Here is a 175,288-nt window from a genome sequence, read left to right as displayed (position 1 = left end):
TCAAGCTGCACCGGCCGGTTTGACTGCCTATACGGCAGTCAAACTCTACCGCGCGGGTCTGGTTTAAAGATACAAGATGCCAACCAGGCACAGCTTTCGCGGCTGAAGATACTGTTATGCGAGTCCAGCTTTCGTAGGGGCGCTTCAGCCGCAGCAGCAGCCGTGGAAACGGCATCGCAGCACTGTTCGCGGCTGAAGCCGCTCCTGCATCCTCCTCGCCGCTTCCACGGACTCCGTCGCCGGCTCCGGCAGTTTTCGCAGTTGAAACCGCCCCTGCGAAAGCGTGGTGTGCATGGCATCATCTTTATCGGCGGAAGACGCGGCGGGGATACCAGAGTTTTGTCTCGGCCGCTCGTGCGGCCTTCTGCAGATTTGAAGCTCGAGACGGTGCCTCGGTCCTTTCAGCCCAGTAGCGCCGCCACTGCCGCCGGGCATGACGGAAACCAGAAGTGCACGTAGGACGCGGTGATGGCCCCCACGCGGTAAATGGCTTCGCCTTCGCCGCCGTCCGGCCGCTGCGCGCGCAGCCAGGGTTCGAGCGGCGTTTCGGCTTTCGAGTAGTGGAACGTGTGCCCGGTCAGCCGCCCCTGCGGAAAGTCCGCCTGCTGCATGCCGAGCGCGGCCAGCCGCTTCTGCATCAGCGCGCGGCCCGGCAGCAGGCCGCCGAAGGCGTGAGCAGTGCCGGCGATATCGACGATGGCTTCGAGCAGGCTCATCCAGCCACCGCATTCGGCCAGCACCGGTCTGCCGGCCGCCACATGGGCGCGCAAGCCGGCCCAGAAAGCAGTGCTGGCAGCGAGTGCGGCACCATGCAGTTCCGGATAGCCGCCCGGCAGCCACAGCGCGTCGCAGTCGGCTGGCAGGCCTTCGCCCGCCAGCGGCGAGAAGAACACCGGCTCCGCACCCAACGCCCGCAGGGTGTCGATATTGGCCGGGTAGATGAAACCGTAGGCGGCATCACGGGCGATGGCAATGCGCTTGCCGGCCAGCAGCGGCACAACGGCAGACGGCGGCACGGCGGGAAAATCGACCGCCGGCGGCAGTTCGGCGGCACCGGTCTGCGCCAGATGTTCGGCCAGGCGGTCGAGGCGGCTGCCGAGATCATCGATCTCCTGCGCCTGCAGCAGGCCGAGATGGCGTTCCGGCAGGGCCGCGGCGGCGTCGCGCATCACGGCGCCGAACCAGCGCATGCCCGCGGGCAGCGCCTCGCGCAGCAGCTGGGCGTGGCGCGCACTGCCGACGTAGTTGGCGAGCACGCCGGCAAAGGGGATGCCGGGCTGGTAGTGCGCCAGGCCCCAGGCCACCGCGCCGAAAGTCTGCGCCATCGCCCGCGCGTCGATCACCGCCATCACCGGAATGCCGAAGCGGCGCGCGATGTCCGCACCCGACGGCGCGCCGTCGTACAGCCCCATGACGCCTTCGATCAGGATCAGGTCGGCTTCGCAGGCTGCCGCATGCAGCCGCCGGGCGATGTCGGCCTCGCCGCACATGCCGAGGTCGACGTTGTACACCGGCGCGCCGCTGGCGACCGCGTGGATCTGCGGGTCGAGGAAATCCGGCCCGCACTTGAACACCCGCACCCTGCGCCCCAGCCGGGTATGCATGCGTGCAAGCGCGGCGGTGACGGTGGTCTTGCCCTGGCCCGACGCAGGCGCGGCGACGAACAGCGCCGGGCAGCGCGCGGTAGCGGCCATCAGCCCTGCTCGTCGGGATGCACTGCGGTACAGCCCGCATGCGGCGCCGGCGAGGACGGCGGCGGCTCGCTCGGCTGGAACCAGCTCAGGCGCGGGTACAGGCTGACGACGTCGCCCACCACCGTCAGCGACGGCGGCCGGATACCCTGCCGCTTCACCTCGTCGGCCAGCGTGGCGAGGTCTGCCTTGGCGACGCGCTGCGCATGCGTGGTGCCGCGCTCGATGACGGCCGCGGGCGTGCTCACCGGCAGGCCGTGGGCAACGAGCTGGGCGCAGATCTCCGCCAGCCGCGACACCCCCATGTAGATCACCAGCGTCTGGCCGCGATGGGCCAGCAGCGGCCAGTCGAGATCGAGCGAGCCGTCCTTCAGGTAGCCGGTGGTCAGCACCACCGACTGGGCGTGGTCGCGGTGCGTCAGCGGGATGCCGGCATAGGCGGCGATGCCCGCCGCCGCGGTGACGCCAGGCACCACTTCGACGGTGATGCCGGCTTCGAGCAGTTCTTCCATCTCCTCGCCGCCACGGCCGAAGATGAAGGGGTCGCCGCCCTTCAACCGCACCACGCGCTTGCCGGCCTGCGCCAGGCGCACCAGCAGGGCATTGATCTCGTGCTGCGGCAGGGTGTGGTCGGCCGCCTTCTTGCCGACGTAGATGCGCTCGGCCTCGGCCGGCGCGAGATCGATGATGGCCGGCGCGACCAGGTTGTCGTACACCACCACGTCCGCCGCGGCCACCAGGCGTGCGCCGCGCAGCGTCAGCAGCTCCGGGTCGCCCGGGCCGGCGCCCACCAGATAGACGTGGCCCGGCAGCGGGCCGGCGCGGAAGGCTGCAAGATCAGGGACTGGACTCATGGAACACGGGCTCGGACGGACATTCAATCAGGAACGAAGACGACGCGCCCTTCGCTTTCGAAGCGGCGCAGGGGGTGGCCGAAAGCCTGGCTCAACAGCTCGGCGCGCATCACGCTGTCGCGATCGCCGGCGATGACGCCGCCACGGCCGTCGAGCAGGATAACGTGATCCGCGTAGCGGGCGGCAAGATTGATGTCGTGCAGCACCAACACCGCGCCGGATTGCCGGCACGGCCCGGATGAATCGAAAGTGTCCGTCTCGGCACGGACGATGCGCCGGAACAGCTCGAGCGTGGCGATCTGGTGGTGAAGGTCGAGGTGGTTCAACGGCTCGTCGAGCAGCAAGAGCCGCGGTGCCTGGGCCAGCAGGGCGGCGATGGCAACGCGCTGGCGCTCGCCGCCGGACAGGGTCAGGACGTCACGGTTCTCGAAGCCCTGCAGGCCGACGTCGGCCAGCGCCCGGCGGGCGATGCCCTCGTCCCGTTCCGTTTCCCAGCCCCAGCGGCCGAGGTGCGGATGGCGGCCGATCAGCACCGTCTCCAGCACGGAGGCGGCGAACAGATCGGGCTGCTGCTGCGTCAGCAGCCCGCGAAAGCGCGCCGCCTCGGTGGCCGACCAGCCGGCATAAGGCCGCCCGCCGATGCGCACCTCGCCCGCCGACGGCGCACGCAAGCCGGCCAGGGTGTGCAGCAAGGTGGTCTTGCCCGCACCGTTCGGTCCCAGCAGGACCAGGCATTCGCCCGGCTTCAGGCTCATGCTGAAGGCGCAGCACAGCCAGCGCTCACCCACCTGCAATGCGAGGCCTTCGGCTTCGAGCAGCGGCCCGGTCTCATTCATCACGCTGCCGGCCATGTTCATCGCCGGTGCCTCGCCAGCAGGAACAGGAACACCGGCACGCCGATCAGCGCGGTCAGCACGCCCACCGGCAGTTGCTGCGGCGCGATCACGGTGCGCGCGGCGGTATCGGCCACCGTCAGCAAGGCACCGCCGGCCAGCGCCGCCGCCGGAATCAGCGTCCGCTGGTCGTTGCCCAGGGCCAGCCGCACCAGATGCGGCACGATCAGGCCGACGAAGCCCACCGAGCCGATCAGCGTCACCGCAGTGGCTGTCAGCAGCGAAGCCAGCACGTACAGGCCCATGCGCAGGCGGCGCACTTCGACGCCGAGCGACCGCGCATTCAGTTCGCCACGCGCCAGCACGTTGAGATCGCGCGCGAAGGGCATCACCGCCAGCAGTCCCAGCACCAGCACGACCACCCCGGGCCAGGGCCGCGCCGCACCGCTGGCGTCGCCCATCAGCCAGAACAGCATCGACTGCACGCGCACGTCGGACGCCAGCGCCAGCATCAGGGTCACCGCCGCGCCGCAGCCGGCGGCGACGATGACGCCAGTCAGCAGCAGCCGCGTCTGCGTCCAGCTGCCGTCGCCGTGCGCCAGGCCGAACACCAGCAGCATCGCCGTCAGCGCGCCGGCGAAGGCCAGCGCATCGACCCACAGCGAAGCCGCCCCGAGCAGGATCGCCACCAGCGCGCCAACCGCCGCGCCACCGGAAATGCCCAGGATGTAGGGATCGGCCAGCGGATTGCGCAGTAGCACCTGCATCACCGCGCCGGCCATGGCGAGCAGGCCGCCGCAGACGAAGGTGGCGACCGCGCGCGGCAGGCGCAGCTCGCGCACGATGCCGGCAGCCATGCCCTCGCCGCCGGCCAGCGCGACCAGCACCTCACCCGGCCCGATCGGCATCTCGCCCGCCATCAGCGCCCATGCGAAAGCCAGCACACCGGCCGCCAGCAGTGCGGCGATCACCGACACGGCATGGGTGCGCGGCTTCATCCGGATCGGCGGCCGGAGAAGCCGTCAGCGCGGCGCATAACGCAGCCCGACGAACACGCTGGCACCCGGTGTGCGGTAGCCCCGCGCCAGTTCGTAGTCCGCATCGAGGAGATTGTTCGCCCGCGCCTCGATGCGCCATTGCGGCGACAGGCGGTAATGCAGATAGGCATCGAGCAGGCCGTAGCCATGCAGATCCACGGTGTTGGCCGCATCGTCGTGGCGGCGGCCGGCACCGTTCCATTCCACGCCCCAGTCCAGCGGCCCGGCGGTATGGGCCAGCCGCAGGAAACCGGACTGCCGTGCCCGCCGCGGCAGCCGCCGGCCGTTCTGTTCGTCCTTCGCATCCAGCCAGTCCAGGCCCGCGCTGACGGTGAATGCGCCCAGCAACAGCATGTAGCCGAGCTCCGCCCCCTTGAGCCGCGCCTCGGCGACGTTGACCTGCTGTCCCCGCAACGCATACACCGGGTTGCCGGCGATCAGGTCCTTGACCCGGTTGTCGAAGTAGTTCAGTTCGACGCTGTGCGCGCCCCGGGTCCAGCGGATGCCGAGTTCGCGGTTCAGCGCCCGTTCCGGCTTCAGATCGGGATTGCCGTGGTAGCTGGTCGGCGACGACGCCATCGGCCAGTAGAGTTGGTTGAAGGTCGGCGCGTTGAAGGCGGTGGCGATGCTGCCGCGCAGGCGCAGCGAAGGCGTCAGGTCGTAGCCGTAGGCAAGCAGGCCGGTGGTCTTGCCGCCGAACTGGGAGTTGTCGTCGTGGCGGGCGTTGAGCTGCAGGTGGTGGGCGTCGATCTGTGCCGACCAGCCGAGCAGCAGCGAACTCACCCGGCGGCTGTCCTTGTTGTACACGGTGGTGCTGTCGAGCCGGGTTTCGACGTATTCATAGGCCAGCAGCAGCCTGCCCAGTGGCAGATCGACGTCGTGCTGCCACATCAGTTGATCCTGCTCGGTGTCGTGCCGGCTCGGCGCCGCGGCGCTCGCCCGGTTCAGCGACTCGTCGATGCTGCGGCCCAGGCGCAGGGTGCTGGTCCAGCCGGCACGCAGCTCGTTGCGCAGATGCAGGCTCAGCGTGCCGGCGGTCTTGTCCATCCAGGAGTCGAAATAGCTCGCCGCCGAGGCATCGTAACGGCTGCGGCTGTCCGAGTACGTGAAACCCAGGCCGATCTCGTCCCTGTCGCGGAAGCCCAGCGTGACCGAGCCGCCGGCATGGGTGTTGCGGAAGCCGTCGTCGTCGGCCCAGTAGGACGTCCGCGGCGGTGTGCCCGCCCAGAAGGCGGGGTCGCGCTTCGAGTTGAAGCCGTCGGTGTGCTCGGCGCCCACGTTAAGGCTGTAGCGCAGCCGCCCGACCCCGCCCGACAGCGCGGCCGATGCCTTGCGGGTGTGTTCGGAGCCGTAGCCGACGAAGAGCTCCGGCCTGAAGCCCGCCTCGCCCTTGCGGGTAAACACCTGGATCACGCCGCCGATGGCCTCCGAGCCGTACAGCGCGCTGGCCGGCCCGCGCAGCACTTCGATGCGCTCGATCAGGCCGAGCGGAATGTTCTCCAGCGTCGGCGCCCCCGAACTGGCCGAGCCGACCCGCACACCATCGATCAGCAGCAGCGTGTGCCGCGCCTCGGCGCCCCGGACGTAGACGTTCGCATTCGCCCCCGCGCCGCCGTTGGCCGTGACCCGGATGCCGGGCAGCGCCCGCAGCACCTCGATCAGCGAGGAATGCCCGGCGCGCTCGATGTCCTCGCGCTCGATCACCTCCACCGCGGCCAGGCTGTCCTCGATGCGCTGCTGCTGGCGGGAGGCGGTGACGACGACGGCTTCGAGGGCGCCGCCGCCCGGCGCGGGCGCTGCCAGCAGCGGAAAAGGCAGCACCAGTGCGGCGGCAAGCATGGAGAAACGGACGGCGGGCATGGGGAACGACGGCTCAGCGCGGCGCATAGCGCAGTGTGACGAAGGCATTGGCACCGGCGGTGGCGAAGTTGCGGGCAAGCTGGTAGTCCTTGTCGAAGACGTTGTTCGCCCGCAGCTCGAGCCGCAGTTCGGGCGTCAGCTGGTGATGGACCCAGGCATTGACGATGCCGTAGCCGCCCAGCCGCGTGCCGGCGTCCTCGCGCTCGCTCTGCCCGCGCCATTCGGCCCCCCAGCTCCACTTGCCGACCGTACGGTCGATGCCGAGCGAACCCGCGCGGCGCGCGCGGCGCACCAGGCGGGCGTCCGTATCCTCGTCCTTGGCGTCGAGCAGGTCGATCGTCGCCCGCACGCGGTAGTCGGCCACGGTCGCGCTCACGCCCCATTCCAGCCCTTCCAGCCTGGCGCGGCCGACGTTGTCCGGGGTGCTGCCCCACTGGATCAGGTTCTTCACCCGGTTGTTGTAATAGGTGGCCGTCATCTGCAGCCCGCCCTGCTCCCAGACCAGGCCGATTTCGCGGTTCAGCGATTCCTCGGGCTTAAGGTCCGGGTTGCCGCCGAAGCAGCCGAAAGGCGGAAAGCAGGCGAGCGGGAAGTACAGATCATTGAAGGTCGGTGCCTTGAAGGCCGTGCCGATACTGCCGCGCAGCCGCCATTCAGGCAGGAACTGGTAGCCGTAGGCGAGCAGCCCGGTGGTCTTGCCGCCGAACTGCGAATCGTCGTCGTGGCGGGCGTTGATCTGCAGATGATGCTTGTCGAACTGCCCGCCCCAGCCCAGCAGCACCGAATCCACCCGGCGCGTGTCACGTTCGTAGGTGCCGGTGGTGTCGATGCTCTGCTCCAGATGCTCGACCGCCGCGAGCAGCAGGCCGCCGCCCAGCGAAACGTCGTTCTGCCACGCGAACTGGGTCTGCTCGGTGTCGAAGCGGTCCGTCGGCGCCGTGCTCCATTTGCTGTGCGAACGGTCCTTGCTGTAGCCCAGGCGCAGCGTGCTCACCCAGCCGTCGGCAAGCTTGTTGCGCATGTGGATGCCGGCGGTGTCCAGACCCTTGCTCACGCGGGCATCGTATTCGGTGTCGGAATCGAACCAGTTGCGCCCTTCGGAATGGAACAGCGTCAGCCCGATCTCGTCGTCGTCCCTGAATCCCAGCGAGGCGGACGCACTCAGATAGTCGTTGTGGAAGCCGTCGCGATCGCGGTCGGCCACGGTGGCAGGGTTCTTTCGCGCATTGAAGCCGTCGGTGCGCTCGCGCCCCGCCGACAGGTTGTAGCGCAGGCGGTCCTGGCCGCCGGCCACCGTCGCGCCGAGTGCGTAGCTATGCTCGGTACCGGCGCCCACGCGCAGGCTGGGATGGAAGCCCGCCGTGCCCTTGCGCGTGAAGATCTGGATCACGCCGCCGATGGCATCCGAGCCGTACAGCGCGCTCGCCGGTCCGCGCAGGATCTCGATGCGCTCGATCAATTCGGGCGGAATCGTCTCCAGCGCAGGCTGGCCGGAGGTGGCCGAGCCGACCCGCATGCCATCGACGAGCACCAGCGTATGCCCGGAATTGGCGCCGCGGATGAAGATACCGGTATTGGCGCCGGGACCGCCGTTGCTGCTCACCTGGATGCCGGGCTGCGCCGCCAGCAAATCGGTCAGCGTGCTGTGGCCGCCGCGTTCGATCTGCTCGCGCGTGATCACATCGACGCTGGACAAGGTCTCGTCGGCGCGTTGCTGCTGACGGGTGGCAGTGACGACGACCGCCTCGCCCAACTGGTCTTGCGCATGCACGGACGGTAGGTACATCGGAAAAGCGCTGGCCACGGCGATCGCCGTGGTACAGAAGCGGATCTTCATCGTTTCGATCTCCCTGCGCCAAGGCGCCGCGTCCCCGCGCGCCATGGCGATACGCAACAGGACGGTCTCCGGGAGAGAAAAGGAAACGAACGGCGCTGCAGAACGCACCATGCCATCGCCGCCACCCCGCGACACATCCGCCAATTCGCGCTACGGCCGGTCTCCGGGCTCGTGTGTGTACCGGCCTGTCGGCTGGACGGATGGACCGCCTTCCCAGGTCATGAACCCAGTGGCTGCGTGGTCCACCTTGCGCACACCTACCGTTGCGGGGGCAGCACAGGTATTGCGGCCTCATGGCGAGATGGGCCGCGCACCTGTTTCCCGTTCAACCCCGGGCGTGAATCGCCCGCGGGCACCGATGACGCGCCGCCCCTTCCGGGGCAGTGGGGGCGGATGATACCGTACCGGCCAGTATCGTGCACTGCACCAGCACAAGGCCCCAGCGGCGAAAAAGGCAATCAGCACCATGACATACGAACTGATCCTGGGTGGCGCCCGTTCCGGCAAGAGCCGCGAAGCCGAAAGCCGCGCCGCCGCATCCGGCCTGGCCGTCACCGTGATCGCCACCGCCGAGGCACTCGACGACGAAATGGCGGCACGCATCCGCCGCCACCAGGCCGACCGGCCGCCAGGCTGGCGCACCGTCGAAGCACCGGTGGCATTGGCCGCCGCGCTGCGCCGCGAAGCCGCGCCGGAGCGCTGCCTGCTGGTGGACTGCCTGACGCTGTGGCTGGCCAACCTGCTGACCGACGCCGACAGCCTGCCGCCCGGCGCCGATGCCGAAGCCCTGCCGCTGTTCCGCGCCGAGCGCGACGCCCTGCTCGCCACCCTGCCGACCCTGCCCGGCCGCATCATCCTGGTCGCCAACGAAGTCGGCCTCGGCCTGGTGCCGGAAACCCCGCTCGGCCGCCTGTTCCGCGACGAAGCCGGACGGCTGAACCAGGCCGTCGCCGCGCTGTGCCCACGCGTGGTGTTCGTCGCCGCCGGCCTGCCGCTGGTGCTGAAGGGCGGCTAAACTGGAAGCCGATGGACGATACGGGAGACTGCCATGGGCCTGCCTGCGGAAAGCCATGCGATGACGCTGGATGAATTCCTCGCCTGGGAAGCGGACCAGCCTGAACGCTGGGAATTTTTCCACGGCGAAGCCTTCATGATGGCCGGCGGGTCGGATCTGCATAATCTCGTTTCCGGCAACACCTACATGGCGTTGCGCAACGCCCTGCGCGGTACGCCCTGCTCTGTCTTCATGTCCGACGTCCGCCTGCGCCTGGCCGAGACGGACGATCTCTTCTACCCCGACGTCTTCGTCACCTGCTCGGACGCCGATCGCGAACGCCGCCAGCTCAAGGAAGAGCCGGTGCTGATCGCCGAAGTGCTGTCGCCCTCGACCGAAGCCTACGATCGCGGCGCCAAGTTCGCCGCCTATCGCCGCTTCCCCGGGCTCAAGACGGTGTTGTTCCTGTCGCAGGAACGTGCCCAGGTCGAGTGCTATTCCCGCACCGCCGAAGGTGACTGGTTGCTGACCGAAGCCAGCAGCGAGGCCGCCAGCCTCGCCCTGCCCGCATTCGGCTTCAGGCTGTGGTACTGGCAGAGCTGTATCAGGATCTACCCGCCGATCCCGCCTGAAATCATCGCCCGCCGGCTTCGTCCAGCCTGCGGATCCGTTCCGCAGTCGGCGGATGAGTGGAGAGGTAGCGCCACCAGCCTTCGTCATGGCAGTCGTCGTGGACCCCACCGGCCTCCTGCCCGCAGCCTGCGGCATGGCGCTTGTCCAGCCGCGCCAGCAGGCTGCCCAGCAGCGCGGGCGGCAGGCCGTGCCGCTGCAGCAGCTCGGCTGCGTGGCGGTCGGCCTCGAACTCGAAATCGCGCGAATAGCCGAGCTCGGTGAGGATCACCGGCACGGCCGCAACCACCGACGAGATCGACGACACGTCGCCGGTCAGCACCGTCGCCGCCAGGCCCACGGCCGAGCCCTGGATCGCACGGCGCAGGGCGTGGCGATGCTCGACGTGGCCGATCTCGTGGGCGAGCACGCCGATCAGCTCCTCGTCGCTGCCGGCCAGCCGCACCAGTTGGTCGGTGAACACCATCGTGCCCGACGGCAGCGCCAGCGCGTTCGGCCCCAGGGTGTCGGCGGCATCGCGGAACTCCACCCGCAGCGGCATACCGCCGCCCGCATCGCGCATGAATGGCTCGAAGCGCGCGCGCAATCGCGCCTGTTCTTCTTCGGACAGCGTGCTGGGCGCGAGCATGCTGCCATCGAGCAGTTCGAGCACGCCGTCGCCCAGCCGCGCCGCCAGATGCGGCGGTACCGCGTGCGCCGCCGACTCGGCCAGCGCCGGAATGCCATGGCGCACCACGCCCCAGGCGAAGGCTACCGTCACCGCAAGGCCGAGCAGCACGTAGCGCAGCCGCGATTCCAGCCGGTGAGCCAGATCGTGCCGCGGCCGCAGCGGCGCCAGCAGCGCATCGACCGCGGCGTTGTCGGCGGTCTCGAACGCGCCCTCGTCAGGAAAACGGATGAAACGCGGCGTGCCGCCCACGCGCGAACTCACCTCCAGCGCGGCGAGCGGCCGGGGGCCGGCGAGCTTCTCGCCATTGCCGGCTTCGACCCATGCACCATCGGCGCCGCTACGCAGCACCGCCCGCAGCCGCGCCGAGCCGCCCGGCGCGAAGTAGGCACCGGCGACTCCGTCCGCCGCGGCGCCGGCCGGAGTCGCGGATGGCTGCGTCACAAACCGCTGCGTCACAAACCGATATCCACGTCGAACAGTTCGGCCATCTCGCCGCCGGTCGAGGACACTGCATCGCGCTGCGCAGCGACGAAGCCATCGAGATCGTCCTCGGCGACGAAATCGGTATGCTCGGCCGCGTAGCGCGCATTACGCACCCTGGCCCAGGGGTAGAACAGACCCAGCGTCAGCACCATACCCAGCGCGTTGCCGAGCATCAGCATCAGGTACGAACCGAACTCGTAGCGGGCGACGAAGCGATGCCCGCCGAGCACGCTGCTGCCGAACACCAGGTTGGTGAAACGGGCCTTGAACCATGCGACCAGCACCAGCCAGACGAGGGCCATCGCCACCATGCCCAGCGGCGGGAACAGCATGCCGAGCAGGAAGCTGGTTACGCCGCCGGCGGCGGCGATCAGCAGCACCAGTCCGAACAGGCGGTAGAACGGGCGTGCGCCCGCCTCGAAGCCGAAACGGCTGGTGCCGTAGCGCGCGTTGTCGATCACGAAGCGCTGCTGACGCTGCATCGCCAGCGGTATCAGCAGGCCCAGGCTCAGCACGCCGGCCAGCGGCCACAGCAGCAGCGCCTTCACTGCCTCGCCCACCTTGCCGTCGAAGCCGAAGCGCACGCCGCGCCAGGCACTGTGATGGTTGCGGAAGGCCAGCGAACGCACCACGATCCACGGCGTGGCGATCATCAGCAACAGCATCAGCGCCGCACCGACCAGCGGCACCAGATTGTCGGCGACGACGTAGATCGCGAACAGCGCGAAGGCGATCAGCCTTCCCTTCAGGATCTGCTTCGGCGTCGCCAGGTATTCGAAACTGCTGCCGTCCAGGCTGGTGTTGCCGTAGAAGTAGCGCTGCGTGCGCACCTTGGCCCAGGCCGAATAGATGCCCAGCGTGACGATGGACAACAGCACGTTGACGATCCAGATGCGGAAGAACTCGCCCCCCTTGCCGGCAAAGGCGAAAGGCAGCACCCGCGGCCCGTCGCCGGCCACGGCCGGCACCGCCGCCGGCGGCAGCGGCTCGCCGCCGGCCAGTTCGCTACCGAACACATTTCCAAGGACCGCTTCCGTCATTCCTGCCTCCCGCAGAGCACATGATCCGAGTCACGATGCGCCAGGGGCAGGCATCGCCGAAAAATCCGGCTGCGATGATACAGGCAATGACAATTAAATTGAATGAGAATCAGTCACAAGCCAGTCCCCGCCACACCCGGGCAAGCCCGAGGTGCCGCAACCAGCACGATCTGCTACCTTTCGCCTCGTACCTGCGCCCCGCCACGACCGCAACCGAACGACAGCACCCGCGAATCCCTCATGCAGACCCACATCATTCCCCCGAACCAGGCACTCGCCACAGCACTGCAGCAGAAGATCGACCGCAAGACCAAGCCGCTCGGCGCGCTTGGCCGCCTGGAGACGCTCGCCCTTCAGATCGGCCTCGTCCAGCAGACGCTGGAACCCGAACTGCGCCAACCCCAGATCGTCATCTTCGCCGGCGACCACGGCGCGGCACGGGCCGGCGTGTCGGCCTATCCGCAGGACGTCACCTGGCAGATGATCGAGAACTTCCTCGCCGGCGGCGCGGCGATCAACGTCTTCTGCCGGCAGATGGAACTGGGCCTGAGCGTCGTCGACGCCGGCGTCAACCATGACTTCGGCAAGCGCGACGGCCTGATCGACGCCAAGATCGCCCCCGGCACGGCGAACTACCTCGACCAGCCGGCCATGACCGCCGCGCAGCGCGACGCCGCTCTGCAGCGCGGACGCGAGATCGCCCATGCGCTGGCGGACAACGGCTGCAACTGTGTCGGTTTCGGCGAAATGGGCATCGGCAACACCGCCTCGGCTTCCTTGCTGACGACCTGCCTGATCGGCGCCGAACACGGCGCGGACCTCTACACCGTGACCGGGCCCGGCACCGGACTCGACGACACGGGCCTGGCACACAAGCGCGAACTGCTGAAGGAAGCGCTGCATCGCGGCGGCTGGCCGACCGATCCGCTGCAGGCGCTGTCCGAATACGGCGGCTTCGAAATCGCGATGATGGCCGGCGCCATGCTCGGCGCAGCCGAGCGGCGCATGCTGATCGTCATCGACGGCTTCATCGTCACCTCAGCGCTGCTGGTCGCCCACGCTCTCAACCCGAACCTGCTGCCTTACTGCGTGTTCGCCCACCGCTCGCTCGAACCCGGCCACCGCGTGCAGTTGTCCTTCCTGATGACCCAGCCGCTGGTCGAACTCGATCTGCGCCTCGGCGAAGGCACCGGTGCGGCACTGGCCTGGCCGCTGCTGCAGGCGGCGGTGAATTTCCTCAACGACATGGCGAGCTTCGAATCGGCCGGCGTCGATTCCTCCAGCAGCAGCGGACAGCATGCCGCAGACGGCCTGACCCCAGCGTACTGACGCATCGATGCGCCACCAGGCGGAACTGTTCTTCACCGCGCTCGGCTTCTTCACCCGCCTGCCGGTTCCCGCCTGGGTGCCCTGGTCATCCGAGCGCCTGCGCCATGCGGTGCACTACCTGGCGCTGATCGGCTGGATCGTGGGCCTCGCCGGCGCGGCGGGCTACCTCGTGCTGTCGTGGCTGCTTCCGCCTGCGCTGGCCGTCGTGCTGTCGATGGCGCTCACCATCCGCCTCACCGGCGCGCTGCACGAGGACGGCTTCGCCGACGCCTGCGACGGCCTCGGCGGCGGCTGGGACAAGGCCCAGGCGCTGGCGATCATGAAGGACTCGCACATCGGCAGCTACGGCGCGATCGGCATCGTGCTGATGCTGCTGGCGAAGGCCGCGGCGCTGGTGGAACTGGCGGCGATCGGCAGCTTCGACGCACAAGGCATGCCGATCGGCATCGTCGCCGCGCTGCTGGTCGCCCATCCGCTGTCGCGCCTGGCGGCCACCAGCCTGGTCCATCTGCTGCCCTATGCACGTGACGACGACAGCAGCAAATCCCGGCCGCTGGCGCAGCGCCTGACGCCGGCCGGGCTCGCCATCGCCTGTCTCTGCGGCCTGTTGCCGCTGGCCCTGCTGACGCCGGCCGAAGCCCTGGCGGCCCTCGCCGCCACCGCCCTCGTCACCGCCTGGTGCGCACGCCTGTGCATGCGCCGGCTCGGCGGCCATACCGGCGACCTGCTCGGCGCCACCCAGCAACTGGCCGAACTGGCCTGCTACGCCGGTCTGCTGGCCGCACCCCGGCTGACCGCACTGTTCGCCACCACATAGCAACCGATACCGACCTCCCGACGATGGAACTCCACCTCATCCGCCACCCACGCCCCGCCGTCGAGCCGGGCGTCTGCTACGGGCAGCTCGACATCGGCATCGCCGAATCCGCCGCCGACGTCGCCGCACGCCTGCGTCCGCTGCTGCCGGAGCGCTTCGACCTGCACGCCAGCCCGCTCGTACGCGCACGGATGCTCGCCGACGAACTCGGCGCGCCCCGGCTGGACGAACGCCTGAAGGAGATCCACTTCGGCGAATGGGAAGGGCGCGCCTTCGACGACATCGGCGAGGCCATCGACGACTGGGTGGCCGACCCGCTGGGCTTTCGCGCCCCCGGCGGCGAATCCGCGCGCGAAATGACGGCGCGGGTGCTGCACTGGCTGGAAGAACTGCGGGCCGCGGCCCCGGCCGCAGCGGTCGTGGTGGTCGCCCATGGCGGCCCGCTGCGCGTGCTGGCCGGCCACCTGCTCGGCCTGCCGCCCGAACGCTGGCTGGGGCTGGACTTCGGCTGCGGCCAGGCGACGCGGCTGGACATCGAAAGCTGGGGCGTGGCGCTGCGCTGGTTCAATCGCTGAGGCAGCGCAGGCGATGGGCTTCGATGCGCTCCGGTTGGTCCATTTTCCGCGGCAGCGCCAGTGCCGCCGCGCAGCGCGGCTTCGTGGGATAATTCCGCCCCCGCCATTCCTGCGCCCAACCGAGCCATGACGACTTCCCTGCCCGAGTTTTCCCGCGGTCGCCTCGTGATCGTCGGCGACGTCATGCTCGACCGCTACTGGCACGGCTCGACCAACCGCATCTCGCCCGAGGCGCCGGTGCCGGTGGTCAAGGTCGAAGCCGACGAATACCGCGCCGGCGGCGCCGGCAACGTCGCGCTCAACGCTGCGATGCTGGGCACCAACACCGAACTGGTGGCGCTGGTCGGCCGCGACGAGGCGGCGCAGCGCCTGCGCGAGAAGCTCGAAGCCGGCCAGGTCGCCTGCCGCCTGCTCGAAGCGCCGCAACACCCGACGATCACCAAGCTGCGCATCATCAGCCGCCACCAGCAGTTGATCCGGCTCGACTTCGAGGACAGCTTCGCGGTGCTGGAATCGGCCGGCATCGAACAGGCTTTCGGCGACACCCTGCCCGGCGCCGGCGCAGCCGTGCTGTCCGACTACGGCAAGGGCACGCTGGCCCAGGCCGGCAGCCTGATCCGCAGCGCCCGCGAACGCGGCGTGCCGGTGGTGGTCGACCCCAAGGGCACGGATTTCGGCCGCTACCGCGGCGCCACCGTGATCACCCCCAACATGAGCGAATTCGAAGCGGTGGTGGGCCATTGCGCCGAGGAGGCGACGCTGCGCGAACGCGGCGAGGCGCTGCGCGCCTCGCTTCAACTCGACGCCGTGCTGATCACCCGCTCCGAGCGCGGCATGACGCTGCTGCAAGCCGGCCAGGCGCCGCTCGACCTGCCGACCCGCGCCCGCGACGTGTTCGACGTCACCGGCGCCGGCGACACCGTGGTCGCGGTGCTCGGCGCCGGCCTGGCCTGCGGCCTGGCGCTGGCCGAGGCGACTGCGGTGGCCAACGTCGCCGCCGGCATCGTCGTCGGCAAGCTCGGCACCGCCACCGTCAGCCCCGAAGAACTCGCCGCCGCGCTGCGCGGCAGCGGCACACCAGACTGAAGGAAACCAACATGATCATCGTCACCGGCGGCGCCGGCTTCATCGGCAGCAACATCGTTCATGGCCTCAACGCCCGCGGCATCCGCGACATCCTGGTGGTCGACGACCTCACCGACGGGCGCAAATGCCTCAACCTGTCGGACGCCGACATCCTCGACTACATGGACAAGGACGACTTCCTCGCCCGCATCCAGGCCGGCGAGGACTTCGGCGCCGTCGAGGCGGTGTTCCACGAAGGCGCCTGCTCCTCGACCACCGAGTGGGACGGCCGCTTCGTCATGAAGGTGAACTACGAATACACCAAGGCCGTGCTGGCCTGGTGCGTGGCAGGCAAGGTGCCGCTGATCTACGCCTCGTCGGCCTCGGTGTACGGCATGGGGCCGGTGTTCCGCGAGGCGCGCGAGTTCGAGCAGCCGCTGAACATGTACGCCTACTCCAAGTTCCAGTTCGACTGCCATCTGCGCACGAAACTGGCCGGCATCGGCAGCCAGGTCGTCGGCCTGCGCTACTTCAACGTCTATGGCCCGCGCGAGCAGCACAAGGGCAGCATGGCCAGCGTCGCCTTCCACTTCTACAACCAGCTCGCCGAATCGGGCCGCGTGCGCCTGTTCGAAGGCAGCGACGGCTACGGTCCCGGCGAGCAGCGGCGCGACTTCATCCACGTCGACGACATCGTCGCGGTCAACCTGTGGCTGCTCGACAACCCGCAGGTGTCGGGCATCTTCAACCTCGGCACCGGCCGTGCGCAAAGCTTCAACGACGTCGCCCACGCCGCCACCCGCTGGCACCGCGCGCAAGGCCACGAAGGCGGCGGCATCGACTACATCGCCTTCCCCGACCACCTGAAGGGCCGCTACCAGAGCTTCACCGAAGCCGACATGGGCGCGCTGCGCGCCGCCGGCTACGAGCGCCCCTTCATGGACGTCGAGACCGGCGTGCCGGCCTACCTCGACTGGCTCGCCGCGCGCGCCTGAGCGGACCGCCGCAGGCATGACGTCCGCCACCTCGCGCAAGATTCTCGTCGTCGGCCCCTCGTGGGTCGGCGATATGGTGATGGCGCAGAGCCTGTTCAAGGCGCTCAAGCAGCGCGGCGCCTGCGACATCGACGTGCTCGCGCCGGGCTGGTCGCTGCCGATCCTCGAACGCATGCCGGAAGTGCGGCGCGGCGTGGTGATGCCGCTCGGCCACGGCGAATTCGATCTCGGCAAGCGCCGTCAACTGGGCAAGTCGCTGGCGGGCGAAGGCTACGACCAGGCGATCGTGCTGCCCGGCTCGCTGAAATCGGCTTTCGTGCCCTTCTTCGCCGGCATCCCGCAGCGCACCGGCTTCCGCGGCGAGATGCGCTACATCCTGCTCAACGACCTGCGCAAACTCGACAAGGTGGCGCTGCCGATGACGGTGCAGCGCTTCGCTGCCCTCGCCGCGCCGGCCGGCACGCCGCTGCCGGAACCTTTTCCGATGCCGCGGCTGGTCGCCCAGGCGGACAACCAGCCCCGCCTGCGCGAGAAGCGCGGCCTGCCCGCCGAGGTGCCAGCCGTTGCGTTCATGCCCGGCGCCGAATACGGCCCGGCCAAGCAGTGGCCGATCCCGCACTTCGCCGCGCTGGCACGCAGCCTGGCCGAACAAGGCTTCCAGGTCTGGGTGCTGGGCTCGAACAAGGACCGCGAAGCCGGTGAGGCCATTGCTGCCGGCAACCCGGCGGTGCATAACCTGGCCGGTCTCACCGCGCTCGGCGACGCGGTCGACCTGCTGGCGATGAGCGCCGCCGCCGTCACCAACGACTCCGGCCTGATGCACGTCGCCGCCGCGCTCGACGTGCCGCTGGTGGCGATCTACGGCTCGTCCAGCCCGGAGCACACGCCGCCGCTGTCCGCGCGCGTCTCCATCCAGACCCTGCGGCTCGACTGTTCGCCCTGTTTCAAGCGCGTCTGCCCGCTGGGCCACACCCGCTGCCTGACCGACATCGCGCCGGAGCGCGTATTGGCTGCGCTGGGCGAACTCGGCCTGCCCTGTACGGCCAGCGGCGGGACCGCACAGATCATCCCGCTGGTTCGCGGAGCCTGACTCAGCGATGCGCGTGCTGATCGTCAAGACCTCCTCGCTCGGCGACGTCATCCACACCCTGCCCGCGCTGACCGATGCCGCCCGCGCCCTGCCCGGCATCCGCTTCGACTGGGTGGTCGAAGAGGCCTTCGCCGAAATCCCGCGCTGGCATCCGGCGGTCGACCAGGTGATTCCGGTCGCGGTGCGGCGCTGGCGCAAGCATCCCTTGCAGGCCCGCCGCAGCGGTGAATGGCAGGCCTTCCGGCAGGCGATCGGCCTGCACCGCTACGACGCCGTGATCGACGCCCAGGGCCTGTTCAAGAGCGCCTGGCTCGCCCGCCACGCCCACGGCCCGCAGCACGGCCTAGACAGGCGCTCGGCGCGCGAGCCGCTGGCGAGCCTGCTCTACCGCCATCGCCACACCGTGCCCTGGGGCGACCACGCGGTGCTGCGGGTGCGCGAGCTGTTCGCGCAGGCGCTGGGCTACGCCCTACCGGCCGATGCCGCGGCCAGCCTCGGCGACCAGGCACCCACGCACGATCCCTACGGCCTCGACCGCAGCCGCGTGCTTGCAGGCGCCGGCCAGACGGACAGTGACGGCGGCTCACCTTACGTCGTCTTCCTGCACGGCACGACCTGGGACACCAAGCACTGGCCTGAAGCCTACTGGCGCCAACTGGCCGAGCGCGCCTGCGCCGCCGGCTGGCAGGTACGCCTGCCCTGGGGCAATGCCGCCGAGCACGAACGCGCCGAACGCATCGCGACCGGCCTGCCCGGCGTGCAGGTGCTGCCCCGCCTGCCGCTGGCCGGTGTCGCCGCCGAAATCGCCGGCGCCCGCGCCTGCGTCGCCGTCGACACCGGCCTGGGCCACCTCGCCGCCGCGCTGGCCGTACCGACGGTGTCGCTGTACGGCCCGACCAACCCCGGTTTCACCGGCGCCTGGGGTTTCGGCCAGCGCCACCTGGCGGCGGATTTCCCCTGCACCCCCTGCCTGAAGAAGCAATGCAGCTACGTGCCGACGGCAGAGGATAAGGCTCGGCCGGATTTCGCCCACACCCAGCCGCCCTGCTTCACCCAGCTGCCGCCCGACTACGTCTGGCAGGAGCTCGCCCGGCTGCTCGAGCGGCCGGATACTGTCGCCGGCTCGGCAGATGACAATCGATTGCACCCGGAAGCGCCGGTGCCGGCTCCCGCTGCCAGCCTGCCCCCCGCGGAGGCTCACTGATGCAGCTCGCCTTCTGCCTGTACAAGTTCTTCCCCTTCGGCGGCATGCAGCGCGACTTCCTGCGCATCGCCCAGGCCTGCCAGGCGCGCGGCCACGCGATCCGGGTGTATGTGCTGGAATGGCAGGGCGAGGTGCCGCCCGGCTTCGACGTGATCCACGTGCCGGTGCGCGCGCTGTTCAACCACCATCGCTACCGCAAATACACCGACTGGGTGCAGGCCGACCTCGCCCGCCGGCCGGCGGACCGGGTGGTGGGTTTCAACAAGATGCCGGGGCTGGACGTGTATTACGCCGCCGATCCCTGCTTCGAGGACAAGGCGCAGACCCTGCGCAACCCGCTGTACCGGCTCGGCAGCCGCTACCGCCACTTCGCCGCCTACGAGCGCGCGGTGTTCGGGCCGGACAGCCGCACCGAGATCCTGATGATCTCCAGCGTGCAGCAGCCGCTGTTCGTCAGGCACTACGGCACGCCGGTCAGCCGCTTCCACCTGCTGCCGCCGGGCATCGCCGCCGACCGCCGTGCGCCGCCGAACGCGGCAGCGATCCGGGCAGAATTCCGCAACGAGTTCAAGCTGGGCGACGAGGACCTGCTGCTGGTGCAGATCGGCTCCGGCTTCAAGACCAAGGGCGTGGACCGCAGCCTGAAGGCGCTGGCCGCGCTGCCGGACGCGCTCAAGCGCCGCACCCGGCTGATGGTGATCGGCCAGGACGACCCCAAGCCCTTCAAGCTGCAGGCCGCCACCCTCAGCCTGGGCGAGCGCGTCGACTTCCTGAAGGGCCGCAGCGACGTGCCGCGCTTCCTGCTCGGCGCCGAGCTGCTGATCCACCCGGCCTACAACGAGAACACCGGCACCGTGCTGCTGGAAGCGATCGTCGCCGGGCTGCCGGTGCTGGCGAGCGCGGTGTGCGGCTACGCCCACTACATCGAGGATGCCGACGCCGGCCGCGTCATGCCCGAACCCTTCGTGCAGGCCCAACTCGACCGCATGCTGGCGGAGATGCTGACCGACGGCGACGCACGCCGGCGCTGGCAGGCCAACGGCCTCGCCTTCGCCGAACACGCCGATCTCTACGGCCTGCCCGAGCGTGCCGCCGACGTGATCCTCGACCTGCCGGCGACAGGACGGAAGGCATGAGCACGCTGTTCCTCGACGAACCCTTCCGCAGCCTGTGGCAGGGCCGCGACGCCTTCGAGGCGGTCGAGGCACTGCAGGGCGAAGTTTTCCGCGAACTCGAAGGCCGCCGCACGCTGCGCACCGAAGTCGCTGGCCAAGCCTTCTTCGTCAAGATCCACCGCGGCATCGGCTGGGGCGAAATCTTCAAGAACCTGTTTTCGCTGCGCCTGCCGGTGCTCGGCGCCCGCAACGAATGGGAGGCGATCGCGCGCCTGAACGAGGTCGGCGTCGCCACGATGCGTGCCGTCGCCTACGGCGAACGCGGGTCCAACCCGGCGCGCCAGCACTCCTTCATCGTCACCGAAGCGCTGGCGCCGACGATCAGCCTAGAAGACTACTGCCGCGACTGGGCCGAACATCCACCGCCGCCCGCGCTCAAGCGCGCGCTGATCGCCCGCGTCGCCGACATGGCGCGGCGCATGCACGAAGGCGGCATGAACCACCGCGACTTCTACCTCTGCCACTTCCTGCTGCACACCGAGCCGCCGCCCACGCCGGACGCGCTGCGGCTGTCACTGATCGACCTGCACCGCAGCCAGGTGCGCAGCGCCACGCCGCGGCGCTGGCGCGACAAGGACTTGGCCGGGCTGTATTTCTCGGCACTGAACATCGGCCTGACCCAGCGTGACCTGCTGCGCTTCCTGCGCGATTACTTTCCCCGCCCCTTGCGCGACACCCTGCGCGAAGAAGCGCCGCTGCTGCGCAAGCTGACGCAGCGGGCAGAGAAGCTGCAGGCGCGCTACCTGCGCAAGTACGCGCCGCCACGGGACAGGCAGCCATGACGCGGTGGCGCCTCTGCCCCGGCTACGACACGCCCGCGCTGCGCGAGGCCTTCGGCTCGCTGGACGCCGTGTTCACGCTGGAGGGCGAGCACATCACCGGCGATCCGCTCAGCGAAGTCCTGCGCGTCACCGTCGACGGCAAGCGCTACTACGTCAAGCGCTACCACCGCGCGGCCAAGAACCCGCTGCGCAGTTGGGTCGGCCGGCCGCGCATCCAGGCCGAATGGGAGAACCTGCTGACCTTCCAGGCCTGGGGCATCCGCACCGCGAACATCGCCGGCTACGGGCTCGAGCGGCGCGCGGGTGCCTTCCTTCGCGGCGCCCTGGTCACCGAGGAAATACCCGGCAGCATCGATCTCGCCCAGTTGGCCAACGCACGCGATCCGCGGCTGTACGATCGAAACTGGCTGATGCCGGTGATCCGGCAGGTCGCTGCGGCCACGCGCACGATGCACGAGCATCGTTTCGCCCACAACGACCTCAAGTGGCGCAATCTGCTGGTGGATGACGGCACGCCGCCGTTGGTGTATCTGATCGACTGCCCGGCCGGGGGGAGCTGGAGCGGCGCAATGCTGCGCCGGCGCGTGGTGAAGGACCTGGCCTGCCTCGACAAGGTGGCGCACCATGTCCTGTCGCGCACCTGGCGCCTGCGCTTCTTCCTCGCCTACCGCGGCCAGGATCGCCTAACCGACGCCGACAAACCGCTGCTGCGCCAAGTCGTGGCCTACTTCGAGGGACGGGAATGAGAGCGCTGGCCACCCAGACAGCGGCCTCGCTGCGCGCCGCCGGGCGCGAGCCGCCGCTGCCCTTCACGGTCGCGCTCGGCGACGGCCGCGAACTCGTGCTGCATCACATTCTGCGCATCCTGCCCGGCAAGCGCATCGTCGGCGAAGCCGAGCTGGCCGGCAGCCGCGTGCTGGCAAAGCTCTTCATCGCCCCCGGCAGCGCACGGCACTGGCAGCGCGAGCGCGAAGGCATCGCGGCGCTGGCCGCTGCCGGCATTCCGACGCCCACGCTGCTTCATGCGGACGAGCTCGCGGAGGGCGGCCATGCACTGCTGACGGATTTCCTCGCCGACGCGGTGAGCCTGGCCGAACGCTGGCAGGCCGTCGCCCGGCTGCCTGCCGGCCACTCCGACGCGCTCGCGGTGCTGGAACCCGCCTTCGCCATGCTCGGCCGCCTGCATATGCACGGGCTGGTGCAGGACGACCTGCACCTGGGCAATTTCCTCGTCAGCGGCGGCGAACTGATGGTCATCGACGGCGACGCGGTGCGAGTGCTCTCCCCCGGACGGCCACTGCAGGCCGACGAGGCTACCGCCAATGTCGCCATCCTGGCGGCGCAGCTGCCGGCCGACTGGGACGAATACCTCGCCCCGCTCATCGACGCCTGGCGCGCGGGTGGCGAAGATCTGCCCGCGCTCGATCCGGCAGCGCTGCGCGAACACATCGCCCAAACCCGCGATGCGCGGCTCAAGGACTTCCTCGCCAAGACACGCCGCGACTGCACATTGTTCAAGGCGGACAAGACTTTCGGCCGGCTGACGATCGCGGTGCGCACCGAAGCGGACGCACTCGCCGAAGTGCTGGTCGCCCCGGACGCCGCCATCGCCCGCGGCAGCCTGCTGAAGGACGGCGGTACCTGCACGGTGGCAAAGCTGGAGCATACCGGCCAGCCGCTGGTGATCAAGCGCTACAACCTCAAGAACGCCCGCCACGCGCTGTCGCGGGCCTGGCGGCCGAGCCGGGCCGCGCATTCGTGGGTGGAAGGCCACCGGCTCGCCTTCCTCAGCATCGCCACGCCGGCGCCGCTGGCGCTGATCGAGGAACGCGCCGGCCCATTGCGCCGCCGGGCCTGGATCATCAACGCCTGGTGCCCCGGGCAGGACCTGGCCACCCACCTCGCCCCCTACGTCGACAGCGGTCCGCCACCTGCGGAAGCCGAGGCCCTGCGCACGCTGTTCGCCACCCTGCACCGCGAACGCATCTCGCACGGCGACATGAAAGCCACCAACCTGTTGTGGCACGACGGCCAGGTCGTGCTGATCGACCTCGACGCCATGCAGCAGCACCACAGTGCAGCCTCCCACGCCCGCGCCTGGCGCCGCGACCGTGCCCGCCTGCTGCGCAACTGGCCGGCGGACAGCGCGCTGTGGCGCTGGCTGGGTGCCAACCTGCCACCGGCCTGAACACCCCCAAAAGTGCCGCTTCGCCGGCATGGCGGTTAAGATGCGCCTGTAACATTCTGACAACAGACATGTCCGACAGCGCGATCGACTATTCCACCCTGCGCGGCGACGCCGAAGTCGTCGAGGCCGACGGCCACGGCGAGAAGGTGTTGCGCCATGCCGACGGCAGCTATCTCAAGGTCTTCCGCCGCAAGCGGCTGTTGACGTCCGCCGCGTGGTATCCCTACGCGCGCCGCTTCGCCGACAACGCCGTTGCCCTCGCCCGGCTGGGGGTGCCCTGTCCGCAGGTGATCCAGGTACATCGCTTCCCGGCCCTGCGCCGCGACGTCGTCCATTACCGCCCGCTGCCCGGCCTCACGCTGCGCCAGATCATCCAGGGCGCGCGACCGGAGATCGACACGCGCGCGCTGCCCGGCCAACTAGGCCGCTTCGTCGCGACATTGCACGATGCCGGCGTCTTCTTCCGCTCGATCCACCTCGGCAACATCGTCCTCGGCGAGGACGGCCGGCTCGGCCTGATCGACATCGCCGACATGCAGATCGGCCGCCGCCCGCTGCCGCGCTTCAAGCGCAAGCGCAATTTCGCCCACCTGCTGCGCTACCGCGAAGACCGTGCCTGGCTGATGGCCGACGGCGGCCAGACCTTCGCCGAAGGCTATGCCGCGCAGGCTGGCAAGGGCTATGAAGCGGGGGATCTGCAGATCTGGCTGAGCACCACGGCTGGAGCTGGACGCTGAATAGCCTTAACTAACAGCGCGCTCGCGCTCTGCAGCCAAGCGGGCACGTGGTGACGGCACTGAATGGATCAGCCTTCAAGGCATCGCAAGCTGGCCCTACCCGGCTATGCAGCCAGCTTTCAACAGCGCGATTGTGCCATCGGTGCTCCGTACTCCTTTCGCTCACTGCTCAGCATCATTCCACATCCTTGAACTGATGCGCATGCAGGCCGGCATAGTAGCCGCCGGCGGCGAGTAGTTCGGCGTGGGTACCACGTTCGACGATGCGGCCGTGGTCCATGACCAGGATCAGGTCGGCCTTCTCGATCGTCGATAACCGGTGGGCGATCACCAGCGTGGTGCGGCCGGAGGTGGCGCGGTCGAGCGCCGCCTGGATGTGGCGCTCGGACTCGGTATCGAGCGCGGAAGTGGCTTCGTCCAGGATCAGGATCGGCGCATTCTTCAGCAGTGCGCGCGCAATCGCCAGGCGCTGGCGCTGACCGCCGGACAGGGTCACGCCGTTTTCGCCGATCTCGGTATCGAAGCCCTGTGGCAGGCGGTCGATGAACTCCCTGGCGTAGGCCGCCTCGGCCGCGGCTTCGATGGCCTCGCGCGGCGCACCGGCAAGGTCGCCATAGGCGATGTTGTTGGCCACGGTATCGTTGAACAGCGTCACCTGCTGGGTGACGAGGGCGATGTGGCGGCGCAGGTTGCGCAGGCGGTAGTCGCGTGAATCGACACCGTCGATCAGGATCTGCCCTTCGCTGTAGTCGTAGAAGCGCGGAATCAGGTTGGCCAGCGTGGACTTGCCGCTGCCCGAGCGGCCGACCAGGGCCACCATCCGGCCGGGCGGAATATCGACATCGATGTCCTGCAGCACCGGCTGTTCGGCGCCGGGATAGCGGAAGTTCAGCCCCCGAATCTCGATGTGCCCTTCCAGGCGATCACGCTCGACCGTGCCCTTGTCCACCTCGGGCGCCTCGTCGAGCTGCTCGAAAATGCTTTCGGCGCCGGCCACGCCGCGCTGGATCGTGGAGCTGACTTCGGACAACTGGCGGATCGGCTTGGGCAGCAGGCCTGCGGCGGTGATGTAGGCGACCAGGTCGCCCGCAGTGGCATCGCCCCGCAGCAGCAGCACCAGGAACAGCACCACCGCCATCGCGCCATAGGTGACGATCTGCAGGCTGGGCGTGAACACGGCGCCGGTCTTGACCATGCGCAACTGCTTTCTGGTGTTGTCGACGCTGGCCCGGACGAAGCGTTCGGACTCGTAAGGTTCGCCACCGAAACTACGCACCACACGATAGCCCTGGATGCTCTCCGACACCACGTGCGTCAGATCACCCATCGCCGCCTGGATGCGCTTGGCCTGCTTGCGGAACTTGCGGCTGGCCCGCCCAACCAGCAATCCGATCACCGGCAGCACCGCAACCATGACGAAGGTCAGCTTCCAGTTCATCCACAGCAGGTAGCCGAACAGAAAGATCACCGTCAGACCTTCACGCACCACGACCTTGATGGCATCCGTCGCCGCCCCGGTGACCATCGTCACGTTGAAGGTGATACGCGAGATCAGGTGGCCGGAGTTGTTCTGGTCGAAATAGCGGTTCGGCAGGCTCAGCAAACTGTCGAACAGCTTGACCCGCAGGTCGTGCACCAGCCCGAGAGAAACCCGCGCGAGGAAATAGTTGCCCAGATAGGAGCCCACCCCCTGCCACAGCGCGATCAGCACGATCATCAGCGGTACGGCCTTCATCAGCGACACGCCGTCGAGCAGTTCCCATCCAACGTCGAGCGCCGCCGCCGGGTTGTTGAGGCCATCGACGAAGTACTTCATCACCGCAGCCAGCATCGGCTGCGACGAAGCGAAGATGACGAAACCGAGGAGACTGATGGCGAACGTGCCGATGTAAGGGCGGACGTAGGCCAGCAGACGGAAGTAGATGCGGAGGCTGGACGTGGCCCGCTCGGCGGAAGCTGTCATGAAAGCCCGGCTTGGAACATTGTCGCGGGATGGTAACACGTGGATCAGGCGCAGATTTTTACCATCTGTGGCCACTATCGTCGATAGCGTAGCGACCCGGCACCGAAGTAAACTCGCTAGCAGGCGCCGCACATAAGCTGCAGTTGTAATTCGCCCATCAAGGAACACGTAATGGACAACTCGCCCTCTCCCCTTGTGCTGGCTTGCCCCTCCGTCGACAGCAGCACGCTGACATTCGATATCGACACCTGTACCCGGCGCTTCACGCCGTACTACAGATGCGATGTGCCCCCCCTTCAGCCGAACATTGAATCGGCGATCCTGCTGGCCGCCCTGCCAGCCATGCAACAAGGCCGGCGCATCGATCTCGGCGCCCCGGTTTCAGCCACCTTGCTGCGAAATTTGACCACGCTGTCAGAAATTTTTTCCGGCTGGTATCCGGAATACAAACCTCTGGTAATTCAAGGCCCGGAGGTCTACTCGGCATCGGCAAAGAATACCGGCAGAGTGGGGAGCTTCTTCACCGGCGGGGTCGATTCATTCCATACCTTTCTGAAGCATCAGCATGAGATCACCGACCTGATCTACGTGCATGGCTACGATCTGGATCTCGACGATCATTCGCGGCGGCACGCCATCAGCACCATGGGGCGTTCGGTTGCCGAACAGGCTGGCATCCGATTCATCGAAATCGAATCGGACGGCCGTGAACTCTTCAGGAGTTTCGGGCACTGGGGCAAGCACGGGCACGGCTTTGCATTGGGCGCTGCCGGCCGCCTTCTGGTAGGCATCCTGGACAAGATATACATACCGTCGAGCTTCGCCCAACAAGACCTGATGCCCTGGGGCTCTCACCCGGATACCGATCCTCTTTTCTCCGATGAAGCATTGCAGTTCGTCCACGATGGCTGTGAAGCGACACGCGTCCAGAAAATAGAACGCATCAGCGAAAACCCGATCGCCCTCGCCCACTTGAGAGTCTGCTGGGAGCGCGTGGAAGGGGCATACAATTGCGGCGTCTGTGAAAAGTGCCTCCGAACGATGACGAGCCTTTACGCACTGGGCGCCCTAAGCGACGCAAAGACATTCCCCGAGCAGATCGACACCAGGAAAATAAGATCCATTCTCCTTAAAAGTGATTCACAACGTAAGTTTGCCAAGGAGAACATCCAGTTGATGGAACAGAGCGGGCTTCAGGAAACACCCGTGTACAAAGCGTGGAAACACATCCTGGAACGCTCCGAATTCCAGAACTGGGCGATATGGCGCTTCAGGCGCACCCGGGGGAAAATGCAGCGCGCGTTAAGAAAGATAAGTTCGAAAACTACAAGCACACACTGAAAACGACAAATGAATAAAGTCATCGAACATTTAGAGCTTGCAAAGAATAGATATAAGCGAATCTATTTCAGGCCAAACTCGGGCAATGCAGGCGACTCCCTCATCAACGTCGGATTCTATTCACTGGCTGAAAAGGTAGATCTCGGATACACCGAGATATCCGACGATTTCGACTACGCCGCGCTGGGGCCCGACGACCTTGTCATCCTGTCCGGCGGCGGGAACATCGTCCCATACTGGCACGCGGGGAGCGATCTCATCCGCCGCCTCACGCAGTATTCGTTCCCCCTGTTGCTCATGCCTCAATCGATCGAAGGCCGCCAGGATGTCCTGTCCCTGTTGCGAAAAGGCGACACCCTGTTCCTGCGGGAACGATACAGCTTCGATTATGCACGCTCCCTCGATCTCGCTTGCGACATCTCGCTGGATCACGACCTCGCATTCTCAACCAACCTGGAACTGTTCACCACTCCGGTCAAATCGCCGAAATCGAGCATAAAAAACGCGAGAAAGATGCTCTACATCGCGTATCACTATGTCCGGTCCAGGTTCACAAAATCGCTGTCCGCACTACGAACCGATCGCGAATCCAAAATAGACGGCCCCAAGAGGAAGATCAATGACATATCGATCGTAGCGAAATTCGGCACCCGGGATCGCGACCTGAACCTCTTTTCGGCAAAATGGCTGCTGAAAGTGCTTTCCTGGTATGACGTTGTAGAAACCGATCGTTTGCATGTGTTCGTTGGCTGTATGCTGGTGGGGACGAGAGTCGTCCTGCACGACAATGCCTATCACAAGATCACGGGAGTCTTCGAATACTCCGTCAAGCCACATCCGACCTACTCTTCGCTTGTCGACCGGCCGGAAACGGTCTCTTAGCCAGGAGTTCGATTCATGCACCACTCAGCCACAACCGTAATGCCTTGCGAGAATACGAAAGTCTGAAAATCACCTTCCAATCCTCAGTGATCGCGCGGCGAAAATACTCCTGCGCCGCGCCGCTTTCCCCGACAAGGTACGCGCTGCGAAACAAGGACAGGCAACGCTGCACGTAGAAATCGGATTTCAGCGGCTGAAAAACCTCGTCCAGCCGCTGCGGAGAAAATACCTCATCCACCAAGGCCAGCCCTCCTGCCTTGGCATGGCTGAACTGATGGCGCAGGCTATCGGCATGCTTGTAGATGAGGGCCAGAGGCCTGATCAACACCGTGCAGGAATAATGCGCCAGAACCTGGGAAAAAACCGGAATATCCTCTGCGCTGCGAAAATGCTCCGGGTAAAGCCCCCGTTCGAACACTTGCCGATGCATGGCACAGGCACCATTCGTCAAGCCAATGTGCTTGTCCAGCAAATATGCCCTCACCCTATCGAATGGCCGCTCCGGCAACTCACCCGGCAAGTGGATACGCCGGCGTCCGTTTGCCTCGAGAGCCTCATGGCCACCAATTACCATGCGTGTTTCCGGATGCGCATCGATATGGGCCGCCAAAGCTGCCAGCGCACCAGGCAGCATCTCGTCATCCGCATCGAGGAACATCAGATAGTCGCCCCGGGCTTCGGCAATTCCCCGATTCCGTACCGAGGACAAACCGCCATTTTCCTTGCGGATTGCACGAAACCGGCCCGGATGCTCCGCAAGCAAGGATTCGATCACCTGCGGTGTCGCATCCGTCGACCCATCATCGATGACGATCAGCTCTGCCGGCCCGGCATCCAGTTGAGGCAGTACCGAGCCAACAGCCCGCGCCAAAGTCGCCGCATAGTTATAGGCCGGGATGACAACCGTGATCAACGGTTCAGCCCGGCTCATGTTCGCGCGCTCCCACCACGGTTCGTCAGTTCAGCCATCGGCAACAAAGCATTGATTTCAAAGAATTACAAGCAAATCTAGAGAGGGCACGAAAACATTCCGGACTGCGGGAGCAGAAATTCGATATAAATAAACATAACGTTGCAAAGCTGAGATTGGTAAAATCATACCGTCTTGTAAACTTCGATGCTTGAATCCCGTGTAACGTCCCCGGATTCAGACGCACCAGCCCACCATCAGGCACCATATTGACGCTACACGCCGACCCCACCCAGACCTGCAGGATGCGAAAACTCAAGATCCTCCAACTGCAGAGCGGAACGAGCGACTCGACAACGGTCGTCGGGCGGCAACTCGGGCTGTGCCTGGCAGACGATCACACCGAAGTGCTCACTGCATTTCTGTCCGGCACGGCAGAAACAACGCCCGATTCGCAGGAACAATCGATCCACCTCGATCTGCCCACCTTCGCCCTGAAGGGCGTCGGCCGCTGGTGGGCGATCATGAAGCTGCTGCAGTTGTGCAGGACGCACGACTTCGACGTCCTGATCGCGCACCGCTTCAAGCCGCTGCACATCCTGCTGACAGTGGGGCGCATCCTCGAGCGCCCCGTCATCGGCGTGGTACACGGCGTCGGAGACTTCGACCGTCCCTATCGCCAGTCCATGATCCGGAACTCGGTCGGGCGCGGCGACTGTGCCTTCGTGGCGGTATCGGACGCCGTGCGGACCTATCTGCTGTCCCTCGACTGCGGCTTCACCCGCGACAACACCTGTACGATCAGCAACGCCGTCGCCGCCGACGAGATCGAGGCATGCCTGCTGACGCGCGACCAGGCACGCCAGGAACTGGGGCTTGCGGCCGACACCTTCGTGGTGGGGACGATAGGCCGCCTCGTCCCGGTAAAGGCGCATCGCGATCTTGTCGACGCTTTTTCCTGTATCAGCGGGCGGTATCCACAGGCCGATCTCGCAATCATCGGCGAAGGGCGGGAACATGCTGCACTCGTTGAGCAGATCAAGGCGCTCGGCCTCGATGAGCGTATCCACCTGCTCGGCGAACGCCAGGATGCGGCGCGCTACCTCCGCGCATTCGACGTATTCGCGCTGCCTTCGCACAGCGAAGGCTTCCCCCTCGCGCTGCTCGAAGCGATGGCCGCCGGCCTGCCCGTCGTTGCTTCGTCCATTCCCGCGATCACCGGCATGGTCGACCAGCTCGCCATGCTCCACCCCGCAGGCGACAGCGCCGAACTGGCCCATTGCCTGGAACGCATGATCGACACCCCGAAAGAGGAACGCATCGCGCAGGGCCAGGCGCTGCGCCGGCACGTCGGCACCAACCACGGCATTCGCGCCTTCACCGCTCAGTACCAGGAACTGATCGAGCAGATGAGCAACAAGACCGCCATGGAGTGAAACCCCAGGTTGAGACCCGGGTTGAAGCCATTCTCTGCAGGGCGACGATTCACTTCCGCCCGAACAGCAGACGGACAATTCCCCGCAGCACCTGGCTGTTCCACTTCCCGACCGGCAACTGCCCGAGCAACTCGCGTGCAAGCGTCTTGTCGTCGCGCGCGCACTTCAGGAACATCGACCGCAGAAAGCCGGTCCGCACGGCGTCGTAGGCAGGATGATCGTCGAAGCGTGCATAGGTCTGCAGCACGCTCTCGACCATGAAGCGGCGGTTCTTGTAGGTATTGCTGCCGTGCACCCGGTAGCGTGCAAGCACGTCTTCCAGCACGTCGATCACATAGCCCGCGCGGGTGATCTTCAGTTCGACCAGCAAGTCTTCCAGCCGGATCGAGGGATCGAAGCCGCCCACCGCCTCGAGTGCCTCGCGCCGGAACAGCAGCGTCGGCGCCAGCACCCGTGCCTTGTCGCCGGCGAACATCGCATCGAAATCGAGCCGCCGGAACGGCCTCGGCCGGTCCCGCTTCGGCAGCGGCCGCCCCTCGCCGTCGATGGTCTCGATGCCGCCTGCGCAGATGCCCACTTCCGGCTTGCCGTCCATGTAGGCAACCTGCTTCGCGATGCGGTCCGGCAGCATCACGTCGTCCGAACCGAATGGCGCGATCAGGCTTCCGCGCGCCCGCGCGATACAGTCGTTCAGCGTCCTAGCCAGGCCCTGGTTGGGCTGGTCACGGAAATCGAAACCGTGCACCTGCTGCAGCTTGCGAATGCGCTCGACACTGTCGTCGCTCGAGCCGTCATCGACCACCAGCAGCTCGATGTCGGGATAGGTCTGATCCAGGACGCTCCGGATGCACTCCTCAATGTAGGGCGCATGGTTGTACGAGGAGATGATCACGCTGACCAGCGGCCTCACAAGCGCCCCCTCAGCCACGTCAGCCCTCTGCCTTCACCACCAGCACGTCTTCCATGATCAGATACTGCAGATCCGAGCCGAAGAACATGTTCAGCGCATCCGTCGGCGAGCAGATCATCGGCTCGCCGCGGCGATTGAGCGAGGTGTTCAGCACCACGCCGTTGCCAGTGAGCTTTTCCAGCTCCTTCATCAGGTCGTAGTAGCGCGGGTTGAACTCGCGCTTCAGCACCTGGGCGCGGGCGGTGCCGTCCTCGTGCACCACTTCGGGCACCCGCGTCTTCCATTCCTCCGCCACTTCGAAGGTGAAGGTCATGAAGGGCGCCGGGTGCTCGGTCTGCAGCATCTGCGGTCCGACGGTGTCGAGCATGCTGGGGCAGAAGGGGCGCCAGCGTTCGCGGAACTTGATCTGTTCGTTGATGCGGTCGGCCACGCCGGCCGCGCTCGGGCAGCCGAGGATGGAGCGCCCGCCCAGCGCGCGCGGGCCGAATTCCATGCGGCCCTGGAACCAGGCCACCGGGTTGCCGTCGGCCAGGATCTGCGCAATGCGCCGCGGCATGGCGGTATCGCCGTCCGCGATCAGCTCCCAGCGCGGTTTGGACGGATGCTTGGCGCAGGCAGCGATCACCTCTTCATTGGTGTAGCGCGGACCGAGATAGACGTGTTCCATCTTCTCGACCGGCACGCCGCGCTTCACCGATACGTAGGAAGCAGCCCCCACCGCGGTACCGGAGTCGCCCGAAGCCGGCTGGACGTAAAGCTCCTTTACTTCCGGGCGAGCGATGATCTTCTGGTTGAGCTTGACGTTGAGCGCGCCGCCGCCGGCGAAGGCCAGCCGGCCCGTCTCGCGCAGGATGTCGCCCAGGTAGTGGTCCATCATCTGCAACGCGAGATCCTCGAACAGCTTCTGCATGCTCGCCGCGTAGTGGATGTAGGGGTCGTCGGCGATGTCGCCATGCCGCATAGGCCCGAGCCACTGGATCAGCTTGGGCGAGAAGTAGTAGCCCTTGCCCTGCTCCTTGTAGCGGCGGAAGCCGATCACGTTGGCGTAGTCGGTGTCGATGATCAACTCGCCATTCTCGAATTTCGCCAGGCGCGAGAAATCGTACTTCGTCGCATCGCCATAGGGCGCCATGCCCATCACCTTGTACTCCCCATCGAGCATCTCGAAGCCGAGGTATTCGGTGATCGCGCCGTACAGGCCGCCGAGCGAGTCGGGATCGTAGAACTCCTTGATCTTGTGGATGCGGCCGTTCTCGCCGTAGCCGAAGAAGGTGGTCGCGTACTCGCCCTTGCCGTCGATGCCCATGATCGCGGTTTTCTCGGAGAAACCCGAGCAGTGGTAGGCGCTGGAGGCATGCGCAAGGTGGTGCTCGACCGGCTCGATCTTCACCTTCTTCAGATCGAAGCCGAGCTGCTGCAGACACCACTGGATGCGCTTCTTGTAGCGATGGAAACGGCGGTTGCCCGCCAGGATGGCATCCAGCCCACGATCCGGCGCGTACCAGTAGCGCTTGGCGTAGTGCCAGCGCGCCTTGCCGAACAGGCTGACCGGCGCGAACGGAATCGCCACCACGTCCACGTCGGCGGGCTTGATGCCGGCGAAGTCCAGGCAGAATTTCGCCGACTCGTAGGGCATGCGGTTCTTGGCGTGCTTGTCGCGGACGAAGCGTTCTTCTTCCGCCGCGGCGACGAGCTTGCCATCGATGTAGAGCGCAGCGGACGGATCGTGAGTGAGCGCGCCGGAAAGGCCGAGGATGGTGAGCGCCAAGGTAGTCGTTCCTGCGTGAAGAGGGTGGCCGCCGGACACTGCAGGCCCGGCCTGGGAACCGAGCGAATGGCCGGCCCGAAAGCGCGGATTATAGCGTGGCCCGGCTTGCTGCCTGCGGCGGCAGTGGCCGACAATGAACAGTCATCCGTCAGAGAACATTGCGAAGGGACAAGGATGCAGGACATTCGCTGGCATCAACGCCTGGCAAACTACCTCAAAGCGCTTGCCCGCTTGAGCGCTGCGGTGGAACTCTCCCGCCAACGCCCGCTTTCGGACCTGGAAAAGCAGGGCCTCATCCAGGCTTTCGAGTTCACTCACGAGCTCGCATGGAACACCATGAAGGACTATTTCTCCTGGCAGGGCACGGTCGACATCACCGGTTCACGCGATGCAACGCGGGAGTCGTTCAGCAAGGGACTCGTCACGGACGGCGAAGGCTGGATGGAAATGATCCGCAGCCGCAACCAGACCTCCCATACCTACAACGAAGAAGTCGCCAACGACATCGCGCGCAGGATCATCGGCACCTACCACAATCTGTTCGAACAATTCGCCGAGCGCATGCAGTCCCTGCGCGACACCCCATGACGACGGCCATCTCCTCCACCTACGGCTTGCCTGACACCGCACTCAGGCAATTGCTCGACGTACTGAGCGCCGCCTCCGGCGTCGAGCGCATCCTGCTGTACGGCTCGCGCGCCAAAGGCACGCACCGGCCAGCCTCCGACATCGACATCTGCCTCGTCGCCCCTACGCTGGGGCTGCCCGACCTGCTGCGGCTGGACATGGAAATCGACGAACTGCTGCTGCCGTGGAAGATCGACCTGAGCCTGTGGCACCAGATCGACAACCCGGCGCTGCTCGAGCACATACAACGTGTCGGCATCGATCTGATGCCGCACTGACAACCAGCACAACCTCACTTCCGCCGGCCCAGGTCCTTTTTCTTCAAGGGCCTCCCCCTGCAAACGCGTGACATTTAACCAATTTTGATATTGGCACTCCCATGAGATAATACGCGTTTTTCCGAGCATACTCACGCCCCTAGAAGAAGCATCGAATGCATACACTTGCAGACATCAAACTCGCCGTCATCGGTTTGGGCTACGTCGGCCTGCCGCTGGCGGTGGAATTCGCCAAGCAGCGCGACGTGCTCGGCTTCGACATCAACCAGGCACGCATCGACGCACTCAAGGGCGGCCACGACGCCACGCTCGAAGTTTCGGACGAAGAGCTGCGCGAAGCCGCGGGGCTGCGCTACTGCGCCGATGTGCAGAACCTGGCCGCCTGCAATGTCTTCATCGTCACCGTGCCGACGCCGATCGACGAGCACAAGCAGCCGGACCTGACACCGCTGGTCAAGGCCAGCGAGACCATCGGCAAGGTGCTCAAGAAGGGCGACATCGTCATCTACGAATCCACCGTCTATCCCGGCGCCACTGAGGAAGACTGCGTGCCGGTGCTGGAGCAGCACTCCGGGCTGCGCTTCAACGTCGATTTCTACGCCGGCTACAGCCCCGAGCGCATCAATCCGGGCGACAAGGAGCACCGCGTCTCCACCATCCGCAAGGTCACCTCCGGCTCCACGCCCGAGGTCGCCGACCTGGTCGATGCGCTGTACCGCCAGATCATCGTCGCCGGCACCCACAAGGCCGAAAGCATCAAGGTGGCCGAAGCGGCCAAGGTCATCGAGAACACCCAGCGCGACGTCAACATCGCGCTGATCAACGAGTTGGCCATCATCTTCAACCGCATGGGCATCGACACCGAGGCGGTGCTGAAGGCGGCCGGCAGCAAGTGGAACTTCCTGCCGTTCCGTCCAGGCCTGGTCGGCGGGCACTGCATCGGCGTGGATCCGTACTACCTCACCCACAAGGCGCAGGCAATCGGCTACCACCCGGAGATCATCCTGGCCGGCCGCCGGCTCAACGACGGCATGGGCGCCTACGTGGTGTCGCAGTTGGTCAAGGCCATGCTCAAGCGGCGCATCCAGGTCGAAGGCGCGAAGATTCTGATCATGGGCCTGACCTTCAAGGAGAACTGCCCGGACCTGCGCAACACGCGGGTCGTGGACATCGTCAAGGAACTGGGCGAGTACGGCATGGCGGCCGACGTGTACGACCCCTGGGTGGATCCAGCCGAAGCGGAGCACGAGTACGGCATCACGCCGATCCAGATTCCGGCGCCGGGCACTTACGACGCCATCGTCGTCGCCGTGGCCCACGACCAGTTCAAGACGCTCAGCGACCAGGGCATCCGCGCGCTGGGCAAGCGCCAGCATGTGCTGTACGACCTGAAGTATGTGCTGCCGCGCGATGCGGCGGACGTGCGGCTATAAATTACAACTACACACGGAACTCAGGAGGCTCGAATGCACCATTCCACACCCATCACCGAGCGCAAGGTCCGCTTCGCTCTCGTCGGCTGCGGCCGTATTGCACAGAACCACTTCGCCGCAATGGCAACCCACTCGGATCGTTGCGAACTGGTCGATGTTTGTGACATCAATCCCGCTGCGCTGGAAGCAGCAGTTACCAAGACTGGAGCCCGTGGCCACGCAAAGCTGGCAGATCTGCTGGAACACACCACGGCCGACTGCATCATCCTGACCACGCCCAGCGGCCTGCACCCAATGCAGGCCATCGAAGTTGCCGAATTCGGCAAGCATGTAATGACCGAGAAACCCATGGCCACACGCTGGCAGGACGGTTTGAAGATGGTCGAGGCCTGCGACAAGGCCGGCGTCCAGCTCTTCGTCGTCAAGCAGAACCGCCGCAACGCCACGCTGCAATTGCTCAAACGCGCCGTCGAGCAGAAACGCTTCGGCAAGATCTACAGCGTGGCAGTCAACGTCTTCTGGACCCGCCCGCAGGAGTATTACGACAGTGCCAAATGGCGCGGTACCTGGGAGTTCGACGGCGGCGCCTTCATGAACCAGGCCAGCCATTACATCGACCTGCTCGACTGGCTGATCGGGCCGGTCGAGTCCGTCATGGCATACACGGGCACCCTGGCGCGCAACATCGAAGTCGAAGACTCAGGTGTAGCCGCGCTGCGCTGGCGCAGCGGTGCCATGGGCACGCTCAACGTCACCATGCTGACCTACCCCAAAAATCTGGAAGGCAGCATCACCATCCTGGGCGAGAAAGGCACGGTGCGCATTGGTGGCGTGGCGGTCAATGAAATTCAGCATTGGGAGTTCGACCAGAAGCTGCCGGAAGACGAAGAAATCAAACAGGCAAGTTACGCCACGACCAGCGTCTATGGTTTCGGGCACCCGTTGTACTACGACAACGTTATCAACACCCTGCGCGGCGAAGCCGAGCCGGAAACCGACGGTCGCGAAGGCCTCAAGAGCCTGGAACTGCTGATCGCGATGTATCTGTCCGCCCGCGATGGCAAGCGCATCGCACTACCACTGGCGTACTGACAGGTGCGTGTCGCCGTGGTTGGCGCCGGTATCGTTGGGGCCTGTACCGCTTGGGCGCTCGTGCGCAAAGGCATAGATGTGAGCTTGTTCGAGCGCAAGCACCCCATGGCCGAGACCAGTCGTGCGTCATCCAAGCTGCTGCACGGAGGTTTGCGCTATCTCGAAGGGGGGCATCTGCGCCTCGTTCGCAAATCGCTGCAAGCGCGTGCCACCTGGCTTCAGCAAGCGCCACATCTCTGCGACCCATTGCAACTGATGCTACCAGTATATGCAGGAGCAGGACGTTCGCGCTGGGCACTGGGCGCCGGTATTCGACTATACGACCTGCTCGCCTGTGGTAGCGGTTTTCCGAAAGGGCGTTGGGTGAGCACGGAGCAAGCCATCAAAGTACAACCCGGGCTCAAGCGCGCAGATCTGCAAGGCGCTTACACATTCTACGACGCCCAAATGGACGACGAAGCACTCGGACAATGGGTCGTGGACCAATTCTGCAGTGCGGGCGGCCATCTGCACTGTGGCCAAGAAATCAGCAATATCGATGAACTCGATGCTTTCGACCGTATCGTCAACGCAACAGGCCCTTGGGCCAGCAAGCTGCGCAACACCCAGCCTGGACAGCCTGCCTATGAACTGGACTGGGTGCGCGGCAGCCACATCATGCTAGACCGCCCCTGCTCCATGGCTATGTTGTTGCAAGTACCAGGAGCGAAACGCATCTTCTTCGTACTGCCTTACAAGGACCAAACCCTGGTCGGCACCACCGAAATCCGTCAGACCAGCCCCGACAACCCCGGCCCCAGCGAAAGTGAAATCCGCTATCTGCTGGCGGCGTACAACCATTACCTGACACCATTCGCCCACTCGGGTGATGTGGCAGCCACCTTCTCCGGCGTACGGCCACTGATCCGCAGTGCCGACAACCCTTCGGACGCCACGCGCGACTGGGCTTTCGAGCGCGTGGGCAAAGTGCTACATATTTACGGCGGCAAATGGACTACAGCCCAATTGCAGGGCGAAGAAGCCGCACAAAGGATTCTCCAATGACACAGACCAGCTACACCGTACATTCCAGCGCCATCGTCGACGACGGCGCCCAGATCGGCGAAGGCTCACGCATCTGGCACTTTGCCCACGTGTGCAGCGGCGCCCAAATCGGCAAGGGTGTCTCACTGGGCCAGAACGTCTTCGTCGGCAACAAGGTCATAATCGGTGACAAATGCAAGATTCAAAACAACGTTTCTGTTTACGACAATGTCTTCCTTGAGGAGGGCGTGTTCTGTGGGCCAAGCATGGTTTTTACCAACGTTTACAATCCCCGCTCGCTCATCGAACGCAAGAGTGAGTATCGCGATACGCTGATCAAGCGTGGAGCCACCTTGGGCGCCAACTGCACAATCGTCTGCGGAGTAACCGTTGGTGAATTCGCCTTCGTCGGCGCCGGCGCCGTCATCAACAAGGACGTCAAACCCTATGCCCTGATGGTTGGCGTGCCTGCACGGCAAGTCGGGTGGATGAGCGCATACGGCGAACAGATTCCCCTGCCGGTAACAGGAACAGGCGAATACACCTGCCCACATACCGGCCAACACTATCGACTCAACGATCACACCCTGGAGTGCAGCAGCAAATGAGCATCCCCTTCATCGACCTCAAAGCCCAGTACCGCGCACTGCAACCTCAGATCCAGGCGCGTATCAATGCGGTACTGGAGCACGGTCAGTACATCATGGGCCCCGAAGTACGCGAACTCGAGGAACGCCTTGAAACCTACACCGGCGCAAAGCACTGCATCACCGTTGCCAGCGGTACCGAGGCATTGTTGATCAGCCTGATGGCGCTTGGCATCGGCCCAGGCGACGAAGTCATCACCACCCCGTTCACCTTCATCGCCACCGCTGAAGTCATCGTGCTGCTCGGCGCCAAACCGGTGTTCGTCGACATCGAACCCGACACCTGCAACATCGACGCGAAGCTGATCGAAGCCGCGATCAGCCCGCGCACCAAAGCAATCATGCCGGTCAGTCTGTACGGCCAACCGGCCGACATGGACGAAATCAACACCATCGCCGCGCGCCACGGCAACATTCCCGTCATCGAGGATGCAGCGCAAAGTTTTGGCGCAGAGTACAAGGGCCGCAAGAGCTGCAATCTGTCCTCCATCGGCTGCACCAGCTTCTTCCCGAGCAAGCCGCTGGGCTGTTACGGCGATGGCGGCGCCATTTTCACCAGCGACGATGCCATCGCGCAGGCCTGCCGTGAGATCCGCGTTCACGGCCAGAGCAAACGCTACGTCCACACCCGCATCGGTGTTGGTGGACGCATGGACACGCTGCAGTGCGCAGTCGTGCTGGCAAAGCTGGAGCGCTTCGACTGGGAAATTGCACAGCGCCTCGAAATTGGAGCCCGTTACAATCAGCTTCTGGATGCGGCCGGCTTCTCACGCGTGGTGCAGCGCCCGGACAGAACCTCTGTATTCGGCCAATATACGGTGCTATGCCAGGACCGCGAAGCCGCTCAGGCCCGCCTGCAGGCAGCGGGAATTCCCACTGCGGTGCACTATCCCATTCCGCTCAATGAGCAGCCTGCCTACAGGCATCTCGGTGTCTCCGACGAGACTCCAGTTTCGAAAGAGACGGCCAGGAAGGTAATGAGCCTGCCGATGAGTTCGGATCTGTCGAGCGAGAACCAGCACGAGATTTGCAGCATCCTCCAGACGGGAGATCGTGATGCTTAAACTTCTCACCATCGTCGGCGCCCGCCCCCAGTTCATCAAGGCAGCGGCAGTATCGCGTGTCATTCGCAGCCAATACGCAAGGGATATTGAAGAGCTGCTGCTTCATACCGGACAACATTATGACGACAACATGTCTCAGGTATTCTTCGACGAGCTGGACATACCCCATCCGCGCTTCAATCTGGAGATTTCCGGAGGACATCATGGGGCAATGACGGGCCGCATGCTGGAAGCAATCGAAAACGTGATGCTGGCCGAGCGCCCGGACTGGGTGCTGATCTACGGCGACACCAATTCGACGCTGGCGGGCGCACTGGCTGCGTCCAAATTGCATATCCCGGTAGCCCATGTGGAGGCCGGCTTGCGCTCCTTCAACATGCGAATGCCCGAAGAAATCAACCGCATCCTCGCCGACAGAGTATCGAACCAGCTCTTCTGCCCCACGCGAACCGCGGTCGAGAACCTTGCACGCGAAGGTGTCACGAATGGCGTGTCCTTGGTGGGTGACGTCATGTACGACGTCTCGCTGTACTACCGGGATCTCGCTCGCTCGAAGAGCGACGCACTCGACCGCCTCGGCCTGAAGGAAGGCGAGTACGTGCTCGCAACCTGCCACCGTGCCGAAAACACCGATGATCCGTGCCGCCTCCGCGAGATCGGCCTGGCACTTGCAGAACTTGCGGCGCATCAGCCCGTGGTCCTTCCAGTACACCCCCGTACGGCCAAGATACTGGCAGACCAGGAACTTGCCCCGATGATGAAGGATGTGAAGATGGTCGAGCCGCTCCCCTTCCTCGACATGATTCGTCTCGAGCAATCCGCTCGTGTGATCGTCACGGACTCTGGAGGAGTACAGAAAGAAGCCTTCTTCTACGATGTCCCATGCGTCACGATGCGCGACGAAACCGAATGGGTCGAAACAGTGGAATTGGGCTGGAACGTGCTGACCGGTGCCTCGCGGGAGGCAATCGTCTCCGCCGCCCTTGCACCCGCACTCCCGACAAGCAAGGGAGACAATCCATACGGAGACGGCAAGGCAAGTGACAAGATCGTCTCAGCGTTGAATTCCTAGTTCGATGCGCGCATTCCAAATGCTCTACCAGCACCGTCGCCTACTCCAAGCCACGGTGCTGCAAGGTCTCAAAGCAAGAACTTCCGGCAACGTCCTGGGTGCTATCTGGCTGGTGCTCTACCCCCTGTTGTTCCTGCTGATGTACGCGGTCGTGTTCGCCCACATTCTACAGGTCCGGCTTCCCGGCCTCGGCACCGCCGACTATGTGCTCACCATCTTCTGCGGCCTGGTGCCGTTTCTCGCCTTTTCCGAGGCTTTCGGCGTCGGCACACCCAGCCTCGTGGCGAACCGGGGGCTATTGCGTAACACGCTGTTCCCAGTCGAACTGGTCGTTGCCAAGGATGTGCTGGTCGGACACGCCAGCATGGGGCTTGGAATGCTGATGGTTTGGGGCGCATGCCTGTATGGTGGTCATATGCACCTTTCGCATCTGGCCTTCCCGCTGGTGTTCGTGCTGCAGATCGTCATGGCCCTCGGCTTGGTATGGATCACGGCGACACTCACGATCTTTTTCCGGGACCTGCAGCAGGCAACGCCCATCCTCATTCTCTTCATGATGCTGGTTTCACCGATCGCCTATACAGACGACATGGTTCCGGACGGGCTCAGACCGATGCTCGACTTCAACCCGCTTGCAAGGCTGATGTCCCTGTATCGCGCAGTATTGCTCGACGGACAGCTGCCCGCCGCAGACCTCTTCGTCTTTGCTGGAATTGCTTTTGCGATTTTCTTCGCCGGCTTTGCCTTCATCTCTCGACTGAAACCGCTTTTTGCTGACTATGTCTGACATCGCAATCAGAATCGAAGATATTGCAAAATCCTTTCGACGCTTCCGGCACCCCGGTTGGCGCGCCCTGGATGCGTTCGGAGTCGCCGTACCGCGCAGTTGCTACGATGTCTTCGATGCCCTGAAGGGCGTTGACTTCGAGATTCAGCGCGGAGAGCGCGTAGCACTGATCGGCCGGAACGGTGCCGGGAAAAGCACTCTGCTGAGGTTGATTTCCGGTCAGATGCAGCCTGACTCCGGACGAATCAGCATCACAGGCAATGTTCAAGCGCTGATGGAACTTGGCACCGGCTTTCATCCCGATTTCACCGGAATCGAAAACATACGTGCCGCTCTCGCACTGCAGGGATCGAGAGGCGCGTCCCTGGCGGCACAAATCGACGAAATCATCGATTTCACCGAGCTCGAAGGCTTTATCGACAGGCCCGTTCGGGAATATTCTGCAGGCATGTATGCGCGCCTTGCGTTCGCTGTTGCAACCACGATCGAGCCCGAAATCCTCATCGTCGATGAAATTCTCGGCGCTGGAGATGCCTATTTCGTGGGCAAGAGCATACAGCGGATGAAGCGCCTGACTGAGAGCGGCGCCACCGTCCTCTTCGTCTCCCACGACATGAGTTCCGTCCAGTTGCTGTGCGATCGTGCAGTCTGGATCGATCACGGCACCATTCGCAAGGACGGGCCCATTCTTCCGGTCAGCAAGCTCTACCTCGCCGAGGTCCGCGAGGACGAGGAAATACGTACGCGCGCGCGCAACATGTCATTGACACGGCAACAAGCTGCGAGTCTCGACCAGAAAAATCCGACAGCCTTGTTCCGTCTGATCGGCGCTGACGGCAATGCCCCCGCAAAGCCGGTGGCGGTTTCTGCACTGCGCTTTGGTACAGGTGAATCCCTTCAGGCCACAATCGAACCCAACAAGCCATGCGCCGATGGGGCCGGCCCGATTCTTGACGCAACCCACATGAATTGGCGCGGCCCCGAGTCCGCTGCCGGGCGCTCATGCTGGCTTTTCGGCGACTTTGGCGGCTTGTACAAACACGCGCCATGGCAAGTCACGTGGCCGGCCGCACGCTCCCGGGGACCCTGGATCGAACTCGATATCCTCCCTTCGGAAACCAGCGAAATTGCGATCGAGCAGTACGATCCGGAGACAAACGACTACGTCCGGCTCACTGTGCTCGAACCCGGCTCGCCAGACCACTGGATCTCGGTTCGTGTACCGGCACTTCAGCCACAGTCCAAGGCCGAAAGCATCATATCCAAGCTCGATCTCGTGACGCTTTCCCCGGAAGACAGGTACGGCTCTGGAGAAGCAAGCATTACAGCCTTCGGCTTCTTCGACGCCGAAGGTGAACGCCGCCACACCTTGATCACGGGCGAAAGCTCGTCAGCCGTCATGGCTTATTCCACCCAAGGAGAAATCCACGATCCCGTTGCCGTCATCGCAGTTTATCGGCCGGACGGAAGCTGTGCGATGCAGGTCGTTTCGAACCGCGACGGATTGAGCTTTGGGCGCATGTCGGGAGAAGGACTGATCAAGGTCGCGTTCCCGACACTTCACCTGGGGCCCGGCGACTACATCGTTTCGATCGCACTGTTCAAGGAGCTCAATCTGGCTACCCGAGTGGAGCCCAAAGCCTATGACCTGCACGACAGGTGCTATGCACTGAAGGTGCTGCCACCCCCCGGCATCGGGATCGAGATCGGCACAGTCAACCAGCCTGCTGTATGGGAGTCATCAACATAATGGCCAATGAAAGACTCTATGAGTCGGCGGCCGTCTGGGACCAGCAACTACAGGAAGGCCAGCGCAATCTGATCCAGGCCATCCTCGATCACTGGCCTGCAGGCGTAAGCACCGCGCTCGATGTCGGCTGCGGTGACGGCAAGATCACACATGTGCTGGCGGAACGTACAGACACCCGGTTCCATGGCTTCGACGGCAGCAGTGAAGCGCTTTCACGGCTTCGATTGCCCTCCACACATGGAGATGTCGCCAATCTGCCTTTCGATGACGCAGCCTTCGATCTCGTCATGACGACGGATGTATTCGAGCACCTGTCCGACGATGTGGAACGAGCTGCGTGGGCCGAGCTTTTCCGCGTCGCACATGACTGGGTCTTCTTCGCCGTCCCGTTTCGCGAAGCATTGCTGGACGCAACAGCTTGCTGCGCCGCTTGCGGAAGCCGCTATCACGTCAACTGGCATCATCGTTCGTACGACATCCCCGGACTGATTCACCGGGCGCCGGCAGGCTGGACGGTCGCCGGAATCATCCTGTCCGGTGAAGCGTGGTCGCCCATGCTCCCGCCCGAAACCGCGTATCGCCGCCTGGAAATGGACGAATGGGCAGGGTGGGACGAAGCTGTGTGCCCTGCCTGCAGCACGAAGGGAAGCGCAGCCGATATTCCTCAAGCGCTGCCCGACGATGTCGCCCGTGCCTTGGGTTTATGTACGTACAGTCTGGCTGCCAACAAGAGATTCATCCGCAGCCACAGCGAGATTCTTGTCGCCTTCTGCCGTGCTGACCAAGTAACGCTGCGACGGCAAGGCATGGACACCGTCGAAAGCGAAGAGCTGTCCGCGGCGCTCTGGCTGTCCCATCATGGAATCGTCGACAATCTCGACCCGTATCCGCAGGCAGCCAGGATGGTCGCGGCCGTCGATGGCGGAGCGATCCTCCAGCTTCCCGTCTACCCAGCCAGCATCCCGTGCATCAGATTTGTCGGCCGGCAAGCTCAGACGGTGGCAATTTCGATCGAAGATGGCACCGGGCTGCTGTTCCAGGGCGATATCGGCTTGCTTCCCGAACAGCCTGTCGACATCGAGCTACCGCGCCCCGTGCAGGCAGGCTACTACGGGCTTCTGATCCGCATGCCCTCAGCAGAGCCACTCCAGGCGATATCCCTGCAAGGCAACGCCCCTATCCTTACCCGCCTGCTGCCGCAGAACGATCAAGCCGGTTATTACACGATTCCTGCAACGAAGATTCACGTCCAGGCAGTCAGATCTCTATGGATAGACCGTTCCGCACTCACACCACAATCTTCTTTTTATCGTGATGGAGAAAACGCACTACTGGTAAAGGAAATCGCTCGCCTGGAACGCAACCTTCTCCAACGAACCAACCTCGCGGAGCAGGAACGCAGCACATTTTCCATGGAGCTTTCAGCCAGATCGGAAACCCTGAGAGTGGCTCTCGATGAAAGCCAGCGGCTAAAGAACGAGCTCTCCGAAGCCATCGCCCAGTGCTCCGAACGTCAGTTCGAATATGAGCAGGCAAGCCGCGAGCGCGATATCTTGGCGGCCGAACTCAGCGCCAAGGATGCCGCGCTCGCGGCCGCATTACGCGAAGGCAATCAACTTGAGAGCTCGCTCGCCGCCGTGAGGGCGGAATGCTCCAGCCTGCGGCACCAGCTCGACAGGATGAATCGCGTCAACGACGACCTGACAGCCAAGCTTTCCGCCAAGGCATCGATCTTGGATTCAATTGTGGACCAGAAAAATAAGTTGGAAATTGACCTTGCCGAACTTCATAGACAATACGCTGAACAGCAAACCGATCTGGAACAAGTCAAGCGGCGGCGTGAGGTCCGTGCGGGCCAGTGGATCCGACAGCGCCTCGGGAAAACAAAAAAATAAAAAAGGATCTTGAACGATATGAATGAAGAAAAACGCGCCCGAACCGTTCTGATGCTATGCCACGACCAGCACCTGGATCGCCGCGTCGTCGCTCAGGCTCAATCCCTGATTGCAACGGGACACAAGGTCACACTGGTCGCGCTTTCATTTGGGCCTGAAGGAAGCAGGGAAATCACGCCAGAAGGCATCGATCTCGTACGCATCGGACTTGCGAACATCATACCCGAGAACCCGGTATACCAAGGCTATATAGGTAGGCAGCACGGACTGAACGCTCTGCTCAACCGTCTGGCAAACCGCATGCCGGCACATCTCAGGATATTCAATGCAGGTTTCCGCTACGCATCCAGGATCAACTGGGAGCTTTACCGCGCGACTCTGCTCCTTACCTATCGCAACCGCTCCCTGCATGACCCGCTTCCTTTCCGCAGCGCCTTCGTAAACAGCGCAGCCGAACTCGAAGGCGACGTCATCCAGGTTCACGATCTACCAGCGCTCGAAGCAGGCGTTGAGCTCGCGTCAAAGCGGAATGTGCCCTTGGTATACGATGCCCACGAGCTCTATCCCGAGCAGAAATCCTTTTCCACCATTCAGCGCAAGATCTGCTCCGAGGCCGAAGCCCGCCTCATCAAACATGCGGACCTTGTTTTTGCGGTGAATGAGTCGATCGGCCTGGAAATGGCCAAGCGCTACGCCATCGACACCCCCGCGACGCTGCTGAACGCGATCGATCCGCCGCCAAGCTTCGACCCGGACGCACGCTATGATCTGCTGCGCGAGAAAACGGGCCTCGGCAAGAACCGACGCATTTTGCTGTTTCAAGGCGGATTCGCGCCGAATCGCAATCTCGAAAATCTCGTCAAGTCCTTCGCTGCCGTCGAAACCCCCGACATCGATCTGGTCATGATGGGGTTTGGTCCCTTTGGCGAGGTATTGCAGGACATTGCCCGCAAGCACGGCGTCCTGGATCGGCGGGTATTCTTCCTGCCAGCAGTTCCTCAATCCGAGCTCCTGCAACACAGCGCATCCGCCGACATGGGCATCATCCCTTACCCCCATGTCGATCTGAATTCGTACTACTGCACTCCGAACAAGCTGTTTGAATTCATCCAGGCCGGCCTGCCGATCCTCGCAAACCAATCCCCGGAGCTGGATCGTTTCGTGGTCCAGCAAGGGTTTGGAGTCGCGCGGCCGATGCATCGTGCGAAAGACATCGCGCTGGCGGTCGATTATGCCTTTTCACGCCAGGAAATTTCTGACTGGAAGACCAGACTTCTTTCTCACCGCTTGAACTTTACCTGGCAGACACAATCCGCGTCCTATCTTGAGGCGATGCGGCCCGTGATCGAGGCCGCCGAAGCCACCGATCAGCTCCGCGATGACAGGCAAGTAATTTCATGAAATATCACGTCAGGACACTCCTGGAAGCAACAAGGCTTTCCTCCATCGCGCTTGTCGCAGCCGCTTCTATTCTTGCGGGTTGCGACAGCAACCTTGACTATCATAGCGTTGTACCCGCTACGGCGCCTGCACATGAAACCGCATCGTCCGGGCAAACGGATGTAGATCGCGCCCAACACCTGGTTGATGAGAACGGCGTGCCATTTCTTGAGATAGACGGATACGGAAAGCAACGCCATCCAGCCTGGATTGCGCTGTATGCATTGGCTTATGCAGACAGGGAGATCTACGACTCCCGTTTGGCTGGCAGCAAAAGCGACGAAAAATTCCAAGCTACCCTGGGCTGGCTCGAACAGAATTTACAGCAAGACAGCTCTGGCCAATGGGTATGGCAATACGAGTTCGACAGCACCTATAACGACATCTCCATCAAGGCGCCGTGGTCGAGTGCTTTTGCCCAGGCAGTAGGGATACAGGCCTTCGTCGTCGCTTACGAACGCAGCGGGGACAGCCGATACCTGAAGCTTGCCCGAAAGGCTGCACAAGCGCTATTCACGCCGCTGGCAGAGGGCGGATTCCTGTTCGAAGCATATGGCGACGTATGGTTCGAAGAGATTCCCGTGCCAATCGACAATCCGGGACACATCCTGAACGGACATATGCGGGTGCTGCTGGCACTTTCCGACCTGCACAAGGCAAGCAACGATGGGGAAATCGCAACCTGGCTGAAGCGTGGAACCGACACCCTGTATCGCTGGCTGCCCAAATTCGATACTGGATACTGGTTGCGCTACGACCTCAATCCGCGCAAGGCCGAACTGCTTTTCAGATTGGCAAACCCCTATGGCTATCCGAATCACACGCTGGCTGTCGACAGAATCACGCTGCGCGACCCCCTGTCCAAGGCCGAAGTAACTATAAATGTCGGAGACGCTGGAGACAGCGAAGGTCCCGTCCGGATTGCAGGCACCCACTGGGGGCAGCCCGAGCAGCTTGCCGGCCGCACGATCCGCAGGCTCGTACCTGCAGCACTGGACGAGAAGCCTGACGAGATGCGCCCTCCCCATACCTATTTCTATCTCACCTTGCCAGGCGAGTGGCAGAACAATCAGCGCGACCAATGGTACGAGCTCGTCGTCGAATACTACGACGACGCGGCAGCAAACATCACGGTCCAACAACGATCCGTCGCCCCAGGCCGGACATTCCGCGACATGCGTGACGGCGACTTGCACCTCACCGGGGAAGGTCATTGGCGTAAATGGACCGTTCCTGTGAGGCCGTCGGATCTGGGCTACTGGGTCGGCAATTCATATGGCGAGAAGCATCATGCCTATCTGAAGAGCCTTTCCACTCGGGATGAACGATTTCTTCCTTGGTCAGCGGCTGCAAAGGGATATCTCGCCTTCGTTGAAAATATAGATCAAGGAAAGCAGGTGACTCCATCTGCCAATATCGAGCTGCCAAAACAGACTCCGCTACTTCCTATCTATTCGCTCGACCCCAACGGGGTCATCATGATGCATATTGGCACAGACGAAGAAGCCAGGGGCAGCAATCAACGGGGCCGCTCCGACGAAGATCCAGGCCATGCCGTTTACTCCCCCTACCTGATTGGCGAGCAACTGATCTCCGGCCCCCAAATGCCAGGCGCAGCCTCATTCATGAAGAAGGGCCCGAACCTCATTCTGCGCGAACCGGCTCTGAAGTGGCTTTTGGATGAAAACAATCATATTTCCATCGGCAACGCAGCCATCTACACCTACCCATTCGATAATGCATACAACGATATCGCCAGCAATGCCCCTTGGCCATCTGCATTCGGGCAGGCTTATGTCCTTAAATCATTGGTATATGCATATCAGGAAAAAATTGGCAATGACATCCAAGTAAGAAAAGCCATCAAAAAAACCGGGAATGCGTTCTCCGTTCACTTGAGCAAAGGAGGTATTGTTAATACGGATCGCTCAAGAAAAGTCTGGTATGAAGAAGTTCCAAACGCGAGCCATGTCCTGAACGCCCATCTTGTCAGCATACCTGAAATTGCAGAAGCATCACGAATAACGGATGATGCCGAGTTGGCATCACTTTCCAACAAAGGAATTTATTCCTTGAAAGAGCAATTGCATCTTTTTGATACAGGGTATTGGCTTCGCTACGACCAGAACCCAAAAAAAGAGTTGCTGCTGCAACTAGATTGGTTAGACGGTGAGAAATCCCCGCTCATCGATGAGGTTCTGCTGCAAAACCCCCAAACTGGGCATTACGTGCGTCTTGACATCGGCTCTCCCGAGGATTCAAAAAGCAGCGCCCAGATGGCGGGAGCGGAATGGAAAGGTGAACAGACCGTCGACGGCAGGAGTGTCCGTCCGTTCTCCAATGGCTACCAGGTGAGGCCGGAGGCAGCCCCTGGCGGCGCCCGGCATAACGTGTTCTTCAGGTTGCCGCTCCCTGACAGGGAGTTCGAAGACGCATTCGATGTCCCGGAGCATCGCCTCGTCATCCGATACAAGGACGTGAGCAAGGGTACTTTCGCGTTCAAGATTCAGGTGATCCACGAGGGTAATCATCTCGTGTTCGCACCACTGCGCGGCGGTATCTGGAGCCTACAAGGCGATCAGCAGTGGAAGGAGGACGTTTTCACGATTCGGCCTCAGGACATGGGCTGGTACAAGGGGCCGGACTATCAGAAGTACGAGGTCGAACAGCTACAGCGTATCGCCAATCTGACCAACGATTGGTTCTTCTATCAGTACGCCGATCGGCATCGCTATTTCTTCGAATTGCAGCAAAAAGGCGTCTCTGCAATACGTGAACAAAGAGTGGCAGTCGATACTCAGCCAATTTCATTGAGCGTCATCAATGCGGGAGAAACCTACCCTGGGCATGGATTTGATAATGCCCTGGACGGAGATCCCAACGACGACTACACGGCAGGCGTCGAAGGCAGTGACGGCTATGTCGTGCTGGAGCTCGACCGTGAGGCATCGCTTTCGGCGATACGGCTACATTGGGAAAGCAGCGAGAACCGGGCCACACAGGTGAACGTCAGGGAGGTACTCACCGACGGAACACTAGGTTCTTCACTGATGGAGGGTGACCCAGGGCCTGGTCAGGCAGCCATGCTCCCACTGCTACCCAATGATCGGGTGAAACGCTTGCGTATAGATTTTGGCAACTTTGTCGGGCAACCTCGTATTCTGCTTCGTCAAATAGAAGCCATCAGTACGGCACCAAACGCCTCGCCCTCACCGATTGAGCAGTCTCACGTAAAGAGTTCTGAGCAGTTTCTCGGGGGAAATGACCCGAATAACCCTTTGTACGTTTTTCGGACCCCTGTTACATGGGAGATAAAGAGACTCTCTGACCAGCTTGCAAACGGGTTGAGCACTAATCACGCAAAAATTCTTCGATTCATGGATTACATCTCGCAGTTCAAGGTAGGAATAGACGGGGATGGCACTCCAGATGCGACAATTCAAACTAGAACCGGCGCTTGCGGTACGTTCACAGGAACTTTGCTTGCCTTAGCCGCAAGCCAGGGGATGCCCGGGCGCTATATAAACCTAATGAACTATCCTCAGAATATGGGGCATACCGTCGCCGAGATTTTCCATGATGGGCACTGGCATCTTTACGATCCAACTTATAACGGTTGGTATGTCGACAGAAACGACCCCTCGGCGCGACCGCTTCCCTTTGATAGAATAAAGCATCTATACGAAACCGCGCCAGATCAGGTCAAGTTCATTTCGATGACGTACCGGTTTGGCAGGGATGAATTTTCTGGAGAGAATATATTTACTCGCGCCAATCCAATTGGCGTCATCGGCCCTTCAAATCCATTTGTTTTCCCGCTGAATATCGATATCAAAAATAATCCGATCATCAGAAAAGAGGACATCGGTGTTAAAAATCAAGGCGCAAGCTACATAGGCGCTGCAGGGGTTAACCACAACCATGACTGGACGGTCTCCAGCTTGACCCCTGGCCAGCAGTATGTATTCAACATCACCCCATCAGGACTGGGCGGTGATATTTTTCCTGTCGACCGTAGCTTTCGCATCCATGTCGATATCAAGGGGGGGCAACTGCTCTCCAGCGAGCTTGTTTCAGCCGACTTCTCTGTCCCATCTCCTCCCTTGGGCATTCGTTTCACGGCAGACGCTGAAAAAGTTAGCCTGAGGATAAGGCACCCCTATAGAGGGCCAGGCTTTCGTTATATGAGCATTGAACAGTACGAAATCAAAATTCTAGACAAGGACTAAGCCAATGTGTGGTTTTGCAGGACTGTGCGGAGTTTCGACAGCAGACTCGAACACGAGTAATGGCATTCGCGCCATGATGAACGCCATAGCGCATCGCGGCCCGGACGGAGATGGAGTATTTCAAGCCAGGGGCGCAAACGTAACCTTGGGGCATCGCAGGCTCGCCATCATCGACCCCGAACATGGTAAGCAGCCAATGACGACGGAAGATGGACAACTGACCGTTGTCTTCAACGGCGCCATCTACAACTATCTCGAACTGCGGCGCGAACTGATCGGAAAGGGATACCCCATCCGCTCGTACTCGGACACGGAGGTATTGCTCTATGCCTACCGCGAATGGGGAGAGCACTGCGTCGACCGCTTCCTCGGCATGTTTTCGTTCGCAATCTGGGACGAACGCAACCGGCGCCTGTTCTGCGCACGCGATCGGATCGGCATCAAGCCGTTCTACTACACATTTGACGGTCAGACGCTTGCGTTCGGCTCCGAGATCAAGGCGATTCTCGCTTCGGGGGTCGTGAAAGCCGAATCGGACCGAAATGGTCTGCAGGACTACCTCACTTTCCAGTTCTGCCTCGGCGACAAAACCCTGTTCAAGAATATCCGCAAGCTGGAACCAGGCTATTGCATGACGGCCCAGTTCAGCGGCGATCAGCTTTCTGTCCACACCTGGCAATATTGGGACCTGAAGTACGAGATCGACGAGGAGCACGACGAACGCTGGTTCGTAGACCATCTCGCCGGCCTGATCGAGGACGCAACCCGCATGCATCTGCGGTCCGACGTTCCGCTCGGGGCACACCTGTCCGGCGGCCTGGACTCGAGTACGGTAGTCTGTCTTGCGGCCGGCATGCTGCGCGGCGAGCGAATCAAGACGTTTACCGGCGCGTTCCCGGAAGGGCCGCAGTTCGACGAAACAGGCTACGCAAAGGAAGTTTCCGCGTTCGCAGGCACCGATTATAAAGAGATCTACATCCAGGGCTCGGAACTGCATGATGTCCTACCGAAGCTGATGTACTACATGGATGAACCGCTGGCGGGGCCGGGGGTCATTCCTCAGTACTATGTATCGAAGCTGGCATCGGAGCATGTGAAGGTCGTTCTCGGCGGACAGGGCGGCGACGAACTGTTCATCGGCTATACCCGTTATCTTGTCGCCTATCTCGAAAAGTGCCTTGCCGGTGCGATCTACCAGACGGCGGACCAGCACCGGTATGCGGTATCACTGGAGTCGATTGTCCCCAACCTGCCTCTTTTGCAGACGTACCGGCCGATGCTCCAGGGGTTCTGGAGCAAGGGGCTGTTCGAGGCACCGGACAGGCGCTACTTCAGCCTGATCGACCGCAGCGAAGGCATGAACCACCTGTTCAGCGGCGACCTGTTCTCGACAGGGTACTCCCCGTTCGAGTCCTTCCAGCAGATCTTCAACCGGGACGAGCTGCATTCGCTGATCAACCGGATGACCTACTTCGATCTGAAGGGCTCGCTGCCGGCATTACTGCACGTCGAGGACCGCACGAGCATGGCGGCATCGATCGAGTCGCGGGTGCCTTTGCTCGACCATCGTATCGTGGAGTTCATGGCGAGCATTCCGCCCAACATCAAGTTTGCCGGTGGCCGCATGAAGCATCTGTTCAAGGAGGCCGCGCGTAATACCGTGCCGCAGAAGGTATTCGAGCGGAAGGACAAGATGGGCTTTCCGACGCCCCTGGCTCAATGGACGAAGGGCGTTGCGCGCGAATTCGTGCGGGATATCCTGCTGTCCGATCGCGTCCGGCAGCGCGGCATCTACAACATCAGTGCCATTGAACAGACGATCGACAACGAGCGCGAATTTGGCCGTGTGGTGTGGGGGCTGCTCTGCCTCGAACTCTGGCACCGGGTATTCATCGACGGAGATTTGAAGGTCAATGCCTGAGCAATCGCAGTCGAAGCGGTCGGTGGTGATGCTGACCGCCGACCGTCAGATCGACCGGCGCATTCTTCTGGAAGCGGACAGCCTCGAAACCGCAGGCTGGGCGGTGACCATTGTGGCAATGCCACTGGATACCGAAGACGACACAGAGGATGTTCGCATCGTCAGGCTGTCCACCTCCGGATCGCCTGTCGCTCGCGAGAATTTGATTCTACGGAGCTACCGCTGGGTGCGCCGCGTGATTCCCATGAATGGTGCTGCCATGCGCGCGCTCAAAACCTGGGCATGGCGCTACCTCGTGGATCAAGAGGCATTCTTCACCCGGCTGTTTGCAGATACGGCAGCCCGCTTCAGCCCCGATGTATTCGTCGCGCATGATTTGCCAATGCTGGCGGTCGCCCGGCAACACGCCGCGCGCTGCGGGGCAAAACTGGTGTATGACAGCCATGAGCTCTACTGCGAGCAGGAGTTTTCCGAACGCGAGAAACTTCGCTGGGCAGCAATCGAAGCAAGACACATCGGCGCATGTGATGCGGTCATCACGGTCAATGCGTCGATTTCCGCAGAACTCGAAAAGCGGTACGGAATTCGCAACGTGGGCGTAATCCATAACGCTGACCGCACTTCCACACCGCCGAAGCGAGCAAGGCTTTTCCACTCACTTTTTTCGCTACCGGATTCGAGCCGGATTCTGCTCCTCCAGGGAGGATTGTCGGCAGGGCGCAACCTGGAGTCGCTGGTCGAAGCGATGGTTCACGTCCGCGACGAATCCATCGTGCTGGTGATCCTCGGTGATGGCGCATTGTCAAAGATACTCGCCACCATAGTGCGGAACCTCGGGCTTGGCAATCGCGTATTCCTCCATCCCGCCGTGCCGCAGGCAGATCTGCCGCGCTATACCGTAGCTGCCGATGCCGGCGTGATTCCCTATCAGGCAACGTGTCTGAACAACCATTACTGCACGCCCAACAAACTATTCGAATTCATTGCCGCAGGACTGCCTATCCTTGCCAGCGATCTGCCGGAAATTCGGAGAATGGTCGAGGGCCGGGATATCGGTCTGGTGGGCGACATGAGCAAACCCCAATCCATCGCCCGCCTGATCGAAGCGTTGTTTCAGGACAAGGCTCGTTTCTCCAAATGGATGCGTAACGCTTCTTCGGCACGGCAAGAGGTATGCTGGGAGATCGAGGGCAGCAAGCTCGTCGCAATATACGAAGCTCTATGACAGAACGTGCAGCTTTGGTACGTATCGCAACAAGGCCAAGCATCGACATGATGGTCGGCCGAAACGCGAGGGCCGATTGATGTGCGGAATCGCCGGCCTTCTGTCCGCCGTGCCTTGCGACTTGCGCCCGATCTTTTCGATGACTTCCGTTCAGGCTCATCGTGGCCCGGACGGAGCCGGTCATGCGCTGTTTTCCGATCAGGGGGCTCCGCAGTCGCATGGTGAACATCCCGGAGCTTCGGATTTGCCGGCGGGCCGGTTGGCGCTTGGGCATCGGCGCCTCTCGATCATCGACTGTACCGACCGCGCTCACCAGCCCATGAGCTACGCGGACGGCAGGTACTGGATCACATACAACGGCGAGGTTTATAACTATCGAGAACTACGTGAAGAACTCCGCTCCCGTGGCTGTACGTTCCGTTCCGAGTCAGATACGGAAGTCGTTCTTGCCGCTTATTCCCAATGGGGAGCAGACTGTTTCGCACGCTTCAATGGCATGTGGGCATTGGCGATCTGGGACGCAGTCGAGCAAAAGCTGATTCTGTCGCGCGATCGCTTCGGGGTGAAACCACTGCACTTCCGTGTCCAGAACAACACGCTATGGTTTTCGTCCGAGATCAAGGGAGTGCTTGCCGGTGCGACTGCACCCACCCAGGCAAATGATCGTGTCGTCCATGACTATCTGGTATTCGGCACGATCAACGCTTCCAATGAAACTTTTTTCGACGGCATCGCAGCCTTTCCGCCGGGCTGTCATGCGACTGTTTCAGCACAGAACCTCGTTCCATCGCCCAAGCCATACTGGCACCTTGAGCTTGGACTGGGCGAGGGAAAGGTTCCGTCATTCGAGGAGGCGTGTGACACCTTCCGCGAACTGATCACCTCCGCGGTGAAATTGCGCATGCGCAGCGATGTCCCCGTCGGCGCATGTCTGTCGGGCGGGCTGGACTCATCGAGCATCGTGTCACTGATGGCGCGCATCGCAAGCAGCTCGGTCCATACATTTACCGCCCGTTTTTCAGAGCCCGAGTTCGATGAAAGCCTATGGGCGCAGCGGGTGATCGACGCCACAGGGGTAGTCGGACATATGGCCGAACCGACCGAGTCGGCCTTGATCGACGATTTTGCACAACTCGTCTGGCATCAGGAGGAGCCGTTTTCCACGGCCAGTCTATATGCTCAATGGGCTGTCATGCGCGAGGCTCGCAGAAACTCCATCCCCGTCTTGCTCGACGGCCAAGGTGCCGATGAAATACTCGGCGGCTACCGGAAATTCTATGCTTTCCATGTGCTGTCACTGCTGCGCCAGAAACGCTTCATCCACGCCTCCCGCGAAGCGCTGGCGGTGCTCCTGAATGGTGATCGCGGCTATTGGCGCTGGCATGAAGGGATACGCTACCTGCCGGCTTTCCTGCGCCCGGACGGTTTCAAAGTTGAAGATTTCCTGCGCCCGAGCAGCCGGGCGCTGAGTGCGGCAAGCACTGTTGCGCTGGGCGCAACTTCGGATATTCGCGAGCGCCAGATGCTGGATCTGAATCACTACAGCGTACCAAGCCTCCTGCGTTACGAGGATCGAAACTCCATGGCCTGGTCCGTGGAAAGTCGCGTCCCATTTCTGGATTATCGGCTGGTGGAGTTTGCCGTCCGGCTTCCCATCGGGCACAAACTACGCGCAGGCCGGACAAAAGCAGTGCTGCGCCATGGACTGCGCGGTATCGTCCCGGACCAGATATTGGATCGACGCGACAAAATGGGATTCGTCACCCCTCAGTCTCAATGGATGAACGGTAGCCTTGGAAAGCATATGGAAGACGCTTGCCTGGATGCCGCCCAGATCCTTGGGCGTTGGGTCGATGTCCAGGCCCTGCTGCGCGCTTGGCGCACCATGCCTCCGGCAGAACGACAAACGGCCCAGGCAGTCGTATTTCGAATCGGAACGTTGGCTCGGTGGCTGAACCGCTTCAACATCTCGGCGCCATGACTTCACCGACGATCTGGTATATCCATCCATATGCGGGCGGCCCCGGTGTCGGCCGCTACAACCGCCCGTATGAACTCTCTCGTGCCTGGCAAGGCAGAGGAGCGACCCCGGTCGTCATCACACCGGCATTCCACCATTTGATGGACTCTCCGGGAGCACTGCGGGGCGCATGCTCCATCGGAGACGTGCCTTACGAGTTTCTGCCAACCCCCGCTTATCAAGGCAATCATATTGGCCGTGTGCTGAACATGGCCGCTTTTGCGACTGCGCTGCCATTTCATGCAGGCCGTCTTGTCCGACGATACGGGCGGCCATCCATGATAGTGGCCTCCTCGCCTCATCCATATGCTTTTCTCACCAGCCATCGTATGGCTCGCCACTTTGGTGCGCGCTCTATATTCGAAGTACGCGACTTATGGCCGTTGAGCCTGACGGAGCTGGCCGGTGTTCCTTCTTCCCATCCCCTGGTACGCATCACCGGCTGGCTGGAACGATACGCATATACACATGCCGATGCAGTCGTTTCACTGCTTCCAAAATCCTTGCCCCATATGATCGATCGAGGACTGGATCCGGCACGCTGGCACTACATACCGAATGGTGTGGATACGCACGCGCCACGCATCAGCAATGCGAGCAACGATATATTCAATCAGATCCATCACTGGCGCGCAGAGGGGAAGCTGGTCGTAGTCTATGCAGGAGCACTGGGTACACCGAACAATGTTCGATCGCTGATCGACTCGATTGCCCTGCTGCGCGACCATGGCGACCATCGCGTGGCAGCAATTGTCGTTGGTCGCGGGGAGTTGAGCGCCGAAATTGCAGAAACTGTCGCGGAGAAGAGCTTGTCGGATCGCATCGCCATTTTTGACCAGATCCCGAAGAAGGCAATTCCTGGGTTGCTCGACGCTGCTCAGGTCGGCTATATCTCATTACGTCCGGAGCCTCTCTTCCGGTTTGGCGTCAGCCCGAACAAGCTGTTTGACTATATGCTGGCTCGACTGCCCATTCTTTTCGCAATCAGTGCAGGCAACGACCCTGTGGCGGAATGCCGCGCTGGTCTTTCCGTATCGCCGGACAATATACCGGCAATAGCCAATGCGCTCGCCACCTTTGCCGCCATGTCAGAAACTGAACGAGCGGCCATGGGTAGCCGAGGGCATGACTATGTGATGAAAAATCATGGCTACGAAGAACTCGCGCTTCGCTATCTTGAAATATTGAATATTTCTCCAGGACTCGTACGATGAAGCTGATCATTGCAGGCGGCAGCGGATACATCGGACAGTCTTTTTTACGCCTTGCTTCCGAGAGCGGGCACCAACTTATTCTCTTGTCGCGGAAATACCATGAAGATCTTTCGAAATATGGAAAGCAGATCGACATCAATGATTCTTCTGCATTAAAGAATCTTTCTGCTGATGCCCTGATCAACGTCGCGGGGAAAGCTCATGCTGAATGCATGATGACGGAGCTCGACATAGCCAATCGCCAGTTGCCAGTCAGACTTTCCCAGCACGTGCTTGATGAATCCGTGGGCCGTATGGTTCATCTCAGCTCTTTGGGCGTATACGGAAACTGGAGTCTGGAGCCAATTACGGAGCACTCCACGACCACCCCTGCAACACCTTATGCGCTGTCAAAGCTGAATGCCGATATCGAACTGGCCGGGCTATTCAGTAGGAGGGATGGCCGTTTGACGATCATACGCCCCCCCATGGTGTACGGGACGGCCTGTCCTGGCAACTTCACACGCCTGTGCAACTTGGTTGCCAGTGGTCTACCCTTGCCATTCGGCTCGGCACACGCACGAAGATCTTTCATTCACGTAAACAACCTGGCAGATTTTCTCCTGCGCTGCGCCATGGCCAGCCATGCAAGCGGGCTGTTTGTGATTGGCGACGGCTCCGATTACAGTACAGCAGAACTGATCGACGAGATTGCGTCTGCTCGCGGCAAACGGACTATCAATGCCCCGGTTCCAATCTCATGGCTGCACGCGCTAGCAAGAGCCAGCGGCATGAGCCGAACCATGGACAGCCTGACCCGACCCATGAAGGTCGACTGGAGCCATGCCCATGACGCAGCAGGCTGGAGTCCGCCGATCGCCCGCTCCGATGCGATGCGGCTGGCGCTGAGGAAGTATCGATCAAACATAAGACATGAATAACAATCTGCTGAGTTATCCGTGATACTGAGCGCAGCATGAAGAACCGTAGCAAGTGTACCGGACCCGGCCAGATGATCCGCCTTCTCGATGTTTTACTTTCTTCACTCGGCATACTTCTCGGGCTGCCGATATTGCTGGTGATCTTCTTCATAGGACTGTGCGACACCGGCTCGCCACTCTTTCGGCAGATACGGGTCGGGCGTTTCCAACAGCCGTTCACACTGGTCAAATTCCGTACCATGCGCCTGGGCACGGCATCGGTGGCCACTCATCTGGCCAACGCTGGGGATATCACACCTTTCGGGCGTTTTCTGCGTCGTACCAAGCTCGATGAACTACCTCAACTCTGGAATGTGCTCAAGGGCGATATGAGCCTGGTAGGGCCTCGCCCCTGTCTGTTCAATCAACACAAACTAATCGACGAGCGGTCCAGACAGGGGGTTTTCGATGCCCGTCCAGGAATCACCGGCCTGGCGCAAATCAATAAAATCGACATGTCCACACCGGAGTTGCTTGCCGAGACGGATGCGCGCATGCTGTGTTCGCTCGGTATCATTGCCTATTTTCGGTACATTTTCCTGACGTTGGCAGGTAGAGGCGCTGGCGACCGTATTCGACCCTAACACCCTGTTACGAGCTGCTCCAATCGAGTCCGCACGGGTATTTTAGCATTTTCAAGATGATCACCCGGTACACCCGAACCACACTGGTATTTCTCTTCGATCTGTTCGCCGCCGTTGCGGCCTGGGTCGGCGGCTTTCTGTTGCGCTTCAATTTCGAGTGGCCAACACACTACACAGGAAGGTTGCTGCTGATTGGCGCGGCGCTGGTGGGCGTGCATGCCGTTGCTTGTCGCGTGGCCGGTCTTTATCGTGGTATGTGGGTATTCGCCAGTCTACCGGATCTCAAGCGGGTACTGAAAGCCATCGCAATATCAACACTGGCGTTGATCGCGCTGATTGCAGTGGAGCGCGGCAGCCCTGCGCTACCGCGCTCGCTGATCGCGCTGTATCCCATGCTGCTGCTGCTGATTATGGGTGGCGGACGAGCAGCATGGCGCATGTGGAAGGAACACATGCTGTACGGCGATCTGATTGCGACAGGCAAGCCCGTCGTCGTTGTCGGCGCGGGCACAGGAGGAGCCATGCTGGTACGGGAGTTGGAGCGCAGCCCCGACTGGCGAGTCGTTGCACTACTCGACGACAATCCCGATAAGTGGGGGCTCGAACTCAACGGACATCGGGTGGCAGGCGGTGTTCAATCACTCCCTGAGGTATTGAAGGAGCATCGGGCCAAACACGTGATCCTGGCAATGCCTTCTGCGGCCTCGGATGCCTTGAAGCGAGCCACCGACCTAGCTGTGCGCGCTGGAGCACAGGTTTTCACCGTACCCGGCCTGGAAGATCTGATGGGTGGCAAGGTGGCGATCAATGCCATGCGGCCAGTCGATATCGAGGACTTGCTCGGCCGCGACCCAGTGAAGATCGACTCTGCTCATGTTCAGCGCATGGTGACCAACAAGACTGTTCTGATCACCGGTGCAGGCGGCTCGATCGGTAGCGAGCTCTGTAGGCAGTTGGCACGCTTCACACCAGCACAGTTGGTGCTGTTGGAAAATAGTGAGTTTGCGCTCTACAACACCGAACAGTGGTTCCGTAGCCGGAGGCCGGAAATAAAGATCGTACCGCTGGTGGGCGATGTGAAAGACGCTGCCCGATTGAAAGACATCTTCTCCACATGGACTCCACAGCTTGTCTTTCACGCTGCCGCCTACAAGCACGTGCCGCTAATGGAGGTAGATAACGCTTGGCAAGCTGTACGCAACAATGTACTGGGCACACTGCTGGTTGCTAAACATGCACAGCACTTCGGTGCTGAACGCTTCGTGCTGATTTCGACCGACAAGGCCGTCAACCCGACCAATGTCATGGGCGCCACCAAGCGTCTGGCCGAGATGATCTGCGAAGCGCTGCATTGTGCCGCCACATGCTCTACGCAGATGGAAATGGTCCGCTTCGGCAACGTACTCGGCAGCACCGGCAGCGTGATTCCGAAGTTTGCCGAGCAGATCGCTCGCGGCGGCCCGGTGACAGTGACCCATCCGGAGATCAACCGCTACTTCATGTCGATCCCGGAAGCGGCACAACTGGTGCTTCAGGCAGCGGCCATGGGTCAGGGCGGCGAGGTCTTCGTGCTGGATATGGGCGAGCCGGTCAAAATCGTGGACCTTGCACGCAACATGATCCGCTTGTCTGGTTATACCGAAGACGAGATTCGCATCGAGTTTACCGGCCTCCGCCCTGGCGAGAAGCTGTACGAGGAGTTGCTGGCCGATGCCGAGGAAACCCGTGAGACGCCCCACCCCAAGCTCCGCATCGCACGTTCTCGGCCAGTCGCAGAAAGCTTCCTGGACGAACTAACGCAATGGCTATCGCAACCAGGGCCAGTCAGTGACGACGACGTGCGCACAGGCCTGAAGCGCTGGGTACCGGAGTACGAACCTGCTCGGCACTGAGGTGCTTCACCCCTCACTCAATCCCATTAAATCTGATGCCCAACCGAGATCGACTCGAAACCACGCTGAGCATATGGCTCAGCCTTGGTTTGTTCACCCTGCTGACGGGTTTTTTCTGGCTCACCGACCGTAGCCTGTATTCGAAGAGCTTTTATGCGCTCTTCGCCGTTCCTGCACTGCTGGGACTCATCGTGACACGGACGGAAATGCTGAAGGCCATCAAGCAGCCCGCAGTGCTGCTGTTCCTGGTGCTGGCAGCCTGGGTGCTCATCAGCCTGGGCTGGGCGGAGGGCGACAAGGTTTCGTCGTCGCTGGTCAAGCGCCCTCTCTACATCTTTCTAGCCCTCGCGGGCATGCTCTATCTCGGTGCTGCCCGCGCCACCGTCCCATTGCGGTATGTCCTGCTGATTTCGATGACCGTTGTCACAGCCTTCGTAGCTTGGACAGCACCCGAGTTTCTAGCGACGCGCAAACCATGGGAACACTATATCGGCCCAGGCATTCTGATAAACCAGTTGCTTACATCACACGTTCTTGGACTTTTGTTCGTTTTCGGCGTGGCGTCAGTATTTCTTTCCGAGCGCTGGAACCACTTCTTCTGGATCTGCTTGCTCTGCTGCCCGATCCTGTTGTGGGGCATAGTTCTGACCAGCTCACGCACACCACTGGTCGGTATTGCCGCGGTACTGTGCTGGCTCTGCCTGATCCGACCAAGCCGGCGCACATTGTGTGCGCTGGGGCTGATGGCAGCATTGGCTGTATTTGCATATGTGATTCAGCCAACAATATTCACCTCCAGGGGTTTATCCGGCCGACCAGAAATTTGGGTCGCCGCATTCGGCAAAATCATGGAGCAACCTTTGATCGGCCACGGTTTCGAAGGCAGTACCGAGTTCTTCGTCGAAGCAACGAAGATGACTTGGCGCGATCCGCACAATGTGATGCTGGCGGTTGCGCTGGAACTAGGCTTCATCGGCCTTGCGATCTGGATCGCCATGCATGTCGCCGCGCTTCGCGCCTGCTTCGTGCAGCGCGCCAACACCGATGCAGTGGTGGCATCCTGCCTGGTCGTCTTCGGCCTCGCCGCCGGCCTGACCGAAGGCGGCAACTTCTTTTCACGGCCGAACGAAAGCTGGTTCATCACCTGGCTGCCACTGGGTTTTGCCGTTGCGGCGACTGCGCACATGCGCACAAATCAAGGTAGTGCATGAGAGACGAACAGCCCACCCCCTCCCCCAACCGCAACCGCAACCGCAACCGCAAGGGCATCATTCTTGCCGGCGGCTCGGGCACGCGCCTGCACCCGGCCACGCTCGCCATCAGCAAGCAGTTGCTGCCGGTATTCGACAAACCCATGGTCTATTACCCGCTCAGCACCCTGATGCTGACGGGCATCCGCAACATCCTGCTGATTTCGACGCCGCAGGACACACCGCGCTTCCAACAGTTGCTGGGAGACGGCTCGCAGTGGGGGCTCTCGCTGCAATACGCCGTGCAGCCGCAGCCCGAAGGGCTGGCGCAGGCGCTAATCATTGCGGACTCCTTTCTGGCCAGCACGCCCTGCACACTGGTGCTGGGGGACAACCTCTTCTACGGCCACGAGCTACATTGCCTGCTGCGACGGGCTGCCGCGGCCACAACCGGCGCAACGATCTTCGCCTATCACGTGCATGATCCGGAGCGCTATGGCGTGGTCGAGTTCGCTGCCGACGGCAAGGTCCTGTCGATCGAGGAGAAACCCGTCGAGCCGAAATCGAGCTATGCCGTGACGGGGCTGTACTTCTACGATGGCAGCGCCAGCGCGCGCGCCGCCACGCTGCACCCTTCGGCACGCGGCGAACTGGAAATCACCGACCTGAACCGGCTGTACCTGGATGACGGCTTGCTGGACGTCGAAACGATGGGACGCGGCTACGCCTGGCTGGACACCGGCACCCACGACTCACTGCTGGAAGCCAGCCAGTTCATCGCCACACTGGAGCGTCGCCAGGGCCTCAAGGTGGCCTGCCCGGAGGAAATCGCCTTTCGCATGGGCTGGATCGACGCCGCACAGCTCCAGAACCTGGCGGCCCCGCTGGCGAAGAACGACTACGGCCGCTACTTGCTGCAACTGCTTAAGGAAATACCTGCATGATCACCGCCAAACGCATGTCTCTCCCCGACGTCTGGCTGCTCGAACCCAGGGTATTCGGCGATGCGCGCGGCTTCTTCCTCGAAAGCTACAACCAGGGGGATTTCGAGGCCGCGACGGCTTGCCAGGCGAGCTTCGTGCAGGACAACCATTCACGCTCTCGGCGCGGCGTGCTGCGCGGCCTGCACTACCAGATTCAGCAGCCGCAGGGAAAACTCATCCGCGTGATCGAAGGCGAGATTTTCGACGTCGCCGTCGACCTGCGCCGCAGTTCGCCGCATTTCGGTTGCTGGACGGGCGCCGTGCTGTCGGCCGAAAACAAGCACCAGCTCTGGATTCCCGAAGGTTTCGCACACGGCTTCCTGGTGCTGAGCGAAACCGCCGACGTGCTGTACAAGACCACCGACTATTACGCCCCCGAGCACGAACGCTGCCTGGCCTGGGACGACCCCACGGTCGGCGTGGAATGGCCGCTGGCCGGTAGCCGACCCTTATTGTCGGCCAAGGATCAGGCTGGGACGGTGCTGGCGGAGTGCGAGGTTTTCGACTGAAAATCAGCATCGAAGACTATCTCGACGGCGAAACCCGCACTGAGATCAAGCACGAAACCTGGACGGCGAGGTCGTCGCCATGGGCGGCGCAAGCGCGAAACACGGCTTGGTCGAGATTACACTGGACGAGATCTACACGGATGCGGAGGCGCTTTGAGCGTGGAACTCGGGCTCCGTAAACTTCGGGATCGATCCTCGTAAATCTCGGAATCAGCGTCCGTAAATTCCGGAATCAACCCCCGTCGCGGATGCGCTCGATCAACCCGGTGGTGGAGTGCCCTTCGACGAAGCCCAGCACCCTGACTTCGCCGCCGGCGCGGCGGACGCAGTCGCCGCCGGCGATCTGGTCGGGAGTATAGTCGCCGCCCTTGACCAGCAGGTCGGGCAGCACGGCGCAGATCAGGCGCTCGGGCGTGTCTTCGGCGAACGGCACCACCCAATCCACACAGCCGATCGCGGCGAGCATGCGCATGCGGTGGGCCAGCGAATTGACCGGACGGCCGTCGCCCTTGAGGCGGCGTACCGAGTCGTCGTCGTTGACGGCGACGATCAGGCGCTGGCCGAGCGCACGGGCCTGCTCCAGGTATTCGATGTGGCCGGGGTGGAGGATGTCGAAGCAGCCGTTGGTCATGACCACGCGCTCGCCGGCCTGGCGCGCGGCGCGGACGGTGGCGATGGCCCGGGCTTCGTCCAGCACGCCGGCGGCCGAGGCCTTGGCCGCATCCGCGGTGGCGAGGTGGGCGTCGACGTAGGCGCACCACATGTGGCCGATCATGATGTGGCATTCTTGGATGTGGGCCGTCTCGGCGACGCCGATGATGACTGCCAGGTCCACGAGCTCGCGCAGCTTGCCGCCGTCGCGGCCGAGCAGGCCGATGACTTCGACGCCGCGCCGGCGCGCCGCTTCGACCGCGGCGATGACGTTGGGGCTGTTGCCGCTGGTGGAGATGCCGACCAGCACGTCGCCCGGCTGGCCGAGCGCATCGACCTGGCGCGCGAAGACGTCATCGAAGCCGTAGTCGTTGCCGACCGCGGTGAGGATGGAGGTGTCAGTGGTGAGCGCGATGCCGGGCAGCGCACGGCGCTCGGCGACGAAGCGGCCGACCAGCTCGGCGGCGATGTGCTGGGCGTCGGCGGCGCTGCCGCCGTTGCCGCAGAACAGGATCTTGTTGCCGCGGTTGAGTGCCGCACTGATGCGCTGCGCGCCGGCCTCGACCACCTGTTCGATGGCGCGCAGGGCCTCGATGGCGGCCAGGTGCTTGTCGATGTACTGGGTGAAGAAGCTCATGGGTGATCTCGCGGTTCGGCCCCGGCGCGGGCCGGGGCAAGCATTCTGGATGCCGGCGATGCTAGCACGCAGCTTTGCTGCGGGCGGCTATCGGGGCGATTGATTCGCTAAAGCACCGGGTACCCGTAGGAGCGGCTTCAGCCGCGAAAATAGCGGTTGGGGGTGGCCATGAGGCCCAATTCGCGGCTAGGCGCCCCCGGCTGAAGCCGCTCCTGCGGAAAAATGGGCGGCACGTCGAAAAGATGGACGGTGCAGCAAAGACAACAAAGGGCAACACGTACGCCTAGTGCGCCTCATCCCAGTTGTCGCCCGCCCCCACTTCGACCAGCAGCGGCACGTTCAGCTCCGCGACGCCGCCCATCAGCTTGGGCAGTTCGCTGCGGATGGCCTCGAGCTCGCCCTTGGGCACTTCCAGCACCAGTTCGTCGTGCACCTGCAGCACCAGCTTCGACTTCAGTCCGGATGCGGCCAGCCAGTCGCTGGTGGCGATCATCGCCTTCTTGATCAGGTCGGCGGCGGTGCCCTGCATCGGCGCGTTGATCGCCGCGCGTTCGGCGCCCTGACGGCGGCCGGCCTGGGCGGCGCGGATGTCCGGCAGGTAGAGGCGGCGGCCGAACACGGTTTCGACGTAGCCTTGCTCGCGCGCTTCGATGCGGGTGCGTTCCATGTAGTCGGCGACGCCGGGGTAGCGGGCGAAATAGCGGTCGATCCAGCCCTGGGCGGCGGCGCGTTCGATGCCGAGGTTCTTGGCCAGGCCGTGCGCACTCATGCCGTAGATGAGGCCGAAGTTGATCACCTTGGCGTAGCGGCGCTGTTCGCTGCTGACTTCGGCCGGCGGCACACCGAACACTTCGCTGGCAGTGGCGCGGTGCACGTCCTCGCCGTGGGCGAAGGCTTCGAGCAGGCGGGCGTCGCCCGACAGGTGGGCCATGATGCGCAGCTCGATCTGCGAGTAGTCGGCGGAGACGATCAAATGATCCTTGGGCGCGATGAAGGCGGCGCGGATGCGGCGGCCTTCGGGTGTGCGGATCGGGATGTTCTGCAGGTTGGGCTCGGAGCTGGACAGCCGGCCGGTGACCGCGGTGGCCTGCGAGAAGCTGGTGTGCACCCGGCCGGTGGCAGGGTTGACCATGCGCGGCAGCTTGTCGGCGTAGGTGCTCTTGAGCTTGGACAGGCTGCGGTGCTCGAGCAGCAGCTTGGGCAGCGGGTAGTCTTCGGCGAGCTTTTCCAGTACTTCTTCGTCGGTGGAGGGCTGGCCGGTGGCGGTCTTCTTGACCACAGGCAGGCCGAGCTTGCCGAACAGGATCTCGCCGAGCTGCTTGGGCGAACCGAGGTTGAAGGGTTGGCCGGCCAGTTCGTGCGCCTGCAGTTCGAGTTCGTGCAGGCGGCGGCCGAGCTCTTCGGAGTGCTGGGCGAGCAGGAAGGGGTCGATCAGCACGCCGGTGCGCTCCATCTGCTGCAGCACACGCAGCACCGGCAGTTCGATGTCGCGGTAAAGCGCGGCAAGCCGGGGTTCGGCTTCGAGCTGCGGCCACAGGTGCTGGTGCAGGCGCAGCGTGACGTCGGCGTCCTCGGCGGCGTATTCGGTGGCGCGTTCGACCGCGACTTCGTCGAAGCCGATCTGCTTGGCGCCCTTGCCGCAGACGTCGGTGTAGGGGATCGTCGTCAGGCCGAGATGGCGGCGGGCGAGCGAATCCATGTCGTGTGACTTGTCGCTTTCGAGCACGTAGGATTCGAGCAGGGTGTCGTGGGCGATGCCGCGCAGCGTGATGCCGTGGTTGGCGAGCACGTGGGCGTCGTACTTCAGGTTCTGGCCGAGCTTGGCATGGGTATCGGATTCCAGCCAGGGCCGCAGCTTGTCCAGCACCTCGGCCAGCGGCAGTTGCTCGGGGGCTTCGGCGCCGCGGTGGACCAGCGGCAGGTAGGCGGCTTGACCCGCTTCGACGGCGAAGGACATGCCGACCAGTTGCGCGGCCATCGGGTCGAGGCTGGTGGTTTCGGTGTCGAAGGCGGTGAGTTCGGCGGCGCCGATCTTGGCCAGCCAGGTCTCGAAGCTGTCCCAGTCGAGGATCGTGGCGTAGTTGCCGCGGTGCGATCCTGCTTCGGCCGGCTCCGCGCCCTTGCTTTCACCATCCGGAGCAAAGCGGCGCGCTTCGGTAGCGGCTTTCGACGCGGCGACGCTGCTGGCGCCGGCATCGATGTCCTTCAGCCAGGAACGGAACTCGAAGCGCTCATACAGCGCGCGCAGCGCCACCTTGTCGTCGCCGCGTGCGGGCAGTTCGTCCAGCGTCACCGGCAGGTCGACGTCGGTGGCCACCGTCACCAGCTTGCGCCCCAGCGGCAGGAAGTCCAGGTGTTTGCGCAGGTTCTCGCCGACCTTGCCGCCGATCTTGTCGGCGTTGGCGACCAGGTTGTCGAGGTCGCCGTACTCGGCCAGCCATTTCAGCGCGGTCTTGGGGCCGCATTTCTCCACCCCGGGCACGTTGTCCACGGTGTCGCCGACCAGGGTCAGGTAGTCGATGATGCGCTCGGGCGGCACGCCGAACTTGGCTTCGACGCCGGCCGAATCCAGCACTTCCTCGCTCATGGTGTTAACCCACTGCACGCCGGGGCGCACGAGCTGGGTCAGGTCCTTGTCGCCGGTGGAGATCACCACTTCCCAGCCGCGCTCCAGCGCCTGGCGGGTCAGCGTGCCGATGACGTCGTCGGCCTCGACCCCCTCGACCGACAGCAGCGGCCAGCCTTCGGCCACCACCGCTTCGTGCAGCGGCTCGATCTGCGCGCGCAGGTCGTCGGGCATCGACGGGCGGTGGGCCTTGTATTCGGGATACCAGTCGTCGCGGAAGGTCTTGCCCTTGGCGTCGAACACGCAGGCACGAAATTCCGCCTTGTAGTCGCTTTCCAGCCGACGTAGCATCGACAGCACTCCCCGTATCGCCCCCGTCGGCTCGCCCTGCGAATTGCGCAGATCGGGCAGCGCATGGAAGGCGCGATAGAGATAGCTGGAGCCATCGACGAGCAGCAGGGTCGGCATTTCTGGAAATCCTCGGGAACGGGGTCCGGCCTGGTCCGGCCGATGAACATACATGAGAACAACAACATGACCGCGAAAGACAAACTCCCCCGCAGCATCCAGGCCCATAGCGCTCCGGACGGCGGCACGCCGCGCTACAACGCGCGCGAGTCCTGGCGGATTTTCGGAATTATGGCAGAGTTCGTGGAGGCGACCGACCGCCTGGCCGCAATCCGGCCGGCAGTATCGATTTTCGGCAGCGCGCGCATACCGCCCGACCACATGTACTACATCCTGACCGAGCAGATCGCGCGCCTGCTGTCGGATTCGGGCTTCACCGTGATCTCGGGCGGCGGGCCGGGCATCATGGAAGCGGCCAACAAGGGCGCCTTCTTCGGCAAGAGTCCGTCGGTGGGGCTGAACATCCAGCTGCCGCTGGAGCAGACCGCCAATCCCTACCAAGACATCTCGCAGACCTTCCGCCACTTCTTTGCGCGCAAGTTCATGTTCGTGAAGTTTGCCGCCGCCTACGTGGTGATGCCGGGCGGCTTCGGCACGCTGGACGAACTGCTCGAAGCGATGACGCTGATCCAGACCAAGAAGAGCCAGAAGATTCCGATCATCCTGGTGCACCGCCCGTTCTGGCAAGGCCTGCTCGACTGGTTCCGCGACCGCCTGGTCGCCGACGGCATGATCAACCCCGAGGATCTCGAGCTGGTGCAGGTCATCGACACGCCGGAAGAGGTCGTCGAGGCCATCTTCAAGCATTACGAGCGGCGCGGCTTCCAGCCGGTGCCGGCCGAGCACGACATGATGCTGAACCTGTAGCCGCGGCAGCAGGCTTCGGCCCAAACGGCTAGAATTACGGCATCTTCAGGAGAACACCATGCGCCGCACCCTGATCGCCCTGCTGCTCGCCGCCGCCATGCCGGCCTACGCCCAGCAACCGCCCGACCTCGAGCCGATTCCCGAGCCGCCGCCGATGCCGATGGAAGGCGAGATCGACGAGCCGGAAGTCACCATCATCCAGCGCGGCGAGGACACCGTCGCCGAATACCGCATCCGCGGCCAGCTCTACATGGTCAAGGTGACGCCGCCGCACGGCGTGCCCTACTACCTGATCGACAAGGAAGGCAACGGCAAGATGGTGCGCGAGGATTCCCTGCCCGACCTGGCGGTGCCGATGTGGGTGATCAAGTCCTGGTGAGCACACCCCCCCGCGTGCGCAGCTTCGCCCCGGCCGTGCGCGCCGACGCGCGGGTGCTGGTGCTCGGCAGCATGCCGGGCCAGGCTTCGCTCGGCGCCGCGCAGTATTACGCCCATCCGCGCAACGCCTTCTGGCCGATCATGGGGGCGCTGTTCGGCGCTTGGCCGGAGCTGCCCTACGCCGAACGGCTGGCGCAATTGAACGCGGCCGGCGTGGCGCTGTGGGACGTGATCGCCGCCTGTGAGCGCAGCGGCAGCCTCGACAGCGCCATCGCCCCCACCAGCATCGAACCGAACGACTTCGCCGGCCTGTTCCGGAGCTGTCCGCAGATCCGGCACGTCTTCTTCAACGGCACCACCGCCGAAACGGCTTTCCGCCGCCACGTGCGGAGCCGTGTCGCGCTGCCGCCCGGCCTGGCTTTCACCCGCCTGCCGTCGACCAGCCCGGCGCATGCCGCGCGCGGCTTCGATGCCAAGCTCGCTGCCTGGCAGGCCGTGCGCATGGCGGCCGCCGCTGCCAACCCTGCCGCCACACTGGCGGCCTGACCCGAGCCACCCAGCCCCCCCGCCCCTCCGGAGTCCGCATGTCCGTCTTCACGCACGTCCCCGAAACCACGCTCGCCGAATGGCTGAAAGGCTATGCCGTCGGCCGGCTGGTGGAGCTGAAAGGCATTTCGGCCGGCGTGCAGAACAGCAACTTCTTCGTCACCACCACGCTCGGCCGCTATGTGCTGACGCTGTTCGAAGATCTGTCGCGCGCCGAACTGCCCTACTACCTGCACCTGATGGCACACCTGTCGCGCCACGGCCTGCCCGTACCCGGACCGATCGCCGACCGCGACAACGAATACCTCGGCACCCTGCAGGACCGGCCCGCTGCGCTGGTGGTTCGGCTGTCGGGTTCGTCCGAGATGGACCCCGGCGTCATCCACTGCGAGAAGATCGGCGCCATGCTCGCTGGCCTGCACCTCGCCGGCCAGTCCTACGGCCGCCGCCAGGACAACCCACGCGGTGCCGCCTGGCGGGCCGACACTGCGCAGTTGGTGCGCCCCTTCCTGCCGGCTGGCGAGCAGGCGCTGCTCGATACCGAAATCGCCTTCCAGGCCACCGTCGATGCCGCCGCCCTGCCCCAGGGCGCGATCCACGCCGACCTGTTCCGCGACAACGTGCTGTGGGACAAGGACGAGAACGGCACGCCGCACATCGGCGGCCTGATCGACTTCTACTTCGCCGGCTACGACGCGCTGCTGTTCGACGTCGCGGTGACGGTCAACGACTGGTGCAGCCAGCCCGACGGCCAGCTCGACCCAGCCCGCAGCCAGGCCCTGCTCGACGCCTACCATGCCGAGCGGCCATTCACCGCCGAAGAGCGCGCCGCCTGGCCGGCGATGCTGCGTGCCGCGGCGCTGCGCTTCTGGCTGTCGCGTGCGACCGACTTCCACCGTCCGCGCAGCGGCGAGATGGTGTCGGTCAAGAACCCCGACGAATATCGCGACATCCTGCGCCTGCGCGCCGCAGACGTGCCGCCGCTGCCGCTATGACCAAGCCAGGACCGACCCCGCCCGTTCCCGCCCCCGGCGACGTCGCCCCGGGCCATGCCCTGCAATGGCTCGCCGACGGCTGGCGGCTGTTCATGAAGTCTCCGGTGGTGTGGGCGATCCAGGCCTTCATCGTGTTCGTGATCCTCGCCGCGCTGGGCATGCTGCCCATCCTCGGCTGGGCGGCGGCGCCGATCGCGCTGCCGGTGCTGCTGGCGGGCATGCTGTCCGGCGCCCAGGCGCTCGACCGCGGCGAGGTGCTGCGCATCGACCACCTGTTCGACGGCATCCGCCGCCACGCCGGCAACCTGCTGCTGGTCGGCACCTTCCACCTGCTGGGCGCGCTGCTGGCGGCACTGGTGGCCATGGCGATCAGCGGCAGCGCGATGCTGACCGGCATGGTCGTCGGCAGCGTGCCCGGCGCAGGCATGGCCGCCGGCGGCGTGATGGTCGGCGCCCTGGTGTTCACCGTGTTGTGGGTGCTGCTGCTGATGGCGCTGTGGTTCGCCCCGGCGCTGGTGATGCTGCACGGCGTCGCCCCGCTCGAGGCGATGATGCTGTCCGCCCGCGCCTGCTTCCACAACCTGCTGGCCTTCATCGTGCTCGCCGCGCTGCTGTACGTGCTGGCCTGGGTGGCGCTGATTCCGGCCGGACTGGGCATGCTGGCGCTGTTGCCGGTGACGGCCGGTGCGCTGTACGCCGCCTGGCGCGAGACCTTCGCCCCGCAACTGCCTGCGCTGCCGGCGCCGGCCGAGCGGTCCGCCGGCGAGGGCACCACCGGCGGAGACGCTCCCACTCCCGGCCCCGATTCCGACTGAAGATCCAACGATGCAAGCAAATACCCTTCGTTCCTCGCGTGGCTGGAACTGGCTGCGCGAAGGCCTGCAGCTCTGGCGCAAGAACCCCGCGCTGCTCAGTTTCGCCGCCTTCGGCTACCTGCTGGCGCTGCTGGTCGTCAGCATCTTCCCCTTCATCGGCCAGATCGCCGCCTCGCTGATCATGCCGGCGCTGTCGGTGGGCGTGCTCAATGCCTGCAGGGCGATCGATGCCGGCAGGAAGGTCGGGCCGGACGTGCTGTTCTCGGGCTTTCGCGGCAACCTGCCGTCGCTGCTGGCCATCGGCGGCCTGTACCTGGCAGGCTCGGTGCTGATCCTGCTGGTGGTGTCGATGGTCGACGACGGCACGCTGGCGGCGATCATGCGCGGCGACGGCGACCTCGACGAAGCCGCGCTGTCGAATTCCAATCTCGGCACCACGCTGCTGGTGGGGACGCTGCTGTCCACGCCGCTGATGATGGCCTACTGGTTCGCGCCGATGCTGGCTTCGTGGTGGAAACTGCCCGCCGCCAAGGCGATGTTCTTCAGCTTCTACGCCTGCCTGCGCAACTGGCGCCCCTTCCTTGCCTACGCGATCGGCGTGCTGCTGTTCGGCGCCCTGTTGCCCGGCCTGCTCATCGGCATCCTGGGCCTGGTCTCGCCCACGGTTGCCACGCTGGCTTCCTTCCCGCTACCGCTGATCCTGGTGCCGGTGCTGTTCGCCAGCTTCTACATCAACACCCGCGACGTGTTCGGCCTGCCCGGCGATCCGCGCCAATGAGCGCTGCAACGGACGCCGCGCCACTCGGCCTGCTCGGCGGCACTTTCGACCCGATCCACTTCGCCCACCTGCGCCTGGCGGAAGAAGCGCGCGAGGCGCTGGGCCTGCCCCGCGTGCGTCTGGTCCCCGCCGGCCAGCCGCCGCACCGCGGCGAACCCGGCAGCACCGCCGAGGACCGCCTGGCGATGACGCGCCTGGCCGCAGCCGGCAACGACGGCCTCGAAGTCGACGACGGTGAAGTGCGCACCCCGCAGAAGAGCTATACCGTGCCGACGCTCGAGCGCCTGCGCGCCGAACTCGGTCCGCGGCGTCCGCTGGTGCTGATCCTCGGCGCCGATGCTTTCGAAGGCCTGCCCCAGTGGCACCGCTGGCAGGAGCTGTTCTCGCTGGCCCATATCGCCGTCGCCAACCGCCCCGGCCATGCGCCCCATGCCCGCCGCTGGCCGGCGACACTGTCCCCCGGGCTCGCCGCGCTGTGCGAAGGCCGCCACGTCTCCGACCCGGCCGAACTGCGCGCGGCACCCGCCGGACGCATCATTCCCTTCGACATGACGCCGCTGGCGATTTCGGCCACGCTGATCCGCGATCTGATCGGCCACGGCCACAGCGCGCGCTATTTGCTGCCCGATTCCGTTCTCGACTATATTGGGGCGAATGGGCTCTACTCCCGCAACCTGACTGGACATACCTCCTCTTGATGGACACTTCCGCCCTGCAGCACATCGTCGTTTCCGCCCTCGAAGACATCAAGGCGCGCGACATCGAAGTCATCGACACCTCGCACAACACCCCGCTTTTCGACCGCATCGTCGTCGCCAGCGCCGACTCCGGCCGCCAGACCCGCGCCCTGGCCCGCAACGTACACGACAAGGCACGCGAAGCCGGCGCCGACGTCCTCAGCATCGAAGGCGAGGACAGCGGCGAATGGGTGCTGGTGGACCTGGGCAGCATCGTGGTCCACATCATGCAGCCCGCCATCCGCGCCCACTATCGCCTGGAAGAGCTGTGGAACACCGCACCCGCTTCGCGCAAGCCGGCACAGGCCGCGGCGGGAAAGTGAATGAAGCTTTTCCTCGTCGCCGTCGGCCATCGCATGCCCGCCTGGGTCGAGGCCGGCTTCGACGAGTTCGCCCGGCGCATGCCGCGCGAAATGCCGCTGCAACTGATCGAGGTCAAAGCCGAGCCGCGCACCAGCGGCAAGACTGTGGACGCGATGATGACGGCCGAAGCCGCACGCATCGAAGCCGCACTGCCGCCGCGCTGCCGCCGCGTCATCCTCGACGAGCGCGGCGCCGACCTGAGCACGCTGGCGCTGTCGCGCCGGCTGGAAGCCTGGCAGGGTGAAGGCCAGGACGTGGCCTTGATCGTCGGCGGCCCGGACGGGCTGGCGCCGGCGCTCAAGAGCACCGCCCAGGAGGCCGTCCGCCTTTCCAGCCTGACCTTGCCGCACGCCCTGGTGCGCCCGCTGCTGGCCGAGGCGTTGTACCGCGCCTGGACGGTGCTGCGCAACCACCCCTATCACCGCGAATGAGCCGTCTTCCCCTCCACCGATGAACCCACGCATCTACCTCGCCTCGAAAAGCCCCCGCCGACGCGATCTGCTGCGGCAGATCGGCGTGCAGTTCGACGTGCTGACCTTCCGCGGCGGCGAACGCGGCGAAGATCCCGACGTCGATGAGAGCACCCTGCTGGGCGAAGGCGTCGAGCGCTACGTCGAACGCCTGGCACTGACCAAGGCCCAGGCCGGCGTACGCCGCATCCAGTGGCGCAAGCTGCTGCGCCATCCCGTCCTGGCAGCCGACACCGCGCTGGAACTGAACGGCGACATCATCGGCAAGCCGACCGACACCGCCGACGCCCAGGCCATCCTGCGCCGCCTGTCCGGCCGCCGCCATCGGGTGCTGACGGCGCTGGCGATCAGCGACGGCGAGCGCACGCGCAGCAAGCTGTCGATCAGCACGGTGAAATTCCGCGAACTGACCGACCTCGAGATCCGCCACTACATCGCCACCGGCGAGCCGATGGACAAGGCCGGCGCCTACGGCATCCAGGGCAAGGCGGCGGTCTTCATCGAGGAGATCCACGGCAGCTACTCCGGCATCATGGGCCTGCCGCTGTTCGAAACCGCGCAACTGCTGGAGACCTTCGGCTATCCTCTGTAACCCGCGCGAGATGAGCAATACGCAAGGGCGGCCCCAGCAGGAAAGCGGGCCGCCCTTGCGCATTTCCCATTGACGCAGGCTTTCATGAGCACGGAGTTCCTCATCAACTTCACCCCGCAGGAAACGCGGGTGGCAATCATCGAACAGGGCGTGGTGCAGGAGCTGCACATCGAGCGCACCGCCAGCCGCGGCATCGTCGGCAACGTCTATCTCGGCAAGGTCGTAAGGGTGCTGCCGGGCATGCAGTCGGCCTTCATCGACATCGGCCTGGAGCGCACCGCCTTCCTGCACGTGGCGGACATCTGGAGCGAGCGCCAGAACGGCGAACCCGCGCGTCCGATCGAACGCATCCTGACCGAAGGCCAGAGCCTGATGGTGCAGGTGCTGAAGGACCCGATCGGCACCAAGGGCGCCCGGCTGTCGACGCAGATCAGCCTGGCCGGCCGCCTGCTGGTCTACCTGCCGCAAGAGAAGCACATCGGCATCTCCCAGCGCATCGAGGACGAAGCCGAGCGCGAAGCCCTGCGCGACCGTCTGGGTGCACTGGTGCCTGCCGACGAACCCGGCGGCTTCATCGTGCGGACGATGGCCGAATCGGCCTCGGACGCCGAGCTGGCCGCCGACATCGCCTACCTGCGCAAGCTGTGGGGCGAGATCCGCAACAGCACCACCGGCCTGTTTCCGCCCAAGCTGCTGCACGAGGATCTCGGCCTTGGCCAGCGCGCGCTGCGCGACCTCGCCAACGACGACACCGCGCGCATCCGCGTCGACTCGCGGGAGAACTTCCAGAAACTCACCGCCTTCGCCGAGGAATACACGCCCAAGGTGCTGCCGCTGCTCGAACACTATGCCGGCGAGCGACCGCTGTTCGAGCTGTACAACGTCGAGGAAGAGATCCAGAAGGCGCTCGCCCGCCGGGTGGATCTGAAGTCCGGCGGCTACCTGATCATCGACCAGACCGAGGCGATGACCACCGTCGACGTCAATACCGGCGGCTTCGTCGGCGCGCGCAACTTCGACGACACCATCTTCAAGACCAACCTCGAAGCCACCCAGGCGATCGCCCGCCAGCTGCGGCTGCGCAACCTCGGCGGCATCATCATCATCGACTTCATCGACATGGAGAACACCGAGCACCGTGAGATGGTGCTCGACGAGTTCCGCAAGGCACTGTCGCGCGACCACACCAAGATGAGCATCAACGGCTTCACCGCGCTCGGCCTGGTGGAGATGACACGCAAGCGCACGCGCGAATCGCTCGCCCATCTGCTGTGCGAACCCTGCCCCACCTGCGACGCCCGCGGCGAAGTCAAGACCGCCCGCACCGTGGCCTACGAGGTTTTGCGCGAACTGCTGCGCGAAGCCCGCCAGTTCAATGCGCGGGAATTCCGCGTGCTCGCCGCGCCGCAGGTGATCGACCTGTTCCTGGACGAGGAAAGCCAGTCGCTGGCGATGCTGTCGGACTTCATCGGCAAGAAGGTCTCGCTGCATGCCGAGGCCAGCTACACGCAGGAACAGTACGATATCGTGCTGCTGTGAGCCCGCCGATGCCCGCCCCGCACCCGGCCGAACCGCAGCCCGGCCGCTTCGGCAGTGCCTTCGCCTGCTACTTCGCCGCAACCCGGCCCGCCTTCCTGTCGGTGACGCTGGTGGCCTGCCTGATCGGGCTGGCCAGCGCCTGGCGCAGCGGCGTCGGCATCGATGCCGCGACGGCGGTGCTCACCGTCCTGTTCGCCCTCGTCGCCCATGCCGGCGTCAATGTCATCAACGACTACCACGACGCGCTGAGCGGCGCCGACGCGGCCAACACCGACCGCCTGTTCCCCTTCACCGGCGGCAGCCGCTTCATCCAGAACGGCGTGCTGACGGCCCGCCAGACCGGGCTATTCGGCTACGTGCTGTTGGCGGCGGTGATTCCAGCCGGGCTGTGGCTGACCTGGCAGACAGGGCCGGGCCTGCTGCTGATCGGCGCCGGCGGGTTGTTCGCCGGCTGGGCCTATTCCGCGCCGCCGCTGAAGCTGATGAGCCGCGGACTCGGCGAACTGGCAATCGCCGCCGGCTGGCTGCTGGTGGTGGTCGGCACCGACTACGTGCAGCGCGGCAGTTTCGCCGCATTTCCCGCCGCCGCCGGCCTGTCGTATGCGCTGCTGGTCGCCAATCTGTTGTTCATCAACCAGTTCCCCGACCACGCCGGCGACACCGCGGCGGGCAAGAACACCCTGGTGGTGAAACTCGGCCCGCAGGCGGCGAAATGGGGCTACCTGCTGATCGCCATCGTCGCCTACGGGTGGCTGATCGGCATGAGCAGCAACGGCACCCTGCCGCAAAAGACCGCCGCCGCCGCAATGACGCTGGTGCTGTCCTTCTCCGCCGGCCGCGAACTGCTGCAGCACGCCGAAGAGCCCGCCGAACTCGGCCCGGCGATCAAGCGCACCATTCTTGCGGCCAACCTGCATGGCCTGATTCTGGCCGGAGCGCTGGCTTTCGCTTGAAGAAGGCACAAGCAATCCGGACAAATCATCCGGCATATAATCCCATTCATCATGAAATCGGGATTGTGCAATGCCTGCGCCGAGCCACGACCAGAACTTCAAGAACCTGATCCTCGACTACCCTCGGCAGGCGTTGGCCTTCTTCGCACCCGACGAAGCCCGCGATCTGGATGACGCGGTGCGCATCACCCCGATCCGGCAGGAGCAATTGAAGGATCGGCTCGGCGATCGCTTTCACGAGCTCGATGTACCACTGCTGGCCGAATGGCCCGACGGCCGGCGCGAAGCGCTGCTGTTCGTGCTGGAAGAAGAAAGCACACCGGGGAGGTTTTCGATCCATCGTCTTGTGTCCTACTACGCCACACTGGCCGAGCTGATGGAAACCGATCGCGTGGTGCCGGTGGTGATTTTCCTGCGTGGCAGCGAGCGCGTGCGACGCCACTTGGATTTGGGCAGCGAACGCCACATCTATCTGCGCTTTGACTATCTCGCCTGCATCCTCGCCGATACGCCCGCCGACGCCTGGCTGGATAGCTCCAACCTCGTCGCCCGGCTCAATCTACCCAACATGCGCTGGCCGCGCGAGCGAAAACTGGAAATCTACGCGCAAGCCGTACGTGGCCTGATCGGACTCGAACCGAGCATCGAAAAACGTATCAAATACATGGACTTCATCGACATCTACAGCCCCCTTGACGATAATGAACGGCGGCTGTACGAACAACGCTACCCGCAGGAGAACGAGGAAATGCAGACTTGGAGCGAACGTGCGAGCGAACGCGCCCGCCATGCCGGAATACAGCAAGGCTTGTTGCAAGGTCGTGAGGACGGTGAGCGTGAGTTGCTGACCCGCCAGCTTTCCCGCCGCTTCGGCCCGCTCGACCGCCAGACCTCCGAACGGCTGCAGCGTGCCACTCGCGCCAATCTCGAGCGCTGGGCGGACAGCATCCTGGATGCGCAAACGCTGGAAGACGTCTTCGGCGAACACTAAGCACAGCGTCAGACCTTCTTCCGCCGCTCACACCCCCAGATAACGGCTCCACAATTCCCGCTGCACATCCAGTTCGGCCGAGCTGCCTTGCCAGACGATGCGGCCGCGCTCCAGGATCAGGTTTCGGTCGGCGAGCAGCAGCAGCTTTTCGACGTATTTGTCGACCACCAATGTTGTCTGGCCCTGGGCCTTCAGCAAGGCCAGGCAGCGCCAGATTTCGTCGCGGATCACCGGCGCCAGGCCTTCGGTGGCTTCATCCAGGATCAGCAGGCGCGGATTCGTCGATAGCGCACGGGCAATCGCCAGCATCTGCTGTTCCCCGCCGGAAAGCTGGTTGCCCATGTGGTCGGCGCGCTCGGCCAGGCGCGGGAACAGCGCGTACAGGCGATCCAGCGTCCAGGGCTCGGCTGCACCGTTGCGGCGGTCGGCGAAGGCGACGAGGTGTTCGCGCACGCTCAGGTTCGGAAAGCACTGGCGGCCTTCGGGCACGATCGCGACGCCGAGGCGGGCGATGTGGTCGGCGCGTGCGGCATGGATGGGCTGGCCGTCGAACAGGATCTCGCCGCGCCGCGGGCGCAGGCCGCCGACCAGAGTCTTGATCGTGGTGCTCTTGCCCATGCCGTTGCGGCCCATCAGGGCAACGACTTCGCCCGGGCGGATGTCGAAGTCCAGCCCAAACAGCACCTGGCTGGCACCGTAGCCGGCCTCGAGGCCGCGACTGCTCAACAACGGCGTGTTCACTACACTATCCTCCCGTCGCTACGCGACATCCTCTCCACGGGAGGAAGAGCGCACCCTTCGGACGGCCGGGCGAGAACGCTCATGCGTGCGCCTCCGTGCCGAGATAGACCGACTGCACTTCGGCATGGCCCTTGACGTGCGCGGCGTCGCCCGAGGTCAGTACCCGGCCATAGACCAGCACCGAAATGCGGTCGGCAAGCCGGAACACCGCGTCCATGTCGTGCTCGATCAGCAGGATCGCCGTTTCGCTGCGCAGGCGGCCGATCAGTTCGATCATCTGCACGGAGTCCTCCGGCCCCATGCCGGCCATCGGCTCGTCGAGCAGCAGCAGCCGGGGGTGCGCGGCCAGCGCCAGGGCGAGGTCGAGCCGCTTCTGCATGCCGTGCGGCAGCACGCCGGCGGGGCGCTCGAGCACCGCAGCGAGGCCGGTCCTGTCGGCCAGTGCCAACGCCGCATCCATCAGGGCGGTCTCGGCTTCGCGCCGCCGCAGGCAGCGGAAGCTGGAGCCAGCCTGGGCCTGCACGGCCAGCAGCAGGTTGTCGCGCACCGAGTCGTTGCGGAACACGCTGGTGATCTGGAAGCAGCGCGCCAGGCCGTGGTGCACGCGCTGGTGCGGCGCCAGCGCGGTCAGGTCGACGCCGTCGAGCACGATGCGGCCGGCGTCGGCCGGCAGCAGGCCGGAGATCAGATTGACCAGGGTCGACTTGCCGGCGCCGTTGGGGCCGATCAGGGCGTGGATCTCGCCGCGCTCGACCGCCAGGTCGACATGGTCGGTGGCGAGCAGGCCGCCGAAACGCTTGACCAGGCCTTCGGCCACGAACAGGCTCATCGGCCGCCCTCCCGGCGCTCGGACAGCGCCGCCAGGCCCTGCGGCGCATGGAACACGGCGAGCAGCAGCAGCACGCCGAGCGGCCAGTGCCAATAGTCGGTGTGCATCTTCAGCGTTTCTTCCAGCACCAGCCACAGCGCCACGCCGAGCGGCGCCCCCCAGCGCCGGCCGAGGCCGCCGAGCATCACCATCACCAGCAGCAATGCCGACTGCGTCCAGTGCATCATCGCCGGGCTGACGAAGGCGTTGTGGCTGGCGAGCAGGCCGCCGGCCAGCCCGGCCACCGCGCCGGCGGCGATGAAGCCGGCGAGCTTGAGCCGATACACCGGGTAGCCGAGCGCGACCATGCGCGTCTCGTTGTCGCGGATGCCGCGCAGCGCATGGCCGTAGCGCGAATGGGCGACGCGGCTGAAGCACGCGAACACCAGCGCGGCGATGACCAGCACCACCCAGTAGAAGACGTCCGGATGCACACCGTCCAGCCAGACGCCCATTTCCAGCGGGGTGTACAACCCGTAGCCGTCGTCGCCGCCATAGGTGCGCAGCGACACCGCCAGGTAGTACAGCATCTGGGCGAAGGCCAGCGTGATCATGATGAAATACACCCCGCGCGTGCGCAGCGACACCGCACCGATCAGGGCGGCGGACAGGCCGGCGACGACCAGCGCGCCGCCCCAGGCCAGCCAGGCGGACGAGAAGCCGGCCTCGACCAGCGCGACCACGGTGTATGCACCGACGCCGATGAAGCCGGCATGCCCGAGCGCGGCCATGCCGCCGTAGCCGAGAATGAAGTTGAGGCTGCTGGCGGCAATGGCGACGATCAGCAGCCGGCGCACGAAGCCGACGTAGTATTCCAGCCCGAAAGTCGGCGCCAGCAGCGGGAACAGCGCCAGGATCGCCAGCACCAGCCAGGGCAGGCGGCGGGCGAAGCCCGGGAAGCGCACGGCGAAAGGCTGATGTGGATGTTCGGCCACGGCGGCAGCACCTGTGGTGGCGGCCACGCGCGACGAATCGGAAGCGGGGCGATTCACGCTGTCCGCCTCATGCCCGGGCCGGGAACAGGCCGGCGGGCTTCAGCGTCAGCACGGCGGCCATCAGCACGTACATGGCGATGCCGGCCAGCGCCGGCCCCAGGTCCGCCGCCACCGAAGGCGGCAGCACCGCGCGCAGCGCCAGCGGCAGGAAGGCGCGCCCGGCGGTATCGACCAGGCCGACCAGCAGCGCGGCGACGAAGGCGCCGCGGATCGAGCCGATGCCGCCGATGACGATGACCACCAGCGCCGGGATCAGGATCGCCTCGCCCATGCCGATCTGCACCGAGCTGATCGGCGCCATCAACGCGCCGGCCAGCGCCGCCAGTCCGGCGCCGAGCGCGAACACGAAGGCGAACACCGTGCCCACGCGCACGCCCATGAACTCGGCCATCTGGCGGTTCGAAGCACCGGCGCGCACCAGCATGCCGATGCGCGTCTTGTTGACCAGCAGGTAGAGCCCGAGCGCGACCAGCAGGCCGGCAGCAATCAGCAGCAGGCGATAGGACGGGTAAGGCAAGCCTTCGGCCAGCTGCACCGGCCCGGCGAGCGCCGCCGGCGTCGACGCCATCAGCGGCGCCACGCCCCAGATCGCCTTCACCGCGTCGTCGGCGATCAGGATGATGCCGAAGGTGGCCAGCACCTGCACCAGATGATCGCGCCGGTACAGGCGGCGAATCACCAGCACTTCGAGCAAGGCCGCGACCGCCACGGTGACCAGCACGGCGGCCAGCACCGCGAGCGCGAACGAAGCGCTGGCTTCATGCACGCGCGCGGCGACATAGGCGCCGGCCATGTACAGCGAACCGTGGGCGAGGTTCATGGTGTCCATGATGCCGAACACCAGCGTCAGGCCGGCGGCGATCAGGAACAGCATCAGGCCGTAGCCGAGGCCGTTGAGCAGTTGCTCGAAAACGAAGATGGCATCCATCTGAGGTGAACCGGGCTGAAATGCAGATCGCGGCCTGCTTCGTGGCCGCCCGGCATGCAGCGGGCGGGCGTGTTCGGAATAAGGGCCGGGCATGCTGCAGGCTCGCGCCGCGGCACACGCGGTACGGCAGGCGGTGGAACTTACATCCTGCAGGCGCCGACGTAGGCGTCCTGGTGGTTTTCCAGCGTGATGCCGACCAGCTTGTTGGTCAGGCGGCCGTCGGCGTCCTTGCCGACTTCGCGCAGGTAGTAGTTCTGCACCGGATAGTTGTTGACGCCATACGTGAAGTCGCCACGCACCGACTTGAAGCTCGGATTCTTCAGTGCTTTCAGCACCGCTTCGCGGTCGCCCACGCTGCCGCCGACGTCGCGCACCGCGGCATCCATCGCCATCAGCGTGTCGTAGGCCATCGCCGCATACACCGAGGGGTAGCGGCCGTCGTACTTCTGGCGGAAGGCGGCGACGAATTCGGCGTTGGCGGGCACGTCCAGATCGTGCGTCCAGTGCGCGGTATTGAGCACGCCGAGCATCGGCTCGCCGACGGCCTGGATCACGTCCTCGTCGGCGGAGAAGCCCGGTGCGATCAGCGGCACGTCCTTCAGGCCGCCGCCGACGAACTGCTTGACGAAGTTGATGCCCATTGCGCCCGGCAGGAAGAAGAACACCGCGTCGGGCTTGGCGGCGCGGATCTGGGCGATTTCCGGAGCGTAGTCGATCTGGCCGAGCTTGGTGTAGATCTCGTCCTTCACCGCGCCCTTGTACAAACGCTTGAAGCCATTCAGGTGATCCTTGCCCGCCGGGTAGTTGGGCGCGATCAGTACGACGTTCTTGTAGCCCTTTTCGTTGGCGACCTTGCCGGCGGCCTCGTCATAGGTGTCGTTCTGGTACTGGGCAAAGAAATAAGGATTGCACTTGTCGCCGGCGTAAACGCTGGGGCCGGGGTTGCTCGACAGGTAGGGCACCCTGGCGGCGAACAGCGCCGGGCCGACCGCCAGCGCGGCGTTCGAACCGATCGGGCCGGTGAAGAAGTCGATCTTTTCACGCTGCAGGTAGCGGGCGACGAGCTGGTTGGCCTGCTCGGGGCTGCCGCCGAAATCGGTGCGCAGGAATTCCGCCGGCTGGCCGCCGAGTTTGCCGCCGAGCTTCTCGATGGCCAGCTCGAAGCCATCGCGCGCTTCCGCGCCCAGCGCCGAGAAGGGGCCGGAAATGTCCAGCGCGATGCCGACCTTGATGTCGGCGGCGTGGACGGAAGCAGCAGCGCACAGCGCCAGGGTGGCGGCCAGGAACTTCATCTGCGGCATGGGAGAGTCTCCTCGATCGTTTCGGCAGGGCGGCGTTACGCCAGATCCGCGCGGAAAACCGGCGCGGGCAAGGCGCAATCGCGCGAACGGGCCAGATTCTAGCCCGAGCGCACTGGCCGGCAGAAGGAAAATCCCCGCGAGGGCCGCTGAACCTCGTGCCTGAACCCGGCGAATCGGACTGTATGAATTTTCACTCGTGGAAGCAGGCGCCGGAAGGCGCCGCTGGTAGACTTGCGCATCCCCATCCGTCCCGCCCGGAACCACGATCATGATCGGACGCATCACCGGCACCCTGCTCGAAAAGAACCCGCCCCAGATCCTCGTCGACGTGCATGGCGTCGGCTACGAGATCGACGTGCCGATGAGCACCTTCTACGGCCTGCCGGCCACCGGTGCCCAGGTCAGCCTGCATACGCACCACGTGGTGCGCGAGGACGGCCATTTTCTGTTCGGCTTCGCCACCGATGAGGAACGCACCACCTTTCGCCAGTTGCTGAAAGTGTCCGGCATCGGCGCGCGCATGGCCCTGGCGGTGCTGTCGGGGCTGTCGGTGAACGACCTCGCGCAAGCGGTCGCGCTGCAGGAAAGCGGCCGCCTGGTGAAGATCCCCGGTATCGGCAAGAAGACCGCCGAACGCCTGCTGCTGGAGTTGCGCGACAAGCTCGGCAAGGCGCTGCCGAACTTGGCCGGCACCAAGCTCGCCGCCGCGCCGAGCGCCCTGCCCGATGCCCGCAGCGATATCCTCAATGCGCTGCTGGCGCTGGGTTACAACGAACGCGAGGCACTGGGGGCGATGAAAAACCTGGACGAAGACATCGGAGTGTCGGAGGGCATCCGATTGGCACTGCGCCACTTATCAAAAAGCTGAAGTTGTTTAAAACAATAAATTCACTAATGTCGACAAATTTTACACATAAAAATAAATCGGCAGATTTGCTTAATAAATTCAATAACAAGAAAATTGGCACGGGCTGTGCTTGATGACCTCGCAACCTTTCTTGGAGGAGCACATCATGCGCACACATAAAATCCGCCACCTCGTCACCGCCTGCGCGCTGGCCCTGACTGCATCCGCTTCGTACGCGGCGCCGGTCACCTGGAACTATGCAGTTTCGCTGTCTTGGGGCACCGGTTCAAACGGCGCCGCAATCCCCACCTTCACGAACACGAACGGATCGCAGCTCTACAATGCCGCAAGCATTAGCTGGGGCCAGCCCGGCGGCAACACCAACCCTGACGGCGGCCGTAGCGGCGTCGCGATCGGCAGCTCGCCGGCAACTGGTTCGGTGACTTCCGATGGCGCAATGGCACTGACCAACACCATCACTCATTACAACAATCCGCTGTCGTCCACTTACGGTACCCTGAAGACCGCTCAACTCATTGCCGACGTCAAGCTCTATGATGGCGCCACCCTTGTAGTTGATTTTCTCAATGTATTCGATATCTACTTTGTCGAAACCACCAACACTGCCGGCACCTGTCTGCCGACAAGCGTCACGGTCTGCGACGACGCTTTCGTGCTCGGCGATGGTGCGCTCAACCATGAGTTCGAATACGACGGCTACACCTACTACGCCTCCATTTTTGAGGCAAGTCAGAAACTGGCCGCACTGCCAGGTGCTGCTTGTGTCGCCGCTGGCTCGCCTACACCCTGCACCGGCTTCATGACGCCTGAGCGAGAGGCCACCGAAGCCCAATTCGCCTTCAAGATCACTTCGGAAAGGGTGACGATCGACGTACCCGAACCCGGCGCACTGGCGCTGCTCGGCATCGGCCTCGCCGGTCTGGGCGCCATTCGCCGCCGCCGCCGCTAAGCGCCGCCTCATTCGCGGCTGCAGCAACGGGGAGCTTCGGCTCCCCGTTTCGTTTTCTGTCGCCGGCCATCGGCTAAACTGCGCACCATGATCGAGACCGACAAACTGCGCGCCGGCAGCCCCGAGCGCCTGATCTCCGCCCAGCCCGCCGACCGCCAGGAAGATGCGGTCGAGCGCGCGCTGCGGCCCAAGCGGCTGGCCGAATACGTGGGCCAGGCCAAGATCCGCGAACAGCTCGAAATCTTCATCCAGGCCGCGCGCCGCCGCGGCGAGGCGCTGGACCACGTACTGCTGTTCGGCCCGCCCGGCCTGGGCAAGACCACGCTGGCCCACATCGTCGCCGCCGAGATGGGCGTCAACCTGCGCCAGACGTCCGGCCCGGTGCTGGAACGCGCCGGCGACCTGGCCGCACTGCTGACCAATCTCGAACCGCACGACGTACTGTTCATCGACGAAATCCACCGCCTGTCGCCGGTCGTCGAGGAAATCCTCTACCCCGCACTGGAAGACTTCCAGATCGACATCATGATCGGCGAAGGGCCGGCGGCGCGCTCGGTCAAACTCGACCTGCCGCCCTTCACCCTGGTCGGCGCCACCACTCGCGCCGGCATGCTGACCAACCCGCTGCGCGACCGCTTCGGCATCGTGTCGCGGCTGGAGTTCTACACGGCGGAGGAGCTCGGCTTCATCGTCGGCCGCTCGGCACGGCTGCTCAACGTCGAGATCGACGACCCGGGCGCGCTGGAGATCGCCCGCCGCGCGCGCGGCACGCCGCGCATCGCCAACCGGCTGCTGCGCCGCGTGCGCGACTATGCCGAAGTGAAGGCAAGCGGCCACATCAGCGCCGGGGTGGCCGACGCCGCGCTGGGCATGCTGGACGTCGACGCCCTCGGGCTCGATCTGATGGACCGCAAGCTGCTGTCGGCGATGCTGGAGAAATTCGGCGGCGGCCCGGTCGGCCTCGACAACATCGCCGCCGCGATCGGCGAATCCACCGACACCATCGAGGACGTCATCGAACCCTACCTGATCCAGCAGGGCTATCTGCAGCGCACGCCGCGCGGGCGCATGGCAACGCATTCGATCTGGCAGCATTTCGGCCTAGCGCCGCCGCGCATCGGCAGCGATCTGTTCGACGCCTGAGCGGCATCCGGCATGCGCTCGCTGCAGGTGGTGATGTTCATGCTGTGCCTGCTCGGCGGCCTGTTCCTGCTGACGCAGGCGCCAGCCTTCTTCATGCCCGGCCGCGACCCCGCCATCGGCCTGCAGTTCGACGCAGCATCCTCGCGCCTGCTCGGCGCCGGCCTGCTGGCTCTCGCTGCCGCAGGCGGGCAGTACCTGCGGACCATGTATTACCACGGCGCAAAACGCAGGCCGGCCAGTACAGCGGCGCAGCAGCGCCGCTATTCAGCCGTACTGCTGCTTGCAGTGGCGCTGATCGGCAGCGCGCTCTGGAACGCAGAACCCGGCGCCAATCCGGACTACCGCGCGCCTGCCGCCGTGACCGCACCGTGATCGAGGCGTACACGCACGCGCGCCGTCCCATCCTCGGCAAGCTCAGGCATCGGCGCCGACGCCTGCCGCCTTTCCCTGCGCAGCCTTGCGCACCCCACCGTATGTGGGCATCAACTTGCGGGCGCGGTCGGCGGCATCCATCAGTTCGACCAGTTCACGCGAACTGAGAAGCGAGCCGAAATGCTTGATGGCAGCCTGGGTGATGAACAGGTGGCCATTCTCCTGGCGCTCGATCCACCCCAGTTCGACCAGGCGGCCAATCTTCCTTCTCACCGTCTCGCGCGGCAGATCGGTCGCCGCCGCAATAGAATAGGCGTTGCACGGGCGCATGCGGCAGCCGTCGAACCAGAACGAGTCGGACGCATGGCTCGAAGATGCCTCGGACATTTCGTCGACCCACTTGCTGTCGTGCTCCAATATCCCTATATTATGCAAGGCAATTTCGCCCAACAGTATCGGCAGCAGGATGTCGCGATCGAATTCCTCGAACCAGCGGCGCAAGTTACGGATCTGGTGACGGACGAGCAGCAGCGCCACGGCGCGTGTTGCGCAGAGCGAAGATTCCAAGGTCGGCTTCTCAGCATCGGCCACACCTTCCCGGATGAGGAACCCCCTGGGGACGGCTTTGTTTGACATGAACTCCTGAGCCAACGGACTTCTCCAGATTGGCTGTATACCGTTCTTATAGTAACCGGTGGAGCATAACCCAGCGCTTTGCCAGCAACATATTCAAAAGTCCCCAATTTGGGTAAATGGGCAAAAACTGGCACCTATGTCCGTTTATTTGCGTGCGCGCGGATGAGCCTTGTCGTAGACCTGTGCAAGATGCTGGAAGTCAAGGTGAGTATAGACCTGTGTGCTCCGAATGCTGGCGTGGCCGAGCAATTCCTGGACAGCCCGCAGGTCCCCACTCGATTGCAGCAAGTGGCTGGCGAAGCTGTGCCGGAGCATGTGCGGATGGACATGCACGCCCAGGCCGCTCTGTCTGGCCCGCTCTGAAAGGCGGCTGCGGATGCCGCCCGGCGACAAGCGCGAGCCCGTGCGCGAAACGAAGACGGCACGCTCGTGCCGCGGGGCGACGGAATCCCGCACCGCCAGCCAGGCGCGCAAGGCTTCCAGCGCCCTGCCTCCCACCGGCACGCTGCGCTGGCGCTGGCGCTTGCCGGTCACGGTAACCATGGCCTCGGCAAGATCCAGCCCACCCCCGACATCGAGCGACGCCAGTTCGGCAAGCCGCAGGCCGGACGAGTAGAACAGCTCGAACATCGCCTGATCACGGATGTCGAGCACGCCATCGCCCGCCTCGCCGTCGAGCAGGGCCTGCGCCTGGTCGGGAGACAACGCGCGTGGCAGGGTGGCAGCCGATTTCGGTGCCTGGATGCCGTCCACCGGATTGGCCGCCAGCCCCTGGCGGCGGACGAGCCAGCGATAGAAGCCGCGCCAGGCGCTGAGATGGCGCGCAATCGAGCGCCCCGTCAGCCCTTCGCCATGCAGGCGGGCGACGAAGCGCCGGATGTCGTGCGGAGCAAGCGCGGTCGCTTCCCTGCCGTCGGCGAGGCGCAGCAAGGTCTGCAGATCGCGGCGATAGGCCCGCAGCGTCAGCGGCGCCGCGCGGCGCTGGCTGGCAAGCCAGTCCAGCCAGGCTTCCACTTCGGGCGGCAGCAGCACGCAAACCTCTACTGGCCCGGCCTCCTCACTCGCATCCTGGCGCCCGTCGGCCATCTTGCCGCCTTGCCGGCCTGGTCAGGCGCGCCCGGCCAACAAGGCGGCAGCCGCCAGATCGCCGAGACGGCTCAGGTAAAGCGTGCCCATGTCGGCATAAAAACGCTCGGCTTCGGCGCTGCCCAGCGCGAGCACGCCGAAAGCGGCGCCCCCACGCCGCAGCGGGATCAGCGCGACCGAACGCACATGCGGCGCGACTTCGCCGAAGCAGGCCAGCAATTCCATGTTCTCGGGCGCGCCGCAATAAGGATTGCGCAGGGCGTCGAGCTGGCGGCGCAGCGGTTCGCCGAGACTGGAAGCATCACCGTCCAGGCCCCAGGTCTCGAGTGCGACGTGCGGCACCGAAAAGTCTTCCTGCAGGCTGCCGACCAGCACGCGGCGAACGCCATCCGTACTGCCGGCCTCCATCAGGGCAAGGGCAAGGCGATGCACCTTGGCGCTGATATCGTCGTTTTCCTCGCCGAAACGGATCAGTTCGGCGAGCTTCTGTTCGAGCTGGCGGATCTTGTCGCGCAGTGCGTGCAACTGGCGCTCGGCAAGCGAAATGGCCTGGCCGCCGTGCTGCGGATGCGGCACGGTGAGCCGGGTGAACAGCTCGCCGTGCTGGGCGAGGAAATCGGGGTTGTCGCGCAGATAACGGGCGACGTCGTCAGCATTCATGTCCATCACTCCGGCCGGGCGTACGAGCCGCCCGGCATCAAGGATTCGGCAAACCATGGCGAGCCTTCGGCCACGCCTGCAGTCGGGAGCGCCCGGCCGGGGGCGCCGGCTCCCTCAGTCCAGCTCCATCTCGCCTTCGAAAACGCTCACCGCGGGTCCGGTCATCAGTACCGGCGTGTCCGGTCCGGCCCAGGCGATCTCGAGCTCGCCGCCCCGGGTCTCGACCCGCACCGGCGACTCGAGCAGGCCGCGCAGCAGGCCGGCGACCACCGCCGCGCAGGCCCCGGTACCGCAGGCCAGGGTTTCGCCGGCACCGCGCTCGAACACGCGCAGGCGCACGCGATGCGGCTCGAGCACCTGCATGAAGCCGGCATTGACCCGCGCCGGGAAGCGCTCGTGGCGCTCGATCAGCGCCCCCTGTTCGACCACCGGCGCGGCATCGACGTCGGCGACGACCTGTACCGCGTGCGGGTTGCCCATCGACACCGCGGTGATCGCCACCGTGACCTCGCCCACCGGCAGCGGCTGCACGACCGCGTCGGAATCGGACAGGAAGGGAATCCGGGCCGGCACCAGCTCGGGCACGCCCATATCGACGGTGACCAGGCCGTCTTCGCGCAGGCACGGGGCAATGATGCCCGAGCGCGTCTCGACGCGGATCTCGCGCTTGTCGCTGAGGCCCTTGTCGTGCACGAAGCGGACGAAGCAGCGTGCGCCGTTGCCGCACTGCTCGACTTCGCCGCCGTCGGCATTGAAGATGCGGTAGCGGAAATCGACGCCCGGCTGCGTTGCGGGCTCGACCACCAGCAACTGGTCGCAGCCGACGCCGAAATGGCGGTCGGCAATCGCCCTGACGCGGGCCGGCGTCAGCTCGACCGGCGCACGCGTCGCGTCGATGACGACGAAATCGTTGCCGAGCCCGTGCATCTTGGTGAAACGCAGCTTCATCGCAATCCAGAAGGGAAAAAGGTCAAGGGGCGGAGGGCATCCGCGAGCGGCGATTGTCCTCCAGCCCGCCGCTCAGCGTCCACCGGCGATGTGTCAGTAGATGCGCGGCTCGCCTTCGGGCCGGGTCTTGAAGCGGCGATGGACCCAGTAGTACTGCTCGGGCATGGTGCGCACCACGCCTTCGAGCCAGCTGTTCATGCGCCGGGTATCGGCCTCGACGTCGTCCGAGGGATAGTCCGCCCAGGGTTCGCCCAGTTCCAGCACGTAGCCGGCGCCGCCGGGCAGCATGCGCACCACGCTCGGCATCACGGCCGCGCCCGCCAGCCGCGCCAGCCGCGGCAGGCCGGTGATGGTGGCTGCCGGGACGCCGAAGAAAGGCACGAAGATCGACTCCTTGCGGCCGTAGTCGAGATCCGGCAGGTAGTACAGCGGCCGGCCGGATTTCATCGCCTTCACGGTGGCGCGCACACCATCGGTGCGGGCGAGCAGCAACTGGTCGTTGAAGCGGCTGCGGCCGTGATGCAGCCAGTGGTCGAAGACCTTGTTCTTCTGCGGCGCATAGACGCTGACGAAGTCGCCTTCCATCGACAGCCGCGTGCCCGCCATGTCGAGGCCGACGAAATGCGGCGTCAGCAGGATCACCGGCTTGCCGGCGTCCTTCAGCGCCTGCAGGCGCTCCAGCCCGTCGATACGGACCAGCCGGCGCAGGCGCTCGGGGCTGGCCCACCACGCCAGGCCGCGTTCGAGCACGCTGCGGCCATTGACGGCGAAGTGGCGCCGCGCCAACGCGCGGCGTTCGCCGTCGGACAGCTCGGGTAAGCACAGCCGCAGGTTGGTCAGCACCACCTTGCGCCGCGGCGCCACCACCACGTAGAGCAGCAGGCCGAAGGCTTCGCCGATGCGCGACAGCAGCGACAGCGGCAGCCAGTGCAGCAGCCAGAACAGGCCGATGGCGAGCCGGCTCATGCTTCCTCCTCGCCGGCTTCCCGCTTACCGCCGTCCCCTTCGCCGCTCCGTGGCTGCTTGTAGCGGTTGTAGCCCCACAGATACTGCTGCGGGCATTGCAGGATGATGCGCTCGACTTCACGGTTGATGATCGCCGCGTCCGTATCCGGGTCGCCGGTCAGCGCCTCGGTTGGTGCCTGCAGGCGGAACAGGTAGCCTTGACCACGCGGCAGGCGCTCGGCCCAGGTATAGATCACGCGCACCCCCTTCACCGCCGCCAGCCGCGCCGCCAGCGTCATTGTCCACGCCGGCTTGCCGAAGAAAGGCGCCCACACCCCTTCGCCTTCGCCCGGCACCTGGTCGGGCAGCATGCCCACCGCCTCGTGGCTGCGCAGCGTCTTCACCAGCTTGCGCACGCCCGACAGGTCGGCCGGCGCGGTGCGCATCTGGCCGCGTGCCCTGCCCGCCTCCATCAACGGCTGCAAGGCGGACTTGCGCGGCGGACGATAGAGCACGGTGATCGGAATCTTCGCCGCGATGCACTGCGCGGTGATCTCGAAGCAGCCCAGGTGCGGCGTGATGAACAGGATGCCGGCGCCGTCCGCGCGTGCCTGCTCGACCAGTTCCCAGCCCTCGGTGCGCACCGCGCTGGCGACGACTTCCTCGGCCGGGCGCAGCCAGATCCACGGCAGCTCCATCGCCTGACGGCCGGCTTCGGCGACGGCGGCGCGCAGCACCGTCTCGTCCTCGCGGCCGAGCGCATTGAACAGGTTGGCACGCAGGCGCCGCGCATAGGATGGCGAGGTGCGATAGACCAGCCAGCCAGCCCAGCCGCCCAGGCGGTGCAGCCAGGACAGCGGCAGGCGTGACAGAAGACGAAACGAAAGATCGACCAGCACGTCGGAATCGGATCCGGAAACAGGGAAGAAGGAGCAGGCGCGAAGGCTTCGCGCCCAGGCGTGTGCATACGGTCACACCGCACGCAGGGCCGAATGCTTACATACCCGGCGATCCCGGTCTATAATCGCGGCTCACCGCCGAGTTAAATCGACAACTTGCAGGGCGGGCGCAGCGACCGGGCAAAGAGGCCCGAAACAGGTCGACCTTGCGGAAATACTGCTAAAGCGTCGGCTGCCCGACAAAATCCCCGGAGCTGGCCGCAGACGCAAGTCATTGGCTGATCGGGGATTTTTTTGTTTCTGGAGCAGTACGACATGGCTGAATTTCTGTTTACTTCCGAGTCCGTTTCCGAAGGCCATCCGGACAAGGTCGCTGACCAGGTGTCCGACGGCGTGCTCGACGCCATCCTGGCCGAAGATCCCAAGGCGCGCGTCGCCTGCGAAACCCTGGTGTCGACCGGCCTGGTCGTGATCTCGGGCGAAATCACCACTGCCGCCCACCCCAACTACCGCGAGATCGCGCAGGACGTCATCCGCCGCATCGGCTACGACAACTCCGACATCGGCTTCGACTACAAGAGCTGCGCGGTGCTGGCGGCGATCAACCGCCAGTCGCTCGACATTGCCCAGGGCGTGGATAATGCCAACGACGACCCGCTCGACCAGGGCGCCGGCGACCAGGGCATCATGTTCGGCTACGCCACCACCGAAACCCCCAGCCTGATGCCGCTGCCGATCTACTACGCGCACCGTGTCATGCAGCGCCAAGCCGAGGTGCGCAAGGACGGCCGCCTGCCCTGGCTGCGGCCGGACGCCAAGAGCCAGATCACGGTGAAGTACGTCGACGGCAAGCCGGCAGCGATCGACACCGTGGTGGTGTCGACCCAGCACGACCCCGACGTCAGCCAGTCGCAGATCCACGAGGCGGTGGTCGAGCTCATCATCAAGCCGGTGCTGCCCAAGGAGTTGCTCCAGGGCAACGTACGCTACCTGGTCAACCCCACCGGCCGCTTCGTCGTCGGCGGCCCGCACGGCGACTGCGGCCTGACCGGACGCAAGATCATCGTCGACACCTACGGCGGCGCGGCCCGCCACGGCGGCGGCGCGTTCTCGGGCAAGGATCCCTCCAAGGTCGACCGCTCGGGCGCCTATGCCGGCCGCTACGTGGCGAAGAACATCGTCGCCGCCGGCCTGGCCGAGCGCTGCGAAGTGCAGGTCGCCTACGCCATCGGCGTCGCCCGCCCGGTGTCGCTGATGGTCAACACCTTCGGCACCGGCAGGATCGCCGACGAGAAGATCGTCGAACTGGTCGGCAGGCACTTCGACCTGCGGCCGAAAGCGATCATCCAGACCCTCGACCTGCTGCGCCCGATCTACTCCCGCACCGCCGCCTACGGCCACTTCGGCCGCGACGAGCCGGAATTCGGCTGGGAGCAGACCGACAAGGCCGCCGCGCTGAGGGCCGACGCCGGGTTGTAAGTTTCGCGGCGTCGAACAGGGCGCCCCCGCCGGAGACGGTCGGGGGCGTTTTCTTGTCCGTCGTGGGACGAGGTGCGGCGGCCCGGTGACAGAACATGGGCAGTACGTCACGACCGCCCCCTCTCCGCCATCCGCCCCGGGGCCGGCAGCGCCCTATACTCCTCTGGCATCAGACATCCGCTCGCGTCCCACGCCATGGCCCTTCTCCGCTGCAACAAATGCACCCTGCTGGCCGAGCAGGCAGACACGCTGGCAGGGCAGACCCTCGCCTGCCCGAAATGCGGCGCCCCTGCGAAGATCTACCCCACGCTGTATTTCGTCGAGCAGTTGCTCGCCCGCTACTTCGACGCTCAACACGAACTCGCGCGCCTGAAAGCTTCCGTGCCCGACGTGGCCGCCGCGGCTCCGGCATCCACGCCGGCCAGCGACATCGATCTCTCCAACACCACCGCCCTCGCCAGCGATCAGCAACACCAGCCGATCTACGACTGGTTCCAGAAGCGGCAGATCAAGGCCGAAGCCGAACCGGACAACGTGGATACCAGCGGCTTCTACGACGAGGTGGCCGAAGCCATCGGCGCGAACCTGCCGGTACTCAAGGACGTGCTCGAACGCATGCGCTGGTCGCAGAACAAGGGCTACGCCAGCGCGTCGATCAGCCTGACCGACCAATCCGCGGAAGACGCCCGCACGATCACCGACTTCTGCCGGCAGCTCTACGACTTCTCCTTCATCGCCAAATGCCTGCACAACAAGCAGGAAAATAACATCCGCCTGGTGCTCCAGACCGCGCCGATGATCCGCGCTTTTTTCAGCGGCCGCTGGCTTGAATGGCACGCACTGATGGTCTGCCTGCGCCACGCGAAGGAACGGCGCTGGCGCGTGTCCTGCGCCCGCAGCTTGCGGCTGATGCCCGGCAATGGCGACGCGTGCGAAGTCGACGTTTTCATGCTGCGTGACGGCCCCACGCCCGTTCCCGTCTGCATCGAATGCAAGACCGGCGAATTCCGTCAGGACATCGACCGTTATCTGGCGCTGAAGAAGCGCCTCGGCCTGGGTCGACACCAGTTCGTGATGTGCATCGCCGGCCTTCCCGAAGAAAATGCCAGGGCGTTCACCTCGATGTACGAACTGAGCTTCGTCAACGAGCGAACGCTGGTGGATCACCTCGCAAGCCTTGCCTGAGTCTCCCCGCGCAATATCCGGTACATGACGCCTGTCGATCCTTATGGTGCGACACGCAGAATGCTGAAATCGGGAGCCTTGCCTTTTTCAAGAGTCTTGAAAAGATTCCATAGGCGAATTTTCAATAAAAATCAATGACATGTAATATTTTCCTGCCAGTCATCAGAAGATTTTTCCATACGAATCAGGCCAGCCGCTGCATCAGCAGCCCCGACAACCGAACTGCACTGCACACTCGCACGTCAAGCACCGTATAATGCCGCCCTTGTTCCGAGGAGCGCTGCGAGGCGCCGGGCCGTCCAGCCCAGGCCCCCAGGCTCGGAAAGCCGCGGCTCGCTGCCGCGGCGGTTTGAACGGCGCTCGCCCGAAACACCTTCGTGTGTCGTCCGAAGGCGTTTCTTCCCTCAACCCTGCCGGGTTCGGGATGCCGGGTGAGCCGCACGCCATGCCCCTTCCCTCCCGGCCATAGCACGGAGCATCACATGAACGCTGTGGCTGATTTCAAGGATTTCGTCGTCGCCGACCTGTCGCTTGCCGACTGGGGCCGCAAGGAAATCCGCATCGCCGAAACCGAAATGCCCGGCCTGATGGCGATCCGCGAGGACTACGCCGCCAGCCAGCCGCTGAAGGGCGCGCGCATCACCGGCTCGCTGCACATGACGATCCAGACCGCGGTGCTGATCGAGACGCTGACCGCGCTCGGTGCCGAAGTGCGCTGGGCCTCGTGCAACATCTTCTCGACCCAGGACCATGCCGCCGCCGCCATCGCCGCCTCGGGCGTGCCGGTGTTCGCGGTCAAGGGCGAATCGCTCGAGGACTACTGGAACTACACCCACCGCATCTTCGAATGGGGGAGTGAGGGAAATGAGGGCGTCTACTCCAACATGATCCTCGACGACGGCGGCGACGCCACGCTGCTGCTGCACCTGGGCGCGCGCGCCGAGCAGGACCTGTCGGTGCTCGACAAGCCGGACAGCGAAGAAGCCGAAGTGCTGTTCGCCAGCATCAAGGAAAAGCTGAAGACCGACCCGAGCTGGTATTCCACCCGCCTGGCGCAGATCAAGGGCGTCACCGAGGAAACCACCACCGGTGTGCACCGCCTGTACCAAATGCACGCCCGCGGCGAACTGAAGTTCCCGGCGATCAACGTCAATGATTCGGTCACCAAGTCCAAGTTCGACAACCTGTACGGCTGCCGCGAATCGCTGGTCGACGGCATCAAGCGCGCCACCGACGTGATGATCGCCGGCAAGATCGGCGTGGTGCTGGGCTACGGCGACGTCGGCAAGGGCTGCGCCCAGTCGCTGCGCGGCCTCGGCGCCACCGTGTGGGTCACCGAGATCGACCCGATCTGCGCGCTGCAGGCTGCGATGGAAGGCTTCCGCGTCGTCACCATGGAAGAAGCCGCCGTGCTCGGCGACATCTTCGTCACCACCACCGGCAACGTCGGCGTGATCACCCACGATCACATGAAGGCGATGAAGAACAACGCCATCGTCTGCAACATCGGCCACTTCGACTCCGAGATCGAAGTCGCCAGCCTGCGCCAGTACCAGTGGGAGAACATCAAGCCGCAGGTCGACCACATCATCTTCCCCGACGGCAAGCGCATCATCCTGCTGGCCGAAGGCCGCCTGGTGAACCTGGGCTGCGCCACCGGCCACCCCAGCTTCGTCATGAGCAATTCCTTCGCCAACCAGACGCTGGCGCAGATCGAGCTGTTCGCCAAGACCGCCGAGTACCCCGTCGGCGTCTATGTGCTGCCCAAGCAGCTCGACGAAATGGTCGCCCGCCTGCACCTGAAGAAGATCGGCGCCCGGCTGACCGTGCTGAGCCAGGCCCAGGCCGACTACATCGGCGTGCCGGTGGCAGGGCCGTACAAGCCCGAGCACTACCGCTACTGAGCCGGAGCTGCCCCGCGGCAATGCCCGCGGGGCAGCTTGCTGCCAGCATCCTCGCCGGCCATAATGGAACCATATTGGAACCACCGGAGACAGCCTCATGCCCGTAACCTTGACGATCAAGCAAGTGCCCGACGAACTGGCCGCACGCTTGCGGGCTCTGGCTGCGCGTAATCACCGCTCCATCCAGGGCGAATTGATGCACACGCTGGAAACCTTGTTGGCAGCGGAGGGTGGCCAGATCAGCACGCAGCAACCTGAAGCGGGGACGAATCTGCGGGCAAAGCCGACACTTGCTAAAGCACCGGATGATCTGCTGGCCAAGCTCGATCGAATCGTTGCCGGCACGCATTGGGGCGATGCTCCGCTGCTGAGCCGCGAGCAGGCCAACGATCGCGGCCTGACGCGTGAAATCGACCACCTCGTGCAAGAGCGGCAAGCCGACTACCGCCGATGAAGCCGAGCCACTTCCTGGACACCAACATCCTGATCTACGCGACTTCGCTTGCCGCCGACCATGCCGGCAGGCGAGCGCTGGCGCGGGAATGGGTGGCAAGCGCCGATTGGGGTCTGTCCACCCAGGTGCTGATGGAGTTCTACGCCAACGCCCGGCAGCCCCGCCACGGCCTGCCAACCGATGCACCACGTCGGCTGGTCGAGCAGTTTGCCGCTCATCGGCCGGTGCAGCCGATGGACAAGGAACTGGTGCAGGAAGCGCTGGCCTTGCGCGAACGCTGGCAGCTCAGCCACTGGGATGCTGCCATCCTGTGCGCAGCCCGTCGTCTGGGTGCACACACGGTCGTCAGTGAAGACCTGAAGCACGGTCAGAACTACGACGGCGTGCTTGTGTTCAACCCTTTTCTTGGGTGAGCCGAAGCCTTGTCGATGAACTCCTTCCATGCCCGTCAGGGACGGCCGCGCCAGGCAGCGGAAGCCAAGGCGCCGGTCGAGCGCCACGGCATGCTGCGTGCCGACCAGTTGCTGGTGGCGCAGGGGCTTGCGCCTTCGCGCACCGCCGCGCGGGCACTGATCGAGGCCGGCCGCGTCAGCCATGAAGGCCAGCCGCTGGCCAAGCCGGCGCAGGTGCTGCCGCCCGACGCCCAATTGACGGTGGCAGCGGACGACAGCGACCGCTTCGTCTCGCGCGGCGCGCTGAAGCTCGGCGGCGCGCTGGCGCGCAGCGGACTCGACGTGCATGGCGCGGTCTGCCTCGACCTCGGCCAGTCGACCGGCGGCTTCAGCGACTGCCTGCTGCAGGCCGGTGCAGCGAAGGTGGTCGGCGTCGAAGTAGGCCACGGCCAGCTTCACCCGCGCCTGGCGGCCGAGCCGCGCTGCGTCACGCTCGAAGGCATCAACGCCCGCCATCTGGACGCCGCCGCGCTGGGCGAGCATTTCCCGCCGCAGGGTTTCGACCTGCTGGTATGCGACGCCAGTTTCATTTCGCTGACGCTGCTGCTGCCGCAATGGCCCGCGCTGCTGTCCCCGGGCGGCCATGTGCTGGCGCTGGTGAAGCCGCAGTTCGAAGTCGGCCCGCAAGGCCTCGGCAAGGGCGGCATCGTGCGCGACACCGCGCTGTATGCCGAGGTCGAGGCCAGGCTGCGCACCGCTGCGCACGAGGCAGGCCTGATCGTGCTCGACTGGTTCGATTCGCCGATCACCGGCGGCGACGGCAACCGCGAATTCTTCTTCCACGCCATCCGTGCATCCGGTGGCAAAACCGATTCCGACACAGCATGAACCACACTGAAATCTCGATCGAGTTCTTCCCGCCCACCACCGCCGAAGGCGCGGAAAAACTGCGCACCACGCGCGACCGGCTGGCAGCGCTGAAGCCGGCCTTCTTCTCCGTCACCTACGGCGCCGGCGGCTCCACCCGCGAACGCACGTTTGCCACCGTGAAGGAAATCGCCGCCGCCGGTTTCGAGGCCGCGCCGCACCTGTCCTGCGTCGGCTCGACCCGCGACAGCATCCGCGAGATACTGCAGGAATATGCCGAGGCCGGCATCCGCCGCATCGTCGCGCTGCGCGGCGACCTGCCCTCGGGCGTGGGCGATGCCGGCGAGTTCCGCTACGCCAACGAACTGGTGGAATTCATCCGCGCCGAGACGGGCGATCGGTTCTCGATCGAAGTGGCGGCCTACCCCGAATGGCATCCGCAGGCGCGCAGCCCGAAGGACGACCTGCTCGCCTTCAAGCGCAAGGCCGAAGCCGGCGCCAATTCGGCGATCACGCAGTACTTCTACAACTTCGACGCCTACCTGCACTTCGTCGACGAGGTCCGCAAGATGGGGCTCGACCTCCCCATCGTGCCCGGCATCATGCCGATCGGCAGCTTCAGCAAGCTGGCACGCTTCTCCGATGCCTGCGGCGCCGAGATTCCGCGCTGGATGCGCCGCAAGTTCGAGGCCTTCGGCGACGACAGCGACTCGATCCGCGCCTTCGGCCTCGACGTGGTCACCGAGCTGTGCAGCAAGCTGATCGCCGCCGGCGCGCCCGGCCTGCACTTCTACAGCATGAACCAGGCGGCCCTGACCACCGAGATCTGCAAGCGGCTGGATCTGGCCTGAGGCCGGGGCGCCCAGCCGCAATAAGCTTTCCGGAGCGGCTTTACGCTCAGAGCGGCAACACGGCCGTTTTCGCGGCTAAAGCCGCTACGAAAGCTTGGCCGGCATGACAGTATCTTCAGCCAATCGGACTCATCAGCGCTTGCCGCCGAGCAGCGAGCCGAGCAGGCCGCGCACGATCTGGCGGCCGAGGTTGCTGCCGACGGTGCGGGTCACCGTCTTGGCGGCGATCTGCACCAGGCCGTCGCGCTTGCCGCCGCGCGGGCCGGTGGAGCCGAACAGGATGTCGTTGAGCATGTTGCCATTGTCGTCGCTGCCGGCAGCGCCCGGTTTCGCCGGTGCCGCCGCGGTCTTGCTGTCGGCCTGGGCACGCAGGATTTCGTAGGCCGATTCGCGGTCGACCGCCTTCTCATAGTGGCCGTAGATGACCGAGCCGGTGATCGCCGCCCGGCGTTCGGCTTCGCTCAGCGGCCCGAGGCGCGAATCCGGTGCGATGACGAAGCAGCGCTCGGTGATCTGCGGCCGGCCCTTTTCGTCGAGGAAGGACACCAGCGCTTCGCCCACGCCCAGCTCGGTGATCGCCGCCGCGGCGTCGAAAGCCGGGTTCGGCCGCATGGTGTCGGCGGCGGTCTTCACCGCCTTCTGGTCGCGCGGGGTGAAGGCGCGCAGCGCATGCTGGACGCGGTTGCCGAGCTGGCCGAGCACGGTCTCGGGCACGTCGAGCGGGTTCTGGGTGACGAAGTAGACGCCGACGCCCTTGGAGCGGATCAGGCGCACGACCTGCTCGATCTTCTCGATCAGCGCCTTGGGCGCATCGTTGAACAGCAGGTGGGCTTCGTCGAAGAAGAACACCATCTTCGGCTTGTCGGGGTCGCCCACTTCCGGCAGTTGCTCGAACAGTTCGGACAGCATCCACAGCAGGAAGGTGGAGTACAGCTTGGGCGAGTTGTACAGGCGGTCGGCGGCGAGCACGTTGATGACGCCGCGGCCGTCGGCATCGGCCTGCATCAGGTCGGCGATGTCGAGCATCGGCTCGCCGAAGAACAGGTCGCCGCCCTGCTGCTCCAGCGCCAGCAGGTTGCGCTGGATGGCGCCGATCGACGCGGTGGAGATGTTGCCGTACTCGGTGGTGAAGCTCTTCGCGTTCTCGCCGACGTACTGCACCATCGCGCGCAGGTCCTTGAGGTCGAGCAGCAGCAGGCCGTTGTCGTCGGCGACCTTGAACACCAGCGTCAGCACGCCAGTCTGGGTGTCGTTGAGATTCAGCAGGCGCGAGATCAGCAGCGGCCCCATGTCGGAGATGGTGGCGCGCACCGGATGGCCCTGCTCGCCGAACACGTCCCAGAACACCACGGTGTTGGCGCGCGGCGTGTATTCGTCGATGCCGATCGCGGCCAGGCGCTGCATCAGCTTGTCGGATTTGGTCCCCGCCGCGCCGATGCCCGACAGGTCGCCCTTGACGTCGGCCATGAACACCGGCACGCCGATGGAAGCGAAGGATTCGGCCAGCTTCTGCAGCGTCACCGTCTTGCCGGTGCCGGTCGCGCCGGTGATCAGACCGTGGCGGTTGGCCAGGCGCGGCAGCAGATGGATTTCCTTGTCGGCGGTCTTGGCAATCAGCAGCGCTTCGGTCATCGCATCACTCCGGAGTGGTCATGTGGTCGGCGGGGCTCCCGCATCGCGCCCGAGTTTATCAGGCCGCCAGCGGCACCGGCGACGGCCGATGGCAGGCCGAAACAGCACAGCGACGAGCGCAGGCGATGCGCGGCGTGCGGCCGGGCGCCAGCGGGTTGTATACTGCGCAACTTTCAACCGCTTACGGCAGTATCGAGGGTCTTATGGCTGGTCATTCGAAGTGGGCCAATATTCAGCACCGCAAGGGGCGCCAGGACGAGAAGCGCGGCGCCGCGTTCTCCAAGCTGGCGAAGGAGATCACCGTCGCCGCCAAGATGGGCGGAGGCGACCCCAGCTTCAACCCGCGCCTGCGCCTGGCGGTGGACAAGGCCAAGGGCATCAACATGCCCAAGGACAAGATCGACAACGCGATCAAGAAAGGCACCGGTGAACTCGAGGGCGTCAGCTACGAGGAAACCCGCTACGAAGGCTACGGCATCGGCGGCTCGGCGGTGATGGTCGACTGCCTGACCGACAACAAGACCCGCACCGTCGCCGACGTGCGCCACGCCTTCTCCAAGTACGGCGGCAACATGGGCACCGACGGCTGCGTCGCCTTCCAGTTCAAACACTGCGGCCAGTTGCTGTTCGCCCCGGGCACCGACGAGGACACGCTGATGGAAGCGGCGCTCGACGCCGGCGCCGAGGACGTTCTCACCAACGACGATGGCTCGATCGAAGTCATCACCGGCCCGTGGGAGTTCACCACGGTGAAGGAAGCGCTGGAACAGGCCGGTTTCACCGCCGAATTCGGCGAAGTGACGATGAAGCCGGAGAACGTCATCGAGCTGTCCGGCGACGAGGCCGTGCGCATGCAGAAGCTGCTCGACGCACTGGAGTCCCTCGACGACGTCCAGGAGGTCTATACCTCGGCGGAGATCGGCGAGTAAGCTGGCGGCCTTCGACCCTCACACACCCGACAGCGGCGCCCGGCGCCGCTTTCTTTTTCCGCTGCCCCAGTTCCCCCTCCGACCATGCCGTCCACCGCCTTTTCTTCGCCCTGGGTTCAGCGCCTGACGCCGCTGCTGTTCGTGCTGCTGTGGAGTACCGGTTTCATCGGCGCCAAGTTCGGCCTGCCTTATGCCGAGCCGCTGACCTTCCTGGCTGCCCGCTACGTACTGGTGATCGCGCTGATGACGGCGCTGGCGCTGCTCATGCGCGCGCCCTGGCCCTCCAGTCCGGCCGAAGCTTTCCACATCGGCGTCACCGGCCTGCTGGTGCATGCGCTGTACCTGGGCGGCGTGTTCATGTCGATCGACCGCGGCCTGCCGGCCGGCGTGTCGGCACTGGTGGTCGGCATGCAGCCCTTGCTGACCGCGGCCTGCGCCGGCCTGCTGCTGGGCGAACGCGTGTCGCCGCGCCAGTGGGCAGGACTGGCGCTGGGCTTTGCCGGCGTCGGCCTGGTGGTCGGCAGCAAGGCGACGGTGGACGGCGTCGCACCCGGCGCCCTGCTGCACATGCTGATACCGGCGCTGGCAGCGCTGGTCGGCATCACCGCCGGCACGCTGTACCAGAAGCGCTTCTGCCCGCGCTTCGACCTGCGTACCGGCTCGGTAGTGCAGTTCGTGCCGACGCTGGCGGTCACCGCGCTGATCGCCAGCCAGACCGAAACGATGGCCATCGACTGGAGCGGCGAATTCATCTTCGCCCTGCTGTGGCTGGTGCTGGTGCTGTCGCTCGGCGCGATCAGCCTGCTCAACCTGCTGATCCGCAGCGGCAGCGCGGTCAACGTCGCCAGCCTGTTCTATCTCACGCCGCCGACCACCGCGCTGATCGCCTGGGCGATGTTCGGCGAGACGCTGAGCGCCATCGCGCTCGCCGGCATGGCCGTGGCGGTGGCTGGCGTCTGGCTGGCGCGCAAGGGCTAGAATGCGGTTTCCCCCCAAAGCGGAGAACAGATCATGCTGATGACCACCACGTCCACGCTCGAAAACCGCCCGGTGCGCCAGTATCTGGGTGTCGTCAATGGCGAAGCCATCATCGGCGCGAACATCTTCAAGGACATGTTCGCGTCGATCCGCAACGTCGTCGGCGGCCGTGCCGGCGCCTACGAGCGCACGCTGTCCGACGCCCGCCGCATCGCGATGAACGAGATGGAGTCGGAGGCGAAGAAACTCGGCGCCAACGCGGTCATCGGCATCGACGTCGATTACGAAGTGCTGGGCGCGGACAACGGCATGCTGATGGTGTGCGTCAGCGGCACCGCCGTGCAGATTTGAGCAAAGCCGCCGCCTCGCGCAGCGTCGCAACCCGCATCCTCGGGCTGGACCCGGGGCTGCGCATCACCGGCTTCGGCCTGGTGGACCAGCTCGGCAGCCAGCTGCGCTACGTCGCCAGCGGCTGCATCAAGACCAAAGACGGCGAACTGCCCGGCCGCCTCAAGACCCTGCTCGACGGCGTGCGCGAGGTCATCGCCACCTACCAGCCGGACGTCGTCGCGGTCGAGAAGGTCTTCGTCAACGTCAACCCGCAGTCCACGCTGCTGCTGGGCCAGGCGCGCGGCGCGGTGATCTGCGGCGCGGTGTCCTGCGAACTGCCGGTGGCCGAATACACCGCGCTGCAGGTCAAGCAGTCGGTGGTCGGCTACGGCAAGGCGGCCAAGGAGCAGGTGCAGCACATGGTGCAGCGCTTGCTGGCGCTCGATGCCTGCCCCAGCCCCGACGCCGCCGACGCGCTCGCCTGCGCCATCTGCCATGCCCACGGCGGACAGGGGCTCGGCGGCCTGGCAGGCGTCGGTACGCGGCGGCGCGCGGGCCGCATCCTCGCCTGAGCAAAAAATATCCGCGCGGATGTTGCACCGGGCGGGAAGCCTCTCTATAATTCGCGGCTCTTGATCGACGGAAACGCCGATCCGCCGCAAGGCACCGGGGGTATAGCTCAGTTGGTAGAGCAGTTGACTCTTAATCAATTGGTCCAAGGTTCGAGTCCTTGTGCCCCCACCAGACAACATGAAAGGCCGATTCGAAAGGGTCGGCCTTTTCAATCCCGGCTCTGAACGAGCCGGGGGCAGGCGGGAACTGCCCATGTGGCTCAGTGGTAGAGCACTCCCTTGGTAAGGGAGAGGTCGGCAGTTCGATCCTGCCCATGGGCACCAGGCAACTGCCTGGCAAGCCAGAGGTTTTACGCGGGAATAGCTCAGTTGGTAGAGCGCAACCTTGCCAAGGTTGAGGTCGCGAGTTCGAGACTCGTTTCCCGCTCCAGTACGGCGCAGCCGCAGGGTTGCAGAAAAAGGAGCTTCGGCTCCTTTTTTCGTTTCCGGACACTTCCGAGCCGGATCATCTCCTCGCACGAAGCACACACCGGCTGCAAGGCTTCAATTTTCCGTGAAAATATTTGGTATCTAATCAATAATATTTCCATGGAAATCGCTGTCCCAGAAGGGGAACGCCATGAAGCAAGGCATCGTGACGAAAGCCGATCCCGGTGAAGTGCTGGCAAAAGCGACGGCCAGAGCGGGCCAGTTGCTCGGGCTTTCAGGCGCGGCGCTCGCGCGTACCATCGGCGTCAGCGAACCGACCGTCTCACGCATCCTGAAGGGCGACAAGCGCATCGACCCCGAATCGAAAGAGGGTGAGTTGGCACTGCTTCTGGTACGCGTATACCGGTCGCTGGATGCGCTGGTGGGCACCGACGACCGGAAGCGCCTCGCCTGGATGAACAGCCCCAATGATGCGCTCGGCGGAGAGCCCCGCAAGCTGGTCCAGAAGGCCGAAGGGCTGGTCGCCGCGCTGAACTACCTCGACGGCATGCGGGCACCCTCGTGACGGCCTGGGATTCGCAGTGGTTCGACGGCTCGATAGCCGTGCGCAGCATGCATGCGTGGCGCGGTGTCGAAGCGCAGCACGTGGTGTCGACGATGCGCCTGGTGGATACGCCGGAAGAACAGGGCCTGCTGGAGTCGCTGCTGGAAGGCAGCAAGCCGGCGCTGCCGCATACGGCCCGTCCCAAGCATTACCTGCTGATCACCCCGTTCCGCTACAACCCCGCCCACGCGAGCCGCTTCCGCCCGCCGAGATCGAAAGGCCAGTGGTACGGCGCCGAAAGCATCTACGGCGCCTGCGCCGAGGTCGCATACTGGCGCCACCGCTTCATCATCGACAGCACGGGCCTGCAGGACGAAGTGCTGCTCACCGAGCACAGTTTCTTCCGGGCCAGGATCGAGGGCACGTCCATCGACCTGATGTCCGAACCCTGGGTAGGGGCGCGCGCCGCATGGACGCATGGCAGCGACTACAGCGCCACCCACGCCGTGGCCGCCGCGGCCCGGGAGCGCGAGGTCCAATGGCTGGGCTACGAGTCGGCACGGGCACCGACAGAGCGCTGCGCCGTGGTATTCGACCCGGATTGCCTGTTCGAACCCGGCGCATCGCTCGACCGAACGATCCAGCGCTGGGCCTGCAAGGCCTCCCGAAAGTCGGTGATGCTCGCCGGGAATGGCCAAAGCTTCGTCTGGAACTTCTGATGCCGGCCAACGAGGACTGGAACCGGGTGCAGCTCATGCTGATGCAGGGGCTGCTGGGCGCGATTTCTCCCAAGCTCAGGAGGATCGTGCTGTGCCACCAGCACGGCGAATGGGTGATCGAAGCAAGGCTGCGCGAGTATCGCGCCGAGGACGTGGAAGAAATTCGTGACGCGGCCGACGAGACCTCCATCTACATGGAGGACTTGCACGGCATCCTGACGCCGGCTGCCCAGGTTCGCATCGGCTGCAGCGTCGCGGTCGATGCCGGCTTCCTGCCCGCCGTTCAGGATGAAACCAGACGGACGGTTTTTCTCGCAAAGCAGTGATCGGGCACCAGCGCCAGGGGGCTTCCACGCCTCCCTGGGCTGCCTCGAAATACCACTCTGGTGCGGCAGTGCACCATAAAGCAGCGCAAGTTCAGCCGGCCGCGGATGGCTCGGGCAGCTCCCGGGCAACCATGCCACGCGCCAGCAAGCCATAGATCACTCCGCCGAGCAGCGCGCCCAGCAGCCAGGCATAGCCGGACAGATCAGCGAGGAAATCGATCCAGACGGTGGCCACCGAGAAGACCGCGGCAGCACCAAAGGCGATCAGCGCCTTCTGGTTCCAGCCCCTGCGGTAGGCGTAGGCGCCGGCCGGGTCGGTGCTGTAGAGGTCGGCCAGCACGATGCGCTGGCGGCGCACCAGGTAATAATCGACCACCATGATGCCGTACAGCGGGGCCAGCGTCGCACCCAGGGTATTGACGAAGCCGGCGATGCCCACCGTGCTGATGAAGCCCACCCAGAAACCGCCGATCACCAGCGCCAGCAGCGAAGTGATCCAGCCGGCACGGTAGGAGTTGATCAGGCTCGGCGCCAGGTTGGCGATGCCGTTGATGGCCGGGATGAAGTTCGCCACGAGGTTGATGCTGACGGTGGCGCAGAAGAAGGTGATGGCCGCAATCACGCTGAACAGGGCGCTGTCCGCACGTGCAACGATTTCGGTCGGGTTGATGATCCTCTCGCCATAGACCACGGCAGCACCGGCGGTGATCAGCAGCGCCAGGCCCGAGAACAGCATCATGTTGAAAGGCAGCCCGGCCAGGTTGCCCAGCACCATCGCGCGCCTGCTCCTGGTGTAGCGCGAGAAGTCGCTGAAATTGATCATCACCGCCGCGAAGTAGGCCACCATGGTGCCGACGATGGCGATGAAGCCCTTGATTTCCGTGGAGAAGCTCGGATTCTCGGGGGCGAAGATGGTCTGTGCCGCGCTCAGCAGCTGGCCGTCGGACTTCTGCCACAGCACCACCAGCAAGGCGATCATGATCAGGTAGACGAACGGGCCCGCCACATTCAGGAAGAGATTGATCCAGCGCAGGCCGCGCGAGAAGAACCAGATCTGCAAGGCCCAGACGGTGACGAAGGAGAACCAGCCGATTGCGGTGAGGCCGAACCAGGCGGCACCGCCGGAGCCTGCGCCCGTCAGCGTCATGATCAGCAGCTCCAGCGCCGTGGACGCGAAATAGGTCTGCACGCCGTACCAGAACACGGCAACGGTGGCACGCAGCACCGACGGCAGGCGCGAACCGCCCACGCCCAGGCTCACCCGCGCCAGCACCGGATACGGAATGCCGTGATCGACTCCGGGCCTGCCGGAAATATTGACCAGCACCATGACCAGCAGGCTGGCCGTGATCAGCGCGGCAAAGGCCGTCCAGCCGGTGACGCCGTAAGCGATGAACAGCGAGGCCACCAGCGAATAGCCGAACAGGCTCTGAATGTCGTTGGCCCAGATGTTGAAGATGTCGAACCAGCCCCAGGTCTGCTTCTCCTTGGGAACGGGCGCGAGCGAGTCATTGTGCAAGCCGGTATCGTCGGCAATGTCGTGCATTTGGCGTGCTCCTTGCTGGTGCATCCCGGGAAGAGATGGCTACCGTACCGGTCAGATGCAATAACCGCGCCAGCCGCACACACCTCAGGAACTGGCACCAGCCGACTCACTGAAGTGAAGCATCAATACTCGTTCCTGCCAAGAAACTTCCTGTCGACCACCTGCCAGACCCCTTGCCGCATTTCCAGCGTGTAGCGATACCGCTTGCTGGGGAAGTTGTTGGCATCGCTTTCGGCGTGCTCGGAGGAGATGACGACGAACTGCCTGTCGCCCGTCTTCTTCAGCTCCCTGATGAACCTCGGGTTGACCTCGCTGGCGAACTGCTCGCCGAAAACATGGTTGGTCCGGACCATGAACGGCCTCGAATCCGAATGGCGCCCGACTTCGCTGACGAACCACGAGGACGTGCCCGCGCCGCGATTGCAGCCCATGTCGCCGCCCCACAGGATGTAGTAGGTGGCGCTGCCGATTTCCTCGTCGCGCTCCATGGCGTGGACGTTCCTGAGCAGTTCCCTGGCGGACTTGTGGCCGATGAAAGTGGTGTCGCAGGCCACGGTCTCTGAATGCTCGATCAGCACCCCCAGGGCTTCAAGCCGTTCTTCCGCCTCGGTGCCGGCATGGGACAAGCCGGAAGCGACGAGCAGCAAGGCGGGCAGAAGGATGTGCGTCACGATGGATCTCCGTGGAACGGGGCGCGCAAGAGAGTACCGCCCCCGGTGGCCTCGCGCCAGCACGAGCCATGCCGCCTGCCGATGCGCCTGCTCGCCATCGGCCCATCCGGCATGCGCACTCATGCCCGGCACGGCCATTTCGGTACGATGGAGGCTCGGATCGACCTTGGCATTTCCGGCTGCTGCGGCTTCCTCGTCGGAAGCGCCGAATTGCCGTCGCTTGCCGACACCGGCTTCCCGCCGGATCGCTAAACTTGCTGGCATGCCTTTCCTCAATACATCAGGTTCCATGCAGAAGCCCATCCTCATCGCCGTCACCGGCGAACCCCATGCCGAAATCCGTCACGCCCGGGATTCGGCAGGCGATTTCGGCGACTGGATCGCCGCCGGACTGGGACCATCTACCCCGCACCGCTGCCTGGACGCGCGCACCAGCCCGACCCTGCCGAATCCGGCGGGCATCGCCGGCGTGGTCGTCACCGGCTCGCATGCGATGGTGAGCGAGCGGGCCGCCTGGAGCGAACGGCTGGGTCGATGGCTGAAGGCCTGCGTGGATGCGGAAGTGCCCGTGCTCGGCATCTGCTACGGCCACCAGTTGCTGGCCCATGCACTGGGCGGGCGGGTGGACGACCATCCAGCGGGGCTGGAAATCGGCACCCACACCATCGAGTTGACGCCTGCCGCCCGGCAAGACCCCTTGTTCGCGGCCTTGCCCGAAGGCTTCCCTGCCCAGCTGGTGCATCGGCAATCGGCGCTGGAACTGCCACCCGGCGCCGTCCGGCTGGCGCACAACACGCACGAGCCGCATCAGGCGTTCCGCATCGGCAAATGCGCCTGGGGCGTACAATTCCACCCCGAATTCTCCGCCGCTGCGATGCAGGGCTATCTCGACCGGCTCATCCCGGCAGCCGGCGCCACCGCCCATCCGACGCCCGAAGCAGCCAGCCTGCTGGCGCGATTCGCCGCACTGGCGCTCGCCGGCCCGCAAGACAGCCGCATGTGAGCACAGGCGGTCCATCACGGCACGACAAAAAAACAATGACCAACGAACACACGGCCACCATGAACTCCACCCCCGACCTGCTGCCCGAGAAAACCCAGCGCGGCAACATCTGGCGGCTTGCCATCGCGCAGGCACTGGCCGGCGCAAACGCGGTGGTGATCTTCGCCACCGGCGCCATCGTCGGCAACGCGCTGGCGCCGTCGCCGATGCTGGCGACCCTGCCCGTATCCATCTTCGTCGTGGGCATGGCGGCCTGCATCCTGCCGCTGGGGTCGCTGGCGCGGCGCCGGGGGCGGCTGGCGGCCTTCCTGGTCGGCACCGCGGCCGGCGTGCTGGGCGGACTGCTGGCGCTGCTGGCGGTCGTCATCGAATCGTTCTGGCTGTTCTGCCTCGCCACCTTCTTCGCCGGCAGCTATGCCGCCGTGGTACAGAGCTTCCGCTTCGCTGCCGCCGACGGCGTGGCGCCGCAGCGGCGGGCACGGGCGCTGTCGCTGGTGATGGCCGGCGGCGTGGCGGCGGGCGTGGTCGGGCCGCAGCTCGTGACCTGGACGATGGACCTGTGGCAGCCGCACCTGTTCGCCGCCACCTATCTGGTGCAGGCCGCGGTCGCCGCGATCTCGGCCTTCATCCTGCTCGGCGTACGCCTGCCGATGCCGACAGCAGACGAAATGGCCGGCGGAGGTCGTCCGCTCGCCGTGATCGCGCGCCAGCCGCGCTTCGTCGCCGCGGCGATCTGCGGCGCGGTGTCCTACATGCTGATGAACTTCCTGATGACGGCCGCGCCGCTGGCGATGCACATGCACGGGCATTCCCAGACATCGGCCAACCTCGGCCTGCAGTGGCACGTCATCGCCATGTATGCGCCCAGCTTCTTCACCGGCAGCCTGATCGGCCGCTTCGGCGCCGGGCGCGTGGCGACGGCGGGCCTGCTGCTCATCGGCCTGTCCGCTGCCGCCGGACTGGTGGGCGCGGAGGTGGTGCATTTCTGGTGGTCGCTGATCCTGCTGGGCCTGGGCTGGAACTTCGGCTTCCTCGGCGCTTCCGCGCTGGTGCTGGAGTGCCACCGGCCGGAAGAGAAGACGCGGGTGCAGTCGTTCAACGACTTCATCGTGTTCGGCCTGATGGCGCTGGGTTCGTTCTCGTCGGGCGGCCTGCTGTCGGCCTATGGCTGGAACACGGTGCTGTGGGTGTCCTTCGTGCCGCTCGCGCTCGCAGTGGCGGCGCTCGCGCTGGCGATGAAACGGCAGGTGCCCGATGCCGGCGCCGCCGGCACCGGCTGATGCCGCATCACGAAGCCCGCAGCCACGCCACCGTGGCGATGCCCGCCAGCGTCATCGCCACCGAACCGGCGACGTGAATGGCGACCGCCCCCATCGCCCCTGCATACAGGCCGCGCTGCAACAGGTGGACGATCTCGGCCGAGAAGGTCGAGAAGGTGGACAGCCCGCCGCAGAAACCGGTGATGATCAGCAGCCGCCATTCCGGCGACAGGCTGGGCATCTGGGCGAAAAAGGCCACGGCGAGACCGACCAGGTAGCCGGCGATCAGATTGGCCGCCAGCGTGCCGGGCGGCATCGCGGGGAACAGGCTGTTCAGCTTGAGGCCCAGGCCCCAGCGCAGCAGGCCGCCGAGCACCGAGCCGACGGCAATGGCGATGATGGGTTTCCACATGCTGCATCGTCCTTTTCATTCGATCGTCATCAGGACAGGCAGCACACACCTACGCGGCCCGTCCGGCCAGTCGTAGGCATCATCAGCCGCGCGCTGCGGCGGTTAAGGGAGGAATGCCATCTCCGCCCGCCAGTATAGCGCCTCACAGCAAGCGCCGCGCCAGCACCGGCACGGCCGACGCCAGCAGCGCCACGCCGGATGCGGTCAGCAGCCCCAGCACGATCTGGCGGAAACGTTCCTCGCTGATGCCGGCATACAGCCGCGCGCCCAGCAGCACCGGTACCAGCACTGCCAGCGCCACGATGCCGAAGAACGGCAGATGGCGCGCCGTGACGAGGCCGGTGGCGAGATAAGTGCCCATGGTCACGGCGAGCATCGCCAGGTTGAAGTTCTGGACCACGGCGCGCAGTTCATCCTTGGGCCAGCCGCGCAGCGTGCCCCACAGCGTGGGCAGCACACCGGTGAAACCGCCGATGCCGCCCATCACCCCACCCGCAATGCCCACCGACGCATCGGCCAGCAGCCCGCCGCGCTCGATGCGCGGCAACTTGGCCGACATCAGCATGGCCGGGCACCAGAGCACCAGCAGCGTGCCCAGCACGGCCTTGAACAGCGCCACATCCAGATGCGGCAGCACCCACACCCCCAGCGGCACGCCCGCAAGCCCGCCCAGCGCGAAGGGCAGCAGCTTGGCCAGATCGAAGCCACGCCGCACCGTGACGGCGGCGATGATCTGGCCGGTGAGTCCGCCGAATACCGCTAGCACCGCCGCCAGGTGCGGGTCCAGCACCCAGGCCCAGATCGACATCGAGACCATGCCGAAGGCAAAACCCGACAGGCCTTGCACGAAGCCTGCCACCACGGCCCCTGCCGCCACCATGAAATAGATCGAATCCATGAACCCCGCCTTTTTCTGCCGTGCATTGTGGCCCTAAACGGACTACAGGCAGAAGCCGGCCACCTTGCACCCGGTACGATGCCAACTGTCCACTCGTTCTCCATGTGATGCCGACGACGGCAATTCAATCGCAAGCCGGGCAGCGGGCCGGCATCATCCAAGCACGTCGGTGACGAAATGCCGCACGACTTCGGTCAGCTCCATTTCCAGATACGCCAGGGTATGCGCCTCCTCGAAATGCCGCTTGAAAGCCGCCTCGTCCTCGAAGCGCTCCCACAGAAGAAAGCGCGTCGGCACCGCCGTGTCGTGATGCACCGTGAAGATCGAGCATCCCGGCTCGGCCAGGGTCCTGCGCACCAGGCCAGCGAGCGCCTGTCGCGCCGCTGCGACCCGGGAAGCATCCTTCAGCCGCAGCTCGGCGGTCACGTAGAAGCCTGGTTCAAACATGGTCCAGCGCTCCGAGCAGTTCATCCGTCGTCATGCTGCGGCCGAAGTGATGCACGACCTGCCCGATGACGTGCGCCTGCTGCTGCGCAGTGAAAGCGGGGGCAGCATCGCTGACCACGGTGACTTCATAGCCGAGATCGTGTGCATGGCGCAGCGTCGATTCGACGCAGACGTGCAGGGCGAAGCCGAGCAAGTACAAATGGTCGATGCCGTTGTTGCGCAGGTAGGGATCCAGGTTGGAGTTGGTGATGACGCTGGCACCCGAGCGGCCCGCGACGACGAACTCTCCACGCCTGGGCGTGAAGGGCTCCGGAAAGCGCACGCGCTCGGCGTCGCGCCAGGTGGCGGCGCCGGGTATCGCCCCCTTGAGACCCGACTTGCCTTCGCCCCTGCCGAAAACCAGGTAGTCGGGGTCTTCAGCCAGCATCAGGCCGGCATGCACGATGTTGGCATTCAGAGCCCTGGCACGCGCAATGATTCTTGCGGCATTGGCCACTGCGCCGTCGAACAGGGCCCGGTCCTGCATCATGCGGTTGAGCGGCCCGGCAGCGTCCAGCCATTCGTTCTGGAACTCGATGAACACGAAGGCGCTGCGCGCAAGCGCAGGCCTGCCGACGGACGCCGGGGATTCGATGGAACGGGTTGCAGTCATGCTCGATCTCCTTGGTAAAGGCAAAAAATGGCCGGCACGGCGCGGTGTCGTGCATGACCGGCAGCTAGCATGCACGTGCTGATGGCCGGCATCCGATACGGTATTGATTCATGGCTGAAATACAGCCAGCTACATATTTACGGCAATGATGCAGCGTCTCGCAAGCCTCCGCTTCGACTGTCCTGATATCCAGGAACTACTGTGCCACGCCCGCCTGATGCAGCTTGCTCATGAGCTGCTTCAGCAGCTGCCGCTCCTTCGCGCTGAAGTGGCGCATCAGATTCGCCACCCACGCGTAGTGTGCCGGCAACGCCTTGCCCAGCAGCGCCTCGCCCCGCTCCGCCAGCTTCACCAGCCAGGCGCGGCGGTCGTGCGGATCGGGTTCGCGCCGGCACAGGCATTCGCCCTCCATGCGGTCGATGATGCGTGTCATGGTCTGCGAAGTGACGCCCACACCCTGCGCCAGAGCCCCCACGCTCAGGCCGGCGGGTTTGCGCTTGAGCAGAATCAGCACGAAGAACTGCGACTGCGACAGGCCGCCATTGCGGGCAAGATTGCCCTCGAAGGCAGACAGCATCTCCTTGGTGGCCGAGGCCCACAGCAGCCAGGTGTGCAGGCCATCGACATCGGGGTTGCCATAGGCTTCGCCGAAGGCCGCGAGGGTGTCGTAACTGGGCAGGTCCTTGAGTTCGAACATGGAATTCATCCTTGGCTTAAATGTAGCTTACTACATAAATACCGGAACACGAACCGGTTTCTCGGCATCCGCTGGATGCCACCGGTGCGCGGTCCCCGGCGGCAACCCTCTTCCTGCCGCATGAAGCGGACACCTCTTGCGAATGCTCAGTCCTTGAAGATCAGGGCCTTCACCACGTTGGACACCGCCTTGCCGAACGCCTCGTGCTGTTCCGGATCGAGATGCACGCCATCGACCCTGCTCGATGCGGTGACGCTGCCCGCGTCGAAGAAATGGCAGCCGGCTTCATCGCAGACCTTTCGATAAGCGGCAGCCAGCCCGATGCACTTGGCCTCGCCGCCTTCGAATTTCGGCGCGATCGGCCCTTTCGGGCGCTCGATGGCCGGCGGCGCAATCACGAGAATGGGCGGCACCGGCATGCCGGGCTCGATGGGCGCAGTGCGGATGGCCGACACGAGGGCGAGGATGCCCTGGGACGAATGCCAGGCATTGTGTTCGTGCATCGATTGAAAGTCGTTCGTTCCAAGCATCAGGACGACCAGGTCGAGCGGCGAATGGATCTCCATCCGCTGCGCCAGGCCGACGAGGCCGTTGCGGCCCGGCTTGAACGGATCGCCCCACACGGTGCGCCGGCCATTCAGGCAGTCCTCGATGACGCGAACCCGCCGGCCTGAAGAACACAGCGACGCCTCCATGACCCCCGGCCAGCGCCGATCGAAATCCAGACGCTTGCGCGTCGTCGGGATGATTCCCCACGACAAGGAATCGGCATAGACAAGTATGTGGCGCATCCGGATGCTCTCCTGCGGGGTTCGGCCGATTGTACGCTGCGGGCTTCATGGGGCTGCACTGCAGCCCTTGCCGCAAATGTTGCCAGCCCTCGGGCATTCATGGATAATGCGCCGCACTGCTGCTGCGGCGCTTCATGAAGTTCCGCCAGATCAAACAGTTACGAAGGAAATCGGGCACTCTGCCTTCATTTCCGGTTTCAAGATCGAGGCTCGAGCGGGCCTCGATTCAGGAGTGGTAGTTCAGTTGGTTAGAATACCGGCCTGTCACGCCGGGGGTCGCGGGTTCGAGCCCCGTCCACTCCGCCAAAGCATTCGAAGGGTCAGCGCTGAAAAGTGCTGGCCCTTTTTCATTGTGCGCCCGGCAGGGGCGCCCTCCCGCGGGAGCAAGTCCCGGCGCTTCGGATACGCGCGGGCCATCAGGCGAAAAATGCCCCCACGCTCATCCGCTTCGCGGACTCGCTGCCCCTCAGGGGGCGCTTTTTGCCTTGGGGCGGCCCGGCGGACAAAAAAACAGGCGCGAAGCCGCCTTGTTTCCCGTCATGGCCGGAATCCCCGCTAAAGATTCGCCCCCATCGAGCCGATACAGGGCCGGCAGCAGATCGCCGCACATGTCACCGTGCCGCAGCCGTTTGCGCCCAACCCCAATGCATGATGGTTATCACAATGAAAATACAGACCAAGCTCGTCCTTGCTTTCGTCCTGGTCGCCTTTATCCCGGTCAGCCTGGTTGCCGTGATCTCGGTGTTGAACACCCGCAGCCAGGCGGTCGACCAGTTCATCGACAGCAGCACCCGCGAAATCCGCCAGATCGACGGCAATATCCGCCAGTTCTTCGACGCCGCCCAGCAGAACGTCGATCAGATGGCGGCCGATCCCGCATATACATGGGTCGACAGCCTGAAGGACTACCGCTCCGCCGATGCCGCCAGCCAGCCCATGCCGGCGGCGGCCCGGCAGGTGATCGATCAGTTCGCACGCTATGGCACCACCCACCCCTCGGCCGCGATCCTTTCCATCGGCCTGGAAGACGGCAGCTACGCCAAATGGCCGGACGACCCGCAGCTGGCGAACTACGATCCGCGCTCGCGCCCCTGGTACAAGGCCGCCATGGCCAGCCCGGGCAAGACGGTGCGCACGCCCGCCTACTATTACGACAAGGACGACATGGCGCTGGTCGGCACGGCCAGGGCGATGCTCGATGGCGCAGGCAAGGCCAAGGGCGTGTTCGTCGTGAGCGTTTCGCTGAAGAACCTCACCGAGCTGGTCAAGAGCATCAAGCTGGGTAAAAGCGGCTACGTGATGCTGATCGAGGACGGCATCGTGCTGGTCGACCCCCGGGATGCCGGGCACAATTTCAAGCAGCTCAAGGAGCTGGGCGCACCCTACGCCCAACTGGCCGCCACCACGCAGGGTTTCACCGAGGTGGAAATCGACGGCGTGCGCTACATGGCCAATATCTGGTCCTCGCCCGACCTCGGCTGGCGTTACGTGGGCCTGATCGAGCACGGCGAAGTCATGGGCGAGGCCACCCGCATGAGCTACCTGACGGCGGCCATCGTGGTGGTGCTGGCGATCGTCTTTGCCCTGATCGCAGCGGTGTTCTCCAGAGTGATCGTCAAGCCCATCGGCCAGGTCAGCGCCGGGCTGCAGTCGATTTCCCAGGGCGATGGCGATCTGCGCCGCGATCTCGAGGTCCAGGGCAAGGACGAAACCGCGGAACTGGCGGGCTGGTTCAACAAGTTTCTCGCCGCGATACGCCAGTTGATCCAGCGCATCGGCGCGGCATCGACCAGGCTGCAGGACGCCTCGCGGGTCAACAGCGACGTTGCCGGCAACATGCACCAGGCGGCCGGGCGCCAGCGCGAAGCGGCGGAACTGGTGTCCACCGCGTTCAAGGAGATGGTCGCCACCGCCAACGAAGTGGCCCGTTCGTGCAGCAATGCCGCCGACTCCGCCGAGAACGGACATCGTCGTGTCGCCGAGGGCAAGCAGCAGATCGAGTTGAGCACCGAGAACGTCAACCGCCTGGGCAGCCGCCTGGCCGAGTCGTCCCGGGCCATGGTGGAGCTGGAGGAAGGCAGCCGCAACATCAACCAGATTCTGGACACCATCCGCGCCATCGCCGAACAAACCAACCTGCTGGCGCTGAATGCGGCGATCGAGGCCGCCAGGGCAGGCGAGCAGGGGCGTGGATTTGCCGTGGTTGCGGATGAAGTGAGGGTTCTGGCCAAGCGCACCTCCGACTCCACCGGCGAAATCGTCCAGTTGCTCAACACCTTCGGCAGCAAGACCAACGAGGTCTCGCAGAAAATGGAAAGCTGCCTGGATCTGTCGCGTGCCAGCGTGTCGTCGATCGAGAATGCGCGGGAGAGCTTCGAAGGCATCCAGCTGTCGGTCGATGAAATCCGGGACCAGAACCTGCAGATATCGGCCGCAGCGGAGGAGCAGCACCGGGTGGCCGAAGAGATCAACCAGCATATCCAGCAGATCTACGACGAAGCGCAGCTGGTCGAGCGCCTGGCCAGCTCTGCACAGGAGGATTCCGGGCGGCTGTCGCAGCTATCGGATGAGTTGAACGGGCTGGTGGGGCGTTTCAAGTCGTAGATCGGGAGCCGCTTCGGCGTCGGCGTCGGCGCCCGCTCGCGGAGTCGGCCGTGCACGCGCACCGCCCGCTCCGCCACATTCATCCCGGAAAAGGGCTGCGATCACACGCAGCCCTTTTTTCTTCATCCCACTGCCTCCATCCTGCCTCACCCCTTCTTGCCGGCGGCTTCGCATACCGCCGTCTCGCCCATGTCCCGCACGCGCGGGCGCGGCACGGCTTCCTGCGGCCAGGTCGCCCAGTCGGGATCGGGCAGTTCGGCGAACACCCGGCGCAGGTTGGCGCCCCACTGGTTGTGGATCATGTCGAAATAGGGATTGTCGGCATCGATGCTGACGTGGCGCGTCACCTTCAGGCTGTCGCGCTTGTAGATCAGCAGGTCCAGCGGCAGGCCGACGGACAGGTTCGAGCGGATCGTCGAATCCATCGAGATCAGCGCGCACTTGGCGGCTTCGTCGAGCGAGGTGCGGCAATTGACCACGCGGTCGACGATCGGCTTGCCGTACTTGGATTCGCCGATCTGGAAGTAGGGCGTGTCGCTGGAGGCCTCGATGAAGTTGCCGGCGGCGTAGATGCTGAACAGCCGCGGCGGCTCGTCGGCGATCTGGCCGCAGAGGATGAAGGAGGCGTTGAATTCGACGCCGAACTGCTGCAAGGCTTCGGCATCGCGCTGATGCACGCGACGGATGGTGTCGCCGACCAGGCGCGCGCATTCGAACATGGTCGGCGCGCTCCACAGGCTCTGGCGGTCCTGTACCGCGGCATGTTCGCGCAGGATGTTGATGACCGCCTGGGTGATGGCGAGGTTGCCGGCGCTCATCAACACCAGCACCCGGTCGCCGGCACGCTCGAAGACGGTCATCTTGCGGAAGGTGTTGATATGGTCGACGCCCGCGTTGGTGCGGGAATCGGACAGACAGACGAGTCCCTCGTCGAGGCACATCGCAACGCAATAAGTCATGCGGGCAGTCCTGTCGGGTCATTGTTCGGCGCCGCCGGTCCACGAGCAAACCGAGGGCGGCGCCAGGAAGCGTTCAGGCGGCGACCGGAACGAGAAAGTTGTCGCCGATGCGATCCCCCAGCCGGTTGATGCGCTCGAGGAAGCGCTCGAGCCAGGGGTGCAGGCCGGTGTCGAAGATGTCGTCCATGCGGCCGTAGTGCAGCGTGGCATGGAGTTCGCCGGCCTGGCGCGCGGCTTCGGCCGAGTGCAGGTTGGCGATCTCGCCGAGGATGTCGTTGACCTCGTCGACGCAGGCATGCAGCGAGCGCGGCATGGCGTGGTTGAGGATCAGCAGTTCGGCGACCTTGTAGGGCGTGATGACATCGCGGTAGACGTGGCGGTAGGTCTCGAAGGCCGACACCGAGCGCAGCAGCGCGCCCCACTGGTAGTAGTCGGTGGTGCCGGTCGGACTCTCGGTCTGCGGCAGCAGGTTGTGGTACTTCACGTCGAGCAGGCGCGCGGTGTTGTCGGCACGTTCGAGGAAGGTGCCCAGGCGCACGAACTGGAAGGCGTCGTCGTGCAGCATGGTGCCGAAGGTGACGCCGCGCAGCAGATGGGAGCGGAATTTCACCCACTCGAAGAACTCGCCGAGATCGGTCACCTGCAGCTTTTCCGGCGTCATGTCGCGGATTTCGAGCCAGGTGGCGTTGGTGGTTTCCCACATTTCCGCGGTCAGCGTGCCGCGCACCGCGTGCGCATTCTCGCGCGCCGCACGCAGGCAGTTCCACACGCTCGACAGGTTGTCGCGGTCGAGCACGACGAACTCGATGACGTCACGCGCCGTCAGCGGCCGTCCGCTGCGGGCGTAGGCGTCGGTCAGTTCGCTGATGGCGAGGATCGCGCCCCAGCCGTCGTCGCTGCTGCCGTTGTTGCGCGGCAGCAGCGACATCCGGTAAGAAACGTCGAGCATGCGCACGGTGTTTTCCGCACGTTCGGTATAACGCGCCATCCAGTAGAGGTGATCGGCGGTACGGCTCAGCATGATCGTTCTCCCAGCTTCATCGGATATGGGGTACGGACGGGGACAGGCGGCTGAAGGCAGGTGAGCGGCCTCAGCCGACCACCCAGGTATCCTTGGTGCCGCCGCCCTGCGAGGAATTCACCACCAGCGAACCGGCCTGCATCGCCACCCGCGTCAGGCCGCCGGGCACCATGCGGATCTCCTTGCCGCCCGACAGTACGAAGGGGCGCAGGTCGATGTGGCGCGGCGCGATGCCGGCTTCGACGAAAGTCGGACAGGTCGACAAGGACAGCGTCGGCTGGGCGATGTATTTCTCCGGCGCGGCGACGATGAGCTGGCGGAAATGCTCGATCTCGGCCTTGGTCGCCGCCGGCCCGACCAGCATGCCGTAGCCGCCGGCGCCGTGGACTTCCTTCACCACCAGCTCGGGCAGGTGCGCGAGCGTATAGGCGAGGTCCTCCTCGTTGCGCAGCATGTAGGTGGGCACGTTGTTGAGGATGGGTTCCTCGCCCAGGTAGAAGCGCACCATCTCCGGCACGTAGGGGTAGATCGACTTGTCGTCGGCGACGCCGGTGCCGACCGCGTTGGCCAGCGTCACCCGGCCGGCGCGGTAGGCCGACATCAGGCCGGGCACGCCGAGCATGGAATCGGCGCGGAACACCTGCGGATCGAGGAAGTCGTCGTCGATGCGGCGGTAGATCACGTCCACCCGGCGCGGCCCCTGGGTGGTGCGCATGTAGACCGTGTCGTCCTTGACGAACAGGTCCTGGCCTTCGACCAGTTCGATCCCCATCTGCTGGGCCAGGAAGCTGTGCTCGAAGTAGGCGCTGTTGTAGGCGCCCGGCGTCAGCAGCACCGCAGTGGGGTCGAGCACGCCCTCGGGCGCGACCGCGCGCAGCGTCTCCAGCAGCAGGTCGGGGTAGTGTTCCACCGGCTGCACGCGGTAGCGCGAGAACAGGTCGGGGAACAGCCGCATCATCATCTTGCGGTTCTCGATCAGGTAGCTGACGCCCGAGGGCACGCGCAGGTTGTCCTCCAGCACGTAGTACTCGCCCTTGCCGTCGGCGCCCGCGGCGCGCACCAGGTCGATGCCGGCAATCATCGCGTACAGCCCGCCGGGCACGTCCACACCCTTCATCTCGGTGCGGAACTGGGCATTGTTCAGCACCAGGTCGGACGGCATGCGGCCGGCGCGCAGGATTTCCTGGTCGTGATAGACGTCGGTCAGGAAGGCGTTGAGCGCCCTCACGCGCTGGCGCAGACCGGCTTCGAGCGCCGTCCATTCATCGCCGGGGATGATGCGCGGCAGCAGATCGAACGGGATCAGCCGCTCCTTGCCGCCGTCGGCGCCATAGACATTGAAGGTGATGCCGACGCGGTGGAAGGCGACGTCGGCCTCGCCGCGCTTGCGCTCGATGCGTTCGCGCGGCATCCGTTCGAGCCAGTCGGCGTAGCTGCGGTAATGGGCGCGCACCGAACCATCGGCGGCATACATTTCGTCATAGGGTTTCGCTGCGGTCATTTTGATGTCTGCGATCATTGTCGGACTCCCTTGCGCGCTACCACAGCAGAAAGCGTGCCAAGCCGCTGGCGGGCGCGAAATACCGCGCCGCGGCGCAATTGCCCGGCGTGCACCTCGCTGGTGCGCACCAGCCTGGCATGCGATGCATCATGCTGGTGCATCGGATTCGCCGCAGCCCGGCGCCGCTGGCGGCACCGCTACCGGCATCACCGTCACCGCGACGTCCGCGGCGTGGCTGGCGCCGCCCAGGATCACGCCGCGCAGCGGGCAGACGTCGCCATAATCGCGCCCCCAGGCCAGCGTGATGTGGCCCTGAGCCGGCTGCACGGCGTTGGTGGGGTCGAACTCCACCCAGCCGATGCCCGGGCACCACACCGCGACCCAGGCATGCGAGGCGTCGGCGCCGATCAGCCGCGGCTGCCCCGGCGGCGGCTCGGTGAGCAGGTAGCCCGACAGGTAGCGCGCCGCCAGCCCGAGTGAGCGCAGGCAGGCGATCATCAGATGGGAAAAGTCCTGGCACACGCCGTGGCGTTCGGCGAAAACCTCGGCCACCGGCGTGGCGACGCTGGTGGCCGCCGGGTCGAAGCGGAATTCGGCATGGATCAGCGAGGACAGCGCCTGCGCCGCTTCCAGCAGCGGCCGGCCGGGGGTGAAGCAGCGCGCGGCATAGGCGGCATAGGTCGCGGTTTCCTCGCCGAGCTGCACGAAGGGCGAGGCGAAGCGGTACTGGCCGGCATCGCGCGCATCGACCTGCAAGGGCGCATGGCCCGACAGCGCATCGCGCAGATGGTCGCGCGCGGCTTCCCACGGCAGGCTCTGCGCCGGCTCGGGCCAGTCCTGCCGCTGCACGCCGACCCGGCTCACCGCCCGCACGCTCAGCCGTTCGTGCGGCGCATACAGGCCGAAGCGCGTCGTCGGGTTGCCGAAGAAGTCCGGGCGCTCGCTGCGCGTGGACGGCTCGGGCGAAATCGTCAGGCGATGCGCGAACAGGCGCTGGCGAGGCATCGCACGCGGGCTCAGGTGGGCGATCTGCTGCGACAGCAGCACCGGGCTGGCGTAGCGGTAGGTGGTGTCGTGGGTGATCTCGTAGCAGTGCATCGACGCTTCGTCCGCCGCCGGCACGCATGGATCTTCAGCGCGAGGCGGTTGCATGACTGCGCGCGTCCAGATGGGTGAAGTAGCGGTGGGAAATGCCGTCGGCCAGTGCATTGCCGGCGCCCCAGATGCGCCGCAGCAGCGAAGCGACAGTTTGCCGCGCCTCGGCCGCGGCTGGCTTGCGCGGATCGAGCGCCAGCCTTTCGAAGCAGTCGCAGTCGCGTTCGGCATCCAGCTCGGCCAGCAGCGCCTGCAAGGGCTCGCCGAGCGAGCGGCCGCCCGGCAGGCGGCCGACATGCTCGATCAGCGACTCGATCTGGTAGCGCAGCGCGCGCGGATTGTCGGGGTCGAACATCACCAGCTCGGCGACCGGCCGCGGCGCGAGTCCGCGCGTGTTGCGGCTGCGGTAACGGATCTCGCCGTCGGTGACGGCCAGCAGCGCTTCCAGCGCACCCTGCTCCGGCACCGTCAGCAGCGCGGCCAGCGCCGAAGTCAGGAACTGCAGGCGCTCGATGCGGCGGCCGATGGACAGGAAGCGCCAGCCGGCATCGCGCGGCATGCTCTCGATGACGAAGCCCGACAGCGTCACCAGCGACAGCAGCGACTCGTCCAGGCGATGCATCGCGTCGCCCAGGCCTGGCGTGCTTGGCGCAGGCGTGGCGAATTCGGCCAGGCGATTGTAGATGCGCCAGCTGTCCGGCGACAGCCGGTCGCGCAGCTGGGCCGCCAGGCGCAGCACGCCACGCAGGCTGGTCACCACGCTGCCGCTCTGGCTTTCGTCGAACAACGCACCCGCCAGCCGCTCGATGCCGCACTCCGCAGCAAGGGGGCCATCCTCGGGTGGCGGCACAGGCCGTGCCGGCGCAGCGCCGTCCTGCGCCGCTGCCTCTCCCCGGGCACTCCTGTCCTGGACGGCCCTTTCCTCAGCGGCCTCTTCGCCGGCGGACAGCCGCAGGCCGCAGCGCTCGCACAGGCTGGCCAGCGCCGCCAGCGTCGGCGTCGCCCATGGCCCGGCATCATCGTTGCGTGCCTTCGCCACGGGGCGATCGAACTCCACCAGGCCACCGAGCCGCCTCAGGGTTTCACGCCCCAGGCGTGCCGAACCGTCGGCACGCTCGCTGTAGCGGCCGAGCCAGAAGAAGTTCTCGGCGACCCGGCTCGCCAGCCCGGGCAGCGGCATGTCGAGCTCGCGCGGCGCGAGCTGGCCGGGCACCGCGGACACCGGCCGGCGCACCGTCGATACCGCGCCACCCAGCACCCAGGCATCCTTGCTGCCGCCGCCGTGCTGCATCGACACCACGCGCATGTCGGTTTCGGGGGCGACGCGCACCAGGCCGCCCGGCATCACGCGGAAGCCGTCGGGCGAGGCGGCGACGAACACCCGCAGGCCGATGTTGCGCGCCACCAGCCCGCCGGCGGCCTCGCCGGCCTCCTCCCGCTCGTCGGCCAGCACCGGCGCCTGCGAGATATTCACCATTTCCTGCGCGACGAAGTCGAAAGGCCGCTCGGCGATGCGAGCGGCCAGCGCCGCCAGTTCCGCCGGCGGCAGGTCGCGGCAGAACACCGGCCCGCCGCGCATCGCCGGATAGGCCGGCTTGACCACCAGTTCGCCCAGTCGCGACAGCGCATGGGCACAGGCCGCGGCCTCGCCGCACCACCAGGTCGCCACCGACGGCATCTTCAGTTTCTGCCCGAGCAGGTGCTCGGCCAGCCGCGGCAGATAACCGAGCAGCGCGCCGGTTTCGAGAATGCCGCTGCCGAGCGCGTTCGCCACCGTCACGCCGCCGGCACGCACCGCCGCCACCAGCCCGGCCACGCCGAGCGCCGAATCGTCGCGCAGTTCGAGCGGGTCGCACCAGATGTCGTCCACCCGGCGCAGGATCACATGCACCCGGCGCAGGCCATCCAGCGTGCGCAGGAAGACCTGTTCGTCGCGCACCGTCAGGTCCTGGCCTTCGACCAGCGGGAACCCCATCTCGCGGGCGAGGAAGGCGTGCTCGAAGTAGGTTTCGTTGTACGGCCCGGGCGTCAGCACCACGATCAGCGGTGCCTCGCCCGCTGCCGATCCCAGGGGTGCCAGCGCGGCGAGGCTGTCGCGGAAATCCTCGAAGAAAGGCGCCAGCGGCTGCGCGCCGGCGGCGCGATAGAGTTCCGGCAGCGCCCGTGCCACCACGCCGCGATTCTCCAGCGCATAACCGGCGCCGGACGGCGCCTGGGTGCGATCGGCCACCACCCACCAGCGGCCGTCGGGCGAGCGCGCGAGATCCACCGCATAGAGGTGCAGGAACAGGTCGCGCGGCTGCTTGACGCCCACCAGCGGCCGCAGGAAGCCACTGTGGCCATAGATCAGCGCCGGCGGGATCAGCCCCTGCTGCAGCAGGTTCTGCTCGCCGTAGAGGTCGGCGAGGATCAGGTTGAACAGCGTCGCGCGCTGGATCACCGCGGCCTCGATCTGCGCCCATTCCGCCGCCGGCAGGATGTAGGGCAGCAGGTCGAGGTCCCACGGCCGCTCGAAGCCGCGCGGGTCGGCATAGACGTTGTAGGTGATGCCGTTCTCGTGCACCAGCCGGCGCAGCGCCGCCCGCCGCGCCTCGGTCTCGGCCGGCGGCATCGCCGCCAGCTGGTGGAAGAAGTCGCGCCAGTGCGGCCGCACCACCACCACGCTGCCGATGCGCTGGCACAGTTCGTCGTAGCGGTCCGGCCGCGCGGCGTAGTGCGCGAGCAGTTCGGGCGGGCTCTGCGGCTGAAGCTGCATGGCGTCCTCAGCCCTGGCGGCGCAGGTCGAGGGTGAAGGGGAAGTCGGCGTTGCGTGTCGCCGGCGCAGGCTCGATGCGGCCCGGCGTGTGGCCGGTGGTGGTGAAACGCACCAGCCGGCGGCCTTCGGCCTCATAAGGATTGACCGGATAGGTCTCGTGATTGCGGCCGCCCGGGTGGGCGACGTGATACACGCAGCCGCCCATCGAACGCTGCATCCAGCCGTCGACCAGGTCGAAGGTCAGCGGTGCATGCACGCCGATGGTCGGGTGCAGGCAGGACGGCGGCTGCCAGGCACGGTAGCGCACACCGGCGACGAACTCGCCGACGATGCCGGTGGGCTGCAGCGGTATCGCACGGCCGTTGCAGCTCAGCACATGGCGATCGTCGTTGAGGCCGCTGACCTTGACCTGCAGCCGCTCGACCGAGGAATCGACGTAGCGCACCGTACCGCCGACCGAGCCTTCCTCGCCCATCACGTTCCAGGGTTCGAGCGCCATGCGCAGTTCGACCTGCACCCCGCGCGCGGCGAACTCGCCGTACTTCGGGAAGCGGAACTCGAAATGCGGCGCGAACCAGTCGAATTCCATCGGATAGCCGAATTCGCGCAACTCGTCGATGACGTCGCGGAAGTCCTCCGCCACCCAGTGCGGCAGCAGGAAGCGGTCGTGCAGCTCGGTGCCCCAGCGCCGCAGCCGATCCGGCGCGTAGGGCTGCTGCCAGAAGCGGGCGATCAGCGCGCGCAGCAGCAGTTGCTGGGCTAGGCTCATGCGCGCATGCGGCGGCATCTCGAAGGCGCGCAGTTCCAGCAGGCCGAGCCGGCCGGTGGGGCCGTCGGGGCTGTAGAGCTTGTCGATGCAGAACTCGGCGCGGTGGGTATTGCCGGTGGCGTCGATCAGCAGGTTGCGCAGCAGGCGGTCGATCAGCCAGGGCGGCACCTGGACGCCGGGGTCGGGGAACTGCTGGAAGGCGACTTCCAGTTCGTGCACCGAATCGTGGCGGGCCTCGTCGACACGCGGCGCCTGCGAGGTCGGGCCGATGAAGAGACCCGAGAACAGGTAGGACAGGCTGGGATGGTTGTGCCAGTAGCTGACCAGGCTGCGCAGCAGGTCGGGCCGGCGCAGGAAAGGCGAATCCACCGGCGTGGCGCCGCCGAGCACGAAGTGGTTGCCGCCGCCGGTGCCGGTGTGGCGGCCGTCGAGCATGAACTTCTCGGTCGACAGGCGCGACTGGTGGGCTTCCTCGTACAGCGTGGTGGTGCGCTCGACGAGTTCGTCCCAGTTGCCCGCCGGATGGATGTTGACCTCGATCACGCCCGGGTCGGGGGTGATGCGGAAGTGCGACAGGCGCGGGTCGGACGGCGGCTCGTAGCCTTCGAGCACGACCGGCAGGGCGAACTCCTCGGCCGTGGCTTCGATCGCGGCGACGACTTCGAGGTAGTCTTCCAGCGCCGCGGTGGGCGGCATGAAGATGTACAGCAGGCCGCCGCGCGGCTCGGCGCAGATCGCGCTGCGGGTGATCCAGCCGGCGGATTCGTAGGGGCCGGGCGGGCGGGCCGGGTCGTAGCGCTCGTCGCGGCTGGCCAGCGCCGCGGTGTCGGCGCCCGGCAGCGGCATCGCCGCCTCGCCATCGACGTCGTGCTGGCCGGCATGCTCGATACGCCCCGGCGTCCAGCCGCCGGCATGCGCCTCGAAACCGAGGCCGCTGTCGGCACCGATCGTCACGCCCGTCGGCTGCAGTTGATGGCGCAAGGCCGCATGGGCCGGCAACACCGGAAAAGCCTGGTTGGGGTCGATCTGATGGATCCACGGGTAGTCGCCCTTGCCGGCCCAGGGCTGGGAATCCAGCGGCAGGCGGTAGCCGATCGGCGAATCGCCCGGGATCAGGTACAGGCGCTCGGCGCGCAGGAACCACGGCCCGCTCTGCCAGCGCTGCGGACCGGTGTGGCTGCGCACGATCGGCAGCACGTAGCCGATGACCTCCTTCAGGCCCTGCTCGAAGATCTTGGCCAGGCGGGCGCGCTCCAGCGGGTCGTCGACGCGCGAATCGTGCGGATCGACGTTGGTCGGCAGCTTGCGCTCGCGCCACAGGTAGTACCAGGCATCCTCGAAGGCCGGCATCATCCACTTGCCGGCAACCCCGAGGCGTTCGGCGACGCGGGCGAGGAAATCGCCTGCAGTCTTCTCATCCACCCGGGTGCCGGAGAGTTCGCGCGCAAACAGGTCCGGGTCGCGCCACAGCGGCTCGCCGTCCTTGCGCCAGTAGCAGTTCAGCGACCAGCGCGGCAGTTGCTCGCCCGGATACCACTTGCCCTGGCCGAAATGCAGCAGACCCTGCGGCGCATAGTGGTCCTTGAGCCGGAACATCAGGTTCTCGGCCAGCGTGCGCTTGCTCGGTTTGCTGGTGTCGCGGTTGAAGGGGTCGAGCGCATCGCCGTTCCAGGCCGCGCCGTCGCGATCGTCCAGGGACACGAAAGTCGGCTCGCCGCCCTGGGTCAGGCGCACGTCGCTGGCATCCAGGTCGCCGTCGATGCGGTGGCCGAGGGCTTCGATCGCTTCCCACTGCTCTTCGGTATAGGGCTTGGTGACGCGCGGCGCCTCCCACACCCGCTCGACCTTCATGTGGTGCTCGAACTCGCATTCGCACTCGTCGGAGAACCCGGTGATCGGCGCCGCCGAGGACGGTTCGGGCGAGCAGGCGAGCGGAATGTGGCCTTCGCCGGCGAACAGGCCGGAAGTCGGATCCAGCCCGACCCAGCCGGCGCCGGGCAGATAGACCTCGCACCAGGCGTGCAGGTCGGTGAAGTCCACTTCGGTGCCCGAGGGGCCATCGAGCGACTTCACGTCGGGCGTCAGCTGGATCAGGTAGCCCGACACGAAACGCGCTGCCAGCCCCAGGTGGCGCAGCAGCTGCACCAGCAGCCAGGCCGAGTCGCGGCAGGAGCCGCTCGCCAGGCTCAGCGTTTCTTCCGGCGTCTGCACGCCGGGTTCCATCCGCACCAGGTAGCGGATGTCCTGCTGCAGGCGCTGGTTGAGCGCGACGAGGAAATCGACGCTGGCCTGCGGCTCGCGCGGAATCGAGGCCAGGTAAGCCTCGAACTTCGGCCCCAGCACCCCGGCAGGGGCCTTGACCAGATAGGGCGCCAATTCGACGAGTTGGCCGTCGTCGTAATCGAAGGGGATTTCCTTGGCGCTCGGCTCGAGAAAGAAGTCGAAGGGATTGATCACCGACATCTCGGCGACCAGATCGACTTCGACGCGGAACTCGGTGGTCTTTTCCGGGAACACCAGCCGCGCCAGGTAATTCGACTGGGGATCCTGCTGCCAGTTGATGAAATGCTCCGCCGGCTCCACTTTCAGCGAATAGGCATGGATCGGCGTGCGGCTGTGGGGCGCCGGGCGCAGGCGGACGACCTGCGGCGACAGCGCCACCGGGCGGTCGTAACGGTAATGGGTGATGTGATTCAGCTTGACGTGGATGGACACGAGAGCCTCGCAGGACACGGTTGAGCGACAGCCTGCTCCACAGCAAGAACCGTGCGCATCCGCAAACCATGGCCACGCCCGCACGATTCATCGGCAGCCATCCTCTTTCACGCACCCGGAATGCACATCGCGCACCACGGCGGTGCATGAGCCACAGACCCCGGGGGAACTGGCAGAATCCCGGGGGATCGGACATCGGAACCCGCAGGTGCAGGGCACTCCGTCCCCCCACGCCATGAACCGGAACACGCCCCCCTCCTCGCTGCCGCGCAACCTCGCCATCGCCTATGCGGCGCTGATGGCCTACGCCTGCCTGTATCCGCTGGCGGGCTGGCGCGACAGCGGACTGCCGCTGTTCGACTATCTGTGGGCGCCATGGCCGCGCTATTTCATCCTCGAAGACTTCCTGTTCAACATCCTCGGCTACCTGCCCTTCGGCTTCCTCGCCGCCGCCGCGCTGCCGGCGGGCAGACCGGCCTGGCGCGGCGTCGCACGGATCACCGTGCTGGCGGCACTGCTGAGCCTGGGCCTGGAAACCCTGCAGAACCTGCTGCCGAGCCGCATCGCCAGCAACCTCGACATCGGCGCCAACATCCTGGGCGGTCTGCTCGGCGCGATGCTGGGGATACGCTGGGGGCAGGACTGGTTCGGCCCCCGCGGCATCATCCATCGCTGGCGCACGGCCTGGATCATCGGCGGCCGCACCGGCGAAGCCGGCCTGGTCCTGCTCGCGCTGTGGCTGCTGAGCCAGCTCAGCGCCACCGACCTGCTGTTTTCCAGCGGCAATCTGCGCCAGTTGCTCGGCATCGCCGCGCCGCTGCCGTTCAGCCCCGAACGCTTCATCGCCTTCGACACCGCGCTGACCGCGGCCTCGATCCTGGCCGTCGGCCTCTTCGCCCGCTGCATGATGCGCGCGCGCAACCCGCTGCCGATCGTGCTGCTGCTGGCGCTGGGCATCGCCGCCAAGAGCGTGGCCACCGCCACCTTCTTCGAACCCAGCGCACCGCTGGCCTGGCTGACGCCGGGCGCCGAGCGGGGGCTGGCGATCGGCAGCGCGCTGCTGGCCGCCGCCTTGCTGCTGCCCCGCCTCGCCCAGCACGCGCTGGCCGGCACCGCGCTGCTGGGCGCCACCGCCCTGGTCAACCTGATGCCCGACAATCCCTATCTGGCCTACAACCGGCAGCTCGCCCAGTTGAGCAACGTGCTGAACTTCCATGGCCTGACCGAATGGGTCGACAGCCTGTGGCCCTTTGCCGCGCTGGCCTACCTGTCGGCGCTCGGCCTGTGGCGCGGCGAACATCTGACCGCAAAGGCAGGCGAACGGCGCCAGGGCCTATAATCGCCACTGTCTTTCCGCGTGGCCGGCCCGCTCCCGCGCCGGCCCCCCCGATCTGCGCCTCTTTGCGAAACCACCGGACACCATGAGCTATTTCAAGCACCACGTCTTCTTCTGCTGCAACCAGCGCGCCGGCGGCGAGACCTGTTGCAACGACCATCGCGCCAGCGAACTGCAGGCCTACGCCAAGGACCGCTGCACCTCGCTCGGCCTGCGCGGCAAGGGCAGCGTGCGGATCAACAAGGCCGGCTGCCTGGGCCGCTGCGACGACGGCCCGGTGCTGGTGGTCTACCCCGACAATGTCTGGTACACCTTCGTGGACGAGGAAGACATCGACGACATCATCGACAACCATCTGGTGCATGGCCGCATCGTCGAGCGCCTGCGCCTGCCGGAGGAAGCATGAGCCGCTCCCTGCCCACCGAGTCCGCGCTGCTGCGCGGCGCCGAAGGCCATATCGAAGTCCTGATCGATGCGCCGGAAACCGTGCGCGGCATCGCCCTGGTGTGCCACCCGCACCCGCTGTTCGGCGGCGCCAACACCAACAAGGTGGCGCACACCCTGGCGCGCTGCTACCGCGACCTCGGCTTCGCCGCGATCCGGCCGAACTTCCGCGGCGTGGGCCAGAGCGAAGGCAAGCACGACGAAGGCGTCGGCGAGACCGAGGACATGCTGTCGGTGATCAGCTGGGCGCAGTCGCGCTGGGGCAGCCTGCCGCTGGCGCTGGGCGGCTTCTCCTTCGGCGGCTACGTGCAGGTGCGCGTCGCCAACCACCTCGCCGACGGCATCGCGCCGCCGCGGCAACTGATCCTGGTCGGCACCGCCGCCGGCGACACCACCGGCAGCGGCCGCCACTACCAGACGCCGGCGGTGCCGAAGAACGTTCCGACGCTGCTGATCCACGGCGAGAACGACGAAACCGTGGCGCTGGCCAACGTGCTCGAGTGGGCGCGGCCGCAGGATCTGCCGGTGATCGTGGTGCCGGGCGCCGACCATTTCTTCCACGGCAAGCTGCACATCATCCGCGAGCTCATCGCCCGCAACGTAGCCCACGCCGACAAAGGCTGAACGCGCCCGCCAGCGGCATGCCCGGCCGGGCGCCGCCGCTCATCGCTTGGCGTCCGCGGGCATCGCCGGCTTGCAGGCGAGCTCGACCTCGACGCACAGGCCACGTCCGCCGGGGCCGTCCTTCATGTTCACGCGGCCGCCGTGGGCATCGCAGATTTCGCGCACGATCGACAGCCCCAGCCCGCTGCCCTCGCTGTCGCCCTGGCCGAGGATGCGGTAGAAGCGGTGGAACACGTTCTCGCGCTCGGCCTCGGGAATGCCGGGGCCCTGGTCGCAGACGCTGATCATCGCCTGCCCGTCGAAGGCGGCCAGCGCCAGCGTGACCTGGCTCTCGGCCGGGCTGTAGCGGATCGCGTTGTCCAGCAGGTTGGCCACCATCTCGCGCAACATCGGCCCGTTGCCCTCGATCGGAACGGCGCGGCCCAGCCCTTCGAAGGCGAGATCGATTCCCTTGGTCAGGGCCAGCGGCACCAGGTCCATCGCCACGTCCTTCACCAGCGCATCGAGATCGACTGTCGTGCGCTCGCCGATGAAGCCGTCGTCGGACTCCGCGCGCGACATCGTCAGCATCTGGTTGACCAGCCGCCGGGCGCTGCGGATGCTCCTGTGCAGGCTGGCGAAGGTATCCAGCATCTCTTCCGGATCGGACAGCCGCAGGCCGTATTCGGCCTGGGTGCCGAGAACCGCGAGCGGGGTGCGGATCTGGTGCGCGGCATCGGCCAGGAAGCGGCGGCGGGCGACGAGCATGGCCGACAGCCGCTCCATGTGGTGGTTGATGGCGTCGATCAGCGGCGCGACTTCGCTCGGCACCTTGTCCGCCGCCACCGGCATCAGATCCTCCGCATCGCGCCGGCGCATGGTGTCGCGCAGTTCGAGCAGCGGACGGAAGGCCGAATCCAGCGCCAGCACCATGACGATGCCGCCCACCAGGATCAGCGCGAGCTGGAGGCGCATGCTGTCCAGGAACAGGTCGCGGGCGAGCGCATTGCGGGTGTCGGTGGTTTCCGCGAACAGGATTGTCACCCAGTCGTCCACCGGCACTGCCGGGTCGTAGAGCCGCTTGCGCATCGCCGCCAGCCGCACCGCATAACCACGATAGGCGGCATCGAAGATGCGGATCTCGCCGATGTCCGGCAGCTCCTGCGGCGGGAGCAGGTCGCCATAGCCGGTCAGCACCGTGCCGGCAGCGTCGATCACGGCATGGTAGATGCGCTCCTGCGCAGCATCCTCGAACGCGACATAGGGAATGTCGAGCTGTATTTCACCGTCGAGCGAATGCACGCGCTCGGCCACGGCACGGATCGAGGCGGTGAGCGAGCTGTCGTAGGCGCGATTGACGCCTTCGAGCGCACTGCGGTAGGACAGCAGCGCATTGATGCCCAGCAGCACGGCCAGCGGCGGCAGCAGCCACAGCGCGATGCGCCGACGCAGACTGCCGCGGGCCGGATGGTCGGCGGGCGACTTCAATCCTTGCCCGCCTCGGTCAGCAGGTAACCGAGTCCGCGCAGGGTGCTGATGGCGACGCCCGAGCCTTCGAGCTTCTTGCGCAGGCGGGAGATGTAGATCTCGATGGCCTCGACGCGGGCATCGGCATCGAAGTCGAACACCTTCTCGAACAGGGCTTCGCGCGCCACCGGACGGCCGCTGCGCGACAGCAGGACTTCCAGCACCGCCAGTTCGCGCGGCGTCAGCGCCAGCGCCCTGCCGTCGACCCATGCCAGCCGCGCCGTGGTGTCGAACATCAGCCGGCCGATGCGCACCATCGGCACGAGGTTGCCGCTGCGGCGCAGCAGCGCCTTGATGCGGGCTTCCAGTTCGGCGAAATCGAAGGGCTTGGCCAGGTAGTCGTCGGCGCCGAGGTTGAGGCCGCACACGCGCTCCTCGGTGGCGCCGCGCGCGGTCAGCACCAGCACCGGAGTGGGCGCGCCCTGCTGGCGCTCGCGCAGGCGGCGCAGCACGTCCAGCCCGTCCATGCCCGGCAGCGACAGATCGAGAATCACCAGATCGTAGGACTGTGTGCGCAGCGCCAGGTCGGCGTGGTCGCCGCGTTCGAGCACGTCGACCACGTAGCCGGCCTGGCACAGCGTCCTGCGGACCCATTCGGCCAGTTCGGTATGGTCTTCGACGAGCAGCAGGCGCATGGGATTGAAAGTGAGCAGAAAGCCGGATGTGGGAATATTGACCCAAAATGGCAACAGGGCCAATCGACCCGACGCACAAAAATGGACAAACCTCGAATACGCCGGACGCTTGCGATCCTGCTCGGCCTGGCGTGCGGCAGCACGCCTGCGCAGGAGCCGCCGCCGCGAGCGCAGCGCGAGGCCAGGGTCGTCGTTTATGCCAATACCGACCAGAGCATCGTCCAGCCGCTGATCGACGATTTCGAGGCCAGCCATCCGGGTATCCGGGTCGAATATCACGACATGAACTCGACCGAGCTGTATCACCGCATCGTCGCCGAGGCCGCCGCCGGCACGCCGTATGCCGACGTCGCCTGGAGTTCGGCGATGGACCTGCAGTTGAAGTTGGTCAACGACGGCTACGCCCAGCCCTACCGTTCAGCGCAGACCGCGGCGCTGCCGGCCTGGGCCTCGTGGAAGAGCGAGGCCTTCGGCACCACCTACGAACCGGCCGCGATCGTCTATGACCGGCGCGCACTCTCTGCCGAGGAAGCACCCGACACCCACAGCGCCCTGATCCGTCTGCTCGACGACCAGCCCGAGCGCTTCCGCCACCGCATCGCCAGCTACGACCCGGAACGCTCCGGCCTCGGGCTGCTGCTGCATACGCAGGACGCACAGGCGAATCCCACCGCCTTCTGGAGGTTGGCCGAGCAGATGGGCGCGCTGGGCCTGGAGCGCCACGTCTCGACCGAGGACATGCTCGACCGCGTCGCCGCCGGCAAGGTGAGGATCGCCTACAACGTGCTCGGCTCCTATGCCAGCAAGCGCGCCCAGCAGGACTCCGCGCTGGGCGTGATCTGGCCGCGCGACTACACGCTGGTGCTGTCGCGCGTCGCCTTCATCATGCGCGACGCACGCAATCCGCCGGCGGCCCGCCTGTGGCTGGACCACACGCTGTCCGTACACGGCCAGGCCCTGCTGGTGAAGAACCTGGGGCTGTTCTCGATCCGTACCGACAACAACGCCGACACCGCGACGGCAATGCTGCGCGCGCGGCTGAGCCACGCCTTCCGGCCGATCGCGATCGGCCCCGGCCTGCTCGCCTATCAGGATCAGGCCAAGCAGCGGGCCTTCCTGCGCCAGTGGGCGGAAGCGACGCGCTCCCCGCTCTGAACACGCCACCACCGATCGCCACAGGCACGTCCCCTGCCCCCTTCCATGCCCCTGCCACGCCGCCCGCTCTCTTCGACCTTCGCCGACTGGCGCCGCATCGTCCCCACCCTCGTCATCGCCACCATCGCCGGCTGGCTCGCCCAGGCCGCGACGCTGCCGCTGCCGTGGATGATCGGTCCGCTGTTCGCCGTCGCCGGCCTGCGCATGGCCGACCTGCCGCTACGCCCGCTGCCGGGCGGGCGCCAGGCCGGGCAATGGGCCATCGGCACCGCGCTCGGCCTCTATTTCAGCCCCGCGGTCCTCGCCGAACTCACCGAGCACACGGTGCTGGTGACGACGGTGGCGTTCGCCGCGCTCGCGATCGGCTTCGTCTGCGCGATGTTCACGCGGCGCTTTGCCGGCGTCGACACGCCGACCGCCTTCTTCGCCTCGCTGCCCGGCGGCGCTTCGGAAATGGCGACGCTGGCCGACCGCTTCGGCGGCGCAGTCGACCGCATCGCGGCCGCGCACGCGCTGCGCGTGATGATGGTGGTATCGGTGGTGCCGATTGCGCTGAGCGTCTCCGGCGTCCATGGCACGGGCCAATACACCCCGCTGATGCGCGAGGTGGACATGGCACGCCTGCCCCTGCTGGCCGCCGCCGGCCTGGCCGGCGTGGCGCTGTTCCGCGTACTGCGCCTCGCCAACGGCTGGGTGCTCGGCGCGCTGCTCGGCGTCGCGCTCGCCACCGGTTCCGGCATCGAACTGTCGGCACTGCCGGCCTGGATCGTCAATGGCGGCCAGTTGCTGATCGGCTGCTCCCTCGGCTGCCGCTTCTCGCGCGAGTTCTTCCGCGCCGCACCGCGCTTCATGGCCGTGGCCGCGCTGTCGGCGGCGCTATCGATCGTGCTCTGCTTCGCGCTCGCCGCGCTGTTCGGCGCGCTCACGGAAGTTCCGCTGGCGACGCTGGCGCTCGCCGCCGCACCGGGCGGCGTGGCCGAGATGTGCATCACGGCCAAGGTGCTGCAGCTCGGCGTGCCGCTGATCACCGTCTGCCACGTGCTGCGCGTCGTCGTGCTGACGCTGGCGGCGCAATGGAGCTTCGCGCTGTTCCGCCGCCTGGTCGCGGCCTGAGCATCGCCCGGGCCGCGGCGACGCCGGCCTAGCCGCGCCCGCCCGGCGCCGGATCGCCGGCCGCCGGATCGCCGGCCGCGGGTGAAATCAGGCGCGGCCGCCCGCCCTGGTCGAGGGCAACGAAAACGAAGCTCGCGTCGGTGACCTTGACCTGCTCCTCGCCGTCGCGCGAACGCCGCCAGGCTTCGACTTCGATCGTCATCGAGCTGCGGCCGACGCGCACGATCTCGGCGTGCAGGCTGACCTCGTCGCCGATGAATACCGGACGCAGGAAAGTGATGCGATCCACCGATACGGTGGCACAGCGGCTGCGCGCGCGGCGCGCGGCGACGTTGCCGGCGGCAAGGTCCATCTGCGCCATCAGCCAGCCGCCGAAGATGTCACCGGCGGGGTTGGCGTCGGCGGGCATGGCGATGGTCCGGATCGCGGGCTCGCCGCGGGGCCTGGGAAGCTCGGGGTTGGGGGAAGCGTCGTGCATGTCGGCAATGGAAGCTCAAGGTGTGCAGCGCTGCCTGGGCAGGAAGGGCAGGCTGCGATGGAACACATGGGCATGAATGTCGCCCGCCGCCACGCGGCCGCCACCACTGCGGGTGGCGGCCGCGCACGCCCTGAGCCCGGCAGGGAGCATGGCGGTGCTGCCGAAACCCGGCGCAGCCCTTGCCAGGTCCCTGCGATTCATGGCATTTCCGCCTCCGGGCGTGGCGGCTCAACTGACGAAGCGGCACTTCGACGCGGGCGTGCGCGTATCCATGTTGCGCCCGCGGTTCAGGTGATCGTCGATCTCGGCGGCGCAGCCGAGCATGCGCGCATACAGGAACAGGGTGAACGCCGCCGATTCGAGCGCGGCTTCGCCGACCTCCCCGGCGCGCCACGGCTGCCAGGTCAGGCGCAGCAGCAGCGCGGCGATCACCGCGTCGATGTTGACGCAGTACACCGTGCGCGACACCCCGGCTTCGTGCAGCGCGTGCACCAGCGCATGGTAGAAGTCGTGGAAGACGTTGGCCTCGCCGCGCGCGGACATCAGCTCGCGGATGAAGACTTCGCGCGGGTCGAGGTTGACCGGCCGGTCCTTGAACACCGGGTGATTGACGCCGGGGATCTTGCGCAGCTCGGCACTGCCCGCCGCGCGGCGCGCGGCCTTGTAGTTCGCGTAGTCCTCGGCGCAGCGCCGCGCCAGCGCCGCGACGTCGATGCCGTTCGCCGCTGCCGGATCGTCGAGGCCGGTGTCGCGGAACTGCTCGATCAGGAACTGCACACCTTCGAAGCCGTTGCCGCCGTGGGCATAGCCGGTGTGGCTCAGGAAACCGACGAGCGCCTTGTTGAGCTGCACGCGCTGCGGCACTTCCGGTCCGTCGGCCGACACCGCACCCTTGGCGCCCTGGGCGGAAATCGTGCCGGGGCCGTTGGTGAGCATGATGCCGATCAGGGTCTGGAGGGCGAACAGATCGGCCTCCGCCGGCGCCCGCCCGAGCAGCGCGCGGCAGGCGAGCTCGGTCAGCGAGGCTTCGCCGAGCAGTTCGGCTTCGCCGACGCCGCAGAAGCTGCCCGCTTCGTGCGCGGCCGCCGGCGCCGAAGCGCCGATCATGGCGCCGATCAGCTGCATCCACCACGGCAGGCACTCGACCGTCAGGCGCGACACGCGCTTGCGCATCAGCGGCCCCCAGCCGAGCGTCGTCGTGATCGCGGCGAGCACCGCGTCGGCGCTGACCGGTCCGTCGAGCTGCTGCAGGAAGCGCACGAACGCCGACTGCGCACCGCGCGCGGCCAGCCCGGCAAGCATCGCCTCGGCGCGCGCGTCGGCGGACGGCGCACGCACCAGTGCGGTGAATTCGGCGTCGTCGGCGAGCGCGCTGCAGTCGAAGTCGGCGCTGAGCGCATCGCGCAGGCCCGCGGCGGCGAAGCGCTCGACGAAGGCGGCGGCGATGTTGCGGGCAGTTTCGGCCCGGCGCGGGCCGGCGATCGTGAGCGCAGCGGCGAGCACCGCGTTGGGCGCGCTGCCGGCGGCACGCGCCGCCTCGGCCGCGGCGAGCGCGGGATCGCCGTGCAGGTTCAGGCAGGCGCCGACGGCGACGGCGACGAGCTTGCGGTCGTTGTCGCCGCCGGGCTCGTGCAGCAGCGCGAGGGCGACGTTCGCTTCCAGCGGCAGGCCTGCGGCGTCGAGCACGCGCATGCCGTGCAGGCTGGCGACCTGGGTCGCCGGGTCGAGCTGCGAAGCACCGGAGGTGTCCTTCATCGACGCGCGCGGGAACACGGCGCCCACCTGCTTGGCGAGCGCGGCGATCTGGCTGCCGTAGGGCGCCATCGCCTCGACCACCGGCACGTCGAGCTGCGGCGGCAGGCTGAGGCCCATGCCGGAGCCGAACCAGGGCTTCAGCTCCATCGTGCCTTCCGGCTCGAAATCGGGCAGCGTGGCATTGGCGCGCATCACCGCGGTGAGCGCGGCGGGGATGTGGGCGATGTTGGTGACCACCGCGCCCTTGGCCGAGAACACCGGCCGCTCGGGCGTATAGATGCCATCGACGCCGAACTTGTCCATGAACCAGCGCTCTTTCGCCGCGGCGTCGTCCTCGCCGCCGGCCATCGCCCCGGCATGGCCGACGGCGCGCGTGAGCTTGCTCTTCCAGCGGCCGACGACGCAGGCCACGACCGGCTTGGTGAACTCGGCATCGCGCTCGTAATAGCCGCCGGGTTCGCAATACAGCACGGCGGCCTTGCTGCGCGCATCGTTGGCGAGGGCGAAGGCGAACTCGGGCGCGGCATAGTGGATATAGACGTCCTTGCCGCTCGAGACCAGCGTCGTCGTGCCCCAGCCGGCCATGCGCAGGTACTGGGCGATGGTGGTGGTGAAGCCGCCCGAGTTCGACAGCACCGCGATCGAGCCGCGGCGCAGCGTATCCGAGGGGTTGTCGCCGCCGAGCGCGCCGCCGATGCGCACCTGGTTCCAGGCGTCGGCCACGCCGAGGCAGTTGGCGCCGAAGATGTCGATGCCGTGCTGCTGGCCCATGGCGCGGATCTCGCGCGCATCGTGCACCGCGATCTTCTCGGTGATGATGAAGATCTTCTTCAGTTCCGGGTTGACCCGGATCAGCTCGGCGACGCCGTCGCGCGCCGCCGCGGGCGGCAGGTACACCACGCCGCAGTTGAAGCGGTGGCCGTCGTCGAGGCCTTCGCGCACGCTGTTGTAGACCGGGATGTTCCCGATCGGCGTCTCCAGCACCTGGCCGCGCCGCCCCGGCGAAGTGCCGAACACGACGTTGCCGCCCGACCACGCGTGGCCGACCGGCGTCACTTCGCTCGATTCGCCGCCGAGAATGTTGAGCACGCAGACGCGGTCGTGCCGCGTTGCGATCTGCGCCAGCGAGTTGATGCCGACGTAATACTTGAAATCACCTGCACCTTGCCGATACATGGCTGTCTCCTGTGTTCTTGTCCGTGCCGGGGGGTGGCCGCGCTCAGGCAGCGCTCGCCGCGGGGGCGATGCGCAGCCGCTGGGCGACGGCGTCGCGCCCGCCCGCCTTCATCCATTCGTTGGCCTCGCGCGCGTAGTCGACGACTTCGCTCATCGCCGAATCGAAGCCGAACAGCCGATAGGGCAGGCCGAGCGCTTCGCAGGTGTCGCGCAGCACGCCCAGGCCGCGCACGAGGTTGGGGCCGCCGCGCCCGGCGACGACGTAGAGCGGCGTCGGCCCATGGCTGGCGAAGTGCTCGCGCAGCGCGTCGGACATCGCCCGGAAGGTCTCGAAGATGTCGGTGTTGTTGGATTTGCCGCCGATGATGAAGAGCACGTTGGACTGGCGCAGCCAGTGCTTGAAGCAGATCGAGGCCACCGTCTTCATCTTCTCGTAAGGCGGGTTGCCGCCGAAGTCCGAGGAGATGATGGCGTCGTCGCCGAGCATCTCGGTGACGAGCGAGTTGGCGCCGCCGCCGAAGGTGGGCGCCAGGATCGTGCCGCCCTCGTTGATGACGTATACGTCGCTCTGGCCCTGGTGGGTGCGCAGCTGGTTGATCTCCTGCTCGAAATCCGAGTAGTCGGTGGCGAACAGGTGGAGCGGCAGGTTCAGGCGGTGCCAGCGCGGATCGTCGCGGTCGAAGCCGCATTTGAAGTCGCAGGCCACCGGCGTGAGCCGGCCGCGGCGATCCGGGCGCATGCGGATCGGGTTGAGCTCGAGCGTCGTCATGCCGAAGTCGTGGTACAGCTCCCACAGGCGCGGCAGATGCTGCACCAGCGGTGAGATCACCTGCTTGGGCGCGCCGATGTCGGCGAGCGCGTTGGCGACGACGAAAGCCTTCAGGCCGGTGAGCGGATCGAAGGGGACGCGGGCGACCAGCGACTTGTCCAGTTCCTCGATGTCCATGCCGCCCATGTGGGTCAGCGTCATCGTCGGCGCGCGGAATTCGGTCGAATCGGTGATCGAGAAGTAGATCTCGTGCTCGGCCGGCACCGCAGCCTCGAAAGTGACGCCATTGGACTTCGACACCTGGTTGCCGTGGCGATGCTCGACGAAGTACAGGCGCTCCTTCTCGGCCAGCGCGGTCTTCAGATCCTTGGCACGGCCGATCAGGCCGGCCTTGCCCTTCTTGCCGACCCCGCCCTTGAACACGGGCTTCACGAACACTGCGCCGTGACGCTCGATGAGATCGCGGATCTCTTCCTCGCTGGCATCGGAGCCCAGTATCTCCGGAGTGGGAAAGTCGGCGAAGCGCAGCAGGTGCGCGCCATACTTCATGCCGTTGACATTCATGGTGGCTGTCTCCTCTGTATGTGTTGTCCGCCAAAACTAGAACGAATGGCTTTCGGAACGCTTTCGCCCCGCCGAGGCCCTGCGATGGCGCGGCTGGACTGCCGCACCATCGCAGGGCTCGGGATCGGCGTGCTTGCCGCGGCCGCGGCGCTCAGAAACGGTGGCGCACGCCCGCCAGCAGCACGCGGTGCGAATCGCCCGCTTCCGGCCTGATGTTGCCGATCGCGTAGCTGGCGCCGCTTTCGTTGCTGAGGCGCGAGTAGCCGGCATACAGCGTCGTGCGCTTGGACAGGTCGTGCATGTAGTAGGCGGACCAGCCGTGCGCATCCTGCCCCGCCGCGCCGTCGGATTCGTCGCGGTCGGCGTAGGTCAGCGCCACCGTGCCGCTGGCACCGGCCCTGATCTCGGCACCCACGTCGAAGGTGCGCGCCTTGCCCGAGCCGACCGTGCCGCGCTCGCGATCCTGGGTCCAGGCGAAGTAGGCCTTGACCGGCCCGAAGTCATACGCCAGCCCGAAGCCGTTGGTTCGCACCTTGCCGCCGGTGGCGTCCTGCTGCACCGTCTGCGTGACCAGCGAGCCGGAGAACGGGCCGTTGGCGTAGAGCAGGGCGATGCCGTGGCCGTCGCCCTGCTTGCGCGCGCTGGAGTCCGAACCTTCCTCCCTGCCGAACCAGTAGCCGGCATCGAGCTCGAAGCCGGCGAGCTTGGGCGAGCGGTACTTGACCATGTTGTCGAAGCGCACTTCGTAGGCCGGTTTCACCGCACCCGCCTTGCGCGACAGCAGGCCGACACTGCGGTCGGCGCTGCCGGTGGCATCGAAGGGATCGATCGCGACGAAGGCGGGCGAATACTGGCGGCCGAGCGTGAGCCGCCCCAGGCCGCCTTCGAGGCCGACGAAAGCCTGGCGGCCGAAATGCCGTCCCCCCTGCTCGCGCTGGCCGTTCGAGATGTCGAAGCCGCTTTCCAGCACGAACAAGGCCTTCATGCCATTGCCCAGGTTCTCGGTGCCGCGAAAGCCGATGCGCGTGCCGTTCAGTTCGCCGTGGTCCACCCCCTTGTGGCGGAGATCGCCGGAGCGCTCGTAGCCGAGGTTGACGTCGAGCAGGCCATATATAGTGACGTTGGACTGGGCGGCACACGGGAAAGCGGCAGCCGAAGCGAGAGTGGCCAGCGTGGCCATCCGGGTGAAGCGGTTCATGAATGTCTCCGTGATCTTGTCGAGTTATTCGCGCCACGCGGGAATGGCACGCGGCACATATTGCAATGCCATCCCTTTCAATCGGCTTTCGCTTGATCCGCGACAGCCCAAACAGCCGCCGGCTCTGGGACAATCGCCCACTGCGACACGGAGCCCGACATGGCCGACACCCCCGACACTCTTCTCGTCCTCACCAACCTGCCCGATGGCGACAGCGCCCGTGCGCTCGCCGCGGCGCTGGTCGAGCAGCGGCTGGCCGCCTGCGTGAATATCCTGGCGCCCTGCACCTCGGTGTATCGCTGGCAGGGCGAACTCGAGACGGCAGCCGAAGTACCCTTGCTGATCAAGGCCACGCGCGCACGCTATGCCGCGCTGGAAACGGCCATCCGCGCCCGCCACCCCTACGAACTTCCCGAGATCGTCGCGGTCCCTGTGGTGCTGGGCCTGCCGGGCTACCTCGACTGGATCGCGGCCGAAACCGCTGCCGATGCCTGAAGCCCGCTTCGCAATTGCCTCCACGCTGCCCTTCCACCCGCCGCTCCAGAAGAACACGATGCACCGCCTGCTGATCCTGCTTTCGCTGCTTGCCGGCCTGCTGCTGTCCGGCCTGTCGTTGCCCGGCCACGCCCAGGCCAATCCGATCGAGCCCGAGAAGGCCTTCGCCCTGCGCGCCCAGGCATTGGATCCGCAGACGGTGGAAGTGGTGTTCCAGGTGGCGAAGGACTACTACCTGTACGGCGACAAGTTCCGTTTCGAGTCCGAACCCGCCGGCGTCGAATTCGGCCCGCCGGTGAAACCGGCCGGCAAATGGCACAAGGACGATTTCTTCGGCAACGTCGAGACCCACCGCGGCGAGCTGCGCATCCTGCTGCCGGTGACGGCGGTGCCCGAAGGCACGAGGCGCTTCGAGCTGGTCGCCACCAGCCAGGGCTGCTGGGACGGCGGCATCTGCTACCCGCCGACGACGCAACTCGCGGCGATCGACCTCGACGCACCGCCGCAGAAGAGCGGCAGCGGCTTCCTCGGCAATGTGCTCAACGGCGGCTTCGGCGGCACCACGGCTTCGGCAGCCGGTGAATCCACCACCGGCACGACCGTCTCCGGCGACGAAACCGGCGACATCGCCCGCCTGCTGTCGGGCGCCAGCCTGCCGCTGGTCCTGCTGAGCTTCTTCGGCTTCGGCCTGCTGCTGGCCTTCACGCCCTGCACTTTCCCGATGATTCCGATCCTGTCCGGCATCATCGTCGGCCAGGGCCACAAGGTCTCGCACGCGCGCGCCTTCGTGCTGTCGCTGGCCTACGTGCTGGGCATGGCGGCGACCTACGCGCTGGCCGGCGTCGCCGCCGGCCTGTCGGGCACGATGCTGACCGCGGCCTTGCAGAACGTCTGGGTGCTGTCGGCCTTCGCGCTGCTGTTCGTGCTGCTGTCGCTGTCGATGTTCGGCTTCTACGAACTGCAGCTGCCGACCGCCTTGCAGAGCCGGCTGGCCGACAGCGCGAGCCACAGCAAGGGCGGCAACCTCGGTGGCGTCACCATCATGGGCGCGCTGTCGGCGCTGATCGTCGGCCCCTGCGTCGCCGCGCCGCTGGCCGGCGCCCTGCTCTACATCGCCCAGACCGGCGACGCGGTGCTGGGCGGCTGGGCGCTGTTCGTGATGGCGCTGGGCATGGGCGCGCCGCTGCTGCTGGTGGGCGTGGCCTCGCGCAGCCTGCTGCCCAAGGTCGGGCCGTGGATGGAAGGCGTCAAGAAGGCTTTCGGCGTGATGCTGCTGGCGGTGGCGCTGTGGATGCTGACGCCGGTGATCCCGCCGCTGGCCATGATGCTGGGCTGGGCGGCGCTGCTGCTGTTCTCGGCCATCTTCCTGCACGCGATCGACCCGCTGCCGCACAACGCCAGGGGCTGGCAGCGCTTCTGGAAAGGCGTCGGCGTGCTGTTGCTGCTGTCCGGCGCGGCGATGCTGATCGGCGCCCTGGCCGGCTCGCGCGACCCGCTGCAGCCGCTGGCGGTGCTGCGCGCCGAAGCCGCGGCGCCGGTCAGCCTGCCGCCGTTCGAGAAGGTCGATTCCATCGCCGAGCTCGACGCCCGCCTGGCGACCACCGACCGCCCGGTGATGCTCGACTTCTATGCCGACTGGTGCGTGTCGTGCAAGGAAATGGAACGCTTCACCTTCACCGACGCCGCCGTCGCCGAGCGCATGGGCCGGATGCTGCTGCTGAAGGCCGACGTCACCGCCAACAGCGACGAGCACAAGGCGCTGCTGAAGCGCTTCGGCCTGTTCGGTCCGCCGGGCATCATCTTCTTCGACGCCGGGGGCCAGGAGCGCAAGGGCCTGCGCGTGGTCGGCTTCATGAAGGCCGAACCCTTCGCGACCGTGCTGGATCGGGCGCTGTAGCAGCGAGGCCGGGGTTTTTACCCTACAATCCCGCCTTTCCCCTTTCGCGTCAGACCTTTCATGTTCTCCGGCATCGTCGCGGCCGTCGGCCGCATCGAACACATCGAGCCGCTCGCGGACGGCATCCGCCTCACCGTCGATACCAACGGCCTGGACCTGTCCGACGTCATCGTCGGCGACAGCATCGCGCACAGCGGCGTGTGCCTGACCGTGATCGAGATGGACGGCCCCAGGCTGAAGTACGACGTTTCGCGCGAGACGCTGAACTGCACCGTCGGCCTGGACGCCGTCGGCAACGAAGTGAACCTGGAAAAGGCATTGCGCCTGGCCGACCGCCTCGGCGGCCACCTGGTCACCGGCCATGTGGACGGCGTCGGCGAAGTGCTGAAATTCGAACCGCTGGGCGAGAGCCACGAACTGGTGATCCGCGCGCCCGCGGCGATCGCCGGCTACATCGCCAAGAAGGGCTCGATCACCGTCAACGGCGTCAGCCTGACGGTGAACCGCGTCGAACGGCGCGACTTCTCGATCAACCTGATCCCGCACACAGTGGCGATGACCAACCTGAAGCATCTGGCCGCGGGCAGCCGGGTCAACCTGGAAATCGACCTGATCGCGCGCTACGTCGAGCGCATGCTCGCCTGGCGCAGCGAAGACGCTGCCCAGGGCTGAGCAACAACGAACACATGCGCCGCGCCAAACGCCGGCAAGGCACGAACAAAGGACACAGCATGAGCGCACTTGCGCCGATTACCGAGATCATCGCCGACATCAAGGCCGGCCGGATGGTCATCCTGGTCGACGAGGAAGACCGCGAGAACGAGGGCGACGTCGTCCTCGCCGCGGAGTTCGTGACCCCCGAAGCGATCAATTTCATGGTCACGCACTGCCGCGGCCTGGTCTGCCTGACGCTGACCGACGAACGCTGCCGCCAGCTCGGCCTCGAGCAGATGGTGCGCGACAACCGCACGCCGCACGGCACCGCCTTCACCGCCTCGATCGAGGCCGCCACCGGCGTCACCACCGGCATTTCGGCCCACGACCGCGCGCGCACCGTGCAGGTCGCGGTCGCCCGCCACGCCAGGCCCGAAGACATCGTGATGCCGGGCCACATCTTCCCGCTCACCGCGCAGAAGGGCGGCGTGCTGATCCGCGCCGGCCACACCGAAGCCGGCTGCGACCTCGCCCAGCTCGCCGGACTGGAGCCTGCCGCGGTGATCTGCGAGATCCTCAAGGACGACGGCACCATGGCCCGCCTGCCCGATCTCGTCGAGTTCGGCAAGACGCACGGCCTGAAGATCGGCGCCATCCGCGACCTGATCGAATACCGCGCCGCCACCGAACACCTGATCGAGAAGGTCTGCGACAAGGAAGTCGATACCGCCCACGGCCGCTTCACGCTGTCCGCCTTCGAGGACAAGACCTCGGGCGACGTCCATTTCGCCCTGTCGCGCGGCGACATCGCACCGGAGCGCGAAACCCTGGTGCGGGTGCACGAGCCGATCTCGGTGGTGGATTTCCTCGACTCCAGCAGCAATCACCACAGCTTCCCGGTCAATGAGTCGCTCGCCGCGCTGGCCGCGGCCGAAGCCGGCGTGATCGTGCTGCTCTACCGGCCGATGTCCGGCCGCGAACTGCTCGCCAGCCTGAACGGCGGCCAGGACCGGCCGACGAAATGGGACCCGCGCCTGTTCGGCGTCGGCGCCCAGATCCTGCGCGCGCTGAACGTCGGCAGGATGCGGCTGCTGGCCAGCCCGCGCAAGATTCCGAGCATGGCCGGTTTCGGGCTGGAGATCACCGGCTTCGTCGACAAGAACTGACCGCACCCAAGAGAAATCCGCATGCAACGCAACCAATCCGAAAACGCCCGCCAGGGCGCCCGCTATGACGGCATCGACGAGATCGACCCCAGCTTCGACGGCAGCGGCGTGCGCGTCGGCATCGTCATGGCGCGCTTCAACCTCGACATCTGCGAAGGCCTGCTGTCGGCCTGCACCGACGAATTGCTCCGGCTCGGCGTCGCCCGCGGCGACATCCGCATCGTCACCGTGCCCGGCGCGCTGGAAATCCCGCTGGTACTGCAGACGATGGCGAAGAGCGGCCGGTACGATGCGCTGGTGGCGCTCGGCGCGGTGATCCGCGGCGAGACCTACCACTTCGAGCTGGTCTCCAACGAAATGGGCGCCGGCGTCACCCGCGTCGGCCTCGATGCCGGCATCCCGGTCGCCAACGGCGTGCTGACGACCGAGGACGACGACCAGGCCATCGCCCGCATGAGCGAGAAAGGCGCCGACTGCGCCCGCGCCGCGGTGGAGATGGTCAATCTGCTGAAGGTGGTGAGATGAGCGACATCGACGACACCCGGCCGGCCGCGCCCAATCCGACGAGCAAGATGGCGCGCCGCCGCGCCCGCGCGCTGGCCCTGCAGGGCGTGTATCAGTGGCTGCTGTCGGGCAACACCGCAGCGACCGTGCAGCGCCACCTCGAAGCCGAGAACGAGCACCTGGACAAGACCGACCGCGAACTCTTCGTCAGCCTGCTGCGCGGCGCGATCGACAGCGCCGACGAACTGCGCACCTGCTTCGAACCGCTGCTGTCGCGCCCGGTGGTCGAGCTGTCGCCGATCGAGCACGCCATCCTGCTGCTCGGCACCCACGAGCTGCGCCACAACATCGAAACGCCCTACCGCGTGGTGATCAACGAAGCGATCGAACTGGCCAAGGGCTACGGCGGCACCGACGGCCACAAGTTCGTCAACGGCGTGCTGGACAAGACCGCCGCCCGGCTGCGCCCCGAGGAAGTCGAAGCGGCCCGCGCGAACCGCGGCTGACGCGGTTCGCAGGAGCGGTCTCCGGCACTGCTGTCGCCGCTGCCGCCTTCAATCTCGCCGGGCGCGCACGACCGCACGCTCGGCGGACTTCAGCTCCAGGCTGCCATCGGCGGCGATGCCGAAGCCATCCACGCCGCCGAGCGCCGCCCGGAAACGCTGCTCCTCGTCCATCAGCGCCTGTTCGCAGGCCATCTTGGTCCCGCCCAGCTCCGACAGCCGCAGACCTTCGCCCGACAGCGTGTAGCGGCCCTGGTAGCGGTTGCAGGCGGCGATGCCGGCCAGGCTGCCGCCTTCGCCGAAGACCAGCGTCACCCGCAACGGATCGCCGACGCGCCGGCCGTCGATCTCCACCACCTGCCACGGCTCACCCTGCAACAGTTGCGCCGGATCGCCGCCGCAGCCTTTCAGGAGCTGTCCCTGCCAATTCACTTCGACCGCCGCCGGATGCGGCATGCCGCTCATGCTGTCCACGCACAGGCGATCGACCACGGTGGCCGACAGTTCGCCGTCGAGCGTGTCGGCGCGGTAATGGCGCACCCCGCCCGCCTCCTCGACCAGCGGCCCCGGCGCGACCACGCGCGTCTCGCCCCAATCGGTCAGCAGGACCAGCGCCCTGGTCGTCACGTCCAGGCGCCAGGAGGGTTCATTGCCGACGGCGCGGAACAGGCGATCCTCGACGACCAGTCGGCACTCGGGCTGGCTCACGCCGGCCAGTTCCAGCATCGCGGCATCGCCCTTGCTCCAGAACACCGTGCGCTCGTCGTCCACCGCCACCAGCTTCACCCCCGAGGCGGCGATTTCCTGGCGCAAGGCCCAGCTCCGGCCACCGGCGTTGAGGCTGGCGCCGTCGCCCAGGCGCCGCAGTATCACGACCGTGTCGCCGCAGCGCCAGCTCTCCTCCTGCGAAGTCGCCGCCGCCATGCGCTGGACCGCAGGCGCCGGCTCCAGCGGCCCGGCGGTTTCGGCCTTGTCGCCGAACAGACCGCAAGCGCTCACGGACAGCGACGACAGCACACAGACAGACACTTTTCGGGCCAGACTCATCGGACATTCCTCATTCGGGTGAAAACCGCCTTGCCGCGGCGGCAGGCGCCATTCTGATGCAGGGCACCCGCCGCACCGCCGCCCACCTTACAACTGATTACCTTGCCGACCGCGCGGAACACGGGATTTCTTCCACCATCAGCCTGTCAATACTGCGCACCCCCTGGCCCGGACGAAGGACGCCGACGATGAAACCCCCATGGCCCATGATGCTGGCCGCCACGCTGATGCTGTCGCTGGCCGGCTGTACCGTCGCCCCCCACGAGCGCAGCTACGTCTACGGCGGCCATGCCTATGGCGGTTACGGCAGCCATTATCACGACCGCACCGCCATCATCGTCACACCCGCGCCGCGTATCGAGCACCGGGGGCCGTGGCCCGGCCCGGGCCATGTCTGGATCGGCGGCCACTGGAACCGCATCGGCGCCCGCCACGACTGGGTGCCCGGCTACTGGGCGCCGCCCGCCCGGCATCCACGGCCGCCGACGCACCCGCAATGGCAGGCCGGCCGGGACCGCATCGACCACCACCGCGGCGGCCGCGAGCCGCCCCGCCTGCGGCCGCCGCCCAAGCCGCGCATCGACCACGGCGCCCGCCCGGATCGTCCCGGCTTCGGCGAGAATCGCCGGCCATCCTTCGAGGCGCGCAAAGACGAGCGCGACACGCGGGCACAGCCGGATTCCCGCCGCGGCAAGGACGATCGCAGCCAGCGCGCCAGGCCCGGCGACAGGCAGCGGCCCTCGCTCCACATTGATCGCCGCTGAGCCCGCCGGCGAGATCCCTGCTTCAGCCGGTTGATCCCCCGCCGCATCACGGCGAAAATCACGCCTTCGGCGCCCGCCGCGCGGGCGCCGAATCGCGGCGTGCAAGGCTTCTGTGCGCCCTCGATCACTCTTTCGGGCAAGACCATGAAGAAATTCTCCTCGCTGCTGATGCTCTCCCTCACCGCCGGTGCCCTGCTGGGCGGCTGTGGCAACAACGACGCCACCCCGGCTGCACAATCCGGCGCGGCAGCCGCCGTACCGGCGAAGATCGTCGTCGGCCTCGACGACAACTTCCCGCCGATGGGCTTCCGCAACGAGAAGAACGAACTGGTCGGCTTCGACATCGACCTGGCGCGCGAGGCCGCCAAGCGCCTCGGCGTAGACGTCGAGTTCAAGCCGATCGACTGGAGCGCCAAGGAAGCCGAACTGAACGGCAAGCGCGTCGATGCGCTGTGGAACGGCCTGACGATCACCGAAGAGCGGCGCAAGAACATCGGCTTCACCACGCCCTACATGGAAAACCACCAGATCATCGTGGTGCCGGCCAAGTCGCCGATCAAGGCCAAGGCCGAACTCGCCGGCAAGGTCATCGGCATCCAGGACGGCAGCAGCGCAATCGACGCCGTGCAGAAGGACCCGATCTCCGGCTCCTTCAAGGAGCTGAAGCGCTTCGGCGACAACGTCACCGCGCTGATGGACCTCGCCACCGGCCGCCTCGACGCGGTGGTGCTGGACGAAGTCGTCGGCCGCTACTACACCTCGAAGAAGCCGGACGACTACGTGGTGCTGGACGAGCACTTCGGCACCGAGGAATTCGGCGTCGGTACCCGCAAGGACGACACCGAGCTGCTGGCCCAGCTGCAGAAGGCGATGGACGAGATGAAGGCCGACGGCAGCGCCGCCCGCATCTCGAACGAATGGTTCGGCAAGGACATCATCAAGTAAGTCCCGGTCGCCCCGTCCCTTTCCTTCTTCGACCCCGCCGGGCCCGCAACGCGGCCCGGCGGACGGGCAGGCCGCATGGACTACGTACTCAGCATCATCGGACCGCTTGCCGAAGGCTCGCTGGTCACCCTCAAGCTGTTCTTCATCACGCTGGCGCTGGCGGTGCCGCTCGGGCTGGCGCTGGCGCTGATCCGCATCTCGCGCTTCACCGTCGCCAGCCAGGCGGTCAATGGCTACATCTGGCTGATGCGCGGCACGCCGCTGATGCTGCAACTGCTGTTCATCTACTTCGCACTGCCCTTCGTGCCGGTGATCGGCATCCGCCTGCCTGACTTCCCGGCGGCGATCGTGGCCTTCGCACTCAACTACGCCGCCTACTTCGCCGAGATCTTCCGCGCCGGCATCCAGTCCATCGACCGCGGCCAGTACGAAGGCGCCAAGGTACTCGGCTTCTCCTACGGCCAGACCATGCGCCGCATCGTGCTGCCGCAGGTGGTTAAGCGCATCCTGCCGCCGATGAGCAACGAGACCATCACCCTGGTAAAGGACACTTCGCTGATCTACGTGCTCGCCCTCAACGACCTGCTGCGCGCCGCGCGCGGCATCGTCCAGCGCGACTTCACGATCACCCCCTTCGTGGTCGCCGCCGCCTTCTACCTGCTCATGACCCTGGTGCTGACCTGGTTCTTCCAGCGCCTGGAGAAACGCCATGCCGTCTATGACTGAGGCTGCATCCATCGCCAGTTCGGCAGCAAGTCCGATGACAAGCCCGATGATTCTCGCCGACGACATCCACAAGCGCTTCGGCAGCCACGAAGTGCTCAAGGGCGTGTCGCTGACGCTGGCCAAGGGTGAAGTGATCGCGGTGATCGGCCCCTCCGGCTCGGGCAAGAGCACTTTCCTGCGCTGCCTGAACCATCTCGAGACCATCGACGCCGGCCGCATCGACATCGAAGGCGACACCCTTGTCGCCAATGATGCCCACGGCCGCGCCCGCTACGTCGCCGATACCGAAGTACGCCGCATCTGCGCGCGCATGGGCATGGTATTCCAGCACTTCAACCTGTTCCCGCACCTGACCGTGCTGCAGAACGTGATCGAGGCACCGGTCACCGTCAAGGGCATGAAGCGCGAGGCGATCCTGCCCAAGGCCGAGGAGCTGCTGAAGAAGGTCGGCCTGCTCGACAAGCGCGACGCCTACCCCTCGCGCCTGTCCGGCGGCCAGAAGCAGCGCGTCGCCATTGCCCGCGCGCTGGCGATGGCGCCCGACATCATGCTGTTCGACGAGCCGACCTCGGCGCTCGACCCCGAGCTGACCGGCGAAGTGCTGCGCACCATGCGCCAGCTCGCCGACGAGCACATGACGATGCTGGTGGTCACGCACGAAATGGGTTTCGCGCGCGAAGTCGCCAGCCGCGTGGCCTTCATGGATGGCGGCAAGTTGATCGAATCGCAGCCTTCGGCAGCGTTCTTCGCCAATCCGCAGCATCCGCGCACGCGGGCGTTTCTGGAGAGCATGCTGTAAGCGAACACTGCAACAGTGTGTTTGCTCCTGCGCAAAACCTGCCGCGGTCGATGGTAATGGTGTAAATTGTGCACTGCGCAATTTACACATCCCCTGTCAACCATCGCCCGGGAGAGTGTTCATGTTCGGCAAACTATTGCGGGCCGGGCGCAGCGATCCGGCCCCTCCCCTCAGCCTCGCCCTGCAGGGCGGCGGTGCGCACGGCGCCTATACCTGGGGCGTGCTGGACCGGCTGCTGGAAGACGACTGGCGGCTGGACGGCGTCAGCGGTACCAGTGCCGGCGCGATGAATGCGGTGGCGCTGGCGCAGGGCTGGACCGCCGGCGCCGCCGAAGGCGCGCGCGCCGCGCTGGAAGCGTTCTGGATGGCGGTAGGCGACAGCACGCCCTTCCATCTCGATCTGATGCACAGCCTGAGTCCGGCGCAGGACGGTGGCCTGCCGGCGCCGATGAACATGATGCTGGGTCTGTCGCGGCTGTTCTCACCCTACCAGCTCAACCCTTTCGAGCTCAATCCGCTGCGCGACGTGGTGCGCGCCCAGTTCGACTTCGAGCGCCTGCGGCGAAGCTGCCCGCTGAAGCTTTTCATCGCAGCCACCGAGGTGCGCACCGGCAAGATCCGCCTGTTCCGTACCCGCGAGCTGAGCGAGGATGCGCTGCTGGCTTCGGCCTGCCTGCCCACGCTGCACCACGCGGTCGAGATCGACGGCGAGCACTACTGGGACGGCGGTTTCACCGCCAACCCGGCGATCTATCCGCTGATGTACGAATGCACGACGCCGGACGTCCTGCTCGTGCTGCTGAATCCGCTGGTGCATGACGAGGCGCCGCGCAGCGCCGCGGACATCGCCGCGCGCAGCCTGGAGCTGGGTTTTTCCACCACTTTCCTGCGCGAGATGCGGATGATCGCGCACGCCCGCAGCTATGCCAGCGAAGCGAGCCGCTGGCTGCCGCGTGGACGGCTGGAGCGCAAGCTGATGCGCCTGCGCTTCCATCTCATCGATGCCAGAGAACTGGGCGCAATCGGTAGCGACAGCAAGCTCAACGCCTCTACCCGCTTCCTGCTACACCTGCGCGAACTCGGCCGCGCTCGGGCCGATGAGTGGTTGCGCCGCCACCGGCGAGACGTCGGCCGGCGCGAGTCGGTGAACCTGGAGGCGTTGTTCGCCTGAAGCGCCGCGCCGGCTCGGGTCACCGGCGCGTCGAGTCAGCCAAGGCGTAAGCTCAGCCGCGCGAACCGCGGTCGAAACGGCCGCCATGGCTGCGCTCGTTGCGCGAAGCATGGCCGTCACCACGGCCATAACCGCCTGCGCTGCGGCGGCTGTCGCCACCCGGACGGCCGTAGCCGCCGCCGTTGCCGAAACGGCGGCCACCGTTGCCGCCCGGACGCGGGCCGGACGGGCGGCGCGGCGCCGGCTCCATGCCGGGGATGGTGTGCACCGCGAGGCGGCCACCGGTGAAGCGCTCGATGGCACGGATCAGGCCGGTTTCGCGCGGCCCCGACAGCGTGATCGCGACGCCGTCGCGGCCGGCGCGGCCGGTGCGACCGATGCGGTGCACATAGTCTTCGGCCTGGCGCGGCGGATCGAAGTTGATGACATGGCTGATGCCGGCGACGTCGATGCCGCGCGCGGCGACGTCGGTCGCCACCAGCACGCCGATGCGGCCCTGGCGCAGGCGGTCCAGCGTGCGGTTGCGCTGGGTCTGGTGCATGTCGCCGTGCAGCGCGGCCGCGGCGATGCCCTTTTCCTGCAGCGACAGCGACAGTTCGTCGGCGCTCTTCTTGGTGGCGGTGAACACCACCGCCTGCTGCAGGCTGTCGTCGCCAAGCAGGGCTTCGAGCAGGCGGTTCTTGTGGCCGATGTCGTCGGCGAACATCAGGCGCTGCTCGATCTGGCCGCGGTCTTCCTTGGCGACTTCGATCTCGATGCGTTGCGGCTCGCGCGTCATGCGCTCGGCCATGCTGCCGACGACGCCGTCGAGCGTGGCCGAGAACAGCAGGGTCTGGCGCTTGGCTGGAGTGGCGGCGACGATGGCGTCGATGTCTTCGGCGAAGCCCATGTCGAGCATGCGGTCGGCTTCGTCGAGGATCAGCACTTCGACGTCGGAGAGCTTGAGCTTGCGGCGGTTCAGATGGTCGAGCAGGCGTCCCGGGGTGGCGACAACGACGTCGCACTGGCGCTGCAGCTGCTTGACCTGGGCGAACATCGGCGCGCCGCCGACGAGGCAGGCGGTCCGCAGCCAACGCAGCGCCTTGCCGTAGGTCTGCACGGCTTTCTCGACCTGCAGTGCGAGCTCGCGGGTCGGCGTCAGCACCAGCACGCGCGGGCCGCTGCCCTGCGCCGGGCGGCGGTCGATGATGCGGTGCAAGGCCGGCAGCGTGAAGGCAGCGGTCTTGCCGCTGCCGGTGTGGCTGGAAACCAGCAGGTCGCGGCCGGCGATGGCAGCCGGAATGGCCTGCATCTGCACCGGCGTCGGCGTCGTGTAGCCGGTCTGCTCGACGGCCTGGAGAAGTTCTGCGGCGAGGCCGAGGTCGTGGAAATTCATGTTCTTGTCCTGTGTCTGGCGTGCCGGCCTCGATCTGGCGAAGGCCGCACGGATTCGGGCTTCCCGGCAGGGAAGCTCAAGGCATCGCGCCGCACCGTGCCAGCCTGGCTGGAACGGGAGCGGAGTCGCAAGGGCAACGAATACGCGATGGGCGTGGCTGGTCTCGACGGCCGGAGGCCGCAAGGACCGCGCATCGGCACCAACCGGTTGTCACGATGCCAGACGATCGGAAGAACGAATGGAAATTCGGCGGGAGGTCGGGGGCGATGGGGCTGTGGTTACAGTCCCTCGGGCCAGGTCGGCGGGCACCCTCGTCCGCACCGAAAAGCTCCATGGCCCTGCTGCTGCATTGCACAACGCGGCGAAGTATAGCGCTTTTCTTCGCCGCTGTCGCCCAAAAGCGGTGAAAGTGCTTGACAGGGAAAGCGCTGCGCGCCAGGCGCGATACAAGAAAAACGGGCCTGGCGCCCAGCGCTCAGACCCGTTCTGGCGGAGGTCTCCCCCCGCGGGGAACAACTTGCTTACTTGCGCTTACTTGTTGACCGCGGCCTTCAGCGTGGCGCCGGCAGTGAACTTGGGCACGCTGGATGCGGCGATTTCGATCGTCGCACCGGTCTGCGGGTTGCGGCCGGTACGGGCAGCGCGTTCGGAGACTTCGAACGAGCCAAAGCCGGTGAACGCGACTTTTTCACCCTTGCCGAGTTGCTCGGCGATGATGTCGAGCACGGCGGACAACGCACGATCGGCTTGCGCGCGAGAGACATCCAGACGGTCGGCCAGCGCTTCGACGAATTCACCTTTGTTCATGCTTTTCCTCGATTGGTGTGTGTGGAGTTTGGGAAGTCCTATCTACGCGGCGGATTCTAGCACCGTCGCAGCTTGTGGAGCATTTCCCGGCAAACATGCGTGACATCTTCCATGCACGCGGCACATGCGGCAACACCCGCACGACTCAGACCGGGGACTTCCGCGCTATCCTTGCGCCTCGAAGGAATACGCGCCCCGAGGGCCTCATGTCGCAGCACACGCCAGCCGACGGCGACCCGTTCATCCGCATCACTGCTCATCGCCGCGGCGGATGCGTCGTGTCGACCACGATCACCATGCCGGAACAGGTGCCGCCGGGCGCGCTGGTCATCGGGCTTGCTGCCGAAGCCGCCGCCGCAGCCCTCGGCGAGCATCTCGGTCACAGCAAGCGCGCCCATGCCCACGCACTCGGCGCGGCTTCTGCCGCTGCACTCGACTTGCCTCCTCCCGACCTCGACAGCCTGCTCGCGAGCGAACGCGAACTTGCCGCCGAAGCCGCCGACGATCATCTCCAGAAGCTGCTGATCGACTGGCCGCTGTGCCTGGACATGGATCCCCGGCCGAGCCGCCACGCCGAATTCCACCGCCGGCTGAGCACCCGGACCGACACTGCGTCCTGCTTCGAGCTCGGCGGCGACATCCTCGACCTGGTCGCGCGCGAAATGCTGGGTGGCTTCTTCAACAGCATCCGCCTGCCGCACAGCCTGGCCGAATTCGCCGAACGCGCCGACAGAGGCGGCATCCTCGGCGCCGCGCTGCGCGAGCTGATCAATCTAGGCCCGTCCCAGCCCCGCCAAGGGCACGCCGTACCGATCCTGGGCAAGCTGAGCGCCGCAGCCTGGGTTTCCGCCATCGGCACCTGGCCCGCCGCCGAATTCGTCACCCGGCCGACCTTCGCCGGCGAACCCGCCGAAACCGGTCCCCTGGCGCGCCATACCGTGTCGCCCCTGGTGCGGCTGCTGCTCGAGCGCGGCCACCGCGTATCGGCGCGGCTGTTCTCCAAGGCGATCGACCTGGCCGACTGCGCCAGCCGGCTGCGCTACCCCTTCACCGACGACGTGCCGCCGATGCTCGATGCGGCGCAGGCAGCGCCCGGCATCGGCCTGGCGCGCGTCAGTACGGCACGCGGCGTGCTGCTGTGCTGGGTGCGCGTCGAAGCGGGCCTGATCGCCGACTGCGCGATCGTGCCGGCCGATGCCTGGAATTTTCATCCGCAAGGCGCGTTCTGCCGCGAAGCCTGCATCGAGGCTGCGGAAACGCCCGAGGCCGCACGGCACCGCCTGTCACTGCTCGCGCTGGCGCTCGACCCCGCAACACCCTGCCGCATCGAACTGGCGGATGCAGCACCGAAAAGGCGCGGCGGCGCAAACCCGCCACGCCCCAGGGCCGCTCAGGGCGCCAGGCGCCGATAATTGCCGCCGAAATACACCAGCGGCGCACGCTCGTCGCGATCGAAGCCGATCACCTCGCTGATGAAGACGATGTGGTCGCCCCCCGCATGGCGCACGGTGTTGCGGCAGATGAAGCGGGCGCAGCAGCCCTTGAGCAGCGGCACGCCAGCCGGCCCCTCGTCGATCTCCAGCCCGGCGAACTTCTCGCCCATGCGGCCGGCAAAGCGCTGCGACAACTCGGCCTGGCCTTCGGCCAGCACGTTGATGGCGTAGTATTCGCACCCTTCGAACAGCTCACGGCTGGGCAGGCTGTTCGACAGGCTCCAGACGACCAGGGGCGGCTCGAGCGAAACCGAATTGAAGGAATTCACCGTGAGGCCGATCGGCTCGCCCGCCGATGTGCGGGTGGTCACCACCGTGATCCCGGTGGCGAACATGCCGAGGGCGTTGCGGAAGCGGCGGGAGAAATCCTCGCCGAAATCCGGCTGCGGGACGGTCTGCTGGGTCATGGACGAAACGTCGCGGTGCGATCCGCGCCTGTTGGAATGCTGGCGAAGCCGCGGATTATGGCCGCATGCGGCCGGCGCGTCGAGGGCAGACGCCATGATGCATGACAAGAAACACAGGAAAAACCGTGACATGAACGATTTTGCCGAGCGCCTGATCAACTGGCAGCGCAGCCACGGCCGGCACGACCTGCCCTGGCAGGGCGGACATGATCCCTACCGGATCTGGCTGTCCGAAATCATGCTGCAGCAGACCCAGGTCGATACCGTGATTCCCTATTACGCGCGCTTCCTGGCGCGCTTTCCCGACGTCGCAAGCCTGGCGGCGGCACCGGTGGAAGAAGTCATGGCGCTGTGGAGCGGGCTGGGCTACTACGCCCGTGCGCGCAACCTGCATCGTGCCGCACAGGCCATCGTGGCCGAGCACGGCGGCGAGTTTCCACGCAGCGCGGCAGAAATCGCCGAACTGCCGGGCATCGGCCGCTCGACCGCAGCGGCGATCGCCGCCTTCGCCTACGGCGAGCGTGCGGCGATCCTCGACGGCAACGTCAAGCGCGTGCTGTGCCGCATCTTCGGCGTCGAAGGCTTTCCGGGCGACAAGGCGGTGGAGAACCGGCTGTGGGCACTGGCGGAATCGCTGCTGCCGGCACACGAGGTCGGCCGCTACATCCAGGCCCAGATGGATCTGGGCGCCACGCTCTGTACCCGCGGCAAGCCGGCATGCGAGCGCTGCCCGTTCGCCGGCGACTGCGTCGCGCGGCGCGACAACCGGGTCGGCGAACTGCCGACGCCGCGGCCGAAGAAAACGGTGCCGCGGCGCAGTGCCCGCTATGCGGTGGTCCTGCACCGGGAGGCGGTCATGCTGGAGCGCCGCCCGCCGGCGGGCATCTGGGGCGGGCTGCTGAGCCTGCCGGAGATTCCCGCCGAGGTTCCGACCAAACTGGCCGATACCAGCGCCTGGGCACGCTCGCATTTCGGCTTCGACGCCGTCGAGGCCCAGGCGCTCGGCGCCCTGACCCACACTTTCACTCATTTCGTGCTGGAGATGCAGCCGGTGCTGCTGCGGCTCCGTACCGACACGCGGCCCTGTGCCCGGGACGGCGACGCGCTGGCCTGGGTGCCGCTGTCGGCGCTGGACGAGGCCGCCCTGCCGACACCGGTGCGCAGGATTCTCGACGCACTGGCGGCGCCCGACCTATTCACGGGCTGAGTTCCCTGTCACGGGCCCAGCGCCGGCCGCGCTCAGGCCATTCCCGGCAGCAGGCCGCGCTCCCTCAGGAAGCGCTGCACGATCTCCAGCCGGCTGATCGCATCGTCCAGCTCGAGCAGGCGCTGCTTGGCCAGCAGCGGGATCGGCAGCAGTTCGGCATAGCGTGCGCCGACCCAGGCCGCATCGTCGAAGCGGTGCGGCGGCGGCAGGCGCTCGCCGAGCTCGGCCACGATGCTCTGCAGCAGCGGCAGCAGATCCTGCTGGGCGGCAGGCACGGCTTGCGGCGGCGGTTCGGGCAGCCAGCCCACTTCGGCGACGAGCAGATCATCGCGCTCGACTTCATGATCGAGCACGCGGAAACGCCGCCCGCCGCGCACCAGCAGCGTGAGCAGGCCGGCCTGCTCCATGTCCCAGCGCTCGATGTGCGCTTCGGTGCCGACCGGATGCGGCACCGCGGCTTCACCGACCTCTTCGCCGGCGGCGATCAGGCAGACGCCGAAAGCCTCGCCTTCGCGCATGCAGCGCGTCACCATGTCCATGTAGCGCGGCTCGAACACCCTCAGCGGCAGCATCCCTTCGGGGAACAGCACGGTCTTGAGCGGAAACAGCGGCAAGCGCTGCGTTTCGGCCGTGGAGCTCATTCGCCGGCCTCGCCCGCGCGTTCCGCCTCCTCGCCCCAGCGCGCCATCAACCGGTGCTCCACGCCCAGTTGGTCCAGGATGCGCGCGACGACGAAATCCACCAGATCCTGCACGCTTTGCGGATGGTGGTAGAAGCCGGGATTCGGCGGCAGGATGCATACCCCCAGCCTCGCGAGCTTGAGCATGTTCTCGAGATGGATCGCCGAATACGGCGTTTCGCGCGGCACCAGCACCAGCTTGCGCGCTTCCTTGATGACGACGTCGGCAGCGCGCTCGATCAGGTTCTGGCTCAGGCCGCCGGCGATCGCCGCCAGCGTCGCCATCGTGCACGGGCAGACCACCATCGCATCCGGCGGATTGGAGCCGGAGGCCGGCGGCGCGAACCATTCCTCGCGGCCGAACACGCGCAACTGGCCGGGGGCGGCGCCGAAGCGGGCGGCCAGTTCGGCCTCGACCTCGGCCGGCCGCGCCGGCAGGTTCCAGTCCATTTCCTGGCGGGCGACGATCTGCGCCACCTGCGAATACAGCAACCAGACCCGCTGGCCCGCCCGCAGCAGGCACTCGACCAGGCGCAGGCCGTAAGGCAGGCCGGACGCGCCGGTGAAGGCGACGGTGATGGTGCGGGGACTGGTGGCAGGGGAAGCAGAGGGGGCCATCGGCGCTCCTGGGTGAATGCGGGCTGCTGCGGGCTCGACCTGGCCAGGCGCCTGCCCCGGCCGGATCTGACCAGGTGCGGTGAGAGTCAGCGCAGGTAGTCCGTGATCAGTTCCCAGCGCCCGTTGCGGATCTGCGCCAGACGGCCATGGCGGTTGCCGAGATGGTCGTCGGCGCTGAAGCGGTAGGCCGGGCTGCCGAAATCGTCACCGGCGAATTCGATGCGTTCGAGGGTGCGCGCGAACGCTGCGGGCGTCAAGTCGCGCCCGGTGGCCTCGGCGGTGCGCACGAACATGTCGGCCAGCGTGTAGCCCATCACGCTCCAGACGTTGGGCGCGGTGCCGAAGCGGGCGTGGTAGCGCTCGATCCAGCCGGCGAGCCGGGGATTGGCGCCTTCGGCATAGGGATGCGGCAGCACGCTGACGCCGTACAGGCCTTCGACCGTGTCGCCGCCCAGTTCGTGGGTCTGGGCCGAATAGCCCGAGGCCGTCACCAGCATGTCGACCTGCCAGCCGATGCGGCGCGCTTCGGCCATCGCCGCGACCGTCTCGCGCACCACCGTCGCCAGCACCACCAGGTCGCAATCGGCCGCGCGCAAGCGCGCGATCTGGCTCGACAAGTCGGTGGCGCCGCGCTTGTAGCCGGTGCGCTCGACCAACGGCCGCCCCAGCCTGCCCAGCCCGGCCTCGACGCCGCGCATGACTTCCTGGCCGTAGTCGTCATCCTGGTACAGCAGGCAGCTGCGGCGGTAGTCGCCGCGCTCGACCATGTGCCGCGTCGCCGCTTCCATGTAGTCCTGGTAGGGGGCGAAATTCTGGAACTTGAGCGGATGCAGCGGCTCGTAGGTGGCCTTGTGCGGCGAGAACGGGAACAGGTGCAGGCGGCCGGCGTCGAGCACCACCGGCATCGTCGCCATCACCACCGGCGTGCCCATGGTGGCGATGAAGGCGAAAGCCTTGTCGCGCTGCACCAGCTTGCGCGCCGCCAGCACGCCGCGCTTGGGATCGTAGCCGGCATCCTCCACCACCAGCCGCAGCATGCGGCCATGCACGCCGCCCGCGGCATTGGCCTCGTCGAAGCGCATCAGCATGCCGTCGCGTACCGGCGTGCCGAGCATCGCGATCGGCCCCGAAAGGTCGGAAACATGGCCGACGACGATCTCGCGCTCACTGACGCCGGCCGCTTCGGCGGCATGGGCAGGTGCGCCCGCCATCACGGCGGACAGGGCAAGGGCGAGACTGCGGAGACGTTTCATCACGGCGTGTTTCCTGAGTGGCACGGCACAGGCGGAGCCTGCCCCGAGGCGCGGATTCTCCGACGATCCATTTCCGCGGACAAGAGGCGCGGCTTCAGCGCCCGCTGCCGCCTGCCAGCCCTTGCGGCCGCAGCAGCACCACGCCGACCACCACGGCGCCGAACAGCATCAGTTCCAGCCCGGCGGAGCGCGCCCAGTCGCCGGGCAGGGTATCGCGCAGCACCGCGATCAGTTGCGGAATCGCCACCACCACCAGCGCGCCCCATGCCGCCCCCGCCAGGCGGCGGGTGCCGCCGATGAAAGCCAGCATCAGCAGTTCGAAGGAAAACACCAGGCCGAACTGCTCGGGGCTGATGAAGCCGATCCAGTGCGCATACAAGCCGCCCGCCAGCCCCGACAGCGCACCGCCGACGGCGAAGGCGCGCAGCTTGGCCGCAGCCGGGGCGATGCCACAGGCGGCAGCGGCGGCTTCGTCCTCGCGAACGGCGCGCCATGCGCGGCCGAGGCGCGAGGCCAGCAGGCGCGCACACACCGCCAGCACCGCCAGCAGCACGGCAAGGCTGATCGCGGCCTGCGCCGCCGGCGTGCCGGCGGTCCAGCCGGCAAGGCCGAAAGCCGGCACGACCAGGCCGGCCGAGCCATGCGTCAGCGATTCCCAGCGCACCAGCAGCTCTTCGACGATCAGTGCGAAAGCCAGCGTGCTCATGCCGAAGTACAGGCCGCCGAGCCGCCCGGCCGGCAGGCTCGCCAGCGCACCGCCCAGCGCGCCGGCCGCGGCGGCAAGCGGCAAGGCCGCCAGCGGCGCCACGCCCGCCTGCACCAGCAGCGCCTGGGCGTAGGCGCCGAGCGCGACGAAGGCGCCCTGGCCGAGCACGATCTGCCCCGCCTGGCCGATGATGACGACGACGCCGAGGCCGGCGATCGCGTAGGTCGCCACCAGCGTCGCCTGGCCGAAGGCGAAATCGGCGCCCAGCCAGGCCACCGCAAGCGCCAGCAGCAGCGCCCAGGCCAGCAAGGGGCGCAGCACTGCCGTCCGCCTCATCGCCCGTCTCCGCCGCCACGCCCGCCGGCGAGGCCGGTCGGGAACAGCAGCAGTGCCGCCATCAGCAGCACGTAGGGCACGACGTCCTTGGCGCCCTCGGGCAGCACCAGGCCTGCCAGCGCCTCGGCCACGCCGAGAAACACGCCGCCGGCCAGCGCGCCCGGCAGGCTGGTGAGGCCGCCCAGCACCGCGGCAGGGAAAGCCTTCAGCGCGATGAAGCCCATGTTCAGATGCACGAAGGTAATCGGCGCCAGCAGCAGCCCGGCCACCGCCGCCAGGCCGGCGCCGAGCGCCCAGGCCAGCGTGTGCATGCGCGCCACCGGCACGCCCATCAGCGCCGCGCTGCGCGCATCCTCGGCGCAGGCGCGCAGCGCGATCCCGGCACGGGTATGGCGGAAGAAGGCGGCGAGCAGCAGCGCCAGCACCACGGTGGCGCCGATCACCCAGAGATGGCTGGCGGCCAGCACCAGCGGGCCGAGGACGAGTGTGTCGGCGGCGAACGGCAGGCGGTACATGTCCTGCGCAGCCGCCGGCACCGAGGCCACGCCGCCGCGCATCATCATGCCGAGGCCGAAGGTCAGCAGCACCGCGACGAGGTGCGGCTGGCCGATGGTCCGGCGCAGCACGGCACGCTCGAGCCCGGCACCGAGCAGTGCGACCGCGAGCACCGCCGCGAGTGCCGCCAGCGCCAATGGCCAGCCGGCCGCCAGATGCAGCGCCAGTCCGGCGAAACCGCCCAGCATCAGCAGGTCGCCCTGCATGAAGCTGACCGTCTGCGTCGCCTTGAAGATCAGCACGAAGGACAGCGCCACCAGGCCATATACGCAGCCGATGGCGATTCCGCTGGACAGGACCTGGAGAAAGGCGAGCATGGGGGCAGAGCATAGCCGATCCGCCCCGTGCGCCGGCACCGGCACCGGCACCCGGTAGGCACCATGCCAGGCGGCGCACGGCGCCGACGGCAACCGTGTCCGCCGCAGGGGCGGAACTCAGGCCGGCGCCAGTGCGGCGCTCGGCGGCAGGGCGCAGGCGGCGCAATATTCGGCGGCGAGCCGCGCCACCAGTTCGGCGGTCGCCGGCACGTCTTCGATGGTGGCGACGCCGTGGCCCGCACTCCAGACGTCGCGCCAGGCCTTGGCCTCTTCGGACAGGTCGTGCAGCTTGCCCTTGCCGAAACCTGCGGCCAGTTCCTCGCGGCGGTAGCCGGCACGCTCCAGGCTGGGCCACATGAAGTTGGCGTTGGCGCCGGAGATGGCGTCGGTGTAGACGATGTCGGCCGGCGTGGATTCGACCACCATCTGCTTGTATTCCGGCTGCGCCATGGATTCGCGCGTGGCGATGAAGCGCGTGCCCATGTAGGCCAGGTCGGCGCCCAGCACCTCGACCGCACGGATCGCCGCGCCGTCAGAGATCGACCCGGCGGCCACCAGCAGGCCGTCCCAGAATTCGCGAATCTCGCGCACCAGGCTGATCGTGCTCTGGACGCCGGCATGCCCGCCGGCGCCGCCCGCCACCGCGATGATGCCGTCCACGCCGGCCGCGATCGCCTTGCGCGCATGATAGGCGTGCACCACGTCCGACAGCACCAGGCCGCCGTAGCCGTGCACCACGTCGGCCACTTCGGCGGGGTTGCCCAGGCTGGTGATGACGATCGGCACGCGATGGCGCACCAGGGTGGCGAGGTCTTCCTTCAAGCGTGCGTTCGACGCATGCAGGATCAGATTGACGCCGTGCGGCGCGCAGGGCGCGGCGGGATTGGCGGCGCGGAAGGCGGCCAGTTCGGCATCGATGCGGGTGAGCCATTCGTCGAGCTGCGCCGCGGGGCGTGCGTTCAGCGCCGGGAAGGTGCCGGCGACGCCGGCCTTGCAGGTCTCGATGACCAGTTCGGGGCCGGACACCAGGAACATCGGCGCGGCGATCGCCGGCACGCTGAAACGGCCATGAAGGCTGGCGGGAAGGCTCATCTGCGGTTCTCCTGTGCGTGTTCTCGCAAGTCGTGCAAGGATGGAAAAACCGACTGTAGCACCGCAGGAGCCGAATTCAAACGGTCGTTTGAAATTCGCCCGATGCGCCTGCAGCGAACCTTCATGCCGTGGCGGACACACGCCACTGCTCCGCGCTGCGGCCGATGCTATGCTCTCGCCGCATGCAAGACATCGAATCCATCCTCTACGGCATCGGCATCGCCGGCGTCGCCGCCCAGGCGGCGGCCGGCGTGCTCGATGCCGGGCGCAAGCCTTTCGACATGTTCGGCATCGTCGTCGTGGCGCTGGCGGCTTCACTCGGCGGCGGCTCGCTGCGCGACGTACTGCTGGACCGCACGGTGTTCTGGATCGCCGACCAGAGTTACCTGATCGCGGCGATGATCGCCGGACTGGCAACGTTCGTGCTGGTGCGCCGCGTGCGCCTGCCGGCGCGGCTGTTCCTGCTGCCCGATGCGATCGGGCTGGCGTTGTTCACCGTGTCCGGCACCGAGGCCGCGCTGGCGATGGGTGCGCCGTGGCTGGTGGCGAGCCTGATGGGTGTGATCACCGGCGTGTTCGGCGGCATCGTGCGCGACGTGCTGTGCAACGAAGTGCCGCTGGTGTTCAACGGCGAGCTGTACGCGACCGCTTCGTGGCTCGGTGCGCTGTTGCTGCTGGGCTTGATGGCCCATGGCCTCAGCCCCGGCTGGGCCGCACTGGCGGGCGGCATGACCACGCTGCTGCTGCGGCTGTGCGCGATACGCTTCCGCTGGCGCCTGCCGGTGTTCCGCGCGCGGGCCTGACGCGGGGCGCCGAAGCGCCCCGGCAGGCCCCGTTCTTCACTCGCCCTCGGCCGGCGGTGCTGCGGGCGCTTCCTCGGCAGGCGCCGCTGCGCTTTCCTCCGCCACCGGTGCCTCGGCTTCGGGCTGGGAGAAGAAGCTGTCGTACACGCCCTGGCGCCACAGCACCAGCGCCGTGATCACCACGGCGAGCAGGAACAGCCAGGTGCCCCACGGCGTTTCCTTTTCCGCGTAGGGGTCGGCCATCGTGCGGGAAGCGCCGGCCGGCAGCCTCGCCACACCGGTCAGCGCGCCGCCGAACGGGATGTTGATACGCGCACGGGTGTTGACCGCCCAGCCGTTGGCATCGAGCAGCGGGCCCAGGTTGCGCTGGCGCAGCTTGAGCCAGGCCAGCAGCATCGACGGCCCGGAAATCAGCAGCATGATGCCGACGACGACGAGCGGCATCTGCCAGGCCGGCAGCGACAGGAAACCGGTGACCACCGCCGCCAGCGCGGTGCCCAACGCACCCAGCGCGAGGCCGATGGCGGCGAAGATGCCGGCAAACTTGGCGATGTCGAAGGCCGGCGCGGCAGCGGGTGCCGGCGCCTCGGCCTTCGCGCCGGCATCGGCGACGCGCGCGGCGGCCTTGTCCTCGACCGCCTTGTCGCGCGATGCGGCAAACTTCTGGATCTGGTCGCCGATCATGCGGGCGATGCGCTTGTAGGGCGACCAAAAGGCCTGGCGCACGCTGATCGGCGCCTCGACCACCTGTACCACGCTGGCATGCCAGTCACGTCCCTGGCGATCGTAGAACACGCCGTTGCGGCCGGGCACCATCATTTCGTCGGCATCGCCGCCGGTCATCGCCGCAACGATGTTCATCGGCGCCTCGCCCTGGCGCACGCATTCGCAATAGACGAGGTAGGTGCCGGAAAGGGGGGCGAGCGCGGCATGGCGCGCCATGTCCGGCACACGCAGGCAAAGCTCGCAACTGCGCTGGTCCAGATACAGCGTGCCGGCCTGGAAGATGGCCTTGTCACCAGCGCCGTAGAAGTCGCTGAGGGTGACGAAGTTGCGCAGCAGGGTGATGAAGTCGCGCTTGTAGCGCACCAGGCGTTCGAGCGCATCGACCTGGGCTGCGGCGGTTTCGGCAGCCAGGTCGCGCTCGATCAGCGCCGTCAGCTCGGCTTGCGCCGTGCCGGCGAGCAGCTCGCGCAGTTGCCCGGCGTCCAGCGCTGCGACCGGCGTCGCCGGCCGCGCAGCGAGCCAGGCACGGTAGGCATCGAAGCGGGCGGCGATGTCCTGCCATTCGGCGTGGGACAGCTCGCTGCGCTCGCCCAGGATGGGCTTCACGACCGTATCGCGCAGCGCGGCGATGCGCGCCTGCCAGGCGGGGTTGAGCCCGTCTGCCAGCGGCAGCGCGCGGTCGGCGCGGACCTGGGCCAGCGGCAGCGCGGCCACGCCTTCGGCGTCGGTGGCCAGCGCCTGCGAGCTCAGCTCGGCATAGGCCTCGTCGGCAGGGTTCAGCGCATCGGCGGCACGGCCGTCGAAAGCGGCGAGGCGGCAACGAGTGAAGAAGTCCTCGATCTTTGCGCGCACCGCATCGAACACCGCGGCGGCATCGGCCGTTCCTTCACCCAGCGGCAGTACCGTATCCGGGCTGGCTGCGGCCTGGTCGTACCAGGCGACGGCGTCCTGCACCGCGGCGAAGAAGGCCGACACCTTGTCCAGATCGATGCCGGGTTGGCCGCTGCGGTCCTCGGCAGCACCGAAATGCTCGATGATCAGGCCGATCAGGGCGGCTTGGACTTCGTTCGCGGCGAATTCGACAGGCACGATGCCGTCGCCGTTGGCGTGCCCGGGCGCAAAGAGGCGCGAGGGTTCGGCGAAATCGGCCACCTCGATCGAATCGGCCTCCGGCTTGTCCATGTAGGCGAGCACTTTCCGGGCAGTCGCCAGCAGCCTGGCGCCCTCGGGGTGTTCGTCGGCGATTGCTTCCAGCGGCAGGCCGTCTCCGACGCGGAACAGCACCTCCGGTGTCTTGAGCACGGCGCAGAGCCAGTCCGCCGCCGCGATCACCTCCGGCGCGCGGATGCTGCCGTCGCCATCGCTGTCGAGCAGTTGCAGCGTACGGGTGTCGAATTCCAGGCCGGACGTCGGGCAGGCAAGAACCGACCACAACTTCTGGTCGAGTTCGCCGAGGTGGCGCAGATCATCCACGTTCTCGATCAGGACCTGGTCGAATCCGCCCGAGCGGAAAAAACGCCATTGGTGATTCTTGTTGTTTTCCTGCTTGCTCATCTGACATACCTCTGCTGTGATTATCTGCGCCCTGCCCGGGGCGCCGGGCCGCGAAATACTGCGCTGGATCAGCGGGGCGGGCAAGAGTCCGGTTGCCCGAAGCGGTCAGCCGCACCCGGCCGGTCGCCCTGGCCGGTCACCCGCGTCGGCCGCAGCTCGCCGGCCTCAGCCATAAGCGCCGACGAAAGGATTGCTCTCGCGCTCCTCGCCGAAAGTCGAGGTGGGACCGTGCCCCGGGATGAAGGTGATGTCGTCACCCAGCGGGAACAGCTTGTCGCGGATCGAGCGGATCAGGGTCTGGTGGTCGCCGCGCGGGAAGTCGGTGCGGCCGATGGAGCCGGCGAACAGCACGTCGCCGACGACGGCCAGGCGCGCGCCCGGGTGCACGAACACGACGTGGCCGGGCGTATGGCCGGGCGTGTGGATGACGTCGAAGCGCTCGTCGCCGATGCTGACAGTGTCGCCGTCGTGCAGCCAGCGGTCGGGCTCGAAAGTCTCGACGTCCGGAAAGCCGAACATCCTGCTCTGCTGCGCCATGCCTTCGATCCAGAAGCGGTCTTCCTCCTGCGGGCCTTCGATCGGCACCCCGAGTTCGCGCGCCAGCTTTGCCGCGCCGCCGGCGTGGTCGATGTGGCCATGGGTGATCAGGATCTTGTCGACCGTCACGCCCAGCTCCTGCACCGCGGCGAGGATGCGCTCGATGTCACCGCCGGGGTCCACGACGGCCGCCTTCTTCGTGCGCTCGCACCACAGGATGCTGCAGTTCTGCTGAAAGGGGGTGACCGGGACGATGCTGGCCTGAACCATGGATGACACTCCTGAAAGCCTGAAATCGGCGGCAGTTTAACCGATCGACCCGAACGGGCCGGTGAACGCAAAAACCCGCTGGCCGGCACTTGGCGCGGCGAGCGGGTTTGCAGATGCATGGGGCGCGGCTGGCCCCGTGCGGCTCAGGCGATCAGATCACGCCCTGGGCCTGCATCGCCTCGGCCACCTTGACGAAGCCGGCGACGTTGGCGCCGTCGGCATAGCTGACACTGCCGTCCTCGCGCTTGCCGTACTTGAGGCAGGCGGCGTGGATGCCGAGCATGATCTCCTTCAGGCGGGCGTCGACTTCCTCGCGGGTCCACGAGATGCGCATCGCGTTCTGGCTCATTTCCAGGCCGGACGTCGCCACGCCGCCGGCGTTCGAGGCCTTGCCCGGCGCGTACAGCACGCCGTTGTTCTCGAAGATCTTCACGGCTTCGGCGGTGCTCGGCATGTTGGCGCCTTCGGCGACCGCGACCACGCCGTTCTTGACCAGCGTGGCGGCGTCGTTGGCATCGAGCTCGTTCTGGGTGGCGCAGGGCAGCGCGACCTCGACCGGCACGTGCCACGGACGCACCTTGGGTTCGAAGCGGGCGCCGACGCGCTCGGCATAGTCGGACACACGGCCGTAGAGGTGATTCTTGACCTCCATCAGCACCGCGAGCTTCTCGGCAGTGAAGCCTTCCTCATCGATCACGGTGCCGCTCGAATCCGAGCAGGTGATCGGCTTGGCGCCGAGTTCGAGCAGCTTCTCGATCGCGTACTGGGCGACGTTGCCCGAACCGGACACCGCCACGCGCATGCCCTTGATGTCGCGGCCGGCGTGCTCGAGCATCGCGTTGGCGAAATAGACGGTGCCGTAGCCGGTCGATTCCGGACGGATCAGCGAGCCGCCGAAAGTCAGGCCCTTGCCGGTGAACACGCAGGCGGCGTTGTTCGACAGCTTCTTCATCATGCCGGCCATGAAGCCGACTTCGCGGCCGCCGACGCCGATGTCGCCGGCCGGCACGTCGGTGTCGGGCCCGACGTGGCGATACAGTTCGCTCATGAAGGCCTGGCAGAAGCGCATGACTTCGCCCGGGCTGCGGCCCTTCGGATCGAAGTCGGAGCCGCCCTTGCCGCCGCCCATCGGCAGCGTGGTCAGCGCATTCTTGAAGGTCTGCTCGAAGGCAAGGAACTTCAGGATCGACAGGTTTACCGAGGGGTGGAAACGCAGGCCGCCCTTGTAGGGGCCGATCGCCGAGCTGTGCTGGATGCGGTAGCCACGATTGACCTGGACGTCGCCCTTGTCATCCACCCAGGACACACGGAACATGATCACGCGCTCGGGTTCGATCAGACGGTCGAGGAGGGAATGCTCGGCATAGCGTTTGTTGGCGGAAATGAAGGGCCAGAGGCTCTCCATGACTTCGCTGACCGCCTGCAGGTATTCAGGTTGGCCGGGGTTACGCTGCTCAACGTATGCCAGGAACTCCTCGAGAGACTGATATTTCATGATGACGCTTCGCCTGTTAATGGATGGACACGCGCACGCGACTGCCTCGGTTTTACCCGAGGCAGTCGCGTGGATTCCCTAATATTGTGCATCAAGATTCGCCAAAATGGTGCATTTTTCGCGCCAAGGCGAGAGATTTCGGGCAGAAAACAGCTCGATCGCACACCATCGGTGCGTGCGCACCAGATCGGGGCCAAGCAGGCCCCTGCACGATGGCAGGCATCCGCAGCCCGGGATGACCCTGTAGCGGAAAACAAAAAGCCGGGCAAGTGCCCGGCCTCCTGTTGCAGCCTCCTGTTGCAGCCTCTCGACTTTGTCTCGCGCCGCTTGCCGCGCCTCGCTTACTGCACGCGTGCCTCGACCCGGCGCGCTTCGGTAGCATCGCTGCCGCCCAGGGTCACCGCCGGACGGCGCATCAGCACACGGGCTTCGGGGACGCCTGCGGCGACCAGCGCATCACGCACCGACAGCGCACGCTGCCTGGCCACTTCGGCATTGACCGCCGCACCGCCGGTCTCGTCATGGAAGCCCGACAGCAGCACGTTCGCTTCAGGTGCGACTTCCAGCGCGGCAAGCACGGTGGCGATCTGCTCCGGCCCAGTCGCCGGCAGCGCGGTCTGGCCCAGATCGAAATAGATCTTCACCAGCGGCTCGCCGACTTCGGCCACGTCGACGAAAATATCCTCGGCCACCGCGACCGGCGCAGCCGCCTGCACCGAACGCTGCTGGTACACGCCGAGGCCGATGACGAAGGCGATGACCAGCGCGATGATGCCGAACACCACGCCCATGACGACGCCCAGGTCGCTGTCTTCCTGATCGAACATGTGCTGCACTCTCCTGACAAGAAAATGAAAAGACGGAATGAACCGCGCGATTCTACCTGAACGCCATCGCACACTCTGCAACAGACTGCATTGACGCGCCGAACAGCTTCGGCATGGACCGGCGGCAAGGGAATCGTCTATGCTGGACGCCTCGCGTTACAGCCAACCAGGAGGGAGTCACATGGGACTGTTCGATTTCGTCAAGGAAGCCGGCGAAAAGCTCTTCGGCAGCGGTGAAGCCAAGGCCGCCGCAGCGGCGCCGGATGCGGCGGCCGCCAATGCCAAGGCCGCATCCGCGATCCACAACTACATCAGCTCCCTGCAACTGGCACCGGCCGATCTGGCGGTCGAGTTCGACGGCGCGGCCTCGGTCGTCACCGTGTCGGGTACCGCACCCGACCAGGCGACGCGCGAGAAGATCCTGCTCGCCGCGGGCAACGTCGCCGGCGTGTCCAAGGTCGAAGACCGCATGAGCGTCGCCCGCAGCGAGGCGGAAGCCCAGTTCCACACCGTGGTGCGCGGCGACACGCTGTCGGCGATCGCCAAGAAGTTCTACGGCAACGCCAACAAGTATCCGGTGATCTTCGAGGCCAACAAGCCGATGCTATCGCATCCGGACAAGATTTATCCGGGCCAGGTGCTGCGCATTCCGCCGCAGGCCTGAGATGCCGGCGGCCGCCCGAGGCCGCACTCAAGCGCACGGCCCGGACGGCAACGCCCGGGCCGTATCCCGTTCACACGCCGACATCCGGAACCGCCCAGCATGGCCCGCACCCTCATCGCACTGCCCGACGCCTTTCCCTTCCGCACCCAGATCCCGCTGCTGATCACGCACATCAACCACGGCCGTCACCTCGACAACGCCCAGTTGCTCGGCCTAGTGTCGGAGGCCAGGGTACGTTTCCTGAAGTCGATGGGCTATACCGAGCTGGACGTCGAAGGGCTGGGCATCATCGTCGCCGACGTCGCCGCACGCTACCGCTCGGAAGCCTTCTACGGCGAGACGATGGTGGTCGAGATGGCCGCGCACGACTTCCACGATTTCGGCTGCGACCTCGCATGGCGCATGACGGACGAGGCCAGCGGGCGCGAGATCGCGCACGGCAAGACCGGCATCGTCTTCTTCGACTACGGCCAGCGCAGCAAGGCCCCCGTGCCGGACGGCTTCCGCCGCCGCTTTCCGGCGTGAAGCAGCCGCGGCATCGTCCCGCGCGGCCGTCCCGCCGATGACGACGGCTTCCGGGGCTGCCGCCCCTCCGCGCTTGCTCCGCCAGGTCGCCGTCATCGGCGGCGGGCCGGCCGGGCTGATCGCGGCAGAAGCGCTTGCGGCCGCCGGCATGGCGGTCACGGTCTTCGACGCGATGCCCTCGGTCGGCCGCAAATTCCTGCTCGCCGGACGCGGTGGCCTCAATCTGACCCACGGCGAGGCGCTCGACAGCTTCCTGTCGCGCTACGGTGCCAGGCGCAGCGTGCTCGAACCGATGATCCGCACCTTCGGGCCACAGGCCTTGCGCGACTGGGCGCATGGCCTGGGCGTGGAAACCTTCGTCGGCAGCTCGGGCCGCGTGTTTCCGCAGGAAATGAAAGCCGCACCGCTGCTGCGCGCCTGGCTGGCACGGCTGCGCAGCGCCGGCGTGCGCTTCGAAGTCCGGCACCGCTGGCTGGGCTGGGCCGACGAGCCCACCGGCACTCGCCAATTGCTGCGCTTTTCCACCCCGGATGACGAGCGACGTGTCGAAGCCGACGCCGTGCTGCTCGCGCTGGGCGGCGGCAGCTGGGCGAAGTTCGGCTCGGACGGGGCCTGGGTCCCCTGCCTGCGCGCACTCGGCGTCGAGGTCGCGGAGCTGCAGCCGGCAAACTGCGGCTTCGACGTCGCGGCCGGCTGGAGCGCGCATTTCCTCGCCCGCTTCAAGGGCCAGCCGCTCAAGAACGTGGTCGGCCGCCTTGCCGCCGCCGACGGCCAGTGCCATGAACGCGCCGGCGAGTGCCTGATCTCGGCGACCGGCATCGAAGGCGGGCTGATCTACGCGCTGTCCGCCGCCTTGCGCGACACGATCTCGGCACACGGCCGGACCGCGCTGGAACTCGATCTGGCGCCCGGGCGCAGCCGGGAACGCCTGGCCGCCGAACTCGCCCGCCCCCGCGGCAGCCGCTCGATGGCCAGCCACCTGCAGGGCCAGACCGGCATCAAGGGCATCAAGGCCGCGCTGTTGCGCGAATGCCTGCCGCCAGACGCATTCGCCGACCCTGCCCGGCTCGCGGCCGGCATCAAGGCCCTGCCCGTGAAGCTGGCGGCAGCGCGGCCGCTCGACGAAGCCATCAGCAGCGCCGGCGGCATCCGCTTCGAGTCGCTGGACGACAGGCTGATGCTGCGCGCGCGGCCGGGCGTGTTCGTCGCCGGCGAAATGCTGGACTGGGAAGCGCCCACCGGCGGCTACCTGCTGACCGCCTGCTTCGCCACCGGCCTGGCAGCCGCACGAGGACTGGCCGACTGGATCGTGCAGGCGCCGGCCGACACCGCCTGAACTCGTTTGCCCGGGGCCTTCCACCGGCCCCGACGCTGCCGGGCATTAGGGCTTACAATCCCGCCCTCACCGAACCTTCATAAAATTCAAATACATGCTTCACACTCCCTGCCGCCCGGAACTGCTCGCCCCTGCCGGCACGCTCGACATGATGCGCACCGCCTTCGCCTACGGTGCCGATGCCGTCTATGCCGGCCAGCCGCGCTATTCGCTGCGCGTGCGCAACAACAGCTTCGGCCAGCTCGACACCCTGGCCGCAGGCATGGCCGAGGCGCGCGCGGCAGGCAAGCTGTTCTACCTCGTCGCCAACATCTACCCGCACAACGCCAAGATCCGCAGCTTCGAGGAAGACATGGCGCCGGTGATGGAACTGAAGCCCGACGCGCTGATCATGGCCGATCCCGGGCTGATGATGATGGTGCGCGAGCGCTGGCCCGAGACGGACATCCACCTGTCGGTGCAGGCCAACACCACCAACTACGCTTCGGTGCGCTTCTGGCAGTCGGCCGGCATCAAGCGCATCATCCTGTCGCGCGAGCTGTCGCTCGACGAAGTCGCCGAGATCCGCGACGCCTGTCCGGACATGGAGCTGGAAGTCTTCGTCCATGGCGCGCTGTGCATCGCCTACTCGGGCCGCTGCCTGCTGTCGGGCTACTTCAACCACCGCGACCCCAACCAGGGCAGCTGCACCAACTCCTGCCGCTGGGACTACAAGCTGCACGCCGCCGACGAGAACGCCGCCGGCGACGTGCAGGCCTGCGGCGACACCCCGATCGGCAACCCGAAGGACTCGGGCGCCGTCGGCACCGCCACCCGCAGCCGGCTCGACACCGCGCAAGGCCTGGCACTCGGCGGCGGGCCGCGCCACATCGGCGGCAGCAAGGTCTGGCTGCTGGAGGAAGGCACCCGCCCCGGCGAGCTGATGCCGATCGAGGAAGACGAGCACGGCACCTACATCCTGAACTCCAGGGATCTGCGCGCGATCGAGCACGTGCAGCGGCTGGTGGAGATCGGCGTCGATTCGCTGAAGATCGAAGGCCGCACCAAGAGCCCCTACTACGTCGCCCGCGCCAGCCAGGGCTATCGCCGCGCGATCGACGACGCGGTCGCCGGCCGCCCCTTCGACCCCCGCCTGCTCAGCGAACTCGAAGGCCTCGCCAGCCGGGGCTACACCGACGGCTTCTACCAGCGCCACCATACGCCCGAGCATCAGAACTACCTGCGCGGCCACTCCGAATCGGGCCGCAACCTGCTGGTCGCTGAAATGGTCGGCTACGATGCCGGACGCAGCCTGGTGGAAGTCGAAGTCAAGAACGGCTTCGGCGTCGGCGACCGGCTGGAGTTCGTGCAGCCGGACGGCAACCATGAATTGAGGCTCGATCGCATCCTGACAGCCGATGGCAGCACCGTGGAACGCATCCCCGGCAGCGGCCGGCGCGTGTGGTTGCCGCTGCCCGCCGGCGCCGATCCGGCGCAGCCCTGTTTCATCGCGCGCTTCCTCTGATCCGGCGCCGCCGGCCCTTCTTCATCATCCTCGCCCCATTCCCGTCGCTCCAGCCCCCACTGCCATGATCCTGAACATCGACCTCGTTTCCGACTTCGTCTGCCCCTGGTGCTTTCTCGGCAAGGTACGGCTCGACCGCGCAATCGAAGAAGTGAAATCCAGCCGGCCCGACCTCGACATCCGCATCAACTGGCTGCCCTTCTTCCTGAATCCCGACACGCCGGCAGCCGGCGAGCCTTATCGCGAATTCCTCGAAGCGAAGTTCGGCGGCCCGCTGAAGGCCGACGCCGTACTCGCCAAGGTGAGTGAGGCGGCCGCCGAGGATGGCCTGACTTACGCCTTCGAACGCATCCGTACCCGTCCCAACACGCTGCAGGCGCACCGCCTGATGTACCGTGCCCAAGCTGTCGGCCAGACGCCGGCGCGTATCCAGGCGCTGGCCGGCGCGCTGTTCGCCGCCTATTTCCAGGAAGGCCGCGACATCGGCGACAAGGACACGCTGACCGACATCGCTGCCGCCAACGGCGAGCGGCGCGACACGGTGCGCGAATGGCTCGACGGCCGCGAGGACATCGACAAGATCAGGCGCATGGCCGAAGGCGTGCGCAAGCAGGGCGTCGAGGGCGTGCCCTTCTTCATCTTCAACCGCAAGCTGGCAGCGTCGGGAGCGCAATCGGCGGCAGTGCTGGGTGCGGCGATCCTGCAGTCGCTGGAAGCCGGCAGGCCGTCGTAAGCCATCCCGCCGCGGAACGCCCGCTGCCGCGCGGCGTCTGACGCAGCAGGAACACATCCATAGCCTTGCGCCGCATGAGCACACTTCTGCTTTCTCCTGCCGACCTCGACGAACTGGCCCGCGCCCGCGTACTGCTCGACCGGCCCAGCCTCGCCGCCCGGCTGAGCAACCTGGTCGGCAGTCCGCTGGAAAAGGGCATTGCGCGCCTGCCGGCAAGCTGGCGCGGCCGCGTCGGCGCGCTTGCGCACGATGCCTTGCTGAAAGCGCTGGAAACCGCCGCCAGGACGCTGAAACCCGAGGCACGCGATGCTTCGCCCCGGCTGCACAAGCTGCTCGGCTCGGTCAGCGGCGGGGCGGGCGGAGCTTTCGGCCTGGCGGGGCTGGCAGTGGAGATTCCGGTGTCGACGGTGCTGATCATGCGCGCCATCCTCGACATCGCCCGTGCCGAAGGCGAGGACATCGGCAGCGCCCAGGCACGGCTGGCGGCGCTGGAAGTCTTTGCCTTGGGCGGCACCAGCCGCAGCGACGATGCGACAGAATCCGGCTACTACGCCGTGCGCGCGGCGCTGGCGACCACGGTGGGCGAAGCGGCTCGCCACCTGGCCGAAAAAGGCCTGACCAGCGAGGGCGCACCGGCACTGGTGCGGCTGATTACGATGGTCGCCGCACGATACAAGGTGCAGCTCACACAGAAGGCCGCCGGCATGCTGGTGCCCGGCATCGGCGCGGCGGCCGGCGCCGGCATCAACCTGATGTTCATGAACCACTTCCAGGACGTCAGCCGCGGTCATTTCACCGTGCGCCGGCTGGAACGGGCCTACGGCGCAGAAGCCGTGCATGCGGCCTGGCAGACTCTCGACCCGGGCACGGCCTGAGCAGAAGCCTTATCCGTACATTGCCACGAAGGTTTGCCACGGCAAGGGCTTGCTGAAATGGAAGCCCTGGGCCAGATCGCAGCCATGCCGCTGCAGCACGTCGAGATGGGCGCGGGTTTCGACGCCCTCGGCCACCACCCTCAAGCCCAGGCTGTGGCCAAGAGAAATGATCGCCGACGCCAGCGCGGCGTCGCGCACATTGCGGTCGATGCCGCGAACGAAAAGGCGGTCGATCTTCAGTTCGTCGATCGGGAAATCCTTCAGGTAGGCCAGCGACGAATAGCCGGTGCCGAAATCGTCCAGCGCCAGACTGACCCCGAGTTCACGCAGCTTCTGCATCCGCAGCACCGACGCTTCGGTGTCGTCCATCAGCATGCTTTCGGTCAGTTCGAGCGTCAGCAGCGAGGGCTCCATTGCCGTCTCGTGCAGCACGCGCCGGACCATGTCGACGAAGCCTTCCTGGCGGAACTGCCGTGCCGAGATATTCACCATCATGCGCAACGGCGTCCGCTCGTCCTCGCGCCACCTGCCGTGGCAGAGACAGGCGTGGCGCAGCACCCATTCGCCGATCGGCACGATCAGGCCCGTTTCCTCGGCCAGGGAGATGAAGTCCGCCGGCGATACCAGGCCCAGTTCGGGGTGCTGCCAGCGCAGCAAGGCCTCGACCGCAACCGGTTCGCCAGTATCCGCCCGGACCAGCGGCTGAAAGTGCAGCAGCAACTGGTCGCGCTGCAAGGCGCCGTGCAGCGCGGTCTCGAGCGCCAGATGCTCCAGGCTGCGGGCGTTCATCGCCGGCTGGTAGAGCTGGAAACTGTTGCGCCCCTCTTCCTTTGCCCGGTACATGGCGATGTCGGCATTCTTGATCAACGTCGCCGAATCGGCTGAATCGTCCGGGTAGATGCTGATGCCGATGCTGGTCGTCACCACCAGCTCGCGGCCATCGATGGCGACCGGCCGGCGCAAGGCCGCAACGATGCGGCGCGCAGTCGCCGCGGCGGCATCCGGCTGGGCGAGATTGCCGAGGAGAACGATGAACTCGTCCCCACCCATGCGCGCGACCGTGTCGTCATCCCTGAGGCAGAGACGGATGCGACTGGCAACTTCCACCAGCACACGATCACCGATTTCATGCCCCAGGCTGTCGTTGATGCGCTTGAAACGATCGAGATCGACGAACATCACCGCCAGCCGGCTGCACATCCGTGCCGCATGCGACAGTTCGACCTGCAGGCGGTCTTCCAGCAGACGCCGGTTCGGCAAGCCTGTCAATGGGTCGTAGTAGGCAAGATCGCGGATGCGGGCCTCGGTTTCCTTCAGCAAGGTGATGTCGGTGAACACGGCCGCATAGTGGCTCACATGCCCCTGCTCGTCCCTGATCGCCGTGATGTGGAGAAGCTCCGGATAGATCTCGCCCGACTTGCGCCTGTTCCAGATTTCTCCCTGCCACTTGCCCTCGGCCTGCAGGGATGCCCACATGCGGGCATAGAAAGCCGGGCTCTGCCTGCCGGACGACAACAGCGAAGGGTTGCGGCCGACGACTTCTTCGGCCTTATAGCCGGTGAGCCGGCTGAACGCGGGGTTGACCGAGATGATCAGGCCCTGGGCATCGGTGACCATGATGCCTTCGAGCGAGCTCTCGATGACCTGCTCCGCCAGATGCAGGTTGCGCCGCGAATGACTCAGGGCGCGGTCCGATTCATGCAATGCCTGCTGCAGTTCGTCGACATAGGCCAGCTCCATGCTGCCCAGGATGTCGCGGAAGCTGATCACATCGGCCAGCGAGCCATCGCTGTGCAGCACACCGATGTGGCGGATGCGGCGCTCTGTCATCATTGCCCGGGCGCGGTACAGGCTGTAGTGCTCATCGACCGTCACCAGCGGACGGCTTGCCAGTTCGCCGATCGCAAGGCCCACCTGCTTCCTTGCCACCAGCCGCATGACATCACGCTCGGTCATGATCCCGTAGCGCCCTTGCGCCTTGGCAGCGAGGTCGGCACCGAAATCCACCACCACCGCATCGAGTGCAGCTTCGCGCATCAGACGGGTGGCCTCGGCCATCGGGGTATCTGCAGGCAGCACTCGCAGGCCGCCTTTGATCAGCGAGTCGACCTTGCGCAGCTTGAGATAATGCTCGACTCCCTGGTTGAGCACGATGTCGGACAAGGACACGATGCCGCAGCGCCGCCCGCTTTCTTCATCCACCACCAGATAGTGGCGCATCTGCTCTTCGCGGAAGCGCTGGGTCAGTTCATGCAGACTCATGGCCGCGGCTACAGCACGTACCGGGGTGCTCATGACCTCGGAAATCGGCCGGAAGAAGACCGCCGGGTCGGTGAAGTCGATCGCCAGGCCGTCCCGCTCGGTCCAGATACCGAGGACCTGCCCTTCCTCCACGACGAGAATCGAGCTGACGCGGCGTTCACTCATCAGGCGCGCCGCTTCGCACAGCGACAGGCCAGGCGCACACTCGAGCAGATCGCCGTGCGCAATCGCGCCTGCCGTCAAGGTACCGGCGGGAAGCAGGCGAAACTCCTTTTCGAGCATGTCACCAAAAGAATCGTCAGGAAAGTTCATCGCTAGTTCGCGGGATCGGGGGAAAGGCTGTTCGAATCGGCTTTGCGTACGGTGCCGATTTTCGCACCGACATCCACGCCTGGCTCCCGGCTTGCAGAATACGCGCACTTTGTACGAGCCGGTGTTTCCCGGCTTTCCGCAGCATGGACAGCTTTCTCCGCCACCAATATCGCCTCCAGTATCATCGGCCCCTGGGGTCGGCAAACATCGCACGACCGCTCACCGGACACTCAAGCGGAGCATTTTCCATGCAAACGACCACTCTGATCATCAGCGGCATGCAGGACGAGCAATGTCTGCGCCTGGTCACCAACGCCATCCAGGACCTGCCGGGCATCGGTTATCTGGAAATCCTGTTCGAAACCGGCGAGGCGACGATCGAGCATGGCGATTTCGTTTCATCGGCAGACATCTACCAGGCGATCGAGGACGCCGGTTTCGGCGCTCGCTGAGGCGCTTGTCGAAACCCGGGCAGAAGCTGCGAATCCATCTGCCCATGTACATGAGGCCCGCGTGATTCGCGGGTCCACGCACGAACGCCCGAGACCTGTTTTTGGGTGCTCGGGCGTTGGCGTGGTGTAGTTAGTCTGACGATGACCTACTTTCACGAGGGCGGGCCTCACTATCATCGGCGCGTTTGTGTTTCACGGTCCTG

Annotated in this window: 162 protein-coding genes, 4 tRNA genes, 1 pseudogene and 3 riboswitches; of the genes and pseudogenes, 105 read left to right on the top strand and 62 right to left on the bottom strand. The window is 65.9% G+C overall.

Features of this window, described 5'->3' with window-relative positions; translation table 11 throughout:
* Positions 1-401 precede the first annotated feature (401 nt).
* Genes NX068_RS12515 through NX068_RS12490 form a run of 6 tightly spaced genes read right to left on the bottom strand, consistent with a single transcriptional unit; the run spans position 402 to position 8,112 of the window.
* Positions 402-1,694, bottom strand: coding sequence for a cobyrinic acid a,c-diamide synthase CobB (locus NX068_RS12515; RefSeq protein ID WP_263461593.1), 1,293 nt, complete (start codon positions 1,692-1,694; stop codon positions 402-404).
* A complete protein-coding gene (gene cobA / locus NX068_RS12510) occupies positions 1,694-2,545 on the bottom strand; it encodes a uroporphyrinogen-III C-methyltransferase (RefSeq protein WP_263461592.1) in 852 nt (283 codons plus the stop codon). The genes NX068_RS12515 and cobA overlap by 1 nt, the downstream gene beginning before the upstream one ends.
* Positions 2,546-2,568: 23 nt before the next feature.
* On the bottom strand, positions 2,569-3,402 hold the full coding sequence (locus tag NX068_RS12505; RefSeq protein ID WP_263461591.1) for an ABC transporter ATP-binding protein: 834 nt from the start codon (positions 3,400-3,402) through the stop codon (positions 2,569-2,571).
* Positions 3,399-4,376: a FecCD family ABC transporter permease gene (locus NX068_RS12500; RefSeq protein WP_263461590.1), complete on the bottom strand. Its 978-nt coding sequence runs from the start codon at positions 4,374-4,376 to the stop codon at positions 3,399-3,401. The genes NX068_RS12505 and NX068_RS12500 overlap by 4 nt, the downstream gene beginning before the upstream one ends.
* 24 nt (positions 4,377-4,400) lie before the next feature.
* On the bottom strand, positions 4,401-6,275 hold the full coding sequence (locus tag NX068_RS12495; protein ID WP_263461589.1) for a TonB-dependent receptor domain-containing protein: 1,875 nt from the start codon (positions 6,273-6,275) through the stop codon (positions 4,401-4,403).
* Positions 6,276-6,288: 13 nt separating this feature from the next.
* Complete coding sequence (locus NX068_RS12490) at positions 6,289-8,112, bottom strand: TonB-dependent receptor domain-containing protein (RefSeq protein WP_263461588.1); 1,824 nt, start codon at positions 8,110-8,112, stop codon at positions 6,289-6,291.
* A gap of 140 nt (positions 8,113-8,252) precedes the next feature.
* Positions 8,253-8,487, bottom strand: a riboswitch (cobalamin riboswitch).
* A 91-nt stretch (positions 8,488-8,578) separates the two neighbouring features.
* On the opposite strand from NX068_RS12490, the gene cobU reads away from it, so the two are divergent.
* A complete protein-coding gene (cobU, locus tag NX068_RS12485) occupies positions 8,579-9,127 on the top strand; it encodes a bifunctional adenosylcobinamide kinase/adenosylcobinamide-phosphate guanylyltransferase (protein ID WP_263461587.1) in 549 nt (182 codons plus the stop codon).
* Positions 9,128-9,160: 33 nt separating this feature from the next.
* A pseudogene (locus NX068_RS12480) lies at positions 9,161-9,625 on the top strand (Uma2 family endonuclease); the annotation flags it as partial.
* 115 nt (positions 9,626-9,740) lie between these two features.
* On the opposite strand, the gene NX068_RS12475 reads toward NX068_RS12480, so the two are convergent.
* Both NX068_RS12475 and NX068_RS12470 read right to left on the bottom strand, forming a co-directional pair.
* Positions 9,741-10,847, bottom strand: coding sequence for a M48 family metallopeptidase (locus NX068_RS12475; RefSeq protein WP_263461586.1), 1,107 nt, complete (start codon positions 10,845-10,847; stop codon positions 9,741-9,743).
* An 11-nt stretch (positions 10,848-10,858) separates the two neighbouring features.
* Positions 10,859-11,929: a YjgN family protein gene (locus NX068_RS12470; RefSeq protein ID WP_263461585.1), complete on the bottom strand. Its 1,071-nt coding sequence runs from the start codon at positions 11,927-11,929 to the stop codon at positions 10,859-10,861.
* Positions 11,930-12,169: 240 nt separating this feature from the next.
* Between NX068_RS12470 and cobT the strand changes: the two genes are divergently transcribed.
* From cobT to NX068_RS12410, 12 genes are all read left to right on the top strand, one after another.
* Positions 12,170-13,258 carry a nicotinate-nucleotide--dimethylbenzimidazole phosphoribosyltransferase gene (gene cobT / locus NX068_RS12465; RefSeq protein WP_263461584.1) on the top strand — a complete coding sequence of 363 codons (1,089 nt, stop codon included), beginning with the start codon at positions 12,170-12,172 and terminating at the stop codon, positions 13,256-13,258.
* 7 nt (positions 13,259-13,265) lie between these two features.
* On the top strand, positions 13,266-14,075 hold the full coding sequence (locus NX068_RS12460; RefSeq protein WP_263461583.1) for an adenosylcobinamide-GDP ribazoletransferase: 810 nt from the start codon (positions 13,266-13,268) through the stop codon (positions 14,073-14,075).
* A gap of 23 nt (positions 14,076-14,098) precedes the next feature.
* The gene (gene cobC, locus NX068_RS12455; protein ID WP_263461582.1) at positions 14,099-14,650 is read left to right on the top strand and encodes an alpha-ribazole phosphatase family protein; all 552 of its coding nucleotides are present in this window, start codon (positions 14,099-14,101) and stop codon (positions 14,648-14,650) included.
* Positions 14,651-14,776: 126 nt separating this feature from the next.
* Positions 14,777-15,736: a D-glycero-beta-D-manno-heptose-7-phosphate kinase gene (gene rfaE1 / locus NX068_RS12450; RefSeq protein WP_263461581.1), complete on the top strand. Its 960-nt coding sequence runs from the start codon at positions 14,777-14,779 to the stop codon at positions 15,734-15,736.
* 11 nt (positions 15,737-15,747) lie between these two features.
* On the top strand, positions 15,748-16,710 hold the full coding sequence (rfaD, locus tag NX068_RS12445; protein WP_263461580.1) for an ADP-glyceromanno-heptose 6-epimerase: 963 nt from the start codon (positions 15,748-15,750) through the stop codon (positions 16,708-16,710).
* A 16-nt stretch (positions 16,711-16,726) separates the two neighbouring features.
* Positions 16,727-17,800, top strand: a complete 1,074-nt coding sequence (gene waaF, locus NX068_RS12440) for a lipopolysaccharide heptosyltransferase II (protein WP_263461579.1) — start codon at positions 16,727-16,729, stop codon at positions 17,798-17,800.
* Positions 17,801-17,807: 7 nt separating this feature from the next.
* Positions 17,808-19,004 carry a lipopolysaccharide heptosyltransferase I gene (waaC, locus tag NX068_RS12435; RefSeq protein ID WP_263461578.1) on the top strand — a complete coding sequence of 399 codons (1,197 nt, stop codon included), beginning with the start codon at positions 17,808-17,810 and terminating at the stop codon, positions 19,002-19,004.
* Positions 19,004-20,140 (top strand): glycosyltransferase family 4 protein, encoded by a 1,137-nt coding sequence (locus tag NX068_RS12430; RefSeq protein ID WP_263461577.1) that lies wholly within the window; start codon positions 19,004-19,006, stop codon positions 20,138-20,140. Before waaC ends, NX068_RS12430 begins: the two co-directional genes overlap by 1 nt.
* On the top strand, positions 20,137-20,961 hold the full coding sequence (gene rfaP / locus NX068_RS12425) for a lipopolysaccharide core heptose(I) kinase RfaP (RefSeq protein ID WP_263461576.1): 825 nt from the start codon (positions 20,137-20,139) through the stop codon (positions 20,959-20,961). Before NX068_RS12430 ends, rfaP begins: the two co-directional genes overlap by 4 nt.
* Positions 20,958-21,707: a lipopolysaccharide kinase InaA family protein gene (locus NX068_RS12420; protein WP_263461575.1), complete on the top strand. Its 750-nt coding sequence runs from the start codon at positions 20,958-20,960 to the stop codon at positions 21,705-21,707. The genes rfaP and NX068_RS12420 overlap by 4 nt, the downstream gene beginning before the upstream one ends.
* Complete coding sequence (locus NX068_RS12415; protein WP_263461574.1) at positions 21,704-23,149, top strand: lipopolysaccharide kinase InaA family protein; 1,446 nt, start codon at positions 21,704-21,706, stop codon at positions 23,147-23,149. The genes NX068_RS12420 and NX068_RS12415 overlap by 4 nt, the downstream gene beginning before the upstream one ends.
* Before the next feature lie 68 nt (positions 23,150-23,217).
* Positions 23,218-23,886: a lipopolysaccharide kinase InaA family protein gene (locus NX068_RS12410; RefSeq protein WP_263461573.1), complete on the top strand. Its 669-nt coding sequence runs from the start codon at positions 23,218-23,220 to the stop codon at positions 23,884-23,886.
* A gap of 175 nt (positions 23,887-24,061) precedes the next feature.
* On the opposite strand, the gene msbA is transcribed toward NX068_RS12410, so the two are convergent.
* The gene (gene msbA, locus NX068_RS12405; protein WP_263461572.1) at positions 24,062-25,849 is read right to left on the bottom strand and encodes a lipid A export permease/ATP-binding protein MsbA; all 1,788 of its coding nucleotides are present in this window, start codon (positions 25,847-25,849) and stop codon (positions 24,062-24,064) included.
* Positions 25,850-26,020: 171 nt separating this feature from the next.
* Between msbA and NX068_RS12400 the strand changes: the two genes are divergently transcribed.
* Positions 26,021-27,190 (top strand): hypothetical protein, encoded by a 1,170-nt coding sequence (locus tag NX068_RS12400; protein WP_263461571.1) that lies wholly within the window; start codon positions 26,021-26,023, stop codon positions 27,188-27,190.
* A 9-nt stretch (positions 27,191-27,199) separates the two neighbouring features.
* A complete protein-coding gene (locus NX068_RS12395) occupies positions 27,200-28,072 on the top strand; it encodes a polysaccharide pyruvyl transferase family protein (protein WP_263461570.1) in 873 nt (290 codons plus the stop codon).
* A gap of 13 nt (positions 28,073-28,085) precedes the next feature.
* Here the strand turns inward: NX068_RS12395 and NX068_RS12390 are convergent, their stop codons facing one another.
* Entirely contained in the window at positions 28,086-29,003 is a 918-nt protein-coding gene (locus NX068_RS12390; protein ID WP_263461569.1) for a glycosyltransferase family 2 protein, read from the bottom strand.
* Between the two features lie 284 nt (positions 29,004-29,287).
* On the opposite strand from NX068_RS12390, the gene NX068_RS12385 reads away from it, so the two are divergent.
* The gene (locus tag NX068_RS12385; RefSeq protein ID WP_263461568.1) at positions 29,288-30,418 is read left to right on the top strand and encodes a glycosyltransferase; all 1,131 of its coding nucleotides are present in this window, start codon (positions 29,288-29,290) and stop codon (positions 30,416-30,418) included.
* 49 nt (positions 30,419-30,467) lie between these two features.
* Here NX068_RS12385 and NX068_RS12380 read toward each other — a convergent pair whose 3' ends face one another.
* Positions 30,468-31,346, bottom strand: coding sequence for a glycosyltransferase (locus tag NX068_RS12380; RefSeq protein ID WP_263461567.1), 879 nt, complete (start codon positions 31,344-31,346; stop codon positions 30,468-30,470).
* Between the two features lies 1 nt (position 31,347).
* Positions 31,348-33,096 (bottom strand): carbamoyltransferase family protein, encoded by a 1,749-nt coding sequence (locus tag NX068_RS12375; protein ID WP_263461566.1) that lies wholly within the window; start codon positions 33,094-33,096, stop codon positions 31,348-31,350.
* Positions 33,097-33,162: 66 nt separating this feature from the next.
* On the opposite strand from NX068_RS12375, the gene NX068_RS12370 reads away from it, so the two are divergent.
* The 23 genes from NX068_RS12370 to rfbC all read left to right on the top strand — a co-directional run bounded on the left by NX068_RS12370 (position 33,163) and on the right by rfbC (position 62,930).
* Positions 33,163-33,684: a nucleotidyltransferase substrate binding protein gene (locus NX068_RS12370; RefSeq protein ID WP_263461565.1), complete on the top strand. Its 522-nt coding sequence runs from the start codon at positions 33,163-33,165 to the stop codon at positions 33,682-33,684.
* Positions 33,681-34,001: a nucleotidyltransferase family protein gene (locus NX068_RS12365; protein WP_263461564.1), complete on the top strand. Its 321-nt coding sequence runs from the start codon at positions 33,681-33,683 to the stop codon at positions 33,999-34,001. The genes NX068_RS12370 and NX068_RS12365 overlap by 4 nt, the downstream gene beginning before the upstream one ends.
* Positions 34,002-34,156: 155 nt before the next feature.
* The gene (gene tviB, locus NX068_RS12360) at positions 34,157-35,434 is read left to right on the top strand and encodes a Vi polysaccharide biosynthesis UDP-N-acetylglucosamine C-6 dehydrogenase TviB (protein WP_263461563.1); all 1,278 of its coding nucleotides are present in this window, start codon (positions 34,157-34,159) and stop codon (positions 35,432-35,434) included.
* Positions 35,435-35,467: 33 nt separating this feature from the next.
* Positions 35,468-36,526, top strand: a complete 1,059-nt coding sequence (locus tag NX068_RS12355; protein ID WP_263461562.1) for a Gfo/Idh/MocA family protein — start codon at positions 35,468-35,470, stop codon at positions 36,524-36,526.
* Between the two features lie 3 nt (positions 36,527-36,529).
* The gene (locus NX068_RS12350) at positions 36,530-37,570 is read left to right on the top strand and encodes an FAD-dependent oxidoreductase (protein ID WP_263461561.1); all 1,041 of its coding nucleotides are present in this window, start codon (positions 36,530-36,532) and stop codon (positions 37,568-37,570) included.
* The gene (locus NX068_RS12345) at positions 37,567-38,157 is read left to right on the top strand and encodes an acyltransferase (RefSeq protein ID WP_263461560.1); all 591 of its coding nucleotides are present in this window, start codon (positions 37,567-37,569) and stop codon (positions 38,155-38,157) included. The genes NX068_RS12350 and NX068_RS12345 overlap by 4 nt, the downstream gene beginning before the upstream one ends.
* Positions 38,154-39,260, top strand: a complete 1,107-nt coding sequence (locus NX068_RS12340) for a DegT/DnrJ/EryC1/StrS family aminotransferase (protein WP_268740168.1) — start codon at positions 38,154-38,156, stop codon at positions 39,258-39,260. The genes NX068_RS12345 and NX068_RS12340 overlap by 4 nt, the downstream gene beginning before the upstream one ends.
* Positions 39,253-40,332 (top strand): non-hydrolyzing UDP-N-acetylglucosamine 2-epimerase, encoded by a 1,080-nt coding sequence (wecB, locus tag NX068_RS12335; protein WP_268740167.1) that lies wholly within the window; start codon positions 39,253-39,255, stop codon positions 40,330-40,332. Before NX068_RS12340 ends, wecB begins: the two co-directional genes overlap by 8 nt.
* Positions 40,333-40,351: 19 nt before the next feature.
* Positions 40,352-41,119, top strand: coding sequence for an ABC transporter permease (locus tag NX068_RS12330; protein WP_263461558.1), 768 nt, complete (start codon positions 40,352-40,354; stop codon positions 41,117-41,119).
* Positions 41,112-42,869, top strand: a complete 1,758-nt coding sequence (locus tag NX068_RS12325; RefSeq protein WP_263461557.1) for an ABC transporter ATP-binding protein — start codon at positions 41,112-41,114, stop codon at positions 42,867-42,869. Before NX068_RS12330 ends, NX068_RS12325 begins: the two co-directional genes overlap by 8 nt.
* Positions 42,851-44,764, top strand: coding sequence for a class I SAM-dependent methyltransferase (locus NX068_RS12320; protein WP_263461556.1), 1,914 nt, complete (start codon positions 42,851-42,853; stop codon positions 44,762-44,764). Before NX068_RS12325 ends, NX068_RS12320 begins: the two co-directional genes overlap by 19 nt.
* Before the next feature lie 18 nt (positions 44,765-44,782).
* Positions 44,783-46,165: a glycosyltransferase gene (locus NX068_RS12315; protein WP_263461555.1), complete on the top strand. Its 1,383-nt coding sequence runs from the start codon at positions 44,783-44,785 to the stop codon at positions 46,163-46,165.
* Positions 46,162-50,433 (top strand): D-glucuronyl C5-epimerase family protein, encoded by a 4,272-nt coding sequence (locus NX068_RS12310; protein ID WP_263461554.1) that lies wholly within the window; start codon positions 46,162-46,164, stop codon positions 50,431-50,433. Before NX068_RS12315 ends, NX068_RS12310 begins: the two co-directional genes overlap by 4 nt.
* Before the next feature lie 4 nt (positions 50,434-50,437).
* Entirely contained in the window at positions 50,438-52,354 is a 1,917-nt protein-coding gene (asnB, locus tag NX068_RS12305; RefSeq protein ID WP_263461553.1) for an asparagine synthase (glutamine-hydrolyzing), read from the top strand.
* Positions 52,347-53,579: a glycosyltransferase gene (locus NX068_RS12300; RefSeq protein ID WP_263461552.1), complete on the top strand. Its 1,233-nt coding sequence runs from the start codon at positions 52,347-52,349 to the stop codon at positions 53,577-53,579. Before asnB (NX068_RS12305) ends, NX068_RS12300 begins: the two co-directional genes overlap by 8 nt.
* 79 nt (positions 53,580-53,658) lie before the next feature.
* Positions 53,659-55,560, top strand: a complete 1,902-nt coding sequence (asnB, locus tag NX068_RS12295) for an asparagine synthase (glutamine-hydrolyzing) (protein WP_263461551.1) — start codon at positions 53,659-53,661, stop codon at positions 55,558-55,560.
* Positions 55,527-56,813, top strand: a complete 1,287-nt coding sequence (locus NX068_RS12290; protein WP_263461550.1) for a glycosyltransferase family 4 protein — start codon at positions 55,527-55,529, stop codon at positions 56,811-56,813. Before asnB (NX068_RS12295) ends, NX068_RS12290 begins: the two co-directional genes overlap by 34 nt.
* Positions 56,810-57,733 carry an NAD-dependent epimerase/dehydratase family protein gene (locus NX068_RS12285; protein WP_263461549.1) on the top strand — a complete coding sequence of 308 codons (924 nt, stop codon included), beginning with the start codon at positions 56,810-56,812 and terminating at the stop codon, positions 57,731-57,733. Before NX068_RS12290 ends, NX068_RS12285 begins: the two co-directional genes overlap by 4 nt.
* A gap of 35 nt (positions 57,734-57,768) precedes the next feature.
* On the top strand, positions 57,769-58,356 hold the full coding sequence (locus tag NX068_RS12280; RefSeq protein ID WP_263461548.1) for a sugar transferase: 588 nt from the start codon (positions 57,769-57,771) through the stop codon (positions 58,354-58,356).
* Between the two features lie 56 nt (positions 58,357-58,412).
* Entirely contained in the window at positions 58,413-60,248 is a 1,836-nt protein-coding gene (locus NX068_RS12275; protein ID WP_263461547.1) for a polysaccharide biosynthesis protein, read from the top strand.
* 35 nt (positions 60,249-60,283) lie between these two features.
* Complete coding sequence (locus NX068_RS12270; protein WP_263461546.1) at positions 60,284-61,459, top strand: O-antigen ligase family protein; 1,176 nt, start codon at positions 60,284-60,286, stop codon at positions 61,457-61,459.
* Entirely contained in the window at positions 61,456-62,382 is a 927-nt protein-coding gene (gene rfbA / locus NX068_RS12265) for a glucose-1-phosphate thymidylyltransferase RfbA (protein WP_263461545.1), read from the top strand. Before NX068_RS12270 ends, rfbA begins: the two co-directional genes overlap by 4 nt.
* Positions 62,379-62,930 (top strand): dTDP-4-dehydrorhamnose 3,5-epimerase, encoded by a 552-nt coding sequence (rfbC, locus tag NX068_RS12260; protein ID WP_263461544.1) that lies wholly within the window; start codon positions 62,379-62,381, stop codon positions 62,928-62,930. Before rfbA ends, rfbC begins: the two co-directional genes overlap by 4 nt.
* A 232-nt stretch (positions 62,931-63,162) precedes the next feature.
* On the opposite strand, the gene rfaE2 is transcribed toward rfbC, so the two are convergent.
* Both rfaE2 and polA read right to left on the bottom strand, forming a co-directional pair.
* The gene (rfaE2, locus tag NX068_RS12255; RefSeq protein WP_263461543.1) at positions 63,163-64,218 is read right to left on the bottom strand and encodes a D-glycero-beta-D-manno-heptose 1-phosphate adenylyltransferase; all 1,056 of its coding nucleotides are present in this window, start codon (positions 64,216-64,218) and stop codon (positions 63,163-63,165) included.
* Between the two features lie 283 nt (positions 64,219-64,501).
* Positions 64,502-67,252: a DNA polymerase I gene (gene polA, locus NX068_RS12250; RefSeq protein ID WP_263461542.1), complete on the bottom strand. Its 2,751-nt coding sequence runs from the start codon at positions 67,250-67,252 to the stop codon at positions 64,502-64,504.
* Positions 67,253-67,318: 66 nt separating this feature from the next.
* Between polA and NX068_RS12245 the strand changes: the two genes are divergently transcribed.
* From NX068_RS12245 to NX068_RS12185, 13 genes are all read left to right on the top strand, one after another.
* Positions 67,319-68,059: an LOG family protein gene (locus tag NX068_RS12245; RefSeq protein ID WP_263461541.1), complete on the top strand. Its 741-nt coding sequence runs from the start codon at positions 67,319-67,321 to the stop codon at positions 68,057-68,059.
* A gap of 58 nt (positions 68,060-68,117) precedes the next feature.
* A complete protein-coding gene (locus tag NX068_RS12240; protein WP_263461540.1) occupies positions 68,118-68,438 on the top strand; it encodes a DUF2782 domain-containing protein in 321 nt (106 codons plus the stop codon).
* Positions 68,435-68,983 carry a DNA-deoxyinosine glycosylase gene (locus NX068_RS12235; RefSeq protein ID WP_263461539.1) on the top strand — a complete coding sequence of 183 codons (549 nt, stop codon included), beginning with the start codon at positions 68,435-68,437 and terminating at the stop codon, positions 68,981-68,983. The genes NX068_RS12240 and NX068_RS12235 overlap by 4 nt, the downstream gene beginning before the upstream one ends.
* Positions 68,984-69,021: 38 nt before the next feature.
* Positions 69,022-69,978, top strand: a complete 957-nt coding sequence (locus NX068_RS12230) for a homoserine kinase (RefSeq protein WP_263461538.1) — start codon at positions 69,022-69,024, stop codon at positions 69,976-69,978.
* The gene (locus NX068_RS12225; protein ID WP_263461537.1) at positions 69,975-70,793 is read left to right on the top strand and encodes a BPSS1780 family membrane protein; all 819 of its coding nucleotides are present in this window, start codon (positions 69,975-69,977) and stop codon (positions 70,791-70,793) included. Before NX068_RS12230 ends, NX068_RS12225 begins: the two co-directional genes overlap by 4 nt.
* 10 nt (positions 70,794-70,803) lie before the next feature.
* Entirely contained in the window at positions 70,804-71,571 is a 768-nt protein-coding gene (locus NX068_RS12220; protein WP_263461536.1) for a BPSS1780 family membrane protein, read from the top strand.
* Complete coding sequence (nadD, locus tag NX068_RS12215) at positions 71,568-72,269, top strand: nicotinate-nucleotide adenylyltransferase (protein ID WP_263461535.1); 702 nt, start codon at positions 71,568-71,570, stop codon at positions 72,267-72,269. Before NX068_RS12220 ends, nadD begins: the two co-directional genes overlap by 4 nt.
* Entirely contained in the window at positions 72,269-72,631 is a 363-nt protein-coding gene (gene rsfS, locus NX068_RS12210) for a ribosome silencing factor (RefSeq protein WP_263461601.1), read from the top strand. Before nadD ends, rsfS begins: the two co-directional genes overlap by 1 nt.
* Positions 72,632-73,102 (top strand): 23S rRNA (pseudouridine(1915)-N(3))-methyltransferase RlmH, encoded by a 471-nt coding sequence (gene rlmH, locus NX068_RS12205; RefSeq protein WP_263461534.1) that lies wholly within the window; start codon positions 72,632-72,634, stop codon positions 73,100-73,102. It abuts the gene before it with no gap.
* A 19-nt stretch (positions 73,103-73,121) separates the two neighbouring features.
* The gene (locus NX068_RS12200; protein ID WP_263461533.1) at positions 73,122-73,733 is read left to right on the top strand and encodes a Maf family protein; all 612 of its coding nucleotides are present in this window, start codon (positions 73,122-73,124) and stop codon (positions 73,731-73,733) included.
* Between the two features lie 84 nt (positions 73,734-73,817).
* Positions 73,818-75,272 carry a ribonuclease G gene (gene rng / locus NX068_RS12195; protein ID WP_263461532.1) on the top strand — a complete coding sequence of 485 codons (1,455 nt, stop codon included), beginning with the start codon at positions 73,818-73,820 and terminating at the stop codon, positions 75,270-75,272.
* 8 nt (positions 75,273-75,280) lie between these two features.
* The gene (locus tag NX068_RS12190; protein WP_263461531.1) at positions 75,281-76,225 is read left to right on the top strand and encodes a prenyltransferase; all 945 of its coding nucleotides are present in this window, start codon (positions 75,281-75,283) and stop codon (positions 76,223-76,225) included.
* Between the two features lie 133 nt (positions 76,226-76,358).
* Positions 76,359-77,216 carry a DUF4351 domain-containing protein gene (locus NX068_RS12185; protein ID WP_263461530.1) on the top strand — a complete coding sequence of 286 codons (858 nt, stop codon included), beginning with the start codon at positions 76,359-76,361 and terminating at the stop codon, positions 77,214-77,216.
* Between the two features lie 27 nt (positions 77,217-77,243).
* Here the strand turns inward: NX068_RS12185 and NX068_RS12180 are convergent, their stop codons facing one another.
* From NX068_RS12180 to NX068_RS12160, 5 genes are all read right to left on the bottom strand, one after another.
* Complete coding sequence (locus NX068_RS12180) at positions 77,244-77,957, bottom strand: ABC transporter ATP-binding protein (protein WP_263461529.1); 714 nt, start codon at positions 77,955-77,957, stop codon at positions 77,244-77,246.
* Positions 77,958-78,036: 79 nt separating this feature from the next.
* Positions 78,037-78,786, bottom strand: a complete 750-nt coding sequence (locus NX068_RS12175) for an ABC transporter ATP-binding protein (RefSeq protein WP_263461528.1) — start codon at positions 78,784-78,786, stop codon at positions 78,037-78,039.
* A complete protein-coding gene (locus NX068_RS12170; protein WP_263461600.1) occupies positions 78,783-79,730 on the bottom strand; it encodes a branched-chain amino acid ABC transporter permease in 948 nt (315 codons plus the stop codon). Before NX068_RS12170 ends, NX068_RS12175 begins: the two co-directional genes overlap by 4 nt.
* 97 nt (positions 79,731-79,827) lie before the next feature.
* Positions 79,828-80,748 carry a branched-chain amino acid ABC transporter permease gene (locus tag NX068_RS12165; protein ID WP_263461527.1) on the bottom strand — a complete coding sequence of 307 codons (921 nt, stop codon included), beginning with the start codon at positions 80,746-80,748 and terminating at the stop codon, positions 79,828-79,830.
* Positions 80,749-80,888: 140 nt separating this feature from the next.
* A complete protein-coding gene (locus NX068_RS12160; RefSeq protein WP_263461526.1) occupies positions 80,889-82,049 on the bottom strand; it encodes an ABC transporter substrate-binding protein in 1,161 nt (386 codons plus the stop codon).
* A 268-nt stretch (positions 82,050-82,317) separates the two neighbouring features.
* Between NX068_RS12160 and ruvA the strand changes: the two genes are divergently transcribed.
* The 4 genes from ruvA to NX068_RS12140 all read left to right on the top strand — a co-directional run bounded on the left by ruvA (position 82,318) and on the right by NX068_RS12140 (position 85,381).
* Positions 82,318-82,917 (top strand): Holliday junction branch migration protein RuvA, encoded by a 600-nt coding sequence (ruvA, locus tag NX068_RS12155; RefSeq protein ID WP_263461525.1) that lies wholly within the window; start codon positions 82,318-82,320, stop codon positions 82,915-82,917.
* Positions 82,918-83,062: 145 nt separating this feature from the next.
* A complete protein-coding gene (locus tag NX068_RS12150) occupies positions 83,063-83,866 on the top strand; it encodes a THxN family PEP-CTERM protein (protein WP_263461524.1) in 804 nt (267 codons plus the stop codon).
* Between the two features lie 87 nt (positions 83,867-83,953).
* Positions 83,954-85,009, top strand: coding sequence for a Holliday junction branch migration DNA helicase RuvB (ruvB, locus tag NX068_RS12145; protein ID WP_263461523.1), 1,056 nt, complete (start codon positions 83,954-83,956; stop codon positions 85,007-85,009).
* A 12-nt stretch (positions 85,010-85,021) separates the two neighbouring features.
* Positions 85,022-85,381, top strand: a complete 360-nt coding sequence (locus NX068_RS12140; RefSeq protein ID WP_263461522.1) for a hypothetical protein — start codon at positions 85,022-85,024, stop codon at positions 85,379-85,381.
* A 42-nt stretch (positions 85,382-85,423) separates the two neighbouring features.
* Here the strand turns inward: NX068_RS12140 and NX068_RS12135 are convergent, their stop codons facing one another.
* The 6 genes from NX068_RS12135 to NX068_RS12110 form a co-directional block, all read right to left on the bottom strand.
* Positions 85,424-86,017, bottom strand: a complete 594-nt coding sequence (locus NX068_RS12135) for a helix-turn-helix domain-containing protein (protein WP_263461521.1) — start codon at positions 86,015-86,017, stop codon at positions 85,424-85,426.
* Between the two features lie 144 nt (positions 86,018-86,161).
* A complete protein-coding gene (xerC, locus tag NX068_RS12130; RefSeq protein ID WP_263461520.1) occupies positions 86,162-87,103 on the bottom strand; it encodes a tyrosine recombinase XerC in 942 nt (313 codons plus the stop codon).
* Between the two features lie 21 nt (positions 87,104-87,124).
* Complete coding sequence (locus NX068_RS12125) at positions 87,125-87,763, bottom strand: DUF484 family protein (protein ID WP_263461519.1); 639 nt, start codon at positions 87,761-87,763, stop codon at positions 87,125-87,127.
* Positions 87,764-87,877: 114 nt separating this feature from the next.
* Complete coding sequence (gene dapF, locus NX068_RS12120; RefSeq protein WP_263461518.1) at positions 87,878-88,711, bottom strand: diaminopimelate epimerase; 834 nt, start codon at positions 88,709-88,711, stop codon at positions 87,878-87,880.
* A gap of 93 nt (positions 88,712-88,804) precedes the next feature.
* Entirely contained in the window at positions 88,805-89,677 is an 873-nt protein-coding gene (locus NX068_RS12115; RefSeq protein WP_263461517.1) for a lysophospholipid acyltransferase family protein, read from the bottom strand.
* Positions 89,674-90,555: a lysophospholipid acyltransferase family protein gene (locus NX068_RS12110; RefSeq protein ID WP_263461516.1), complete on the bottom strand. Its 882-nt coding sequence runs from the start codon at positions 90,553-90,555 to the stop codon at positions 89,674-89,676. Before NX068_RS12110 ends, NX068_RS12115 begins: the two co-directional genes overlap by 4 nt.
* Positions 90,556-90,870: 315 nt before the next feature.
* On the opposite strand from NX068_RS12110, the gene metK reads away from it, so the two are divergent.
* The 7 genes from metK to metF all read left to right on the top strand — a co-directional run bounded on the left by metK (position 90,871) and on the right by metF (position 97,687).
* Positions 90,871-92,034, top strand: a complete 1,164-nt coding sequence (gene metK / locus NX068_RS12105; RefSeq protein ID WP_263461515.1) for a methionine adenosyltransferase — start codon at positions 90,871-90,873, stop codon at positions 92,032-92,034.
* 195 nt (positions 92,035-92,229) lie between these two features.
* The gene (locus NX068_RS12100) at positions 92,230-93,219 is read left to right on the top strand and encodes a hypothetical protein (RefSeq protein WP_263461514.1); all 990 of its coding nucleotides are present in this window, start codon (positions 92,230-92,232) and stop codon (positions 93,217-93,219) included.
* Positions 93,220-93,485: 266 nt separating this feature from the next.
* Positions 93,486-93,588, top strand: a riboswitch (S-adenosyl-L-homocysteine riboswitch).
* A 113-nt stretch (positions 93,589-93,701) separates the two neighbouring features.
* On the top strand, positions 93,702-95,123 hold the full coding sequence (gene ahcY / locus NX068_RS12095) for an adenosylhomocysteinase (protein WP_263461513.1): 1,422 nt from the start codon (positions 93,702-93,704) through the stop codon (positions 95,121-95,123).
* Between the two features lie 97 nt (positions 95,124-95,220).
* The gene (locus NX068_RS12090; protein ID WP_263461512.1) at positions 95,221-95,577 is read left to right on the top strand and encodes a FitA-like ribbon-helix-helix domain-containing protein; all 357 of its coding nucleotides are present in this window, start codon (positions 95,221-95,223) and stop codon (positions 95,575-95,577) included.
* Positions 95,574-95,990, top strand: a complete 417-nt coding sequence (locus tag NX068_RS12085; RefSeq protein WP_263461511.1) for a PIN domain-containing protein — start codon at positions 95,574-95,576, stop codon at positions 95,988-95,990. The genes NX068_RS12090 and NX068_RS12085 overlap by 4 nt, the downstream gene beginning before the upstream one ends.
* A 9-nt stretch (positions 95,991-95,999) precedes the next feature.
* The gene (locus tag NX068_RS12080) at positions 96,000-96,857 is read left to right on the top strand and encodes a TlyA family RNA methyltransferase (RefSeq protein WP_263461510.1); all 858 of its coding nucleotides are present in this window, start codon (positions 96,000-96,002) and stop codon (positions 96,855-96,857) included.
* Complete coding sequence (gene metF, locus NX068_RS12075; RefSeq protein WP_263461509.1) at positions 96,854-97,687, top strand: methylenetetrahydrofolate reductase [NAD(P)H]; 834 nt, start codon at positions 96,854-96,856, stop codon at positions 97,685-97,687. The genes NX068_RS12080 and metF overlap by 4 nt, the downstream gene beginning before the upstream one ends.
* Positions 97,688-97,819: 132 nt before the next feature.
* Here metF and NX068_RS12070 read toward each other — a convergent pair whose 3' ends face one another.
* The gene (locus tag NX068_RS12070; protein ID WP_263461508.1) at positions 97,820-99,319 is read right to left on the bottom strand and encodes a helicase HerA-like C-terminal domain-containing protein; all 1,500 of its coding nucleotides are present in this window, start codon (positions 99,317-99,319) and stop codon (positions 97,820-97,822) included.
* A gap of 203 nt (positions 99,320-99,522) precedes the next feature.
* Here NX068_RS12070 and NX068_RS12065 point away from each other — a divergent pair, with 203 nt between their 5' ends.
* The 10 genes from NX068_RS12065 to NX068_RS12020 all read left to right on the top strand — a co-directional run bounded on the left by NX068_RS12065 (position 99,523) and on the right by NX068_RS12020 (position 104,146).
* Complete coding sequence (locus NX068_RS12065; RefSeq protein ID WP_263461507.1) at positions 99,523-100,248, top strand: YebC/PmpR family DNA-binding transcriptional regulator; 726 nt, start codon at positions 99,523-99,525, stop codon at positions 100,246-100,248.
* 84 nt (positions 100,249-100,332) lie between these two features.
* Positions 100,333-101,226 carry a DMT family transporter gene (locus NX068_RS12060; RefSeq protein WP_263461506.1) on the top strand — a complete coding sequence of 298 codons (894 nt, stop codon included), beginning with the start codon at positions 100,333-100,335 and terminating at the stop codon, positions 101,224-101,226.
* Between the two features lie 33 nt (positions 101,227-101,259).
* Positions 101,260-101,577, top strand: coding sequence for a heavy metal-binding domain-containing protein (locus tag NX068_RS12055; protein ID WP_263461505.1), 318 nt, complete (start codon positions 101,260-101,262; stop codon positions 101,575-101,577).
* Positions 101,574-102,128, top strand: a complete 555-nt coding sequence (ruvC, locus tag NX068_RS12050; RefSeq protein ID WP_263461504.1) for a crossover junction endodeoxyribonuclease RuvC — start codon at positions 101,574-101,576, stop codon at positions 102,126-102,128. Before NX068_RS12055 ends, ruvC begins: the two co-directional genes overlap by 4 nt.
* Positions 102,129-102,224: 96 nt before the next feature.
* Positions 102,225-102,300, top strand: a tRNA-Lys gene (locus NX068_RS12045).
* A gap of 77 nt (positions 102,301-102,377) precedes the next feature.
* A tRNA-Thr gene (locus NX068_RS12040) sits at positions 102,378-102,452 on the top strand.
* Positions 102,453-102,482: 30 nt separating this feature from the next.
* A tRNA-Gly gene (locus NX068_RS12035) sits at positions 102,483-102,558 on the top strand.
* 189 nt (positions 102,559-102,747) lie between these two features.
* The gene (locus NX068_RS12030) at positions 102,748-103,122 is read left to right on the top strand and encodes an antitoxin Xre-like helix-turn-helix domain-containing protein (protein WP_263461503.1); all 375 of its coding nucleotides are present in this window, start codon (positions 102,748-102,750) and stop codon (positions 103,120-103,122) included.
* Positions 103,119-103,820: an RES family NAD+ phosphorylase gene (locus NX068_RS12025; protein WP_263461502.1), complete on the top strand. Its 702-nt coding sequence runs from the start codon at positions 103,119-103,121 to the stop codon at positions 103,818-103,820. The genes NX068_RS12030 and NX068_RS12025 overlap by 4 nt, the downstream gene beginning before the upstream one ends.
* The gene (locus NX068_RS12020; RefSeq protein WP_263461501.1) at positions 103,820-104,146 is read left to right on the top strand and encodes a MafI2 family immunity protein; all 327 of its coding nucleotides are present in this window, start codon (positions 103,820-103,822) and stop codon (positions 104,144-104,146) included. The genes NX068_RS12025 and NX068_RS12020 overlap by 1 nt, the downstream gene beginning before the upstream one ends.
* A gap of 91 nt (positions 104,147-104,237) precedes the next feature.
* On the opposite strand, the gene NX068_RS12015 is transcribed toward NX068_RS12020, so the two are convergent.
* Positions 104,238-105,692 carry an NCS1 family nucleobase:cation symporter-1 gene (locus NX068_RS12015; protein ID WP_263461500.1) on the bottom strand — a complete coding sequence of 485 codons (1,455 nt, stop codon included), beginning with the start codon at positions 105,690-105,692 and terminating at the stop codon, positions 104,238-104,240.
* Positions 105,693-105,814: 122 nt separating this feature from the next.
* Positions 105,815-106,363 carry a hypothetical protein gene (locus NX068_RS12010; protein WP_263461499.1) on the bottom strand — a complete coding sequence of 183 codons (549 nt, stop codon included), beginning with the start codon at positions 106,361-106,363 and terminating at the stop codon, positions 105,815-105,817.
* 81 nt (positions 106,364-106,444) lie between these two features.
* Here NX068_RS12010 and NX068_RS12005 point away from each other — a divergent pair, with 81 nt between their 5' ends.
* The 3 genes from NX068_RS12005 to NX068_RS11995 are packed head-to-tail and all read left to right on the top strand — an operon-like array spanning position 106,445 to position 108,646.
* On the top strand, positions 106,445-106,615 hold the full coding sequence (locus NX068_RS12005; RefSeq protein WP_263461498.1) for a hypothetical protein: 171 nt from the start codon (positions 106,445-106,447) through the stop codon (positions 106,613-106,615).
* Between the two features lie 37 nt (positions 106,616-106,652).
* The gene (locus tag NX068_RS12000) at positions 106,653-107,366 is read left to right on the top strand and encodes a glutamine amidotransferase (protein WP_263461497.1); all 714 of its coding nucleotides are present in this window, start codon (positions 106,653-106,655) and stop codon (positions 107,364-107,366) included.
* A gap of 35 nt (positions 107,367-107,401) precedes the next feature.
* Positions 107,402-108,646: an MFS transporter gene (locus NX068_RS11995; protein WP_263461496.1), complete on the top strand. Its 1,245-nt coding sequence runs from the start codon at positions 107,402-107,404 to the stop codon at positions 108,644-108,646.
* A 7-nt stretch (positions 108,647-108,653) separates the two neighbouring features.
* On the opposite strand, the gene crcB is transcribed toward NX068_RS11995, so the two are convergent.
* The 6 genes from crcB to NX068_RS11965 form a co-directional block, all read right to left on the bottom strand.
* Complete coding sequence (crcB, locus tag NX068_RS11990; RefSeq protein WP_263461495.1) at positions 108,654-109,037, bottom strand: fluoride efflux transporter CrcB; 384 nt, start codon at positions 109,035-109,037, stop codon at positions 108,654-108,656.
* Positions 109,038-109,103: 66 nt separating this feature from the next.
* Positions 109,104-109,170, bottom strand: a riboswitch (Fluoride riboswitch).
* A 9-nt stretch (positions 109,171-109,179) separates the two neighbouring features.
* Positions 109,180-109,935, bottom strand: coding sequence for a sulfite exporter TauE/SafE family protein (locus tag NX068_RS11985; protein ID WP_263461494.1), 756 nt, complete (start codon positions 109,933-109,935; stop codon positions 109,180-109,182).
* 153 nt (positions 109,936-110,088) lie between these two features.
* Positions 110,089-110,382 (bottom strand): putative quinol monooxygenase, encoded by a 294-nt coding sequence (locus NX068_RS11980; protein ID WP_263461493.1) that lies wholly within the window; start codon positions 110,380-110,382, stop codon positions 110,089-110,091.
* Entirely contained in the window at positions 110,375-111,034 is a 660-nt protein-coding gene (locus NX068_RS11975) for a cysteine hydrolase family protein (RefSeq protein WP_263461492.1), read from the bottom strand. Before NX068_RS11975 ends, NX068_RS11980 begins: the two co-directional genes overlap by 8 nt.
* A gap of 196 nt (positions 111,035-111,230) precedes the next feature.
* Positions 111,231-111,731 (bottom strand): MarR family winged helix-turn-helix transcriptional regulator, encoded by a 501-nt coding sequence (locus tag NX068_RS11970; protein WP_263461491.1) that lies wholly within the window; start codon positions 111,729-111,731, stop codon positions 111,231-111,233.
* Positions 111,732-111,877: 146 nt separating this feature from the next.
* Entirely contained in the window at positions 111,878-112,522 is a 645-nt protein-coding gene (locus NX068_RS11965; protein WP_263461490.1) for an SGNH/GDSL hydrolase family protein, read from the bottom strand.
* A 229-nt stretch (positions 112,523-112,751) separates the two neighbouring features.
* On the opposite strand from NX068_RS11965, the gene NX068_RS11960 reads away from it, so the two are divergent.
* Positions 112,752-112,828 (top strand) — tRNA-Asp (locus tag NX068_RS11960).
* 357 nt (positions 112,829-113,185) lie between these two features.
* Positions 113,186-115,126 (top strand): methyl-accepting chemotaxis protein, encoded by a 1,941-nt coding sequence (locus tag NX068_RS11955; protein ID WP_263461489.1) that lies wholly within the window; start codon positions 113,186-113,188, stop codon positions 115,124-115,126.
* Between the two features lie 146 nt (positions 115,127-115,272).
* Here the strand turns inward: NX068_RS11955 and NX068_RS11950 are convergent, their stop codons facing one another.
* The 6 genes from NX068_RS11950 to NX068_RS11925 all read right to left on the bottom strand — a co-directional run bounded on the left by NX068_RS11950 (position 115,273) and on the right by NX068_RS11925 (position 125,941).
* Entirely contained in the window at positions 115,273-116,085 is an 813-nt protein-coding gene (locus NX068_RS11950; RefSeq protein ID WP_263461488.1) for a proteasome-type protease, read from the bottom strand.
* 73 nt (positions 116,086-116,158) lie between these two features.
* Positions 116,159-117,106 (bottom strand): alpha-E domain-containing protein, encoded by a 948-nt coding sequence (locus tag NX068_RS11945; protein ID WP_068635811.1) that lies wholly within the window; start codon positions 117,104-117,106, stop codon positions 116,159-116,161.
* A gap of 70 nt (positions 117,107-117,176) precedes the next feature.
* Positions 117,177-118,607, bottom strand: a complete 1,431-nt coding sequence (locus tag NX068_RS11940) for a circularly permuted type 2 ATP-grasp protein (RefSeq protein WP_263461599.1) — start codon at positions 118,605-118,607, stop codon at positions 117,177-117,179.
* 147 nt (positions 118,608-118,754) lie between these two features.
* Entirely contained in the window at positions 118,755-119,705 is a 951-nt protein-coding gene (locus tag NX068_RS11935) for a transglutaminase family protein (RefSeq protein WP_263461598.1), read from the bottom strand.
* Positions 119,706-119,739: 34 nt separating this feature from the next.
* Positions 119,740-122,457, bottom strand: coding sequence for a circularly permuted type 2 ATP-grasp protein (locus tag NX068_RS11930; protein WP_263461487.1), 2,718 nt, complete (start codon positions 122,455-122,457; stop codon positions 119,740-119,742).
* Between the two features lie 7 nt (positions 122,458-122,464).
* Positions 122,465-125,941, bottom strand: a complete 3,477-nt coding sequence (locus NX068_RS11925; RefSeq protein ID WP_263461486.1) for a transglutaminase family protein — start codon at positions 125,939-125,941, stop codon at positions 122,465-122,467.
* 235 nt (positions 125,942-126,176) lie between these two features.
* Here NX068_RS11925 and NX068_RS11920 point away from each other — a divergent pair, with 235 nt between their 5' ends.
* The 3 genes from NX068_RS11920 (at position 126,177) to NX068_RS11910 (ending at position 128,345) form a co-directional block, all read left to right on the top strand.
* On the top strand, positions 126,177-127,280 hold the full coding sequence (locus NX068_RS11920; protein WP_263461485.1) for a VanZ family protein: 1,104 nt from the start codon (positions 126,177-126,179) through the stop codon (positions 127,278-127,280).
* 82 nt (positions 127,281-127,362) lie between these two features.
* Positions 127,363-127,683 carry a (2Fe-2S) ferredoxin domain-containing protein gene (locus NX068_RS11915; protein ID WP_068635815.1) on the top strand — a complete coding sequence of 107 codons (321 nt, stop codon included), beginning with the start codon at positions 127,363-127,365 and terminating at the stop codon, positions 127,681-127,683.
* The gene (locus tag NX068_RS11910) at positions 127,680-128,345 is read left to right on the top strand and encodes an alpha/beta hydrolase (protein WP_263461484.1); all 666 of its coding nucleotides are present in this window, start codon (positions 127,680-127,682) and stop codon (positions 128,343-128,345) included. Before NX068_RS11915 ends, NX068_RS11910 begins: the two co-directional genes overlap by 4 nt.
* A 39-nt stretch (positions 128,346-128,384) precedes the next feature.
* Here NX068_RS11910 and NX068_RS11905 read toward each other — a convergent pair whose 3' ends face one another.
* Together NX068_RS11905 and NX068_RS11900 are read right to left on the bottom strand one after the other, a co-directional pair.
* Entirely contained in the window at positions 128,385-129,812 is a 1,428-nt protein-coding gene (locus NX068_RS11905; RefSeq protein ID WP_263461483.1) for a sensor histidine kinase, read from the bottom strand.
* Positions 129,809-130,486 carry a response regulator gene (locus tag NX068_RS11900; RefSeq protein WP_263461482.1) on the bottom strand — a complete coding sequence of 226 codons (678 nt, stop codon included), beginning with the start codon at positions 130,484-130,486 and terminating at the stop codon, positions 129,809-129,811. Before NX068_RS11900 ends, NX068_RS11905 begins: the two co-directional genes overlap by 4 nt.
* Before the next feature lie 81 nt (positions 130,487-130,567).
* Here NX068_RS11900 and NX068_RS11895 point away from each other — a divergent pair, with 81 nt between their 5' ends.
* Both NX068_RS11895 and NX068_RS11890 read left to right on the top strand, forming a co-directional pair.
* A complete protein-coding gene (locus NX068_RS11895) occupies positions 130,568-131,641 on the top strand; it encodes an ABC transporter substrate-binding protein (RefSeq protein ID WP_263461481.1) in 1,074 nt (357 codons plus the stop codon).
* Between the two features lie 45 nt (positions 131,642-131,686).
* Positions 131,687-132,754 carry an AbrB family transcriptional regulator gene (locus NX068_RS11890; RefSeq protein ID WP_263461480.1) on the top strand — a complete coding sequence of 356 codons (1,068 nt, stop codon included), beginning with the start codon at positions 131,687-131,689 and terminating at the stop codon, positions 132,752-132,754.
* Positions 132,755-132,782: 28 nt separating this feature from the next.
* On the opposite strand, the gene NX068_RS11885 is transcribed toward NX068_RS11890, so the two are convergent.
* The 5 genes from NX068_RS11885 to NX068_RS11865 form a co-directional block, all read right to left on the bottom strand.
* Positions 132,783-133,232, bottom strand: coding sequence for an acyl-CoA thioesterase (locus NX068_RS11885; protein WP_263461479.1), 450 nt, complete (start codon positions 133,230-133,232; stop codon positions 132,783-132,785).
* Positions 133,233-133,247: 15 nt separating this feature from the next.
* The gene (locus NX068_RS11880) at positions 133,248-133,433 is read right to left on the bottom strand and encodes a hypothetical protein (RefSeq protein WP_263461478.1); all 186 of its coding nucleotides are present in this window, start codon (positions 133,431-133,433) and stop codon (positions 133,248-133,250) included.
* A gap of 27 nt (positions 133,434-133,460) precedes the next feature.
* A complete protein-coding gene (locus NX068_RS11875; RefSeq protein ID WP_263461477.1) occupies positions 133,461-136,163 on the bottom strand; it encodes a CoA-binding protein in 2,703 nt (900 codons plus the stop codon).
* Positions 136,164-136,206: 43 nt separating this feature from the next.
* Positions 136,207-137,496: an ATP citrate lyase citrate-binding domain-containing protein gene (locus NX068_RS11870; RefSeq protein WP_263461476.1), complete on the bottom strand. Its 1,290-nt coding sequence runs from the start codon at positions 137,494-137,496 to the stop codon at positions 136,207-136,209.
* A gap of 151 nt (positions 137,497-137,647) precedes the next feature.
* Positions 137,648-138,694, bottom strand: a complete 1,047-nt coding sequence (locus NX068_RS11865; protein WP_263461475.1) for a porin — start codon at positions 138,692-138,694, stop codon at positions 137,648-137,650.
* A gap of 159 nt (positions 138,695-138,853) precedes the next feature.
* Between NX068_RS11865 and cutA the strand changes: the two genes are divergently transcribed.
* From cutA to nusB, 6 genes are read left to right on the top strand one after another with little or no spacing between them, the layout of a single operon-like run.
* Complete coding sequence (cutA, locus tag NX068_RS11860) at positions 138,854-139,189, top strand: divalent-cation tolerance protein CutA (RefSeq protein WP_263461474.1); 336 nt, start codon at positions 138,854-138,856, stop codon at positions 139,187-139,189.
* Positions 139,190-139,247: 58 nt separating this feature from the next.
* Complete coding sequence (gene dsbD / locus NX068_RS11855) at positions 139,248-141,086, top strand: protein-disulfide reductase DsbD (RefSeq protein ID WP_263461597.1); 1,839 nt, start codon at positions 139,248-139,250, stop codon at positions 141,084-141,086.
* 60 nt (positions 141,087-141,146) lie between these two features.
* Positions 141,147-141,758 carry a riboflavin synthase gene (locus tag NX068_RS11850; RefSeq protein WP_263461473.1) on the top strand — a complete coding sequence of 204 codons (612 nt, stop codon included), beginning with the start codon at positions 141,147-141,149 and terminating at the stop codon, positions 141,756-141,758.
* A gap of 59 nt (positions 141,759-141,817) precedes the next feature.
* On the top strand, positions 141,818-142,906 hold the full coding sequence (gene ribBA, locus NX068_RS11845; protein ID WP_263461472.1) for a bifunctional 3,4-dihydroxy-2-butanone-4-phosphate synthase/GTP cyclohydrolase II: 1,089 nt from the start codon (positions 141,818-141,820) through the stop codon (positions 142,904-142,906).
* Between the two features lie 21 nt (positions 142,907-142,927).
* Complete coding sequence (gene ribH, locus NX068_RS11840) at positions 142,928-143,431, top strand: 6,7-dimethyl-8-ribityllumazine synthase (RefSeq protein ID WP_263461471.1); 504 nt, start codon at positions 142,928-142,930, stop codon at positions 143,429-143,431.
* Complete coding sequence (gene nusB, locus NX068_RS11835; RefSeq protein ID WP_263461470.1) at positions 143,428-143,916, top strand: transcription antitermination factor NusB; 489 nt, start codon at positions 143,428-143,430, stop codon at positions 143,914-143,916. The genes ribH and nusB overlap by 4 nt, the downstream gene beginning before the upstream one ends.
* Before the next feature lie 48 nt (positions 143,917-143,964).
* Here the strand turns inward: nusB and NX068_RS11830 are convergent, their stop codons facing one another.
* Positions 143,965-144,960, bottom strand: coding sequence for an META domain-containing protein (locus tag NX068_RS11830; protein WP_263461469.1), 996 nt, complete (start codon positions 144,958-144,960; stop codon positions 143,965-143,967).
* Between the two features lie 188 nt (positions 144,961-145,148).
* Between NX068_RS11830 and NX068_RS11825 the strand changes: the two genes are divergently transcribed.
* From NX068_RS11825 to NX068_RS11805, 5 genes are all read left to right on the top strand, one after another.
* Complete coding sequence (locus NX068_RS11825) at positions 145,149-145,724, top strand: YXWGXW repeat-containing protein (RefSeq protein ID WP_263461468.1); 576 nt, start codon at positions 145,149-145,151, stop codon at positions 145,722-145,724.
* A 144-nt stretch (positions 145,725-145,868) separates the two neighbouring features.
* The gene (locus NX068_RS11820) at positions 145,869-146,669 is read left to right on the top strand and encodes an amino acid ABC transporter substrate-binding protein (RefSeq protein WP_263461467.1); all 801 of its coding nucleotides are present in this window, start codon (positions 145,869-145,871) and stop codon (positions 146,667-146,669) included.
* A gap of 75 nt (positions 146,670-146,744) precedes the next feature.
* Complete coding sequence (locus tag NX068_RS11815) at positions 146,745-147,395, top strand: amino acid ABC transporter permease (RefSeq protein ID WP_263461466.1); 651 nt, start codon at positions 146,745-146,747, stop codon at positions 147,393-147,395.
* A 46-nt stretch (positions 147,396-147,441) separates the two neighbouring features.
* Positions 147,442-148,194 (top strand): amino acid ABC transporter ATP-binding protein, encoded by a 753-nt coding sequence (locus tag NX068_RS11810; protein WP_263461596.1) that lies wholly within the window; start codon positions 147,442-147,444, stop codon positions 148,192-148,194.
* A gap of 121 nt (positions 148,195-148,315) precedes the next feature.
* Positions 148,316-149,365, top strand: coding sequence for a patatin-like phospholipase family protein (locus NX068_RS11805; RefSeq protein WP_263461465.1), 1,050 nt, complete (start codon positions 148,316-148,318; stop codon positions 149,363-149,365).
* 52 nt (positions 149,366-149,417) lie between these two features.
* Here the strand turns inward: NX068_RS11805 and NX068_RS11800 are convergent, their stop codons facing one another.
* Complete coding sequence (locus tag NX068_RS11800) at positions 149,418-150,740, bottom strand: DEAD/DEAH box helicase (protein WP_263461464.1); 1,323 nt, start codon at positions 150,738-150,740, stop codon at positions 149,418-149,420.
* Between the two features lie 531 nt (positions 150,741-151,271).
* Positions 151,272-151,589, bottom strand: coding sequence for an HU family DNA-binding protein (locus NX068_RS11795; protein WP_263461595.1), 318 nt, complete (start codon positions 151,587-151,589; stop codon positions 151,272-151,274).
* Positions 151,590-151,753: 164 nt separating this feature from the next.
* Between NX068_RS11795 and NX068_RS11790 the strand changes: the two genes are divergently transcribed.
* Positions 151,754-152,959 (top strand): hypothetical protein, encoded by a 1,206-nt coding sequence (locus tag NX068_RS11790; protein ID WP_263461463.1) that lies wholly within the window; start codon positions 151,754-151,756, stop codon positions 152,957-152,959.
* On the opposite strand, the gene NX068_RS11785 is transcribed toward NX068_RS11790, so the two are convergent.
* On the bottom strand, positions 152,938-153,447 hold the full coding sequence (locus NX068_RS11785; protein ID WP_263461462.1) for a flavin reductase family protein: 510 nt from the start codon (positions 153,445-153,447) through the stop codon (positions 152,938-152,940). The two genes, NX068_RS11790 and NX068_RS11785, sit on opposite strands and share 22 nt — an antisense overlap.
* Positions 153,448-153,577: 130 nt before the next feature.
* Between NX068_RS11785 and mutY the strand changes: the two genes are divergently transcribed.
* Entirely contained in the window at positions 153,578-154,654 is a 1,077-nt protein-coding gene (mutY, locus tag NX068_RS11780) for an A/G-specific adenine glycosylase (RefSeq protein WP_263461461.1), read from the top strand.
* 32 nt (positions 154,655-154,686) lie between these two features.
* Here the strand turns inward: mutY and NX068_RS11775 are convergent, their stop codons facing one another.
* The 6 genes from NX068_RS11775 to NX068_RS11750 all read right to left on the bottom strand — a co-directional run bounded on the left by NX068_RS11775 (position 154,687) and on the right by NX068_RS11750 (position 160,210).
* On the bottom strand, positions 154,687-155,295 hold the full coding sequence (locus NX068_RS11775) for an LON peptidase substrate-binding domain-containing protein (protein ID WP_263461460.1): 609 nt from the start codon (positions 155,293-155,295) through the stop codon (positions 154,687-154,689).
* On the bottom strand, positions 155,292-155,951 hold the full coding sequence (locus tag NX068_RS11770; RefSeq protein ID WP_263461459.1) for a flavin prenyltransferase UbiX: 660 nt from the start codon (positions 155,949-155,951) through the stop codon (positions 155,292-155,294). Before NX068_RS11770 ends, NX068_RS11775 begins: the two co-directional genes overlap by 4 nt.
* Before the next feature lie 86 nt (positions 155,952-156,037).
* Positions 156,038-157,204, bottom strand: a complete 1,167-nt coding sequence (locus tag NX068_RS11765) for an ABC transporter substrate-binding protein (RefSeq protein ID WP_263461594.1) — start codon at positions 157,202-157,204, stop codon at positions 156,038-156,040.
* A 94-nt stretch (positions 157,205-157,298) separates the two neighbouring features.
* Positions 157,299-158,246, bottom strand: coding sequence for a branched-chain amino acid ABC transporter permease (locus tag NX068_RS11760; RefSeq protein WP_263461458.1), 948 nt, complete (start codon positions 158,244-158,246; stop codon positions 157,299-157,301).
* The gene (locus tag NX068_RS11755; protein ID WP_263461457.1) at positions 158,243-159,118 is read right to left on the bottom strand and encodes a branched-chain amino acid ABC transporter permease; all 876 of its coding nucleotides are present in this window, start codon (positions 159,116-159,118) and stop codon (positions 158,243-158,245) included. Before NX068_RS11755 ends, NX068_RS11760 begins: the two co-directional genes overlap by 4 nt.
* 117 nt (positions 159,119-159,235) lie before the next feature.
* On the bottom strand, positions 159,236-160,210 hold the full coding sequence (locus tag NX068_RS11750) for an NAD(P)H-dependent flavin oxidoreductase (RefSeq protein ID WP_263461456.1): 975 nt from the start codon (positions 160,208-160,210) through the stop codon (positions 159,236-159,238).
* Between the two features lie 182 nt (positions 160,211-160,392).
* On the opposite strand from NX068_RS11750, the gene NX068_RS11745 reads away from it, so the two are divergent.
* Positions 160,393-161,013 carry a trimeric intracellular cation channel family protein gene (locus NX068_RS11745; protein WP_263461455.1) on the top strand — a complete coding sequence of 207 codons (621 nt, stop codon included), beginning with the start codon at positions 160,393-160,395 and terminating at the stop codon, positions 161,011-161,013.
* Positions 161,014-161,049: 36 nt separating this feature from the next.
* On the opposite strand, the gene NX068_RS11740 is transcribed toward NX068_RS11745, so the two are convergent.
* The 4 genes from NX068_RS11740 to NX068_RS11725 form a co-directional block, all read right to left on the bottom strand.
* Positions 161,050-163,293: a hypothetical protein gene (locus NX068_RS11740; RefSeq protein WP_263461454.1), complete on the bottom strand. Its 2,244-nt coding sequence runs from the start codon at positions 163,291-163,293 to the stop codon at positions 161,050-161,052.
* A gap of 165 nt (positions 163,294-163,458) precedes the next feature.
* Positions 163,459-164,100 (bottom strand): MBL fold metallo-hydrolase, encoded by a 642-nt coding sequence (locus NX068_RS11735; protein WP_263461453.1) that lies wholly within the window; start codon positions 164,098-164,100, stop codon positions 163,459-163,461.
* A gap of 151 nt (positions 164,101-164,251) precedes the next feature.
* Entirely contained in the window at positions 164,252-165,595 is a 1,344-nt protein-coding gene (gdhA, locus tag NX068_RS11730) for an NADP-specific glutamate dehydrogenase (protein WP_263461452.1), read from the bottom strand.
* 341 nt (positions 165,596-165,936) lie between these two features.
* On the bottom strand, positions 165,937-166,422 hold the full coding sequence (locus tag NX068_RS11725) for an OmpA family protein (RefSeq protein ID WP_263461451.1): 486 nt from the start codon (positions 166,420-166,422) through the stop codon (positions 165,937-165,939).
* Positions 166,423-166,603: 181 nt separating this feature from the next.
* Between NX068_RS11725 and lysM the strand changes: the two genes are divergently transcribed.
* From lysM to NX068_RS11695, 6 genes are all read left to right on the top strand, one after another.
* Positions 166,604-167,086, top strand: coding sequence for a peptidoglycan-binding protein LysM (gene lysM, locus NX068_RS11720; protein WP_263461450.1), 483 nt, complete (start codon positions 166,604-166,606; stop codon positions 167,084-167,086).
* A 99-nt stretch (positions 167,087-167,185) separates the two neighbouring features.
* Complete coding sequence (locus NX068_RS11715) at positions 167,186-167,611, top strand: acyl-CoA thioesterase (protein WP_263461449.1); 426 nt, start codon at positions 167,186-167,188, stop codon at positions 167,609-167,611.
* A 37-nt stretch (positions 167,612-167,648) separates the two neighbouring features.
* Complete coding sequence (locus tag NX068_RS11710; RefSeq protein WP_263461448.1) at positions 167,649-168,947, top strand: TIGR03862 family flavoprotein; 1,299 nt, start codon at positions 167,649-167,651, stop codon at positions 168,945-168,947.
* A gap of 94 nt (positions 168,948-169,041) precedes the next feature.
* Entirely contained in the window at positions 169,042-170,451 is a 1,410-nt protein-coding gene (trhP, locus tag NX068_RS11705) for a prephenate-dependent tRNA uridine(34) hydroxylase TrhP (RefSeq protein ID WP_263461447.1), read from the top strand.
* A gap of 64 nt (positions 170,452-170,515) precedes the next feature.
* Complete coding sequence (locus NX068_RS11700) at positions 170,516-171,184, top strand: DsbA family oxidoreductase (protein WP_263461446.1); 669 nt, start codon at positions 170,516-170,518, stop codon at positions 171,182-171,184.
* A 74-nt stretch (positions 171,185-171,258) separates the two neighbouring features.
* Positions 171,259-172,059 carry an EcsC family protein gene (locus NX068_RS11695; RefSeq protein WP_263461445.1) on the top strand — a complete coding sequence of 267 codons (801 nt, stop codon included), beginning with the start codon at positions 171,259-171,261 and terminating at the stop codon, positions 172,057-172,059.
* 9 nt (positions 172,060-172,068) lie between these two features.
* Here NX068_RS11695 and NX068_RS11690 read toward each other — a convergent pair whose 3' ends face one another.
* Positions 172,069-174,633: an EAL domain-containing protein gene (locus NX068_RS11690; RefSeq protein WP_263461444.1), complete on the bottom strand. Its 2,565-nt coding sequence runs from the start codon at positions 174,631-174,633 to the stop codon at positions 172,069-172,071.
* A gap of 248 nt (positions 174,634-174,881) precedes the next feature.
* On the opposite strand from NX068_RS11690, the gene NX068_RS11685 reads away from it, so the two are divergent.
* Complete coding sequence (locus NX068_RS11685; RefSeq protein WP_263461443.1) at positions 174,882-175,085, top strand: heavy-metal-associated domain-containing protein; 204 nt, start codon at positions 174,882-174,884, stop codon at positions 175,083-175,085.
* The last annotated feature ends 203 nt before the right edge of the window (positions 175,086-175,288 follow it).

Origin of the sequence: Thauera carbonicopians (genome assembly GCF_025699485.1) — a bacterium.
Lineage (GTDB): Bacteria > Pseudomonadota > Gammaproteobacteria > Burkholderiales > Rhodocyclaceae > Thauera.
This window is presented reverse-complemented; position numbering and strand designations above follow the sequence as displayed.

Coding starts and splice junctions, on each gene's coding strand:
- NX068_RS12515 (WP_263461593.1), bottom strand. CDS start 1,694: ATGGCCGCTACCGCGCGCTGCCCGGCGCTGTTCGTCGCCGCGCCTGCG.
- cobA (WP_263461592.1), bottom strand. CDS start 2,545: ATGAGTCCAGTCCCTGATCTTGCAGCCTTCCGCGCCGGCCCGCTGCCG.
- NX068_RS12505 (WP_263461591.1), bottom strand. CDS start 3,402: ATGAACATGGCCGGCAGCGTGATGAATGAGACCGGGCCGCTGCTCGAA.
- NX068_RS12500 (WP_263461590.1), bottom strand. CDS start 4,376: ATGAAGCCGCGCACCCATGCCGTGTCGGTGATCGCCGCACTGCTGGCG.
- NX068_RS12495 (WP_263461589.1), bottom strand. CDS start 6,275: ATGCCCGCCGTCCGTTTCTCCATGCTTGCCGCCGCACTGGTGCTGCCT.
- NX068_RS12490 (WP_263461588.1), bottom strand. CDS start 8,112: ATGAAGATCCGCTTCTGTACCACGGCGATCGCCGTGGCCAGCGCTTTT.
- cobU (WP_263461587.1), top strand. CDS start 8,579: ATGACATACGAACTGATCCTGGGTGGCGCCCGTTCCGGCAAGAGCCGC.
- NX068_RS12470 (WP_263461585.1), bottom strand. CDS start 11,929: ATGACGGAAGCGGTCCTTGGAAATGTGTTCGGTAGCGAACTGGCCGGC.
- cobT (WP_263461584.1), top strand. CDS start 12,170: ATGCAGACCCACATCATTCCCCCGAACCAGGCACTCGCCACAGCACTG.
- NX068_RS12460 (WP_263461583.1), top strand. CDS start 13,266: ATGCGCCACCAGGCGGAACTGTTCTTCACCGCGCTCGGCTTCTTCACC.
- cobC (WP_263461582.1), top strand. CDS start 14,099: ATGGAACTCCACCTCATCCGCCACCCACGCCCCGCCGTCGAGCCGGGC.
- rfaE1 (WP_263461581.1), top strand. CDS start 14,777: ATGACGACTTCCCTGCCCGAGTTTTCCCGCGGTCGCCTCGTGATCGTC.
- rfaD (WP_263461580.1), top strand. CDS start 15,748: ATGATCATCGTCACCGGCGGCGCCGGCTTCATCGGCAGCAACATCGTT.
- waaF (WP_263461579.1), top strand. CDS start 16,727: ATGACGTCCGCCACCTCGCGCAAGATTCTCGTCGTCGGCCCCTCGTGG.
- waaC (WP_263461578.1), top strand. CDS start 17,808: ATGCGCGTGCTGATCGTCAAGACCTCCTCGCTCGGCGACGTCATCCAC.
- NX068_RS12430 (WP_263461577.1), top strand. CDS start 19,004: ATGCAGCTCGCCTTCTGCCTGTACAAGTTCTTCCCCTTCGGCGGCATG.
- rfaP (WP_263461576.1), top strand. CDS start 20,137: ATGAGCACGCTGTTCCTCGACGAACCCTTCCGCAGCCTGTGGCAGGGC.
- NX068_RS12420 (WP_263461575.1), top strand. CDS start 20,958: ATGACGCGGTGGCGCCTCTGCCCCGGCTACGACACGCCCGCGCTGCGC.
- NX068_RS12415 (WP_263461574.1), top strand. CDS start 21,704: ATGAGAGCGCTGGCCACCCAGACAGCGGCCTCGCTGCGCGCCGCCGGG.
- NX068_RS12410 (WP_263461573.1), top strand. CDS start 23,218: ATGTCCGACAGCGCGATCGACTATTCCACCCTGCGCGGCGACGCCGAA.
- msbA (WP_263461572.1), bottom strand. CDS start 25,849: ATGACAGCTTCCGCCGAGCGGGCCACGTCCAGCCTCCGCATCTACTTC.
- NX068_RS12400 (WP_263461571.1), top strand. CDS start 26,021: ATGGACAACTCGCCCTCTCCCCTTGTGCTGGCTTGCCCCTCCGTCGAC.
- NX068_RS12395 (WP_263461570.1), top strand. CDS start 27,200: ATGAATAAAGTCATCGAACATTTAGAGCTTGCAAAGAATAGATATAAG.
- NX068_RS12390 (WP_263461569.1), bottom strand. CDS start 29,003: ATGAGCCGGGCTGAACCGTTGATCACGGTTGTCATCCCGGCCTATAAC.
- NX068_RS12385 (WP_263461568.1), top strand. CDS start 29,288: ATGCGAAAACTCAAGATCCTCCAACTGCAGAGCGGAACGAGCGACTCG.
- NX068_RS12370 (WP_263461565.1), top strand. CDS start 33,163: ATGGCCGGCCCGAAAGCGCGGATTATAGCGTGGCCCGGCTTGCTGCCT.
- NX068_RS12365 (WP_263461564.1), top strand. CDS start 33,681: ATGACGACGGCCATCTCCTCCACCTACGGCTTGCCTGACACCGCACTC.
- tviB (WP_263461563.1), top strand. CDS start 34,157: ATGCATACACTTGCAGACATCAAACTCGCCGTCATCGGTTTGGGCTAC.
- NX068_RS12355 (WP_263461562.1), top strand. CDS start 35,468: ATGCACCATTCCACACCCATCACCGAGCGCAAGGTCCGCTTCGCTCTC.
- NX068_RS12345 (WP_263461560.1), top strand. CDS start 37,567: ATGACACAGACCAGCTACACCGTACATTCCAGCGCCATCGTCGACGAC.
- NX068_RS12340 (WP_268740168.1), top strand. CDS start 38,154: ATGAGCATCCCCTTCATCGACCTCAAAGCCCAGTACCGCGCACTGCAA.
- wecB (WP_268740167.1), top strand. CDS start 39,253: ATGCTTAAACTTCTCACCATCGTCGGCGCCCGCCCCCAGTTCATCAAG.
- NX068_RS12330 (WP_263461558.1), top strand. CDS start 40,352: ATGCTCTACCAGCACCGTCGCCTACTCCAAGCCACGGTGCTGCAAGGT.
- NX068_RS12325 (WP_263461557.1), top strand. CDS start 41,112: ATGTCTGACATCGCAATCAGAATCGAAGATATTGCAAAATCCTTTCGA.
- NX068_RS12320 (WP_263461556.1), top strand. CDS start 42,851: ATGGGAGTCATCAACATAATGGCCAATGAAAGACTCTATGAGTCGGCG.
- NX068_RS12315 (WP_263461555.1), top strand. CDS start 44,783: ATGAATGAAGAAAAACGCGCCCGAACCGTTCTGATGCTATGCCACGAC.
- NX068_RS12310 (WP_263461554.1), top strand. CDS start 46,162: ATGAAATATCACGTCAGGACACTCCTGGAAGCAACAAGGCTTTCCTCC.
- asnB (WP_263461553.1), top strand. CDS start 50,438: ATGTGTGGTTTTGCAGGACTGTGCGGAGTTTCGACAGCAGACTCGAAC.
- NX068_RS12300 (WP_263461552.1), top strand. CDS start 52,347: ATGCCTGAGCAATCGCAGTCGAAGCGGTCGGTGGTGATGCTGACCGCC.
- asnB (WP_263461551.1), top strand. CDS start 53,659: ATGTGCGGAATCGCCGGCCTTCTGTCCGCCGTGCCTTGCGACTTGCGC.
- NX068_RS12285 (WP_263461549.1), top strand. CDS start 56,810: ATGAAGCTGATCATTGCAGGCGGCAGCGGATACATCGGACAGTCTTTT.
- NX068_RS12280 (WP_263461548.1), top strand. CDS start 57,769: ATGAAGAACCGTAGCAAGTGTACCGGACCCGGCCAGATGATCCGCCTT.
- NX068_RS12275 (WP_263461547.1), top strand. CDS start 58,413: ATGATCACCCGGTACACCCGAACCACACTGGTATTTCTCTTCGATCTG.
- NX068_RS12270 (WP_263461546.1), top strand. CDS start 60,284: ATGCCCAACCGAGATCGACTCGAAACCACGCTGAGCATATGGCTCAGC.
- rfbA (WP_263461545.1), top strand. CDS start 61,456: ATGAGAGACGAACAGCCCACCCCCTCCCCCAACCGCAACCGCAACCGC.
- rfbC (WP_263461544.1), top strand. CDS start 62,379: ATGATCACCGCCAAACGCATGTCTCTCCCCGACGTCTGGCTGCTCGAA.
- rfaE2 (WP_263461543.1), bottom strand. CDS start 64,218: ATGAGCTTCTTCACCCAGTACATCGACAAGCACCTGGCCGCCATCGAG.
- polA (WP_263461542.1), bottom strand. CDS start 67,252: ATGCCGACCCTGCTGCTCGTCGATGGCTCCAGCTATCTCTATCGCGCC.
- NX068_RS12245 (WP_263461541.1), top strand. CDS start 67,319: ATGACCGCGAAAGACAAACTCCCCCGCAGCATCCAGGCCCATAGCGCT.
- NX068_RS12240 (WP_263461540.1), top strand. CDS start 68,118: ATGCGCCGCACCCTGATCGCCCTGCTGCTCGCCGCCGCCATGCCGGCC.
- NX068_RS12230 (WP_263461538.1), top strand. CDS start 69,022: ATGTCCGTCTTCACGCACGTCCCCGAAACCACGCTCGCCGAATGGCTG.
- NX068_RS12225 (WP_263461537.1), top strand. CDS start 69,975: ATGACCAAGCCAGGACCGACCCCGCCCGTTCCCGCCCCCGGCGACGTC.
- NX068_RS12220 (WP_263461536.1), top strand. CDS start 70,804: ATGCAAGCAAATACCCTTCGTTCCTCGCGTGGCTGGAACTGGCTGCGC.
- nadD (WP_263461535.1), top strand. CDS start 71,568: ATGAGCGCTGCAACGGACGCCGCGCCACTCGGCCTGCTCGGCGGCACT.
- rsfS (WP_263461601.1), top strand. CDS start 72,269: ATGGACACTTCCGCCCTGCAGCACATCGTCGTTTCCGCCCTCGAAGAC.
- rlmH (WP_263461534.1), top strand. CDS start 72,632: ATGAAGCTTTTCCTCGTCGCCGTCGGCCATCGCATGCCCGCCTGGGTC.
- NX068_RS12200 (WP_263461533.1), top strand. CDS start 73,122: ATGAACCCACGCATCTACCTCGCCTCGAAAAGCCCCCGCCGACGCGAT.
- rng (WP_263461532.1), top strand. CDS start 73,818: ATGAGCACGGAGTTCCTCATCAACTTCACCCCGCAGGAAACGCGGGTG.
- NX068_RS12190 (WP_263461531.1), top strand. CDS start 75,281: ATGCCCGCCCCGCACCCGGCCGAACCGCAGCCCGGCCGCTTCGGCAGT.
- NX068_RS12175 (WP_263461528.1), bottom strand. CDS start 78,786: ATGAGCCTGTTCGTGGCCGAAGGCCTGGTCAAGCGTTTCGGCGGCCTG.
- NX068_RS12165 (WP_263461527.1), bottom strand. CDS start 80,748: ATGGATGCCATCTTCGTTTTCGAGCAACTGCTCAACGGCCTCGGCTAC.
- NX068_RS12160 (WP_263461526.1), bottom strand. CDS start 82,049: ATGCCGCAGATGAAGTTCCTGGCCGCCACCCTGGCGCTGTGCGCTGCT.
- ruvA (WP_263461525.1), top strand. CDS start 82,318: ATGATCGGACGCATCACCGGCACCCTGCTCGAAAAGAACCCGCCCCAG.
- NX068_RS12150 (WP_263461524.1), top strand. CDS start 83,063: ATGCGCACACATAAAATCCGCCACCTCGTCACCGCCTGCGCGCTGGCC.
- ruvB (WP_263461523.1), top strand. CDS start 83,954: ATGATCGAGACCGACAAACTGCGCGCCGGCAGCCCCGAGCGCCTGATC.
- NX068_RS12140 (WP_263461522.1), top strand. CDS start 85,022: ATGCGCTCGCTGCAGGTGGTGATGTTCATGCTGTGCCTGCTCGGCGGC.
- NX068_RS12135 (WP_263461521.1), bottom strand. CDS start 86,017: ATGTCAAACAAAGCCGTCCCCAGGGGGTTCCTCATCCGGGAAGGTGTG.
- xerC (WP_263461520.1), bottom strand. CDS start 87,103: ATGGCCGACGGGCGCCAGGATGCGAGTGAGGAGGCCGGGCCAGTAGAG.
- NX068_RS12125 (WP_263461519.1), bottom strand. CDS start 87,763: ATGAATGCTGACGACGTCGCCCGTTATCTGCGCGACAACCCCGATTTC.
- dapF (WP_263461518.1), bottom strand. CDS start 88,711: ATGAAGCTGCGTTTCACCAAGATGCACGGGCTCGGCAACGATTTCGTC.
- NX068_RS12115 (WP_263461517.1), bottom strand. CDS start 89,677: ATGAGCCGGCTCGCCATCGGCCTGTTCTGGCTGCTGCACTGGCTGCCG.
- metK (WP_263461515.1), top strand. CDS start 90,871: ATGGCTGAATTTCTGTTTACTTCCGAGTCCGTTTCCGAAGGCCATCCG.
- NX068_RS12100 (WP_263461514.1), top strand. CDS start 92,230: ATGGCCCTTCTCCGCTGCAACAAATGCACCCTGCTGGCCGAGCAGGCA.
- ahcY (WP_263461513.1), top strand. CDS start 93,702: ATGAACGCTGTGGCTGATTTCAAGGATTTCGTCGTCGCCGACCTGTCG.
- NX068_RS12090 (WP_263461512.1), top strand. CDS start 95,221: ATGCCCGTAACCTTGACGATCAAGCAAGTGCCCGACGAACTGGCCGCA.
- NX068_RS12085 (WP_263461511.1), top strand. CDS start 95,574: ATGAAGCCGAGCCACTTCCTGGACACCAACATCCTGATCTACGCGACT.
- metF (WP_263461509.1), top strand. CDS start 96,854: ATGAACCACACTGAAATCTCGATCGAGTTCTTCCCGCCCACCACCGCC.
- NX068_RS12070 (WP_263461508.1), bottom strand. CDS start 99,319: ATGACCGAAGCGCTGCTGATTGCCAAGACCGCCGACAAGGAAATCCAT.
- NX068_RS12065 (WP_263461507.1), top strand. CDS start 99,523: ATGGCTGGTCATTCGAAGTGGGCCAATATTCAGCACCGCAAGGGGCGC.
- NX068_RS12060 (WP_263461506.1), top strand. CDS start 100,333: ATGCCGTCCACCGCCTTTTCTTCGCCCTGGGTTCAGCGCCTGACGCCG.
- NX068_RS12055 (WP_263461505.1), top strand. CDS start 101,260: ATGCTGATGACCACCACGTCCACGCTCGAAAACCGCCCGGTGCGCCAG.
- NX068_RS12030 (WP_263461503.1), top strand. CDS start 102,748: ATGAAGCAAGGCATCGTGACGAAAGCCGATCCCGGTGAAGTGCTGGCA.
- NX068_RS12020 (WP_263461501.1), top strand. CDS start 103,820: ATGCCGGCCAACGAGGACTGGAACCGGGTGCAGCTCATGCTGATGCAG.
- NX068_RS12015 (WP_263461500.1), bottom strand. CDS start 105,692: ATGCACGACATTGCCGACGATACCGGCTTGCACAATGACTCGCTCGCG.
- NX068_RS12005 (WP_263461498.1), top strand. CDS start 106,445: ATGCGCCTGCTCGCCATCGGCCCATCCGGCATGCGCACTCATGCCCGG.
- NX068_RS12000 (WP_263461497.1), top strand. CDS start 106,653: ATGCAGAAGCCCATCCTCATCGCCGTCACCGGCGAACCCCATGCCGAA.
- NX068_RS11995 (WP_263461496.1), top strand. CDS start 107,402: ATGACCAACGAACACACGGCCACCATGAACTCCACCCCCGACCTGCTG.
- crcB (WP_263461495.1), bottom strand. CDS start 109,037: ATGTGGAAACCCATCATCGCCATTGCCGTCGGCTCGGTGCTCGGCGGC.
- NX068_RS11985 (WP_263461494.1), bottom strand. CDS start 109,935: ATGGATTCGATCTATTTCATGGTGGCGGCAGGGGCCGTGGTGGCAGGC.
- NX068_RS11980 (WP_263461493.1), bottom strand. CDS start 110,382: ATGTTTGAACCAGGCTTCTACGTGACCGCCGAGCTGCGGCTGAAGGAT.
- NX068_RS11975 (WP_263461492.1), bottom strand. CDS start 111,034: ATGACTGCAACCCGTTCCATCGAATCCCCGGCGTCCGTCGGCAGGCCT.
- NX068_RS11970 (WP_263461491.1), bottom strand. CDS start 111,731: ATGTTCGAACTCAAGGACCTGCCCAGTTACGACACCCTCGCGGCCTTC.
- NX068_RS11965 (WP_263461490.1), bottom strand. CDS start 112,522: ATGCGCCACATACTTGTCTATGCCGATTCCTTGTCGTGGGGAATCATC.
- NX068_RS11955 (WP_263461489.1), top strand. CDS start 113,186: ATGAAAATACAGACCAAGCTCGTCCTTGCTTTCGTCCTGGTCGCCTTT.
- NX068_RS11950 (WP_263461488.1), bottom strand. CDS start 116,085: ATGACTTATTGCGTTGCGATGTGCCTCGACGAGGGACTCGTCTGTCTG.
- NX068_RS11945 (WP_068635811.1), bottom strand. CDS start 117,106: ATGCTGAGCCGTACCGCCGATCACCTCTACTGGATGGCGCGTTATACC.
- NX068_RS11940 (WP_263461599.1), bottom strand. CDS start 118,607: ATGACCGCAGCGAAACCCTATGACGAAATGTATGCCGCCGATGGTTCG.
- NX068_RS11935 (WP_263461598.1), bottom strand. CDS start 119,705: ATGCACTGCTACGAGATCACCCACGACACCACCTACCGCTACGCCAGC.
- NX068_RS11930 (WP_263461487.1), bottom strand. CDS start 122,457: ATGCAGCTTCAGCCGCAGAGCCCGCCCGAACTGCTCGCGCACTACGCC.
- NX068_RS11920 (WP_263461485.1), top strand. CDS start 126,177: ATGAACCGGAACACGCCCCCCTCCTCGCTGCCGCGCAACCTCGCCATC.
- NX068_RS11915 (WP_068635815.1), top strand. CDS start 127,363: ATGAGCTATTTCAAGCACCACGTCTTCTTCTGCTGCAACCAGCGCGCC.
- NX068_RS11910 (WP_263461484.1), top strand. CDS start 127,680: ATGAGCCGCTCCCTGCCCACCGAGTCCGCGCTGCTGCGCGGCGCCGAA.
- NX068_RS11900 (WP_263461482.1), bottom strand. CDS start 130,486: ATGCGCCTGCTGCTCGTCGAAGACCATACCGAACTGGCCGAATGGGTC.
- NX068_RS11895 (WP_263461481.1), top strand. CDS start 130,568: ATGGACAAACCTCGAATACGCCGGACGCTTGCGATCCTGCTCGGCCTG.
- NX068_RS11890 (WP_263461480.1), top strand. CDS start 131,687: ATGCCCCTGCCACGCCGCCCGCTCTCTTCGACCTTCGCCGACTGGCGC.
- NX068_RS11885 (WP_263461479.1), bottom strand. CDS start 133,232: ATGCACGACGCTTCCCCCAACCCCGAGCTTCCCAGGCCCCGCGGCGAG.
- NX068_RS11880 (WP_263461478.1), bottom strand. CDS start 133,433: ATGAATCGCAGGGACCTGGCAAGGGCTGCGCCGGGTTTCGGCAGCACC.
- NX068_RS11875 (WP_263461477.1), bottom strand. CDS start 136,163: ATGTATCGGCAAGGTGCAGGTGATTTCAAGTATTACGTCGGCATCAAC.
- NX068_RS11870 (WP_263461476.1), bottom strand. CDS start 137,496: ATGAATGTCAACGGCATGAAGTATGGCGCGCACCTGCTGCGCTTCGCC.
- NX068_RS11865 (WP_263461475.1), bottom strand. CDS start 138,694: ATGAACCGCTTCACCCGGATGGCCACGCTGGCCACTCTCGCTTCGGCT.
- cutA (WP_263461474.1), top strand. CDS start 138,854: ATGGCCGACACCCCCGACACTCTTCTCGTCCTCACCAACCTGCCCGAT.
- dsbD (WP_263461597.1), top strand. CDS start 139,248: ATGCACCGCCTGCTGATCCTGCTTTCGCTGCTTGCCGGCCTGCTGCTG.
- NX068_RS11850 (WP_263461473.1), top strand. CDS start 141,147: ATGTTCTCCGGCATCGTCGCGGCCGTCGGCCGCATCGAACACATCGAG.
- ribBA (WP_263461472.1), top strand. CDS start 141,818: ATGAGCGCACTTGCGCCGATTACCGAGATCATCGCCGACATCAAGGCC.
- ribH (WP_263461471.1), top strand. CDS start 142,928: ATGCAACGCAACCAATCCGAAAACGCCCGCCAGGGCGCCCGCTATGAC.
- nusB (WP_263461470.1), top strand. CDS start 143,428: ATGAGCGACATCGACGACACCCGGCCGGCCGCGCCCAATCCGACGAGC.
- NX068_RS11830 (WP_263461469.1), bottom strand. CDS start 144,960: ATGAGTCTGGCCCGAAAAGTGTCTGTCTGTGTGCTGTCGTCGCTGTCC.
- NX068_RS11825 (WP_263461468.1), top strand. CDS start 145,149: ATGAAACCCCCATGGCCCATGATGCTGGCCGCCACGCTGATGCTGTCG.
- NX068_RS11820 (WP_263461467.1), top strand. CDS start 145,869: ATGAAGAAATTCTCCTCGCTGCTGATGCTCTCCCTCACCGCCGGTGCC.
- NX068_RS11815 (WP_263461466.1), top strand. CDS start 146,745: ATGGACTACGTACTCAGCATCATCGGACCGCTTGCCGAAGGCTCGCTG.
- NX068_RS11810 (WP_263461596.1), top strand. CDS start 147,442: ATGATTCTCGCCGACGACATCCACAAGCGCTTCGGCAGCCACGAAGTG.
- NX068_RS11805 (WP_263461465.1), top strand. CDS start 148,316: ATGTTCGGCAAACTATTGCGGGCCGGGCGCAGCGATCCGGCCCCTCCC.
- NX068_RS11800 (WP_263461464.1), bottom strand. CDS start 150,740: ATGAATTTCCACGACCTCGGCCTCGCCGCAGAACTTCTCCAGGCCGTC.
- NX068_RS11790 (WP_263461463.1), top strand. CDS start 151,754: ATGTCGCAGCACACGCCAGCCGACGGCGACCCGTTCATCCGCATCACT.
- NX068_RS11785 (WP_263461462.1), bottom strand. CDS start 153,447: ATGACCCAGCAGACCGTCCCGCAGCCGGATTTCGGCGAGGATTTCTCC.
- mutY (WP_263461461.1), top strand. CDS start 153,578: ATGAACGATTTTGCCGAGCGCCTGATCAACTGGCAGCGCAGCCACGGC.
- NX068_RS11775 (WP_263461460.1), bottom strand. CDS start 155,295: ATGAGCTCCACGGCCGAAACGCAGCGCTTGCCGCTGTTTCCGCTCAAG.
- NX068_RS11770 (WP_263461459.1), bottom strand. CDS start 155,951: ATGGCCCCCTCTGCTTCCCCTGCCACCAGTCCCCGCACCATCACCGTC.
- NX068_RS11765 (WP_263461594.1), bottom strand. CDS start 157,204: ATGAAACGTCTCCGCAGTCTCGCCCTTGCCCTGTCCGCCGTGATGGCG.
- NX068_RS11760 (WP_263461458.1), bottom strand. CDS start 158,246: ATGAGGCGGACGGCAGTGCTGCGCCCCTTGCTGGCCTGGGCGCTGCTG.
- NX068_RS11755 (WP_263461457.1), bottom strand. CDS start 159,118: ATGCTCGCCTTTCTCCAGGTCCTGTCCAGCGGAATCGCCATCGGCTGC.
- NX068_RS11750 (WP_263461456.1), bottom strand. CDS start 160,210: ATGAGCCTTCCCGCCAGCCTTCATGGCCGTTTCAGCGTGCCGGCGATC.
- NX068_RS11745 (WP_263461455.1), top strand. CDS start 160,393: ATGCAAGACATCGAATCCATCCTCTACGGCATCGGCATCGCCGGCGTC.
- NX068_RS11740 (WP_263461454.1), bottom strand. CDS start 163,293: ATGAGCAAGCAGGAAAACAACAAGAATCACCAATGGCGTTTTTTCCGC.
- NX068_RS11735 (WP_263461453.1), bottom strand. CDS start 164,100: ATGGTTCAGGCCAGCATCGTCCCGGTCACCCCCTTTCAGCAGAACTGC.
- gdhA (WP_263461452.1), bottom strand. CDS start 165,595: ATGAAATATCAGTCTCTCGAGGAGTTCCTGGCATACGTTGAGCAGCGT.
- NX068_RS11725 (WP_263461451.1), bottom strand. CDS start 166,422: ATGTTCGATCAGGAAGACAGCGACCTGGGCGTCGTCATGGGCGTGGTG.
- lysM (WP_263461450.1), top strand. CDS start 166,604: ATGGGACTGTTCGATTTCGTCAAGGAAGCCGGCGAAAAGCTCTTCGGC.
- NX068_RS11715 (WP_263461449.1), top strand. CDS start 167,186: ATGGCCCGCACCCTCATCGCACTGCCCGACGCCTTTCCCTTCCGCACC.
- NX068_RS11710 (WP_263461448.1), top strand. CDS start 167,649: ATGACGACGGCTTCCGGGGCTGCCGCCCCTCCGCGCTTGCTCCGCCAG.
- trhP (WP_263461447.1), top strand. CDS start 169,042: ATGCTTCACACTCCCTGCCGCCCGGAACTGCTCGCCCCTGCCGGCACG.
- NX068_RS11700 (WP_263461446.1), top strand. CDS start 170,516: ATGATCCTGAACATCGACCTCGTTTCCGACTTCGTCTGCCCCTGGTGC.
- NX068_RS11695 (WP_263461445.1), top strand. CDS start 171,259: ATGAGCACACTTCTGCTTTCTCCTGCCGACCTCGACGAACTGGCCCGC.
- NX068_RS11690 (WP_263461444.1), bottom strand. CDS start 174,633: ATGAACTTTCCTGACGATTCTTTTGGTGACATGCTCGAAAAGGAGTTT.
- NX068_RS11685 (WP_263461443.1), top strand. CDS start 174,882: ATGCAAACGACCACTCTGATCATCAGCGGCATGCAGGACGAGCAATGT.